The organism is Paenibacillus sp. JL3B1040 (genome assembly GCF_057063165.1).
Window position 1 is genome coordinate 982,672 of sequence record NZ_CM169317.1, and the last position, 230,686, is coordinate 1,213,357.

Annotated in this window: 198 protein-coding genes, 2 pseudogenes and 2 CRISPR repeat arrays (1 of these 202 cut by a window edge); of the genes and pseudogenes, 148 read left to right on the plus strand and 52 right to left on the minus strand. The window is 52.6% G+C overall.

Annotated features, from left to right (window positions below; all coding sequences use genetic code 11):
• The 19 genes from purK to ACZF99_RS04370 form a co-directional block, all read left to right on the plus strand.
• On the plus strand, positions 1-910 hold the 3' portion of the coding sequence (purK, locus tag ACZF99_RS04280; protein WP_483609392.1) for a 5-(carboxyamino)imidazole ribonucleotide synthase. The gene continues 305 nt to the left of window position 1, outside the view; only the last 910 of its 1,215 coding nucleotides appear in the window; the start codon falls outside the window, past its left edge; the stop codon is at positions 908-910.
• The gene (gene purB / locus ACZF99_RS04285; protein ID WP_483609394.1) at positions 907-2,205 is read left to right on the plus strand and encodes an adenylosuccinate lyase; all 1,299 of its coding nucleotides are present in this window, start codon (positions 907-909) and stop codon (positions 2,203-2,205) included. Before purK ends, purB begins: the two co-directional genes overlap by 4 nt.
• Before the next feature lie 27 nt (positions 2,206-2,232).
• Entirely contained in the window at positions 2,233-3,132 is a 900-nt protein-coding gene (locus tag ACZF99_RS04290; RefSeq protein ID WP_483609396.1) for a phosphoribosylaminoimidazolesuccinocarboxamide synthase, read from the plus strand.
• Between the two features lie 777 nt (positions 3,133-3,909).
• Positions 3,910-4,155 (plus strand): phosphoribosylformylglycinamidine synthase subunit PurS, encoded by a 246-nt coding sequence (gene purS / locus ACZF99_RS04295; RefSeq protein ID WP_009224523.1) that lies wholly within the window; start codon positions 3,910-3,912, stop codon positions 4,153-4,155.
• A gap of 3 nt (positions 4,156-4,158) precedes the next feature.
• On the plus strand, positions 4,159-4,848 hold the full coding sequence (gene purQ / locus ACZF99_RS04300; protein ID WP_483609399.1) for a phosphoribosylformylglycinamidine synthase subunit PurQ: 690 nt from the start codon (positions 4,159-4,161) through the stop codon (positions 4,846-4,848).
• Positions 4,826-7,069: a phosphoribosylformylglycinamidine synthase subunit PurL gene (purL, locus tag ACZF99_RS04305; RefSeq protein ID WP_240271141.1), complete on the plus strand. Its 2,244-nt coding sequence runs from the start codon at positions 4,826-4,828 to the stop codon at positions 7,067-7,069. The genes purQ and purL overlap by 23 nt, the downstream gene beginning before the upstream one ends.
• A complete protein-coding gene (gene purF / locus ACZF99_RS04310) occupies positions 7,054-8,535 on the plus strand; it encodes an amidophosphoribosyltransferase (protein WP_240271142.1) in 1,482 nt (493 codons plus the stop codon). Before purL ends, purF begins: the two co-directional genes overlap by 16 nt.
• A gap of 109 nt (positions 8,536-8,644) precedes the next feature.
• Entirely contained in the window at positions 8,645-9,688 is a 1,044-nt protein-coding gene (purM, locus tag ACZF99_RS04315) for a phosphoribosylformylglycinamidine cyclo-ligase (RefSeq protein WP_240271143.1), read from the plus strand.
• Positions 9,688-10,305 carry a phosphoribosylglycinamide formyltransferase gene (gene purN / locus ACZF99_RS04320; protein ID WP_240271144.1) on the plus strand — a complete coding sequence of 206 codons (618 nt, stop codon included), beginning with the start codon at positions 9,688-9,690 and terminating at the stop codon, positions 10,303-10,305. The genes purM and purN overlap by 1 nt, the downstream gene beginning before the upstream one ends.
• A 131-nt stretch (positions 10,306-10,436) precedes the next feature.
• The gene (gene purH, locus ACZF99_RS04325) at positions 10,437-11,984 is read left to right on the plus strand and encodes a bifunctional phosphoribosylaminoimidazolecarboxamide formyltransferase/IMP cyclohydrolase (RefSeq protein ID WP_240271145.1); all 1,548 of its coding nucleotides are present in this window, start codon (positions 10,437-10,439) and stop codon (positions 11,982-11,984) included.
• Between the two features lie 315 nt (positions 11,985-12,299).
• A complete protein-coding gene (gene purD, locus ACZF99_RS04330; RefSeq protein WP_240271146.1) occupies positions 12,300-13,571 on the plus strand; it encodes a phosphoribosylamine--glycine ligase in 1,272 nt (423 codons plus the stop codon).
• A 138-nt stretch (positions 13,572-13,709) separates the two neighbouring features.
• On the plus strand, positions 13,710-13,931 hold the full coding sequence (locus ACZF99_RS04335) for a hypothetical protein (protein WP_240271147.1): 222 nt from the start codon (positions 13,710-13,712) through the stop codon (positions 13,929-13,931).
• A gap of 151 nt (positions 13,932-14,082) precedes the next feature.
• A complete protein-coding gene (ilvA, locus tag ACZF99_RS04340) occupies positions 14,083-15,345 on the plus strand; it encodes a threonine ammonia-lyase IlvA (protein ID WP_240271148.1) in 1,263 nt (420 codons plus the stop codon).
• A gap of 285 nt (positions 15,346-15,630) precedes the next feature.
• Positions 15,631-16,641, plus strand: a complete 1,011-nt coding sequence (locus ACZF99_RS04345; protein ID WP_240271149.1) for an ABC transporter ATP-binding protein — start codon at positions 15,631-15,633, stop codon at positions 16,639-16,641.
• Positions 16,634-17,392, plus strand: a complete 759-nt coding sequence (locus ACZF99_RS04350; RefSeq protein ID WP_240271150.1) for an ABC transporter permease — start codon at positions 16,634-16,636, stop codon at positions 17,390-17,392. The genes ACZF99_RS04345 and ACZF99_RS04350 overlap by 8 nt, the downstream gene beginning before the upstream one ends.
• A 48-nt stretch (positions 17,393-17,440) precedes the next feature.
• Complete coding sequence (locus ACZF99_RS04355) at positions 17,441-17,815, plus strand: GntR family transcriptional regulator (RefSeq protein ID WP_240271151.1); 375 nt, start codon at positions 17,441-17,443, stop codon at positions 17,813-17,815.
• Between the two features lie 47 nt (positions 17,816-17,862).
• Positions 17,863-18,558 carry an ABC transporter ATP-binding protein gene (locus tag ACZF99_RS04360; RefSeq protein WP_240271162.1) on the plus strand — a complete coding sequence of 232 codons (696 nt, stop codon included), beginning with the start codon at positions 17,863-17,865 and terminating at the stop codon, positions 18,556-18,558.
• On the plus strand, positions 18,559-19,341 hold the full coding sequence (locus ACZF99_RS04365; RefSeq protein ID WP_240271152.1) for a hypothetical protein: 783 nt from the start codon (positions 18,559-18,561) through the stop codon (positions 19,339-19,341).
• A 23-nt stretch (positions 19,342-19,364) separates the two neighbouring features.
• The gene (locus ACZF99_RS04370; RefSeq protein WP_379265885.1) at positions 19,365-20,759 is read left to right on the plus strand and encodes an erythromycin esterase family protein; all 1,395 of its coding nucleotides are present in this window, start codon (positions 19,365-19,367) and stop codon (positions 20,757-20,759) included.
• Positions 20,760-20,772: 13 nt separating this feature from the next.
• Here the strand turns inward: ACZF99_RS04370 and ACZF99_RS04375 are convergent, their stop codons facing one another.
• Complete coding sequence (locus tag ACZF99_RS04375) at positions 20,773-21,501, minus strand: DUF1129 family protein (RefSeq protein WP_240271154.1); 729 nt, start codon at positions 21,499-21,501, stop codon at positions 20,773-20,775.
• Between the two features lie 314 nt (positions 21,502-21,815).
• Between ACZF99_RS04375 and ACZF99_RS04380 the strand changes: the two genes are divergently transcribed.
• The 3 genes from ACZF99_RS04380 (at position 21,816) to ACZF99_RS04390 (ending at position 23,899) form a co-directional block, all read left to right on the plus strand.
• Positions 21,816-22,037, plus strand: a complete 222-nt coding sequence (locus tag ACZF99_RS04380; RefSeq protein WP_240271155.1) for a hypothetical protein — start codon at positions 21,816-21,818, stop codon at positions 22,035-22,037.
• A 134-nt stretch (positions 22,038-22,171) separates the two neighbouring features.
• On the plus strand, positions 22,172-22,996 hold the full coding sequence (locus ACZF99_RS04385) for an alpha/beta hydrolase family protein (RefSeq protein WP_240271156.1): 825 nt from the start codon (positions 22,172-22,174) through the stop codon (positions 22,994-22,996).
• Between the two features lie 114 nt (positions 22,997-23,110).
• Positions 23,111-23,899 carry a dioxygenase family protein gene (locus ACZF99_RS04390; RefSeq protein ID WP_240271157.1) on the plus strand — a complete coding sequence of 263 codons (789 nt, stop codon included), beginning with the start codon at positions 23,111-23,113 and terminating at the stop codon, positions 23,897-23,899.
• A gap of 103 nt (positions 23,900-24,002) precedes the next feature.
• On the opposite strand, the gene ACZF99_RS04395 is transcribed toward ACZF99_RS04390, so the two are convergent.
• Entirely contained in the window at positions 24,003-24,485 is a 483-nt protein-coding gene (locus tag ACZF99_RS04395; RefSeq protein WP_240271158.1) for a DoxX family protein, read from the minus strand.
• Between the two features lie 214 nt (positions 24,486-24,699).
• On the opposite strand from ACZF99_RS04395, the gene ACZF99_RS04400 reads away from it, so the two are divergent.
• The 4 genes from ACZF99_RS04400 to corA all read left to right on the plus strand — a co-directional run bounded on the left by ACZF99_RS04400 (position 24,700) and on the right by corA (position 29,132).
• Positions 24,700-25,770 carry a DUF3048 domain-containing protein gene (locus ACZF99_RS04400; protein WP_240271159.1) on the plus strand — a complete coding sequence of 357 codons (1,071 nt, stop codon included), beginning with the start codon at positions 24,700-24,702 and terminating at the stop codon, positions 25,768-25,770.
• Positions 25,771-25,961: 191 nt separating this feature from the next.
• Positions 25,962-26,576 carry a DUF47 domain-containing protein gene (locus ACZF99_RS04405; protein WP_240271160.1) on the plus strand — a complete coding sequence of 205 codons (615 nt, stop codon included), beginning with the start codon at positions 25,962-25,964 and terminating at the stop codon, positions 26,574-26,576.
• A gap of 82 nt (positions 26,577-26,658) precedes the next feature.
• Positions 26,659-27,648 (plus strand): inorganic phosphate transporter, encoded by a 990-nt coding sequence (locus ACZF99_RS04410; RefSeq protein WP_240271161.1) that lies wholly within the window; start codon positions 26,659-26,661, stop codon positions 27,646-27,648.
• A 524-nt stretch (positions 27,649-28,172) separates the two neighbouring features.
• The gene (corA, locus tag ACZF99_RS04415) at positions 28,173-29,132 is read left to right on the plus strand and encodes a magnesium/cobalt transporter CorA (protein ID WP_240268591.1); all 960 of its coding nucleotides are present in this window, start codon (positions 28,173-28,175) and stop codon (positions 29,130-29,132) included.
• A gap of 42 nt (positions 29,133-29,174) precedes the next feature.
• On the opposite strand, the gene ACZF99_RS04420 is transcribed toward corA, so the two are convergent.
• Positions 29,175-29,690 (minus strand): hypothetical protein, encoded by a 516-nt coding sequence (locus tag ACZF99_RS04420; RefSeq protein ID WP_240268590.1) that lies wholly within the window; start codon positions 29,688-29,690, stop codon positions 29,175-29,177.
• A 341-nt stretch (positions 29,691-30,031) separates the two neighbouring features.
• Between ACZF99_RS04420 and ACZF99_RS04425 the strand changes: the two genes are divergently transcribed.
• The 18 genes from ACZF99_RS04425 (at position 30,032) to ACZF99_RS04510 (ending at position 50,728) form a co-directional block, all read left to right on the plus strand.
• Positions 30,032-30,322, plus strand: a complete 291-nt coding sequence (locus ACZF99_RS04425) for a YerC/YecD family TrpR-related protein (RefSeq protein ID WP_240268589.1) — start codon at positions 30,032-30,034, stop codon at positions 30,320-30,322.
• A 34-nt stretch (positions 30,323-30,356) separates the two neighbouring features.
• Positions 30,357-31,181: a sirohydrochlorin chelatase gene (locus ACZF99_RS04430; RefSeq protein WP_240268593.1), complete on the plus strand. Its 825-nt coding sequence runs from the start codon at positions 30,357-30,359 to the stop codon at positions 31,179-31,181.
• A 29-nt stretch (positions 31,182-31,210) separates the two neighbouring features.
• Positions 31,211-32,092 carry a diacylglycerol kinase gene (locus tag ACZF99_RS04435; RefSeq protein WP_240268588.1) on the plus strand — a complete coding sequence of 294 codons (882 nt, stop codon included), beginning with the start codon at positions 31,211-31,213 and terminating at the stop codon, positions 32,090-32,092.
• Between the two features lie 776 nt (positions 32,093-32,868).
• Complete coding sequence (gene rlmD / locus ACZF99_RS04440) at positions 32,869-34,545, plus strand: 23S rRNA (uracil(1939)-C(5))-methyltransferase RlmD (protein WP_483609408.1); 1,677 nt, start codon at positions 32,869-32,871, stop codon at positions 34,543-34,545.
• A gap of 222 nt (positions 34,546-34,767) precedes the next feature.
• Entirely contained in the window at positions 34,768-36,459 is a 1,692-nt protein-coding gene (locus ACZF99_RS04445; protein WP_240268586.1) for a DUF262 domain-containing protein, read from the plus strand.
• 903 nt (positions 36,460-37,362) lie between these two features.
• Positions 37,363-38,058, plus strand: coding sequence for a VanR-ABDEGLN family response regulator transcription factor (gene vanR, locus ACZF99_RS04450; RefSeq protein WP_483609410.1), 696 nt, complete (start codon positions 37,363-37,365; stop codon positions 38,056-38,058).
• A gap of 52 nt (positions 38,059-38,110) precedes the next feature.
• Positions 38,111-39,190, plus strand: a complete 1,080-nt coding sequence (locus ACZF99_RS04455) for a sensor histidine kinase (RefSeq protein WP_483612532.1) — start codon at positions 38,111-38,113, stop codon at positions 39,188-39,190.
• A 134-nt stretch (positions 39,191-39,324) separates the two neighbouring features.
• Complete coding sequence (locus ACZF99_RS04460; RefSeq protein WP_483609412.1) at positions 39,325-40,212, plus strand: ABC transporter ATP-binding protein; 888 nt, start codon at positions 39,325-39,327, stop codon at positions 40,210-40,212.
• 3 nt (positions 40,213-40,215) lie between these two features.
• Positions 40,216-41,460: an ABC transporter permease gene (locus tag ACZF99_RS04465; RefSeq protein ID WP_483609414.1), complete on the plus strand. Its 1,245-nt coding sequence runs from the start codon at positions 40,216-40,218 to the stop codon at positions 41,458-41,460.
• 244 nt (positions 41,461-41,704) lie between these two features.
• Positions 41,705-42,400 (plus strand): uracil-DNA glycosylase, encoded by a 696-nt coding sequence (locus tag ACZF99_RS04470; RefSeq protein WP_483609416.1) that lies wholly within the window; start codon positions 41,705-41,707, stop codon positions 42,398-42,400.
• Between the two features lie 12 nt (positions 42,401-42,412).
• Entirely contained in the window at positions 42,413-42,709 is a 297-nt protein-coding gene (locus ACZF99_RS04475; protein ID WP_240268580.1) for a hypothetical protein, read from the plus strand.
• A gap of 3 nt (positions 42,710-42,712) precedes the next feature.
• Positions 42,713-43,003, plus strand: coding sequence for a DUF1905 domain-containing protein (locus ACZF99_RS04480; RefSeq protein WP_240268579.1), 291 nt, complete (start codon positions 42,713-42,715; stop codon positions 43,001-43,003).
• Positions 43,004-43,170: 167 nt separating this feature from the next.
• Complete coding sequence (locus ACZF99_RS04485; RefSeq protein ID WP_483609419.1) at positions 43,171-45,423, plus strand: ATP-binding cassette domain-containing protein; 2,253 nt, start codon at positions 43,171-43,173, stop codon at positions 45,421-45,423.
• Positions 45,424-45,426: 3 nt separating this feature from the next.
• On the plus strand, positions 45,427-46,359 hold the full coding sequence (locus ACZF99_RS04490; protein WP_483609421.1) for a helix-turn-helix transcriptional regulator: 933 nt from the start codon (positions 45,427-45,429) through the stop codon (positions 46,357-46,359).
• Between the two features lie 130 nt (positions 46,360-46,489).
• A complete protein-coding gene (locus tag ACZF99_RS04495) occupies positions 46,490-47,479 on the plus strand; it encodes a tRNA dihydrouridine synthase (RefSeq protein WP_483609423.1) in 990 nt (329 codons plus the stop codon).
• A gap of 272 nt (positions 47,480-47,751) precedes the next feature.
• Positions 47,752-48,759 carry a carbohydrate-binding protein gene (locus ACZF99_RS04500; RefSeq protein ID WP_483609425.1) on the plus strand — a complete coding sequence of 336 codons (1,008 nt, stop codon included), beginning with the start codon at positions 47,752-47,754 and terminating at the stop codon, positions 48,757-48,759.
• 222 nt (positions 48,760-48,981) lie between these two features.
• Positions 48,982-49,986 carry a macro domain-containing protein gene (locus ACZF99_RS04505; protein WP_483609427.1) on the plus strand — a complete coding sequence of 335 codons (1,005 nt, stop codon included), beginning with the start codon at positions 48,982-48,984 and terminating at the stop codon, positions 49,984-49,986.
• 91 nt (positions 49,987-50,077) lie between these two features.
• Complete coding sequence (locus ACZF99_RS04510) at positions 50,078-50,728, plus strand: vWA domain-containing protein (RefSeq protein WP_240268573.1); 651 nt, start codon at positions 50,078-50,080, stop codon at positions 50,726-50,728.
• A gap of 79 nt (positions 50,729-50,807) precedes the next feature.
• Here ACZF99_RS04510 and ACZF99_RS04515 read toward each other — a convergent pair whose 3' ends face one another.
• Entirely contained in the window at positions 50,808-51,080 is a 273-nt protein-coding gene (locus ACZF99_RS04515; RefSeq protein ID WP_240268572.1) for a helix-turn-helix domain-containing protein, read from the minus strand.
• A 148-nt stretch (positions 51,081-51,228) separates the two neighbouring features.
• Between ACZF99_RS04515 and ACZF99_RS04520 the strand changes: the two genes are divergently transcribed.
• From ACZF99_RS04520 to ACZF99_RS04610, 19 genes are all read left to right on the plus strand, one after another.
• The gene (locus ACZF99_RS04520) at positions 51,229-51,513 is read left to right on the plus strand and encodes a hypothetical protein (protein ID WP_240268571.1); all 285 of its coding nucleotides are present in this window, start codon (positions 51,229-51,231) and stop codon (positions 51,511-51,513) included.
• A 248-nt stretch (positions 51,514-51,761) separates the two neighbouring features.
• Positions 51,762-53,111: a sodium-dependent transporter gene (locus ACZF99_RS04525; RefSeq protein WP_483609431.1), complete on the plus strand. Its 1,350-nt coding sequence runs from the start codon at positions 51,762-51,764 to the stop codon at positions 53,109-53,111.
• Positions 53,112-53,466: 355 nt separating this feature from the next.
• Positions 53,467-53,631 carry a GNAT family N-acetyltransferase gene (locus ACZF99_RS04530; protein ID WP_240268569.1) on the plus strand — a complete coding sequence of 55 codons (165 nt, stop codon included), beginning with the start codon at positions 53,467-53,469 and terminating at the stop codon, positions 53,629-53,631.
• 58 nt (positions 53,632-53,689) lie between these two features.
• Entirely contained in the window at positions 53,690-54,901 is a 1,212-nt protein-coding gene (locus ACZF99_RS04535; RefSeq protein WP_240268568.1) for a winged helix-turn-helix domain-containing protein, read from the plus strand.
• Between the two features lie 102 nt (positions 54,902-55,003).
• On the plus strand, positions 55,004-55,570 hold the full coding sequence (locus ACZF99_RS04540; protein ID WP_240268567.1) for a TetR/AcrR family transcriptional regulator: 567 nt from the start codon (positions 55,004-55,006) through the stop codon (positions 55,568-55,570).
• A 13-nt stretch (positions 55,571-55,583) separates the two neighbouring features.
• Positions 55,584-56,549, plus strand: coding sequence for a ketopantoate reductase family protein (locus ACZF99_RS04545; protein ID WP_483609434.1), 966 nt, complete (start codon positions 55,584-55,586; stop codon positions 56,547-56,549).
• Between the two features lie 581 nt (positions 56,550-57,130).
• Positions 57,131-59,257 (plus strand): peptide ABC transporter substrate-binding protein, encoded by a 2,127-nt coding sequence (locus ACZF99_RS04550; RefSeq protein WP_483609436.1) that lies wholly within the window; start codon positions 57,131-57,133, stop codon positions 59,255-59,257.
• A 63-nt stretch (positions 59,258-59,320) separates the two neighbouring features.
• Complete coding sequence (locus tag ACZF99_RS04555; RefSeq protein WP_240268564.1) at positions 59,321-60,283, plus strand: ABC transporter permease; 963 nt, start codon at positions 59,321-59,323, stop codon at positions 60,281-60,283.
• 37 nt (positions 60,284-60,320) lie between these two features.
• Positions 60,321-61,226, plus strand: a complete 906-nt coding sequence (locus ACZF99_RS04560; RefSeq protein ID WP_240268563.1) for an ABC transporter permease — start codon at positions 60,321-60,323, stop codon at positions 61,224-61,226.
• 2 nt (positions 61,227-61,228) lie between these two features.
• Positions 61,229-62,212 (plus strand): ABC transporter ATP-binding protein, encoded by a 984-nt coding sequence (locus ACZF99_RS04565; RefSeq protein WP_240268562.1) that lies wholly within the window; start codon positions 61,229-61,231, stop codon positions 62,210-62,212.
• Complete coding sequence (locus tag ACZF99_RS04570) at positions 62,205-63,161, plus strand: ABC transporter ATP-binding protein (RefSeq protein WP_483609439.1); 957 nt, start codon at positions 62,205-62,207, stop codon at positions 63,159-63,161. The genes ACZF99_RS04565 and ACZF99_RS04570 overlap by 8 nt, the downstream gene beginning before the upstream one ends.
• Before the next feature lie 30 nt (positions 63,162-63,191).
• Entirely contained in the window at positions 63,192-64,154 is a 963-nt protein-coding gene (locus ACZF99_RS04575) for a glycoside hydrolase family 113 (RefSeq protein ID WP_275693724.1), read from the plus strand.
• Positions 64,155-64,241: 87 nt separating this feature from the next.
• On the plus strand, positions 64,242-65,285 hold the full coding sequence (locus ACZF99_RS04580) for a LacI family DNA-binding transcriptional regulator (RefSeq protein WP_240268592.1): 1,044 nt from the start codon (positions 64,242-64,244) through the stop codon (positions 65,283-65,285).
• A gap of 244 nt (positions 65,286-65,529) precedes the next feature.
• Entirely contained in the window at positions 65,530-65,862 is a 333-nt protein-coding gene (locus ACZF99_RS04585) for a DUF485 domain-containing protein (protein ID WP_483609441.1), read from the plus strand.
• Positions 65,863-65,867: 5 nt separating this feature from the next.
• A complete protein-coding gene (locus ACZF99_RS04590) occupies positions 65,868-67,382 on the plus strand; it encodes a solute symporter family protein (RefSeq protein WP_483609443.1) in 1,515 nt (504 codons plus the stop codon).
• Between the two features lie 155 nt (positions 67,383-67,537).
• Positions 67,538-69,025 carry an IS1182 family transposase gene (locus tag ACZF99_RS04595; RefSeq protein ID WP_483606049.1) on the plus strand — a complete coding sequence of 496 codons (1,488 nt, stop codon included), beginning with the start codon at positions 67,538-67,540 and terminating at the stop codon, positions 69,023-69,025.
• Between the two features lie 355 nt (positions 69,026-69,380).
• Complete coding sequence (locus ACZF99_RS04600) at positions 69,381-70,013, plus strand: glycoside hydrolase family 11 protein (protein WP_240268556.1); 633 nt, start codon at positions 69,381-69,383, stop codon at positions 70,011-70,013.
• 90 nt (positions 70,014-70,103) lie between these two features.
• A complete protein-coding gene (locus ACZF99_RS04605) occupies positions 70,104-70,970 on the plus strand; it encodes a formylglycine-generating enzyme family protein (RefSeq protein ID WP_240268555.1) in 867 nt (288 codons plus the stop codon).
• 99 nt (positions 70,971-71,069) lie between these two features.
• Positions 71,070-71,777 carry a DNA alkylation repair protein gene (locus tag ACZF99_RS04610; protein WP_483609446.1) on the plus strand — a complete coding sequence of 236 codons (708 nt, stop codon included), beginning with the start codon at positions 71,070-71,072 and terminating at the stop codon, positions 71,775-71,777.
• A gap of 43 nt (positions 71,778-71,820) precedes the next feature.
• On the opposite strand, the gene ACZF99_RS04615 is transcribed toward ACZF99_RS04610, so the two are convergent.
• Positions 71,821-72,756 carry a DMT family transporter gene (locus tag ACZF99_RS04615; protein ID WP_483609448.1) on the minus strand — a complete coding sequence of 312 codons (936 nt, stop codon included), beginning with the start codon at positions 72,754-72,756 and terminating at the stop codon, positions 71,821-71,823.
• Between the two features lie 205 nt (positions 72,757-72,961).
• Between ACZF99_RS04615 and ACZF99_RS04620 the strand changes: the two are divergent.
• From ACZF99_RS04620 to ACZF99_RS04650, 7 genes and pseudogenes are all read left to right on the plus strand, one after another.
• A pseudogene (locus ACZF99_RS04620) lies at positions 72,962-73,156 on the plus strand (GntR family transcriptional regulator); the annotation flags it as partial.
• A 270-nt stretch (positions 73,157-73,426) separates the two neighbouring features.
• Complete coding sequence (locus ACZF99_RS04625) at positions 73,427-75,790, plus strand: GH39 family glycosyl hydrolase (RefSeq protein ID WP_483609450.1); 2,364 nt, start codon at positions 73,427-73,429, stop codon at positions 75,788-75,790.
• Positions 75,791-75,984: 194 nt separating this feature from the next.
• A complete protein-coding gene (locus ACZF99_RS04630; protein WP_483609452.1) occupies positions 75,985-78,030 on the plus strand; it encodes a beta-glucosidase in 2,046 nt (681 codons plus the stop codon).
• A 41-nt stretch (positions 78,031-78,071) separates the two neighbouring features.
• Entirely contained in the window at positions 78,072-79,427 is a 1,356-nt protein-coding gene (locus ACZF99_RS04635; protein ID WP_483609453.1) for a glycoside-pentoside-hexuronide (GPH):cation symporter, read from the plus strand.
• Positions 79,428-79,813: 386 nt separating this feature from the next.
• Positions 79,814-80,683: a sce7726 family protein gene (locus tag ACZF99_RS04640; RefSeq protein ID WP_483609455.1), complete on the plus strand. Its 870-nt coding sequence runs from the start codon at positions 79,814-79,816 to the stop codon at positions 80,681-80,683.
• Positions 80,665-81,600, plus strand: coding sequence for a sce7725 family protein (locus ACZF99_RS04645; protein ID WP_483609457.1), 936 nt, complete (start codon positions 80,665-80,667; stop codon positions 81,598-81,600). The genes ACZF99_RS04640 and ACZF99_RS04645 overlap by 19 nt, the downstream gene beginning before the upstream one ends.
• Before the next feature lies 1 nt (position 81,601).
• Positions 81,602-82,696, plus strand: coding sequence for an RES family NAD+ phosphorylase (locus ACZF99_RS04650; RefSeq protein ID WP_483609459.1), 1,095 nt, complete (start codon positions 81,602-81,604; stop codon positions 82,694-82,696).
• 70 nt (positions 82,697-82,766) lie between these two features.
• Here the strand turns inward: ACZF99_RS04650 and ACZF99_RS04655 are convergent, their stop codons facing one another.
• Positions 82,767-83,021, minus strand: coding sequence for a helix-turn-helix domain-containing protein (locus ACZF99_RS04655; RefSeq protein WP_483609461.1), 255 nt, complete (start codon positions 83,019-83,021; stop codon positions 82,767-82,769).
• Between the two features lie 383 nt (positions 83,022-83,404).
• Here ACZF99_RS04655 and ACZF99_RS04660 point away from each other — a divergent pair, with 383 nt between their 5' ends.
• The 3 genes from ACZF99_RS04660 to ACZF99_RS04670 all read left to right on the plus strand — a co-directional run bounded on the left by ACZF99_RS04660 (position 83,405) and on the right by ACZF99_RS04670 (position 84,387).
• Entirely contained in the window at positions 83,405-83,692 is a 288-nt protein-coding gene (locus ACZF99_RS04660) for a hypothetical protein (protein ID WP_483609463.1), read from the plus strand.
• 121 nt (positions 83,693-83,813) lie between these two features.
• Positions 83,814-84,077 carry a type II toxin-antitoxin system Phd/YefM family antitoxin gene (locus tag ACZF99_RS04665; RefSeq protein ID WP_483609465.1) on the plus strand — a complete coding sequence of 88 codons (264 nt, stop codon included), beginning with the start codon at positions 83,814-83,816 and terminating at the stop codon, positions 84,075-84,077.
• Positions 84,078-84,087: 10 nt separating this feature from the next.
• Positions 84,088-84,387 carry a type II toxin-antitoxin system RelE/ParE family toxin gene (locus tag ACZF99_RS04670; protein WP_483609467.1) on the plus strand — a complete coding sequence of 100 codons (300 nt, stop codon included), beginning with the start codon at positions 84,088-84,090 and terminating at the stop codon, positions 84,385-84,387.
• On the opposite strand, the gene ACZF99_RS04675 is transcribed toward ACZF99_RS04670, so the two are convergent.
• Positions 84,338-84,688, minus strand: a complete 351-nt coding sequence (locus ACZF99_RS04675) for a hypothetical protein (protein WP_483609469.1) — start codon at positions 84,686-84,688, stop codon at positions 84,338-84,340. The genes ACZF99_RS04670 and ACZF99_RS04675 overlap by 50 nt on opposite strands.
• Before the next feature lie 160 nt (positions 84,689-84,848).
• On the opposite strand from ACZF99_RS04675, the gene ACZF99_RS04680 reads away from it, so the two are divergent.
• Positions 84,849-85,118: a DUF6429 family protein gene (locus ACZF99_RS04680; protein WP_483609471.1), complete on the plus strand. Its 270-nt coding sequence runs from the start codon at positions 84,849-84,851 to the stop codon at positions 85,116-85,118.
• Between the two features lie 274 nt (positions 85,119-85,392).
• Positions 85,393-85,545, plus strand: coding sequence for a hypothetical protein (locus ACZF99_RS04685; protein ID WP_483609473.1), 153 nt, complete (start codon positions 85,393-85,395; stop codon positions 85,543-85,545).
• Positions 85,546-85,656: 111 nt separating this feature from the next.
• On the opposite strand, the gene ACZF99_RS04690 is transcribed toward ACZF99_RS04685, so the two are convergent.
• The 5 genes from ACZF99_RS04690 to ACZF99_RS04710 form a co-directional block, all read right to left on the minus strand.
• Positions 85,657-87,249: a helix-turn-helix domain-containing protein gene (locus tag ACZF99_RS04690; RefSeq protein ID WP_483609475.1), complete on the minus strand. Its 1,593-nt coding sequence runs from the start codon at positions 87,247-87,249 to the stop codon at positions 85,657-85,659.
• A 173-nt stretch (positions 87,250-87,422) separates the two neighbouring features.
• Positions 87,423-89,150 (minus strand): recombinase family protein, encoded by a 1,728-nt coding sequence (locus tag ACZF99_RS04695; RefSeq protein ID WP_081759593.1) that lies wholly within the window; start codon positions 89,148-89,150, stop codon positions 87,423-87,425.
• A gap of 84 nt (positions 89,151-89,234) precedes the next feature.
• Positions 89,235-89,525: a hypothetical protein gene (locus ACZF99_RS04700; protein WP_042431379.1), complete on the minus strand. Its 291-nt coding sequence runs from the start codon at positions 89,523-89,525 to the stop codon at positions 89,235-89,237.
• A gap of 26 nt (positions 89,526-89,551) precedes the next feature.
• Positions 89,552-90,568 (minus strand): relaxase/mobilization nuclease domain-containing protein, encoded by a 1,017-nt coding sequence (locus ACZF99_RS04705; protein WP_052335550.1) that lies wholly within the window; start codon positions 90,566-90,568, stop codon positions 89,552-89,554.
• Positions 90,568-90,879 (minus strand): plasmid mobilization protein, encoded by a 312-nt coding sequence (locus ACZF99_RS04710; RefSeq protein ID WP_042431378.1) that lies wholly within the window; start codon positions 90,877-90,879, stop codon positions 90,568-90,570. Before ACZF99_RS04710 ends, ACZF99_RS04705 begins: the two co-directional genes overlap by 1 nt.
• Positions 90,880-91,144: 265 nt before the next feature.
• Here ACZF99_RS04710 and ACZF99_RS04715 point away from each other — a divergent pair, with 265 nt between their 5' ends.
• From ACZF99_RS04715 to ACZF99_RS04740, 6 genes are all read left to right on the plus strand, one after another.
• The gene (locus ACZF99_RS04715; protein WP_042431377.1) at positions 91,145-92,233 is read left to right on the plus strand and encodes a DUF6076 domain-containing protein; all 1,089 of its coding nucleotides are present in this window, start codon (positions 91,145-91,147) and stop codon (positions 92,231-92,233) included.
• A gap of 89 nt (positions 92,234-92,322) precedes the next feature.
• Positions 92,323-92,535 (plus strand): helix-turn-helix domain-containing protein, encoded by a 213-nt coding sequence (locus tag ACZF99_RS04720; RefSeq protein ID WP_042431375.1) that lies wholly within the window; start codon positions 92,323-92,325, stop codon positions 92,533-92,535.
• Positions 92,536-92,555: 20 nt separating this feature from the next.
• Complete coding sequence (locus ACZF99_RS04725; RefSeq protein ID WP_042431373.1) at positions 92,556-94,124, plus strand: type I restriction-modification system subunit M; 1,569 nt, start codon at positions 92,556-92,558, stop codon at positions 94,122-94,124.
• Between the two features lie 5 nt (positions 94,125-94,129).
• Positions 94,130-94,909, plus strand: a complete 780-nt coding sequence (locus tag ACZF99_RS04730) for a hypothetical protein (protein ID WP_483609479.1) — start codon at positions 94,130-94,132, stop codon at positions 94,907-94,909.
• Positions 94,909-96,027: a restriction endonuclease subunit S gene (locus ACZF99_RS04735; RefSeq protein WP_042431369.1), complete on the plus strand. Its 1,119-nt coding sequence runs from the start codon at positions 94,909-94,911 to the stop codon at positions 96,025-96,027. The genes ACZF99_RS04730 and ACZF99_RS04735 overlap by 1 nt, the downstream gene beginning before the upstream one ends.
• Positions 96,024-99,104 carry a type I restriction endonuclease subunit R gene (locus tag ACZF99_RS04740; RefSeq protein ID WP_042431367.1) on the plus strand — a complete coding sequence of 1,027 codons (3,081 nt, stop codon included), beginning with the start codon at positions 96,024-96,026 and terminating at the stop codon, positions 99,102-99,104. The genes ACZF99_RS04735 and ACZF99_RS04740 overlap by 4 nt, the downstream gene beginning before the upstream one ends.
• 163 nt (positions 99,105-99,267) lie before the next feature.
• Here ACZF99_RS04740 and ACZF99_RS04745 read toward each other — a convergent pair whose 3' ends face one another.
• Positions 99,268-100,299, minus strand: a complete 1,032-nt coding sequence (locus ACZF99_RS04745) for an ABC transporter substrate-binding protein (protein WP_483609481.1) — start codon at positions 100,297-100,299, stop codon at positions 99,268-99,270.
• A gap of 34 nt (positions 100,300-100,333) precedes the next feature.
• On the opposite strand from ACZF99_RS04745, the gene ACZF99_RS04750 reads away from it, so the two are divergent.
• A complete protein-coding gene (locus ACZF99_RS04750; protein ID WP_483609483.1) occupies positions 100,334-100,621 on the plus strand; it encodes a hypothetical protein in 288 nt (95 codons plus the stop codon).
• Positions 100,622-100,929: 308 nt separating this feature from the next.
• Here the strand turns inward: ACZF99_RS04750 and ACZF99_RS04755 are convergent, their stop codons facing one another.
• Together ACZF99_RS04755 and ACZF99_RS04760 are read right to left on the minus strand one after the other, a co-directional pair.
• On the minus strand, positions 100,930-101,859 hold the full coding sequence (locus ACZF99_RS04755) for an SDR family oxidoreductase (protein ID WP_483609485.1): 930 nt from the start codon (positions 101,857-101,859) through the stop codon (positions 100,930-100,932).
• 153 nt (positions 101,860-102,012) lie between these two features.
• Positions 102,013-102,942, minus strand: coding sequence for a LysR family transcriptional regulator (locus ACZF99_RS04760; protein WP_483609487.1), 930 nt, complete (start codon positions 102,940-102,942; stop codon positions 102,013-102,015).
• Positions 102,943-103,167: 225 nt separating this feature from the next.
• On the opposite strand from ACZF99_RS04760, the gene ACZF99_RS04765 reads away from it, so the two are divergent.
• Entirely contained in the window at positions 103,168-104,172 is a 1,005-nt protein-coding gene (locus tag ACZF99_RS04765; RefSeq protein WP_483609489.1) for an NAD-dependent epimerase/dehydratase family protein, read from the plus strand.
• A gap of 39 nt (positions 104,173-104,211) precedes the next feature.
• Positions 104,212-105,033: an SDR family NAD(P)-dependent oxidoreductase gene (locus ACZF99_RS04770; protein WP_483609491.1), complete on the plus strand. Its 822-nt coding sequence runs from the start codon at positions 104,212-104,214 to the stop codon at positions 105,031-105,033.
• Positions 105,034-105,255: 222 nt separating this feature from the next.
• On the opposite strand, the pseudogene ACZF99_RS04775 reads toward ACZF99_RS04770, so the two are convergent.
• Positions 105,256-105,352, minus strand: a pseudogene (locus tag ACZF99_RS04775) (hypothetical protein); the annotation flags it as partial.
• Between the two features lie 149 nt (positions 105,353-105,501).
• The gene (locus ACZF99_RS04780) at positions 105,502-105,681 is read right to left on the minus strand and encodes a hypothetical protein (protein ID WP_483609493.1); all 180 of its coding nucleotides are present in this window, start codon (positions 105,679-105,681) and stop codon (positions 105,502-105,504) included.
• Positions 105,682-106,032: 351 nt separating this feature from the next.
• Here ACZF99_RS04780 and ACZF99_RS04785 point away from each other — a divergent pair, with 351 nt between their 5' ends.
• Complete coding sequence (locus ACZF99_RS04785) at positions 106,033-106,572, plus strand: CarD family transcriptional regulator (RefSeq protein ID WP_483609495.1); 540 nt, start codon at positions 106,033-106,035, stop codon at positions 106,570-106,572.
• Between the two features lie 124 nt (positions 106,573-106,696).
• Here ACZF99_RS04785 and ACZF99_RS04790 read toward each other — a convergent pair whose 3' ends face one another.
• Both ACZF99_RS04790 and ACZF99_RS04795 read right to left on the minus strand, forming a co-directional pair.
• On the minus strand, positions 106,697-108,475 hold the full coding sequence (locus ACZF99_RS04790) for an ABC transporter ATP-binding protein (RefSeq protein ID WP_483609497.1): 1,779 nt from the start codon (positions 108,473-108,475) through the stop codon (positions 106,697-106,699).
• Positions 108,462-110,237 carry an ABC transporter ATP-binding protein gene (locus ACZF99_RS04795; protein WP_483609499.1) on the minus strand — a complete coding sequence of 592 codons (1,776 nt, stop codon included), beginning with the start codon at positions 110,235-110,237 and terminating at the stop codon, positions 108,462-108,464. Before ACZF99_RS04795 ends, ACZF99_RS04790 begins: the two co-directional genes overlap by 14 nt.
• A 310-nt stretch (positions 110,238-110,547) precedes the next feature.
• Between ACZF99_RS04795 and ACZF99_RS04800 the strand changes: the two genes are divergently transcribed.
• The 3 genes from ACZF99_RS04800 (at position 110,548) to ACZF99_RS04810 (ending at position 115,914) form a co-directional block, all read left to right on the plus strand.
• Positions 110,548-110,670: a hypothetical protein gene (locus ACZF99_RS04800; protein WP_483609501.1), complete on the plus strand. Its 123-nt coding sequence runs from the start codon at positions 110,548-110,550 to the stop codon at positions 110,668-110,670.
• A gap of 54 nt (positions 110,671-110,724) precedes the next feature.
• Positions 110,725-111,936 (plus strand): DEAD/DEAH box helicase, encoded by a 1,212-nt coding sequence (locus tag ACZF99_RS04805; RefSeq protein WP_483609503.1) that lies wholly within the window; start codon positions 110,725-110,727, stop codon positions 111,934-111,936.
• A 357-nt stretch (positions 111,937-112,293) separates the two neighbouring features.
• Positions 112,294-115,914 (plus strand): glycoside hydrolase domain-containing protein, encoded by a 3,621-nt coding sequence (locus ACZF99_RS04810; protein ID WP_483612535.1) that lies wholly within the window; start codon positions 112,294-112,296, stop codon positions 115,912-115,914.
• A 94-nt stretch (positions 115,915-116,008) separates the two neighbouring features.
• Here the strand turns inward: ACZF99_RS04810 and ACZF99_RS04815 are convergent, their stop codons facing one another.
• A complete protein-coding gene (locus ACZF99_RS04815; RefSeq protein WP_483609505.1) occupies positions 116,009-116,722 on the minus strand; it encodes a GTP pyrophosphokinase in 714 nt (237 codons plus the stop codon).
• A gap of 254 nt (positions 116,723-116,976) precedes the next feature.
• On the opposite strand from ACZF99_RS04815, the gene ACZF99_RS04820 reads away from it, so the two are divergent.
• A complete protein-coding gene (locus tag ACZF99_RS04820) occupies positions 116,977-118,074 on the plus strand; it encodes a glycerol dehydrogenase (protein ID WP_483609507.1) in 1,098 nt (365 codons plus the stop codon).
• Positions 118,075-118,228: 154 nt separating this feature from the next.
• Here ACZF99_RS04820 and ACZF99_RS04825 read toward each other — a convergent pair whose 3' ends face one another.
• Complete coding sequence (locus ACZF99_RS04825; RefSeq protein WP_483609509.1) at positions 118,229-118,477, minus strand: spore coat protein; 249 nt, start codon at positions 118,475-118,477, stop codon at positions 118,229-118,231.
• A gap of 16 nt (positions 118,478-118,493) precedes the next feature.
• Complete coding sequence (locus tag ACZF99_RS04830) at positions 118,494-118,679, minus strand: hypothetical protein (RefSeq protein ID WP_240268535.1); 186 nt, start codon at positions 118,677-118,679, stop codon at positions 118,494-118,496.
• Positions 118,680-119,056: 377 nt separating this feature from the next.
• Between ACZF99_RS04830 and ACZF99_RS04835 the strand changes: the two genes are divergently transcribed.
• Positions 119,057-120,709 (plus strand): methyl-accepting chemotaxis protein, encoded by a 1,653-nt coding sequence (locus tag ACZF99_RS04835; protein ID WP_483612537.1) that lies wholly within the window; start codon positions 119,057-119,059, stop codon positions 120,707-120,709.
• A gap of 93 nt (positions 120,710-120,802) precedes the next feature.
• Positions 120,803-121,387 carry a TetR/AcrR family transcriptional regulator gene (locus ACZF99_RS04840; RefSeq protein ID WP_483609512.1) on the plus strand — a complete coding sequence of 195 codons (585 nt, stop codon included), beginning with the start codon at positions 120,803-120,805 and terminating at the stop codon, positions 121,385-121,387.
• A 62-nt stretch (positions 121,388-121,449) separates the two neighbouring features.
• Here ACZF99_RS04840 and ACZF99_RS04845 read toward each other — a convergent pair whose 3' ends face one another.
• Positions 121,450-123,357, minus strand: coding sequence for an FAD-dependent oxidoreductase (locus ACZF99_RS04845; protein WP_483609514.1), 1,908 nt, complete (start codon positions 123,355-123,357; stop codon positions 121,450-121,452).
• A gap of 205 nt (positions 123,358-123,562) precedes the next feature.
• Entirely contained in the window at positions 123,563-124,456 is an 894-nt protein-coding gene (locus ACZF99_RS04850) for an AraC family transcriptional regulator (RefSeq protein WP_483609516.1), read from the minus strand.
• A 220-nt stretch (positions 124,457-124,676) separates the two neighbouring features.
• Here ACZF99_RS04850 and ACZF99_RS04855 point away from each other — a divergent pair, with 220 nt between their 5' ends.
• Positions 124,677-125,732, plus strand: a complete 1,056-nt coding sequence (locus ACZF99_RS04855; RefSeq protein ID WP_483609518.1) for a phosphotransferase enzyme family protein — start codon at positions 124,677-124,679, stop codon at positions 125,730-125,732.
• Positions 125,733-125,815: 83 nt separating this feature from the next.
• Here ACZF99_RS04855 and ACZF99_RS04860 read toward each other — a convergent pair whose 3' ends face one another.
• Both ACZF99_RS04860 and ACZF99_RS04865 read right to left on the minus strand, forming a co-directional pair.
• Positions 125,816-128,047 carry a CAP and S-layer homology domain-containing protein gene (locus tag ACZF99_RS04860; protein WP_483609520.1) on the minus strand — a complete coding sequence of 744 codons (2,232 nt, stop codon included), beginning with the start codon at positions 128,045-128,047 and terminating at the stop codon, positions 125,816-125,818.
• 209 nt (positions 128,048-128,256) lie between these two features.
• A complete protein-coding gene (locus tag ACZF99_RS04865; RefSeq protein ID WP_483609522.1) occupies positions 128,257-129,174 on the minus strand; it encodes an aldo/keto reductase in 918 nt (305 codons plus the stop codon).
• Positions 129,175-129,460: 286 nt separating this feature from the next.
• Between ACZF99_RS04865 and ACZF99_RS04870 the strand changes: the two genes are divergently transcribed.
• The 9 genes from ACZF99_RS04870 (at position 129,461) to ACZF99_RS04910 (ending at position 139,873) form a co-directional block, all read left to right on the plus strand.
• A complete protein-coding gene (locus ACZF99_RS04870) occupies positions 129,461-129,763 on the plus strand; it encodes a DUF1806 family protein (protein ID WP_483609524.1) in 303 nt (100 codons plus the stop codon).
• A complete protein-coding gene (locus ACZF99_RS04875) occupies positions 129,760-130,476 on the plus strand; it encodes a PIG-L family deacetylase (protein WP_483609526.1) in 717 nt (238 codons plus the stop codon). Before ACZF99_RS04870 ends, ACZF99_RS04875 begins: the two co-directional genes overlap by 4 nt.
• A gap of 129 nt (positions 130,477-130,605) precedes the next feature.
• Positions 130,606-131,664 carry an NAD(P)/FAD-dependent oxidoreductase gene (locus tag ACZF99_RS04880; protein ID WP_483609528.1) on the plus strand — a complete coding sequence of 353 codons (1,059 nt, stop codon included), beginning with the start codon at positions 130,606-130,608 and terminating at the stop codon, positions 131,662-131,664.
• Between the two features lie 174 nt (positions 131,665-131,838).
• The gene (locus ACZF99_RS04885; RefSeq protein ID WP_483609530.1) at positions 131,839-136,716 is read left to right on the plus strand and encodes a S8 family serine peptidase; all 4,878 of its coding nucleotides are present in this window, start codon (positions 131,839-131,841) and stop codon (positions 136,714-136,716) included.
• Between the two features lie 118 nt (positions 136,717-136,834).
• Entirely contained in the window at positions 136,835-137,203 is a 369-nt protein-coding gene (locus ACZF99_RS04890; protein WP_483609532.1) for a hypothetical protein, read from the plus strand.
• A 343-nt stretch (positions 137,204-137,546) separates the two neighbouring features.
• Positions 137,547-138,212 (plus strand): TetR/AcrR family transcriptional regulator, encoded by a 666-nt coding sequence (locus ACZF99_RS04895; protein ID WP_483609534.1) that lies wholly within the window; start codon positions 137,547-137,549, stop codon positions 138,210-138,212.
• Between the two features lie 29 nt (positions 138,213-138,241).
• Entirely contained in the window at positions 138,242-138,493 is a 252-nt protein-coding gene (locus ACZF99_RS04900) for a zinc ribbon domain-containing protein (protein ID WP_483609536.1), read from the plus strand.
• A 9-nt stretch (positions 138,494-138,502) separates the two neighbouring features.
• Entirely contained in the window at positions 138,503-138,757 is a 255-nt protein-coding gene (locus ACZF99_RS04905) for a TfoX/Sxy family protein (protein WP_483609537.1), read from the plus strand.
• A gap of 183 nt (positions 138,758-138,940) precedes the next feature.
• Positions 138,941-139,873: a bifunctional helix-turn-helix transcriptional regulator/GNAT family N-acetyltransferase gene (locus tag ACZF99_RS04910; RefSeq protein ID WP_483609539.1), complete on the plus strand. Its 933-nt coding sequence runs from the start codon at positions 138,941-138,943 to the stop codon at positions 139,871-139,873.
• Between the two features lie 205 nt (positions 139,874-140,078).
• Here the strand turns inward: ACZF99_RS04910 and ACZF99_RS04915 are convergent, their stop codons facing one another.
• Together ACZF99_RS04915 and ACZF99_RS04920 are read right to left on the minus strand one after the other, a co-directional pair.
• Positions 140,079-140,981, minus strand: coding sequence for a transposase (locus ACZF99_RS04915; RefSeq protein WP_483609541.1), 903 nt, complete (start codon positions 140,979-140,981; stop codon positions 140,079-140,081).
• A gap of 264 nt (positions 140,982-141,245) precedes the next feature.
• Positions 141,246-141,896 (minus strand): YitT family protein, encoded by a 651-nt coding sequence (locus tag ACZF99_RS04920; protein WP_483612539.1) that lies wholly within the window; start codon positions 141,894-141,896, stop codon positions 141,246-141,248.
• A 208-nt stretch (positions 141,897-142,104) separates the two neighbouring features.
• Here ACZF99_RS04920 and ACZF99_RS04925 point away from each other — a divergent pair, with 208 nt between their 5' ends.
• The 5 genes from ACZF99_RS04925 to ACZF99_RS04945 all read left to right on the plus strand — a co-directional run bounded on the left by ACZF99_RS04925 (position 142,105) and on the right by ACZF99_RS04945 (position 149,169).
• Entirely contained in the window at positions 142,105-143,394 is a 1,290-nt protein-coding gene (locus ACZF99_RS04925; RefSeq protein ID WP_483609543.1) for an ATP-binding protein, read from the plus strand.
• Positions 143,391-144,569, plus strand: a complete 1,179-nt coding sequence (locus ACZF99_RS04930; protein ID WP_483609545.1) for a PstS family phosphate ABC transporter substrate-binding protein — start codon at positions 143,391-143,393, stop codon at positions 144,567-144,569. The genes ACZF99_RS04925 and ACZF99_RS04930 overlap by 4 nt, the downstream gene beginning before the upstream one ends.
• A gap of 122 nt (positions 144,570-144,691) precedes the next feature.
• Positions 144,692-146,572 (plus strand): molecular chaperone HtpG, encoded by a 1,881-nt coding sequence (gene htpG / locus ACZF99_RS04935; RefSeq protein WP_483609547.1) that lies wholly within the window; start codon positions 144,692-144,694, stop codon positions 146,570-146,572.
• Positions 146,573-146,683: 111 nt separating this feature from the next.
• A complete protein-coding gene (locus ACZF99_RS04940) occupies positions 146,684-148,165 on the plus strand; it encodes an aminotransferase-like domain-containing protein (protein WP_483612541.1) in 1,482 nt (493 codons plus the stop codon).
• A 59-nt stretch (positions 148,166-148,224) separates the two neighbouring features.
• Positions 148,225-149,169, plus strand: coding sequence for a D-alanine--D-alanine ligase (locus ACZF99_RS04945; protein WP_483609549.1), 945 nt, complete (start codon positions 148,225-148,227; stop codon positions 149,167-149,169).
• Positions 149,170-149,473: 304 nt separating this feature from the next.
• Here the strand turns inward: ACZF99_RS04945 and ald are convergent, their stop codons facing one another.
• Together ald and ACZF99_RS04955 are read right to left on the minus strand one after the other, a co-directional pair.
• Complete coding sequence (gene ald / locus ACZF99_RS04950) at positions 149,474-150,607, minus strand: alanine dehydrogenase (protein ID WP_483609550.1); 1,134 nt, start codon at positions 150,605-150,607, stop codon at positions 149,474-149,476.
• A 165-nt stretch (positions 150,608-150,772) separates the two neighbouring features.
• A complete protein-coding gene (locus ACZF99_RS04955; protein WP_483609552.1) occupies positions 150,773-152,059 on the minus strand; it encodes a PucR family transcriptional regulator in 1,287 nt (428 codons plus the stop codon).
• 80 nt (positions 152,060-152,139) lie between these two features.
• On the opposite strand from ACZF99_RS04955, the gene alr reads away from it, so the two are divergent.
• Entirely contained in the window at positions 152,140-153,318 is a 1,179-nt protein-coding gene (gene alr / locus ACZF99_RS04960) for an alanine racemase (RefSeq protein WP_483609554.1), read from the plus strand.
• Between the two features lie 155 nt (positions 153,319-153,473).
• Here the strand turns inward: alr and ACZF99_RS04965 are convergent, their stop codons facing one another.
• Entirely contained in the window at positions 153,474-154,403 is a 930-nt protein-coding gene (locus tag ACZF99_RS04965) for an ArsR/SmtB family transcription factor (protein WP_483609556.1), read from the minus strand.
• A gap of 201 nt (positions 154,404-154,604) precedes the next feature.
• Between ACZF99_RS04965 and ACZF99_RS04970 the strand changes: the two genes are divergently transcribed.
• Positions 154,605-157,361, plus strand: coding sequence for a glycoside hydrolase family 2 protein (locus ACZF99_RS04970; RefSeq protein ID WP_483609558.1), 2,757 nt, complete (start codon positions 154,605-154,607; stop codon positions 157,359-157,361).
• Positions 157,318-157,749, plus strand: coding sequence for an IclR family transcriptional regulator domain-containing protein (locus ACZF99_RS04975; RefSeq protein ID WP_483612543.1), 432 nt, complete (start codon positions 157,318-157,320; stop codon positions 157,747-157,749). The genes ACZF99_RS04970 and ACZF99_RS04975 overlap by 44 nt, the downstream gene beginning before the upstream one ends.
• Before the next feature lie 374 nt (positions 157,750-158,123).
• Here the strand turns inward: ACZF99_RS04975 and ACZF99_RS04980 are convergent, their stop codons facing one another.
• Both ACZF99_RS04980 and ACZF99_RS04985 read right to left on the minus strand, forming a co-directional pair.
• Positions 158,124-159,824, minus strand: coding sequence for an oleate hydratase (locus ACZF99_RS04980; protein ID WP_483609560.1), 1,701 nt, complete (start codon positions 159,822-159,824; stop codon positions 158,124-158,126).
• Positions 159,825-160,004: 180 nt separating this feature from the next.
• A complete protein-coding gene (locus tag ACZF99_RS04985; RefSeq protein ID WP_483609562.1) occupies positions 160,005-160,568 on the minus strand; it encodes a TetR/AcrR family transcriptional regulator C-terminal domain-containing protein in 564 nt (187 codons plus the stop codon).
• Positions 160,569-160,824: 256 nt separating this feature from the next.
• Between ACZF99_RS04985 and ACZF99_RS04990 the strand changes: the two genes are divergently transcribed.
• Together ACZF99_RS04990 and ACZF99_RS04995 are read left to right on the plus strand one after the other, a co-directional pair.
• Positions 160,825-161,202 carry a hypothetical protein gene (locus tag ACZF99_RS04990; protein ID WP_483609564.1) on the plus strand — a complete coding sequence of 126 codons (378 nt, stop codon included), beginning with the start codon at positions 160,825-160,827 and terminating at the stop codon, positions 161,200-161,202.
• Positions 161,203-161,311: 109 nt separating this feature from the next.
• Positions 161,312-162,145, plus strand: a complete 834-nt coding sequence (locus ACZF99_RS04995) for a hypothetical protein (protein WP_483609566.1) — start codon at positions 161,312-161,314, stop codon at positions 162,143-162,145.
• 85 nt (positions 162,146-162,230) lie between these two features.
• On the opposite strand, the gene ACZF99_RS05000 is transcribed toward ACZF99_RS04995, so the two are convergent.
• A complete protein-coding gene (locus tag ACZF99_RS05000; RefSeq protein WP_483609568.1) occupies positions 162,231-162,362 on the minus strand; it encodes a hypothetical protein in 132 nt (43 codons plus the stop codon).
• 46 nt (positions 162,363-162,408) lie between these two features.
• Here ACZF99_RS05000 and ACZF99_RS05005 point away from each other — a divergent pair, with 46 nt between their 5' ends.
• A complete protein-coding gene (locus tag ACZF99_RS05005; protein ID WP_483609570.1) occupies positions 162,409-162,594 on the plus strand; it encodes a hypothetical protein in 186 nt (61 codons plus the stop codon).
• A 455-nt stretch (positions 162,595-163,049) separates the two neighbouring features.
• Here the strand turns inward: ACZF99_RS05005 and ACZF99_RS05010 are convergent, their stop codons facing one another.
• Both ACZF99_RS05010 and ACZF99_RS05015 read right to left on the minus strand, forming a co-directional pair.
• Positions 163,050-163,940, minus strand: coding sequence for a transposase (locus tag ACZF99_RS05010; RefSeq protein ID WP_483609571.1), 891 nt, complete (start codon positions 163,938-163,940; stop codon positions 163,050-163,052).
• Complete coding sequence (locus ACZF99_RS05015) at positions 163,898-164,281, minus strand: transposase (protein WP_483609573.1); 384 nt, start codon at positions 164,279-164,281, stop codon at positions 163,898-163,900. Before ACZF99_RS05015 ends, ACZF99_RS05010 begins: the two co-directional genes overlap by 43 nt.
• 322 nt (positions 164,282-164,603) lie before the next feature.
• Between ACZF99_RS05015 and ACZF99_RS05020 the strand changes: the two genes are divergently transcribed.
• The 4 genes from ACZF99_RS05020 (at position 164,604) to ACZF99_RS05035 (ending at position 170,958) form a co-directional block, all read left to right on the plus strand.
• Positions 164,604-165,434, plus strand: a complete 831-nt coding sequence (locus ACZF99_RS05020; protein WP_483609575.1) for a hypothetical protein — start codon at positions 164,604-164,606, stop codon at positions 165,432-165,434.
• A gap of 556 nt (positions 165,435-165,990) precedes the next feature.
• The gene (locus ACZF99_RS05025; RefSeq protein ID WP_483609577.1) at positions 165,991-166,923 is read left to right on the plus strand and encodes an aldo/keto reductase; all 933 of its coding nucleotides are present in this window, start codon (positions 165,991-165,993) and stop codon (positions 166,921-166,923) included.
• 63 nt (positions 166,924-166,986) lie between these two features.
• Positions 166,987-168,336, plus strand: a complete 1,350-nt coding sequence (locus ACZF99_RS05030) for an MATE family efflux transporter (protein WP_483609579.1) — start codon at positions 166,987-166,989, stop codon at positions 168,334-168,336.
• Positions 168,337-168,804: 468 nt separating this feature from the next.
• Positions 168,805-170,958: a glycoside hydrolase family 6 protein gene (locus tag ACZF99_RS05035; RefSeq protein ID WP_483609581.1), complete on the plus strand. Its 2,154-nt coding sequence runs from the start codon at positions 168,805-168,807 to the stop codon at positions 170,956-170,958.
• A 108-nt stretch (positions 170,959-171,066) separates the two neighbouring features.
• On the opposite strand, the gene ACZF99_RS05040 is transcribed toward ACZF99_RS05035, so the two are convergent.
• The 3 genes from ACZF99_RS05040 to ACZF99_RS05050 all read right to left on the minus strand — a co-directional run bounded on the left by ACZF99_RS05040 (position 171,067) and on the right by ACZF99_RS05050 (position 174,739).
• Positions 171,067-171,999, minus strand: a complete 933-nt coding sequence (locus ACZF99_RS05040) for an S-layer homology domain-containing protein (RefSeq protein WP_483609582.1) — start codon at positions 171,997-171,999, stop codon at positions 171,067-171,069.
• Between the two features lie 134 nt (positions 172,000-172,133).
• Positions 172,134-172,913: a Cof-type HAD-IIB family hydrolase gene (locus tag ACZF99_RS05045; protein ID WP_483609583.1), complete on the minus strand. Its 780-nt coding sequence runs from the start codon at positions 172,911-172,913 to the stop codon at positions 172,134-172,136.
• 74 nt (positions 172,914-172,987) lie between these two features.
• Positions 172,988-174,739 (minus strand): ABC transporter substrate-binding protein, encoded by a 1,752-nt coding sequence (locus tag ACZF99_RS05050; protein WP_483609585.1) that lies wholly within the window; start codon positions 174,737-174,739, stop codon positions 172,988-172,990.
• A 133-nt stretch (positions 174,740-174,872) separates the two neighbouring features.
• On the opposite strand from ACZF99_RS05050, the gene ACZF99_RS05055 reads away from it, so the two are divergent.
• The 3 genes from ACZF99_RS05055 to ACZF99_RS05065 all read left to right on the plus strand — a co-directional run bounded on the left by ACZF99_RS05055 (position 174,873) and on the right by ACZF99_RS05065 (position 178,469).
• The gene (locus tag ACZF99_RS05055; protein ID WP_483609587.1) at positions 174,873-176,552 is read left to right on the plus strand and encodes a DUF4153 domain-containing protein; all 1,680 of its coding nucleotides are present in this window, start codon (positions 174,873-174,875) and stop codon (positions 176,550-176,552) included.
• A gap of 373 nt (positions 176,553-176,925) precedes the next feature.
• Entirely contained in the window at positions 176,926-177,885 is a 960-nt protein-coding gene (locus ACZF99_RS05060) for an alpha/beta fold hydrolase (protein ID WP_483609589.1), read from the plus strand.
• Positions 177,886-177,962: 77 nt separating this feature from the next.
• On the plus strand, positions 177,963-178,469 hold the full coding sequence (locus ACZF99_RS05065) for a CYTH domain-containing protein (RefSeq protein WP_483609591.1): 507 nt from the start codon (positions 177,963-177,965) through the stop codon (positions 178,467-178,469).
• A 34-nt stretch (positions 178,470-178,503) separates the two neighbouring features.
• Here the strand turns inward: ACZF99_RS05065 and ACZF99_RS05070 are convergent, their stop codons facing one another.
• A complete protein-coding gene (locus ACZF99_RS05070) occupies positions 178,504-179,301 on the minus strand; it encodes an SGNH/GDSL hydrolase family protein (RefSeq protein ID WP_483609593.1) in 798 nt (265 codons plus the stop codon).
• Between the two features lie 164 nt (positions 179,302-179,465).
• Here ACZF99_RS05070 and ACZF99_RS05075 point away from each other — a divergent pair, with 164 nt between their 5' ends.
• The 7 genes from ACZF99_RS05075 to ACZF99_RS05105 all read left to right on the plus strand — a co-directional run bounded on the left by ACZF99_RS05075 (position 179,466) and on the right by ACZF99_RS05105 (position 189,053).
• Positions 179,466-180,449, plus strand: coding sequence for a Gfo/Idh/MocA family protein (locus ACZF99_RS05075; RefSeq protein ID WP_483612545.1), 984 nt, complete (start codon positions 179,466-179,468; stop codon positions 180,447-180,449).
• A gap of 455 nt (positions 180,450-180,904) precedes the next feature.
• Positions 180,905-181,888, plus strand: coding sequence for a sugar-binding protein (locus ACZF99_RS05080; protein WP_483609595.1), 984 nt, complete (start codon positions 180,905-180,907; stop codon positions 181,886-181,888).
• On the plus strand, positions 181,885-183,324 hold the full coding sequence (locus ACZF99_RS05085) for a sensor histidine kinase (RefSeq protein WP_483609597.1): 1,440 nt from the start codon (positions 181,885-181,887) through the stop codon (positions 183,322-183,324). The genes ACZF99_RS05080 and ACZF99_RS05085 overlap by 4 nt, the downstream gene beginning before the upstream one ends.
• Before the next feature lie 23 nt (positions 183,325-183,347).
• Positions 183,348-184,913 (plus strand): helix-turn-helix domain-containing protein, encoded by a 1,566-nt coding sequence (locus tag ACZF99_RS05090; protein ID WP_483609598.1) that lies wholly within the window; start codon positions 183,348-183,350, stop codon positions 184,911-184,913.
• Between the two features lie 229 nt (positions 184,914-185,142).
• The gene (gene xylF, locus ACZF99_RS05095) at positions 185,143-186,249 is read left to right on the plus strand and encodes a D-xylose ABC transporter substrate-binding protein (protein ID WP_483609600.1); all 1,107 of its coding nucleotides are present in this window, start codon (positions 185,143-185,145) and stop codon (positions 186,247-186,249) included.
• A gap of 96 nt (positions 186,250-186,345) precedes the next feature.
• Positions 186,346-187,857 carry a xylose ABC transporter ATP-binding protein gene (locus ACZF99_RS05100; RefSeq protein WP_483609602.1) on the plus strand — a complete coding sequence of 504 codons (1,512 nt, stop codon included), beginning with the start codon at positions 186,346-186,348 and terminating at the stop codon, positions 187,855-187,857.
• 2 nt (positions 187,858-187,859) lie between these two features.
• Complete coding sequence (locus ACZF99_RS05105; protein ID WP_483609604.1) at positions 187,860-189,053, plus strand: sugar ABC transporter permease; 1,194 nt, start codon at positions 187,860-187,862, stop codon at positions 189,051-189,053.
• Positions 189,054-189,137: 84 nt separating this feature from the next.
• On the opposite strand, the gene ACZF99_RS05110 is transcribed toward ACZF99_RS05105, so the two are convergent.
• The 3 genes from ACZF99_RS05110 to ACZF99_RS05120 all read right to left on the minus strand — a co-directional run bounded on the left by ACZF99_RS05110 (position 189,138) and on the right by ACZF99_RS05120 (position 192,913).
• Entirely contained in the window at positions 189,138-190,370 is a 1,233-nt protein-coding gene (locus ACZF99_RS05110; protein ID WP_483609606.1) for a phosphodiester glycosidase family protein, read from the minus strand.
• A 177-nt stretch (positions 190,371-190,547) separates the two neighbouring features.
• Complete coding sequence (gene glgP / locus ACZF99_RS05115; protein ID WP_483609608.1) at positions 190,548-192,170, minus strand: alpha-glucan family phosphorylase; 1,623 nt, start codon at positions 192,168-192,170, stop codon at positions 190,548-190,550.
• Between the two features lie 149 nt (positions 192,171-192,319).
• Complete coding sequence (locus tag ACZF99_RS05120) at positions 192,320-192,913, minus strand: SLOG family protein (RefSeq protein WP_483609609.1); 594 nt, start codon at positions 192,911-192,913, stop codon at positions 192,320-192,322.
• Positions 192,914-193,195: 282 nt separating this feature from the next.
• On the opposite strand from ACZF99_RS05120, the gene ACZF99_RS05125 reads away from it, so the two are divergent.
• Positions 193,196-194,059 carry a DUF6612 family protein gene (locus ACZF99_RS05125; RefSeq protein ID WP_483609611.1) on the plus strand — a complete coding sequence of 288 codons (864 nt, stop codon included), beginning with the start codon at positions 193,196-193,198 and terminating at the stop codon, positions 194,057-194,059.
• 476 nt (positions 194,060-194,535) lie between these two features.
• Here ACZF99_RS05125 and ACZF99_RS05130 read toward each other — a convergent pair whose 3' ends face one another.
• A complete protein-coding gene (locus ACZF99_RS05130) occupies positions 194,536-195,039 on the minus strand; it encodes a hypothetical protein (protein WP_483609613.1) in 504 nt (167 codons plus the stop codon).
• A gap of 147 nt (positions 195,040-195,186) precedes the next feature.
• Here ACZF99_RS05130 and ACZF99_RS05135 point away from each other — a divergent pair, with 147 nt between their 5' ends.
• Together ACZF99_RS05135 and ACZF99_RS05140 are read left to right on the plus strand one after the other, a co-directional pair.
• On the plus strand, positions 195,187-196,173 hold the full coding sequence (locus tag ACZF99_RS05135) for a Gfo/Idh/MocA family protein (protein ID WP_483609615.1): 987 nt from the start codon (positions 195,187-195,189) through the stop codon (positions 196,171-196,173).
• Between the two features lie 22 nt (positions 196,174-196,195).
• Positions 196,196-197,365: a YecA family protein gene (locus ACZF99_RS05140; protein ID WP_483609617.1), complete on the plus strand. Its 1,170-nt coding sequence runs from the start codon at positions 196,196-196,198 to the stop codon at positions 197,363-197,365.
• A 73-nt stretch (positions 197,366-197,438) separates the two neighbouring features.
• Here ACZF99_RS05140 and ACZF99_RS05145 read toward each other — a convergent pair whose 3' ends face one another.
• The gene (locus ACZF99_RS05145) at positions 197,439-199,745 is read right to left on the minus strand and encodes a helix-turn-helix domain-containing protein (RefSeq protein WP_483609619.1); all 2,307 of its coding nucleotides are present in this window, start codon (positions 199,743-199,745) and stop codon (positions 197,439-197,441) included.
• Between the two features lie 341 nt (positions 199,746-200,086).
• Here ACZF99_RS05145 and ACZF99_RS05150 point away from each other — a divergent pair, with 341 nt between their 5' ends.
• From ACZF99_RS05150 to ACZF99_RS05180, 7 genes are all read left to right on the plus strand, one after another.
• The gene (locus ACZF99_RS05150; protein ID WP_483609621.1) at positions 200,087-201,049 is read left to right on the plus strand and encodes an ABC transporter permease; all 963 of its coding nucleotides are present in this window, start codon (positions 200,087-200,089) and stop codon (positions 201,047-201,049) included.
• Between the two features lie 18 nt (positions 201,050-201,067).
• Positions 201,068-201,973, plus strand: a complete 906-nt coding sequence (locus ACZF99_RS05155) for a carbohydrate ABC transporter permease (RefSeq protein ID WP_483609623.1) — start codon at positions 201,068-201,070, stop codon at positions 201,971-201,973.
• Positions 201,974-202,015: 42 nt separating this feature from the next.
• Positions 202,016-203,662, plus strand: a complete 1,647-nt coding sequence (locus tag ACZF99_RS05160; protein ID WP_483609624.1) for an extracellular solute-binding protein — start codon at positions 202,016-202,018, stop codon at positions 203,660-203,662.
• Positions 203,663-203,716: 54 nt separating this feature from the next.
• Complete coding sequence (locus ACZF99_RS05165) at positions 203,717-205,162, plus strand: alpha-L-fucosidase (protein ID WP_483609626.1); 1,446 nt, start codon at positions 203,717-203,719, stop codon at positions 205,160-205,162.
• A gap of 673 nt (positions 205,163-205,835) precedes the next feature.
• Positions 205,836-206,891: a carbohydrate-binding family 9-like protein gene (locus tag ACZF99_RS05170; RefSeq protein WP_483609628.1), complete on the plus strand. Its 1,056-nt coding sequence runs from the start codon at positions 205,836-205,838 to the stop codon at positions 206,889-206,891.
• Positions 206,892-209,525, plus strand: a complete 2,634-nt coding sequence (locus tag ACZF99_RS05175) for a transglutaminase-like domain-containing protein (protein ID WP_483609630.1) — start codon at positions 206,892-206,894, stop codon at positions 209,523-209,525. It begins immediately after the preceding gene.
• Positions 209,526-209,583: 58 nt separating this feature from the next.
• Positions 209,584-210,621, plus strand: a complete 1,038-nt coding sequence (locus ACZF99_RS05180) for a glycoside hydrolase family 18 protein (protein WP_483609632.1) — start codon at positions 209,584-209,586, stop codon at positions 210,619-210,621.
• Positions 210,622-210,807: 186 nt separating this feature from the next.
• On the opposite strand, the gene ACZF99_RS05185 is transcribed toward ACZF99_RS05180, so the two are convergent.
• Positions 210,808-211,032: a hypothetical protein gene (locus tag ACZF99_RS05185; protein ID WP_483609634.1), complete on the minus strand. Its 225-nt coding sequence runs from the start codon at positions 211,030-211,032 to the stop codon at positions 210,808-210,810.
• A 181-nt stretch (positions 211,033-211,213) separates the two neighbouring features.
• Between ACZF99_RS05185 and ACZF99_RS05190 the strand changes: the two genes are divergently transcribed.
• Complete coding sequence (locus ACZF99_RS05190) at positions 211,214-211,558, plus strand: DUF1492 domain-containing protein (protein ID WP_068787158.1); 345 nt, start codon at positions 211,214-211,216, stop codon at positions 211,556-211,558.
• Between the two features lie 2 nt (positions 211,559-211,560).
• Complete coding sequence (locus tag ACZF99_RS05195) at positions 211,561-211,731, plus strand: hypothetical protein (RefSeq protein WP_483609637.1); 171 nt, start codon at positions 211,561-211,563, stop codon at positions 211,729-211,731.
• Positions 211,732-211,863: 132 nt separating this feature from the next.
• On the opposite strand, the gene ACZF99_RS05200 is transcribed toward ACZF99_RS05195, so the two are convergent.
• The 4 genes from ACZF99_RS05200 to ACZF99_RS05215 all read right to left on the minus strand — a co-directional run bounded on the left by ACZF99_RS05200 (position 211,864) and on the right by ACZF99_RS05215 (position 214,279).
• The gene (locus ACZF99_RS05200; protein WP_483609639.1) at positions 211,864-212,454 is read right to left on the minus strand and encodes a DUF4825 domain-containing protein; all 591 of its coding nucleotides are present in this window, start codon (positions 212,452-212,454) and stop codon (positions 211,864-211,866) included.
• Positions 212,451-213,125, minus strand: coding sequence for a permease prefix domain 1-containing protein (locus ACZF99_RS05205; protein WP_483609641.1), 675 nt, complete (start codon positions 213,123-213,125; stop codon positions 212,451-212,453). The genes ACZF99_RS05200 and ACZF99_RS05205 overlap by 4 nt, the downstream gene beginning before the upstream one ends.
• Positions 213,122-213,478 carry a PadR family transcriptional regulator gene (locus ACZF99_RS05210; RefSeq protein WP_483609643.1) on the minus strand — a complete coding sequence of 119 codons (357 nt, stop codon included), beginning with the start codon at positions 213,476-213,478 and terminating at the stop codon, positions 213,122-213,124. Before ACZF99_RS05210 ends, ACZF99_RS05205 begins: the two co-directional genes overlap by 4 nt.
• Before the next feature lie 129 nt (positions 213,479-213,607).
• Positions 213,608-214,279 carry a pectate lyase gene (locus tag ACZF99_RS05215; protein ID WP_483609645.1) on the minus strand — a complete coding sequence of 224 codons (672 nt, stop codon included), beginning with the start codon at positions 214,277-214,279 and terminating at the stop codon, positions 213,608-213,610.
• Between the two features lie 120 nt (positions 214,280-214,399).
• Between ACZF99_RS05215 and ACZF99_RS05220 the strand changes: the two genes are divergently transcribed.
• Complete coding sequence (locus ACZF99_RS05220; RefSeq protein WP_483609647.1) at positions 214,400-215,089, plus strand: DUF6273 domain-containing protein; 690 nt, start codon at positions 214,400-214,402, stop codon at positions 215,087-215,089.
• A 117-nt stretch (positions 215,090-215,206) separates the two neighbouring features.
• Here ACZF99_RS05220 and ACZF99_RS05225 read toward each other — a convergent pair whose 3' ends face one another.
• Positions 215,207-215,452, minus strand: coding sequence for a helix-turn-helix domain-containing protein (locus tag ACZF99_RS05225; RefSeq protein ID WP_483609648.1), 246 nt, complete (start codon positions 215,450-215,452; stop codon positions 215,207-215,209).
• Between the two features lie 351 nt (positions 215,453-215,803).
• Between ACZF99_RS05225 and ACZF99_RS05230 the strand changes: the two genes are divergently transcribed.
• On the plus strand, positions 215,804-216,019 hold the full coding sequence (locus tag ACZF99_RS05230) for a hypothetical protein (RefSeq protein WP_483609650.1): 216 nt from the start codon (positions 215,804-215,806) through the stop codon (positions 216,017-216,019).
• 474 nt (positions 216,020-216,493) lie between these two features.
• Positions 216,494-218,050: direct repeats of the CRISPR family, unit length 29 nt; unit sequence GTTTTATCTGAACGTAGTGGGATATAAAG.
• A gap of 225 nt (positions 218,051-218,275) precedes the next feature.
• Here the strand turns inward: ACZF99_RS05230 and ACZF99_RS05235 are convergent.
• The gene (locus ACZF99_RS05235) at positions 218,276-218,476 is read right to left on the minus strand and encodes a hypothetical protein (protein ID WP_483609652.1); all 201 of its coding nucleotides are present in this window, start codon (positions 218,474-218,476) and stop codon (positions 218,276-218,278) included.
• 618 nt (positions 218,477-219,094) lie between these two features.
• Here ACZF99_RS05235 and cas6 point away from each other — a divergent pair.
• Genes cas6 through cas2 form a run of 8 tightly spaced genes read left to right on the plus strand, consistent with a single transcriptional unit; the run spans position 219,095 to position 227,441 of the window.
• A complete protein-coding gene (gene cas6 / locus ACZF99_RS05240) occupies positions 219,095-219,814 on the plus strand; it encodes a CRISPR-associated endoribonuclease Cas6 (protein WP_483609654.1) in 720 nt (239 codons plus the stop codon).
• A gap of 6 nt (positions 219,815-219,820) precedes the next feature.
• Positions 219,821-221,746 (plus strand): type I-B CRISPR-associated protein Cas8b1/Cst1, encoded by a 1,926-nt coding sequence (gene cas8a1, locus ACZF99_RS05245; protein WP_483609656.1) that lies wholly within the window; start codon positions 219,821-219,823, stop codon positions 221,744-221,746.
• Complete coding sequence (cas7i, locus tag ACZF99_RS05250; protein WP_483609658.1) at positions 221,739-222,650, plus strand: type I-B CRISPR-associated protein Cas7/Cst2/DevR; 912 nt, start codon at positions 221,739-221,741, stop codon at positions 222,648-222,650. Before cas8a1 ends, cas7i begins: the two co-directional genes overlap by 8 nt.
• Positions 222,647-223,351 (plus strand): type I-B CRISPR-associated protein Cas5b, encoded by a 705-nt coding sequence (gene cas5b / locus ACZF99_RS05255; protein ID WP_483609660.1) that lies wholly within the window; start codon positions 222,647-222,649, stop codon positions 223,349-223,351. The genes cas7i and cas5b overlap by 4 nt, the downstream gene beginning before the upstream one ends.
• A gap of 33 nt (positions 223,352-223,384) precedes the next feature.
• The gene (gene cas3 / locus ACZF99_RS05260) at positions 223,385-225,682 is read left to right on the plus strand and encodes a CRISPR-associated helicase Cas3' (protein ID WP_483609662.1); all 2,298 of its coding nucleotides are present in this window, start codon (positions 223,385-223,387) and stop codon (positions 225,680-225,682) included.
• 15 nt (positions 225,683-225,697) lie between these two features.
• Positions 225,698-226,195, plus strand: coding sequence for a CRISPR-associated protein Cas4 (gene cas4 / locus ACZF99_RS05265; RefSeq protein WP_483609664.1), 498 nt, complete (start codon positions 225,698-225,700; stop codon positions 226,193-226,195).
• Complete coding sequence (gene cas1b / locus ACZF99_RS05270) at positions 226,192-227,178, plus strand: type I-B CRISPR-associated endonuclease Cas1b (RefSeq protein WP_483609666.1); 987 nt, start codon at positions 226,192-226,194, stop codon at positions 227,176-227,178. The genes cas4 and cas1b overlap by 4 nt, the downstream gene beginning before the upstream one ends.
• 2 nt (positions 227,179-227,180) lie before the next feature.
• Positions 227,181-227,441 (plus strand): CRISPR-associated endonuclease Cas2, encoded by a 261-nt coding sequence (cas2, locus tag ACZF99_RS05275; protein ID WP_483609668.1) that lies wholly within the window; start codon positions 227,181-227,183, stop codon positions 227,439-227,441.
• Between the two features lie 206 nt (positions 227,442-227,647).
• Positions 227,648-230,478: direct repeats of the CRISPR family, unit length 29 nt; unit sequence GTTTTATCTGAACGTAGTGGGATATAAAG.
• The last annotated feature ends 208 nt before the right edge of the window (positions 230,479-230,686 follow it).

Consider the following 230,686-nt stretch of genomic DNA (forward strand, 5'->3'; position numbering starts at 1 on the left):
ATCGTCGTACGTGCCCCAAGGCAGCCGGCTGCTGTATACGACCCAGCACCGGCTGCGCGAGAAGCGGGCCATCGAAGCGGCGGGCGTCAAGGTGGCGCCGTACGCGGAGATCGCCAGCGAGGCGGACCTGCGTGCGGCCGTGGGCCGGCTCGGCCTGCCGGCCGTGCTGAAGACGGCCACCGGCGGCTATGACGGCAAAGGCCAATGGGTGATTCGCAGCGAAGAAGAAATCACGCCGGCGTATGCCGAGCTGAGCCGAGCCGGGACGGAGCTCGTGTTGGAGCAATTCGTCCCGTTCGTCAAGGAGCTGTCGGTGATCGCGGCGCGCAGCCCGCGTGGAGAGATTAAAACGTTCCCGGTGGCGGAAAATATCCATGTCGACAATATTTTGCATGTGTCGATCGTTCCGGCCCGCGTGGCGGAGCGGGTGCAGCGGGAGGCCGAAAGGCTGGCGGCCCGAATCGCCGAGGGCTTGGAAGCGGTTGGCCTGCTGGCGGTGGAGATGTTCCTGACCGAAGGCGGCGAGCTCTTCGTTAATGAACTGGCGCCAAGGCCGCACAATTCCGGTCACTACACGATGGAGGCCTGCACGACCTCGCAATTCGAGCAGCATGTGCGGGCGATTTGCAATCTGCCGCTCGGCCCGGTGGAGCTGTTGACGCCGGTCGTGATGGTGAACGTGCTGGGCGAGCATCTGGAGGACGTCCGCAAAGCGGTGGCTACGGGCCGCTGGTTTGACGGGGACGAGGAGGCAACTGGATTCGCGGCGATTCCCAAAGTACACTTATATGGAAAACACGGAGCCGCTCCGAAGCGGAAAATGGGGCACATCAACCTGATCTGCCGCAACGTGGAGGACGGGCTTCGCTGGATAGAGCAAACCAACATTTGGAGGAATGAGCGCAAATGATCGAACGCTACAGCAGACCGGAAATGAGAGCGATCTGGACGGAGGAGAACAAATTCAAGGCCTGGCTGGAAGTGGAGCTGTGCGCCTGCGAAGCTTGGGCCGAGCTCGGCGTGATCCCGAAGGAAGACGCGGCGCTGCTGCGCGAGAAAGCTTCGTTTGATATCGACCGAATCTATGAAATCGAGCAGGAGACGCGCCATGACGTGATCGCGTTTACCCGCGCCGTCTCGGAAAGCCTGGGGCCGGAGCGCAAATGGGTACACTACGGGCTGACTTCGACGGATGTGGTCGACACGGCGCTGGGGTATTTGCTGAAGCAGGCGAACGCGATTTTGGAACGGGATATTGTGAATTTCATCGAGATTTTAAAGGACAAGGCTCTGGCTTACAAAGATACGCCGATGATGGGCCGCACGCACGGTGTGCATGCCGAACCGACCACTTTCGGTCTCAAGATGGCACTTTGGCATGAGGAAATGAAGCGGAACCTGGAGCGCTTCCGCCGTGCGGCGGATAATGTTCAGTTCGGCAAAATCTCCGGCGCGGTGGGCACTTACGCGAACATCGATCCGTTTGTGGAAGAATTCGTTTGCCGCAAGCTGGGCACGAGCCCTGCGCCGATTTCGACGCAGACGCTGCAACGCGATCGTCACGCGGAATATATGGCGACGCTGGCTTTGATCGCGACGTCGCTCGACAAGTTCGCCACGGAAGTCCGCGCTTTGCAGAAGAGTGAGTTCCGCGAGGTGGAAGAGGCTTTCGCCAAGGGGCAAAAGGGTTCGTCGGCGATGCCGCACAAACGGAATCCGATCGGCTGCGAGAACATCTCCGGCCTGTCTCGCGTGATCCGCGGCCATATGATCTCGGCTTACGAAAACGTAACGTTGTGGCATGAACGCGACATTTCCCACTCCTCGGTGGAGAGGGTCATTTTGCCGGACGCCACGATGTTGTTGAATTACATGCTGAACCGTTTTGGCAATATCGTGAAGAATCTGACGGTATTCCCGGAAAACATGAAGCGCAACATGGCTCGCACGTACGGCGTACCGTTCTCCGGACGCGTGTTGACGAAGCTGATCGACAAAGGCTTTAGCCGCGAGCAAGCCTACGATACGGTGCAGCCGCGGGCGATGCAGGCGTGGGAGACGCAGCGACAGTTCCGCGACATCATCGAGGAGACGCCGGAAATTACCGCCGTTCTGAGCAAAGAAGAAATCGACGACGCTTTTGATCCGTCCTGGCATCTGAAGCATGTGGACACGATTTTCCGAAAGCTTGGGTTGATCGAGTAGAGTTTGTATTGGGGGAGGAGAGCTTATATGGCGGTACCGGCAATTTCCACGGCGGCGGAACTGGTGAGCGCCCCGCTGTTGTATAAAGGCAAGGTCCGGGAGTTGTACGATCTTGGCGAGTTTTTCTTGATCGTGGTCACCGATCGCATCTCCGCGTTTGACTACGTGCTGGAGCCGGCGGTGCCGGACAAGGGCAACGTGCTGAACCGGCTGAGCGCGTTTTGGTTCGACAAGACGCGGCATCTGCTGGAAAACCACGTGATCCACACGGACGTAGACCGGCTCGGGGACGTGGTTCCGGAGGAGCATCGGGAGGCGTTGCGGAACCGGATCATGGTCACCCGCAAAGCGGAGCGCATCGATATCGAATGCGTGGTGCGCGGCTACGTCACCGGCGGCGGCTGGAGGCAGTATGAGCAGACCGGCGCGATCAACGGCATTCGGCTGCCGGAAGGGCTGCGCAAGAACGCGAAGCTGGCGGAGCCGATTTTTACCCCGGCGGCGAAAAACGACGTCGGCCACGACGAGGACATCTCGTTCGCGAAGCTGGCGGACCAAGTCGGCCGCGAGTTGGCCGAGCAACTGCGGGACCGCAGCCTGGAGATGTACGCCTTCGCTCGCGACTACTGCGAGGAACGGGGCATTCTCCTCGCCGACTGCAAGCTGGAATTCGGGCTCGTGGACGGCAAGCTGATTTTGATCGATGAGATGTTTACGCCGGACGCTTCGCGGTTTTGGGCGAAGGAGAACTACGCGCTGGACATCGAGATCGACAGCATGGATAAAGAGCCGGTGCGCACGTATTTGGCCGGTTCCGACTGGGACAAAAACAGCCGGCCCGATCCGCTTCCGGCGCAGGTGGTCGATGAGACGACGCGGCGCTACCGCGATATCTACCGACGGTTGACCGGAGCGGAGCTGGCGTAGGTTGTTGCTCGCTTCGCTCTAACGGACTCCACGGCCCTTATCGGACCGGATTTTCGGGTATGGCTGGTGTAACGGACCGAGGAGACCTTATTTTGCCGGTACGGCTCCGTTAGTTGCCACACGAGGCTAAATAACGTCCGTGAGGTCCGTTAGCCGGGGAAATACTCGGGAAATGGGCGGATAACGTCGTTACGGTCCGTTAGGAGTTGGCGGGTTGGCGAATGAGGCGTGGTGTCCGGGTTGCCGGTTCCCCGTTTCGCGCTTCTCCCCGGGCCAGTGCATGTTTTGGGAGTACTTTTAAGGATTATCCCTTTTGGTCAGAATGGCAGAAGCAGAACGATATGCAATTATCGGATCCAAGGTATCAATTCAAGCAGAATCAAGTCCAAGCAGAATCAAGTCCAAGCAGAATCAGGTCCAAGTAGATGGACTCAAGTAGACGGACTCAAGTAGATGGATTCAAGCAGACGGACTCAAGCAGACGGACTCAAGTAGATGGACTCAAGTAGATGGACTCAAGTAGACGGACTCAAGTAGACGGACTCAAGTAGATGGATTCAAGCAGACGGATTCAAGTAGACAGACTCAAGTAGACAGACTCAAGTAGATGGACTCAAGTAGATACATTCAAGTAGATGGATTCAAGCAGACAGGTGCCAAATTAGACAGGTCCGATCCGAATCAGAACCAAACGGTTTCAGACGTTGCATCATCAGAGACACCCAGAACCAAGCGGCCGCGCCGCACAAGTCCAAACTTAGGAGGAACACGAGGAACATGATTAAAGCGAGCGTTTATGTCACGATCAAGCAAAGCGTACTTGACCCGCAGGGGGTTGCCGTCCAAGGGGCGCTTCATTCCATGGGGTTCAGAGAGGTGGACAGTGTCCGCATCGGCAAATATATGGAGCTGACGCTCGACACGAACGACCGCTTCGAGGCGGAAGCCCGAGTCAAGGCGATGTGCGAGAAGCTGTTGGCCAATACGGTGGTAGAAGACTACCGCTTCGAATTGGAGGCCTAAACCATGAAATTCGCAGTACTCGTATTCCCCGGTTCCAACTGTGATATCGACTGTTATAAAGCGGTGGAAGAGACGCTGGGCGAACCGGTCGACTATGTGTGGCACACGGCGACCGATCTGTCCGCTTACGACTGCATCCTGGTTCCCGGCGGGTTTTCCTACGGCGATTACCTGCGATGCGGGGCGATTTCCCGCTTTGCGCCGGTCATGGCGGAAGTGGCCAAGGCTGCGGAGCAAGGCAAATACGTGCTGGGTATCTGCAACGGATTCCAGATCTTGACGGAAGCCGGACTGCTGCCGGGTACGCTACGCCGCAACGAGTCGTTGAAATTCCGTTGCCATGACACGGAGCTGCGGGTAGAGAACAACGACAATCCGTTTACTTCGCTGTATGCGCCAGGTGAAGTCATCACGATTCCGATCGCGCACGGCGAAGGCAATTATTATTGCGACGAAGCTACACTGGAGCAGCTTAAGAAGAACAACCAGATTATTTTCCGGTACGTTCAAAATCCGAACGGCTCGGTGGACGATATCGCCGGCATCTCCAACGAACGCGGGAACGTCGTCGGCATGATGCCGCACCCGGAGCGGGCGGTAAGCTCCTTGCTTGGTTCGGAGGACGGCAAGAGAATGTTTACATCCATTTTGAAAGCTTGGAGGGATCGGCATGAGTCAGCAAGTGTCCGCTAAGGAACCGAATGCAGAACAAATTGCGGAGCAGAAAATTTACAAACAGATGGGCGTTTCCGACAGCGAATACGAACTGATTTGCGGATTCCTCGGGCGCAAGCCGAATTATACGGAAATCGGCGTGTTTAGCGTCATGTGGTCCGAGCATTGCGCCTACAAAAACTCGAAGCCGCTGTTGCGTCGTTTTCCGACCAGCGGCCCGCGCGTGCTGATGGGGCCGGGCGAAGGCGCCGGGATCGTCGATATCGGCGACAACCAAGCGGTTGTTTTTAAAATCGAAAGCCATAATCACCCCTCGGCGGTCGAGCCGTACCAAGGCGCGGCGACGGGCGTGGGCGGGATTATTCGCGATATTTTCTCCATGGGATCCAGACCGATTGCGCTGCTGAACTCCCTTCGTTTCGGCAAGCTGGAAAGCGACCGGGTGAAGTATTTGTTCGAGCACGTCGTGTCCGGAATCGCGGGATACGGCAACTGCATCGGCATTCCGACGGTCGGCGGGGAAGTCGTGTTCGACGAGAGCTACGAAGGCAATCCGCTGGTGAATGCGATGTGCGTGGGGCTGATCGACCATGATAAAATCCAGCGCGGCGTTGCCAAGGGCGTCGGCAATCCGGTGTTTTACGTCGGTCCGCCAACGGGCCGGGACGGCATTCATGGCGCTACGTTCGCCTCGGAAGAACTGACGGAGGAATCCGAAGCGAAGCGGACGGCGGTGCAGGTCGGCGACCCGTTCATGGAGAAGCTCGTAATGGAAGCTTGCCTCGAATTAATCGACACCGGCATCGTGCTGGGCATCCAGGACATGGGCGCGGCCGGCTTGACCTGCTCCAGCGCGGAAATGGCCAGCAAGGCCGGCAACGGTCTCGAGCTGTATCTCGACCAGGTACCGCAGCGCGAAGAAGGCATGACCGCCTACGAAATGATGCTGTCGGAGTCGCAGGAACGGATGCTGTTCGTCGTTGAGCCGAAGGATGAGGCGCAGGCGCGGGAAATTTTTGAGCGTTGGGGCGTGATCTGCGCGAAGGTCGGCAAAGTGACGGACGATGGCCGCCTGAAGCTGTTCCATCACGGGGAATTGGTCGGCGATATGCCGGTCAAGGCGCTGGTGGACGAATGCCCGATTTACGACAAGCCGTCGGAAGTGCCGGCTTATTATGAGCAGAACGCATCGGTGGATACAACCCGTTACGAAGAGGTGCGCGATTTGGGCGCGGCGCTGGAGCAAGTGCTGGCCTCGCCTTCCGTCGCGAGCAAAGCGTGGGTATATAACCAATACGATTACATGGTCCGCACGAGCACGGCGGTTCGTCCGGGTTCGGACGCCGCGGTGGTGACGGTTCACGGCACGCGCAAGGCGCTGGCGATGACGACCGACTGCAACGGGCGGTTCGTGTACCTGGACCCGGAAGTCGGCGGACGGATCGCGGTCAGCGAAGCGGCGCGTAACATCGTCTGCTCCGGTGCGGAGCCGCTGGCCATCACCGACAACCTGAATTTCGGCAGCCCGGAGAAGCCGGATATTTTCTGGCAGATGGAACGGGCGGTCGACGGGATGGCGGAAGCGTGCCGTGTGCTGAACACGCCGGTCATTGGCGGGAACGTCAGCTTGTACAACGAGAACGCGAAAGGCGCGATTTATCCGACGCCGGTCGTGGGCATGGTTGGCTTGGTGCACGATACGGATCATATTACGACGCAGGGCTTCAAAGCGGCAGGGGACGTCCTCTTCCTGCTGGGTGAAACGAAAGCGGAGCTGGGCGGCAGCGAGCTGCAGGCGATCGTGCACGGCGTCGTGGAAGGACGTCCGCCACAACTGGATTTGGACGCGGAGAAAAAACTGCTCGGCGCCGTGCTGGAAGCGATCCAAAGCGGGCTGGTGCGTTCGGCGCATGACTTGTCCGAAGGCGGCCTGGCCGTCGCCTTGGCCGAATCGTGCATCAGCGGCGGAATTGGCGCCAAGGTAGATGTCGCGAGCGGGCTGCGGCCCGACTTTGCGTTGTTCAGCGAATCGCAGTCCCGGATTCTGCTGTCGGCTTCGCCGGAGAAGGCGGAGGCGCTGGAGAAACGGCTTGCGGAACGCGGCGTGCCTTGCGCGCGGATCGGGGTCGTGGAAGGTTCCGAACTGAACGTTGCCGTGAACGGAACGGAGGTTCTGAGCAAGCCGGTGGAGCAGTTGACACGCGCCTGGGAGGATGTCATTCCATGTCTGATGCAATAAAACCAGCGCAGAGACTTTGGACCGGAGATTACTACAACGAAGGGGCAGGACATGCCGATCCGTTCGACACGTTACGCGAGGAATGCGGCGTGTTTGGCGTATTCGGCCATGCCGAAGCGGCTTCCCTGTCCTACTACGGACTGCACGCCCTGCAGCACCGGGGAGAGGAAAGCGCGGGAATCTGCACGACCGACGGAGTGGACTTCCATTACCACCGCGGCATGGGACTCGTCAAGGAAGTGTTCGACCGCGACAAGCTGTCCTCGCTGAACGGCGACCGTTCGATCGGACACGTCCGCTATTCGACGAGCGGGGACAGCAAGTTGACGAACGCGCAACCGCTGATTTTTAAATACCGCGACGGCGATTTGGCGGTGGCGACCAACGGCAATATCGTGAACGCCCCGAAAATCCGCCGTCAATTGGAGCAAAGCGGCTCGATCTTCCAGACGACGAGCGATACGGAAGTCATCGCGCATCTGATCGCCCGCTCGCCGAAGGATTTCGTCGAGGCGGCAAGGGACGCGCTCCGTCAACTGGTGGGGGGCTTCGCCTTTCTGCTGCTGACGAACGACAAGCTGATCGCGGCCAGCGATCCGAACGGCTTGCGGCCGCTCGTCATGGGGCGGCGCGGTGACGCGTACCTGTTCTCGTCCGAGACGTGCGCGTTCGAGGTCGTCGGCGCGGAGACGCTCCGCGAAATCCAGCCCGGCGAAATGCTGGTGCTGGACCGGGACGGCCTCCGCGAGGAACGTTACGCCGAGCCGGAACGCAAAGCGTTGTGCGCGATGGAGTATATTTACTTTGCGCGTCCCGACAGCGACATGAACGGCTCAAACCTGCATGCCAGCCGCAAGCGGATGGGGCAGATGATGGCGCAGGAGTCGTTCGTCGACGCGGACGTGGTCACCGGCGTGCCCGATTCCAGCATCTCTGCGGCTATCGGTTATGCGGAGCAGACCGGTATCCCTTACGAGCTGGGCCTGATCAAAAATAAATACACCGGCCGCACGTTCATTCAGCCGAGCCAGGAGCTGCGCGAGCAGGGCGTGAAGATGAAGCTGAGCGCCGTGCGCCGCGTCGTGGAAGGCAAACGCGTGGTGATGATCGATGACTCGATCGTGCGCGGCACGACCTCGCGGCGGATCGTCAATCTGCTGCGCGAGGCCGGCGCGACGGAGGTGCATGTCCGCATTACCTCGCCGCCGTTCAAGAACCCTTGCTTCTACGGCATAGATACGCCGGATCGCGGCGAGCTGATCGCCTCGTACAAATCGGTGGAAGAGATCTGCCGGGAGATTAACGCGGATTCGTTGGAGTTTCTGAGCCCGCGGGGGTTGATCCAGGCTGTGGGCGGGGAGAACGCCAAGGACTACAAAGGCGGCCTCTGCATGGCCTGCTTTGATAACGATTATCCGACCCGGACGGATTTTGACGGAGAAGCGAAGTTTGGCTGTACTTGCTGACGGTTGCCGGCGATCCTGCGCGATACATTTCATAGCATGAAATGTTGGGGATTGCGATCGATAGATGTTTTTTTGAATTACCTCTAATCCAAAGGAGTGGGTCCCTCTCGTGTCTGAAGCATATAAGAAAGCCGGCGTCGATATCGCGGCCGGGAATGAAGCGGTTGAGCGCATGAAAAAACACGTCAAACGGACGTTCCGTCCGGAAGTGATGACCGATTTGGGCGGCTTTGGCGCTTTGTTCGGTTTGAACAAGGACAAATACGCGGAGCCCGTGCTCGTGTCGGGAACGGACGGCGTGGGCACGAAGCTGAAAATCGCCTTTGCCATGGATAAGCACGATACGATCGGGATCGACGCGGTGGCGATGTGCGTGAATGATATCGTTGTTCAAGGGGCGGAGCCGCTCTTTTTCCTCGATTACCTGGCGTGCGACAAGGTCGTGCCGGAGAAAATCGAGGCGATCGTCGCCGGTATCGCCGAGGGCTGCAGCCAATCGGGCTGCGCGCTGATCGGCGGCGAGACCGCGGAGATGCCGGGCATGTACGGCGAAGGCGAATACGACATCGCCGGCTTTACGGTCGGTGTCGTCGACAAAAGCAAAATCGTGAACGGCAGTCGCATCGCTCCCGGTGACATGGTGATCGGACTTGCGTCCAGCGGCGTGCACAGCAACGGGTTTTCGCTCGTTCGCAAGCTGCTGCTGGATGATGCGGGTTACGCCTTGACCGACAAGCTTCCCGAGCTGAACGGGGAGGCCCTGGGCGACGTCCTGCTCACGCCAACCAAGCTGTACGTCAAGCCGGTGTTATCCCTGCTGGAGCAGGTGGACGTGAAGGGGATGGCGCATATTACGGGCGGAGGTTTCATCGAAAACATCCCGCGCGTGCTGCCGGAAGGGGTGAACGTCGAAATCGCGTATGGTTCTTGGCCGGTTTTGCCGATCTTCGACTTGCTGCAGAAACGGGGGAACGTCAGCCCTCGGGATATGTTCACGACGTTTAACATGGGGATCGGCCTCGTGGTTATCGTGGCCGAGGACCAGGCGGAGCAAGCGGTCGCCGTATTGGAACAGGCAGGCGAAACGCCTTACGTCATCGGCAGAGTGAACGAAGGACAACGGGTAGTGACCTTTGCGGGGGCGGACGTCTAATGGGCGCAAAGTATCGGATCGCCGTATTCGCTTCGGGGCAGGGCAGCAATTTTCAAAATTTGCTGGACGCTTCGCGGGCGGGCGAGCTGGATGCCGAGATCGTGCTGCTCGTTTGCGACAAACCGCAAGCCTTCGTCGTCGAACGGGCCCGTCGGGCCGGCGTCGAATGTTATCTATTTGACCCGAAGGCCTACGCGCGCCGGGAGGACTACGAAGCAGAAATCGCTGCCGAGCTGGAGAAGCGCAGTGTCGATTTGGTGGTGCTGGCCGGTTACATGCGCCTGCTCACCGCGGAGCTGGTGGAACCTTACGCCGGACGAATGATTAATATTCATCCGTCTTTGCTGCCGGCTTTTCCGGGTAAAAACGCGATCGGCCAGGCCTGGGACTACGGCGTAAAAATGACGGGGGTTACGGTGCATTTGGTTGACGGCGGGATGGATACCGGGGCGGTCGTTGCGCAAGCGGCGGTTGAGATCGCGCCGAACGATACGCTGGAATTGCTCGAAGCCAAGATCCATGCGGCGGAACAGCGTTTATATCCGCAGGTCGTGTCGTGGTTCGCTAAAAACCGGGTGCGCGTCGAAGGCAGAAAGGTTACCGTTCTGTCTGAATAGGTAGCGCTGGAATGCGCTTGATTGCGGGATTTTCGCAGGGAATGGGTCGCGTGAGGAAGACGTGCAGGGGTTTCGATATTTCCCGAGAAATATCGGGGGCATGATTCGCCAAAATAAAGGAGGAGCCGATTGTGAGTATAAAAAGAGCGCTCGTAAGCGTGTCGGATAAAACGGGCATCGTGGATTTTTGCCGCGAGCTGTCGCAGTTGGGTGTGGAGATCATATCGACAGGGGGCACGAAAAACCTGCTGGCGAAGGAGGGCGTTCCGGTCATCGGAATTTCCGATGTTACCGGGTTCCCGGAAATCCTCGACGGACGCGTTAAAACGCTGCATCCTGCGGTGCATAGCGGGCTGCTGGCGGTACGCGACAGCGAGGAACACCAAGCACAGATGAAGGAGCTGGGACTGGATTATATCGACCTGGTGGTCGTCAATCTGTATCCGTTCCAGGAAACCATCGCCAAGCCGGACGTCACCTATGAGGACGCCATCGAAAATATCGACATCGGCGGACCCACGATGCTTCGCTCGGCCGCAAAAAACCATGCGTACGTCAGCGTCGTTGTCGACGCCGCCGACTATGGGACGGTGTTGGACGAGGTGCGCGCGAGCGGCGATACGACGCTTGAGACGCGCAAACGGCTTGCGGCCAAAGTTTTCCGCCATACGGCGGCTTATGATGCCCTGATTTCCGACTATTTGTCGAAGGTGACCGGCGATCCGCTGCCGGAGCGTTATACGGTAACCTACGAGAAAATCCAAGATTTGCGTTACGGCGAAAACCCGCATCAAAAAGCGGCATTTTACCGCAAACCGCTGGCGGCGGCCGACACGCTCACCGGCGCGGAGCAGTTGCACGGGAAAGAGCTCTCCTACAATAATATCAACGATGCCAACGCGGCGCTGCAAATCGTCAAGGAATTCGACGAGCCGGCGGTGGTGGCGGTCAAACATATGAACCCTTGCGGCGTCGGAGTTGGCGCGAGCGTGCTGGAAGCCTACCAGAAAGCGTACGAAGCCGATCCGGTGTCGATCTTCGGCGGGATCGTGGCGGCCAACCGCATCATTGACGCCGATACGGCGATGCTGCTGAAAGAGATTTTCCTGGAGATTATTTTGGCGCCGGGCTTTACGGATGAGGCGCTGGAGATCCTCACGAAGAAGAAAAATATCCGCCTGTTGAAGCTTGGCGGTCTGGAGCTGGGCGCAAGCCGGAGCAGCCAGTTCGTCGTCACCTCGATCGACGGCGGTATGGTGGTGCAGGAGAGCGACGTGCATTCGCTGAAGGAATCCGACTTGACGGTCGTTACCGATCGCAAGCCAACCGAAGCGGAGTTGAAACAGCTGTTGTTCGGCTGGAAAGTCGTTAAGCATGTGAAGTCTAACGCGATCGTGCTGGCGAAGGACGACATGACCATCGGCGTTGGCGCGGGGCAGATGAACCGCGTCGGTGCGGCCAAGATCGCCATCGAGCAGGCGGGGGATAAAGTGAAAGGCAGCATCCTGGCGTCGGACGCGTTTTTCCCGATGGGCGATACGGTCGAAGCGGCGGCCAAGGCCGGCGTCACCGCGATCATCCAACCGGGCGGCTCCGTGAAGGACGAGGAATCGATCAAGGTTGCGAACGAGTACGGCATCGCCATGGTATTCACCGGCGTGCGCCATTTCAAGCACTAAGCCGGAGCGCTACGGCAGACCGCTTACGGCGGCCTGCCGTTTGTTTTACGTAGCAGCATGTCGTTCGTTTGACCGATCGGCTTTAACTAAATGGAAAACCTCCAACTATTTTGCCGGTCATAAGCCGTTTTTGCTCATTTTGCTGGAAATCCTCCATTTATTTTTGGCGGAAACGGCCCGATTTGCCATTTTGGCTGAATTTAGATGTAGGATTTCCACTTCATGGTGCGGGTACGTTAGTTCAGGGTCAAATCAGTGGAGAAAATCCACTTCGTGATCAAGTTGCTCTACCAAGTTCAATTTAGGGGGAGACGTATGGATATTTTGGTGATTGGCGGAGGCGGTCGCGAGCACGCGATTTGCTGGAGCTTGGCGAAAAGTCCAAAGGCCGGGACGATTTATTGCGCTCCGGGGAATGCGGGGATCGGGGAAGTCGCCGAGCTGGTCCCGATTCCGGTGAACGATTTCGACAAACTGGCGGCGTTTGCCGAAGAGAAGCGCGTCGGCCTGGTTGTCGTCGGCCCGGACGATCCGCTTGCGGACGGCATTGTGGACGTATTCGAGGCGAAGAACATCCCCGTATTCGGTCCGCGCAAGAATGCCGCGCATATCGAAGGCAGCAAGACATTCATGAAGGACCTGCTCAAGAAATACAACATCCCGACCGCTGCGTACGAGAAGTTCAACGACTACGAGCAGGCGCTGGCCTATCTGCACAGCCGTCCGGTGCCGATCGTCATCAAGGCGGACGGTCTTGCGGCAGGCAAAGGCGTAACGGTCGCTTTTACCCGTGAAGAAGCGGAAGCGGCGCTGAAGAGCATCATGGTCGACAAAGTGTTCGGCGAATCCGGCAGCCAGGTCGTGATCGAGGAATTCCTCGAAGGGCAGGAAATGTCGATCCTGTCGTTCGTTGACGGGGAAACCGTGCGCCCGATGGCCGCGGCGCAAGACCACAAGCAGGTGTATGACGGCGACAAAGGACCCAATACCGGCGGGATGGGCACCTACTCCCCCTTGCCGCATATCGCGGATTCGATCATTGACGAAGCGATCGAGACGATCATCAAGCCGACCGCCCGAGCGATGGTTGCCGAAGGCCGGCCGTTCCGCGGCGTGCTGTTCGCCGGGTTGATGATCACGCCGGATGGCAAGCCGAAGACAATCGAATTTAACGCCCGGTTCGGCGACCCGGAGACCCAGGTCGTGCTGCCGCGGCTGAACAGCGATCTGCTCGAAATTTTCCTGGCGGCGGTAAACGGCACGCTGGACCAGGCGGAGATCGAGTGGAGCGAGCAAGCGGCGGTTTGCGTTGTGCTGGCGTCCGGCGGTTATCCGGCGTCCTATCCGAAGGGCTTGCCGATCCGCGGTTTGGACGAGGCGCAAGCGGCGGGGGCGCTGGTGTTCCATGCCGGGACGGCCAAGAACGACGCGGACGAGTGGGTCACGAACGGCGGGCGCGTGCTTGGCGTCGTCGGTCTCGGCAAGACGATCGCCGAAGCCCGCGACCAGGCGTACAAGGCGGCAGAACACATCACGTTCGAGGGCAAGCATCAACGTACGGATATCGCCGCGAAGGCACTTGTATAGGGATGGGGACGCCGACAACCTGCGCTCCGCGTAGCCGCATTCAAGGATAATCCGTTTCCGATTCGCGCATGTTAAGGGATATTGGGGAGATATCATTTTGGATTCCCCCGCAATTCTCTATCGGGAGGCGGCATTAATATGAGCGACAAGATGAAGGAAATGCTACCGGTCTCGCGCGAAGAAGTGGAAGTTGACGGCGTGTACCGGGACGAGCTGGGACGTGAAGAGTATTTGCAAAAAGGCGAGGAGTTCCCTTCCGACCCGGTTTACGGCACGATGGAGTGGGAACTGAGCGAGCTATCCCAGGAGAAAAACTCCAAAGGCCATACCGACGACCGATTAATCCCGAAGAAAAAATAACCCTTCGTGACCGTAACGCCCTTCCGACCCGGGAGTATTGCCCGCACGGAGGGGCGTTTGCCTGCCGCCGCGCAAAATAACTTGAACCGGAGGCGGTTTCGGGTGTAACTTTATTAGAATGAGAGATTTGAGCAGAAGCGAGGAGAACTAGATGAATCAGGCGGAACGACAAACCGTAGGCATGGAAGACATCGTCAAGGCGCATCATGTATTGAAGGAAGTGGTCACCCGAACCCCTTTGCAGCTCGATGCGACGTTATCGTCCAAATACGAATGCAGCGTTTATTTAAAAAGGGAAGATTTGCAGGTCGTGCGCTCGTTCAAGATCCGCGGGGCGTATAATATGATCCGCAGCCTGCAACCCGAGGATCTGGAGAGAGGCATCGTGTGCGCTAGCGCCGGCAACCATGCGCAAGGCGTAGCGTTCTCCTGCAACGCTCTTGGCATTCAAGGGAAAATTTATATGCCCAGCACGACGCCAAACCAGAAAATCAAGCAGGTGAAAAGATTTGGCGGCGAACACGTGGAGGTCGTCCTAATCGGGGACACCTATGACGATGCGTACGCGGAGGCGATGAAAGCCTGCCGGGAAGGCGGCATGACCTTCATTCATCCGTTCGACGATCCGAAGATTGTTGCCGGAAACGGGACGATCGGCATGGAGATTATGGAAAGCTTGACAACGCCGGCCGATTACCTTTTCGTGACGATTGGCGGCGGCGGGCTGGTGTCGGGCGTCGGGACTTATTTCAAGACGGTCAGTCCGGAAACGAAGCTGATCGGCGTGGAGCCGTCCGGCGCGGCGTCCATGACGGAGGCTTTGAAGCGGAAGCAAGTAGTGACGTTGGAATCGATCGACAAATTCGTCGACGGGGCTGCGGTCAAGCGGGTCGGCGATCTGAATTATGAGATATGCGCCAACCTTCTGGACGATATCGTCCAGGTTCCGGAAGGCAAAGTGTGCACGACCATTCTTGAGTTGTATAACGACAGCGCCATCGTGGTGGAGCCGGCAGGGGCGTTGCCCGTATCCGCGCTGGATATGTACCGCGACCAGATTCGCGGGAAGACGGTGGTGTGCGTGATCAGCGGCGGGAACAACGATATCGACCGGATGCAGGAAATGAAGGAGCGGTCGCTGATCTACGAGGGGCTGAAGCACTACTTCCTGATCAATTTCCCGCAGCGTGCCGGAGCGCTCCGCGAGTTCCTCGAAGAGGTGCTGGGGCCGAGCGACGATATTGCGCGGTTTGAGTACACGAAGAAGCACAATAAGGAGAACGGCCCGGCCCTGGTCGGCATTGAACTGAGCGACAAAGCCGATTATGAGCCGTTGATCGGTCGTATGGCCGCTAAAGGGATCGTATATACCGAGCTTAATCGGGATTTGAATTTGTTTAACTTGCTGATCTAGGGATACCGGGGAATTCAGCGATTCGTGAAGCTGGCAGCCCTCTTCGATTTCGGTCGAAGAGGGCTTTTTTGCGTTGTGTGCGTTTGAGTTGGGGGATCGGGGAGAGCCGGCGGTTTACGGCCAAAAAGGTCAGTTGGCGACCGGGATGAGCACACCAGGGGCAGCGGCGCACGGGGAGGCAAGCTAGTACTCGCCCGGAACAAATGTTGAAAATGGGCTTTACAATACCAATGCATTAGTGTACTATTTAACTATGACACTGATACATTGGAGGAGTGGATCGAAGTGAACGTGCAACTTGAGCATACGGAAAACGGGGCGGCCGGCGCGGAGGCGGCCGCGGCCCCGGCTAACGCGGCAGGGCGGGAACCGGTCGTATTGTCGGTTAAACAGGTGACGAAGCGCATCGGCAGCAAGCGGATCGTCGATAAGCTGTCTTTTGATATTCGACGCGGGGAAATCGTTGGTCTGCTGGGGCCGAACGGTGCAGGGAAAACGACAACGATCCGGATGATCGTCGGCTTGATCGGGATGACGGAGGGCGACGTGCAGATAAAGGGCGTCAGCGTTCGGGAGCATTTCGCAAGAGCGATTGCCCATGTCGGCGCGATTATTGAGAATCCGGAGTTTTATCCGTATATGACCGGGTATGACAATTTGAAGCAATATCAGCGGATGAGCGAGGGGATCACGGAAGAGCGGATTCGGGAAGTTACCCGGCTGGTCGGTTTGGAGAAGGCGATGAATAAACGCGTGAAAGCCTACTCGCTGGGGATGCGCCAACGCCTCGGGATTGCGCAAGCTTTATTGCATCGTCCGTCGATCCTGATTCTCGATGAGCCGACGAACGGGCTCGATCCTGCGGGGATCCGGGAAATGCGCGACTACCTCAAGCGCATCGCTTCCGAAGAAGGCATCGCCGTGCTCGTATCCAGCCACCTGTTGGCCGAGATGGAGCTGATGTGCAGCCGCGTGGTCGTCATCCAGGAAGGGAAGCTCGTGACGGAACGCGTCCTGGGGGGAGCTGCCGAGAAGGCCGAGGAGCGGGTGAATGTGATGTTTCGGGTAGGCGACGCCGAAGCGGCGAAAGCCCGGCTGATTCGGATGGAAGAAATCCGCATGCTGGGGATGTCTCCGGAGCGGGGAGAAGTGACGGTTTCCGTGCGCGACAGCTATATTCCGCGCGTCGTTGGCGCGCTGGGCGGCGAAGGCATCGCCATATATCGGATTGAAGAGGTTAAAGCCTCGTTGGAAGACGAGTTTTTGAAATGGACGGGAGGGAACCAAATTGCTTAGTTTTACCCGGCTTGTCGTAAATGAATGGCTGAAGATGTCCAAGAAACGCAGCTTTTTCATCCCTTATGCGCTGATCGCCGTGTTTATCGCCGGGATGCTTTACATGATGTATGCTTTTTCGGAGCAACCGCCAGCGTTTCTTGAGTTTGCCGCGATGGCGGTGTCGAGATACGGCTTAGGGCAAATGCTCACGTTACTGGTCATCATCTGTACGGCCGGCATTGTAGCGAAGGAGCACAGTCTGGGAACGATCAAACTGCTGCTGATTCGTTCGCAAAGCCGCATCCGCATCCTAGCTTCCAAATATGTAGCCGTGCTGCTGTTCACGCTGTCGCTCTTCGTCTTTACGCTTGCGGTTGCACTGCTCGGCGGAGGGCTGATCTTCGGATTCGGCGGCGTGCAGGGAACGGGTTGGGACGATGTTCTGTATGGCGCCTGGTATCAACTTGTTTATACCGTCGTTTACGTTACGATTACTTTCCTTGCCAGCATTCTGACGCGTTCAACGGGGGCGACGATCGGCATCGGCATGTTTCTCGTCTTGCTGGAAGAGCTGGCGGTGGTTCTGCTTTCGAGATATGCCTTCGCCAAATATATTATTTTCGCCAATGCCGACTTATCGGTCTATATGAACGGGAATCCGCCGTTGCCGGGCATGACGTTAACCTTCTCCGCCGTGGTGATCGCCGCCTATTTGGCCTTGTTTCTCGCAATCAGCTTTGTTACGTTTAAAAAACGGGATGTCGCTTGACCGGTAAAATCTATACCCGCGACATACGGCGGAAAGGAGCCATGAAATGTGACCATCGAATTCGACAATAATCTGCCGATCTATTTGCAAATCATGAATTATTTAAAACGGGAAATCGTGACCGGCAGACTCAAGGCTGGCGATAAAATCCCGTCGGTGCGCGAGCTCGCGGCCGAGCTGCAAATCAACCCGAACACCGTGCAGCGGACTTTTCAGGAATTGGAGCGTGAAGCCGTCGTGGAAACGAAACGCGGACTCGGAAGATACGTGACAAGCGAGGAATCGAAAATTATGACCATTAAAAAAGAGATGGCCGGCGAACTGCTCGACCGCTTCATCGGCGGGATGCAGGAGCTGGGTTTCAGCAGTCAGGATATCGCGGCGATTGTCGCGGAAGCCGTGCAAAGCGAAGAACGGCGATAGGAGGGAGGAAGATGGAGCGGATGGATCAGAAGGATCGGACAGATCAAATGGATCAACTATTGAAGCTGAAGGGCGTATCCAAGTCTTACGGTGGCAAAAAAGCGCTGCGCGGCGTATCCTTGAGCGTCGGCAAAGGAAAAATCGTTGGCCTGCTCGGCACCAACGGCAGCGGAAAAAGCACGCTGATGAAGATTGTCGCCGGTTTGATTCCGGCTTCTAGCGGACAAGTAACGGTAGACGGGACGCCGGTGGGATTGGCGACCAAGTCGCTCGTCTCATTTATGCCGGACCGCCCGCTGACCGAGCCGTGGATGAAGGTGCGCGACGCGATAGGGCTATACCGGGATTTTTACGCCGATTTTGACGAGGAGAAAGCCCAGACAATGCTGAAATTTATGCAACTGAATGAAGGGGATAAAATCAGTTCGCTGTCCAAAGGGATGAATGAGCGGTTGCAGCTTACACTAACGCTGTCGCGGAACGCCAAGCTGTATTTGCTGGATGAACCGATCGGAGGCGTAGACCCGGTAGCGCGGGATAAAATTTTGGATGCGATTGTGGAGTTCTACAGCGAGGACAGCAGTTTGATCGTTTCGACGCATTTGGTGCGGGATATCGAGCGGATCTTCGATGAGGTGATCTTTATCCGCGACGGGGAAATCGTCATACAGGAAGAAGTGGAGGATTTGCGGGTCAAATACGGCAAAAGCGTCGACGATATGTTTAAGGAGGTGTTTGCGTAAATGCTGAGATTGCTGAAGTACGATTTGAAAAGAAATGGCAATACCTTTCTCATTGTAGGTGCCATATTGGTGATTACTGAAGCTTTTTTCTCAATTTACGGCAACTCCAGAGGGTGGGTTCAGGCCTCGATTATTGCTTTGTGTGTGATGTTATATCTATTTGTCGCTATGCTGCTCGTTATTTTTTCGCTGAGAACATTCCAGAACAACCTAAGAGCTTACAGCCGGAGACTGTTGCCCGTTCGTACGATATGGAGCGTTCTGTCTCCCTGGATGCTCGGGCTAATCGGCATCCTCCTTCTGGGCATCGTCGCTATCATTCACGGATTCATCTATAACGCTTTTGTCGGATTTGGGCTGTATGATCATCTGCTCTTTTACGGTAATGGCATTCAGAGCTTCGAGCAACTCGTATTGTCTTTCCCCGACTTGGCGTCAATCGCAATGCAATTGTTGTTGATATATACGTTTTTGTATGCGCTGGTGGCGTTGTCGATTACTATCGGGGCAATGATACGCGGCAAGCTCGGAACCTGGGTCGGCCTATTGAGTTTTCTGGTCATTCAGTACGGATCCGGCTGGCTTGCCAGCAAATTGTTTGGAGTGGGTGCCGGACAAGGGGTGCCCTTCGTTGTTATCGAATCGAGTTCAAAGAGAGCGATAGAGGCCTCGGTCTCTTCGGGAGTTTCTATTGCCTGGGGGCCTGCCTTATTTGAAATAGCTTTTGTGGGGCTGATGTTATTCGCAATCGTATATTTGATGAACCGGAAAGTGGAAATCTAGAGAACTTAGGGGACATGGTAAATATGAAGATGCGATTCAAAAAATGGACCGGAGTCATGTTATCGTTGATGTTAGTCTGTTCCATGGTATTGGCACCTGCCGATGCTCTGGCCGCGATTGACCAGAGCCAGAAGGAGTGGCTGCGGCAAAACGCCCATCCGTTGACGTCGCTGGAGTCCGTGGATTATAGCGACCTCGCCTTTTTAAAGCCGCTGTTAAAGGATAAAACCGTTGTCAGTCTCGGGGAAAATTTCCACCGCGTAGCCGAATACAGCAGTATAAAAACCAGACTGATTAAATTTTTGCACGAAGAGATGGACTTTGACGTGATCGCTTTTGAATCGGGGATGGGGGATGCGGCGGCCGTATTCGAGACCCGGGATTCCCTTACCCCGGAGGAGATGATGGGCGCTTCGATCTTTCCGATCTGGCACTCCAAGGAAACCTTGGAGCTGTTCGATTATATCAAAGAGCAGGGAAAGGGCGACAAACCGCTGTACTTGGCGGGATATGACAATCAGTTTACGAGCTCTTATTTGACCCAATTTATTGGCGAGGGGATCGCAAGGCTGGACTTAAACAAGGGAAAAGCTTTTTTTCGGATGGAATTACAGGCGGTCACGGACTGGTACGACGTTATAAATAAATACGGACTTTCTACCAAGGATCCGGCTTACAAAAAGGAAATGCGGGCTGTGATCGACAAATATGTGCCTCAATATCATGAAGTCATCAAGTATGTGGAGGAGCACCGTAATGAACTGACGGCTTTTTATCCCAACCAGCCTCATATCGCCGATATTTTTCTGAGAAGCTTAAGCGACCATATCGCTTTTCTGGAGAGCGGGCTGGAGGATGTCAAGGATGCTTATTCCTCTCGGGACGTATTGATGGCGGAAAATCTCGAATGGGTGATGAGGACGCTGTATCCGGGGAAAAAAGTGATTTTGTGGGCCCACAATGATCATTTGGCCAAAAACACTTCGAAAATGCGGGTGAAGGAAGACGGCAAGTGGATCCACAGCTTTACGAGCATGGGCGAACTGCTGCAGCGGAAGCTGAAGGATAACATGTATGTGATCGGACTTTACATGAATCGCGGTTCATCCGTGACGATCACTTCACAAAAACCGTTTACGATTCAGCCTGCCACGGAAGGAAGTCTCGAGCACCTGATCATGCAAAGCGGATATGCGAATTCCTTTATTGATTTGAGCAAGCATAAAGTAAAGGATGCGCGAAATGCCTGGATGTTCCGGCCGATCTACGCTTCCGAGGATGGGATGACCTCAGAACAGATTCTGCCGAATGTGATGCAGTTCATCCCGAAGGAGCAGTATGACGGAATTATCGTCATTGACAAGGTGAAGGCTCCCACACCCTTGAACTCCTCCGAGAATACGAAGACCAACGAGTAAATCGAAAGCGTGGCTATTGCCGTCCTTTAGACCGTCGGCCAAATATGAAAATCTGCCCGGCCAGGCCGATGAGAAAGATGATCAGACTGTCCCACGGTGATACGGTAAATGCCGGCATGATGCGGTTCAGCAACGAGCCGACGAAGATGACCCCGACTGCGATCGCCACATAGAGGCCGAACGCGCGGAGATTGAATCTGCGGAACGCGGGCTGCGGCTGCTCGTTCAAGTCGGAGGATTCCGCCTTCGCTTGAGCCGGCTTGCCGCCGTGGCCGAGAAACCGGATGACCAGCTCGATCAGGACGATCGACAGCACGGCGATGATCAGGAGGGAAGAACTGCTGATTTGCGTGTACTCCAGCTCGCCGCCGAACCATTTGCTGAAAAAGCCGGTGATCATATAAATAAAGAAGACCCAGGTCAAAGCAACCCAGGGAATCATGGCGTAATATTTGATTTTGTCCTTCAGCGTCCGCGGCTTCCGCGTCAGCACGTCATCCGCCAGCTGTTCGCAGTACGCCACCGGGTCGCTACCGAACAGTTCCGCCGCCGAAACCCCTTTTTCCTGATTTTTGACGATTTGCCGAGCCAGGCCAAGCAGGATTTCCTCGCCCTTGGCTTCGGTCAGCGAGCTTGCGCCGGAGCGGAAGTGCATGACCATTTCCCCGAAATACGCTTCGTTCTCCGGCGTCATCCGCTGTCGCAATCGTTTGGTTTCGCCGATCATTTCATGGATATACATGAAAGTATCTCTCCTCCCAGGTTGTACACGTCTTGATGTTCCCGAAAAGCGTTTTGCATTACCGTTTTTCTCCAGTAGTATACTGCATCCCTTGTCCGATTCGCAAGGGACCATGGCAGGGCTGAGTCGGTAGCCCGAACGGAACCGATGGATTATGAACATTCCTTGAACTAGGAATAAAAAGCGTCCCCCCCTCCCAAAACTATAAGTGCGAGTTCAAAAAATCAGGTTTTCAGGACCGAGCAGGCGCCGGCGAAAAGGCATGCTTTGCCGGTTAGTGACCTGTACACTAATCGTTGCGGGAGGCAGAGCCAGTGGGAAAATATGAATCGGAGCTGACCCGGAGGTATTTGCTGAACAGCAACTCCCGGGGCAGCCTGGAAGAAATCGTAACGAACGATACCGCCGAGGAGGGCGGCATGTTGTGCGGAGATGACGAAAATTGCGACGAAGGTCATATGGGCAATCACCAGTTCATGAAAGAGTGGGAAGGCCGGGTTACGACCCATGCTTATTTCCGGCAATCTTACGAATAAGCCCGCAGGCTTCCCGTGGCGTACCGATTGACACCCCGTTTCCGGAAATGATAAGATGAGTTTAAATCACATTAAACTTATCGGATTTAGTAGTTATAAAAATCATTGCCGGAGTACGGGGAGGAGACGGGGATATGGAAAGACAAATCGTCATCAATCATGGAGAAGAACAGCTTGCGGCCAGCATACATTACCCGGCCGAGAATAAAACAGGGGGGCGCTGCAACCGCGCTCCCCTGGTCGTCATTTGCCACGGCTTCGTCGGCAGCCGGATCGGCGTCGACCGTCTGTTTGTGAAGACGGCGCGGGAACTCGCGGCGGACGGTTTCCTCGTGCTCCGGTTCGATTACCTCGGCTGCGGCGAGAGCAGCGGCAATTACGGCGAGCATGGAGTGGAGTCTATGGTCGCCCAGACCCGAACGGTGTTGGACTATGGTCTTGGAGCGTTCGACATCGACCCGACGCGGGTGTCGCTGATCGGGCACAGCCTTGGCGGTTTGATGGCCCTCTTGACCGCGAATCGAGACCGGCGCGTGAAAAACCTTGTCTTATGGTCGGCCGTAGGATATCCGTTCAGCGATATCGTCAAAATTACCGGGCGCGAGTTATACGACCGGGCGGTGAAGCAAGGTGCCGCAGACTATATGGGATATGGGCTGACGCCGAAGTTCTTCGATTCGCTTGGCGAATTTCAGCCGTTCCAGGAAGCCGTTAAATTTACCGGCGACGTGTTTGTGGTGCATGGAACTTCCGACGATACGATTCCGGCGGATTACGCTTTCTTGTTTCAGAAGGTGTTCTGGATGCGGCCGGAGGGGCGCTGCGATAAAGAAATTATTTTCCAAGGCAATCATACGTTTTCGTCCGGCGAACACCAGCACCAGGTCATCCGGAAGACGAAGGAATGGCTCGGAGGACTGGAGGCCAAGCAAACCGAATGGCAGCATTGGATGATCTGAAGGCGGGGAGGGAAGGTTCACGGCGGACCGGGTACACAAAAACTGGTAAAACTCTTCTTGGATGGATACAATGAAGATGTAACCATTTTTTGGCGTAGGGAGGTTTGGGAGCTCATGTCTCAGCCTGCATTGTTTATTGCACACGGATCGCCTACTTTGGCCATCGAGCAAAACGCATATACGGAATTTCTTCGTCAACTGGGCCAGACAACGCTGGAACCGCCCAAAGCCGTCGTGATTTTCTCAGCCCATTGGGAAGCTCCGGTACAATGGGTCACGACCGATACAGCCCATTCAACGATGCATGATTTCTACGGTTTTCCGGAAGACATGTATGCGATTGAATACCCGGCTCCGGGCAGTCCCGAGCTCAGCGGAGAAATTGAGGAGATCTTCCGTTCGCACAATTTGCCGTATAAGCCATCAGCGGGCAGAGGGCTCGATCACGGGGCTTGGGTCGTCCTGCGGCTGTTGTTTCCGTCCGCCGATATCCCGGTGGTGGCTTTATCCGTGGACGCCAAACGCGAACCCGAGGAGCAGTATGCCATCGGCAAGATGCTTGCCGAATTGCGGCATCGGAACATTCTTGTGATTGGCAGCGGGGGACTCGTTCATAATCTTCGCCTGCTGGATGGGGAAGCGCGGGAACCGGCCAAATGGGCCGTCGAATTCGACGATTGGGTAGGACGGCAACTGCAGAGCTGGGACTTGCGGCAGCTGTTTGATTATGATCGCAAAGCTCCGCATGTGCGCATGGCGATCCCTTCCTACGGACGGGAGCATTTTGCGCCGCTGCTGTACGCCATGGGGGCGGCTGATGACGAGCGGCAGGCCGTGAAGCTGTTTCAGGATTATCAGTATGGGAGCCTTAGCTTGAACTGCTGGAAGTTCGGCGGCCGTTGACGGGAGGAGGTTCCTTGTCCGGTTAAACGAAAGGCCGGTCGAAATAAATGAAGCGCAGTACCCAAGGTTTGGGGTCTGCGCTTTTTTTCGATGGAAGCGAACTTTAGCGCCGCCGCCCGAAGGTTTTGCGGAAATAAGGCTGGATGAAGGCATCCAAACCGATCCGTCCGGCGTTAGAGCCGGCCACCACGATAAAGATTTCCAGCAGGAGCAGCTGCGGGTTCGTACTTACCGTGCCCGAGAATAAAAAGGCGAAATTCATGACCATGCCAAAGAAGGCAGCCAGCCAGGTGAAGCCACCCAGGATAAGGCCGAGCCCAACGAGCACCTCGCCATAAGGAACCAGGATATTAAACAGGCCTACGTTCGGTAAGGCAAAAAGCTCAAGGAACGAAGCCCACCAGCTCTGCACGGCGGGGTGTTCGCCGCCGCTTTTCGCCAAGGCTCCGCTCAAATATCCGGCGGCGTCGAAACCGCCCGTCACTTTCCCCCAACCGGAGGTCAGCCACTCATATCCCACGTAGAGTCTTATCAGCAAAAGCAGCCAGGAAGCAACCGTACTTTCCCGTAACCATTTTACGATCATTTCTCAATCTCCTTTCCGCTCATGCGGCGACAATGTTCTTTCTTTTTCGTGGAAATCTTCCCCTATCTTAGTATTCATATTAGGGACAAAATTTAAAACAATCAATTATTATTTTAAATTTTAACAATTAATTTACCTGCGTGATGTTTCGGCTTTCCCCGAATCGGCGATTCAACGTATAATGTAGAAAACTCAGGAATTATGACGGAGGAACATGCCTTTGAAATCATTAAAGTTAAATTGGCTGCTCGTATCGCTGCTCATCGTCCTACTGTCCGCTTGCGGCAAGAACGGGGAAGCCGTTCCGCCCGCGGACGGCATTGCTCCGCCGCAAACGGCGGTCCCGGAGGAGAACGTTCCGCCCGAACCGGCGCCCCCGGCCTATACGGCCCCGCTGACGGGATTGCCGCTGGAGGAGCCGCTTACCCGCAGACCGGTCGCCATCATGATCAATAATGCGCCGGCGGCCCGCCCGCAATCGGGATTGATTGACGCGGATGTCGTTTACGAGGTGCTGGCCGAAGGCGGGGTCACGCGGCTGGTCTCGATCTTTCACAGTCAGGCGGACAACGCCAAGATCGGTCCGATCCGCAGCATCCGCCCGTACATGATCGATTTGGGCGAAAGTTATCACGGCGTGCTGGTACATGCCGGTGCGAGCAACGATGCCTATGCGATCTTGCAAAGGCAGCATAAGGAGGATCTGGACGAGATCACGAATGCCGGTTCCTTCTTCTGGCGGGACAAGTCCCGGAAGGCGCCGCACAATTTGTATTCCAACGTGGAGAAGCTGCTGGAAGGCGCCGCCAAGCGCGGATACGCAACGGAGGATGGAGCGGTGCCCGCGTACGCTTTTTATAAGGATAACGAACAACCCCATTCGTTTGAGACCGCGAATAACGTGGAGATTACCTTCCAACTGGACAATTACCGGGTCGGATACGAATACGATGCCGCGACCGGGCTTTACCAGCGGTCCATCAATGGCGCGCCGCACGCCGATCTGGAGAGCGGCGATCGGTTGACCGCCGCGAACGTTGTCGTGATGGGAGCCGACCACCGGGTGCTGGACGACGTTGGCCGGCTGGAGGTAGGGTTATCGCTCGGCGGCGAAGCGGTTTTGTTCCAGAAAGGCAAAGTGATTCGGGGCGAATGGGTCCGCAAGGAAGGCGACATCATCCGGTTCATTAAAGATAATGTGGAGCTGCCGATGGTGCCGGGCCAGACGTTTATCCATGTCGTGCCGAACACTCCGGATTTCGCCAGCCATGTTAAGGCGGAGTAAAATCGAGTCAGGCAGATTTTGTATTTTCAGGGCGATCGAAGGATATCTTTGGGAGATTTAGGGGAAATCTAAGCGTGATCGTGAAATGTTTGCGACATTATTTCCTATCTGTTAAATAGTTGTGATAAGATATTCAAGGTTGTGTAAAATCGACCGCAAGAATTACCTTATGGAGAGAAAAGGGGATACTGATGCGAGTGAAGAAGAAAGATATCTTTTTCCAGACGTTAGAGGACATGGCGGATACGATCGTGCATTCGGCGGATTATTTCGCCCAGCAGGTGGCGGAGTTCAAAGATGTTGAAGCGTTCGCCAAAAAGATGAAGGAATTCGAATCCATATGCGACGAATACACCCACAAAATCATCGTGGAATTGAACAAAACGTTCATTACCCCGATCGAACGGGACGACATCATGCACCTGATCACGGCGCTGGACGACGTCATCGACGGTTTGGAAGCCTCGACTTCTCGATTCTTCATGTACCATTTGACCGAACCTGACGAATATATCGCCCGTTTTGCGGAAATCCTGCGCAATTCGGCATACGAAATCCAAAAGGCGATCCATCTGCTGTCTCAGAAAAAATTGCTGGCGATCCGCGAGTATACGATCCGGCTGAACGACCTGGAGAACCAGGGCGACGAATTGCTGCGGATTTGCATCAAAGAGTTGTTCATGAAAGTGACCGATCCGATTGAGCTGATCAAGAAAAAAGAGATTTACGAACGGCTGGAAACAACGACCGACGCTTGCGAAAAAGTGGCCAATATGCTGGAATCCATCATTATGCGTAATTCTTAAGAACTTCACTTTATATTCGACATTCGGGAGGTTGGAATTGCGCGGATTTACATAGAGAGACAGCCATCTGTGCAAAAAAGCTATGGATACGAGTTTATTGATTATTCTTATCGTTATCATACTGGCGCTGGCGTTTGACTTCATCAATGGGTTTCATGATACGGCTAATGCGATCGCAACTTCGGTCTCGACGCGCGCGCTGAAGCCGCGGACGGCGATTATGATGGCAGCCGTCATGAACTTTCTGGGCGCGATTATGTTCACAGGGGTCGCCAAAACGATCGGCGGCAGCGTGGCCGATCCGGCAAAGCTGGATAACGGTCTGGAAGTGCTGATCGCTACGCTGCTGGCCGCGATCATTTGGAACCTCATTACGTGGTGGTTCGGAATTCCTTCGTCTTCCTCCCATGCGCTGATCGGCGCTTTGGCGGGGGCCGTGTATGTCGGCGCAGGACCGGACAAGCTGAACTGGAGCGGGTTTACGACGATCGTCGAAGGGTTGCTCTTCTCCCCGGTGATCGCTTTCGTGATCGGCTTTATTGTCATGATGATTTTAAAATGGATCTTCGCCAGACGCAGTCCGCATACCGTAAATAAGGGCTTCCGTTCGATGCAAATCGTAACCGCCGCGCTGCAAAGCTTCACGCACGGCACGAATGATGCGCAGAAAGCCATGGGGATTATCACGTTCGCCCTGGTGACGGCCGACTTCCAGGATCATATGGAAGTGCCGCTCTGGGTTAAGCTCGCCGCGGCAACGGCGATGGCCTTGGGGACGTCGATCGGCGGCTGGAAGATCATCAAAACGATGGGGACGAAAATCTTCAAAATCGAGCCGATCAACGGCTTCGCAGCGGATATCTCCGCCGCTTCGGTTATTTTCGGGGCGACGTTGATCCACCTGCCGGTCAGCACGACGCATGCCATCACCTCGTCCATCCTGGGCGTAGGTTCGGCCAAGCGGTTCTCCGCCGTCCGCTGGTCGGTGGCCGGACGCATCGTCGTTGCCTGGGTGATTACGATTCCGATCGTGTTTGTCATGGCCGGAGCTATCTACAAGCTCCTCTTTTAAGAGGAAGTTCAAAAAGTCGTCTTTTGATCACGAAGTAAAAGCAAGAAGCGGATTCGGCATCGAATCTTGAATTCAGCCGGGCCTTCCGTTGCTCACGTAGATCTGTCTACGCTCCGCTACTCAGTCCCTAGCTTCATTCAACCTTCTCGGTGCTGAAAAGCCGACTTTTTGAACCTTTATTTTAAGGAAGTTCAAAAAGTCGTCTTTTGATCACGAGGCGGGGCAAGAAGCGGATTCGGCATCGAATCTTGAATTCAGCCGGGCCTTCCGTTGCTCACGTAGATCTGTCTACGCTCCGCTACTCAGTCCCTAGCTTCATTCAACCTTCTCGGTGCTGAAAAGCCGACTTTTTGAACCTTTATTTTAAGGAAGTTCAAAAAGTCGTCTTTTGATCACGAGGCGGGGCAAGAAGCGGAATCGACGTCGAATCTTGAATTCAGCCGGGCCTTATAATGATACCTATTTCGGATTAACGACGAAAGCCAATCTGCCGAGGATTGGCTTTTTTGAGGAGGCGGCGCATGATGATCAGGACCATGGGGATGACGCGGGACCATCAGGTTGTGACGGATCTTCCGCTGGAGCGGATCAAAGACGGGCATTTCGTGTGGACCTGGGTCGATTTGGACGCCCCTACGCCTGAGGAAACCGAGGTGCTGTCGAGCTTTTTTCATTTTCACCCGCTAGCGATCGAGGATTGCTTGCATGTGCTGCAGCGGCCGAAAATGGACTATTATGAAGATTTTCAGTTCCTGGTGTTGCACGCGATAGACGAAAAAACGCTGGATACCGTGGAAGTGGATCTGTTTATCGGGGACGCATGCCTGGTGTCGTTTCACCAGCGGCGGTTGGACGAATTGGATGAAGCGTGGAGCAGTATGCTGAATCGGGCCCATGACTATAAGGTCTGGGTGCACGGGCCCTATTCGGCTGCTTATAGGGTGATTGACAGCCTGGTGGACCATTATTTTCCTTGCGTGTACGAGATTGAAGACGAGCTTGACGAGTTGGAGAGTAAAGGCAGCAGCGAGTCGGTCGAGCAGCTGATGAACCAGGTGTTCGACCTGCGCAGTCGGCTGCTCAAGCTGCGGCGGACGATCGTCCCGATGCGCGACCTCATGTACCGCATCCTGAATTCGCAGCATGTCCAAGGCGATAAGGAGCCACGCGCTTATTACGCGGACATTTACGACCATCTGCTCAAGCTGTCGGAGATGATCGAGGCCGACCGGGAAATGACCGCGGATTTGCGCGACTCCTATATTTCGCTGAATTCCAACCGGATGAACGGGATCATGAAGACGCTGACGGTCATCACGACCATTTTTATGCCGCTGACGCTGATCGCCGGAATCTACGGGATGAATTTCGTTAACATGCCGGAGTTGCACTGGAAATACGGATATTTCGCGATTATCGGGCTGATGGCCGCACTCGGCGGCTGGATGATTCTCTGGTTTGGTAGACGGGGCTGGTTCAAGTAGGGTCGGCCCGTACGTGCCGTCAAAAGCAAAGCCGCCGCCGGGTTAGCGGCGGCGATTTCCCGATTTTCCGGATTTTCCTGATTTGCCGGTTGAGGAGCGCTTTCCGCTGCGGCCGGAGCCGGTACGGCTGCCGCTTTTCTTGCGGGTCGATTTGCGGCGGCGAGGCCGGTATTCGTCCATCCGGCCGGTGCGGCCGCCGGCGGACTTGCCTTTGCCTCCGGGCAAAAACGCGGTGAACAGCTTTGCCATCGGGGCGAATTGCTGCACGGTTTGCATCACCTTCTGCACCTGGCCCATCGTGGACAAGATGCCGTCGATTCCGCCCATGCGGTCGACGATGCCTTTCAGGTCGCCCAAGCTGGGCAGCGATAATCCGCCGCCGGACTTCGGCGTGGTCGAGGCGGCCGGCGCCTGGGTTGGAGCCGGAGACGGCGGGGAATAGGGGACAAGCGAGGAAGCCTCCGCTTTGATTCCGTACGGATTCACCCCCGGGTAGTAATGGGGGTACGGGTAGAACGGGGGCACCGGTCCTTGGCGTGAATCATGGTTCTGGGGCATGGTATCACTTTCCTTTTCAGATATTTTGTCGGGCGTGCGGATCGAAGGCCGATTCCTTCTTGTCCGCCCTTCCGAGACAAGACCTAGGTTTGGATCGGAGTACGCCGCAGGGGGATCCACTCGATGGAGACGGCATTATTTTCCCTGGCTAGGCGTTTGTATTACTATACTGTATGTGCCCGCCCTGCTTTGCGTATGGACGAATGTCCCGGTTCCGGTGGGCGTTTGCGGAATTTGGGCGTTCTTTCTGTGATGCGTGAAACCGTTAATGCTTGAAAAGGAGTACACCACTCGGGTACAATGGGGTTGTGGTTACAGTAACGGTAGGGGATGATAATTCAGTGCAACTGAAGAAATTAAACGACAAAACGATCGATCAATTATTCGAAGCCATTTTAACGTTAAAAGACATCGAGGAATGTTACATTTTTTTTGACGATCTGTGCACCGTAAACGAAATTCAGTCTTTGTCGCAACGGCTGGAAGTTGCCCGAATGTTGGGCAAAGGCAACACATACAACCAGATTGAAGCGGAAACCGGGGCCAGCACGGCGACGATATCGCGGGTGAAACGCTGCTTGAATTACGGCAACGATGGCTACAAGATGGCGTTGGATCGTTTAGGGCGTTAAGCCTATGGCAGAAGAAATACGAGCGCAGTCGATGATGCCGGCGAAGGTGAGGAAGGCATCCCACGAGGGAGAGGTTGTACGCAAACCGGGTGTTCTGGTCATTAGCCACGGTTCCCCTGACGAGCATTGGGTGGCCCTCGTGGAGGCGGCGGTGGCGGAAGCGGCGGTTGATTTGCCTGCCGGCCTTCCGCTGGCCTGCGCTTTTCTCGAAACCGTGGAAGGCCGTCTGATGATCCAGGACGGCATCGATCGGCTGGAATCCCAGGGAGTGACGGACATGATCGTCATTCCCTTGTTCGTGTCCTCGGGGAGTACACATATCGATGAGATCGCTTATGCGTTGGGCGTGAAGGATACACCGGAGAAGGAAACCGACCTGGAGCGTTTTCGGGTTTCCGCTCGGGTGTTTTTTGGCGATCCGATCGATGACGGGCCGCTGGTGGCGGCGATGGTCTGGGATAAGGTGAAAAGGCTGTCGGTGCGGCCGGAGCAGGAGGTGCTGCTGCTTGTGGGGCACGGCAGCGTGCATCCGGGCTTTTTGCAGCGCTGGGAGCGTGGAATGGCTTCGTTGGCGGCGCAGGCCGGAGAACTCGCCGGACTTGCGGGCGGGGCCGATTACGCGCTGCTGAATCCGGACAGCGTGCGTTCGAAGATGCGGTATTGGTCGGAGCAGCGAGGCATGGACGTTATCGTGGCGCCGCTCTTTTTGAGCGCGGGGTATTTTACCAAGGTCACGATCCCGAAGCGGTTGGAGGGACTGGCTCACCGGTATTCGGGAGAGGCGTTACTGCCCCATCCTTTGGCGGCTCGCTGGATGTCGCAGCAAATATTGAATATAATGGGATCATTGACATGTTGACATTCTGATAATCGGGTGGCGTTTGTAGGATGAAGAGAGCTAGATTGATTTATAATCCGACCTCGGGAAGAGAAGAGATGCGGCGCTTGCTGCCGGATGTGCTGGAACGCCTGGATCAGGGCGGCATCGAAACGTCGTGCCATGCCACGACCGGGGAAGGCGATGCGATGCGCGAGGCCGCTCTGGCGGTGGAGCGCGGCTACGACATCATTATTGCGGCCGGCGGCGACGGTACGCTGAATGAGGTCGTTAACGGCATGGCCGGGAAGAGCAATTTGCCGCCGCTGGGGGTGTTCCCGCTCGGAACCACCAACGATTTTGCCCGCGCCATGGGGATATCCAGGCGTTGGGAGGATTATTGCGACCTGGTCATTGAGAATCAAACGAGGCCGATCGACATCGGCAAGGTAAACGGTCGGCATTTCATCAACATCGCCGGCGGCGGCACCTTGACCGAGCTAACGTACGAAGTGCCCAGCCGGCTTAAGACGCTGATCGGTCAACTGGCCTATTATATGAAGGGGATCGAGAAGATGGCCAGCTTGTCGCCGACGAAGCTGATCATCGACGCCGAAGGCTGCGACGTGATCGAAGGCGAATTCATGCTGTTCCTGATCGCCAACAGCAACTCGGTCGGCGGCTTCGAGAAGCTGGCGCCGGACGCGCGCATCGACGACGGGCTGCTCGATGTGATCGCTGTCAAGAAGTGCAACCTGGCGGAGTTCATCCGTCTGGTGACGATGGCGCTGCGCGGCGATCATTTGGGCGACTCGCATGTCGTTTACTTCAGGACGCGGCGCATGGAGGTGACCTCGCCCGGCCATGTCATGCTCAATCTCGACGGCGAACTGGGCGGCGAGCTGCCGGGCGTGTTCGAGATATTGCCGCAGCATTTGCAGATTTTTGCTTAGGTGAGTAGGGGAAGAGATCAAGGTAAAAGATTTAGGTAAATGATCTAGGTAAATGATCTAGATAAAAGATTTAGGTAATTGATCAAAGATGCTGTTTTGGGACGATCCCCCGCCGGGTTGGCGGGGGATTTGGCTTGGGGTGGGGCGGTATGCGGTATGCGGTGGAGGGTGAGCGGCGAGCCGGGTAAGCGGGGCATGTTAGAGGGGCGAGAGCAGTAGCGGGAGGCCCCAGCAGGGCCTGTAAAGGCTTGCCGAATGAAATGATGCGGTATCTGCGGGTAACTGTTGCAACAAGGTTGGGTAAACTTTTGGAGCCGTGCAAGGAATGATTAAGGGGAACTCTAAACTAAATCGTATATTGAACTGGGTACGGCGATCGGTAGGATCGGGATTGGAATGAGGTAAGGGGCTTTGTTAGGGTGTTCGAAACCAACTAAGTGGAAATTCTACAGTTCTTTTCTTGAGTAATCGAGGCGCGGGGAGAATTAGTTGGAAAAAGTACAGTTGTTTTCGCGAGAAAAGGTGAAAATAAGTGAAATTGGCCGAAATAGGTGTAGGTTTTCCAATTAGTTTTGCGAAATCGGGCCAAACGGGGTAAATTAGATGGGTGATTTCCAGCTAGTTCGTTTATGGACGAGCTAGTTCACCTATAGGGACGATGGACGAATGTCTTTTCTCGATAATGAAAGGTTGCAGGGAAAGAGGTAGAACAGACTTGCGTTGGATTTGAAGAATACTGGTGTAACCGGTTCAGTTGAACATAGAAGGAGAACGTCATGACGAAACAACGGAGTAACAGGGGCCGTCCCGGCGGCAATCGGATGAGCGGAGCTCGGGGACAAGCACAAAAGAGAACTAGCGCTGCGAAAAATGGCCGTGGCGGGCGAGAGGCAGGAGCCGAAACCAACGGTAGTCTTAAATCGCGGGGGCGTGCGGCTGCGGCCGAAGCCTTGATTGCCGGCCTTCCCGTGGCGAAGAACGATGAGGTTGTACTCGACATCATCGGGATGAACCACGACGGGGAAGGCGTCGGCCGGGCCGAAGGCTACACGCTGTTTGTGGCAGGCGCCTTGCCGGGCGAGAAGGCCCGGGTCAAGGTGCTCAAGACGAAGAAGCAGTATGGCTACGCCAAACTGCTGGATGTGGTTGAGGCGAGCCCGGACAGGGTGGCCCCGCCCTGTCCGATCTACGACAAGTGCGGAGGCTGCCAGCTGCAGCACTTGGGCTACGACGCGCAGCTCGCGTGGAAGCGGCAGCACGTCGTCGACGCGCTGGAGCGGATCGGCAAGCTGCGCGTGGCGGGGGGCGCGCCGGGAACAGGCGCGCTTGCGGGCGGCAGCGGCGAAGCGGGCGCTGCCGCTGGGGATTGGGCGGCCGCGGGTGCGGCGGCCACCGATGCCGCCAGCGCCGCCGAGGGCGGCGACAATGCCGTCGTCGTGCGGCCGACGCTGGGCATGGCCGCGCCTTGGCGCTATCGCAACAAGGCGCAGGTGCCCGTCGGCGTCACCGACGGCGCCCTGGTTGGCGGTTTCTACGCTCGCGGCAGCCATCGCATCGTCGACATGGAGACATGCCTCATCCAGCACGAGAGCAACGATGATGTCGTCAGCCGCGTCAAGACGATCGGGCGCCGCCTCGGCATCACCGCCTACGACGAGGAGACGGGACAAGGCTTGCTTCGTCATGTCGTAGTGAAGGTCGGCTTCCGGACCGGCGAAATGATGCTGGTGCTGGTTACGAACGGCGACCGGATCCCCCATGAGGGCGAGTGGATCGCCGCGATCCGCGAAGAGATGCCGCCCGTCGTCAGCATCTGCCAGAACGTTAATACGCGGCAGACGAACGTCATCTTCGGCGATGTGACTCGCGTTCTGTGGGGGCGCGAAGTGATTTTTGATTATATCGGGGACGTGAAGTTTGCGATCTCGGCGCGTTCTTTTTACCAAGTAAACCCGCTCCAGATGGAAGTATTGTACGGTAAAACAGTGGAGTACGCCGGTCTGACCGGGCAAGAGACGGTCATCGACGCTTACTGCGGCATCGGCACCATTTCCCTGTTCCTGGCGCAGCATGCCAAGCGGGTGTACGGCGTGGAGATTGTCAAAGAGGCGATCGAAGACGCCCGCGTCAACGCCGAGTTGAACGGGATGAACCACGTCACTTTCGAGGTCGGCGCCTCCGAAGACGTCATCCCGGCCTGGAAAGAGCAGGGCATCGAAGCCGACCTCATCGTCGTCGACCCGCCCCGCAAAGGCTGCGACCCGCGCCTGCTGGACACCATCCTCGAAATGAAGCCTGAGCGCGTAGTGTACGTGAGCTGCAACCCCGCGACTCTGGCCCGCGACCTGCGCATCCTTGAGGACGGCGGGTACCGGACGGTCGAGGTCACACCGGTCGATATGTTCCCGCATACGGTGCATGTGGAGTGCTGTGTGTCACTTGTCAGGAAGTAATATATCAGAAGTGCATTTACCTTCTACATTTGAGCCTAAGCGGTGTTAGCGCTTGGGCTTTTCTTATGCGGAGGCCCTGTAGAGCCAATGTGAAAGATATTCAGAAAATGGAAGGGGATTGAAAAAATATGTCGAACTTGAACTATATGAGGGTAATGATTATACGGTAACAATCCGGCACAAGGCTGGAAGTACACTCATGAAGGATGGAGAGGTTTGAGTATGAGTAGATTAATTGATAGCAGTATAACAATATACGAGGCTTTACAAAACATCAAAGACGGAAAGTATGTAATGCCTGCTTTTCAAAGACAATTTGTCTGGGGTATGGAGCAAATTGAAAAACTATGGGATTCCATCTTGCTGGATTATCCTATTGCTACATTTCTATTCTGGCACGTTGATGACTCCAATGTGACATGGGATACTTATTTTTGTGGCTTTCTTTCGGAGGTTACATTTGATAGCAGAAAACAGGCAGACAGTGTTAATTATGAGTTGATAAGTATAAACGTTAAGAATACCAATACGGCAGTATTGGATGGACAGCAAAGGCTAACATCACTGTTTCTATCATTGTTCGGAGGAGCATACATACGTCCGAATTATGCGAGAAAGAAGACCGGGGACAAGATAGTATCTAAACTTTTGATAGAACTGAACAAGAATAAGATATCTGTCGATGAGGAAGAGTATAATACCAAGAAATTCGATATTAAGTTTAGTGAGAAGATTGGAAGATTGAGCCCGACCCAATTTGAGATAAAGCATATCCTTGATGAGAAGTTCCAAGATGAAACTACGAGAGAGAAAGCAATTGAAGAAACTATTGCTAATGTTCCGGCAGACAGCAAGGATTACGCACGAGATATACTGCAAAAGTTATATAACAAGGTTTATGTCGAAAAACTGATCAGATATACGGAAATTATGGACATGAAACAAGACGATGCTCTTGAAATGTTTGTAAGGTTTAATAGCGGCGGTAAAGCATTACGTAAATCTGAAATAACAATGTCAATTCTAGAGGCATACTGGCCAAGTGCGAAAACGGAGTTTGGAAAAATTCTCGTTGATTCATATGCAGGCTTTGGTACGGACTTTATTATCCGTTCAGCTTTGATGCTGTATGGTGATGTTGTTAAATCCAACATTAACAAAAAGATTGCAGAGGACTTAAAAAATGATTGGAGTGGTTTCAAAAAAGCTCTCACTAACTTGGAAAACCTTTTGAAAGAAATGAAAATTGATGTGAGCCGGTTTTCAAGTAGTTGGAACGTTCTGTTGCCGATTATCTATTATATTTACTACACTCCTGATTACGATAAAAACATCAAAGGTGTTCGTGCTTACTTACTTAGGGCGATATTCTTTACTTATTTCCAATCAGGTACTACAACTAAGCTGCAACAGATGAAGAGTAGTATCAACAGCTTTGATTACGAAATTACAATTGAAATGCTCGATCAGATGAATGACTTGAGAGTTACAGATGGTAAAATTGAAGATGTACTCAACTCCGAAAAAGGTAGCAGAGTTGCTGGTGAGGTTTTGTACTACTTGAATCTTGATTGGACTAATAAGAGCTTTAAGTATGAACAAGACCATCTTCACCCTGATAGCAGGTTTAGCGAAAGTAAGCCAGTATCTGTTTCTGTAGAGGATTGGAAAAGGTGGCGTGGAATGCGCAATCGATTACCTAATTTACATCTACTTGAGGGCAGAAGCAATGGTAGCAAAAATGATATGCGCCTCGTTGATTATTATAATGATATGAACGATATGCAAAAGGCGGAATTTTGTAATCAGGCAATGATTCCTCAGAGTGTTTCACTTGAGATAGAAGACTTTGAAATATTTTATGAGGCTAGAAAAGCAGTGCTTACAGAAAAGATACGTGAGTTGTTAGAGTGATACTTCTGATTCATACTAAAGCCACTTCTTCTGTTTAATAAACTGGCAAAGCTCAAGCTCATGTGAAGCTTGAGCTGTTTCTTGTTATGTTACTTTGGTCCATACATGATACTTGATTATATGGTGTCGATGAATTTGTTCCGGGAGCAAGAAACCTAAAGAAATAATTCTTGTGGGTCAACTCGCTCCCGATACGGTTATAAGCATGACAACTTGGTTTAGGTATCCCGCTATTTTGAAATAATATGTGTTGACTCTGCTTACTCCACACATGTGGAGTGTGTTGCGAAACTGGTACGTCAGTGATACAGGTTTTAGATTCCTTGATGTATAAGGAGTTCTACCGTGTTACAGGCCTTGATTATTGAATGGAACATATTCGAAAATGCATCGTTGATGTGAAACTGATGTGAAACTTCTTGTGATTCTACAATAAATGGTGATAATTCGACATAAATAGACGCTCCGGATACGTTCATCCAAGCGTCTTTTTGTCCTGTTTGTCTTTACGTGGAGCAAATAAGCTTTTCTGGAGAATGAGGTGGATGTGGCGCCGCACCCAGATGCTCCTTTCTTGAGCCGTCTTTCAGTAAGGCTAGGGCCGTAGATGTGGATGGTTTTTCCTTGTTTTTAGAACGTTATACGGAAGGTCTGTCCATTGAGCAGGCAGCAGTAGAGCATTTGGTGGAAAACTGAGGGAAATGAAAAGGGTATAAAATCTCCTGATTTCCTTTCAGAATAAGGGGAGACTGTAAAAATGGTACTCCCTTTCTCTTATTTAGACGAAATGATTCTATATTAGGAAATTCTTAATAATTTCTCATGCTAAAAATGATAAATAGGAAAGACTACTTTGATACAATAATAGGATACCTTGGGTCTGTTTGAAAGGAGGAACCTATGATGAGTGATCACATTCTTGTTGTAGATGATGAACACGATATAGCGGATTTGATAGAAGTCTATTTGCAAAATGAAAATTACACAGTATTTAAGTTTTATTCTGCAAGTGAAGCCCTTGCTTGCCTAGAAAACACAGAGCTTGACCTTGCGATTCTGGATATTATGATGCCCGAAATAAATGGATTTGCCCTTTGTCGTAAAATTAGGGAGAAGTATACATTTCCCGTAATTATGCTGACTGCCAAAGATGAAGAAACAGATAAAATCACGGGATTAACTTTAGGGGCTGACGATTATGTGACAAAGCCATTTCGACCACTTGAATTAATTGCCAGAGTAAAAGCACAGTTACGTCGGTATCAGAAATACAATACTTCTAAGCAGGAAACAGAAACAAGAACAGTTTTGTCTTACAGGGGGTTAGAAGTAAACACGGAAACATATGAATGTCTATTAAATGAAAAGCCGATCTCATTAACACCCACGGAATTTGCTATACTTCGTATTCTGTTGGAGAACAAAGGAATTGTTGTAAGCTCCGAGAAGTTGTTTCATGAAATATGGCAGGACGAATATTACAATAAAAGTAACAACACGATTACTGTACATATCCGGCATTTGCGTGAAAAAATAGGCGATACCGCAGATGAAGCCAAATATATAAAAACAATATGGGGCGTGGGATATAAAATTTAGTTTAGGCGGTAACAAATTGACGGCTGTGTGGCTGTTATTCAATTAAAATCCTATAAGGATAGAGATGAAAACTTTGAAGAAAAACGATATAGAAAAGAAATTGAGAATGAAACTTTACATCATCTTAATTCTTTATACCTTGATTGGTTATATCTTGGCAATTATATTCGACTATGGATTTAGTCAATTTTCAAATACATTTTTTCCGTGGCTTCATCTTAGAATTGAGGTTATCTATTTTTTGTATTTGGTCGTTGGCCTTTGCTGTATCTTTCATCATTACTGGAAAAAACCTTGGGGATATTTGCAGGAGGTCATCAATGCTACTAAAACCATATATCAGCCAAACGACAGCACCATTGAATTGTCGGAACCGCTCAAAGATATGGAAAAACAGATGAACCAAATTAAAATGGCTGTCCTGCTTAGCCAGCAAGCCGTAAATGAAGCAGAAAACAAAAAGAACGAATGGGTCATGTATCTTGCACACGATATTCGTACGCCGCTTACCTCCGTAATCGGCTATTTGAGCTTACTTGATGAAGCGCCGGATATGCCCGTAGAACAGAAAGAAAAATATATCGGAATCGCTTTGAAAAAATCTATGCGGCTGGAGAAGCTGATTAACGAATTTTTTGAAATCACAAGATACAATACGCAGCAAATTAAACTGACAAAATCAAAGGTTGACTTGTATTATATGCTTGTGCAGCTCATTGATGAATTTTATCCTGCCTTATCCGCTAAGGGGAATTCCGCTATCCTTAACGCAGATGAAAACCTGACAGTCTACGCCGATTCTGAAAAGCTGGCAAGAGTGTTTAATAACATTCTCAAAAATGCGGTTGCATATAGCTACCCCAATACCGAAATTATGATTTCTGCAAAAGCGGACAAAGATACAACTACGGTTACATTTGAAAATCACGGTCCAACGATCCCGTCTGTTCAACTATCCTCTATTTTTGATAAATTTAACCGTTTGGACGATGCACGTAAATCAGACACCGGCGGAGCAGGACTTGGGTTGTCTATCGCAGATGAAATCATCCGTCTACACGGTGGCGAAATTTCCGCCCAAAGTGAAAATGATACCATTACATTTACTGTAGCATTGCCGGCATTATCATAGGAAAACCTCAATCCGATCTTAGGATTTTCTTAGGAAATTATCCTGTTCCTATTAAAGTTTGAAACGTCCTTGTTCAGTACACTAAAACTGAACAAGGACGTTTGTCGTTGTAGTTTAGAAAAAGGAGAAGTGACATGGAACTGACCATTACAAACCTTAAGAAAAAGTTTAAGGATAAAACCGCAGTCGATGATGTTTCCTTCAGCCTTACACCGGGCGTATGGGGATTGCTTGGAGCAAACGGAGCGGGTAAGACAACACTCATGCGTATGATTGCGGATATTCTAAATCCAACCAGCGGAACCATTTCTTATGATGGTAAGGACATTCATATGATGGGGGAAGCCTATAGAACTCGATTTGGATTTTTACCGCAGGACTTTGGCTTCTTTCAAGACTTTACGGTAAAAGATTACTTGGAATATGTTGCTGCACTGAAAGATGTTCCGGCAAGGGAAACCAGAAAAAAGATAGATGGCTTGCTGGATACCCTCACCCTTTCCAATGTGAAGAGTAAAAAAATAGTTAAGCTGTCGGGTGGAATGAAACGGAGGGTAGGAATTGCACAAGCAATGCTGAATGATCCTGAAATTCTGATGATGGACGAACCGACGGCGGGTCTTGACCCCGGGGAACGGGTGCGCTTTCGCAACTTTATTTCCGAATTTTCACAGGGGAGGATTGTACTCATTTCAACACATATCGTGTCAGACATTGAGTATATCTCTACCCAAAATGCCATTATGAAAGCAGGAAAGATTCTTGATGTAGGCACCACCGATGAATTGGTAAAACAAGTTGTGGGAAAAGTTTGGACTTGCGTGGTTCCTGCCGAGAAAATGCCCATGTATGAAATGCAACTGCGGATTATCAATCAACGCAGCGAGGGGGATCATCAGGTATCTATCCGCTATCTGGCAGAGGAAGCGAAAACAAGTGATTCTGTAATGGCTCCTCCCCGTTTGGAGGATTTATATTTATGGTTGTTCCCGCAAGAGGAAACCCTTGAGGAGGGAAAATAATCCATGCGTATTTATTTACTTGAAGTAAAGCGCGTGCTTAAATCACGTCATTCCATCATTTTATTGCTTATCGCTCTGGTAATGTCTGCGGTCATGGCATGGCTGCCCGTTATGTACGAGGACATCAATCAATATGACCCCAATGGCAACAAAGTCGCCGAATTAAATGGTTTGGATGCGATCGCTTATAAAAAGTCGCTACGCTCTGCGAATAACGGAGTGGTTACCCCGGATAAGCTCAAAGAAGCTTTAACCCTCTATCAAAGTGCTGTTCAGCCATATGGAGAAGACAGTATTTACAGCGGAGAATTTCCGATAAAGATTTACATGGAAAAAGTATTTCCGGTAGAAGCGCTTTTAGGCAGACTGCCCGAAACATTTTCTGACCCCAAAACGGGTCAGGGAACGAGTTTAATGGAGATTTCTCCCGATAAATTAGACGGATTTTATGAACAAACCGTACAGCACTTGAAAGACATTATGCAGATGGAGCAAAAAGGACACCCAGCTGCACAAGAAGAATCCTTGCAAAAATATACGGAGATAAAAACGCCCTTTCAGTTTTATCCCGGGTATTCAAGGGACGCCTTTGACTATATTGTTCTTTTTATTTTTATCCTTGTTGTTCTATGTACCGCTGCCGCTACCCCGACGTTTTCCAATGAATATCAAACGGGTTCGGATAGTATCTTGCGCTGCACCAAGTATGGGCGTTCCCGATTGGCAACTGTAAAAATAATGGCTGCGCTGACCATTTTCACCGCAACGTTTATCATTTGTATTTCGCTGCATTTGCTCATTTCAAATCTTGCATTTGGAACAGAATGCATGAAAACATCAATGCAGATGTTGTTTTCCGTTATCAGCCTGCCTGCATTTAATTTAGGACAACTTCAGATTGCCTTGGCAATCGGAGGACTTATTTCATTGCTGGCAACCCTTAGTTTTACACTATTTCTATCAGCCAAATTCAAGGATTCCCTTTCTGTTATCCTGATCGCTATTGTAGTGTGCCTGCTCCCTATATTTACCTATTCAGCCGGAGCTAATTGGCTAACCTTTCTCTTACCCTCAGGGGGAATCGGTATGCAGAACAGTTTACTTTATCAACTGACAGGTTTTACTTACCTGCATCTGGGTCAGGCAAGTATATGGTCACCTTATGTGACATTAGCAGCAGCAATAATTGAAATTCCTGTCTTTCTGTTTCTTGCTGTACGTACTTACTGCAAGCATCAAGTTGCCTAATATTGACTGTCACTTCATAAAACTGCCCAGCGGTTAGCATAAAAAAGGCGTTCGGCAATATGAGAGAAGAAGACTGAAAAAAAAGAGGACTAAAAAATGAAATAAAATAGTGCGAAAAGCGAAGTTCTCCCTATAACCGTCCTAGCATATACGTAGAAGCGTTATAGTGATTATCATCAGGAATCGGGTTTGCAAAACAATCTATTGATGATTCAAAATGGAAATCAATAGGGGGGATCTTGAGATGAAGGAACAAAGTGAAAAGCGGAGGAACGTAAGAGGGGAAGGATACTCCAAATACGGAGATGCTTGGCTTCATCCCGAGGCGGACGAAGAAGGGGAGTTCGAAAGCAAGATCCGAGATTTGGTGAATTGGTTAGCCAGACAGGACCTACCTGAAGTCGGGAACTTTTACGCCGATTCGGATATGAGGAGACTGAATTTAATTAAATACTTTAGTGCGTTATACTGGATTAAGCCCGATTGGATGTTTATCGGTGAGGCGCCAGGGGTTCATGGTTGCGTAAAGACGGGGATTCCCTTTACTTCGGAGCGATTGATTCAAGAAAGACGCTTGGAGCGTCATTTTCCTGGTACCCGATTTGTGGTGGAGGGCAATAAATCCGAAGCTTCGGCAACTGTTGTTTGGGGGGCGGTGGATCGGTTGTCGAAGCCACCGGTGATGTGGAACGCGTTTCCGCTACACCCTAGGAACAAGGACGGGGGAAATAGGACTCCAACTTCTGCTGAACTGAGAATGGGGGCATATGCACTTTCGACGGTTATGGATTTGTTTCCGGGAGTTAAGGTCATTTCCGTAGGAGAAAAAGCAAAAAAGGTTTGTAAGAAAATTGGAGTGCAAACAGCAGGACACTTAATACACCCTTCTTTTCATGCCAAGGAATTCCGCGAACAGTTTGAGACGTATTTCTTCAACTAGCAATAGGAACGAGTGGAACGGATCAATGGTAACCAGCCGGATGCAGAATATGGTACAACGATTAGAATATATAACTCCAAGAGTCAGGCATGGGATATTTTTTATGGATGTGAAGGCGAGGTGACTCGTCTTGAAGCAAGGAAAGACGGAGAAAAAGTGGTTTTAACCGAAATATCGTCAGAAAAAATGAAATGGGTATTTTCAGAGACCACCAGGTTTAAGCGGCATTTTTATTATCCCCTCAACGCATGTGGAATCGGTGGCGTTGTTGGTGAAGAACCAATAAACGTTATACTCATCAGGAGGTAACAGATGAACCCCAAAACCTACAAATTTGAAGCGGTGATTCACAAGGTCCCTGACGTGGACGGGGCGTATGTTGAATTTCCTTATGATCTCAAGGAGGAGTTCGGTAAGGGCAGAGTTAAGGTTCACGCGACGTTCGATGGTGAGCCATACGGTGGAAGCATCGTGAATATGGGGGTCAAGAACGCCGATGGGTCAGTATGCTACATCCTGGGCTTGCGTAAGGAGATCCGTGCGAAGATTGGCAAGCAGCCAGGCGACAGGGTCAAAGTCACCATCAAAGCACGGGAGAGTTGATCTTGAAGAGGTCGGAGAGGGGGGACGAGCTCCTCTCTTTTGCACAACTTGAAGGTGTCCCCTGATCCCATTGCTTCATATTTATCAACCCTGACATAATGTTGTCAGGGTACTTCTGTATAATGAGCTTTAAATAAATGTCAGACTATACAGGAGTGGTAAATCTGATGGAACCGAATCAATATATCAAACTTGTAGGCTTAAAGGAAAATAACTTAAAAAATATAACACTCTCTATTCCCAAAAAGAAAATCACTGTGTTTACGGGCGTTTCCGGTTCCGGAAAGTCATCCATCGTGTTCGACACGATCAGCAAGGAAGCCCAGCGTCAATTAAATCAAACCTTTACGGCGTATATTCAAAATCGATTGCCCACCTACAGTCAACCGGACGCATTGTCCATCGAGAATCTTTCCCCCGCCGTGGTGATCGATCAAAAGCGATTAGGCGGAAATGTACGTTCAACGCTGGGTACGGTCACGGACACTTACTCCTTGCTGCGATTATTATTTTCTCGGATCGGGCAACCCTTTATTGGCGAATCGGATGTGTTTTCCTTCAACAATCCGAAGGGAATGTGTCCGAGGTGTCAGGGAATGGGGCGAAGGGTGGAGCCCGATATAGAGAAGCTGTTTGATAAAACTAAATCACTGAATGAAGGCGCGGTTTTGTTCTCCACCTTCACCGTGGGGACCTGGTATTGGCAGAAACATCTCATCTCGGGCCTATTTGATCCGGATAAAAAGCTAATGGATTACACGGAGACCGAGTGGCAAATGTTGCTTTACGGCAAAGACAAGAAAATCGCATTACCCTTAAAAAACGAACCCGTCAAGTATTTCGAAGGGGTTATTGACCGATTTAGACGCATGTTTTTGGAAAAAGAAATCCATCAATTATCAAACAATGTCAAGAAGTTTATTACCATAACCCATTGCACGGCATGTAATGGAACCCGGTTAAGCCACGAGGTATTAAATTGCAAAATAAATGGTTATAACATCGCCCAGTTCGCCGCTATGGAAATAGGCGAGTTGTTAAAGGTCATCGAAGCCATAAATGATCCCATAGCCAAACCGATCATTTCCAATCTGTCCATTCGGCTGCATCATCTTGTAGACATGGGGCTCTACTATCTTTCGCTCAACCGGGAGACATCAACCTTGTCCGGCGGCGAATCGCAGCGCGTAAAAATGATACGGCATCTGAACAGCAGTCTTACGGATATGATGTATATTTTTGATGAACCCAGTACCGGATTGCATCCCCGCGATGTACACCGCCTCAATCGGATGCTCGAGCGACTTCGGGACAAAGGAAACACCGTGATCGTGGTCGAGCATGACAAGGATGTGATTCAGATTGCCGATCATGTGGTCGATATTGGACCGGGCGCGGGTGAAAGTGGCGGCGAAATTGTCTATGAAGGGGATTTCCCGGGGTTATGCGTTGCCGATACACTAACCGGAAAGTATATGAGGGATACCCTATCCTTTAAAAAGGAAACTCGTAAACCCACCGGATATCTTTCCGTTGTTGGAGCCTCAAAACACAATCTGAAGAATGTCACTGCTCATATCCCTCGTGGTGTGCTCACTGTCATTACGGGAGTGGCCGGTTCGGGAAAAAGCACATTAATTTTTGATGTTTTTCCGGAGCAGCATCCGGATAGTATTGTGATCGACCCAAAGTCAGTGAGTACCTCGACCCGGTCAACCCCGGCGACTTATACGGGCATGATGGAGGCGATTCGGGATGCCTTTGCCTCAGCGAACAAGGTAAGCAAGTCGCTTTTTAGCTTTAATTCGGAAGGGGCGTGCCCGGACTGCCATGGCAACGGGTTTATTACTACGGACCTGGCATTTCTTGAAAGTATTCGAACGACTTGCGAGACCTGTCATGGGAAACGGTTCAAAGAAGAAGTTCTTCAGTATAAGTTAAATGGAAAATCCATATCGGATGTACTGGACATGACCGTATTAGAGGCCCTATCCTTTTTCCGGGAGAAAGAAGTGGTCTCTACTTTACAAGCATTATCGGAAGTAGGATTAGACTATATGACGTTGGGGCAACCGTTGAATACGTTATCGGGCGGAGAATGCCAAAGAATTAAATTAGCGGGCGAGCTTCAGCGATCCGGGAACATCTATGTGTTGGACGAGCCGACAACGGGACTTCACATGTCCGATGTGAGACATTTATTATCCATTCTCAATCGCTTGGTTGATAACGGCAGCACCGTCATTGTGATCGAACACCATCTGGATGTGATGAAACAAGCGGATTGGATTATTGATCTTGGACCCGATGGCGGAAAACAGGGAGGAGAGATCATGTTCGCAGGCACGCCGCAAGATTTGGTAAGCAGATGCGATTCGCTAACTGCACAATATTTAAGAAATGAGATTCCGGGGGACTGAACCTTGAAAATCGAACGGTTATTAGGCATCATTGTGCTGCTGATTCACAGGAAAAGAATGAAGGCGGAGGACCTGTCGAGGTATTTTGAAGTATCCGAGAGAACGATATACCGGGATATCGATTCTCTTCATCGAGCGGGGATTCCCATCGTATCGCTTTCCGGACAAGACGGCGGTTATGAATTAATGGAGGGGTTCAAATGGGATAAAACGTATCTGACTTTAGATGAATTGCTCTCGATCCAATGGGCGTTAAGAAGCGTTGAAAAGGCTACGGGGTTCGAGGATATCCACGAATTGATTTCAAAAATCAATCTATTAATCGACACAGTCCCTGCGCAAGACCCAAGCATCCAATTGCAAATTTCGCATTCGAATAACAGTTCGCAACATATTCAATCCCTATACAAATCCATTCAGAATTGTACTGTAATCAGGATTCGATATGTGGATTATAAAGGAAGTGAAACTGTACGGGATATGGAACCGATGGGAATCTTTTTAAAAGATTATCACTGGTATACTTGGGGATATTGTTTACTGCGAAAGGAACTCAGGGTCTTTAAATTAACCCGGATCATTGAAACGTATAATACAAATCGCTATTTTACCAGGCGTGCCTATACGATTGAAGATCTCTATGGCAAGGAAGACGGGAAAGCGGATAGCGGCATAATCACGGTTTGCCTCCAATTTAGCCCAGAGATGAGGGCGCAAGTATTAGATCATTTTCAGAAAGATGAAATCATGAATCATCCGGACGGGACAATCCTCGTAAAGAAAAATTATTACACGGTTGATAAAGCTATCGCTCAAATTATTGGTTTTGGAAATAAAGTCCGCATTATTTATCCTGAAGAGCTCATTCAAACATTTATAGCCTGTTTAGATGACATCAAAAAATTGTACACCGACCAAGATCGTGGAGAAGTTTAAGGTGGATCACGAAAAGCTCCAAGCTGCCGGCCGTGCTGCCGCGTTCGGATTGGAGGAAACTGGGGATGCTTAAGCAAGGGGGAGCCTTTATAATGGAATATTAGGTACAACGAGAGGATTGGAGTTTGAAATGACAAACACAAATCATTTTTGGCGGGATTTACCGCGGCCCTTTTTTATCCTTGCTCCGATGGAAGATGTGACGCATGTCGTGTTTCGTCATGTGGTGAGTAAAGCCGGAAGACCGGATGTCTTCTTTACGGAGTTTGCCAATACGGAGAGCTATTGTCACCCGGAGGGAAATCTTAGTGTGCGGGGACGTTTGCTCTTTACCGAGGACGAACAACCCATCGTGGCCCACATATGGGGCGATAAGCCGGAGTATTTTGCAAAGATGAGTATCGAGATGGCAAAGTTAGGATTTCAAGGAATCGACATCAATATGGGCTGTCCGGTCCCTAATGTGGCCTCCAATGGGAAGGGGAGCGGCTTAATTCTCCGCCCGGAGGTGGCCGCCGAAATCATCCAAGCCGCAAAGGCGGGGGGATTACCCGTAAGTGTCAAGACGAGACTGGGTTTCAATCAAGTTGACGAGTGGCAGGACTGGTTGACCCATATTTTGAAGCAAGATATTGTGAATCTGTCGATCCATCTGCGTACGCGAGAGGAAATGAGCCAGGTTCATGCGCATTGGGAATTGATTCCCGATATTAAAGCGCTTCGTGATCGCGTGGCACCGCAGACCCTGCTTACGATTAACGGCGATATCCCGGACCGGCAAACGGGCCTGAAGCTGGCCGAACAGTATGGGGTGGATGGGATCATGATCGGACGAGGGGTTTTTAAGAATCCGTTTGCCTTTGAAAAAGAGCCGAGAGAACATAGCAGCACGGAATATCTTGATCTGTTAAGATTACAGTTGGAGCTTCATGATCAGTATTCCGAGCAATTGGAGACGCGTCCGTTTAAAGCGCTGCATCGTTTTTTTAAGATCTATGTCAAAGGGTTTAGAGGGGCAAGCGAATTAAGGAATCGGTTGATGAGCACAACGTCTACCGATGAAGTTCGTGCGCTTCTGGATGAATTTGCCCAACAGATGGACGAGGCATCGGACAGTTAAATGAAGCCGCTAGTTCGAGATCTGCGTGAAACGAGTTTCGGTATTGTACCGGGCTCGTTTTTTTGATTCTTACTCTATCAAAAAATTCAAAAAAACTTCAAGAAAAGCAGGACTTAGGCACTATTGGAATTATTTTCATGCTTCTGTATCATTGTGATTGTAATAATTTGTTTTTATTTATCAAGATATGAAAGTTTGGAATATAATGCGGTTACAACCTGTGGCTTGTCTTATCGGTGAGCCATAGATAATAAATCCAAGGAGGCATGAAAATGACGAATGGAAAGGTCTCTTTTAAAGCCACATCCTTGATCGTAGTTTTAGCCGTATTTCTGTCTACATTTTGCGCCGTCTTACCGGTGAGCGCAGCCGCAAGAGGAGCATGGGCTCCCAATACCGCCTATGCCGTAAATGACACGGTAACCTATAGTGGAAGCACGTATACCTGTCTTCAGGCACACACTTCCCTCGTAGGTTGGGAACCGTCCAATGTTCCGGCTTTATGGCAGAAAGGCGGCGGCGGAACAACACCCCCCACCACACCGCCGGCAACAAACGGAGTAACCTTTTATGCTGATATCAACTATGGCGGAAAAGCAGTCACCCTTGGAGTTGGAAATTATACATTGTCTCAGTTGAATGCAAACGGAATTCCGAATGACTGGATGTCGTCACTTACGGTTCCCAGCGGCTGGACGGTTGAAGTTTATGAGAATGATAACTTCGGAGGCACCCGATGGACTTTTACTTCAAGTTCTTCCTGGGTTGGCAATGCCGTCAATGACAAAATGTCATCGGTCAAGATTTACACGGGGTCACCTTCTACAGTAACGAAACCTGGCGAGGTTCCCAGTCACATCTGGAACTATGTGATGAATGTGGACAATAAATTTGGCAAAGGCGGAGATTTTGCTTTATTGCTGAGTGCCGTGATCAAAAAGGAAAGCAGCTTTGGAGCAGGCTTGCCAGGCAGTCCATCAGCCGGCGACGGTTTGATGCAGGTAGAACCCAACACACGTAATGCTTATTTATCCCAATTCAGCTCAACCTTTGGCCGCGCTTATAATCACAGCAGCGAACAAGACCAGGTATGCATGGGCGCCATGATTTTGCAGGAGAAGATTAATAGATTCGGCGGCATATATAACGGATTACTGCGCTATAACGGCGGAGACAACTGGTATCCGGGAGCTACGGATTCTTATGGCCGTCCTATTCTGGCCGATCAATATGCAAATCAAGTCTACGCTACCTATAAGGGCTATGGCGGCAGGAACTAGAAATTCCTCCAATTGAATAAGAACATGAATCGAGACAAGTCCATCATTAGTGATGGATTTGTCTTTTTTACCATTTGATATAGAATGGCATAGATGAGAGTTTGAGAGGTTATTTTAAGCAAATTTAACCTTGCGATCTTCTCTATGTTGAAAAGGGAATCTTTCCCCTCGCGGTAAATGCCACGTCGGTTGTATGTAAAGTGGAAGTAGGGAGGTGAGATCATGCCTTTGACTCTAGTCCGGCAGGATATTACGAAGATGAAGGTTGACGTTATCGTTAACGCTGCGAATCCCGCGCTGCAGATGGGAGGCGGCGTTTGCGGGGCTATCTTTAAAGCGGCGGGAGTGCGGGAACTGCAAGCGGCTTGCGATCCGCTCGCTCCGATTCAGGTTGGCGAAGCCGTGCTGACTTTGGGTTACCGTCTGCCTGCCAAGCACATCATTCATACGGCGGGGCCTGTCTATCGAGATGGGAAACATCAAGAGGAGCGGCAGCTTCGCGCTTGTTACCGGAATAGCTTAACGCTCGCTGCCGACCATAAATGCGAGAGTATCGCGTTCCCGCTGATCTCCAGCGGGATCTTTGGCTACCCCAAGAAGCAAGCGCTGCAGGTTGCTGTTTCTGTCATTCGCGATTTTGTTGAGGACCATGAACTGGATGTCTATCTTGTGGTGTTTGACAAAGAAACGTTCACGGTCAGCGAAAATATCTTAGGCGGAGTAGCAAGTTATATTGACGAGCATTATGTCGATATCCATACGGCCCGTCGGCGCAACCGGCAGTTGCTTGACGTTGAAATCGAGGCCTTGCAGGCCTCCGACGTACCGAAAAATTTTGCGCCGGCATCCGATTTGTTCGAAGCGCTGGACGATTGGGTTGGACATCTGGACGAGCCTTTTTCCCACACCCTTCTACGCTTGATCGACGCAAAAGGGAAAACGGATGTCGAGGTCTATAAGCGGGCCAATCTTGACCGTAAATTGTTCTCGAAGATTCGAACCGGGAAGGGGTATATGCCTAGCAAACGAACGGTGATTGCCCTGGCCGTGGCGCTGGAGTTGACGCTTGACGAAACGGAGGATCTGCTTCGCAGAGCGGGGTTTGCGTTGTCCCGCAGCCAGAAGTTTGATGTGATTGTGGAGTATTTCATTATCAACGGCCATTATGATATTTATGAGATCAACGAGGTGCTGTTCAAGTACGATCAACCGTTGCTGGGAGGTTAAAGCGGGGGAAGAATGTCGCTTCTTAAGCGACCTAGTTTCTGCGGTGAAGGGTTACCCTTAAATCACGATAACACTTGGGGAGGACGCTTCAATGAAACAAGGATTAACCGAGTTGGCATTTATTCTGGATAAGAGTGGTTCGATGGCTGGATTGGAAGCCGATACGATCGGCGGCTATAACTCGATGCTGAAGAAGCAAAAGGCGATCGAGGGCGAGTGCCGCATCACCACGGTTCTTTTTGCTAACAACGATGAGCTTCTTCACGATCGAATCGACATCCGGGCCGTTAGTCCGATGACGGAGAAGGAATATCAGGTGGGAGGGACGACCGCGCTCTTGGATGCCATCGGCAGGACGATCCACAAAATCGGAAACGCCCAAAAGCATACGGCCGATGAGTATCGCGCCGAGAAGGTGATGGTCGTGATCATCACGGATGGCGAGGAGAACGCCAGCAGAGAATATACGGCGAAACGGGTCAAGAAGATGATTGAACACCAGAAAACGCGTCAGGGTTGGGAATTTATCTTTCTTGGCGCGAACATTGACGCAGTTGAAACCGCCCGGCATTTTGGTATCTCTCCGGATCGCGCCCAGAACTTTCACGCCGACCGGGAGGGAGTCGAGCTCAATTTTCGCGTCATGAGTGAAGCGGTCGCTTCCTTCCGCCAAACGGCATCCATGCCGGAGGATTGGAACGAGGAAATTCGGGAGAATTATCAGCGGCGGGAGGGGCGTTAATTGAAGATAACAGAAGAACCTTTTCGATAGGCTGATACAACAGATAGCGGGATACAAGCTGAGAAGGCTTGGTATCCCGTTATTTGTTGTATTCCTCGCCAATTTCACTTATCCTTGTGTAATCATTCTCTAATAGCTTGAAAAAATCAGACGGCCTGATTTTTAAGCCTTTACAAAGTTCAAATATTTTCGTGACAGAAGGTTCGTTCCTTCCGACTTCAATCATGGAAATATAGGATCGATCTACACCACATTCATGCGCCAAATCCTCTTGGCTTAAACCTTGCTTGATTCGTAAAGCTTTGATGGTTTTGCCGATAATTTGTTTGATCTCTTTGGATGTATCCTTCAAGAAAATTACCCCTTTCAAGCTCATTATCAGTCTGATATACTGTTCCCAACAGATAAAGTATTCAACAAATTGTAAATATATTACATTTATTTTTACATATGTAATTCATTCTTGTGTTTTGATAATGGTCGAAAAGGAGGAGAGATCAATGACAATCCCGCCTTGGTTTCAAAGTGCGATTCAGCAAAGATTGGACCAAGTGATGATTCAAATTGAACGCCAACCCCGGTTTCGAAAGCTGCGTACGGATGAGCTTACGGCTATGGCTGCCATGTTTTCCGGCGTGGATCATAGAGATTGGCCGGGGTTTATGGAGTGGGAGGAAAAGCATCTCCACAGGCGAGCTGCAGAGCAGGAGCAGTTATATCTTCAAGGCGTGAAGGATGGAGTACAGTTGGTTGTGGCGCTGCTGGATACTTCCTCATCCAATTAGTTGGACCTTAGCGTTCAGAAGTCCGATAGAAACGTCAGAAGACACCCGGAACTCCGCCGGGTGTCTTCTCTAAATTGGGATTTCCATTTTCATGCGTAAGCCGTAATTTACGGAACGGTATTGCTGATCTCCGTTAGGAAACCGTTCTTTGGTTGAAAAAAAGTGTTGCCAAATGGAAAAATTTCATAGCGCTATATCCCAGCATTTTATTTATAATAAAAAGATGTTTAAAAAACTGGGGGATCAACATGAAAACAATGCAAAATAATCTAGGCCAAGGACGAAATGAACGGTTCTCTTCTGCCGGCTTTATCTTGGCCGCCATCGGCAGCTCCGTGGGGCTGGGGAATATGTGGAAATTTCCGTATATTACGGGAGAACACGGAGGGGCTGCCTTCTTCCTGCTGTTCATCATCTGTTTAATCCTGATCGGCTTGCCTCTACTATTGGCCGAGCTGGCCATCGGGCGGTCGGGCCGAGGCAGCGCGTCCACGTCCTACGTCAAAGCCGGCGGTCCCAAAGTATTTGGCCGCCTCGGTTTGCTGCAAGTCATCGCACCTTTTCTCATCTTGAGTTTTTATGTCATCGTCGCCGGCTGGACGCTTCATTATGCCGTACAGTCCTTCGGCGGAAATCTGTACACCAATTCCGACTACAGTGGGCAATTCAGCACGTTCACCCAAAGTTACATGCCACTCGTTTGGCAGGCGGCGGCCGTGCTGGTTACCGGAATCGTGGTGGGGAGAGGGATCTCCGGCGGCATCGAGAAGTTCAACAAGGTGCTGATTCCGGGCTTGATCGTTCTTTTGGTTATTTTGATGATTCGGGCTTTGACCTTGCCCGGAGCTGAAGCGGGCGTGTCCTTCTTCCTTCGGCCCGACTTCTCGAAATTGAATCCGGAAGCGGCTTTGGTTGCGCTGGGCCATGCCTTTTTCTCGTTGTCGCTAGGGATGGGGATTTTGCTTACTTATGGAGCTTATGTGGACAAGCGCCAATCTCTCGGCACGGCAACCCTGGCGATTGGGACAGGGGACTTGATCTATGCGTTTGTTGCGGGTTTGATTATTTTCCCGACGACCGCCTCTTTTGGGTTGGAGCCTGATGCGGGGCCGTCTCTGGTCTTCATCGCGCTGCCTGCCGCATTTTCGGCGATGCCGCTGGGAGCCTTCTTCGGCGGGTTGTTCTTCATCCTGCTGGCGATTGCGGCATTAACTTCCTCGGTTTCGCTGCTGGAAGTCCCGGTCTCTTATGTCATGGACCGTTGGGGCTGGGGACGCGGAAGATCCGTGACGATCGTCAGCGTGCTGATTCTGTTGGTAGGGCTTCCTTCTGCCTTATCCTTTGGGGTCGTCCCGGCATTCACGGAAATGGGCGGAAAGAACTTCTTTGACTGGCTCGATTTCATCACCTCGAATATTTTGTTGCCGCTCGGCGGCCTGATCACCACAATCTTTGCGGGGTACTTCTGGAAAAATGCAGCGGAAGCCGCGGGGCTCAAAGCAGGATGGTTCCGGGTATGGCTGTTTATGGTTCGGTATATCGCTCCGGTGCTCGTATTCCTGGTCCTGCTGCATACCACCGGAATTCTCAAATTTTAGGATCCGCGGAGTGGCATCAGCTCGGGCTGCTCCATGACCTTCCGGCACCCGTCTATGTCGCCAGCTTCACCGAAGCGGATCCGGAGCGGGCACCGGTCAATTGGCGAAGATCCGCGAGATCAAAGATCTACCTCAGATTGACCAACTGATCAAGCATGTGGACACGCAAGAACCCGGAACCCGATAATTCGGGTGTCCGGGTTTTCTGCTTCTTCACCTGATTGTGTCAAGTTTTCTTTGCACTTATAGGTCATTCTCATTTTTGTGAAAGCTGCTACAATCAAGTTGAAAGATCTTCCAATGGGGGGGCAAGCAGCATGAGAACATTGGAAACGGATCGCTTAATCCTACGGGAATGGCGGGAAAGCGATGCCATTATCCGGACAACCCCAAATCCAAACGGGTGATTGAAAAATGCAGCTTTACGTATGAAGGAACCCTGCGTAAATACAGCCGGAATTTGAAGGACAGCGTACGGTACTCCATGACGAGGGAGGAGTGGGAAAGTCGGCATAAGTAGATGATTATAATGAAGATAACATATCTGTGAAAGCAAATTGATGACGGGACGGTGTCCAATGATCAAATTAACAATCCGCCAAGCACGACAATTTATGTTGTTGAAGCACGGTTTACTGGGTAAACATCGATTTGCGGGGAAACAGGGCGTGTTGGATTTTGTTCGGCAGGCCGGCTGTATTCAATATGATCCGATCGATGTTTGCGGAAAAAATTCCGAACTGGTGCTGCAGTCGCGAATCAAGGGGTTTTCCAAGGCAATGCTCGACGAGCTGTTGTATAAGGATCGACGTTTAGTCGATTATCCCGATAAAAACCTCGCCATCCTCCCTGTCGAGGACTGGCCGTATTTTGAGAGGTACAGGCGAGCCGCCCGGCAACATGCCGGAAACTATCCCGAGATGCAAGCTCTGACAGAGCAAGTGCGTGCTCATATTCAAAAGTATGGTGCGCTCAGTTCGGATGATATCCAATTGGACGGTGATTTCGCCTGGCAATCGGCTATCCACTGGAGCGGCGGAAACAGGGCCTCCCGTTCGGTACTGGAGCAGATGTATTCGACCGGTGAGTTGATCATTCACCACAAAAAAGGGACGCGAAAATACTACGACATCGCCGAAAAATACATACAGGCCCATTTGCTGAATGCCCCGGAGCCGCTGCCCGACGAGCTTGAACATCAAAAATGGCGGGTATTGCGCCGGATCGGTGCTGTTGGTCTTATATGGAATCGCGCATCCGATGCATGGCTGAACATTTGGGGACTGAAATCGGATGAACGTAACGAGGTGTTCCGCCGGTTGTTGAACGAAGCTCGAATTTTGGCGGTTACCGTTGAACAAATCAAAGATACGCTCTATTGCCGCGCGGAAGACTTGCCGCTGATTGAAACTGTCTTGAACAATCCGGAGCCGGCCCCCCGCTGCGAGCTGATTGCTCCGCTGGATAATTTGATATGGGACAGGAAGCTTATCCACGAATTATTTGGCTTTGATTACACCTGGGAGATTTACACGCCTTTAATCAAGCGGAGATTCGGATATTATGTATTGCCTCTATTATACGGAGAGAACTTCATCGGTCGGGTCGAGGCCATCGTGGAGCGACAAACGAGGAGCCTTGTCGTTAAAAACATCTGGTATGAGAACGGGGTGAAACAAACCAAGAAATTGCGAACCGCTTTGGACGCTTGTTTCAAAAGATTTGCGATATTCAATGGGTGTGAGACCATTTTGAAACCCGATGATCTATTGACAAGGGAGAAATTGTAGACAATAATTAGACCATTGGTCTAATTATATGTTGGAGGTGAATGCATTACGGCACGGACCAAGAAAGAATTTAATAATAAACGCCACGATCTGACAGATCGAATGTGGAATATTTTTGTGCGCAACGGGTACGAGAACACTACGCTGGCTTTGATCTTAAAAGAGTTGTCGATACCTAAAGGGGTTTTTTATCACTACTTTGCTTCAAAAGAAGAATGTGCGGACCTCTGTATCGAAATGAGGGTGAATCTGTGCATCGGCAAGATGCTGGATAACGACTCGCTTGAGTTATCGGCCGATCAAAGGCTTATCCGCATGATGTTGTTCTGCGTTCGCTTTTTTCACGATGATGAACAAGAGGATGCCCGGATGAACGCCCCGGATAATGCGGTTTTTCATCAAAAGTTGATGATCGCTTTGACGAGGCAATTGGCTCCGGTGTATTCAAAGATGATTGCAAAGGGCGTTGAGGAGCAAGTGTTCGGCACGGAGTTCCCACTGGAAGCCGCAGAAATGATCATTTCCCTTGCCAATTTTTATTTGGACGCCGACTTGTTTCGGTGGGAGCAAGAAATGATGGACAAGAAAATACTTGCCTTCTCTGACGCAATGGAAAAAATTTTAGGGGCCCGGAAAGGGACGTTTCATTTTATAGGGTCCATGCGCTAAAGAGGAGAACTATATGAAGATCATGATTTTGGGGCTTGGCGTCATTGGGACGACCTATGCTTATGTTTTTCAGAAATCCGGATTTGAAACCGCGCATTTGATCAGGGAACATAACAGAAAGAAATGTCCGGATAAAATTTCGGTTAAGCTCTTGGACGGTAGAAAAAGCAAACAAGGCGAGGACATTGAGGATACTTACACGGTCGCCATGGCACGGCAAGATGAAAGCTACGACCTGATCGTTGTCAGTGTCTCCGGCGGTCGTCTCAAGGAAGCCGTCGATACTTTGAATCAGAACCGTATCGGCGGAACCATTTTTGTGCTTAATGGCGTTAGAGAAGAAAGAAATGATTTGGACGAAATCATGAACGGCAGAAAGTATATTTTGGGCTACCCTGTAGCCGGCGGCCAAATCGATATGGAAAAGGCTCGGTTGGACAGCGTTCTGTTCGGTCATATGATGATAGAGCGTAAAGACAAAGCGGGCATTGATCGGTATGATGATATTATTTCTTTATTGAACCAATCCGGAATAAAGGCTGAATGCCCGCACGATATGCTTGAATGGATATGGCTGCACATGGCGATCAATGCAGGCGTTATCACAACCGCAGCAAGCCTCGGGGACATTAAGGACAGTGTCGCCGCAGCGAGAAGGTTGATGAGCCGGGCACCTGCGCTAAGGGAAGCCATCCTGACCATTCGCGAATGTGTGAAAGTAGTGGAAGCAAGAAACGTCGATCTTAAAAACTACAGAAATGAGCTGATTCCCTATAAAATCCCGTCCTTGCTGGCCGGCCTCATCATGAAACGGATGTTCCGCACCAACCGGCTAACGCGACAAATTATGGAGCTTCATGCGAATAAAGATGATTTGCTTTATGTTTGCGGAAGCGTGTACGAAATAGGGAAGAAGATGAATATTTCAACCCCGTGTTTTGACATCAACTATAAAGCGCTGTTGAATGCATTGGAATAACGGCTCGATGAAAGAGCGGCTTCGGGTTTGATCAAATACGTACCGAAGCCGCCTTACGAAACGGGACGTGCTTGAATTTCTTTGCTGCGCGCTAGGATATCCCCTCCCCTCCCCTCCCCAAAAAACCATTTTAATAGTATGCCCCGTTTAATTCTTCATTCTTCTGGCGAGTGCCATTTATTCCTTGCTCTCTAAAGGGCGACGGATTTTGATAGATTTTGTTATCCTAACTATATAAACGAAAAAGTGCAAAATAGCAAAAAAATTTACCGTTTAAACTAACTAGATTGTTAATATTGAATAACAAATGTTGGACCAAATCGCGATTTGTAAAAAAAAATAAAAATTCCCGCGAATAGATTTAGCTATTGACACAAAAATGGCGAAATCATAAAATGAAAGCGATAACATAATTGAGATTTGCGGCATATTTGTTAGCCTAACATCGAGGTTTTTATTATGCTAACTGTTAGGGGATGAGCAAGGGGAATGTTGGTTTTGGCGTCACGATTTCTTTGAGAATCTTTAAAAAATGAGGATGACTTAAGGAGGTTGGCTTAAAGGTGAAAAAGGGGAGCAGGATGATCGCTTTGGTTCTGTCGTTGGTATTGATATTCGCGGCGGCTTGTTCGGGCGGCAATTCCGGCAGCAGCGCCAATAACAACGGCACTGCGGACAACGGGGGGAACTCGGCCAAGACGGATCGCGGGAAGGAACGGAAGTCCCTTAAAAATGTAAGCGCTTCAGACCCTGATGTGAAAGCCGGAAGCAAAGTAACCGTCTTCAACCCGAAAATGCCTACCTTGGACCCGACGCAATGGCAAGGGCAGATTCTGGTAGGACAGGGAACCCTGCTGGAAGGGCTTTACGGTTATAACCAAGACCATGAAATCGTTCCGAAAATCGCAACGGGTTATACGGTTTCCGAAGATAAGAAAACCTGGACGTTTACGCTTCGGAAAGATGCCAAATGGTCCAACGGCGATCCGGTCACGGCGCATGATTTCTATTATTCCTACATGTACCAGCTGGATCCGGCCAATACGACCGCACAGCTTTGGCTTAGCGTACTGAATTACGTGAAGAACAGCTATGCTTACCATGCCGGCTCCGTCGGCAAAGAAGAAGTCGGTCTGAAGGTCATCGACGACTATACCCTGGAAATCACGACGACGCTGCCTCACGCCTTGTTGGGCAGCCTGGTTCTCGCCGGGTCGATGCCGATGAATCAGAAGAATGTCCAAGCGCATCCGGGCAAATGGTTCGAGCCGGAGAATTTCGTCGGCAACGGTCCTTTCATGGTGAAATCGTTCGTTCCTAACGGCGAGCTTGTGTTGGTGAGAAACCCGAATTATGTCGGCGCAGAAGGGCAGCTCAATCACGGCAACGTCGAGACGATCCATGTGCTTCCGGCCACGACGGTTCCGGTCGAAGATTACATGTCCGGCCATGCGGATGTCGTTCTCGTCCAAACCCCTTCGGATTTGCAATACGTAAAGACGACCGAATTAAAATCCCAGCTTTACTCGGCGCCGAACTATTCGATCCGCTATATGGCATGGAGCAATCCGGCGACCGAATCCCCTTACGATAAAAAAGAAGTGCGCCAGGCCATCGCCAAGGCGATACAGCGCGCGCCGATCGTTGATTCGGTTCTCAACGGTATGGGAGGGGCCACGAATATCTTTGCCTCGCCGGGTTGGCCGACCGAAAAGCTCGAAAAGGGCATCGACGAGGATCTCGAAGGCGCCAAGCAACTGTTGAAAGAAGCCGGGTATGAAGGCGGCAAAGGCCTGCCGACGCTAACGCTTTACATCGGTGTCAAGCAAGTGGATGCGCAAGGCGAACAAATCGCTTTGGCGTTGGGCCAAATCCTGCAGCAAAACTTGGGAATCAAGACGGAAATCGTGCAGTTGAACGAAGCGCAATTCAATGCCTACCAGTACAACGGGCCGCAAGCCAATGCAAAGCCGGGGTTTGTCTTGTCCTCCGGGGCCACGAACTGGAGCGAGCCGGGAACGCTGGATATGGGCGCAACCCAACAGCTGTATTCAATCGGAACGTTGGATGCTCCGTTGGAAGCAACGAAGAACTTTGTTGACTGGAGCAAAGAGGTCTATTATAAGCCGGCCATCGAAAAATACGGCAATCCGGAGGATCCCAAGGCGGGCGTAGAGTGGAGCGATTGGGCGGCTTTGGAACGGGCGGCCCAAGAAGATATCGCCTTTCTGGAAAAATGGATTTCCGAACAGCCTGCCGAGTGGCAGCCCTATCTGAAACAAGAGGGAGTTCCGACGCTGGCTGAGCAGTGGCAGCAAATCGTCGATGTTTGGAAAAACGCCAAGACCAACGACGAGAAACATGCGGCTTTTGTGACGGCATGGACGTTCGTGGCGCCGAATGCTCCGGGAGGCAAGCTGAACCAGAACGCACTGGATGTACAGGTTTACTATAACCGGACCACCTCGGAATCGGAGAAATTACGGGATCAGCGAATGTGGCAGGCCCAATTCGTAAATAGCCTGACCGTCGATGAGGCCGCGCCGATTGCAGCCAAGCTGGTAAATTCGCTAATGGAAGACGCTTATGCCATTCCGTTGTTCTACCAAATGCAGTACTTCTTGGTTAAACCGGGGATCACCGGGGTGCAATCGAACCCTTGGGCATGGGGCAATTTCTACAACCTGCACTTTCTGAATGTGGATTAAATACACGGCACCTGTCGCGGGCACCCGTTCCGGTGTCCGCGAATCGGTCAAGGAGGCTCAATCATGGCCGTATTCAGATTCATCGCAAAGCGCATTGTCGAAATCATTATCACCTTAATCCTGGTCATTACGGTTAGCTATATCATGATGTACTTTTCGCCGGGCGGGTTCATGAATACGAGTACGATGGCTACGGCCCTGGCGCCGCTGCAAGGACAGAATCCCGTGCTATATCAGGAAGTCATGGAGCAATTTCAAAGCCGGTATGGCCTGAATTTGCCGCTTTGGCAACAGATTCTGAAATATGTTTGGCATGAATTGACGTTTGATTTCGGCAATTCCATGCAAAATCCGTCGCTTAGCATCGCCTCGCAGCTGCAGCGCACCTTGCCGGTCAGCGTTATTTTGGCCTTCGGGTCCGTCATGCTGTCGGTTCTGGTCGGGGTGCCGCTTGGTATCATAGCCGCGCTGAAACGGAATACCTGGATCGATTACCTCGTGAGTACCGTTTCCCTGGCAGGGCAAGCGATTCCGGCGTTTGTTCTTGCGGTGATTTTGGTTTTGCTGTTTGGGGTCGTTTTCCAGGGGATATTGCCGGTAACCGGCTGGGGCCGTTGGGAGCAGGCGATTTTGCCGATCATTTGTTTGTCCGCGGCGAATGTCGGCGTCGTAGCCAGATATATGCGCGGAAGCTTAATCGAAACGCTGAGGTCCGATTATATCCGGACCGCCAAAGCCAAGGGCGTCAAATACTGGCCGATGATCATGAAACATGGCGTCAAAAACTCGCTCACCGCGATGATTACCGTCATCGGACCGCAATTTGCGTTTACGGTGATGGGAACTATTTGGGTGGAACAAATCTTCGCGATTCCGGGGTTGGGCCAGGTGATGCAGACGGCGTTCACCAGCTTCGATTTTCCGCTGGCGATTACGTCCGTATTTTTGCTGGGTTCCATGATCATGATCATGAACTTGCTGGTTGACATTATCTATGCCTTGATTGATCCCCGGGTCAAATTGTAAGAGGGCAGAACAGTAAGCGATCAAGGAGGGGGCGCCATTGGCCAGAACCGTTACAGGGACGCATTCGGACGTTGTCCTTAAGAAAGAGAAGAGTAATCTCCGCCGATCGGAGTTTTACCAGGGTTGGAAACGTTTTAAGAAACATCGCCTCGCTGTCATCGGCCTCGTATGGGTGATTATCTTCTGTCTTGCCGGAATCATCGGGCCTTGGGTGGCTCCGTATGATTATCGAACGGGCGATTTTTTGGCGATTAACCAAGGGCCGTCCTGGCAGCATATTTTCGGCACGGATAACGTCGGACACGACATGTTTAGCCAGATTTTATACAGTATCCGCAGCGCGCTGATTATCGCCGTGGGAGCGACTTTGGTCAGTTTTCTGATCGGCGTGGTCCTGGGGCTCTGGGCCGGCTTGCGCGGCGGGATTGTGGACATGATCGTAATGCGCGCCGTCGACTTCATGATGACGCTGCCGGGATTTCTGTTTGCCTTGATCTTGGTCATATTGTTGGGCCGCGGGTACTGGTCGTTGATCTTAGCGATCGGTATTCCCGGATGGGCCGGCTATGCAAGACTGATCCGCAGCTTGGTCCTCGGCATGCGAAACAGCGAGATGGTGGAAGCGGCAACCGCTTTGGGCGCGTCCCAAGCGCATATCGCAAGACGATACATGTTCCCTAACGTCATCGGCAGCATGGGGGTTTCGCTTGCCTTCGGCATCCCCGGCGATCTGACTCAAATCGCGGGACTGAGTATTTTCGGTATGGGGCTTCAACCTCCGATTCCGTCTTTCGGCAACATGATTGCCCAAGCCAGCGAGAACATTCTCGGATTTCCGTGGCTGTTGTATTTTCCGGCGGGCATCTTCGCGATCACGTTATTATCCTTCCTCTTTGTAGCCGACGGTCTGCAGGAAGCATTCAGTCCAAAGGGGGGGCAATGAACATGAGCGAACCGCTGCTTCACATCGATAACCTTCACGTCAAGTTCGCCAGAAGCGAAGATGAAGTATATGCCGTCAACGGCGTCAGCTTTTCGATTCACGAGAACGAAACCTTGGGCATCGTCGGCGAGAGCGGCTCCGGCAAGTCCGTCACGCTCATGTCCTCGCTGGGCCTGATTCGCGAGAACGGAAAAATTACGTCAGGAACGGCGAAATTCCAGGGGAGAGACTTGCTGAAGCTGCGTCCCAAGCAATTGGAAGATATTCGCGGCCGTGACATCGGCGTGATTTTCCAGGATCCGATGACCAGCTTGAATCCGGTCATGCGGATCGGAGATCAGATCATGGAAGCGATGCTCACGCACCAATACGCCGGCCGCAAGGAAGCGTATGAACGTACCCTCCAGCTTCTGAACGAGATGGGCATTCCCGATCCGAAATCAAGGTTTAACAATTATCCTCATGAGTTCTCCGGCGGGATGCGCCAGCGCATCATGATCTCTATAGCACTGGCCTGCGAACCGCAGCTTTTGATTGCCGATGAGCCGACGACGGCGCTGGACGTGACCGTCCAAATGCAAATCCTGGCGCTGATGCAGGAATTGCGCCGCAAACGGGGCATGAGTGTAGTGATGGTGACGCACGACTTTGGGGTGGCCACGAATTTCTGCGACAAAATCATCGTCATGTACGGGGGCCAAATCATGGAGGTGGCCAAGACCGATCATTTCATTCGCCGGACGGCCCACCCTTACTCAATCGGTTTGAAACGGTCGATTATTGAGGTCGGCCACAAGGGTCAAGAGATTCTGCCCATCCCGGGGGCGGCCAAAGCGTTGACTGAGCCGCCAAGCGGCTGCCCGTTTGCCGAGCGCTGCTCTTTTGCGACAGACCGCTGTCTCCATGAAGTGCCCAAGCTTCGCGATTTCGGCGAAGACCATCAAATCGCCTGCCACCATGCCGAGGAGGTTGTTTCCCTTGCCTAATCAAGCGTTGCTGCAAATCGAGAACGTCACGAAAACCTTTCGTCAGCAGGGTAAAGCGCTGCGTGCCGTCGAGAATGTATCTTTTGCCCTGGAATCCGGGAAAACCTTGGGGCTTGTCGGCGAAAGCGGATCGGGTAAATCCACCCTGGGGCGTCTGGTGTTGCGTCTTTTGGATCCCGACAGGGGCAAAGTCATCTTTAACGGAACGGACATCACCCGATATAAGAAAAAAGACCTGCGCCCTTTACGGAAGGATATGCAGATTATCTTTCAGGACCCGAACGCGAGCTTGAACCCGAGAATGACGGTGAGCGATGCCATTGAAGACGCGATGGCCATCCATCAGATCGGAACGAAAACGAGCCGGCGCGAACGCGTGCTTGAGCTGTTGGAGCGGGTCGGCTTGCCCGATGAAGTCCGGTATGCCTATCCCCATGAATTGTCGGGGGGGCAGCTTCAGCGCGTGGGAATCGCCCGGGCGTTGTCGCTGAATCCGAAGCTGATGATTTGCGATGAACCGGTGTCCGCGCTTGACGTGTCCATCCAGGTTCAGGTCATTCAATTGCTTAGGGATTTGCAGAAGGAATTTAATCTTGCGTACATTTTTATCTCGCATAATCTAGCGGTCGTCGAATATTTGAGCGATGAGATCGCCGTTCTTTATTTGGGGGAAGTGGTCGAGCAGGCGCCGGCGGACGAATTGTTCAGAAAACCGACGCATCCGTACACCCAGGTATTGCTGAATTCGATCTTAAAGATTCCGGATCGTCCGGAGGATAAGCAAAAGATGATATCCATTCAAGGCGAAATCCCGTCTCCGCTTCACCCGCCGAGCGGGTGCGCCTTCCATCCGCGCTGCCCTCTTGCGTCGGAAGCCTGCAGGAACGCCAAGCCGGAACGGAAGAAAGTTTCCGAAGGGCATTATGCGACTTGCCATCTTGTGGATTAAGACAGTTGCAAGCATGAGGGAGTGACAGAAATGTTTATTAAAGGAATGACTTACGGTTGGAACAGTACGCGCGGCTCCTACCGCCAGCCTTATGCGCTGGATTCGCTTCGCCGGCTGAAGGAGACCGGCAGCGAATGGATTGCCTTGGCCTTTTATACGCTTCAGCCAAGCATTTACTCCACCGAGATCCCGTTCGATTACGGCGCCACGATGACCGATCGGGATATCGAATTTATCGTTAAGCAAGCCCACGCGTTGGGGCTGAAGGTATGCCTGAAGCCGGTCGTCAATTCGGCGGACGGCATCTGGCGCGCCCATATCGGGTTTCCGGAAGAAGAGGGGGCGCAGCCGTATTGGGCTGCGTGGTTCCGCTCGTACACCAACTTTTTGTGCCACTATGCCGAGTTGGCGGAGGAACTGGGCTGCGAGATGTTCTGCATCGGCTGCGAGATGGTGGCCACGGAGAAGAAGACGGATCATTGGACCGCCGTCATCGAACGAGTGCGCCAGTTCTACAGCGGCCCGATTACCTATAACGCCAATCACGGCAAGGAGGAGGGGGTCGCTTGGTTCGATCGGGTGGACGTCATCGGCACGAGTGCTTATTATCCTGTTGCCGGCCGTCCCGGGGACAGCGAGGAGGCGATGGCGGAGAACTGGCTGCCGGTCAGAGATAAGCTGGCGCGGCTGCATGCCAAATTCGGCAAGCCGATCGCCTTCTTGGAGATCGGTTGCCGCAGCGCGTTGGGGTGTGCGATGATGCCTTGGGATTTCTCGCATCGGGAGCTGCCGGCGAGCGAGGAGGAGCAGGCGAATTTCTACGGCTCCGTGATCAAAACGTTTTGGGAGGAGCCTTGGTTCGCCGGCTTTTTCTGGTGGGATTGGAGTGTAAAGCTTTATCCGCTGGAGGCGGCGGCGGCGAACACCGGCTTTGACATCTACGGCAAGAAGGCCGAGCAAGTGGTGAAGGAGTGGTACGCCAAGAGACGGTGAGGTGGCTTTCGCGTTGACTTCTCAAACGGGATAGTTCTGCTACAATAAGAGAAGTTGATTTAACGGAGGGAACCTCGATTGAAGAAAGTGACCATGCAGCAGATTGCCGAAAAAGTGGGCGTGTCCAAATTTGCCGTGTCCCAGGCGCTGTCCGGCAAACCCGGAGTCTCCGAGGAAACCAGGATGAGAATCGTGCAGGCCGCGAATGAACTGGGCTATTCCTGGAGAACCCAGTCTCCCCTGAAGGATAACGCCGGAAGACCGGACTTGAGGGACGAAACTTCGCTTTCCAAGGGCACGGTGATCATCCTGATGCCAAATGTGCGGTTCCAAAGCCGGGAATCGCTGTTCTGGGGCCGAATCATCGACGGCGTCACCGCCGCTTTAGCGGAACGCGAGCTTGGTGTCATGATGGTGACCGAAGGGTATTCGGATCGCTCGCTCAAGAGCATAAACCCGAAGGGCGTACTGGGTTTGATCGGGATCGGGTATATTGCGACTCCGTTGCTTCTCGAGATCCGGAATTTGCGCATTCCGTTCGTGCTTGTCGATCATGAGGACACGCTCATTCCTTCCGACTCGGTGTTCATGAATAATTACGACAGTATGAGGCAGATGACTTCGCTCGTCCTTCAATCGGGCCGCCGTGACCTTCGCTTTGCCGGAAGCCCGGGATATTCCCGCAGCTTCCACGACCGTTGGCTCGGCTATCGCATTGCGATGGAGGAGGCGGGGGTGCCGGTTCCGGCGCAGGAAGAAGATCCGTTTCTCCAATTGGAGGAGGACGCTTACCTTATCGTCGATCGGGAAATTCCCCAACTCGCCGCGAATCGGAAGCTCCCTTCGGCTTTTGTTTGCGGGAACGACTTTTTTGCTTACCTTATTCTAAAATCATTGATCGTCAACGGCGTTAAAGTGCCGGAGGAAGTGGCGGTGACAGGCTTCGACCACACGGACGAAGAACGGGACCCGGCCCTTCCGTCCTTGAGCACGATTCATGTTCCGAACGAGACGTTGGGAAGGCGGGCGGTCGAGATCTTGTTCCAACGGCTGGCGGACCCGGATCGCCCCTTCGAGAAAACGATGATACACGGCGCTTTATTGCTCCGGGAATCTTTCAAAATCAATTGAACGTGATCGGGCCCAAGGGGGGGATTCCAGCGGTTTCCTTCGGTATGTTTACATATCTGAAGGAGTACCCCAAAGTGGGAAGGGCTGTGAAAGATACGAAACGTCTGAGCCGCTCTACGCTCAATCTATGAAACTGCCGAAAGGTTAAAATTTGAACATTCGCAAGCCATCCCCTGCATAAAATGAATTCGAAACGCTTACATATATTGGGTGATCTTCAAAGTTCATGATTGGAGGGGAACGTATGGGTGCGAAAGGTGCGAAAGCTACAAAAGCCGGAAAAGGGAAAAGCTACACCGAGGTGTTGCATTCCGCGAAGTTCAAGACGCTGATCTCCCGCAAGAAAAGATTCATTATCCCGCTAACCGTGTTTTTTCTGCTGTTTTACTTTGCGCTTCCGGTCATGACTTCGTATTCGGAGGTGCTGAATCGACCGGCGATCGGCCCGATTTCCTGGGCCTGGATGTTCGCGTTCGCCCAGTTTGTCATGGCGTGGGTGCTGTGTATCCTTTACTCCCGCGTTTCGCGGCGCTTTGACCGGTTAGTGGACGAAATTCGGCGGGAAATGGGGGCGTAACGATCATGGCGTTCACCTTATTTTGCGCGATTGTGGTGCTGACGTTGGTCATTACTTATTTTGCCGCCAAAAAAACGAACAACACCAGCGAATTCTACACGGCCGGCGGCGGGCTGAAGGGCTGGCAGAACGGGACCGCCATCGCCGGCGACTATATGTCGGCCGCGTCGTTTCTCGGCATCGCCGGGTCGATTGCCTTGGTTGGCTTCGACGGCTTCTTCTACAGCATCGGGTTTCTGGTTGCCTACCTCGTCGTGCTGTACCTCGTTGCCGAGCCGCTCCGTAATTTGGGCAAATATACGGTAGCCGACATGATTGCCGCCCGCTTTGCCAACAAAGAGGTTCGCGGGTTCGCGGCGCTGAATACGATTGCGATCTCGATCTTCTACATGATTGCGCAGCTCGTTGGAGCGGGGGCGCTGATCAAGCTCCTGCTTGGACTCGATTACGTTACGTCGGTGCTGATCGTCGGGGTGCTTATGACCGTATACGTCGTGTTCGGCGGGATGCACGCCACGAGCTGGGTGCAGATCACCAAAGCGATTTTGCTGATGGGCGGTACCTTCGTCATCTCGCTGATGGTCTTTGCAAAGTTCGATTTCAGCTTGACGGGTATGTTCGAGCAAATGAAAACGGCGACGCCATTGATGGAGAACTACCTGAATCCGGGCAACAAGTACAAGGTCCCCTTGGAGACGTTATCGCTCAACCTGGCGCTGGTGCTGGGGACCGCCGGGCTGCCGCATATTTTGACCCGTTTCTTTACGGTCAAGGATGCTCGTACCGCCCGCAGCTCCGTCGTCTACGCGACTTGGATCATCGGCATCTTCTATGTCATGACCATCTTCCTCGGCTTCGGAGCCGCCGCGTTCGTTGGAACCGAAGAGATCACGGCTGTCGACAAGGCCGGCAATATGGCCGCTCCGCTGCTGGCCAAGGCGCTTGGCGGCGACTTCCTGTTCGCCTTCATCTCGGCGGTGGCGTTCGCGACGATCCTGGCCGTCGTTACCGGCCTCGTTCTGTCCGCCGCGTCGGCCTTCGCGCACGACTTCTATGGCCAGATCGTCCGCCGAGGCAACGCGACCGAACGAGAGCAGCTGCGCATGGCTCGCTGGGCTTCGATCGGTGTATCGATCATATCGATCCTGCTCGCCTTGTTCGCCCAGAAGATGAATGTGGCTTTCCTCGTCTCGCTAGCTTTTGCAGTCGCGGCGAGCGCCAACCTGCCGATCATCCTGTTCACCGTGTTCTGGCGAAGATTTAACCGCACGGGGGCGATTTCCGGCATGTTGGTCGGCTTGTTCAGCACGGTTATTCTCGTAGCCTTAAGTCCGAACGTATGGGACCCGGAACCGGGCAAGGCGATCTTGACCGGAACGGCGATTTTCCCGATGACGAATCCAGGGATCATTTCGATTCCGCTGGGCTTTCTTGCCGCATTTGTCGGGACCCTCCTTTCCCGCAGCAAGGACGAGGCGAAATATGCCGAGGTTCTCGTCAAGGCGAATATCGGGGTTTAATGTGCGGTAACCCTCATAAGAATGCTAACCAATCAGACGGCCCCAATGGGAGAGCCCTGCAAAACGAATACAGTTTCTGTAAAAAGCAACCCAGTACCCCTTCGGTGCTGGGTTTGCTGTATACTGGAAGAAAAAGAGAAGCGAGTTGAGCCGTTTTGCTGCAGCCAGCCAGACAACTAACCGCATCATTCCATGCGGAGCTATATCAGCTTGTGCCGGAAGACCATCTGCTTCGCAAGATCGATGCTGCGGTGGATTTCGGATTTGTATACGAACTAGTGGAGGATTCCTACTGCAAGTATTACGGCAGACCGGCAAACGAGCCGGAACTGTTGTTTCGCCTGCTGTTCTTACAGATCCTGTACAACCTCTCGGATGAGCGAATGATTCAGGAAGCTGAGGTGAATCTGGCTTACAAGTGGTTTCTCGGGATCAATCCGGAGGATCCGCTGCCAGACGCCTCCCAGCTGTCGCGGTTTCGTAATCACCGGCTAGGAGCAAGTCAGGTCGAAGACGTACTGAAGCATGTAGTCAGTCAATGCATTGAGCAAGGCTTAGTCAAAAGCAAAACCATTATCCTGGATGCCACGCATACACGGGCCGGCAGCCCAAAACAAAAGCCGTTCGACGTGCTGCGTGACGCGGCCAAGCGTCTGTTTCGCGTCGTAGTCAAACGCCACCCCAAGTTGGAGAAGAAACTACCTAAGCTGCCCTCCGTTAAAAGCGAAGATACGGAAGCGGAGAAAACCATGCTGACCTACTTGGCGCAACTGGGAGAGACCGTGGAGGAACTGCTTCCGGACCATGAAGGAGCGGTGAGTGAGAAACTGGGCATCGCCAAACAAATCATCGAGGATGAGCGACTCCTCTCACAAAAGGGGATTCTCTCCGCCATCGACCCGGATGCACGTTTCGGCTGGAAGAGTAGTAGCAAATCGTTCTTTGGCTACAAAGAACATATCGCCATGACGGAGGAAGAGATCATTACCGCGCTGGAGGTAACACCGGGAAGCACTGACGACGGCAAGCAATTACCGGCATTGCTCGAACAAACCACAGCAAACGGTGTAACCGTAAACGAAATCATTGCGGATACCGCCTATTCGGGCAAGGATAATCTGGCGAGAATGAAAAAGGAAACCATATCGCCTGTCGTGCCCTTAAACCCAATTGTCCACGAAGGGGGCGAGCGTCAAGAAGGATTCGAGTATAACAAGGATGCCGATTTCGTCGTTTGTCCGGCCGGTGAGCGAAACAAACGGAAGGCGATTCAAGGCAGCAAGACCAGCGGAGAGAGCCGATCACTCGTCTTTTACTTTGACGTCGAGAAATGCAAAACCTGTCCGCTGCGCGAAGGATGCTACAAGCCGGGCGCCAAGAGTAAGACTTACTCGATTCGGATCATCGCCGAACATTATAAGGAACAGATCGAGTTCGAGTTCAGTGATACGTTCAAGGAACGAATCAAGCGCAGACCGATCATTGAACACAAGAACGCGGAAATGAAGAGATTCCACGGTATGGATACAGCCAGGTACCGGGGTCTCTTCCGCATGCGAATACAAGCCTACCTCACCGCGTTTGTTGTAAACGTAAAACGGATGGTGAAGTTAAAAGAGCAAAAGCAGCCCATCCTCGGGTGAGGATGAAGCTGCTTTTTCCGTTTTATCGAATTTATTTTCCAGTTCCGAGCCCCCAATAACCTAGAAACGAGGCTTTTGCAGGGCTCTCCAATGGGGTCGTTTTTTTATTTTCCATCCCTCACGATTCTATCATTCTATGTAAAAAACAAGGTAAAACCTTTAATTTGCGAAGTGAAATGTATGCGCTTACCTTCTATAATTTTCTAACAAAGGGGGTGATAGTTAAATGTTTCTAGATTATGACACAGGGTAGGTGATGCCCCACAAGAGCAAAGTCGCATCTCGGTATGAAGCAGAAGCAGGGAGCGGGAACGAATGACTTTTCTAAAAAAAGAGTTCTGAGGAGGAATTGATCATGAAGTTGAAAAAGAAAGTGTTTACATTACTCCTGGCGGCTTCGATGAGTTTCGGTTTGTTTGGGGCGACCTCAAATGCAGCAACGGATTATTGGCAAAATTGGACGGATGGCGGCGGGACGGTGAATGCGGTAAACGGGGCCGGAGGCAATTACAGCGTCAATTGGTACAATACCGGCAATTTCGTGGTCGGCAAAGGCTGGAGCGTCGGTTCACCCAATCGGACGATCAATTACAATGCCGGCGTATGGGCTCCTTCGGGAAATGGCTATTTAACGCTTTACGGATGGACAAGAAACTCGCTGATCGAATATTACGTCGTCGACAGTTGGGGCACGTACCGGCCGACCGGCACCCATAAAGGCACGGTGACCAGCGACGGGGGCACCTACGACATCTATACGACGATGCGCTACAATGCGCCTTCGATCGACGGCACACAAACGTTCCAACAGTTCTGGAGCGTCCGGCAATCCAAAAGACCAACCGGCAACAACGTCGCGATCACTTTCAGCAATCACGTGAACGCTTGGAAGAGCAAAGGCATGAACTTGGGGAGCAGTTGGGCTTATCAGGTCCTGGCGACGGAAGGCTATCAGAGCAGCGGAAGCTCTAACGTAACGGTGTGGTAATCGGTTAGTTCATCGCTGAACTTCGTCTCAAGGCCGTTCGGTTTACCGCCGGCGGCCTTTCTCGATCTTTCAATCAAAGGGGAGCTACCCATGAGGAAGCGGTTCAGATTCATGTTTCAGTTCATCACCATGATGTTGCTGGTCTCGGCCTGCTCGCTGGTTGCTACGGGAAAGCCGGAGCGGCTGAACGATCAATTCGTGCTGGTTCAAGGCGGGAGTGTGATGAACACCCTGTCCAATTACTACGGCTCGAATATCACGCTGGCTGATTTTTATATCGGAAAATATGAAGTCACCCAGAAGGAATGGGTGGAAGTGATGGGCAGCAATCCGTCCCAGTTCCAAGGCAGCGATTTGCCGGTGGAAAGGGTAAGCTGGTACGACGTCATTGAGTATTGCAATCAGCGGAGCATAAAAGAGGGCTTGAAGCCCTTTTACCATATAGATAAGAGTAAAATCGACCCGAATAATCAAAGCGAACACGATCACATGAAATGGCTCGTATCGATCAATGCGGAGGCGAACGGGTACCGGCTGCCGACGGAGGCGGAGTGGGAGTATGCCGCCGGCGGCGGCCAACGGAGCAGGAGTAACAAATACAGCGGAAGCTCCCGTGCGGATGACGTGGCTTGGTATTGGCGGAATGTCGGGGATAAATACTTGACCGGAGACTGGAACTGGCCGATCATCGAAAACAACCACAGCACCACCCAACCTGTCGGCGGCAAGAAGCCAAACGAGTTGGGGCTGTACGATATGTCCGGCAATGTCAGGGAATGGTGCTGGGATTGGTATGGAGACGATGTGAACAAGAGCGTGGACCGCGGCGCTTTCCGGGTGGTGAAAGGCGGCGGCTGGATCGGCGATATCGGCAGCAGCGAAGTTTCGTTTCGCGGCAAGTTTGAACCAAACGGCTTGGGTCCGGATCAAGGATTTCGATTGGCTCGCAGCAAGTAAACGCGATGGAACGCCCGCCGGTTTAGGATTTGAATCCAGCCCTCCCGACGTAGTATGCTAGACGAAAGCATCCATGCGGAATGAAGGGAGTCGGCCATAATGAATCTGGAAACCGTGATGCAGGAGCTTGAGGCGCTCGGCAAGGAACGCCTGAAGAAAATGTATCTGTCCAACGGCGCGAGGGAACCGCTGTTTGGCGTAGCGACAGGAGAGATGAAGCCGCTGTTCCGGCAAATCAAAATCAATCAGCCTTTGGCCGAGCAGCTATACGCAACGGGAAATTACGATGCCATGTATTTTGCCGGGATCATTGCCGATCCCAAAGCGATGACGCACGCGGATTTTGAGCGCTGGATCGAGGGGGCTTATTTCTATATGCTGTCGGATTATGTCGTGGCCGTTACCTTGGCGGAGGCGGATATCGCCCAGGAGGTTGCCGACAAGTGGATCGCCAGCGGGGAAGAGCTAAGGATGTCGGCGGGCTGGAGCTGTTATTGCTGGCTATTGGGGAGCCGTCCGGACAGCGAATTTTCCGAAAGCAAACTCGCCGGCATGCTGGAAACGGTGAAGAACACGATCCATGAAGCGCCCGAACGAACCAAATCCGCGATGAACAACTTTGTCTACACCGTCGCCGTATCTTATAAGCCGCTCCACGACCAAGCGGTGGAGGCCGCCAAGGCGATCGGTCCGGTCGAGATGAAACGGGACAACAAGAAGAGCACGTTCCTGAACGCCTCGGAAAATATACAAAAAGCCCTGGATCGCGGCCAGCTTGGATTTAAGCGAAAGTATGTGCGGTGTTAGACCGGCATTTGAACTCAAAGATTACGGCAGTTTCAATTGACCGTCAGGAGAATGTTCCTGACGGTTTTTTAAGCTGCTTCACATTCGTTCCAATTACTCCTGCAACAATGAACGCGGAACCGATGAGATGGTAGACGGTCACTGCCTCTCCGAGAATGAAGGCTCCGGCTGCGATGGAGATGACGGTGGACAGATTGGAAAATACGCTGATCTTGGAAGCTTCAAGCTGGGTCAGCGCGTAGCTGGACGCGAAAGCTGTTACCAGCGATGCCGGTATGCCGAGATAAAGAATGGACCAGACAAATTCCGAATTCGCCAGCGGCGCGTAGATTTGGCTCAAGGTCCCGTCAGCCGCATGACCTGCGAGCGAAGCGGACCAGAAGACTACGCACCCGATCGCCATCATGGAGATGGTGACCTCGGTCGGCGTGAACGTGCGCAGCAGATAGCGCGAAAGTACGACATAGCCCGCGGATGCGAGACATGAAAGGAATAACAGCGATATGCCCGCCACATTTGTAAGATCAAGGCCCGTGTTTTGCATGACAAAGATCAATACCACGCCGAATACGGACAGCAGGATCGAGAGCTTCTGCCGCAGTGTCGTGGATTCCTTCAGAAAAACCCCTGCCAGCAAGGCGGTTAGGATCGGTGTTGTCGCAAAGATCATGCCGCCTTCCGCGGATGAAGCGTGCTTCAATCCAAAGGTCTGCAAGGTAAAGAAGCCAAGCGGATACATCAGGGCTAAGAGGAGCAATCTTGGCCACGGCTTGTCCTTGAGCGAAAGGCGAAATACGCCGGCGGCGGCCAGTATAACAATTGCCGCGAACGACAAAGTAAAGCGAAAAGCAAGGGTGTCGATCGGGTTGGCGTACGCAAGGGCGACCTTCGTAAACAAAAATGATAATCCGATGATGGCCGCATAGACGAGAACGGCGATGTAAGCATAAACGCGACCGTGTTGTGCCTTGGATTGCATGGTTGAATTCTCCTTTTAGCGAATGAGAGGTTAGTACCTGTTATTGGAATCGTAAGGCATTCCGTTTCAGGGGACAATTCGAAAAAATCGAAACTGTATCGATACAGTTAGGGTCGGCAGTTATAGCGCGGAGGCGCTTTTTTCGCTATAGTGAGGTCTAAGAAGAACTTCGGACAGATCTTGAAGCATGGGGAGCGAGCAGGTCATGAGAAAGTATGCGGAGATCCTGGCGGATATTGAACAAAAGCGGGCTATAGGCGTGCTTCGCCCAGGACAGAAGCTGCCGTCGGTTCGCCAGGCCGCGGATATGTACGGCTGCAGCATCAGCACAGTGACGCGGGCTTACGCGGAGCTTGAGAAACGCCATGCGATCTATTCGATTCCGCAGAGTGGTTACTTTAGTGGAAAGCAGTTCTACCTCTCGGACTATCTGCAGCGGGAGAAGTTTTTGCGAATCGGCATTTCCCGCGCCCGACCGGAGCAGATTGATGAAGGGGTCAAAGCCGTTATTGAAGAAATAAAGCGGGGGATGACCACTTTGTGAAATTCATGGAGAAAGCAGGGAGCTTATTTGAAGTATTCCGTTATTCCGATTGCGTATCTGCCGGGATGTCCCATACATTTCATGATGAATGATTCCAATTCCGAGGCGTTTCATCAACACTCAGGGTTGGAGATCATTTGGCTTTTGGCCGGAAAACTGAAAGTAACGATCGGCCCCAATGATTATCAGCTGCATGAAAACGATCTTCTTTTGATCAACCATTTCGAATCCCATCGTGTCGTTCCGCAAGCCGAAACTACTCGTTTTATTCAACTGCATATCGATAGTCTTTTTATATATAAACATAATCACGATTTTTATCATTTGTTCTATGATCTGAAATCCTTCAAAAATAGTGCAGACAACCAAAATCCGTATGATGTTATCCGGATATTAATCAGTCGATTAGTTACCTATAGAAGCGAAGGGAATCCGGAAATAAATAAAGATGTCCTTCAATTGTTAGGTTACTTAACGTCTCGTTTCAGTAAAAAGATCCCTGTGCCGGATCTGGAAAGCCGTGCTTCCAACAAAGATGTTAACATCGTCCAGCAAATATTGAACCGAGTCGAACTGGATTTCAAAGAGAAAGTGACGTTAAATCAAATCGCACGGGAACAGCATTATAATTCATCTTATCTATCTGATATCTTCCGAAAAAGTGTCGGGCTTACCTTTAAAGCCTATTTGGAAGAAATTCGGATCAGGTATTCCTTGTTCTTGCTGCACAACCGGGAAAGCTCCATTATGAACGTAGCCTTGTCTTCAGGCTTCGGCGATGAAAAAAGTTATTATAAAGCCATCAAAAGCAAATTTTCGTTAACCCCGCTACAGTTGCGCAAAAAATATTTAGAGGGGAATCATAATGACCCGGCTGTGATCGACTTTTCCAAAGAGCCCTTGATTCATCATTACATCTCGCTTCCGATCGAAGCCATAACGTTAGAGGAAAATACGGTCCAAACCACGATTGTTAGGGACATTCGAGCGGATGGATATGAATTGAAGCAGATATGGAGTAAAATGATGAACATTGGATCCGCCAATACGCTGTTAAATCAAAATATTCGCGATCAAATCAAAGAGATGCGGGAAGATATCCCGATCGAATATATCCGATTTGAAGGCGTCTTCAACCAGGAAATGGACGTGATCCAGAAAGATCGGGACGGTTTAAAATTCAATTGGAAGTTTATGAACAATATTCTGGATTATTTACGGGAGATCGAACTCAAACCATTTATTTGCTTGAGTTATATGCCGCTTTTATTTGCCAGCAAAAGCACCAGCTTCTTTAATTATCAGGGAAATACTTCTCCTCCGAAAGAAATGAGTCAATGGCTATCCCTGGTTCAATCTTTTATGATGAATTGCATCAATCGTTATGGCCTTGATCCCGTGTCAGAATGGTATTTCCAAGTATGGACTGAGTTTCCTGTGCATGATATTCATTGGAGTGGCACATTTGAACAGTATTTCGAATTATATAAGCAAACGGCGTTGCTCATCAAGGGCATATCTCCATCGCTGAAAGTGGGCCCTGCAGCAGAAAATTTCCATACGGACGATCAACTTTCCGAGAAGCTGCTTGAATTCTGTCAAGAAAATGCGGTTCCCCTTGATTTTTACAGCTGCAACATCTACCATAATCGCGTCAAATTTAAAGATTGGCTGGAACGATCCCTAACTAGTCCTGTGGATATCAAATTAATTCCATTTCAATATGAGGCCAAAAATCATACCAAGCATTTGCTGGAAAAGATGCATCGAACGCTAAAAGCTCACTATACGAAGGATATTGAGTTCATCGTAACACGTTGGAACTTTAGCTGGGATGTGACGAACTTTCTTCACGATACCGCCTTTATGGCCCCCTTTATTATCGATAATATGCTTGATCCAGCGGCGGCACATCCCAAGGCCATCGGTTTTTTGTCGGCTTCCGATATTCTCTTTGAATGGGATATCAAAAGCACTCCCTTTTTCGGGGGGACCGGGTTGGTGAATACGGAAGGCATCAAGAAATCCGCGTATTATGCCTTCGTGTTTTTATCAAAGTTAGGCGGCACCGTTTTTGCCAAGGGCAAAAATTATATCATGACCAAACAAGGCGAGAGTATCCAAATTTTGGCTTATAATCCCGCCTACCCTGACCAACTGTTTATGAGGGGAGAACAAACGGAGCAAAATGCTTATGATGTTTTCGAAGAAACGAATGATTTATTATTAAATATTCACCTTCAAAATATATACGGAACGTATAAATACAAACAATACAGCCTTAACCGAAAACATGGCTCCGCCTATGACGAATGGATTCGGATGGGCGAATACGCCGATCTGAACCATGAAGAAACGGATTACTTGAAAAATATATCCAGACCTTCTCTGCAATTAAAACAGCTCACCTTAACAGGCGATTTTCATCTTACTTTGCATGTTCCGGTTCACGGGATCGAATGCATCATCTTAAATAAGTTCTATAAGTAAACCAAGGAACTCCCGCTTCATTTGGGGGGGATTCTTTGGTTTTTTATTTTTTTCTTGCGGATATCCGATACATTGGCCCTCTTCTCCCTATCACTTCCCTAAGAAATAGGAAGGAAACGCGAACTTGTCTGCTTTACAATTTCTATTGAAAGCGGTTTTATTGAGATTTAAAAACAGATCGGAGGAGATATGGGATGAAGGCCAATAAACAGGTTCGCTTGTCTTATACCGCGAAGGCGAAGGAAATCGTCAGCCGAATGAGTTTGGAAGAAAAAGTGCATCTCATGAGCGGAAAAGTTTCCATGGAAGAGATGCTGGAAGATTTTAAGGTGAGACACTACAACTGGAGACCTTATCCCGCCGGCGGCAATGACCGCTTGGGGGTGCCGGAAATGAAATTTGTCGACGGCCCGCGCGGAGTCGTATCCGGCAACAGCACCTGTTTTCCGGTTTCTATGGCAAGAGGCGCTTCTTTTGACCCTGAACTTGAGGAGCGCATTGGGCGTGCCATAGGCAAAGAGGTTCGTGCGCAAGGCGGTAACTTTTTCGGCGGCGTGTGCATTAATCTCCCGTATAACCCGGGCTGGGGCAGAAGCCAGGAGGTCTACGGAGAGGAATCGTTCCACTTGGGTGTCATGGGTTCCGCCTTGGTAAAGGGTGTTCAGGAGGAAAATGTAATCGCTTGCGTGAAGCATTTTGCTTTCAATAGCATGGAGTTGGCCCGGTTTAAGGTCAGCGTCATCGCCGATAAACGAACGGAACGTGAGGTTTTTTTGCCGCACTTTAAAGATTGTGTAGATGCGGGAGCCGGCAGTGTGATGAGCGCTTATAATTTATATCATGGAATTCATTGCGGGCATCACGATTATTTGTTGAATCGGGTTTTGAAGGATGAATGGGGGTTTGACGGATTCGTCGTTAGTGATTTTGCCTGGGGTATCAAAGATACGGTCGAAGCGGCAAATGGCGGCATGGATATTGAAATGTGCCACACGAAGTTTTTTGGCAGCAAGCTGGTTGAAGCCGTAAGAAACGGTCAAGTCAGTGAAGATAAAATCGACGAGTCGGCAGTAAGAATTGTCCGTACGTTACTGGCATTTACAGAGGCGGACAAGGATACGTACGGCAAGGACCTGATCGCAAGTAAAGAGCATATCGCCTTGGCGCTGGAAGCGGCCGAGAAGTCCATGACCTTGATAAAAAATGAGCATCGCGTTCTGCCGTTCTCCAAAACAAAAACAAAACGTATTGCGGTCATCGGCGAACTCGGCAACAAAGGAAATATCGGCGATCACGGCTCGAGCCGGGTGTTTCCGCCGTACGTTGTGACACCGCTGGAAGGGATCGAACGTTTACTTCCCAATGCCGAGGTGATCTTCGATAACGGAGAAGACCCGGAGCAAGCGAAGCAATTGGCGAAATCCGTTGATGCCGTTGTCTTTGTCGTAGGATATGACCACGATGATGAAGGGGAATCCGTCACGAACGAGGATGCCGATTTGAAGGCGGGCGGGGACCGTAAAAACAGTCTTGGTTTGCATACGAAGGATATGGAACTGATTAACACGGTTGGCCCCGCTAACCCAAACTCCGTTGCGGTCCTGATCGGCGGCAATATGATCATGATTGAAGAGTGGAAGCTGTCGGTTTCCTCTATTCTGATGGCCTATTATCCGGGAATGGAAGGCGGCACCGCCATAGCCAAAACGTTGTTCGGCGACGTCAACCCGGGCGGCAAACTGCCTTTTGTGGTACCGACGAGCGAAAGCCATTTGCCTCAAGTGGATTGGGATGCAACCGAGATCAAATATGACTATTATCACGGGTATGCCAAATTGGAGAAAGAAGGGATCGAGCCTTCCTTGCCCTACGGATTTGGTTTATCCTACACCAGCTTTGCGATTTCCAACGCTTCCTTCAAAGCAATCGATGACCGAATCATCGCGGCTTGCGAGGTTGAAAATACGGGGGACGTCACGGGCGACGAAGTCGTGCAACTGTATGTCGGTTTCGCTAACTCCAAGATAGATCGGCCAATTAAAGTTTTGCGCGGGTTTAAGCGGATTACATTAAAGCCAGGTCAAAAAACGAAGGTTGAAATCACCTGTCCGATTGAAAAAATCAAGTGGTTTAATCCTGCCGCAAACCGGTGGGAGCTTGAAGAGATGGCCTATGAAGTGTACATCGGAACCAGCAGCGCGGAAAAGGATTTAATCAAGGGAAGTATCAGCTTACACTAGGTTTCTCCTTACTGAGAACGTTCCCGTCTGGAGGGTGCACAATGGCGATAAGAGAAGAGTCGAATCAAAAGTTATCCTTATTGGAAAAAGTAAGCTACGGTTTGGGAGATACGGCTTCAAACTTGATTTATGCGGTGGTTACCACTTATTTGACGTTCTATTTTACGGATGTCTATGGGATTGGCGCTGCCGCCGTCGGTACGCTATTGTTGGTTGCTAGGCTTGTGGATATGGTGGACAGCCCCATTTTCGGTATCTTTATTGACAAAACGCATACAAGATGGGGGAAATCAAGACCGTGGATTTTATGGTCCTGTTTTCCGTTCACCATTGTCACGATCCTGTTGTTCATGGGCCCCGAGTTAAGCGCTTCCGGGAAGCTGGTGTATGCCTACATTTTCTATATTGCTTCCAACATCCTGTATACAGCCGTTAACAATCCGTTAACGACCCTGCTTCCGAGCTTGTCCAGCGATATTCAGGAAAGAACGGTGGCTAACTCCTTTCGGATGTTTGGCGGGCAATTTGGCGGCTTGCTGGTCAACCTGACGTTATTGCCGCTTGTTGCATTATTCGGGAATGGGGATCAGCAAAAAGGCTTTTTTCACACGATGATCCTTTTTGGCGCCGTGGGTCTTGTGATGTTTTTGATCACCTTTTTCAATACGAGAGAGCGGGTTCAAGACCGATCCGGAGGCAAATCATTGCCCGTAAGAGAAAGCGTCAAGGCGATAAAAGGCAATATGCCTTGGCTAGCCGGGGTTTTAGTGGGCGTCGTATTTTTTATCCTGTACGTAGTGAAATTGTCGTCGGGCATTTATTACATTACCTACAATCTGAATCAGCCCAACCTTGTCACCACGGCCAATACGCTCGGCTCGTTAACACTGGTGGGAATTATCTTTGTGCCGTTCTTATCCAAGAAGTATAGCAAGAAGACGTTGATGATTACCGGGATGCTCATTAGTATTGTTGGCCAACTCATAATCTATCTTGGCGGACACAGTACGGCCATGGTGCTTACGGGTACAGTCATTGGTGCTGTTGGTCTGGGATTGCCGGTCGGGTTATTGTTTGCGCTCATTGCCGATACGGTTGACTATGGCGAATGGAAATCGGGCGTCCGTGCGCAAGGGTTGCTTGCTTCCACCGCTTCCGGGATTGCGATTAAATTAGGCTCGGGTCTTGGCGGAGCGATTCCGGCTTGGTTGCTTGCGGCCGGGGGGTATGTTGCGAATCAAACTCAGACGCCATCCGCGCTTCGCATGATAGAAATCAGCTTTATTTGGCTGCCGATCCTGTTATGTATCTTGTCGATTCTCATCTTGGTTTTTCTCTACCGATGGGAGAAACCGCATCATGAGATTGTTGCGGAATTGGCAGCGAGAAGAGGGTAATGGAAATCGGGCTACTCGATTAGGCATAGCCGTCCTTGAATGGGGCGGCTTTTTGCATTATGGAGTCGCTAAAAAAAAGAGCGGGATAGGCTAGCGTTTAGCCTTTCTCCTGCTCTTATTTGTTTATCTCGTAAAATCAACGATTTTCATACTTCCACCAATCTTACTTGTGATGCAAATAACTCTTCTTAATTTGGAGGGGAGTAAACCGAAGCAAAACAGGAACTTTCTGATATACTTAAGGCAGAATGCTCAGAGGTTTATTACCTTAAACTTAGTTCATGCAGGAAATACGATTGCTACAATCGAACTATAAATTAGCAAAGCAAAGGGCAAGTTAATTTTGTTCATAAAATAATGAGATTTATATAGGAAGGTGTAAACTCATGAGTGCGGACAACTCCATTCTATTAAATCGTGTGTTTACACGAAATACATTACGTGAAATTGTGGAAAGTAATTATAGCGATGCTTATACGACTGCAGTTCGAAGATATGTCGCCGACTCTTCTGGCAAGAACAACAAACAACTTATCAGTGAAATATACACTGTTCTAAAAAGAGAATACCGCAACGAGTATTTTTATAAAAATACAATTTTAAATAAATTGCTTCTTGGTGTTCATAAGCCAACAACAACTACAGCTTTGACAGAAGTTTCCATTGGGAAATCAAAAGCCGATTTTGTGCTGATTAATGGACGTGCAATTGTTTATGAAATCAAGACGGAATTGGATAATCTTGATCGCCTTGAATCCCAGATTGCCAATTATTTTAGAGCATTCACGCGTGTGTCCATTCTCACTTGCGAAGCCCATAGCGATACATTATGGAAGCGGTTGGCGGACTCACCCGTGGGTATTTGTATTTTAACGAAGAAGGGCACGGTCAAGGAAGCAAAAACACCGCAAGAGTATGTCGATAAACTAAATAAAGATACGATGTTCAGAATACTTCGCAAACAGGAGTATGAAGGAATTATCAAAAAACATGTTGGCGATCTTCCCGATGTGTCCCAATTTGAATACTACAAGGCTTGTAAACATCTGTTCTGCCAAATGGATACCCACGTAGCCTATGCGGCATTTATAACGACCCTCAAAAAACGCGGACAGATTGACATAGAGCTATATCATCAGATCCCTTATGAATTAAAGTTTCTTGTTTACTTTTCTGGCTTCAAACCAGATGAGTATAGAAGACTTCATTCATTTTTGCAACAAAAGGAGGTTAGTCCATGTACTTCCCTTATTTAAGAGGTCGTCAATTTGAGCTTATTGCGATCAGAGAACTCATTGAGAAGTCACTAATGAGCAAAAATGTGATGCCGGTTGTTGAACCGGTGAAATTGTCCTCGGCTTTGATTAAAACCTTGGCATCGTTTAAGGAAAAGGACCGGGCTTTGGGGCTGATTCGAAATCCTCAAGTAGGAAGCATGCGTAAAGACTTAACCGATGAAAAAAATGAAAAGGATAAGGGACGATTTTATGAATTGCTTAAGACATCTGACATCTTAACCTTTCTTTTTGCGGACGCTAACTTGCCGGCTCATCTCTCCACTATGGAGAGTCAAGGAATTAGCAAACGCGATATCGCTACCATATGTATTCATCCAGACTCAATTCCCCATTTTGAATCCGCTTATGCTTCGGATTATCCTCGTTATAATTTTATACCTGATGAAAGTGTTTTTCGCAGACGGATGCCAGGACAGAGAGTAATCCTTGAAGATCGTTTTCCTAAAAAAAGCCGGAACGTCGATTATTTAGCCCCAGAAGATGAACCGTTTTCCTCGGACCATCTTTACTATGGGCTAGATGGATACTTAGGCTTTTCCGACTATTCGGTGGTTGGTGACGAATATACAGAGACGGGATTTGCACCCTATGCGGTTGCAATTCATATCGTATATTTTGCAGATGACAGGACTTTGCGGGTCCGGCATTTCGTATCCGATACGAATGACGACATAACTGACCCCGCCGGTAAATTTGCCGAGGCGTTGGAGAAATTGGTGGTGTGGAACCAAACCCAGCAACTCGATACATATGGAATTCTTAGTTTTGAAAATATGTATAAAGACCGTTCGTATCCCGGATTAGGAACAGTGAAGAAACTTTCCATTATGCATCATCTAGAGTTGATGAGTCGTTATTTAGACGGGGTAGAGTGAAATGAAGTTCTGCAGCCACTGTATTGTTGATGGAGAGTTGCGGCCTATTATTGAAGGGTTGGGAATAATAGAAGACTTTTGCCCTGTTTGTGATAAAAGGAAAGCGTTTATTTACGATACCGAAGTACATTCAAGACTTACAGATAATTTTGAGCGTTTATTAGAAATCTATACACCTGAGTCCATGCTCCCTCCTAATTTTCCCGATGAAGAAAAAAAGTTGTTAGTTACTGAATTAACGGATCGTTGGCATATCTTCAATGATAAACTGTCCCAGACAGATGTGTACCGTATTATCCGTGCAGTATGTGCTGAGAAATATACAAGTATGCCTAACCTATTCGATGCTCCAATTGGTATAGCCGAACTCAACGATAAAGAATTCCTTAGAACTCACTCCTTGCTTCGTTCAAATTCATGGGATAGTTTCGTCAAATCTTTAAAAGAACAAAATAGGTTTCATTCTAATCATATAGAAGTAAAGATTCTTGAGCCGTACTGTTCCTATATTCGAAAAGTATACAAAAAAGGAACAGTATTTTTCAGAGGACGCATATCTTCGGAGGATGGTTTCTCGGCCAAGGATATGGGGGCACCTCCTTCAGATAAAGCAACGGCAGGACGCGCAAATTCAGCGGGCATTCGTTGCTTATATTTGGCAAGTGATCTTGATACAACTATTCATGAAATTCGGGCTGGTGTCTTTGACTACGTTTCGGTTGGACGCTTTGAATTAACAGAAGATATTGTCGTTGTTGATTTGAAGGCTATTGATCACATTAGTCCGTTTATCGAGCAATTAGACCCACTGGAACATGCAATCAACAAAGAGTATCTGAAGCGAATAAACAAGGAGATTGGTCGTGCTTTGAGAAGAAGCGACAGCGTATTGGATTACATACCCACACAATACATTGCCGATTTCATTAAAAGTATATTACATGAAGGGAAACCGGAGTACGCAGGCATTGAATATAATAGTACAATCAATCAGCGCGGCCAGAACCTAGCCATTTTCTACCCAGAGCTCTTTGATTGTACGGATGTTAAAGTATATCACATTACAGGGTTAGACTATAAATATAGTATGATTTGAAATAACCATCTTTATGGAAACCAAGATCAGCACATGGCTGGTCTTTTTTCTTTCCTAGCAAATCCTTGAATCAATTATCCGATTTCTCCCCCAATAACTCGCCAACAGGAATTCCCAGCGCTTTGGCAATGGCAACGACTTCGTAATCTTGAACAAGTCGATACTGCCCTTCTAAACGCGAAAGACTGGTCGGACTGATGTCGAGACCAACGGTCTGCAACTTTGCTAAAAAATCCTTTTGTTTGATTTTCTTCTCCTTGCGAATAGCAACAACCCTGGTGCCAATTATATTTTTATCACCTGGTGGTTCCTTTCGATGCTTCATTACATACACCTCACAATTTAACAAAATTGTATGTGACATTGTTATTGTTTTAGTGCGAATATCGCATTAAAATAGAAAAATAAAGCGATTTTCGCAATAAAAATTGTGAAGCAAGCTTTTCTCTCGAAAGAAATGAAGAGACCGCTCGATAAGGATGGGAGGAATATACGCTGATCGACTTACATAACAAGTTTGAGAAGGAAAGAAGAAAATTAAACGAGCTTGGCAGTAAATCCCTTGAGCAGGGGATCCCATTATTCAAGAATAAGGAGGTTCAGGCTCAAAGCCGAAAAGTGGACAAGCTGATTATTTTGCTGTACCAAAAGGTGGGGGAACACAAACAACAGTGTCACTAGAACATCTTGCAGAGGAGGAAAAAGGCAATGAAATTACCTGCATGGTTTCAAAATGCGATCCAGGAGAGGGTGGACGGCGTTATGGTTCAAATCGAACGTCAGCCCGAGCTGCGGAAGCTCCGCGCCGAGGAGCGGGAGGCTTTTGATACGTTGGTTCCCGGAGTAGACAAAACGAGCTTGCCGGGATTTATGGAATGGGAAGATAAACACCTATTCAGGCGGGCGGCTGAAAATGAACGCTTGTATTTACAAGGCGTGAAAGATGGAGCACAACTTGTCATTGCGCTGTTGGAGGATTCCGTTCCCGGCAAATAGCGAAAACCTGCACGCTATGCACGGCAGCCAGGATTTGACGTTCTACGATCGACATCTGATTGCTTGGATTTGTGGCACAATTATGCTATAATTGCGTTACAATTTACGAGGGGTGAGAGCCATGCCGGAGATCAGACCAATTGCGGAACTGCGGAATACCAGTAAAATCTCGGAGCTTTGCCACAGCCAGTCCGAGCCTGTTTTTATAACGAAGAATGGATATGGCGACTTGGTCATTATGAGTATGGAAACTTACGAAAAACAAATGTTTTTGGGCGATGTTTACCGTAAATTAGCTGAAGCCGAAAAGCAGGTGACGGACGGTCTTCCGCTGGTGGATGGAGAGCGGGTATTTCAACGCTTGAGAGAGAAGTATGGAAAGTAACCGGTATCTTGTGAAATTTACGCAAGCTGCTCAAGATGACATGGAGCAGATTTTTGAATATATCTCGAGGGAATTGTTAGCACCTCAGGCGGCACAAAATTTGATGAGTGATTTGGAACAGGGAATTATGGGCTTGGCGGATTTCCCATATGGAGGAAGCCCGGTACTGGATGATCTGCTTAAAAGCAAAGGCTACCGGAAACTAATCATTCATCGCTACTTGGTCTTTTATCTGATTAATGAAAATGAAAAACATGTAGTCATAATGCGAGTCCTATATGGACCAAGAAAATACGAGAATTTTTTATAGCAAGTTGGAAAATATAGGCCGGTTGCTCTTCTGAGCGACGGCTTTTTATGTGGGGAAAGCACTGGTCATGGCCATAATGCAGCAGTCCCCGGCCAAACCGCTTCAGCCCCATACGGGTATGGTTCTCCAGCGTCAGGCAAATAACCCTGCGATGCTCGTCGTCGTAGATGCCATGCTCGAGCAGTGGTTCCCCCGCCCGTGGCTTGATGTCCTGAAGGGTCGCAAGGAAGCTGCCCGGCGTTTCGTCGCTCGCCAGCGGCGCATCTGTTGGTCGTCGTTTTAGCTGTTGAAGCTCTCCCATTAGGCTGAGGTGATTCTGTCTTCCAAATTCAGCTTGCTGAGAAGATCGGCTCCGCGGCTTACGGGTCATGGTTCGCTGCATGTTGCACTGCCCTTACCGACCATCTGGAAAGTTGTGTATAATAGTAAAATGAAAAAGGTGGATAGAGGGAGCGGAGGGTATGACGAACAAAACTACTGCAGAGCAGGCATTAAATGAACTGACCTTATTGTTAATGTATTTGACGAGATTTAACGAAAAACACGACTTCCCTGAGGGCGATAATATCGCCTGGAAAGGTTACGATTTCGGAGTGCTGGACGAATTGGACAAACAGCAATTGATCCATCAAAGAAGCCATCGTGCGAAATCTGTACTTATCAGCGACGAGGGGATCGCCTTTTCCAAGCAGTTATTGCAAAAATATAACATTGCGGATTGGGAAGAGTAATTTTCCACGTTTGTTTACTCTAACGCTTGCCAGGATGCTTATTTGGACGAAAAAGGGAGAGTTTCATTTCTAACGCTGATCAGCGAGCTTATTGAGGCGAAACCGTCCCTTTTCTGAAGAGAAACCGGGAAATAAGCTTTCTCGTAAGCGTTACAGTTTGCACGTCCCCTTTTGAGCGCAAATAGCGTGGCTGACAAGCGTTAGATAATGCGCCCAAGTCTTTATGGGCGGAGCAGTGGTCACACGTATGGTTGGATGCGGCGAATAATAAATCGTGCCTGGATTAACCACGGATAATCACGAACGCAACCGACTCGTGTCCACCCGAATGATTTGCGCGCTGCCGGGGACCGTCTTGGTCATGTCCATTACGACATCAAGCTTCGTTGATCGGCTGCAGTATTCACCCACGCTTACCGCTAAATAAATACAGCGGGGTTCGTTGCGGGGACTTTGGCCCCCAATTCTGAGAAAAGGGACCTCATCCCTTTTTATATTCCGTGACCCCCAATTGGCCAAGGTGGAACCTCTTTGACAGCTAACATTGTAGCAGCCGCCGCACCGTATCTTCCAAGTGGTTGTCCAAGGTGATCGGATTGTAATTGGCCCATCGGTCTTTGACGACGTAGCTCTTGCCCTCGCGGACGGCGGGAAGGCTTCGCCAGATCGGATGGCGCAGGACTTCACGGGCTGTCCCGCCGCTTTTCGCCTGCTCGGGCAGGGCTAGGAAGACGCGGTCTCCGGCATATTTGGGGATGTCCTCGATACCAATTCGCTGCCATTTGGCGTTGGGGTTCCGATCCATGAGCGTGCGGATTCCGGGGGAGGGCTCGAAACCGATCCCTTGGTACAGCGTATGGCCAAAATGATGACCCGCGTACACAAACAATCCATCCATATGGACGATGAACGCGGCGGCGGTTTCGCCCTCGTGAACGGCGTTCTTTAAACGCCGCTTCGCTCGGTTCGCATTTTCTTTATAGCGATCGATCCAAGCGGCCGCTTCCCGAACCCTGCCCAGCAAACGTCCGATCTCCCGAAGCCGGGTATAGACATCGGCTTCCCAGTCGATCTCGACGGCCGTGGCCACACGGGACAATTGCCCGGCAAGCTCGGCAGACACATAGCTGGGATAGAGGATCAGATCCGGCTCCAGCTTCAAGAGCTGTTCGATGTCGAGCGGCTCGTCGACGGGGCTAACGTCCTGGCATGCCTCGGGGAGCGCGTGCAGCATGGAGCGATTCGTCCCGATCGGGCGAATGCCGAGGGCCAGCAGCTCACCCAAGTATTGGATCGAGAAAATTCGCGGCGATCGTCCGTAGCTTTGCGCGAACTGGGTCGGGGTCATTCCGGTCGTCTGCTTGAAGCGGCGGCTGAAATAGTATTCGTCGCGAAAGCCGACTCTGGCGGCGATATCGTTCACGCGGGCGGACGAAGTTGCCAGCAGCTTCTTGGCCTGCTCGATTCGCAGGGCGTTCAAATAACGCGCCGGGGTTTGTCCGGTCAGAGACTTGAAGACGCTCCCGTACTGCCATCGGCTCAAATGGACCTCCCGGGCAAGCTGTCCGATCTCGATCTCTTCCCGGTAGGCGCGGTGAAGGTAATCGATCGTCCGTTCAACCGCTTGCCGGGCGTTCTCTTTTCCTTGACACTCGGCCTGCAGCCGGCAGAGCACTTCGTAGAGCATCGTCTGAAACCGGATATGGCGGTGAAAAGCCTCCAATTCCTGGGCCCCGTCATCTTGCCGGATTCCCGGGGCGCGGGAGGCGGTTAGGAGCTCTTGCAACTGGTCCTCCAAGCGGGAGAAGGGCTCGTAGATAAGCGTACGGTTGCCGGCGAACAGTTCGCCTTCGTCTTGCCTTACGGAGAAAGAAACCAGGAAATGAGCAAGGGGCCGGGAAGCTTCGACTCGCAAGTGCAAGGCCTGCTCTCCATGGAGCAGGAAGCATTTGCCGCGTACGGCATGGTGGCGGGAGCCGTCGAACGACACTTCGCCGCTTCCGGCGGTAATGACGACCAGCGTATGCAACCCGAGCCAGCGGGAGGTTTCGCGATGATTCAAGGTGCAATGCTCGATCCCGTCCAAGAGGACGAGCGGGGGAGTGTGCGGCGAAAGTTCGAACTGAGACACAGGGGTCAGCCTCCATTGAGAATCATTATCATCTACTACCCATTATAGGAGATCCGGGAAAGAAAAAGAAGCCCCCATCGGAGTTAGGCGGGGTATCATAGGGACAAAAAGTGAATCGGGTATAAATCCCTGTGATGGGGCGGACAGTTTCGGCTGTCCGCCCTGCTTTTTTCTCACGCGGCGGGGCCGGTACTGGCCGATGGAGCGGCACTGGCGGCGGCAGGGGCCTCGTCCGTTAAGTATGCCTCCCCATCGCCCGACCCGGCCTCCCGCACTGTTTCTGGCTCCACAGGCGTGTCCATCAGGCCGATGTCCCGGTAGTAAATCCAGATGTCCTGCTCGGCGGTGCGGGAATATTTCTGAGACTTTTCTCCCACCACGATCTTCTCAATGAACAGCCGCAGAATTTCCGGCGTGAGCTCCGTAATATCGCTGTACCGCTTGGCCTTGTCAATAAACTGCGCCACGTTGGTCAGCGAGTTCCGAAGCTGTTCCAGCCGTTCCTCCAGCTTTGGGAGTTTTCCCCGTAGCTCCGCCTGTTCCGTGGTATACTCGGAGGAGAGCAGCCGGAAGTGTTCGTTGGGAATGCGTCCCAGTACATTGTCCTCATAGAGCCGCTTGAACAGGGCCGTGAGCTCGCCATCCCGCCGTTTGGCGGCGTCGATTTCCCGCTGGATGCGGGTAATTTCCTGCCGGGTTTCGGCGGTGTTCTTGCGGGTGATATGCTCGACAAACAGCATTTCCTTCTGCCGGGCATAATGGGTCACCCGTTTCAGATCATCCAGCACAATGGTTTTGAGCTGCGTTTCCCGGATGTAGTGGGCGCTGCATTCCTCTTTGCCGCGTTTCTTGTAAGTGGAGCACATAAAGTTGTTCTGTGTTTCCTTCATGGTATGCGCCCGATGGAGCACCAGCGTGCCGCCGCAGTCGGCGCAGAACACCAGACCGGAAAACAGGTTGGGGGTATCCATCTTTTTGGGCGGGCGCTTTTTGTGTTTGCGGATGTCCTGCACAATGTCCCATAATTCCTGCGATATGAGCGGTTCATGGGTGTTCTCAAACTTCAGCCATTCGGATTCGGGACGCTCAATTTGCTTTTTGTTTTTGTAGGATACGGTGGTATAGCGCATGCTGATGGTGTGTCCAAGGTAGGAAACATCGCTGAGAATATTGGCTATGGTTGTGTCTTTCCATGCGTAGGGTCTCGTGGTGTCAAGATTCACCAGAGCCACACCAGTCTGCTGGTAGTAGTAATTGGTGGGGGTCAAAATCTGCTCCGCTTTCAACTGCTTGGCAATCTGACTGGGGCCCCTACCCTCGGCACAAAGCCGGAAAATATGACGCACAACGTCCGCTGTTTGCTCATCGGGGACAATCTGCTTGGGGTTGTCCTCGCTTTTCCTGTAGCCATAGGGCGGCCTTGTGCCGAGCCTTTCCCCGCGCTCCGCCTGTGCCTTTTTCACCGCTCGGATTTTCCGGCTGGTGTCCTTGGCGTAGAAATCATTGAACAAATTTTTGAACGGAGCAAAATCGTTGTCGCCGTAGAGACTGTCCACACCGTCGTTGACCGCAATGAAGCGGATGCCCATGCTGGGAAAAATCAGCTCGGTATATTGCCCCACCTGCAGATAATCTCGTCCCAACCGGGACATATCCTTAACAATGATGGTCGCAACCTCGCCGTTTTCCGCCAGCCGCATGACCTCGTTCCACGCCGGACGGTTGAAATTGGTACCCGAATAGCCGTCATCGTACAGGAATTTGGTGTTGGGAAAGCCGTTGTCCTCCGCGTATTTTTCCAGCATCAGCCGCTGGTTCTGGATGCTGTTGGACTCGCCCTCGCGCTCGTCCTCCTGGCTGAGCCTGCCGTATAAAATCGTATATTGTTCCTGGTTTGCCATTTTTAAAAAATCCTCCTTTTCCTGCGGCAAACCGAATACGGTACCACATATCATACCGTACCGGCTGCCGCAAGTCTACTGATTTCAGGCGGAATGTGTGCTTTTTTCAAGCTCCGCGTCAATCAGGGCGAGGAGCTTGTCCGTGGGGGTATGCCCTGCTGCGGGAAACACCGAACGGATGCGGAAGCTTCTGCCGCCGATATCCATCCTGCGGTCGATATGGGTTTGCTCTGTGCCAAAGACAACCATCGCATCTTCAAAACAGGGGGCACATTTCCCGTTCACAACTTCGTCCCATGCCACCTCGGCGGTTTCATAAGCGCCGAGAACACCGGTTTCCAAATAGTGCCTTGCAAAGCTTTCTTTTCTGTCCATACAAATTCCTTTCTCCCCGTGGGGGGCTACATGGTAAAATTGATTTCCTGCTCCTGCTCGCTTTGGAGCTTGTGCCCCTGGGCTAGCTTTTTCAGTGCTTCTCGCTGGCGCTGCTTGCTGTCTGTCCAAGTTTGTAGCGGAATAGGCGGCGGAACATTCGCCGTGCTCTCCAAGTTTTTGCCGAGAAAAATCAAATTCTCAGAGAGGTGTCCGGCCTGCTCCAACTGCCCCAGCCAACCCTCTGGCGGCTCCGGAGTTAACGGGGTAAATCCATTCTGGGCACGGTAAACGAACAGTCTTTCAAGGTTCTCCTTGAGATAGGTTTCATCATGCAGGCTGCGGTCACGGCAGCTTTTGCCCTCTGGGGTGGTAAACAGGATGTATTTGTGGTGATCCCAGCGAACGGTATACCCTTCATATTCCATGTTCTGAATGAAGCTCTCCTTATCCGGTGAGTAGAGCAAGGCTTCTTCTATGGCTTTGATAAGTTGAAATTTCCAGCTCTCGCCTCGCTCGGCAGCGCGGTATTCGCCGGGGGTAAGCCTGTGCTTTTTCTTTCTGCCATCATAAGGTTCCAGCACGGAAAATCCGTGTGCCATACAAATCTGGTCGTTGACCTGCCGCATCTCCTGAATGGATGTGGGCGATAGATGCAGTTTCTTACCATCCCTGAAGTTGACGGAATTGACGATAATGTGGGAATGCAGATTGTCGGTATCGCAGTGAGTCGCTACCACACATTCGTAATCGGGGAACAGCCTTTCGGCCAGTTCCCGTGCTGCTTCATTGGCCTGCCAAGGAGTGATTTCTTCTTTGTCGGAAAAGGACTGGACGAAATGATAAAAGCAAACATCGCCGGTTTTCTTGAATTTCTCCTTGGTTGCCATCATTTCCAGATAGCTGGTGTAGGGAAGACAGTTGACGCCGCTTTCCACTCTGCCGCCCTCAAAGCCAACCTTATGCCCCTGCAGCACATACGCAAGAGCGCCCAGCATACGTCCGCAGGACTGCTTCTTGACTTTGATCCTTGTAAAGGTTGCCATTACACCGCCTCCAAAATCTTTTTCAATAAGGCACAGATATCCCCGTAGGCATCGGTAAGCTTTTCAATCTGGCTGGGATAGCTCCTGCCTTGATGGGAGAGAATGGTGAGTTGATTGAGATTTCTGCCTTGTGCCTTTAATTCAGATAGCACACCATCCAGACCGTCAATAACGGTGATTTCCTTATTTAAGGCACACGCAGTGAGATAATCAGTAACGGTCAAATTCGCTCGTTTCGCCTTGGTCTTTATCTTTTTCAGGTCAGCCGAACGAACCCTAAATGCATAGGTTTTATCCTTTTGTTTTTTCATGCAATGCTCCTTTCCATGACTCGGGGTGTGGGGCAATGCCCCGCCGAACAGCGGCCGGCGTATAGCCGTACGCTTTGCTTGCCCCTCCCAACGGGAGGGCTTCCGTATTGTGCATAATACGCACCTCCTATTCACTAAAGAATCTAAAGTGGATTAATTCAATTCTTTGTGATATTATTATCGTATAGACTAACTCTGAAGTACACAGGGAAGCGCAGATGATATGTTTTACGAGTAATCGATTCTTTGCGAAAGGAAGGCAAATATGGCGCAGTATCCACATATCCGGGTCTTTTACGGCAGCGACGGACTGGTCCATTTCATGACGTTTACCAACGCGGAGCATAACGGACAGTACGCGGAGAAACACATCGGGCAGGGACTCATTGATTTTGTCGAGCTGGATTTGAGCAAGTACCGGCTGTGGCTGGCGGCGGCAAAAAACATCCCGCTTACGATGGAGCACTATCAGGAAGTCCGGGACGCTGTTTTCGATGTCGCGGAAACGCTCAAGCATAAACACAGCTATGCGTTTTTCTTTCTTGTGGGGCTGCTCAACAACATTCTGAATACGCCCATCTATTACAAAGACGACATTGAAGCCGAGCAGCTCAAGCAGCTTGCCGTTTGTTTAGATGAGTTGGGGCGCGTCATCGAACTGCAGGAGATTTTCCGTGAAGCGGTCGATATGTGCCTGGACAAAGAAAACCGCCCGGACAAAATCATGTCTGAGCGGTTATGTGAGTTTATGACTGGGCATCCCGAGTTCGGGAGTGCCGCGGTGAAGATGCAGTATGCACTGCTGCCAAAAAAGAAAGGCAAGGTAGATATCGATACCTTGCGGGATATCCACGACTGGAAGCTGACTGAGCTGGACGACCTGCTGGAGATTATGCATCAGGATGTTAAAGGCGTGAGCTTGATGCCCTATTACCTGATTGAGTATCTGGACGAGATGCTGTTCTTTGAGTTTACCGAGATGCTGAAAAACGGTCAGTATGTGAAGCGGTGCAAGCTTTGCGGGCGGTATTTCGTGCTGACGGATAAGCGCAAGAGGGATTTCTGCGACCGGACCTACAAGGGCAAGCGAACCTGCAAACAGGTTGGAGCCAAGCTGTTTTTTGAAAAAGGGATTGAAGCCGATGCGTTTTTACAGCAATACCTCACCGAGTACAACAAGGTCTATTCCCGCTGGTACCGGGCGGCGGAAAAATATGCTGGAGAACACAGCGGTAGGGATTTGTCGGAAGAACAGTTTAAGGCTTGGTCTTCTGCCGCCAGCCAGGCCCGGCGGGAGTATGTGGAGGGCAAAATCTCCGGCGAGGAAATGCTGGCGAGGATCCGGTTGGATTAAAGTCAGAGAAAAACGGAAGTAAAATTTACCACAACCGTTGTCATCCGCTATAGCATACGCTATAATATAGGAAGTGGAGGTGGAATTCAATGACCATCGATGTAATCCTGAAATCCATACGAAAAGAACTGAATATATCCCAGGAACAGCTGGCTCGTGATTTGAACGTAAGTTATACAACGCTGAACCGCTGGGAGAATAACCGCTCCAAACCGAGCCGGTTGGCATATATGCGGGTTAAAGATTATTGCATCCAAAAAGATTTGTCAAAAGACATGATTGCAGAGCTGGATCGCTTGTAAAAATGGGAGGAATAAAAACAATGACTGACAATAGGAAAGAACAAGAGAGAGCAGAACTGCATCGTACCATATGGAATATTGCCAATGACCTGCGCGGAAGCGTAGATGGCTGGGACTTTAAGCAGTATGTCTTAGGGATGCTGTTCTATCGTTACATTTCAGAAAATTTGGCACATTACATCAATAAAGATGAAATTGAAGCAGGGAATGCTGATTTTGAATACGCAAAAATTTCTGACGAAGAGGCCGAGCAAGCTCGTGAGGATATGGTAAAAACCAAAGGCTTTTTTATCTTGCCAAGTGAGCTTTTTGAAAATGTGCGAAAAAAGGCCAATAAGGATGAAAACCTTAATGAAACGCTCGAAAAAGTATTCAAAAATATAGAAGCCTCTGCGCAGGGCACACCCAGCGAAAAGAACTTCAAAGGGCTTTTTGATGACATTGACGTAAACAGCAATAAGCTTGGGGGGACGGTTGCACAACGCAACGCAAGGCTTGTGAAGCTTATGAACGGCATTGCCGATATGAAACTTGGCAGTTATAAGGACAATACCATTGATGCATTCGGCGAGGCATATGAATATTTGATGGGAATGTATGCCTCTAATGCCGGAAAAAGCGGCGGCGAATATTTTACGCCTCAAGAAGTTTCGGAACTTCTGACTCGTCTGGCGTTGGGAGATAGAAAACAAGTAAACAAGGTCTACGACCCAGCTTGCGGTTCAGGATCGTTACTTTTAAAATCCACGCAGATTATTGGTAAAGATAATGTGCGTCTTGGATTTTTTGGTCAGGAAATTAATATTACTACATACAACCTATGCCGAATCAATATGTTTTTGCATGATATTGATTATGATAAATTTAGTATTGGTCATGGCGATACATTAGCAGATCCGCTTCATTGGGATGACGAACCGTTTGAGGTAATTGTTTCAAATCCACCCTATTCAATCAAATGGGCTGGCGACGAAAATCCTCTACTTATCAATGATCCTCGTTTTGCTCCTGCGGGAGTGCTGGCCCCAAAATCAAAAGCAGACCTTGCGTTTATCATGCATAGTCTTTCGTGGCTTGCCACTGATGGCACTGCGGCAATTGTTTGCTTTCCGGGCGTTCTGTACCGCGGCGGAGCAGAAAAAAAGATTCGTCAGTATTTGATTGATAACAACTTTATAGATTGCATTATTCAGTTACCAAGTAATCTGTTTTTCGGAACCAGCATAGCTACTTGCGTCATGGTATTAAAAAAGTCCAAAGCCGAAAACTCGACGCTCTTTATAGATGCTTCGGAGGAATACGTAAAGATTACAAACAATAACAAGCTTACACAGGAAAACATTGATAACATAGTTGAAGTTTTTAAAGCCCGCCAAGAGAAAGACCACTTTAGCTGCTTGGTACCGAATAGCCAAATTGCTGAGCAGGACTATAACCTTTCGGTTTCTACCTACGTTCAGAAGGAGGAGAAGCGGGAGGTTATCGATATAGCCACTCTGAATGCTGAAATCGAGCACATCGTAGCTCGTGAAAATGTGCTTCGACGTGAAATTGATGCCATTATCGCAGAGATTGAGGGTGCCCGGTAATGCGATTGTCTGAAGTGTTGTCCAAACCTCCGACACTTGAGTTCAAGCAGGTGGAAGGATTTCTTAAAGAAAAAAAGCTTGCAGCGGGCAAGCAGCAAAAAATACAAGTGGGCAGAATTGCATTAAATTACTTTTGTAAGAATTGTGCTGACGTTCGTACTTTTTGCTCAGCAGAAGAAATTTATTGCATTGGGGTAAATGAGCATCTTGTAAGCATTGATTGCGTTCTCACTTGTCATTGCGGTGCTTCCGTGCAAATTTGGTTTTTGGTGGACTGCGAAGGAGAGATAAGCGGACGCGCACCTGAAGTTCGTATATTAAAGCGTGCGGAAAAATTGTCGCCTGATGCTTTATTAAATACAGAACAGTACGGTGAGTTTTCAGAGCTTTTGGAAAAGGCGCAGCGAGCTCATCGTGAACGACTTGGCGCCGGTGCTGTAGTGTATCTGCGTAAAATTTTTGAAAAAATTACTCAGCAAACTGCAACAGCCGCAAGAATATCTTGTTCTTATGATAATGGTAAACGAAAACCATTTAGAAACCTGCTTGAAGAAGTAGATAGGCAATGCTCAATTATCCCACGTGAGTTTTCTGCGAATGGCTATAGGTTGTTTGGTGAGCTAAGTGAAATAATACATGGTGAATATAACGAGGAATTAGCATTGCAAAAGTATGATTCCTTATATAGGCTTATTGTCGGAATTCTTGATAATGTAAAGATTAACAAAGAACTGATGACGGCGATTGGTTCTTTAGGTTGGGATAATGATGGAGGTGAGCAGTGATGACGAAGCTCGAACAGCTCATAAAAGAGCTTTGCCCAGATGGGGTGAAATATAAGGCTCTTGGTGATGTTGTTGAAATTCTTGATAGCCAAAGAAAACCTGTAACAAAAAAAGATCGCCAATCAGGGATTTACCCATACTATGGGGCAAATGGTATACAGGATTACGTTAATGACTATATTTTTGATGGAACATTCTTACTAATGGGAGAAGACGGTAGCGTTATTAATAAGGACAATACTCCAGTTTTAACGTGGGCTACAGGTAAAATATGGGTAAACAATCATGCACATATAATGAGTGAAAAAAACGATATTGCTCTTCTGCGATATATTTATTTTTATTTGTCTACTTTGGATGTGAGCCAATACGTTAGAGGAACTCCACCAAAAATTAATCAACAGCAATTACGTTCCATTAGAGTCCCCCTCCCCCCCTTACCTGTACAGCGTGAAATAGTCCGCATTTTGGACAATTTCACAGAGCTTACAGCAGAGCTTAAAGCAGAGCTTAAAGCAGAGCTTAAAGCAAGAAAAAAGCAGTATGAATATTACCGGGATCGTATGTTGACTTTCGAGGATGATGTGTCGAGGGTGACGTTGGGGGAGGTGGCACGGATGTTACGAGGCGATTACGTAACAAAGAAACAAACGAACCCTGGTAATATTCCGGTTATCCTTGGTGGGCAGGAACCTGCATACTACTGCGATAAGAGCAACCATACAGGTGAGGCTATTGTTATATCGCGTAGCGGCGCATACGCAGGATTTGTGTCCTACTGGAATCAACCCATTTTTGTAACGGACGGATTTATCCTTGAGCCAACGGACAACATAACAATTAGATACCTTTTCCATTGGTTAAAAAACAAACAGAACGATTTATATAATCAGAAACGCGGTGGAGGTGTTCCACACGTCCGTGGCACTGAAATAATGGAAATGGTTATACCAGTCCCCTCCCTTGAAGAACAAGCTCGCATAGGCACCATCCTCGACAAGTTTGACGCGCTGACTACCGACATCACTATCGGCTTGCCCGCCGAAATTGAGGCAAGACGCAAGCAATATGAATATTACCGGGACAAGTTGCTCACGTTTAAGGAGGCAGGGGCATGAACCAATATAATATAGTTGCGGCGGACAACGAATCAACCGTTGTCGCGGAATATACCCCGATATCCCATCGTGAGGATTCTTATCAATCGGAGGCTCAGCTGGAGCGGGATTTTATCAAACAGCTTCAGGAACAGCAGTATGAGTATATCCAGATTGCCAGTGAGGACGAACTGATGGCAAACCTTCGCCGTCAGCTGGAAAAGCTGAACGATTATGCCTTCACCGATACAGAATGGGACTGGTTTTTCAAAAAATGCATTGCCGGTGCCAATGACGGCATTGTTGAGAAAACCCGCCGCATTCAGACCGACCATGTCCAAATTTTGAAGCGGGACGATGGAACCACCAAGAACATCTATCTGATTGATAAAAAGTGTATCCACAACAACCGTTTGCAGGTACTTAACCAGTACGAGGAGCCAAACGGAACGTATTCTGCACGTTATGACGTAACCATTCTTGTAAACGGACTGCCGTTGGTACACGTCGAGCTGAAAAGGCGCGGCGTAGCCATCCGGGAAGCTTTTAATCAAATCAAACGCTATCAGCGGGACAGCTTTTGGGCATCTTCCGGGTTGTTTGAATATGTGCAGATTTTTGTGATCAGCAATGGCACCCACACCAAATATTACAGCAACACCACTCGTAGCCAGCATATCAAGGAAGCGGATGAAAACGATCGGCAAAACCGAAAAAAGACAAGCAACAGTTTTGAGTTTACAAGCTTTTGGGCGGATGCAACCAATAAGATTATTGCTGACTTGAAGGACTTTACCAAAACCTTTTTTGCGAAGCATACAATCCTCAATATCCTTACCCGCTATTGCGTCTTTACGTCAGAAGATTTGCTGCTTGTCATGCGGCCTTATCAAATTGCCGCAACCGAAAGGATTTTAAATCGCATTGCGATTGCAACGAACTACAAAAAATACGGCACAATCGAAGGCGGCGGATATATTTGGCACACCACAGGCAGTGGCAAAACCTTGACAAGCTTTAAAACGGCGCAGCTTGCCAGCAGCTTATCCTATATTGATAAGGTGCTGTTCGTGGTTGACCGCAAGGATTTGGACTACCAGACCATGAAGGAATACGACCGCTTTGAAAAGGGGGCCGCAAACAGCAATACTTCCACCAGAATCCTCCAAAAGCAGTTGGAAAGCAGCGACGCCCGCATTATTATTACAACGATACAAAAGCTGGATAAGTTTATTACAAACAACAAAACCCACGATGCTTACAAAAAGCATATTGTGATTATTTTTGACGAATGCCATCGTTCGCAGTTCGGCGATATGCATCGCCGTATTACGAAGGCGTTCCAAAAATATCATTTGTTTGGATTTACCGGAACCCCCATTTTTGCAGTAAATGCAGGCTCCGGCGGTGATCCTACGCTCAAAACAACTCCGCAGACCTTTGGAGATAAGCTCCATACCTATACCATTGTGGATGCTATCAACGATGGAAATGTCTTGCCTTTCCGCATTGACTACATCAACACGATCAAAATGGCGTCAGATATCAAGGATGAGCAGGTTCGTGCGATTGATGTGGAAAAAGCTTTAGCTGCGCCCGAACGTGTAAGAGAGATTGTCAAATATATTCTTGAACATTTTGATCAGAAAACAAAACGCAACGAAAACCGCTCATATTATGAGTATAGGGTGATTCAAAATGTCAAGGAAATGGCAAAGTCCAAAAACAACACTGTAAGCGAAGAAAAGATCACAAAGCAAGTCAATGGATTTAACTCGATTTTCGCTGTTGCTTCAATTCCGATGGCGATGAAGTACTACAATGAGTTTAAAAAGCAAATGGAGGAAACAGGGAAACACCTGACTATTGCCACTATTTTTAGCTATACGCCAAATGAAGAAGATCCCGACGAGGATTTTGACAATGACAAGCTTGATAAAACCAGCCGGGATTTTCTCGAATCGGCAATTGCTGATTATAATGAGGCCTTCAACGTCAATTATGATACCTCTGCCGACAAGTTTCAAAACTACTATAAAGACGTATCCCTGCGGATGAAAAATCGTGAAATTGATTTACTTATCGTTGTCAATATGTTCCTTACAGGTTTTGACGCAACGACGCTGAACACTCTATGGGTGGATAAAAATTTGCGCCAGCACGGGTTGATTCAGGCGTTCAGCCGTACAAATCGTATACTCAACAGCGTTAAAACCTTTGGGAATATTGTCTGTTTTCGTGATTTGAAACAAGCCACCGATGATGCTATTGCTCTTTTTGGAGACAAAGAAGCCGGCGGTGTTGTCTTATTGAAAACCTATGCGGACTATTACAACGGATACGAGGAAAACGGCAAACATAAACCGGGATATGTGGAACTTATACAAACGCTATTGTCCGCTTATCCCTTAGGTACTGCCATTCTCGGAGAGGACGAACAGAAGGATTTCATTCATCTTTTCGGAGCCATTCTGCGGATTAAAAACCTACTGACTTCCTTTGACGATTTTGCCGGAAATGAAATTTTATCCATCCGGGATTTCCAAGATTACCAAAGCGTTTATTTAGACTTGTATCAGAGCCTTGGCAAGCGAACAGATTCAGAAAAAGAAAATATCAATGACGATATTGTCTTTGAAATTGAACTGGTAAAACAGATTGAGGTCAATATCGATTACATTCTCATGCTGGTTGCAAAATATCATGAATCCAATTGCACTGACAAAAGTTTACTTATTGACATACGGAAGGCGGTTGATTCCAGCATTGAGCTTCGGAGCAAGAAGGAACTTATCGAAGAATTTATTTCTCGAATTAACATTCAAAGCAATGTAGATCAAGATTGGGTGTCTTTTGTTCTTGCGCAAAAGGAAGCAGACTTGACGGCACTTATTGAAGAGGAAAAACTAAAACCTGAAGAAACGTACCAGTTTATCGAGAACGCATTCCATGATGGCATGCTTAAAACTACAGGCACGGATATAGATAAAATTTTGCCTCCTGTTTCCCGGTTTGCCAGAAAAAACAACCGTACAGAAAAAAAGCAAAGTATTATTGAAAAATTATTAGCATTCTTTGAAAAATATCGTGGATTGTAATTGGTTTGCACATTTCAAAAGCGCCCTATTTCTTTTATTGTATAGAAATAGGGCGCTTTTTCCGTATTCAGTTTGCCTTATGGGGTGGGGTCACAATTTATCCTTATGACTTCCCGCCATTAATCCGCAGGGACTTCGGCTTGCGAGATGCTGAATTGCAATTTTAAGGAGCGAGCAGCGCAACCATCTCGTCGAGTAACCAATCGAGCGTCAGAGGATCGTTCATCGCCCAGCGGCTTTCGACGACGTAGGCTTTGCCGTTCTTGACGGCGGGAAGGTTCTTCCAGACCGGGCCTTGAATGAGCTCCTCAGTCGCCTTCTTGGCTTCTTCGGTATTGCTCTGGATGACCAGAACAACGCGGTCGCCGGCGTAATCCGGCAACGTCTCCAGAGAGATGGACGCCCAGAGCTCGTTCGGCTTGTCCTTGAACAGTTCGGCTACCTTCGGCGGAACTGCAAAGCCAAACGCGTCGTACAGCGTTGGTCCAAGCCGCTGTTTGTTGTACACGTAGAACTTTTTGTCGGAGTGAAGAATGAAGGCTGCGGCCGTTTCTCCTTCTCGAATAGAAGGCTGTACGAGTCGGCGCTTCTCCTCGGCTTTCGCCTCATAGCCGGCAATCCAATTCTCCGCTTTCTCGGGCTGCCCGATCAAATCGGCAAGTACGCCCAAGCGGGTGAAGACATCGTCGCCGTAAGCGACCGCGACGGTTGGAGCGATCTTGGATAGCGCCTCGATATCCGTGGACTGCAGGAAATCCGGAACAATAATCAAGTCGGGATTGAGGCTGAGCGTTTTTTCCAAATTAGGCCCAAGCCCGTCGCCTCCGATGTCTTCCACGCCCTGTAGCTGTTCATCCGTTAACGTCAGCTTTGCGTTGATGAAATTCGTCCCGACGACCGTGGTGTCCAGCGCCTTCATTTCGGCCGCATAATAATGAGCGATGATTCGCTTCGGAGCGCTCGGGATTTCGACGGACCTGCCGAGCGTGTCTTGGTAGGTGCGAACCGTCGGCGCGCCAGCCGCCGGAGATGCCGACTCCGTCTCGGTTGACGACGAAGTCTCGGATGCAGCCTGGGAGGCGGATGACGGCTGGGATGTGCCGCTGTTGCCAGCACCACAGGCGGACAGCAGAGCTGCCGACAATAGTATGATCAGGGAAAGGATGATCGGCCTTTTCAAAAACATAGCAGGCATGAGGAATCTCTCCTTACGATGATAATCATTCTCAATGAAGGTCAGCTATTATCTTAACCTCATCGTTGGCGGGGAGCAATGGACTTTTTCTAAATTTGAAATGGACGGATTTTGCATGAGGATGAAAATATCGCCTGGAAAGGCTGCGTTTCGGAGTGCTGGACGAATTGGACAAACAGCAATTGATCCACCAAAGAAGCCATCGTGCGAAATCTGTACTTATCAGCGACGAGGGATTGGGAAGAGTGATTTTCCGCGTTTGTTTACTCTAACGCTTGCCAGGATGCTTATTTGGACGAAAAAGGGAGAGTTTCATTTCTAACGCTGATCAGCGAGCTTATTGAGGCGAAACCGTCCCTTTTCTGAAGAGAAATCGGGAAATAAGCTTTCTCGTAAGCGTTACCGTTTGCACGTCCCCTTTTCGGCGCAAATAGCGTGGCTGACAAGCGTTAGATTTTCGCATAGTACCAGCTATTGCCTCTGTCACACGCCGATTTCGAGCATGGGCCCTTTTATGGACGGAAAAATGATTAGGATAACATCGTCGAAGCGGTTTGATCGTTCGCAACCCAAAATAGACTGCTCCCCCGGCAAAGGGAAGCGGTCTATTTGGATAAGGATAGCCTTGTTTTAAATATCGCCTCTGTCGTGTGCAGCTTGTATCATTTCCCGGACCGATATCGCTTTTTTGCCGGTCAACAGTTCCACATCATCGGTTTGTACGGCCATATATCCTTCACGCAAAGCTTTTCCTCCAGTAACCATATCATCGCTGCACCAGGGCATGGGGGAATGCTTCATTCCTAAATCGGTGTTGCGCGGCACGCCAAGCTCGTCCCATAGGGTATACATTTCCTCGTCCGTTTTGTCGGTGTATACCAAAGGCCGTCCCGTAATTTCAACGGTCATCCTTACGATATCCTCCGCGGAAAGCAGTTCCGGACCGGTAATGTTATAAGCCGCATTGTCCTTTCCCTTGCCCATCAGCAAGGCGACAGCGGCATGGGCGCAGTCGTCTTTCGCGACAAAAGCGCATTTTCCCTTTCCGTAGTTAAAAATCCATTGTCCTTGCTTCAACGATTCGGGCAAGCCGTAGATGAGCAGTGAATCAAAGTACTGGCTGTCCCGCATAAAATTGTAGGTCAGACCGGATTGCCGGATATATTTCTCAGTTATGCGATGATCGACTACCACCAGTGCCGGATTGTCATCCTCACCCGCACCCAGGAATGAAGTATAGACGACTTTCTCAACCCCTGCCGCTACAGCCGCGTCGATGGCATTCTTGTGCATTTGCACCCGTTGTTCGCCAATGATCGGCATGGAGACCAGGAACAACTGGCGGCCGCCCTTGAAGGCGTCCTTTAAGGAGTCTACCCGGGTAAAATCCGCTTTTCTTACCTCTATACCGAGCGCTTGGTAATCCTTAAGCCGTTCCGGGAAGGGACTGGTCAATATCAATTGGTCGGGCGGGAGCAATTTGGCGATTTCTTTTGCCACCCTGCTGCCAAATTCGCCGTCCGCACCGGAAATGATCGTTTTTCCTGCATTCACTGTCATTTACAACGCTCCTTTGAACATAATCATCCACTGAAAAAAAGTAATTTTTTTCACAATCAAAGTAGGTGGACGTTTAAGTTCATTATAGAACGCTATAAAAGAAGCGGGCCAACATCGATTTTCAATGGCCCATAAGTTAAGCTTAATATCCCGTTAGATTGAGGATTGGGAGACAGGCCCGGCTTCAGCCGCGATTAACAGAAACTCATGGGCCAGCGGATTAGTGACTTGCTCCAGACATCCGGCAACTATCAGAAACTGATGAGGGGAATTGGCGATCGTCAAATATTCGATCCGGCTATCCTCGGCAAACCGGCCGACGTTGGGAAAAAAGGCAACCCCTCGATTCAGCTCGACCATTAGAATTAAGGTCTCCAGGCTGGAAATCCGCTCCAGAACTTCCGGCTCAAATCCGTCCTTGCGGCAATTTTCAATCATCCCATGTAAAGCGACAGAAGCGGAGTCCTCACATAAAAACAGGAACTTCTCCTCCCTGAGCTCCTTGGCTTCAATGGTGCCCCGGCCGGCTTTGGGGTGGTCTTTGCTGACGCCAAGCAGCATGCTGCCTGCAAAAACCGGGTACTGTCTAATCCTGGACTTCTGCCTGTCAAACGCGCAATTCATGCTGAAGGCAATGTCGCAGACCCCGCTTATCAAAGCATCGGCCAGTTCTTCAAGCGTCTTCTTGATAAACACGACCTGCACATCCGGGTGGGATGTCTGAAATCGCAAAGTAATTTCCGAAATCAGTTGAATTTCAAATAAGCTGGAGTATCCAATCGTAATTACTGGCTTCTCCTGATCCTTCCAGCGAGCTTTGGACACCGCCCGGGAATAGTGTTCCAGCAAGATTTTCACTTCCCGATAAAAAACCGCTCCTGCAGGAGTCAGGGTAATCGGCGTGGGGGTGCGGTCAAACAACCGGACGCCCAACTCCCGCTCCAAGGAAGCAATTTGCTGGCTGATCGCGGTTTGGGATATATGAAGTTTTTGGGCTGCTTTCGTAAAACTGGACAACTCCGAAACGGTTGCAAAATACTCCAACTTGGAAATGTTCATGCGTACCTCGACTTTCTTGTGCATGATAGATTCTCCATCTCTCGTTTCCTTTTATTAAGGATAACATAGGAGCTAGTCGAATAAAGTGAATCGATTCACAATTCCGGGCTGTCATTATTCCCCAAACCGTTTCTTTGCCTGCTTTGCTCTTTAGCATTTCTTAAACATTTTAAAAGCATTTCATAAACAAGCTCAAGTTAAGGTAGAGGCATGCCATTTAATTAGAGATAGGAGAGGAGATTTACATTGATGAAAGAGACGATTTATTTGCTGACGGGTGCCGCCGGATTTCTGGGCAACAACATTTCCCACAAGCTGGTTTCCGAAGGAAAAAAAGTGCGTGCGCTGGTATTGAACGGCGATCCTGCGGTAAAATACGTGCCGAGTGAGGCGGAAGTTGTGTTTGGCGATCTGACGGATAGGAGTTCGCTGGAAGCTTTCTTCGATGTGCCCCGGGACCACGAAGTCATCGTGATTCACTGTGCCAGTCTCGTGACGACGTCTCCCGAGCCCAACCCTAAAGTGTACGACGTTAATGTAACGGGGACCCAAAATATCGTAGATTTGTGCGTGGCCAAGCAGGTGAAAAAGTTGGTGCATGTCAGTTCCACCGGGGCCATTCTGGAAGAACCGCATGGACAAGTGATCCGGGAGCCGGAACAATTTTACCCGGATCGGGTAGTCGGCTATTATGCAAAAACCAAAGCGATCGCCACGCAATATGTTCTTGAGGCGGTGCGGAACAAAGGCCTGGATGCTTCGATTGTTTATCCTTCGGGGATAGCCGGACCGAATGACAGTGCCTTTGGTCCATTGGCGAGTTTTGTGATTCGCTATTGCCGGGGAGAAATTCGTGTGGGGGTTGAAGGCTCCTTCAATGCGGTGGATGTTCGGGATCTCGCGGACGGCATTATGGCTTGCACGGAGCAAGGACGGAAGGGAGAAGGGTACATTTTAAGCAATGAGATGGTGCCGATGCGGAAGATGTTTGATCTGATCAGCGAAGCCAGCGGCGCCAAACGGGTCGAAGCTATTCTGACGCCGGAGCAGATGCAGGCCATGTCGCAGGGAAGTATGATCGAATCCGAAGGCGGGTCCAATTTGGAGGCCTTGAAATTTGAAATTTATAACTTAACCCGGAACAACCAGTTCTCATCCGAGAAAGCGGAGAACGAGCTCGGCTTCCGCACGCGACCGTTCGAAGACACGATTGCGGACACGGTAGCCTGGCTCCGCAGCGAGGGGGTCCTTTAGCCTTTACTCCAATCCATCCCTTTATAAGGAGCAGAGAGTATGCGAAAGGTTTGTGTCATTACCGGCGGCGGTAGTGGAATAGGGCTTTCAACAGCTAAAGTCATAGGCAAAGAACATGATGTCATCATCGTTGGCAGAACTGCGAAGAAACTCGAAAACGCCTTGAATGAGTTAAGAACCGCCGGGGTAACAGCGGAAGCTTTGGCGTGTGATATTTCCGATCGTTCTTCGGTTGAACGCATGGCGGTTCTTGCCAAGTCACGGGGGAGCATTGCCGCCGTGATCCATGCCGCCGGGATGTCCCCTCACATGGGTGACGGTAAAACCATCATGGAAGTGAATGCTTTAGGCACTATCAATGTGAATGAATCCTTTTATGATGTCATGGAAGAGGGCTCCTGCATTGTCGACGTTTCATCGATGTCCGCTTACCTCACCCCCGGCTTTATCTTGCCAAAGAGCAAATATAAATACAGTCGTACCAATAAAGCGCTTTTTATGAAAAAAATGATGGCGAGGGTGCATCTTTTTCCCAAGCGTCTTAGATCAAGCGTTGCCTACGGTATTTCCAAGCACTTTGTTATCTGGTACGCCAAAACGGATGCAGCGAAATTCGGTCGAAAAGGGATTCGGGTTATTTCCATATCGCCGGGTTCATTCGAGACCCCGATGGGGGAATTGGAAAAGGACGAAGCCCACGAATGTTTGAAGCATTCCGCAATCCCAAGGTTTGGCCGGGTAGAAGAGATCGCCGAACTCATTGCGTTCTGCGCAAGCGATAAAGCGAGCTATTTGACCGGGACCGACATCCTTTGCGATGGCGGATGTGTGGCATCCGGGTATAACCCTCTCAAGAGATAAATATTATTTGCCATAATCCCTCAATCCTTGCACTGTGGAGGTACATATGAAATTCAACTTGATCAAATGGAAGCTGGTATTGGCCGTGATCCCCCATCAAGGATTTAGCCGGTTCAGCTTTGCGTAATACCTCCAAAGGGTGTGAGCGGTGCAGAAATCAAAAACGCCTGGAATATGAAAGATCATTCCAGGCGTTTTTTGCAGCCTCTTATTGCGCTTTAACGAATTCCGCCGTTTTTTTGACGCCGCCATGGTGTAGTGGATACCGGGGGGCGATTTTGATGGCGTAATACGGCGCGCCGGACAGGTCGTTATCCATCCTCTTAAATTCATCTCATTTAAAATACCTTGGATAACGCCAATTTATGTGATTAATTTCACAATATATTCATAGTAGTGTAAGCGAACGGGGGCAACTGCCTCCGGAATGGGGTCCAAGGGCAGTTGTCGCGGCAGCCGGGCTTCATGTTATCCTTTTTCGATCAGCTCCAGCTTTTCAAGTATTCTGATGGTCGTCATCGCCGATAACCGGACAGCCAGCTCTACGTTGGGTTTGGAAATGCCTTCGCTTTCCAAAGCTTCGCTGCTGGTCGAGTATAGTTCGTCTATTACTTCGTCTACCAGCTTATGTACGATCGCTTTATCCATCAATTTCACCCCCTTTCATCGAATGATATCTGAGCAATTCCCTAATAAATTCGACAAGAAGAGCTTTTTTTCCTTTTGATTCCGCAAAAAAACGCGATAAGTTCTCCAGGAACCGAATAATGATAGATCGCCTGGAATCAAGCGGCGCGTCTGGCCCTTTGCAGCTTTTTCAAAATAAATGACATGAACCCCGTTTTTTAGTCTATAATTGAAATATAGGTACATCCTTAGGGTGATAAATAACAAAACGGCGGATTTCAACAAACACCGTTTCACTCAGCTAGAGTGGGCGGTGTTTTATTTTTAGGTTAAGTTGGAGGTTTCCCAAAAAAGCTTAAAGGAGGATGTCTCATGTTTGCGGTTAATGAATACGTCATCTATGGAAGCAACGGGGTATGCCAAGTTAAAGACATTTGCACGCCGCCAGGGGTAGAGGGGAATCGAAAGTATTATTTACTTAATCCCGTCTATCTAAAAGGCACTACGATTTATACGCCGGTCGACAATATTAAAGTGATTATGCGCAGCATCATCTCCAGGGAAGAATCGGAGCGCCTGATCCTCCGGATTCCTAGCATTGGCACGACCTGGATCAGCAACGATAAGGCACGAGAAGCTAGCTGCAAGCAAGCGATCGGCACCTGCGATTACGTGGAGTGGGTCAAGGTCATAAAGACGATGCTGCACAAAAAAAGAGAGCAGCTTAGTTTAGGTAAAAAACTGCGGCAGGTGGATGAACGCCTTTTGAGCTCGGCCGCCGAGAACCTGCACGGCGAATTGGCCATCGCTTTAGACATTCCCAAAGAAGAAGTCGAAGACTATATTGCGAGCCGGATCGGGCAAATGGAGAACGCGAATGAGTCAGCGGACAGTCAAACGCAAGGTTTTTAAAAGCCAGTAACAGTATCCATAATAAGGATGCATAGATATTGAGCAAAATTTACCAGGGGGGATTTGCCGCATGAACCTATAAAAAGCCCCGAATCCTTTAGGATCCGGGGTTCTTCGGTTCTGCTTAAACGGCTTCCATCTTTTGTGCCGTGTACAGCCGGTAGTACAGGCCGCGTTTGGCCATCAACTCGTCATGCGAGCCGGACTCCGCGATCCCCTTGTCAGAGACATACATGATGCGGTCGCAGTTCTTCACCGTCGACAGCCGGTGCGCGATGATGAAGGAGGTACGGCCCTTCAGCAGCTCGTTTAAGCCTTGTTGGAGCAGGCGCTCCGTCTTGGCGTCGATCGAGGAGGTCGCTTCGTCCAGGATCAGAATTCGCGGATCGGCAAGCAGGGTCCGGGCGAACGAGATGAGCTGCCGCTGGCCTTGGGACAGCTTCGAACCGCGTTCGTTAACCTCGGTTTGGTAGCCTTGCTCGAACTCGCGAATGAATTCGTCGGCGCAGACCGTTTTGGCCGCGGCGATGATTTCCTCTTCCGTGGCGTCCAGCTTGCCGTAGCGGATATTATCCATAATTGTACCGGAGAAAATAAAGCTGTCTTGCAGCATAATTCCCATCTGGCTGCGCAGCGACTTCAGCGTCACCTGCGAGATGTCGTGACCATCGATCAGAATCTCGCCGTCGGTCAAGTTGTAGAAGCGCGAGATCAGGTTGACGACCGTGGTTTTGCCCGCGCCCGTCGGCCCGACGAGGGCGATGCTTTCCCCGGCTTTTACCTCGAAGTTCAGATGTTCCAGAATGTTGAGGCCCGGATCGTAGGCAAACGTCACGTCATCGAACTTGACGTTGCCTTTCACCGGCGGCAGCTCCTTCGCATCCGGCACGTCGCTGACCGTCACCGGTTCATCCAGCGTCTCGAAAATCCGCTCAAGATAAGCGACGGCATTAATGAAGTTATTGTACAATTGCGACAAGTTCAGGATCGGCTGCCAGAACCGGGCCGCGTAGCTGCTCATCGCGAGGATGACCCCGAAGGTCACGCCTTCCGGTCCCATCGCAAGCAAGCCGACCAGATAAATCAACGTCGTTACGATCGTCGCCAGGTTGTCGACGGTGAACGGGATGAGGGCGTTGTAGCGCAGCGCCCGCATCCACTCCTTGCGATAGTTGCCGGCCAGACGGGTAAAGATGCCTTCATTATGTTTCTCGCGGGAGAAAATCTGCGTCACGCCGATCCCGCTGATGCTTTCCTGCAAATAAGCGTTCATGTTGGAGCTTTTGTTCGAAACGGCCTGCCATGCCCGGCGCTGCCGGGTCTTGATCAGCAGCATGACGCCGAGGAACACCGGTAACCCGGCCAGCGTGACCAGCGACAACCGGACATCCACCGCGAACATAAACGCGGCGATGAAGATCAGGTTGACGATCTCGAGAATGAAGTTGATGATCCCGTTGGATAAGACATCCGATACGGCGTTGACGTAGTTGACGACGCGGATCAGGATTTTCCCTTGCGGGCGGTCGTCGTAATATTTAAACGGCAGCTCCTGCAAATGCTTGAACAGATCCGTGCGGATATCGAAAATGATATCCTGCCCGACCCGGGTCATGATTCGGGAGCGGATGGTCGCCAGCACGACGCTGGCCACGATCGTGAGCAGCATGAGCGCGGACCACCCGATCAACGCCCCGAAAGCCTTCTCCGGAATCGTCACGTCGACGACGTGTTGAATAATGAGCGGCGCCGACAGCGCGATCGCAGCCGACAAGGCGCTCAGCGCGAACGCGATAAGCATCGGCTTCCGCTGTTTCTTGATGTACACCATGGCGCGTCTGAAATGCTTGATGTCAAAAGGAGACTCCAGGTTCTCGTCGACGTCGAATTTATTCCTGGCCATGAGCGCTCACCATCCTTCCGATCCCTTCGTTCTGAAGCATAAATACCTCGTAATAATAGCCGCGTTTGGCCAGCAATTCGGCATGGGTGCCTTCCTCGATCAAACGGCCGCCATCCAGAATCAGAATGCGGTCGGCTTCGGCCGTCGTGGACACGCGCTGGGCAATGATCAGCTTCGTGCACGGGAAGTCCAGTTCGCGCAAGCTCTTCTGGATATGCTCCTCGGTTTCGAGGTCGACCGCGGACGTGGTGTCGTCGAGAATCAGAATCGGCCGGCGCACCGCCAGAGCCCGGGCCAGCGCAATCCGCTGCTTCTGACCGCCGGACAAGCCGACGCCGCGCTCCCCGACGATGGTGTCATACCCTTCGGGCATTTTCGTAATAAAATCATGCGCCGCGGCCAACTGGGCATATTCGACCGTTTGTTCTTCCGGCAAATCGGGATCGCCGTAAGCGATATTTCCGTCGATCGTGTCGGAGAACAGCAGCACGTCCTGGGTCGCAATGCCGATGTTGCCGCGGAGCTCGTCGAGCTCCAGCTTGCGGACGTCGACGCCGTCAACCAACACTTGCCCGCCGGATACGTCGTAAAAGCGCGGGATCAGGTTCACGAGCGACGTTTTGCCCGAACCCGTCGAGCCCATGATGGCGACGGTTTCCCCGGGGTTAACCGAGAAGCTGATATCATGAAGCACTTCGCTGCCGTCGTATTTGAAGCTGACGTGGTCGAATTCGATCCGTCCTTCGTAACGACGTTTTTCGATTGCCTTGTGCTCATTCACGATGTTGGGCTTAGCGTAATAAATTTCTACGATTTTGCTTAAGCTGGCGAAGAACCGCTGAATATCGTTAATGATAATGCCGATATTGCGCATCGGGTTGGACACCGCCCAGATCAGCGCGGAGAAAGCGGAGAATTCCCCGAAGGTGATCCGATCCTGCATGACGAAATAACCGCCGGCCAGCATCAGGATCACGTTAAACGCCTGGGCGAACGACTCCAGATACGGGAAGTAGTCCAGCCACACGAGCGCGGCTTTTTTGTTGGCTTGGGAGAAGTGGATGTTCTTGTCCGTGAACTTCTCGATCTCGAACTCTTCGCGGGCAAAGGCTTTGACGACGCGGTTCCCCGAGATATTTTCCTGGGTAGTGGTATTCAGTTGAGACAAGCGCTCGCGCAGGTCGATGTACATCGGACGGACCTTTTTCGCGAAAATATACGCCACGACGAAGATCGGCGGCGCCAGAACAAGCAGCCACAACGTCAACACGGCATCAATCGTGAAAAAGTAAGCGACGGCCGCGACGAAGATCGTCACCGATTCGATGATCGTCTTGATGATCCACGCCATCGAGTGGCGCACCATGTCCAAGTCGCCGGTCATCTTGGTCATCAGGTCCCCGGTCCGGTTATGGTCGTAATATTCCATATCCTGGCCCTGGATTTTGTTGTACAGATAGATGCGGACTTTGTACAACGTATTTTGCGAAGCCTGCTCGTATTGCATCGTCGTCAGGTAAGCAAGCCCCGTGCGCAGCAGGGAAAACCCGATCATGCCCAGACAGAGCATGATGAGCAACCCCCGTTCCTGCGTTAAGTTCTGTACCGCATTCTCGCCCGTGATAAACGTGTCGACAATGCGTTGGCCTATGTACGGATTGATAATCATGAGCGAAGAGCCCACGACGGAAAGAACCAACGCCGTAATGTACCTGGCCCGGTTCCCCTCCAAATTCTGCCATAGCCATTTGAGTTCGAACATCTGATCACCTGTTTCTGTTTGTTCTTGCAGTGTAAGCTGCCGGATGGCACTTCCGTTTTCGCAAATCATCGTGATTATACCACAACCACCCAAAGGTAAAACCCGCGTATTCCAGCTTGTTGCCACGTATGTTTGCGTTTTCCGAATGGGATCGCCCCTTTGCTTTTATTTCGGTAAATTATTTAGAATATGAAGTGGATATCTCGGGTTTTGATCGGCGGAAATGAAAAAAAGTGAAAAGAGGGAAAAAGATGGTCGATGGCCTCGTTATTGTTCCGTTCCCCCCGCAGATCGGGAGGAGGCTTGCCGGGTGTTCGAACGAACGATCCCGGAGGCGTTCGCCGGGGAAGAGCTTGGGCATTTAATGGAAGAAAGCCGCGAAGAAATCGATCTCCATTTGCCGGGACATCGGTGCCGTGTTATATTGATATGATCGGTGACCTTACATGTCGGCCGCCGAAATTAGCGATTCCGGCAAGGAGTTATTATGCAATTTAAAGAACTGAACCTGATCCCTTCGATATTAAAAGCTTTGGAACAAGAGAACTATACGGCGCCTACGCCGATTCAACAACAAGCGATTCCGCCCATTCTGAGCGGCAGCGATTTGCTGGGCTGCGCGCAGACCGGCACGGGGAAGACCGCCGCGTTTGCCATACCTACGCTGCAGTTGCTAAGCAAGGCCCCTGCGTCCCGGGCGGGCCGGCGGACGATCCGCGCGCTGGTGATCACGCCAACCCGGGAGCTGGCGCTGCAGATCCACGAGAGCTTTGGCGCCTACGGCAAATATTTGCCGCTGAGAAGCGCCGTCATTTTCGGAGGCGTGTCCCAGAAGCCGCAGGAGGACGCGCTGCAAAAAGGCGTGGACATTCTGGTGGCCACCCCCGGCCGGCTGAATGATCTAATCCAGCAGAAGCTGGTGGATCTGAAGACCGTGGAGCTCCTGATTTTGGACGAGGCCGACCGCATGTTGGATATGGGCTTTATCCATGACGTCAAGAAAATCATCGCCAAGACCCCGTCCCAGCGGCAAACCCTGCTGTTCTCCGCAACCATGCCCGATGCGATCGCGCGGATGGCCGATTCCATCTTGAAAAATCCCGTAAAGGTGGCGATTACGCCGGTATCCTCGACGGTGGATGCCATCGGGCAATACCTGTATTACGTGGACAAGGGCAACAAAAAAGACCTGCTGCTGCACCTCTTGAAGGACGAGTCCATCGATTCCGCCATCGTTTTCACGCGGACCAAGCATGGGGCGGATCGGCTGGTGCGCCATTTGACGAAAGCGCAAATCAGCGCGAAAGCCATTCATGGCGATAAATCGCAAGGCGCCCGGCAAACGGCCCTGCAAAGTTTCAAAAACCGCACCTTGCGCGTATTGGTGGCCACCGATATTGCGGCACGGGGCATCGACATTGACGAGTTGTCGCATGTCATCAATTACGAGCTGCCGAACGTTCCCGAGACGTACGTTCATCGGATCGGACGGACAGGCCGTGCGGGACAAAGCGGCATCGCCATTTCGTTATGCGATTTCGACGAGAAGGAATACGCCGCTGCGATCGAGAAGCTGACCGGCAAGCGGATGAAGGTCGTCCGGGAGCATCCTTATCCGATGCAGCAAACGGCTCCGGCTCCGAAATCGGCTCCGCCGGTGAGGGAATCGCGAAATCGGCCGAAGGCAAAGAAAATATAATTCCTACCGTAGGGTAACGTGAAATTCGACCGGAAGCTGTCATAGGCTTCCGGATTTTTTGCATTTCATAAAAAACGACTCCCATAATTTAGGGAATTACGAGCTTGAGTTTACATAGAGTTAACCGAGGGGGAGGAGGTGACACAAGACTCACACCAGCCGTTAGGGTGCAAGATTGCGAAAACGCTTAACCGCAATGGGATTACGAAAGAGAAGCTCCGGCATTCCCAATTTCCGCTTCACTTGATCCATCCATATATGCCCATCTAATGTCAAATAAAAGGAGAGCCGGAATTATTAAGCTTTTCCCATCTGCGATTCAGCGGCGTCGGCTGCAACGGGGCGGGCGGCAACATCCTGATGATGCCGGAAACCCGCACCTTTACGAACAACAGCAACGAATACAAGCAGCCCTACGACAAAAGCAGCGAGCAGGCGTCCGCAGGCTATTACGCGGTAACGCTGAACTCCGGCGTCGGGGTTGAGCTGACCGCGTCGGATAACGTGGGCTTTCACCGGTATACTTTTCCGGAAAATGCCTCAACTACATCGGTATTGGTCGATTTAAGCAATAATTACAGCAGAGACGGTATGCTGGATGCCAGCCTGCAAGTGGAGAACAACAATACGATTTCCGGCATGATCAAGGCCAAAAATGTTTGCGAACGCGGATACTACGTCATGTATTACTCCATTCAATTCGATCGTGATTTCGCTTCCTACACGTCCTGGCAAGGCGACGCGACGGGAACGGAAGCAACACGCACCGGGCCGAAAACCGGCGTATGGGTCAACTTCGATAACGCCGCGGGCCAAGTCGTACAAGCGAAGGTCGGCCTGTCCCCGATCAGCGTCGAGCAGGCGAAATACGAACGCGATCACGATATCGCCGGATGGGATTTCGACGTCCAGCATGCGAAAATTCGCGGCGCCTGGAGCGATTTGCTCGGCAAAGTGGAAGTGACGGATGCGGACGAAGAGAACAAGAAGATCTTTTACACCCAGTTGTACCATTCGTTCCTTCATCCGAAAAACGTGACCAGCTCCGTTGGCACCTTTAAGGCGGGACGCGACGAGAACACGATTCGCCAGGCCTCGGAGCTCGGCGACGACTTTGAGTATTACAACGGCTGGGCGACGTGGGACGACTTCCGTAAATACGCGCTGTTCTCCGTGCTAACGCCGAAGGAATACAACAACATGGTCAAATCGCTGGCCGATTTGTACAAAACGCGCGGAACTTACACGCAATGGGGCGAAGGCTATTGGCCAAGCCCAACGGTGCGGAACGAATTTAACGGGGCGGTTGTGCTGGACGCCTACGCGAAGGGATTCCGGGATTTCGACGTGGACACAGCGCTGCAAGGCATGGGCGTCGACGCGGACAATTTCGGGGATCAGGACAAAGTATCCGGCCAACTGGAAAAAGCGCGAAGCGGCTATTTCCCGATGAAATTGGCCGAGCTGGTCGGCGATAAAGCGACGTACGAGAAATACAAGCAGGTGGCGTTGTCCTACCGAAAATTGTGGAATCCGAAACAGGCCGACGAGCAGGGCCGGAGGATCGGTTTCTTTACGCCGAACGGGATGGACGTGAACGGAGCGGACGTGACGGCGGTGGGCAAGCACGCCTACCAGGGCAACCTGTGGCAATATCGCTGGTCCGCGATGCAGGACATGGAAGGACTGGCCGAGCTGATGGGCGGCAAAACGGAAATGGCCAAGCAATTGCTGGACTTTTTCGAGCGGGACGAATATATGGCCATCAACGAAACGGACCTGGATGCCCCGTATCTGTTCAATTACCTGGGGTATCCTTATCTGACTCAATATTACGCCCGTGAATTTACGACGGAAGTGGTTACGCAAAAATATCACAACCACGGGGCATACGCGCACCCGTTGAAATCGCGCGTATACCGGGCGGACCCGGAAGGATATCTGCAGTCGATGGACGACGACGCGGGCGCGATGGCTTCCTGGTTCGTGTATAGCGCACTGGGCCTGTTCCCGGCCAACCCGGGCGATGCCGCTTTCCTGATCGGATCGCCGATCTTCACGGAAGTGAAGCTGCATCTGGACGGCGGGAAGACGTTGACGATCAAAGCGAACAACGTCTCCAGCAAAAACCGCTTTATCCAATCGGCGCAGTTGAACGGCAAGAACTTTGACCAAGCCTGGATCAGCTACGAGGATATCATGGCCGGCGGCACGTTGGAGTTCGACATGGGTTCCGAGGCGAATATGGCTTGGGGCGCCAAGGCCGAAGCGGCTCCCCCGATGACCGACTTCGGCGGCGGCGGCGATGAAGCGCTGAGCCGCCGGGAGGTGATCGCCCTCGGCTCGGAGTGGAAGTATTACGACAAAGGGCAAGCTCCGAGCAGCGGTTGGCAGGGCGCCGGATTCGACGACAGCGCCTGGAATGCGGGAGCGGCTCCGCTTGGCTACGACAATAAGGGTTACGCCAAAACGGTCGTCAGCTATGGACCGGACGGCAACAACAAGTATCCGACGACCTATTTCCGCAAAACGTTCGAGGTTTCGAACAAACAGGATATGCTGGAGCTGGACGCCAAGCTGGTCCGAGACGACGGGGCCATCGTGTATCTGAACGGGCAAGAGATCTACCGCACCAATATGCCGGCCGACCCGGTGAACTATAACACGTACGCCAACGCTACCGTCGGCGATGAGCGGGACCGGGTCTCGTTCCGGATTGATCCGTCGCTGCTGGTCGAGGGAAGCAACGTGCTGGCGGCGGAGGTTCACCAGGTAAACGCCACCAGTTCGGACATTGCTTTCGATTTCGGCCTGGAGGCCGTGCAACTGCTGATGGCCCCCCCTGCACCAACCGCACCGGTCATCGATGATAAGGCCAACACCTTCGGCTGGACCGTCGTGCCGGGCTACGAAAACCCGACGGACTATGAGTTCACGACCGACGGCGGGAAAAACTGGACTCCAGCCAGTACCAACCCGCAAATCGTCGGACCGGGGGCCTACGGGGCCGGTCAGGTCCAGGTACGCGTCAAGGGCGACGCAAGCGCGGGAAGAGCTCCCGGCGAACGGCTGGTTTCTGACAAGGAGTATACCTCCGATATCGTGTGGGACGTGTTCGACCTGAAGGCGAATGTGAACCGAAAAGGCAATATGGTGGTAAGCATCGACGGCAAGCTGAAGGGAGCCTACGTCGATGAGGCGGTCGCCGTCATTCAACTGATGAACGGCAGCGGCCAGGCGATGTTGTCCAGCTCCGTGCCCGTGGAGACGGGAGCGTTCGATTTGTCGCAGACGTTTAACGTCAATTCGAGCCGATATCAGGTGAATATCTACCTGGTGGATGAATATAACGGCAATATTTACGAATCGGTGTGGCTGGCCGAACCGATCGTCTCGCAGGCCGAGCCGGTTCCGGAAACTCCGGAGCAACCGGGCGAGGGAGGATTGCCCGAACCGATTCCGGTTCCGGCCAAAACGCCTGAAGAGCCGGAGCCCTGGGAAGAGCCGCCGGCCGGACCGAATTTCTTCCAAACGAACGGCAAATTAGCGATCGAATTTGAGGACGCTACCGAGATGACCGACGCGAAGCATGCCAACGGCAGCGGGTTGGGCACGGAACCGAAGAACGGAGGGACTGTCGTAAAAAACACCTTCGACGGCGCATGGCTCGCTTATCAACGCGCAGATTTCGGAACCGCGGGCATGAACCGTGTAGAATTGGTTTACGACGCCCCTTCGGGGAGAGCACCGGAAGACGCGAGAGCGGAAATTCGCCTCGGCTCGGTCGACGGTACGCTGATCGCCACCGTTGCATTGCCCCAGACCGGGACCAGTTGGGACACGTACCGGACCGCTACGGCTGATTTGAACACTATAGTCACCGGTCTGCAGGATGTGTATATCGTATTGAGAGGCACGACAAACGGTTCGCAGCCTTATATCGGCAATTTCGACCGATTCACGTTCGACAAAATCTGAACTGAAGTCAGATATAACCATGAACCGAAATATTAGAATAAAAACTGCCCCAACGTGACGAAGGGGCAGTTTTTGTGCGACCGGCAGGCAGGGATCATTCCCCGCCCGATAGCAACCGCAGCAGGTTCTGCGGGATGTTGAACTTCTGGTTGTCGATGAGCAGTTGGAATTCTCCGGAAGCTTCGGCTTGGTGCGCGTGCTTGATTTCCTCCATTTCCTGCTGGAGCTGCTCCATTTTCATATCGAGCTCGTAGGCGGTATCGGCGGCATTCTTCAGATCCTGGAGCAGCCGATCCGGAACGGATTCATTGTATTTGTAAAATATCTTATGCTCCAGGCTGGCCCAGAAATCCATGGCGATCGTCCGGATCTGGATTTCGACGCAGACCATCTCCTCGCCGTCCGACATGAACACGGGCACCTCGACCAGCATATGCAAGCTTTTGTAGCCGTTGGGCTTGGGATGTTTGATATAATCCTTCACCGAGAGGATGTTCAGGTCCTTCTGCGCCTTCAGCATTTCGCTGATCCGGTAAATGTCCGAGATGAACGAGCAGGTGATGCGAAGGCCGGCGATGTCGCGGACGTTGCGTTTGATCTCTTCGAGGGATCCCGCGCCTCCTTTGCGGTACAGCTTCTTCATGATGCTCTCCGGCGATTTGATCCGCGATTTCGTATGTTCGATCGGATTATACTCATGCAGCAGTTGGAATTCCTCCTGCAAGATTTCAATTTTGGTCTCCACTTCGTGAAGCGCGAATTTGTACATCATGATGAACCGCGTCAGCGTCTTCTGTAAAGCCTTCATTTGTTCCAAGGGGTTAGCATTGGGCTTGTCGATCATGGTTTGGTTTTCCGTCCTTTAACATGAGTTATCAAAATAATTGCCTACTGCCATTATAACTTATGAGGAAGCCGGGAGCCAGAAAGGGGGGGAGCGAGATCGGATTTCATTCGCTGGCAGAGTTATCGGCGACGCTGTAAAATAACGGCATAAAACTGTGCGATTGGCACATGTTAAAACCCGTGTGGTCCAAAACTTTTCAAGAAGGGGAGATCTTTATGGCAAACATCGTTTTTATTTCGCCGGGCAAATATATTCAAGGTCAAGGCGCTTTGCGGGAACTGGGCAAGCACATTACAGATCTGGGGCGGAAACCGTTGATCCTAGCCGACGAGGTAGTTTGGAACTTGACGCAAGATGCGGTCACGCAAAGTTTGTCCTCGGTACAAATGGAGTTTCATTTCGTCCAGTTTGGCGGCGAAGCTTCTTCCAATGAGGTGAGTCGAATTGTCACGGAGGGACGAGCGCAATCTGCCGATTTCGTTATCGGGGTTGGCGGCGGCAAAACGCTGGATACGGCCAAAGCCGTTGCGGACGAGCTCAAGTCCAAAGTGGCGATCGTGCCGACCACGGCGTCGACCGATGCTCCCACAAGCGCTTTATCCGTGATTTACAGCGATGAAGGGGTGTTTGAGTCCTACCGTTTTTACCATAAAAATCCTGATCTAGTGCTGGTGGATACCGCCGTTGTCGCCAAAGCGCCCGCCCGTTTGTTCGCTTCCGGCATCGCCGACGCCATGGCGACCTGGATCGAAGTGCGTGCCACGGTGAAAAGCAACGGCAATGCGATGTCCGGCGGAAAACCGAGTATCGCCGCCCAGGCGATCGCCCAAGCCTGCGAAGAGACGTTGTTCAAGTACGGCGTTCCCGCGTATCAGGCCGTACAAAAAGGGCTGGTTACCCGGCATGTGGAGGCGGTGGTCGAAGCGAACACCCTGCTTTCCGGCCTCGGTTTTGAAAGCGGCGGATTGGCGGCGGCTCATGCCATTCACAATGGCTTTACGGTATTGTCGGGCGATATCCATCACTTGACTCACGGGGAAAAAGTAGCTTACGGTACGTTGGTGCAACTGATGTTGGAGCTCCATCCCGAAGCGGAGATCGTTAAGTACATTGACTTTTACCGGGAACTGGGACTTCCGACAACCTTGAAAGAAATGCATCTGGAGGATGTGACTTTTGAGGATTTGCTGAAAGTGGGCAAAGCAGCCACACAATCGAATGAAACGATGGTGAATCTGTCCGGCGAAATCACCGCCGAGGAGGTGGCCAACGCCATTTTGGCGGTTGATGTGTTAAGCCGACAATTGGCATAGTGGATAGTGGTTCCGTCGGCCGTGGCCAATCGGCACCGCCCAAAAAACGAGAGCATAGGGGAGGACCGGCGCATTTGCAGGGGGAAGATGAGAAAAAAGACGAGCTCGCAAAAGCAAGCGAGCTCGTCTTTTTCTGCACAAATTAACCTTTGGCTCAGTTGCCGAGCTGCGACTTCACCTGCTGCACTTCTTGGCTGTCCGCCATCATCGCCGGCTGGTAGAAGCCTTTGGACTCGGCCAGTTGGAACAGCTCGTATTGGGATTTCTCGCAATTGTCCCGGATTTGTTGAATGGTTGATCTCAATTGGAGATTGGCGCATTCCGAAATGACGCTGCTGTAAGTGGTCAGGCTGCTTTTGACCATGGACAACGCGTCGTTAACCATTTCTTTATCCTGCATCATGGTGTAGAGCTCCTTCCTAATTCAAAAATGACATCAGCTGTTGCTTGGTGTTCAGCGCGTCCTGGGCCGATTTCTGGAAGTAGGCTTTGACCTGCGGGTCGACGGACTGCTGCGCGTAGGTGAGCATTTTTTGATGTGCCGTTTCGTGGGCGCCGATCAGGTGCCGCAAGCTTTGCAGCTCTTGCTGGTTGATTTGGGCCATGCCATCTGCTCCTTTCATTTGGTATTCGTTGGTTATTGTTTGCGAAACCGGGACAAATATGCGGTTCGCTTATGTTCCCTGGGGAAAAGAGGCGGATTGGTGAATAGATTGTGACGGAAGACGGGACTTTGCCAACTCGGGCCCCTCCTTCCATGTCATGGGAACTATTAAAATAGTCACTGTGATCTTCGCGAATTCAGTTAAAATTAGGAAAGCGGCTTCATTTGTATTAATTGACAAAAATGCAAGCGATACGGTGGTGCTTTGACCCTGTGAGAATAAAACCAAAAGGTGGAATCATCATGCATAGGCTAGGAAAGCCATTCCGATTGTTCAGGCTGTTCAGGTTTCGTTCGCTTACCGGTAAATTGGTGGGAATGATTGTGCTGTTAATAACGGTATGCGCCGTTTCGTTTACGCTGGTGTCCTATTACGAAGTGCAGAGATCGATGACCCGCCAGATGAAAAGCGACGGGACAACCCTGGTGACGAATATCAAACGGGAGATCGTCAGCAACGAGCTGTTGGATATGGGCCAGTTGCAGAAGGTGTTTCACACGATTAAAGAGGAAGGGAACGGCAACATTGTTTATATTTCCCTTTCCGATGCGAAAGGAAATTTGATCGTCTCCGACAATAGCGGGATTCGGGAGGGGGGCGAAGCGGCGGCCGACGCAACCGCTTCCGCTTCGGCGACGGCGACCAACACGGATTTGACTGCCGTTGTTGCCAATCAGGAAACCAAGGGCAGCATACTGAAAACCGGCGGCGGGGAGAAGGTTTATAACATCTCCACGGATTTTGCTTATAGCGAGGAGCTCTCCGGCGCGTTGAATGTCGGGATTTCGCTGAAGAGCATGTATGATCAGATCCGAGAAGCGATGCTGGAGACGATTGTCCTATCGCTCGTGATCCTGCTGTTCGCGGTTGCCCTGGGCTTGCTCATGGGACGCCGGATGATTCGCCCGATCGCAATGATGTCCAAACGTATTAAGCGTTATGCCGCCGGGGACTTTTCGGAAGAATTCATCCATCGCAGTCCGGATGAAATCGGCAAAATGGCAGAGGATTTGGCCCATATGCGCAGTAAGCTGGGCGGGATGATGGAGAACATCCAACTTCGTGCCGGCCGGGTTACGACCGGTTCGCAGCAGCTTTCGGTCATGATCGGGGAGAGCTCGCAGGCGGCAAAGGAGATTTCGACGGCGACGGACGCGCTGGCGGAGGGGTCGGGAGACCTTGCCGCGAATGCGCAGGAAGGGCTGGAGCGGCTCCAACGCTTGGCGGAGGAGATTCTTTCGCTCGCCGAACGGGCAGACCGGATGAAGTCCGGCATTGAAGATACGCAGCAAGCGAACCAAACGACCATGAACAGCATGAAGCAGTTGCAGCGGGCGATCCGCGATAACGCGGAAGTGACGATTCACATCGAAGAGCAGGTGAATGATCTCAGCGACAAGTCGGAATCAATCACCCAGGTCGCGACGGTTATCAAGGCCGTAGCCGAACAAACGAATCTATTGGCGCTAAACGCCATGATCGAAAGCGCCAGAGCCGGCGAACAAGGCCGGGGATTCGCCGTTGTGGCGGAGCAGATCCGCAAGCTGGCCGAGCAAACGACGGGTTCGGTACAGGGGATTGAGGCGATGGCGGGGGAAGTGGCGGCCGCGGTAGCGAAAACCCGAGAGTATATGCAGCAGGGAGCCGAGGTTATTACCCGAACGAGCGAGGTGTCGCGGGAAACCGGCCAAGCGTTCCGGCAAATCGACCGGACGATTAGCCATATGATCGCCGGGATGCAGGAGCTGATCGACGGAATCACCCAAGTCAACCAAGACAAAAACGAGGTGATCGGCACCATCGAACGCATCGCCTCGATCGCGCAGGAATCCACCGCTTCCACTGAGGAAATCTCCGCTTCTACCGAGCAGCAGTTGGCAAGCATGGAGCAGGTGTCCGCTTCGGCTGGCGAAATGAAGAGCATCGCCGACGAGTTGAATCGTCTGGTGGGACAATTCAAATTTTACTGAACTTGCCTCTCAAACCCAACATCCGTTACACTGATACAAGAATAGAACGAGGAACTGCGGTTAGTGATCCTAACCGGGTAATGAGGACAAGCCATGGCATTGAAAAAAAGGGAGCAACAATCGCTTCGAACCAAGCAAAAAATATTACGCAATTCGATCGAGTTGATTACGGCCTATGGATACGACGAGGTCACGATCTCGCAGATTTGCCAGAAAAGCGAAGTGGCCAAGGGCTCATTCTATACCCATTTCAGCTCCAAAAGCGAGATCGCGATCGAAATCCTAAAGGACATTAACGTTCGATTATTCCATGGCCTGGAGATCGATGCAATGGAGCCGGCGGAGTTGCAGCTTCGGGAGTATACCCGGTTATATTTTCGCACGGTGATGGAATGCGGGCCGGCGATGTCGCGGGAGATTTTCAAAATCATCCATACGGTCCAATTCTCCAGCGGGGACGTGTCCGACTTGCACAACAGCTTTATCGAGCGTTATATTCGCCTGGGACAGGAGCAGAGCGTGTTCCGCAAGGAACTTAATCCGGAGAAAATCGGCCATTATTGGTCGGACGGCAACCTGGGGTTGGTCCGCTATTGGATCGCCGACAGCGAACGCTATGACTTGATGCAGGAAGGCTTGGATTATTTCGATTTTATGATGAGCGCGATCCGTTCGTGAAAAGAAGACAACCCGTTTCTCCGCAGCATTTCGCGGTGAAACGGGTTGTCGCCGTTTTCTGGTTATTTATGGGCGGCGGCATGCTCCCCGGCAATTCGGCCGGAGTTGACGGCAAACGCCATCGTCAAGCCTTCCACGTCCGGATAGCTGTTGTCATACAAGCCTCCGGCATCGTTGCCGACGGCATACAGGCCAGGAATGACTTTGCCTTCGGCGGTTACGGCCTGCAGATCCTCGTTGACGCGCACGCCGCCGATCGACCCGTAAGTCGAACCGCTGACGCGGATGGCGTAGAACGGACCTTTTTCGATCTTGTACTGCAGGTAAGCCGGGTCTTTGTAATAAAGCGTATCTTTTTTGGCCGCTACCGCTTGGTTATAGGTTTGCGCCGAAGCTTTCAATTTTGCGGCGTTCATGCCGGTTTTGTTGGCCAAATCGTCAAGCGTATTGCCGATGGCGACAATGCCGTCTTTGGCGAACGTCTCCAGATCAGCTTGCAAGTCTTTAATCGGCGCGGTCTTCAGCTTGGTGACGTCATTGCGTCCTTGGGCAAACAAGCCGTCCCCGTTCACTTGGTACGCGCCGCACAAATCGCTGCCCTCTTGGGTCAGCTTGTCCACCGTCGCTTGGTCGATGACGGCAAAATATTCGCCGCCCACGGAATAAGCGGCATTGCCCCACAGAACGTTATCGTACACTACGCCTTCGTCCACGAACCGCGTGCCTTCTTTATTCACCCAGAACAGCGGAAGATCCTTGACCGTAAAGGTCGGACGGCCGTTGTAGTTTTCGAAGATCCCTTTGGTCTCCGACAGGTCGCCCAAGTGGATTTGGATCACGCCGCTGCCGATTTCATCGGCTCCGACAGCCCAGGCCATCTTCACGCCTTCGCCTTTGTTGCCCCATCCGTAATAGTTGTAGTAGTTTACTTTTGTTTTCTCTTTGAACATCTCTTCGTTGGCGCCGAAACCGCCGCTCGCGAGGATGACGCTCTTCGCCGACACCTTCAGGGTGCTGCCGTCCTCCATCGTGGCGGTAACGCCGGTTACGCGGCCATTGGCGTCGGTGATCAGCGATTGGCCGGTGGTGTTGAAGCGGACGTCAACCCCGAGTTCTTTTTGCATCCGTTCATGCAGTTTGGCAAAATCGGATTTCGCGTTCGTCCATAAGTGATAAGTCTTCGGCGAATCGACGTGCAGCTTCTGGTTAACCCCAAGACTCAGCCGCAATCCGATGCCGTTGGCCTGCAGCCAATCGATCGTGCTGCCCGATTTGTCGAGAATCGCTTTGAGCAGCGGGGCGTTACTGCGGTAGTGGTTGTATTTCTCCAGGTAGTTAAACAGGTATTCGGTCGTTACGGTTTCGCCCGCCGCTTTTTGCAGCGAGGTTTCCGTTCCGGCGATGCCCATCGCGTAGTTTAAGAGACCGCCCATGGCGGAGGTTTTCTCCAGCACGATGACCTTCGCGCCGTTTTGGACCGCAGCGAGCGCAGCGGCCGTTCCCGAAGTGCCGCCGCCAACGATGACGACGTCCGCCTCAGCCGTTTGCACCTTGCCGCCGGTTGCAACCGTTTGCAAATCGGAGGGCTTCAGGCCGGTTTGCGCCAGCGCCGCTTTAGCGGCTGCCAATACGGCGGCCGAGGTGTGGGATGCGCCGGCGATGCCATCCAGCTCCACGTTCTGCTTGGCTAACATTTGCTCCTGCAGCTTCTTCGCGGCGGCACCCCCGACTTCCGGCGTTTCCTTATCCGCTTGAATCGTGACTTCGGTGATTTTCTTGCCTTCGACGGTCAGCGTAACCTTGACATCGCCTCCGAACCCTTTTTCCGTTGCCGTGCCCGTCTTGTTGCCGGCTTCTTGCGCCGCAGCGGCACCGGCATCGCGGACGGCCTTGCTGCCGATTTGCGCGCCGCCGAACACGAGCGCCAAACCCAGTAAGCCCGCCGTTACCGGCTTAATCCAAGATTTCATAGCTAAAACTCCCCTTCAACCATTGATTTGGCCGCGTTCGATGACTGAAGTCAGTGACCGTGGTCATTATTAGCTTAACTCGGTCTGTCAATTGATAAAGTGAAATAATTCACAATAGAGTGAAAATGCCGGTATTGCCGCACCGCCATCGAAGCGGAGAAGGGCAGGCTTAGGGAATTCGGCGGTGAAGGCTTTAAAAAACGCCTTACAGCCGCTGCAAAGGATAATATAGCTCTACTTCGCAATAATGCGCGTCGGCCACGGCCGTATCGATCCGCTCGAAGCTCATTCGGTCGGGGTTTTGCTTCTCGATCCGCGGCATCCAAACCCGAAAAATATAACTCCACAAACTGCATAAAGTGGCGCTGGAAACCAACTCGGGTCCATGCAGTCCGATATATTTGAACACCGCGTACTTATGTGCCGGTACCCTATCCGCTACCATACCTTCCGGAAGGACCTCCAGCCGCGACACCTCGAGGGAGGGCATATAATAGCTTCCTCCCTTCTCTTCGTCGGGCAGCCGCGTCAAGCCGAAATAAACGCCGGGGTTCACGGCGTGGGGAATTCGGTGCCGCTCCCGGAAGAAGAACTCCGTTCCCTCCCGGTTGGCCGTCTGGTTTCGGGCGTTCTCCTCCTCCACGATCCAGGTTCGGACGCCAACCAGCCGGAAGGCGGGCTTCACCACGATTTCCGGCTTAATGAGCAGCCCCTGTCCGACCTCCCCCCATTCCGCCGGATCGAGTTTATCCACGATCACGGCCGGCCGCCGTCCTTCGCGAAAAACCGCCGGCGTCATGCCGAATTCCTTTTTGAAAGCGCGAATATAGGATTGATGGTGATCGAAGCCGAACTCCTGGGCAATATCCGTTACGCGCAAGCCGGAACAGAGCAGGTCCTGAAGGCTGACCGCCAACTTTCTGGAACGGACATAGTTCATAAGGGAGTAACCGGTGATGCGCCGGAATACCCGGTGCAGGTGAAATTTCGATACATAGGAAGACGCTGTCAGTTCTTCCAGCGTGGTCTTGGAACGCAGCGATCCCTCGATGTCTTCCACCAGCTGTTGCATGATATGGAATAACGGTTTTAATTCCATGATATTTCTCCTTAGGGGCAAGGATAGCAAGATCGGTTCCTTCATCCGGCCCCGCGATGGTCATAATGGAGTAAACGCCTTGGCGCATTCTCCGTTTCTTCCCATTATACCAAACGTTTGTTCTTGTTTGAAGCGGGAGTAGGGGGGACGCCATATTTTGAAGGGAGGAAGTAAAGGAATTCAACTTGCCGATGCGGCGGAAATTGCGAAATTTCCGCTCATGACTAAAGTCTCGGGTTCCTTTTCGTTGTTCATGAAAAAAATTCAGAAAGTCCTTTTGCAACGGCTGGCCAGCGCTTACGGTACGGATGCGGCGGCCATGAGGTACTTCCGGGGCGGACACGACTGGTCGGACGGAGTATTGTACGAGTACGGGCATGGCGATGAAACCCGCATCCTAAAGGTAATGGAGTTTCCCGCCACGGAGGCCGGCGACAAATTGCCGGCGCTGGAGGCCCGTTTGAAATTCGTCCGGTATCTCGGGGAATCGGGCATCCCGATGATCTTCCCCGAACCGTCCGCGGACGGGGGCCTGCATGTTCGCGAGCCGGACGGGGAGCGGATCTACGTCGCCTATTCCTATGCCAAGCGGGAGGGAACTCACATCTTCCAAGCGCCGCAGGATGAACGTGAGATGTTCTTTGTTCGGTGGGGGGAGGTCATGGGCCGGATGCACGTCGCAGCCCGGGAGTACCCGGAGTGGCGGCGGTTGCCCGAGGACCCGGAAGGAACGAGGCTCGGGTGGGAAGCAGAATGGAAGTTTTTCCACGATTGGTGCAAGGACGAAGCGGTGAAAGAAAGCTGGCGCCAATTGAAGACCGAGCTGGACGCCTTGCCTATCGAACGGAGTGGGTACGGGTTTACCCATAACGATTTGCATTTCGAAAATCTGCTCATCGGCAAGGACGGGCTGACGGTTCTCGATTTCGACGTGGCCAGTCCCCATTGGTTCGCCTGCGATTTGGCGATCGCTTTGTACAGCATCTTTACCTATGCGGCGGGCGGCCGGCTGGAGCATCCCCCAGCCGATGAAAAGGAACCGAAGCGGCTGTTCCAATCCTTCCTGCGGGGCTATGAAACCGCGAATAAACTGGATGCCTTCTGGTTCGAACGGATTCGCTTGTTCCTGCATTACCGCCGGATCTTGTTGTTCATTGTCTTTTCCGATGAGCTGGAACGAAGCCATCCCGAGCACCGGCGGGTGTGGAGGGAACGTATCTTGAAGAACGCCCCGTTCCCCGACTACGGGAAAGAATCTTCGCCTCTTCGGAGTTGATCCGCGCACCCCCGAAACGGCAAAAACCTCCTGCACATGGCCTATGCAGGGGGTTTTTGCCATCGTTTTTATCTCCATTCTCCTTAGTTGTCGTAGGCATTGACTGTCGCACCGCCGGCGTCCACCGCCAGCCAATATTCGAAATTTTCGCGCGTTTCCAAATAAATATTCAAGGACGGTTCCTTGATTTCGTTTAGCGTCAGCGTAAAATTGCCGTAGGCGTCGGCTGTCGCCGAGTAGGTTTGAAGCCGTTTGGCTAGCGGCGAAGGGCCGTGGATATGGATCGAAAACGTCTTTCCCGCGACTTCCGGGAACGTGCCTTTAAGGGTCAGCCTGTGATTCTCCGTATAGACGGCTCTGACGGTATTATCGGGAAATCCGCCGTTTTTCTCATTTTCCGTGGACGGGGTAGGTGTCAGGGGTTTGCACCAGACCTCAAATCCCAGCTCTTTTAAATTTTTCAAAAATACAATGGCATCCGCCCGCGTCAATGTTTCGTTCCGGGCATAACTTTCCGCCTTTTCCGCGGAATATCCCATATTGATCATATAGCGGATCGCCTCATCGTCCGAGTAACTTCGGCCTCCGAGGCCGGAAACGAACCGGGCCGCCTGCAGCCAAGTCATCGGTTGGTCGCGCAGCTTAATGTTTTTAATGCTGGCATCTACGTCAAGGTTCAGCGTGCCGGCGAACCGGTAATATTTATCGCTCCAAGCGCCGCGATCGTAATAAGGGGTTCCTCCTTCGCTATCCAGGCGCTTCACCATGTCGGAATCGGCGTACAGCTTGAACAACATCGCGAAGAACTCGGCTTCCGAAACGGGATTGTCCGGTTTGAACGTGCCGTCTTTATACCCGGAGGCAATCTGCCGATCAAGCGCCCAGACGATGGCATCGCTGGCCCAGTGGTTGGCGACGTCGCTGTATTGCGCCACCTCCACGACCTCGACCGGCAGTTTCAACTGCTTACCCTCGTAGCGAATTACGATGTCCGTATGCCCCGGCTTTAGCCCTTTAATGAAGCCATCGGTGATTTGAATCCGATCGGAGCTCGCCGTGGCCGTGAAATTGGACTCCACGACAAAACGCAATCCGTTTTCGTAGGAAGCGATGATTGTCGGCAGTTCAATTTGTCCGTTCAGCTTGACGGAGAGTTCCTTCGGTTCGGCGGATAAGCCTAGCAGCCGATCTGTTCGGCTTGGATCGATTTTAAAGAATTCGGTCTGATAGGAGATTTCGGCCGGGGTGCCATCTGGCTTCCGCAGTCCCGTGATATGTACCGAAAAACGTTCTCCGTCCCGAATCAACTGCGCGTCGTTCGGGCGGAAAATAATGGCGTAAGTCTTGCCGTAGCTAGTAGTATCGTTGACATTGAAATAAGCCTGTTGATGCCATTTCAGATCGCTGTCTTCGACGTTCAGGTATCCGGCCGGAAAGGCTTCATCCACCATATCTTCGCTAAAGGTCCACGTTCGTTGATCCGACATCCGGGTCAATTCCACGCGCACCTCGGATAAGGAAGGAGCCGCGAATCGTTTGGCGTTCAGTTGCACCGACCAGGCTTGTTGGCCGCTAAATACCTCCAGCGGAAAGGCGCCTTTGTTCGGATACAGGCTGTAGTTGAAGTCCAAACCGTCGCCCCGTCCGGCATCCAGTACCTGCATCGCGCTGTAGTAGGTTTCGACTTGCGCCCCTTCTTTCGCTTTGGAGGCCAGGCCAAAGCCGATATTCTGAAGCTGCGGGCTCAATATCCAGCGGCGGTGCCCCAGCCTGTCGATATTGGACGCGTCCGAATCGTCCATATAAGATCTCACGCTGCTCGCCAACATATTGCCGGAGCCGCCAGGGGTCAGAAATAGGTTCGAGGTGCTGGTCGAAGCATACCCGGTATCGAAAAACGCTTTGGGCATATCGGCCGGCTGCTTCGGATAGTGCGTCAAATGTCCGGCCGTGGAGACGAGCACGGCACCGTGTTGGGCCTGACGGTTCAACGCCGGATCCAGCCTTAGGTCGCTGGGCAGTCCCGCGAGATATCGGTAAAAGTTGGCCGCGTCCAAACCTTTTTGCAAATAGTCTTCCTGCAGCGAGCCCGGCGAATAGGGAGCCGTTGTTGAGGGCTTCTCCGCAAAAATTGAAGCGTTTATCCCGCTTTCCTCCATCCATAATTTCCAGTGTTCGACAATTTCCGATTTGCTGCGCTCGGGCAGTTGGCTGTCGACCTGCTCGGCGAACGCGGTCTGCGGAAGCCACAGCAAACCGAGCATCAAGCCGAAAGCCGCGCAGAACCGGGCCAGCTCCATGGTCCATTTTTGCATTTTTTTAAGCTACACTCCTTTTGTCGGGTTCCCCGGGATAGATCCGGAAAAATTCGATATTTCCTTCTCTATTTCGACATTTTCCTGATATCCCCTTTTTAGGGAGGAGTGCATATGTGTGCATTTGCGGAATTTTGGCTACAAAAAAAGCAACCTAAACCCGGAAACCAAAGGGGTTAGGTTGCTCTGCTATAAATTGGCCAATCGATTTACGGCAAAATGTTCCCCGCGGCGCGGTAAATTTCGTACCACTCCTCGCGAGTCAAGCGGATTTCACCGGCCCCAATGCAGTCCTTCAAGCGTTCGATGTTCATCGTGCCGATCACCGGCTGCATCCGGGCCGGATGGCGCAGCAGCCACGCAATGGCGATGGTTGTGTTGGTAACGCCGTATTTCGCGGCAATTTCGTCGATTTTCCGGTTCAGCTCGGGGAACTTCTCGTTGCCGAGGAAGACGCCTTCGAAGAATCCGTATTGGAACGGCGACCACGGCTGGATCGTAATGTCGTTCAAACGGCAAAAGTCCAGCACGCTGCCGTCGCGGTTGACGGCGGCTTCATTCTCCATATTCACGTTAATGCCGGCCGAGATCATCGTGGCGTTCGTGATGCTCAGCTGCAGCTGATTGGCGACGATCGGCTGTTTGACGTATTTTTGCAGCAGTTGGATCTGCATCGGGTTCTGGTTGGAGACGCCGAAATGACGCACTTTGCCTGCGGCATGTAATTGATCGAACGCCTCGGCAACCTCTTCGGGTTCCACCAGGGCATCCGGACGGTGCAGCAGCAGCACGTCGAGATATTCGGTTTTCAGGCGTTTCAGAATACCGTCTACCGAGTTCAGAATATGTTCCTTCGAGAAGTCGAAGGAGCCTTGGCGGATGCCGCATTTCGATTGCAGGATAATGTTCTCCCGAACTACCGGGTTCATGTGGATCGCATCGGCGAAAATCTCCTCGCAGGAGCCGCCTCCGTATATATCCGCGTGGTCGAAGAAGTTGGCGCCTTCCTCCAGCGCGGTTTGCACGAAACGTTCCGCTTCGGCTTTGTCCAGCGAATTGATTCGCATGCAGCCGACGGCGATGACGGGGACTTCCAGCGTGCTCGTTCCAAGCTTGATCGTCTTCATGAGTCGGATCCTCCTCCATTGAATAGGAATAGATGAACGGTTCACCCGGGCGGCTATGTAGATGGATAGTCGCAGCTTGGCTAGGCTTGCTTGGCGCCTGGATGCCCCCATCATTGTGACATAGAAAGACGATGGTTTCAAGAGCAATGAAGAGCGCCGTAACAATTGAAAGGGATAGGTAGAGCGGGAAAAGTCACTTGTGCAGCCGAACCCTGAGCGTATAATAGTTACTGTGATTTCTATAGCCTATATTTCAACGAAAAGGACTGCAAGCCACATGAATCTCATGGAGAAAAAACGCGCGGAAGATTTGCTGAACGCTTTTGTCGGATCGGACGTGTATCTGCATAGCGAAGCGACTTCGTTTTTGTTTGTCCGCAATTTCAAGGTGAGACTGACGGATGCTTTTATTGCCGGGGAGGGACCCTACCGCGCGGCGCTGCGGTTTGACGGCCGCGGCTGGCTGCGCATCGAAGGATTAACGCATATGGAGCTTGACGAACAAGGTCGTCTTCTGCTGGAGGGCTTTGACGACCGGGGACGCATGGACGTCGCACTGCATTTGGGAAGGGAGCCTTTTCCGGAATGAATATGGATCATATGAATTCGCAAAACATCATGGGGCGCAAGCTGCTGGCGGTATTTGCCCACCCTGACGACGAATCGTTTATCTGCGGGGGAACGCTGGCCAAATATGCGGCCGAAGGCGTGGAGGTTACGCTGGTGAGCGCAACCCGCGGCGAAATGGGGCGGCGGATGGGCAATCCGCCGTATTTGAACCGAGAGACGATGGGGGCGGCCCGGGAAAACGAGCTGCGCCAGGCGTGCGGCCATTTGGGCGTACACGAATTGAAGTTTCTCGATATCCGCGACAAAACGGTCGAATTCATCGACGAGGAGTTGCTCATCGGACGGATAGAGGAATTGATGCGGGACCTTCAGCCCGATGTGGTGCTCACGTTCCATGAGACGTTGGGCGGTCATCCGGACCACTGCGCGATCGGCAAAGCGACGACGGCCGCGTTTCGCCGGTACGGGCAAGGTTCGTTATATTTCGTCTCCTTTGGCGATAGGATGCAACAGCCGGAGAAGTACGGTTATACCTCGGGCGATATCGTACGCGTGGAGGTGCAGGATCACTTGAAGGCCAAGCTGGCCGCTTTCCGCGCCCATCGCTGCCAATCGGAGCTCATGGAATGGGTGTGGCAACGGGACGACGAGGCGCTGCGTAGCCTCGGCCGCTACGAATATTTCATCCGCGGGAGCCGGGCGAAGCCGGGGGCGGATTCGTTGTTTGGTTAAGATCAACTTATCGCAATCCGGTTGCATTTTTTCGATAATAATGATTTTCATTCTCAATTAGATATGGTACGATGATTCCATCCTAGTGAAAAATTACTTCTTTACCGATAAAAAGGAGAGGTTGCGACGATGGAACAAACCGTATATGATGTCACGATTATCGGAGGAGGACCGGCCGGGTTGTATTCCGCCTTCTACAGCGGTCTGCGCGAGATGAAGACGAAGCTGATCGAATATCAGCCCTTTCTCGGCGGCAAAGTCAATGTCTATCCGGAAAAAATGATCTGGGACATCGGCGGCCTGACGCCGGTCACCGGGGAGCAGCTGATTCGGCAACTGATCGAGCAGGGACTGACGTTCCAGCCCGAAGTCGTCCTGGGCGAAAAGGTGACTTCGATTTCTCGGGGCGAGGATCGCCTGTTTAAGCTGCATACCGCTTCGGGAGCCAAGCACTATTCCAGAACGATCATCCTTGCCATCGGGGGCGGGATTCTCAAGCCAACGAAGCTGGATATCGAAGGAGCGGAACGGTTCGAAGTGACGCACCTCCATTATACGGTGAAATCGCTCGGCCGGTTCAAAGGGAAAACCGTGCTGATTTCCGGCGGAGGGAACACGGCGATCGATTGGGCCAACGAATTGGCTCCGATTGCGAAGAAGGTATATTTAACCTATCGCAAAGAAACCTTGAAAGGCCACGAAGCGGAAGTATCGAAGCTGATGAAGAGCCATGTCGATTGCCTGCTGAATACGTCGATTGTAAAATTAACCGGGGCTCAAGGCGGAGATGCGATCCGGAGCGTGTGGATACAAAATCTGGAGGACGGCTCCATCGTTGAGCTGGAGGTCGATGAGGTCGTCGTCAGCCATGGGTATGAGCGGGATAAAGCCCTGCTGGAAAACAGCGAAGTGCCCATCGCCATGGCGAACGAATACGGCATTGCCGGCACGGCCATGAGCGAAACCTCGGTGGAGGGAATCTTCGCGGCGGGGGATATTTTGGCGTATGAAGGCAAGCTCCACCTGATTGCCGGGGCTTTCCAGGACGCGGCGAATGCGGTTAACCGGGCCAAGCAATACATCACCCCGGAGGCGGAGGCCTACGGAATGGTTTCTTCGCATAATGATCTTTTCATGGAGAGAAATCGGGAACTGAAGAAACAGCTGTTCGCGTCAATGGCGGATTAACCGAACGCTTCGAATGGATGCGTTTACCTTTTATGGGTAGGCGTATTTTTTTATCCTTATATATGTTTCTTCGCCATGAAAATGGGAATATATCGAAAGCTCACCAATAGATATAAAGGTATCAGCTTGTATAGGCTCCTTTGAAAACGACGAATTGGTGAGGGAGATGAGAGTTTGAGCAAGAGAGTCGTCGCAGGATTTATAAGCTTCATCCTGGCGTTTACGCTGCTGCTGCCGATGGCGGGAGCGGAAGGCGGCGGTTTGACGGGAGCCGATGGAAGGAGGGAAGGCGTTCCCCGGCTGAATCCGGATGTCGTCACACAGGAAGCGCTGCGTGACGAGATATCGGAGGTTCAGCTCAATGGTAGAGAGAAACGCGAGATTTTCGGGCAAGCGTCGCCCGCGGCCAACGATGTAAAGCTGGAGCGCCGGGACGCCGAAGCGGAATCGGCCCAGCCTCAGAACTTCGTTCCGATTGCGGACGGCAGCGAACCGACAACCGTGATCGTTGAGCTGAAGGAAGCGCCTTTGAAGGTGTTTGAAGTCTCGCAAAGTCAAATGCGTGCAAACGCATCGCTAAGTTCTCACAGAAAAGCGGTCGATCTGCAGCAGCAAACGTTCAAGACGCAAGCGGTCGGCAAGCTGAAGGCGAGGATTAACCGCGAGTACGAAAGTATTTTCAATGGATACTCACTGACGATTCCGGCTAACGAGGTGGAAAACCTGCTGAAGCTTCCGGGCGTCAAGGCGGTGTATCCCAATGAGACGGTGTATGCGACGGAGGAGGAAGAGGTACCGATCGCACCGCTGGACAGCGTGTCGTTTATCGGCAGCGGAGCGTTCTGGGAGGAAGGGACCACAGGCCAAGGCATTAAGGTTGGCGTGATCGACACCGGTGCGGACAGGAACCACCCCGATTTGGCGGGAGCGATTCCCGGCGGATATTGGGGATATGATTTCGTGAACGAGGATAACGATCCTAGTGAAACGACGTACGATGATTTCCTGAATTCGGGACAACCCGAATTCAACGAAGACGGCCGACCTTACTACACCTCTCACGGCAGCCATGTGTCGGGCATCGTAGCCGGCCGCGCCGCCGGCAAGGACGAATGGGCGGGGGTAAAAGGGGTCGCGCCCGAGGCGGAAATTTACGCTTACAAAGTATTGGGTCCATACGGCAGCGGCTCGACGGAGGACGTGATCGCCGGCATCGAGCGGGCCGTAGTGGACGGCATGGACGTCATCAATCTATCGCTGGGCTCGGAGACGAACAACCAGCGCTCCGCCGACTCGGTCGCGGTAAACAATGCGATGAAAGCCGGCGTCGTAGCCGTCGTATCCAGCGGGAACTCCGGCCCGGGGGCGGCAACCGTCACCGATCCGGGCAGCTCGGAGCTGGCGATTACCGTGGGCGCGTCCAAACCGCCGCTCGTCACGCCGATCCTGCGGATTCCGGCAATGGGCGATGAAGAGTTCTATATGGATACGTTCGACAAGTCGGCCGGGATCGAGGGTTTGACCGAGTCCTACCCGCTCATCGATGTCGGGTTAGGGAAGCCGGAGGACTATGCAGGGAAGGATTTGGCCGGCAAAATCGCCTTCATCAAGCGCGGCGAAATTTCCTTTGCGGATAAGGCTTTGAACGCCCAAGCTTCGGGTGCGGCAGCCGCCATCGTGTTCAACAATGCGCCGGAAGCGTTGGAGAGCGGCACGTTGGGGGACGCGGAGATCAACATTCCGGTTTACGGGCTTTCCGGGACCTACGGGGAACGAATTCGGGCCGCTTTGCGGAGTCAGGAGTTAACCGCCGAATTCAGTTCGACGCTTGAAGAAGACATTATGGCAGGCTTTAGCTCGCGAGGACCGGCCAAACCGGGGTATGACATCAAACCGGACATTTCCGCGCCGGGGATAAGCATCCGCTCCAGCGTGCCGGAGTACGAGGGCTGGTATGAAGCCCAAAACGGCACCAGCATGGCCGCGCCGCATGTTGCGGGCGCCGCGGCGCTGGTGGCGCAGAAATATCCGAACCTGACGCCTTATGAAATCAAGTCTTTATTGATGAATAACACGGTGAAGCTGAGCGATCGAAACGCCGACCGCTATTCGCATATGGACCAAGGGGCCGGACGCCTCGCGCTGGATCGGGTCCTGGAGGCCAAAGCGGTAGCGATGGCGGAGGACTCGACGCCTTATGTTGATGGAGAGGTCCCGGAAACTTATTATTCGGGCAGCCTGTCGTTCGGGTTTGTCGGAAACGGTTTTTCCGCCGAACAACAGGTTATCGTTAAGGACATCGCAGGAGCGTCCTCGAACTACGAGATAAGCTCACACTGGTACGGAAACGCGCCGATAAAGCTGATATTGTCTGCGACTGAGGTTGCGGTAGGCGCCGGCGGAGAGACCGGCTTCGACGTCAAAGTCGCGGTGCCGGATGAAGCGGCGAACCAACGGTACGAAGGCGAAGTGATTCTGACCGACAAGATCACCGGGCATGTGATCAACCTGCCGTTATCGGTCTATGTCGGCGATGCGCCGCAGTTGGATGTGGTGACCGGCGTGAAGTTGTCGAGCAATCCGATTTCGCCGAATGGCGACGATTTTTTCGATACCGCGGATATCGCGTTTACGGTCAACGAATATGCGGAATATATCTCGCTGGAAGTGCACGATATCAACGGGAATTGGTTGGGCGTGGTCTTTGAAACGGATGAGGGATTGAGTCCGGGCAGTTATGCTTTGCGCGGCTGGGATGGGAGTATCCTTGATGAATCGGGCGAGGTTGCGGCTCTTCCCGATGGCGGATACCTGCTGATCCCATATACCGGGCCGTCCATGATCGAATCGGTTCCTTCGGAAGACTCGGCCTACATCTTCTTCGTCGACACTTTGGCGCCGGTCTCCAAACTCGCCGAACCGGCACTTAAAGTGAAGAGCTCCGGTCAGACGGGGGTGATCTCCGGCGAGGTTACGGAGGATCTGTTGATTAATTATCTGGTGACCTTCGGCGGACTGGAGATGAGCGAGGTGATCGGCGTCGAGGCGTTGTTTGAGAACGCGGCCGGCGAAGTCGAATTAAGTCAGGGGACCCTCGATAACGAGGGGAACTTCAAAATTGACGTTCCTGTCGAACCTGGAGACAACTATTATGAAGTTTACGTTTACGATTTGGCCGGGAACGGATATATGGAACCGGCTCATATCGTGGAGTACCGGCATGAACAGGATTACGTATTCCCGGTTATTGAGCCCGAGCAAGTCCGACCCAATGAACCTTTCGATCTTCAGGTGCAATTTTCGGCAACGACCGCCGTTTATGAAGCCGAATTTAATTTGGTGTACAGCAATCAACTAAAGGCAAGCAATGTATTACCAAGCCCTGAATTAAGCGATTATCAGGAAACAAAGGCTCCAGGGGTTCCTTTGACGGTATCAGAAGCGGTATATGAACAATCGCCGCAACTGACACGTCATGAGTTCTTGGAGAGCTTAAGCGCAGGGGATGGCTATACCGGTACGGGATCTTTGGCGATATTTCATTTTGATGGGGCCCCTGCAGGGGATTACACGTTTACCTTAAATGATTTGAAATTATTCGATAAAGACGGCAATGAACTACAGTTTAAACCTACTCTTAGCACGACGCTGACGGTGCAAGAACCTACGGAGCAGCCTGATGGTGTTCTAAAGGTCACCCCAGCTTCCCTTCCACTGAAAATCGGAGGCACTGCCCAACTGGGCGTTGCGTATACGGATAAGGAAGGTAACGAAATCACCGTGATGGATGCGGGATTCCAATCGAAGAATCCGCAGATTGCTACCGTATCAAGTACAGGTCTAGTTACGGCCTTGAAAGCCGGATCGACCACCATCGACGTTACCTACCAAGGCTTGACGGGGCACGCGGAAGTCACGGTGACCTCGGCAGATCCGCCTAGCAACGGAGGCGGGGGAGGCAATGGGGGCGGCAACGGAGGGGGCGGATCGGGGAGTGGCGGTTCCACACCACCAGCTCCGACACCACCTGCCCCACCGGCAGCACCCAAGAATGCCGTAGCCATCAAGTCGGGCGAACCGACGGTGGTGAAGCTGCCGAACGGGTTCACGCTGACGATTCCCGCAGGCGCGATCACTTCGCCGGAGGCCGCTTACGCCCAAGTTACTCCGGCGACCGACGAAGAAACGAAAAAGCTGCTGGAAGGCTTGAAGTTGCCGGCGGGGATGCAACCGTTCGGGATCTATTATGATATCAACATTTTGACGAAGGACGGGAAACCGCTGGAACATCTCACGCTCAGCAAGCCGGCTGAAGCGGCGATCCCGCTTGCGGCACTGAACCCCGGGGCGATCAACGGAGATAAGATCAGCTTGTTCAAGCTGGGGGACAAAGGAGAGTTGACTCCATTTTTTGGTCGATTGAAAGACGGTAAGGTGGTCGCCAGCCTGTACGGCTTTAGCCGGTATATCTACTTGGCCAAAAACGTCACTTTCACCGATGTGACCCCTGTGAAGTACGCGTGGGCGGTGGATGCTATCGAAATCCTGGCGTCCAAGGACATTCTCGCAGGCTCGATCGACGGCAGCTTCCATCCCGAAGCGCAGGTGACCCGCGCCGAGTTCGTATCCATGCTGGTACGGGCGTTGGAGCTGAAGGCCGATCCAAACGCGGCTAGCGCAGTTTCTTTCAGTGACATTCCTGCGGGAAGCTGGTACGAGGCGGCCGTGAAGATTGCCACTTCCCGAGGTCTGATCAGCGGCTACTCCGACGGTATCTTTGCGCCGGACCGACCGATGACTCGCGGCGAAATGGCGGTTGTTCTGGCCAAGGCGCTGGAGGTATTAGGCCACTCTGCGGGGACAGCCGGGGAGCTTGCCGGCTTTGCCGACCAAGCCCGCATTCCGGCCTGGGCCTCCGGGGCGGTAGCCAAAGTCACAGACCTTGGCATCATGAAAGGCAAAGCGCGTAACCGCTTCGAAGCCGAACTGCCGACGACCCGCGCCGAAGCGGCCGTCGTCGTCTACCGGATCTTCAAAGACTTCACGAAATAAGCTCGCGCCCAACAGCCGCCGGTTCGCGTCATGCCGGCGGCTGTTTTTTTGCGGAGGGATATCCCTGCCGGTTGTCTTAAAGCGGCTGCCGGTTCATATACATTGGGTAAGAATTGATATGGCCAAAGGAAGTGAACGGATGGAGCAAAAAGTGCAGCGGTATTACGAGCTGAAGCAGCGGCAAAAGGAAACGGAGCAGGAGCTCGCCGCCTTGCGCGGGGACTTGTTGGAACATTGCCGGAAGCTGGGGGCGTCCGAGCTCGACGTGGGCGGTTACCGGATCAAAACGATCCGCCAGGAGCGCAAGGAGTACGATGACCACAAGCTGTACGAAGCGCTCCCCGATCCCGGCGTGTGGCGGCTGATTTCCAAGGCCGACGCGCAGAAGGTGGCAGCTTTGGTGAAGCTAAACGTCATCTCCGAGGATAAGCTGAGGGATACATTCACGGTCAAGAGCATTACGCTTCTGCAGGTGGATAGGAAGTAGGGGCAAACGCTAAGCCGCCCAGCAACGTGCGGATGTGAAATCTCCACTTGCGATGTTCGGGATTTCCCCCTACAATGGCTGGTAAAAAAATCGGCTCAGGTCATCTTATTACCGGCTGCTTTTCTGGCGTGGGCCATAGGCGGAAATGATTAGATTGGAAATTAAGAGGGTGTCCCAAATGTCATCCAGGATGACTGAGGGACGACCCTCTTTTCATTTCGTCAAACAAAAAGAAACACCGGATGTTGACAATCTGCAGCTTTGGAACTATATTGAGTATATAGTCACTGAGTTTTGACTCAATGAAAATAGTATGCGAGATGAAGAAAGGAGAAGGAGGCGAATGAACAAACGAACCGATCCAAAGAAAATGGCCGAACCCGGCGAAGGCGCCGCCTTGATACGCGAGGACAACGGGCAGCCGGCCAAGACGCAACGGCAGCAGCAAAAAGAGCGAACGCGGTTGCGGCTGATCGAAACGGCGCTGTCGCTGTATGCCCAAAACGGGCTGCTGGCCACCCGGACCGCAGATGTTGCCCGGGAGGCGGGCGTATCGCACGGGACCGTGTTTGCCCACTTTGCCACACAGGAGGCGCTGTTGGACGCGGTCATCGGGGAGTTTGGCGCGCGGGTGGCCGCCAGGCTGCATGAGCTGGCTTACCGGGGGGGCAGTTTGCGCGAAGTGCTGCAAGCCCATTTGGCCGGGCTTCGAGAAGCGGAGCCCTTTTACGCCCGGCTGGTCAAGGAAAGCCGGCTGCTGCCGGACGGTGCGCGGCATGTCTTGACCGCGATCCAATCGGTCGTCTCCCATCATCTTTGCGAGGCCGCCGCACGGGAGATGGAGGCCGGCTCGATCCGGCCGCTGCCGTTGCATTTGCTGTTCAACACCTGGATCGGATTGCTTCATTACTACCTGGCCAACGATGATCTTTTTGCCCCGGAGGGCTCCGTACTGAAGCGTTACGGGGAGGAACTGCTGGAGCATTACTTAAGTTTGCTCGCAAAGTAAAAATCCATGATGACGAAGGAGCGTTGAATATGAAAACTTGCATTGCCTGCGGCATGCCGATGCAGGAGCCGGGCGAATACGCCATGGGCGACACGAGCAAAGATTATTGCGTGCATTGCTCTCGGCCGGACGGCTCGATGCAGTCGCTTGAGGAGAAGCTGGACTCCATGACCGCTTTTATTGTCCGCACTCAAGGTCTTGACGGGAGCGCGGCCAAGTCCGCCGCCCGCAGCATGATGTCGCGGCTTCCGGCCTGGCGGGACCAACTGCGGGAAGGATAGGGGAGCGCGATGGACGAACTGCATGAGCTCCCCAACATCGGTACGGTCGCCGAGCGCAAGCTGAGGCAAGCCGGCGTGAAAACGCCGGAGCAATTGGCGGAAATGGGCAGCCGCGAAGCTTTTATGAGATTGAAGCTGCTGGATTCCGGAGCCTGCTTGCATATGCTCTATGCCTTGGAGGGGGCCGTTCGCGGCATCCGCAAAAATCAATTATCCGATGAGACCAAGCGGGAGCTTAAAGACTTTTTTCAATCGTTAAAATAGGAGGAATATGCTTTGCAGGTAAGTAATTGCTTCATGCGAAGCAATTCGGCAGACCATCCTTGGGGTGGTCTTTTCGTATTAACTTCGATATAAACTTGACCAGGTCAAATAATTAATTGACTTAGTCAATTAATTTGATTATGATAAGGTACAAAACAAATCGTTCATTCGGGGGAGGAAACCATGAACTCCGTCTACAAACCATTAATCCAAGTCGTTCGCCGTTTCAACCGATTTTATACGAATATTCTCGGTTTATTGGATCAGCACATGCTGAACAGCGAGTTTTCGTTATCGGAAGCCCGGGTATTGTATGAGATCGGACATATGGAGTCGTGCACGGCTAAGCGGCTGATCGAAGAGTTGAGTCTGGATCCGGGGTATTTGAGCCGGATGCTTAAACGGTTTGAGACTTTGGGCTTGACCCGAAGGGAACAATCGAAGAAGGACGGGCGCCTGTTTTATCTATACCTGACCGATCAGGGAAAAGAGACGCTGGCCCACTTGGATTCGTTGTCCGACGGCCAGGTCTATCAGATGATCAGCGGCTTGCCGGCCGAACGGCAGCGGCGGCTTATCGACGGCATGAAATCGATCGAGGCGGCGTTATCCAACAAACCGGCGATCAGTGGCGAGCAGATTCGCATTCGCACCGAATTGCGGCCCGGGGACGCGGGCTATTTGATTCATCTGCATGGCTGGATGTATCAAGAGGTTGGCTACAATCACCGCTTTGAGGGATATGTATGCAGAACGTTTTACGATTTTTTCGAACATTATCTTCCGGAGAAGGGCCGTTTCTGGTTTGCGGAAGTGGGCGGCAACATGATCGGCGCGATCGCTATCGTGGAGCATTCGCCCCAAACGGCTCAACTGCGTTGGTTTCTCATTCACCCGCAATACCGGGGGATCGGTTTGGGAAGTCGGCTGTTGAACGAAGCGGTGGACTATTGTCGGCAGAAGGGATATCTGAAGGTGTTCCTGGAAACCACGGAAGATCAGCAGCAAGCTATCGGCATGTATACCAAGGCGGGATTCGTCAAAGTCGCGGAGCATCCGAACGACGCCTGGGGCAAACCTTTGCTGGAATTAACCTATGAGCTTGAGTTGGGGTGAAGCTCGTTTGCCGGATGCCGACCTGCATGTCAATACCGTGCCATCCGGCCGCTTTGCATGATTATCCCGATGGATCAGGTTAAGAACAAGAGTCAAACGCGTAGGAGCAACGAAGCAGTTGGATATAGAACCGGATTGTTAGATTGGAATATGGAGAAATTATGCTAGTCAGCAAGCTTCCCTCAGCAAACACGGCGCCTTATTTTCAGGCTGCAATCGAAAGGGAGTTATTCGGTTGGCATGCGACCAGTTGGCGGTAAGGGATCGCCGGAGTCGCCACACACATGTGCAGCAATTTCCGGCGCATCGTCTCTTGCGCTTCAGACAGGCGCAGACGCCGGCGCACGGTGTACTCGTTCAGGTACGCCTGAAGATACTTCTGTCCCAAGGCTACATAGGTACTCGTCAGTGATTTCCGTGCCTCTCTCACCACTTTCCGCAAAGGCACATACAGCCGATAGGCCAGAGGAAACAATTGCACTTCAGATGTGCACACCTCCACATGATTGGTGACGAACGCGGCAAGATCGCGGCGTCTCGCCCTTCTTCCGTCGCCGCGATCTTGCGGCACCAAACGAATTTTGACCTGTTCCGGCTCCCCCGTTTCCGTTACCGTGCATCCCGCTACAACGGCTAAGGCATGGGGATACGAAAAATACCCCCTGGACGGATCGAACCCATACTGATCGCTGTTCACCTTCACCTCTCCGCTTAACAGTTCCCGGTCATCCATCTCCCCAATGGCATGGCGAATTTTGTGCAGCACCAGCCATGCGGTCTTATACGTTACCCGGATTACCTGGCTCAGCCGCGTCGCTGAGATACCATCAGGGAGTAGGAACAACTCCAGCGCCTGGAACCACTTCAACAGAGGCAGATGCGTTCCTTCAAAAATCGTGCCGACCAAAGGTGATGTTTGATGTGCGCACCTTCCGCACTCGAACAAAGGGATTCGCCGGGAAGTCACGCGGCTGCAACGATTATAAGCGCAGCGCGGACAGACAAAGCCGTTCGGCCACTTCATCGCAATCAACGCCTCCATGCATTCCTCCTCGCTAGAATAACGTCCGCCGAATGGTTGAAGAATCGATTCCGCAGATACCTCCATAGTTCTTCCCTCCTCAAAAAAAGAATGCGTACACACGTTCCCTTTGTGTTAAATTATACCAAACAAGTGTTCTCATTTCAAGTCTATCATCTTGATTTTTTATCCCTTACCGAATCCCAGATTCCTGACCAATAGGGATAATCGTGTGAAGGGGGCCGTGGAGGAGGAGATGGCAGGGATTCAGCAAGGCGAGAAGCAGCAAGGTGCGGGAGGACGGAAAGGATGCATTTAAAGGAAAGACAGGAACAGGGTGCAGGAAGAACCTTATTTCTTTCGCCAGGCCAGCAAATACAACGGGCGTTTGCCGAGGACCGAAGGGGTGTGCAGCCATTTGACGATCCGAGTGGACAGCCATTGGCATAGCAGAGCCAAAATGATGATTTTCCAATCGATGACGAGCGCCGTAAGGAGAAATATTCCCCCATTCATCCAAAACAAAGCGGAGCCGGGGTTAAACCGTTTCCGCTTCGCAATGGCAAGCGCGACGAAGCCGATCCCGCCGTTCGTCACCCGTTCCCTGAACAGGACGGAGATGCCGATCCCGAGTAACAGGGAGCCCGCCAGCAGATTGATCCAAACATTGGCAAAGGGGGTATGAAAATACACTTCAAAATAGTTGACGGAAACTGAAGTCACGGTGATGACCATGATGGTACCGATCGCGCTGATCCGCCCTAAATAATGGACGGCGAACAGAAGGAAGGAGATGTTGGTCAACCATAAGCCGAGGCTCATCGGCAACCCGAACCAGTAGTTGAGCAGTACGGCGATCCCCGCGCCTCCACCGGAAGGGATCGAATGAGGGAACAGGAAAACGCCCATGGCGAAGCCCTGGATCAGAGAGCCGGCGAAGATATGGGAGCTTTTTTGCCACAAACGGCGCAGAAAATAAGCCCGGACCGGGGAGCGTTTCATCGACACGAAAATCATCCTTCAAGAAGATGGAATGGCAGGCTAGTCCTGCTACTACAGCCTATGCGCCCGAATGGGCGGACATGCCAAAGACGCATCCGCCTTCTATGTTTTGTTGCCGGAGAAAAAGGGTTTAGAGGGTGAAATATGGAATAAAAGGGTTATACATAACAGGGTGAAACCCATATCAGCCGATGAAGGGTGAGCGCGCATGACCATTCTTAAGGATGTTATTCTTCAGCTGTTTTTTGCCCATATGCCGTTCGTCATGTTCAGCGTGTACTATCGGGACCAGTCCCGGACCTATACACCGAAATTCATTGCGTTTTCCAGTATGATTTGCTTGTTCCTTTCGATGACTTTCGGAGCTAGCGTGGTTAACGGATATTTTTACGATATTAGGTATACGATCCTATTTTTCGGCATGATTTTTGGCGGGTTGAAAACGGGGTTTGCGCTTTTGGCGGAATTTGTCCTGTACCGTTTATACATCGGAGGCGACGGGACTTTCATTGCGATGATAATTACGCTGGTGACGTTTCCGGGCTCTTACCTGCTGTACCGCATGTACCGGAAGTCCGAACGGAAGTCGCTGGTTTTATTGCTGGCCGGGGTGTTCTTTTCCGTAACGCCGCTTCTATTCGTTTACCTGGAGCATCCGGAATCGGTGACTCAAAACTTGACTTTCCACTTATTGGTCATTCCGATGCAGAACCTGGTTGGATGCTGGATGCTGATCACTTTGTTCAGAAAAGCGGTCACCGATAAGGAATTATTCATCTCCTACGCGCAAAATGAGCGGGTTCGGGCCATCAGCCACGTGGCGGCTTCGTTGGTTCATGAAGTTCGGAATCCGCTGACCGCGGTGAAAGGGTTTCTCACGCTGATCCGCGATGGCGCGGCGGATCGGGGGCGGATCGAGCGCTATATTGAAATCTGCATGAGCGAAATCGCACGCACGGAATACATTCTGTCCGAGTATCTGTCCATATCCAAGCCGATCGGCGATAAGCAGGAGCCTACCGACCTGGAGGAACTGCTGCGGATCACGAAGGATGTCATGAGCCCGTATGCCAATATGCATAACGTGTTGCTCGAAATCGGCCATCCTTCGGAGCCGGTATGGATTCTGGCCAATCCCGATAAAATGAAGCAAGTGCTCGTGAATTTTATCAAAAACGCGGTAGAAGCGTGCGCCGAGGTGCCTCATGCCCAGGGGAAGGTCACCTTGCGGTTGCAAGTGGCGGCGCGCAAGGTTACGTTAACCATCCAGGATAACGGAATCGGTATGACCGAGGAGCAGGCCAAGCGGCTGGGGTCGATTTATTTCTCGACCAAGTCGTCAGGAACAGGGCTGGGCATGACGTTCTCCTACCAGGCGATCCTCTCGTTCGGCGGTACGGTGAACGTGCAGAGCGAACCTGGAGCGGGGACGAAGTTTACGATTACTTTGCCGATTTATACCCGAAATGAAGAAGCAAGGGAGGGAATTGAAGCATGAGCAGGCAAGGCGGAGAACTTGTGGCGAAAATTGTTTTGTGCGTGCTGTTGTCCGGCGTGATTTTGTTTCTTGGATTATTCGCCGGGTTGATCGTTTCTTTTTCGGGCGGAGCGATATTCTACGCCCCCTTGGTCCTGGTCGCGGCGGTCGTGCTGGTTGGTTTTCTGGCCTTTTTTATCTTCTTGCCGATACGGCACCGGCGCAAATTGTATGCGTCAATGCTTGCCATCCTTATCTTGGGTGGCTTGACGACGGCGGTGTACGAACTCCGCGAGGCTTACCATAACAGCATTCCGGTCGTTCGAGACCAGGAGGTAAACATGGAGCCGTACCGGCCTTTCGGGGACACGGGCAAGTTGGCGGTGCTGCGGGAACCGTCGAAGTTGACGATCGCGAAGGATCTCCCGCGGCTCGACGGGGCAACGGCGCTTTATCCGCTTTACGCCGCGTTTGCGCAAGCGGTATATCCGCGTCAGGAGTACGACCTTTACCAAAGCGAGGTCATGGTGAACACAACGCCCGAGGCTTATAAGAATCTGATTGAAGGTCGGGCGGATATCATCTTCGTCGCCGCGCCGTCGGAAGGGCAAAAGGCTGCCGCCCGCAAGCAAGGCAAGGAGCTGAAGTTCACCCCGATCGGGCGCGAGGCGTTCGTCTTTTTCGTCAATGCGTCGAATCCGGTCAGCGGGTTGACGACGGAGCAGATTCGCGGGATCTACTCCGGGGAAATCACCCGTTGGGGCGAAGTGGGCGGCGGCGACGGAAGCATCCGAGCGTTTCAACGGCCGGAGGACAGCGGCAGCCAAACGATGCTGGTTCGGGTGATGGACGGTCGGGAGCTGGCCAAACCGCCTGAGGAGAATGTTGCCTCCGGGATGGGCGGCATTATTTCACGGACCGCGGATTACCGCAACTATAAGAACGCGCTGGGTTATTCGTTCCTGTTCTATGCCACCGAGATGGTGAGGAACGGGAATATCCGCCTGCTGGACATTGACGGTGTGAAGCCGGAACGGACGACCATCGCCAGCGGCGAATACCCGTTCGCGGCAGAGTTCTACGCGGTTACGGCGGGCAGCGACAATCCGAACGTGGAGAAGCTGATCGAGTGGATCTTATCGCCGCAGGGGCAGTATTTAGTGGAGCAAACGGGTTATACGCCGGTCTCCCCCTAGAACGTATTGACACTCGAATTCACGATCGATAAACTAAGAAGTAGGAATTAGCACTCTGCCCTCCAGAGTGCTAATATATTGTTAACCAAGTTATCTCATACGGCGAAAGGAGATCTGTTTTCATGCCAAAAAAGCAGTTTAAAGCCGAATCGAAAAGATTGCTGGAGATGATGATCAACTCGATTTATACGCAGCGGGAGATTTTCCTGCGCGAGCTGATCTCGAACGCTAGCGATGCCATCGATAAAATTTATTACCGGGCGTTGACCGATGACCAGCTGGTATTCAACAAGGACGATTACTTCATTAAGATCAAGGCGGACAAAGAAGCCCGCACCTTGACGATATCCGATACCGGGATCGGGATGACGAAGGACGAGCTGGAGAACAACCTCGGCATCATTGCAAACAGCGGCTCTTTTGCGTTCAAGAACGAGAACGAGCTGAAGGACGGCCACAATATCATCGGGCAGTTCGGGGTTGGTTTCTACTCCGCGTTTATGGTAGCGGACGTGGTTACGGTAATCAGCCGGGCGCTGGGCTCGGACGAGGCGTGCAAGTGGGAGTCCAAGGGAACTGACGGGTATACGATCGAACCGTGCGAGAAAGCGGAGGTCGGTACGGACATTATTTTGCGAATCAAAGAGAACACCGAAGACGATCAATATGACGAATACCTTGAGGAGTATCGGCTGAAATCGATCATCAAGAAATATTCGGATTTCATCCGTTACCCGATCAAGATGGACGTCACAAGCAGCCGGCCGAAGGAAGGCAGCGAAGACGAATACGAGTCGTATACGGAAGAGCAGACCGTTAACAGCATGGTGCCGATCTGGCGCAAGAACAAATCCGAGTTGACGGACGAGGATTACGAAAACTTTTACATGGAAAAACGCTACGGGTTCGACAAACCGGTCTCGCATATTCATATTAAGGCGGACGGCGCTGTCGTGTACAACGCGATTCTGTACATCCCGGAGAAAACGCCGTTCGACTATTACACCAAGGAGTACGAAAAAGGGCTGGAGCTGTATTCGAACGGCGTGCTGATCATGAACAAATGCGCCGACCTGCTGCCGGACTATTTCAGCTTCGTCAAAGGGATGGTCGATTCCGAGGACCTGTCGCTCAACATTTCGCGCGAAATGCTGCAGCATGACCGGCAATTGAAGGCGATTGCGAAGAACATCCAAAGCAAGATCAAGAGCCAACTGCAAACGCTGCTCAAAGACGACCGCGAGAAATACGAGCAGTTCTACGCGTCGTTTGGCCGCCAACTGAAGTTTGGGGTGTATAACGACTACGGCATGAACAAGGACGTGCTGCAGGATCTGCTGCTGTTCACTTCGTCCAAGGAGAAAAAGCTCGTCACGCTGGACGAATACGTCTCCCGCATGCCGGAGGACCAGAAGTACATTTACTATGCCGCCGGCGAATCGGTGGAACGGCTGGAGAAGCTGCCGCAAACGGAGTTGGTGCTCGATAAAGGTTATGAGATCCTGTATTTTACCGACGATATCGACGAATTCGCGATTAAGATGATCATGAAATACAAGGAGAAGGAATTCAAGTCGGTGTCGAGCGGCGATTTGGGAATTGAAGCCGAAGCATCCGAAGAGAAGGCGGATACGGACGAGAACAAGGAATTGTTCGCGGCGATGAAAGACCTGCTGGCGGGCAAGGTGAAGGAAGTCAAAGCGTCCAAACGACTGAAATCCCATCCGGTTTGCCTGTCGACGGAAGGCGAGCTGACGATCGAGATGGAAAAAGTGCTTAACTCGATGCCGGGCGCGGACGGCCAGTCGGTCAAAGCGGACAAGGTGCTGGAGCTCAATGTGAACCATAACGTGTTCCAGTCGCTGAAGAAAGCTTACGACAGCGATAAAGAGAAGCTGGCTTTGTACACGAACCTGCTGTACAATCAAGCGCTGCTGATCGAAGGGCTGCCGGTGAGCGATCCGGTCGAATTTACGAACGACATTTGCAAAGTGATGGTGTAAGCGGGCTGGGAGCCCGAGAGAATGGGAACCACCTTCTTCCGAAAAACGCGGGAGGGTGGTTCTTTTATTTTTGGCCTGGAATATGCCATCATGAGGGTGGGGGCGATGCATGTGTTTAATGATTTCAAGCTGGTGGCCGAGACGCCGGTTTATGTGCAGGTGAGTAATTTTATCAAACGGCTGATGATGCAAGGTGCTTTGCAGGCAGGACAACGGCTTCCCTCGACGCGGGAGCTGTCGGAGCTGCTGGGCGTCAGCCGGGGCAGCATCATTGCCGCCTATGAGGCCCTCCATGATGAAGGACTCGTCTACGCCGTCGCGGGAAAAGGGAACTTCGTGGCCGAGGTGTCTGCACCGGGGAGGCATGCGGCCCCGACTTGGCGGATGGATTGGCGCGAGCGGATGAACCGGCAAGCCCGGCTGTCCGTGGAGCTCGACCATATGAAACGCGGCAGACCCGGGCTGCGGGCGGGTAAAGGCAAGATTTTGTTTACGAGCATCGCCCCTGACGAGCGGCTGTTCGATTTGGAGAACGTGAAACGCGCCTTTTTGGACCGGATGGCGGTCGAAGGCCAGGTCTTGCTGAATTACGGATACGCCAAAGGATATAAACCGCTGATCGAGCTTTTGCTTAACTACATGGAACGCAAAGGCGTGGATCTGACGGGCAAGGATATGCTGATCACCAGCGGGTTTACGGAAGGGCTGGACATCGTGCTGTCGGCGATCGGGCGGGACGGCGGCGCGGGCGGGCGTATGCTTTGCGAGAACCCCACGCACCAGACCGCGATCAAAAACCTGCGGCGGCACGGGTTCGAAATCACCGGCATTCCGATGGAGCCGGACGGCCTCGATTTGTCGGCGCTGGAGCGGGAGCTTCGGACGCAGCCGTTCGACGGCGCGTTCCTGGTGCCCTCCTATCACAATCCCACCGGGATCGTTACGTCCGCCGAGAAGCGGCTGGCCTTGCTGGAATTGCTCGGCCGCTACCGGGTGCCGGTCATCGAGGACGGCTTCAACGAGGAGCTGCGATACTCCGGTTCGCATGTTGCGCCGTTGATTGCCATGGCCGGGCAGGGGAATGGGGTGGTGTATCTGGGCAGTTTTTCGAAGGTGCTGTTCCCGGGAATTCGCGTCGGCTGGGTGCTGGCGGACCGGGAGCTGATCGAGGTGCTGGAGAGCGTCAAGCGGGCGCGCAGCATTCATACGTCGACGTTGGACCAATCGCTGCTGTATCAATATATGCTGAACGGCAACCTGGAAAAGTACTTGAAGCGGGCCCGTTCGGAGTACCGGCGCAAATACGAGTGGACGAAGGCATGCTGCGAGCGCTATGTGCCGTATGCCCGGCTGTCGGGCAGCGGCGGGCTGCATCTGTTTGTTGAATTTGCGGAGGGGTTCGATACGTGGAAGCTGTTGGAGCTTTGCGCGGACCAGGGCGTGTTGTTTACGCCGGGGGATATGTTTTTCGTCGACGGCGGCGGGCGGAACACGATGCGAATCGGATTCTCGCGCGTGCCCGAGGAGGAGATCGAGAAGGGGATTCGCTTGATCGGCGAAACGGCGGCGAAGCTGTTAGGGGATAAGAGTTAGCTGCGGATGTTTGGAGTGCGGCTTGGACTTAAACAACGGTTGAAGGAGAGGAAATTCGGATGAAAGTTGGCGTGATTATGGGCGGCGACTCCTCGGAGCGCGAGGTGTCGCTGATGACGGGCAAGGAAATCGTGGGCCGGCTGGACCGGAGCAAATATGAAGTGGTCCCGATTGACGTGATGAAGCGGGAGGAGTTGATCGACCAAGTGCGGGGCATCGATTTCGCTCTGCTCGCGCTGCACGGCGCGTTTGGCGAGGACGGTACGGTGCAAGGCGCACTGGAGACGCTGGGCATCCCGTATTCGGGCAGCGGCGTGTTGAGCAGCAGTTTGTGCATGGATAAGAACCTGACGAAGCGGCTGCTGCGGGCCGAAGGAATTGTTACGCCGGACGGGGCGTTCCTGGACCGTGCTTCGTTTGCAAGCGAGGCTTGGGAGGAGCAGTTGGCGGGGCTGGCGTATCCGCTGTTCGTCAAGCCGAATGCGGGAGGCTCCAGCATCGGCGTGCAGCACGTCGACCGGCCGGAATTGTTGCGCGGCGCGCTGGAGGAGGCGTTCCGCTGGGACGTGTCCGTGGTCGTCGAGTCGATGGTGTCCGGTCAAGAGATCACCTGCTCGATCCTTGGCGGGGAGCTGCTTCCGGTGCTGGGCATCCGGTCCAATGGGGCGGAGTGGTTCGACTACGAAGCCAAATACAGCGACGGCGGGGCGGAGGAGCGCCCGATCACGCTGCCGCCCGAAGCGGAGGCGCGGGTGCGGGAGGCGGCGCTGGCCTGTTACCGGCTGCTCCAATGCCGCGTCTACGCGCGGGTTGACATGATCCTGAAGGACGGAGTTCCTTACGTGCTTGAAGTCAACACGCTGCCGGGGATGACGGCGAACAGCCTGCTACCGCGCAGCGCGGCTGACGCCGGCATGAGTTACGGCGAACTGCTCGACCGGATCATCGAGCTGTCGCTGGCCGAGCGGGGTAAGGGCGTTACTGCCCGGGCGGCGCAACGGTAAAAATGTTGCATTTCGTACAACATTTCTGCCGGAGCTGTGGCCTTTGGCTGTGAAATGTTGTAAGAAGTACAACATTTTAGGGCTGTTGGGCTACAGCTAGGCGAAAATGTTGTATTCTGTACAACATTTTCGGTTGAGGTGGGCCTTTGGGGAGAGAATGTTGCATTTTATGCAACATTTCCCGCTTAGGGGTATTCTCAGCAGCGCAGCCAACTCCCAAATAAGACCCGCCGGTAGGCAACCGACAAAAAAGGACCCGCCCCGAGGGGATGGATCTCTTGGATCAAGCTGCTGCGCAAGCCGTCTAGTTGGCGGGGTTCCCGGCCAAATCCAGCGCTTGCTCAATCGGCACGTATTCGTAGCGCAGGTCGCGGGCGACGGAGGCGTACGTAATCGCACCGCCGGCAACGTTCACTCCTTTGCGCAGGGCGGCCCGTTCGCTAAGCGCCGAGTATAGACCCTTCGTGGCGATCTCCAGCGCGTAGGGCAGCGTGGCGTTGGCCAACGCCAGCGTCGAGGTGCGCGGCACCGCGCCCGGCATATTGGCGACGGCGTAATGGACGACGCCATGCTTCACATAAGTCGGATCGGAGTGAGTGGTGATCCGGTCCACCGTTTCGAAGATGCCGCCTTGGTCGATAGCCACGTCCACGACGACCGAGCCGGGGCGCATCGCCTTGACCATGCTTTCCGTGACCAGCTTCGGCGCTTTGGCGCCGGGGATCAACACCGCGCCGATCACCAGGTCGGATTCGCCGACCGCCTCGGCGATGTGCTGCGGATTCGACATCAGCGTCTGCACGCTTCCGCCGAAGATGTCCTCCAGTTGGCGCAAACGATCGGCGTTCAAATCGAGGATCGTTACGTCGGCGCCTAAACCGATCGCCACCCGCGCCGCGTTCGTACCGACCACGCCCCCGCCGATAATCGTCACCTTGCCGCGTCTCACGCCGGGCACGCCGCCGAGCAGGATGCCTTTGCCCCCGTGCGGCTTCTCCAGAAACTGCGCGCCGATCTGCACCGACATCCGCCCGGCGACTTCGCTCATCGGCGTCAACAGCGGCAGCGTTTTGTTGACTTCGACGGTTTCATAGGCGATCGCGGTCACGCCTTTGTCCTTCAACGCTTGGGTCAGCTCCGGCTCCGGCGCCAGATGAAGGTACGTAAACAGGACCAGGCCTTGGCGGAAAAATCCATACTCCGACGGCTGCGGTTCCTTGACCTTCATCACCAGGTCGGCGGACCAGGCCTCCGCCGCGTCCGTGACCACCTTGGCCCCGGCGGCCGCGTATTCCGTATCCTCAAAGCCGCTGCCGGACCCGGCGTTCGTCTCGATCAGCACCTGATGCCCCGCATGCACCAGCGAGAAAACACCCGAAGGGGTCAGGGCTACCCGGTTCTCATTGTTTTTGATTTCTTTCGGCACTCCAACGATCATGATGTATCCTCCTCCGTCAATTTTGCTGACGCCACTCCCGGCACAAAGCCTATTTTGTCCAGAAATCGGCTAAACCTGTCAATGGATTTGACATCAGTATAGGACAGGAACGGTAGATTTTGTTTGTGGAGATCGAAGAAAAAAAACGGCCGCGTTTGTGAAATTTCACAAATCGCGGCTGCCGCCGAAGCGCTCGGCCTTCAGATCCAGATATAACGTTACTTTTTGCTCCATGCGGGTCAGGTCGATCCGGCCGATTTCGGCGATTCGCTTCAGCCGGTAATTGAGGGTGTTCGCGTGAATGTGCAGCGCATCGGCGGCCGTCTTGGCATTGCTGTCATGCGCCAAAAAAACCTCCAACGTATGCAGCAGTTCGCTGTGGTGCTCCTGATCGTACGCCCGCAGCCTGACCAGTTGGGCGTTTACGCTGCCGTGCTTCCGCATCTCCTGCCAGATGAGCGGCAGATAGCGATAGTAGCCGAGATCGCCGTACATCGCCAGATTGCCCGTTTCCGCGGGAAAACGCTGCTTCACCTGCAGCAGGAGCAACGCTTCGCGATAGCTGTCCTCCACCCGCCCGTATTCGCTGTAAAGGCAGCCGCTGGCCAGCCCGTCATAATCCGCTTTGAAATAGGACCGCAGGTTCCGCTGAAGCAGCTCGAGGCGGCCGGCAACTCCGTCCATCGAATCCGGCACGACCGGGGCGCACAGCAGAATCAGTTGGTTCTTATCGACGGCGCGCAGCACGATCCGGCTGTGGCCGGAGACGGAGGCGAATTTCTCCAACGCCTGCCGCTGCCAGATTTCCTTCACCTCGGCGGCAAACTGCAGCACGACCACGTGAAAAAAAGCGGGGAGCGGCAGCCCGATGCGGTTCGCCTGTTCGCGGATCGAGGCTTCGCCATGAAGATGGCCCGTCAGCAGTTGCCAGAAGAGATCCCGATGCGCCTCGTCCTCTTTATGGCGCTGGAGCTGCCATTGTGCCATTTTGGTGCGGGCGGCTCGGGCGGCCTTCATTAATAAGGTCATTTCCCGTTCCGAAACAGGCTCTTCGGTTTCCAGCACCCAAATGAATCCGACAACCCGGGTACCCGAGCGGACGGCGATCGCGACCCGTTCGCTCAGCCCCACCTCGCGGATCGGGCCGATGCGGATCGGCGTTTCGCTGTCCAGCAGGCGGGGAAGGACGCCGTCCCGCCACAAGCAGCCGATCACCTGATCGGGCACGCGGCGGCCGACGATGGTGGCGAGCCGCGCTGCATCGGTTTCCGGCACATGCGAGCTGTAGGCGACCAAGCGGTGGTTCGCGTCTTCGATCGTGACCGGACGCCTCAGCGCGTCGCTGATTTTTTCCGCCAGCATTTCCAGGTTGTCGGAGTAAGGTTCGAATGAATCGTTCGGCTCTTCGCGCAAGGGCGTCACCTCCGTTTCAAGGATGTTGTGCGGTTGCATAAGAACGTTCCGCCTTTTTGGGGGAAGAAAGACAAAACCCGGCCGGTTCATAAATCGATAACGGAAAGAGGGAAAACACGATGACAACAACGCAAACGAAGGGAGCTTCATCCATCGGTTACCGCGAAACCTGGGCGGAAATATCGCTGGAGGCGATCGCCCATAATGCGGGCCTGTTCCGCAAGCAGGCGGCCGAGGGCTGCCGGGTGATGGCCGTGGTCAAAGCGAACGGGTATGGGCACGGTGCCGTACAGGCGGCGCAAGCGGCGATCCGCGCCGGCGCCGACTACCTGGGTGTTGCCCTCGTCGATGAGGCGCTGCAGCTTCGGGCCGCCGGTATATCACAGCCTATTCTCGTACTCGGCTACACGCCACCGCTTGGGGTCGAAATCGCCGTCCGGCACGGGGTCACCCTAACGGTCTATACCGAGGAGGTGCTGCGGGAGGCGATCGCTTGCGCGAAAAAGCAACGGCGCAAGGCCCGCATTCATTTGAAATACGATACCGGGATGAGCCGGATCGGCTTGCCCTCCGTCGAAGCGGTGATCGGGTTGGCCGAGCAAGCCGCGGCCGCTGCGCCTTTCGTCGTGCTGGAAGGCTTGTTTACGCATTTTGCCGATGCGGACGGTCCCGACCCGTCGTTCACCCGGGAGCAATTCGCCCGCTTCGGCGACTGCATTGACGCCCTGGAAGCCCGCGGCCTGCACATCCCGATCAAGCACTGCTGCAACAGCGCCGCGGCGATGCGTTTTCCGCAGATGCATCTCGACATGATCCGGGTCGGGATTGCGCTGTACGGGTTATTTCCTTCCGCGCGGCTGCGGCTGCCGGAATACCCGCTGCGGCAGGCGATGCAGTTGAAGACGAAAATCGCCTCGCTCCAGCGGATCGCACCGGACCGCACCGTCAGTTACGGCCGGACGTACCGCGCGGCATCGGAACGGATCATCGCCACCCTCCCGGTCGGTTATGCCGACGGCCTGTCGCGGGCGTTGTCCAATCGCGGCTGCGCGCTGGTGCGCCGGCAGCGGGTCCCGATCATCGGCCGGATCTGCATGGATCAGACGATGCTTGACGTGACGGGGGCGGAAGGCGTCCGCGCGGGCGACGAGGTCGTCCTCTTCGGCGGGGCCGCGGGGGAGGCCACGATATCGATCGACGAAGTGGCCGGCTGGATGGGGACGATCAATTATGAAGTCGTTTGTCTGATCGGTCCAAGAGTGCCGCGCGTTTATCCGGATGCTTCGGAACTCATGTAACAAAAGGTACCATACCTCTGGCATCATAATCCAAGTTTTGGGTTTCGTAAAGAGGAATTTCCGCGGTTTTTCGTGATATGTTTCTCTTGCGTTATATTATCTAACACAAACCCCTGTTCTGATGGTCAGAGCAGGGGGTTTGTATTGGAGAACAATCAAGAACGGCGGGTGAATGATAACACGATGTCCTGCGGATCATCGCCAAAGCCGCTGCCGAACAGGTTGAGCCCGCGCCGATTGGCGGCATCCTCACGGACTTCGAAGCGAACGCGGATCGGCTTGTTGAACGCCAGGCCCAGCCCGGCGATCGCGGTAGGCCCGGCGGCCACGCCATTGACAAAGCTGCCTTCCCGAGTCACGCGCCATTCGGTAAGCTGCCCGTATTGGGTGCCGCCTTTCCACTTGTCGGGCGTCAGCTTGCCTTGGCGCTCGCCGAAATCGCCGGGGCTGGTCCAGGTGCCGACCGGCAAGCCGTTCACGCTGACCGTAATGTCGGACGGCCAATCTTCCCGGAACCCCGGGGCCTCGGAACAAACCTCCGCCCGGATGCAGAGCTCCTCCAGTTCGACGCTCGGCGGCAGCGGATTGGCAAAGTAATATTCGACGTAGCCCGCTTCGGCGAACCATAGCAGCGCAGCTTCGGTTCGCTCCGGCATATAAAACGCCCGCGGATCGTCCGGGGACCCGATCGGGCCCGCGTCGCGCCCGACCATGCCGCAGGGCGGGCTTACGGAGCAGATGGAATACATGCCGATGGGCATGTGAATTTCCTCGACATGATGGAGCCCTTCTCCCGGATGGGTCGGGAGTTCCAGGAGAATGGAGCGGCAGGTAACCGAACAGATTTTTTCCCGGTTGGCTCCGGGGGCGGAGACGATCAGCTCGGCCTGCTCCAGAATCTGCACATTGATGGAAATGGTCGGTTGAGCGACGCCAAGCGCTTCGGCCAACTGGCTGATGCTCATCGGTTGCTTGCCCAACGCTTCGAGGATACGGACGCGGACGTCCCCGGACAGCGCTTTGGCCACGTCGAGAATCCGGGAGGCCGGATAGCGGAGGGGGTCCTGACGGTAAGGTTCACTCATCTAAATGTTCCTTTCTTCAGTTGGTAGCCTAAATTCAGTCCTAGCACGCAACGGGATCAAATCTGTAGCCAGTGTACCTCAAAAATAATGTATTGTAAATTTATAATATACATTGTGATTATATAATATATATGCTATCATGAGGGCGAAATCATCCTAATCATCATTGTTCCAGTTGAAAATGAAAGGTGTGCAAATTTGATGACAAAACCATCGTTAACGGCGGAAGCAGCCGCGATTCCGCGCCCGGAGCATCCCCGGCCGGATTGGCGGCGGACGGATTGGCTCAATCTGAACGGGACCTGGTCGTTCCGGCACGAACCGATCGGTGAAGGGGCCGGTACGTCCCGGGAGGATGGAGAAGCCAAAGATTTTCCGGAACGGATCGAGGTGCCGTTTTCCTGGTCCAGTCCGTTGTCCGGGATCGGCAAGAATGAAGCGGGGATCGGCTGGTATCGGCGGACCGTCGCCTGGCGGCCGGAAGCGGACGGGTCGCGGATTTTCCTCCATTTCGGCGCCGTCGATTATCGGTGCGATGTTTGGGTCAACGGCGTCCATGCCGGATCGCACCGGGGCGGATACGGCAACTTTGAGTTCGAGGTGACGGACTGTTGGAACACGGGCGGGGAAAATACGATCCTCGTTCGCGCGGAGGATGCGGACGGCGACGATCAGGCGCGCGGCAAACAGGGGTACGGTGAGATTCGCGGCATTTGGCAGCCGGTCTGGTTGGAAGCGCGGCCGATCGTCTATGTGCGGGATGCGAAGTTCCGCACGTCTCTCGACGGGCGGGTAGAAGTGACGGCCCGCATCGTTGCCAAGGAAACCTCGGCGGCCACGCTGGCCTTGCGGTTTCTGGACGGGGCCGTTGAGCACGCGGAAGAGCTGACGCTGGCCGCCGGCGAGAACACGGTCCGCACCTCGTTTCAGGTGGCGGAGCCCCGGTTGTGGAGCCCGGAAACGCCGCATCTGTACGAGGGGGAGCTGCGGTTGACGGCTGCCTCCGGGGAGGACGCGGTCGCCACGTATTTCGGCATTCGCGAAATCGGCACCGCCCGTTTCGGGCAGCGGGATTACCGCTGGATCACGTTGAACGGTAAGCCGATTTATCTGAATGGCGCGCTGGACCAATCTTTTCACCCGACCGGTTATTTTACCTATCCGACCGACGAGAAGATGCGGGACGAAATTTACTTGATGAAGCGCCTCGGGCTGAACTTCGCGCGGATCCACATCAAGCCGGAAGAACCGCGCAAGCTGTATTGGGCGGATAAGCTGGGGTTGCTGATTATGCAGGATATGCCCTGCTTCTGGGGCGCACCCGGCGAATCGGCACGGACGGCCTACGAAAGCGAAGCGCGCGAAGTGATTGAACGCGATTATAATCACCCGTCGATTTTTTCCTGGATCATGTTCAACGAGACGTGGGGCTTGAAATCGGGGAAAGCGGCCGGCAGCCTGACCGGGGATGAATCCGGCAACATGAATTATTTGCCCGAGACCCAGGAATGGGTGCAGGGGATTTACCGCTGGGCCAAAGAGATGGACCCGACGCGCCTTGTGGAGGACAATTCCGCCTGCAACTGGGACCATGTCGAAACGGACTTGAACACGTGGCATTTTTACGTGAACGGGTATGAAAAGGTGCGCGAGCATATCGGCAATGTGGTAGCCAACACGTATTCGGGGTCGACGTTCAACTATATCGGCGGGCGAACGCAAACGGACGCGCCGCTAATGAACAGCGAATGCGGCAACGTATGGGGCATCGAGCACAGCGCGGGGGACAGCGATCTGGCTTGGCATTACCGCTACATGCTGAACGAGTTCCGCCGCCATGACAAGATGTGCGGGTTCGTGTTCACGGAATTCCGGGACGTGACGAACGAATTCAACGGGTATTACCGGCTGGACGGGACGGAAAAAGACTTCGGCTACGGCGGCTTCGTGCCGGGCATGACGCTCGCCGACCTGCATGCGCCGGACATGATCGTCATCGACGCGCCTCCGTCGCAAACGGTCGCCGCCGGGGCGAAGGTGTCCGTGCCCCTGCTGCGCTCCAGCTATTCGGACCGCTACCACGGCCGCACGCTCCAACTCGTTTGGGAGCTGTGGCACGACGACCTTGGCGTTCGCGTTGTGGCGGACCGCGGCGAGCGCGCCGTCGCCTGGGAGGATTACGGCGTGGCGGAGCTGGCACCGCTCGAGGTCGCGATGCCTAAGCAGGACGCCGTTGCGGTGCTGGCCCTGCGGCTGGTCGCCGAGGGAGGCGAGACGGTGTCGCGCAACTTCGTCGCGTTCGACGTACGCGGCGACGGCACCGTTCCCGAGCCCGCCGGCGGCGGTATCCGTACGGTGAGCGTCCCGGTGGGCGGCTACGCGCAGCAGACGTTTGCGGTGCAATGGGAGGCGATCCAAGGAGCGAAGGTCAGCGGCGCGGGCGCAGGCGCTTTCGCGTATGAGGTACGGCTGCCGGAGCGGGAGGAGCTGGCGCTGATCGGCGACATCGAAATCGCCTTCGAAGCCGGCGCCAAAAGGGTGCTCGCCCGCAATTTCGAAGGCGCCAAAGTGCGCGATCACGGGATCGGCTACATGCACGGGGCTCCCGCCGACGTCGAATACAACCCGAACACTTATTACATGACGGATGAAGTACGCCATGAATCCGTGGTGACGGTTTGCATCGACGGCGAACCTGTCGGAAGCGCGCATCTCCCCGACGATCCGGCGGATGCCCGCGGCGTCTTGTCCTGGCATTACCAGCCGGTGGACAACCGCTTGGACGAGGCCGGCTCGTACGGGTACCTATGCCGCGTCAAGGTACCCGGGCGCATCGCCGCCCAATTGGACCGCAGCCGCCGCTTCCGGCTGGAGCTGCGCGCCGGGGAAGGCGGGCTGGCGCTGTATGGCCGCAATGCCGGGCGGTATCCGCTGGACATTCAGGTGCGCTGCCGTTAGCCGGTGCACTGTCCTAACCGGCGCGCTGCCGCTAACGGGTACGTCACCGCTAACATGGGACTCGCTGGAGAAGATCCGCGAGCACGGATACGCCCCCGGCTACAAGGAGCGGGAGCCGGGGGCGTCCGCCGTCTCCGCGCCGATCTTCGACCGGCGGGGAAGCTGGCCGCCGCCCTGTCCGTGTCAGGCCAGGATCAGGGCTGGGACTGGGGCGGTCAGTCGCTTGACGCTGCAGCGGCTCGTGGAGTACGGCCTGTCTTGGTGGATGCGACGAATAGCTGTTGACGGATGGGGAAATAAGGTGAGTAAATCACCTTATTTCGCTAGCGGAGGCTTAAATCGGACAAATAAGGTGATATTATCATCCTATTTGCCCGGAAAGCGGTGATTTCAGCCGTAGTCCCGGCGAATAAGATGATATTATAACGCTATTTCGGCTACGTCCGAGCGAATGGAGCCAATAAGGTGATTTCATCACCTTATTATCTGTGCCTCCAGCGCGTCGCGGCGGCCGGCGGCATGTTCAAGGGACTGAGAAGTGCCCTTGATAGAAAAAATAATCGGCCAGGGTGGGTTCAATCATACCTGGCCGATTTTTTTCTTTATTGACTTAGTTTTTGAGGGATGTCTTCCTCGTAAATCCATTGGCAGGCAAAGTTGATCCATGAGGGACGACCCCATCGGGGCGAACAAGGGAACAAACCAATCCCCTTATTCGTGCTCCTGGGCTCAGCCCGGCAATCGGCGCCCCTATCGGCGCCCCTACCCGTTCAGCAGCTTGGCGATTTCCGTACCGGACAGCAGCTCTCCCAGCGATCGGTTCAGCGGCAGCGGCTTGTTGCCGAGGCAGGTCCGCACCGCGGTCAACAGGACGCGCACGTCGTATCGGCTGGGGTGCACGGGAATCACTTCCTTTTCCAGCTTCAGCAGCCGGTATACCGCCGTCATCGCCGTGCGGACGGAATATTCCACCGTAAACACGCAGTCGTCCGGCACCTCGGCAAACTGTCCGAGGAAGGCGAGGTTGACGCTGCCCTGCGGCACGACCTGCGGGCGGTCGCCAGCCACGCGCGGCATGAACTGCGAAGTGATATACGGCATCATACAGGGAATGACGTTGGTCGTATGGGCCAAAATTTCCGGTATGCGGTCCTTCAACCCCATATGGTAGCAGAGCTCTTCCAGCAGCTCGCGTCCGGTGCAATCGGCCATCTTCTTGCCGACGTAGTTGCCGACCGCGTCGGGGAACAATCCATAGGCCCACAGGACTTTGACGTTGTCCGGCTGGTTGAGGAAATGCGGCTGCTTCGGCGCGGTCCACGACATCAGCCAGTTGGAGTCCTTGATCGTTACGACGCCGCCCATCCCCGGCAAATCGCCGGTCAGCTCCAGCAAATGCGGGAATACGATGTCGTCGTCGGTGAGAGTGACCGTAAAGGACAGCCATTTGGTCTTGTCGATATCCCCGCAAAATACCTCCGGCCGGCCGAAATCGGGAGATTTGGCGGCCAGCTTCTCCCACAAGCTCCAGCAGCCGCGTTCATCGACAGACCGATTTAATACGGCGGGCCGGTTCAAATCGCCTTTCGTGGAGTTTTCCGTCATCGAGCCGTTCGTGACCATGACCAAGTCGCCGCGGGAGACGGGGATTGTCTTGGCCGCCCCGTTTACCTTTAGATGGATGGCGGTTACGACCTTTTCGCCGCCTGTCGTATCGAGTTCCAGGTCGACGACCTGATGCCCTTTGTCGAAGCGGACGCCCTGCGCTTCCAACCATTTCACCAGCGGAAGGATCAGCGAATCGTATTGGTTGTATTCCGTGTGCAAAATGCCCTTCAATCGGTTCATGCCGGAAATCAGATGCATAAAACGCTCCATGTAACGCTTCACTTCCACGACGCTGTGCCAGTTCTCGAACGCGAACATGGAGCGCCAGAAATACCAGAAATTCGTCTCCAGGAAGCTTGCGTCGAAAAATTGCTCAATCGTCGTTCTCCCCAGCTTCTCCTCGGTCAGCATCGCCAGTTTGCCAAGCTGCAAAGCATGCGCGGTCGACAGTCCCAGCGTGGAAAAATCCGCTTTTTGTCCGGCGTTCTCCACCAGCCGGCAATGCGACTCGATCGGCTCCGCCAGGTTCAATTCGCGGAATTCGTCCAGCACGGTCCGATCGGGATTGGTCAACGACGGGATGAAGCCGAACAGCTCCATAAAACACTCGAAGTGCTCTTCAATTTCGCGTCCGCCGCGCGCGCTGTAGCCGTCCTTGGCGTTGCCCGCCCCGTCCATCGAACCGCCGTATACGTCGGACTCCTCCAGGATATGGATGTTTTTCCCCGGCATGTGTCCGTCGCGGATCAGGAAAGCCGCAGCCGATAAAGAGCCGATGCCTCCGCCGACCAAATACGCTTTTTTTGCCGCGATGCCTTCCGGAACCCGCGGATGAACTCTTTGATACGTTCCCATAAGTCGTCTTCCTTTCTCAATGGAATAGGTTTCCTGCTCATGAGCTGCTTCAAATATATCTCCCGAGAAAAAAGAAAACCATGGACATTTGAAGGTAAATGTCCATGGTTTGCACATGCGGGAAACATTGTGTCGTTTGTGAGCAACGTGTGAATTCAAGCAAGCGAGGGGAGGCGGCGGTCACCCGTGCCGGTAGTTTTCCAAACTGCGGGTCAGATTGCCGCCGAGGATTGTTCCGACCTTGTCGACGATTTCGACCGGATCGGTGTGAGCCCCCGCCTTCAACCATTCGATCACCTGCCCGCGGACGGCCAGCGCGTAAAAATCGGCAACCTCCTGTTCGGCGCGTTGGCTCACGTCCCGATCTTGCGCCAATTCCCGCACGACTTCGATCGCAACGCCGTAAATCACGTCGTACAGAAACTTTTCCAGATGCTCGCGCCCCAAGGAATGGAAGGTGTTCAGGCACATGGTCTTGTGTTTCTGCGTATAGCGCAGCACGCTCAAAAACCCTTGCTTCCAGCCGGTGTAATTGCGATACGGCTCAAGGCCTTCGATCACTTCCGTCCGGTATACCCAACCGAGCAATTCGTAAATGTCCTGAAAATGATTGTAAAAAGTATGCCGGGTGACACCGCAGTCCGCCGTAATCTGCCGGATCGTGATTTTGTTCAACGGAACGGTAAGCATCAGCTTTTTCAAAGAACGGGCCAGTGCATTTTTGGTAATTTGGGAGTATGACATTTCGCCCTCCTAGGATAGTAAATAGCCTCTCGGCATTCGCCGAGGCAGATGGGACAAGGATTTCCCTGCCTCACCTAAACTGCTCTCCTCCTACTTTTGTAGGGGGATTTTTTATTGCAGCCCCGTTTTGAATTGGAAAAAAATATTTTCAAATGCGGGCTGATTTTCTCAAAAAAACACTTGACATATCCCAAAATCCTCCAAAATCGCGTGAAAGGGGATGCCCCTTACTACTTGCGATTGGAGGGTGTTCCACTTGAAACCTGTATTCGTTCCGCATTCGGAATTCCAAGCTTTTGTTCTTCATCAGCTTCGCACCCATTACGGTCCCGGCGTCGTCCTCATCCACAAAGATTGGCCGTTCGTCGCCAAGCTCTGGATGACCGATCTTACCGCCATCACGACATTGCTCGAGGACGAATACGCGGATCAGGGGCCACAGCCCCGGGACCCGGCGTCCATGCTGCGTTCCTACCTGCTCCTGCTCATGACCAATTCCCAGATGGGACTCACCGAATGGATTAACGAGTTGAAGCGTACGCCGATCTACCCATGCTTAGCGGTTTTCCTTTCGATGATCTTCCCGGCGTCGGCACGTTCTACGATTTTTTCGACCTGCTTTGGCCTGCTGTAGACAAGCACCTCAACCCCCGGAAACAACGCAGACGCAAAGGGAAAACCAAGAAGGGCAAGAAGAAAGGCGAGAAAGCCCCACCCCCACACCCGGCCGAGTCGAGCGCCTGGTGAAATGGATGATGCGTCATGCCGATAAGAAAACGGGTTTGCCTGCCGACAAGCTCTTTGATTTCTTTCAATCTCAGATTGTTTCGGTATCGGCAAAGTTCGGTTTGCTCGGGAATCTTTCGGCGCTTGGCACCGCCGGCGATGGCACACCCGTCGTCACCAGCGCCTATCCCCGAAGCAAACCGACCTGTGATTGTCGTGCCCGCGGTATAGCTGAATGCAACCACCCTCGTCTTTACTCCCAACCCTACTGCAACTCGGGATGGGACAGCGCCCGTGAGAAATACTTCAACGGCTACCACCTGTACATGATCTCTGCGGCAGACAGCAAGTACGATTTGCCCTTGTACCCGAGACTTCAGCCTGCCTCACGGCTTGACGCGGTCAGTCTCGTCTTGAGCTCGGTCGAATTCAAGCAACGTTTCACCTTGGGCACGGTAGATAAAATGCTTCTGGATGCCGCTCACGATGCAGAGCCTATCTATCGTTCCAAAAAGAACACCGAGCGCCAAACGGCGAGCGACATTCACATTTCCCCCAAGGGCATTCCGATTTGCCCGAAGGGAAGGGAAATGAAGCCGAACGGCACAGACCGGAAGCTGCATCGTCGCAAGTGGAGATGTTCCCCCGTTTGTGGCTGTTCGACAGCCAAGTTTGGCCGTACCTTCTACACGAAAACGAGCGATGATCCACGGCTGTTTCCCAAAACACCTCGCGATTCGCAGAGGGGGAATCTGGTTTACAAGCGCCGGACGTCCGTTGAGCGTTCCGACAAGCGGGAGAAAGTCGATTACAAGCTGGAACTCGGTCGGCACCGCTCTACGATGATGTGATACATGCGCATCTAAGGCATTAGGATCTGCCAGCACATGGATGCCTGGTATGTCAGCCAGAAGGACGAATGGGACAAACTGAAATCTACGTTTTACCCGACAAACGCCTAAATTTTTCAAAAATACCGTTTGGCAAATGGGCGGAGTCTGTCCTTTTTTGAAACTGGTTTTCATCTCCCATAATTTCCAGCACCCATTTCCTTGTTTCCTCTGTCATTTCCCCTTCAACCCCAGTCTAATTCCGAGAGGCTATGTAATATAATTTGGGACTAGACTCCATCAACGAGGACAGCACCCGGTTAGGCCTGACTGGCGTTCTTGAGCTAGCGGGCGATTATCTCGGCATCCGGTGGTACATAGCGGGGCTAGGGATCGTGGGAGGCCCGGTTCACCCGACGGTCGTTGGCGCCGATGGTTCGGAGGTCGCCAATTTCCATGATTTGGGGTAATATTAAATAAATATATGTAAAGAGGTGATTAAAATTATTATTATATGGCAAAATATTGTGATTCAAGTTTTGGTGATAGTTGCTGTAATATGGTTAATCGTTCGGATACTGAAAAAAAGAAAAAAATAGAAACGATACGGTAATTAAATTTCCAAAAGTGCGGTTCTTTGAAAATATTAAAAGACCTGAATCTTTGGTAGATGCAGAAGTCGGGTTAAACGATTAGTTGATAGAATTAAAACAAAAATATTCTTAAAGGGCCTGTTCAAAAAGCAACGTTTCAGTTTAAAGTCAACAACATAGGAAGCCAACACAGACTCCAAAGTTGGGAATGAAAGGGATTGGGAGGCGCTGGCTAATCTTTCTCGGCACCGATTCAATTTCAGACCTTAAATTTGGACAGACGTATCCCTTGTGCCGTAATTCTCTTTCTTTCAGTTGCGTGCGGCGGGCATTTACGCTGCCAACTGTAGCGAGATTTGCTCTACTTGAATCTCTTTCCATTTTTTGAGGGTTGTCACATGATTCGGAGGCAGAACGGTTTCCCGTACATGCGCAATCATCCGCTCAATGAATCGAAACGCATCTCGCAGAATAAACCATTTCTCGACGCGTTTAGTTGTACGCACCGGCACCTTCTTATGCTTCATGAGAGAAGTCAGTTGATTCGACTCTTGCGCAAACGCTAGTTCCACCTGCTTGCGGAACATCAGCATGTGTTCTTGCAGCGGACAGGCGGCGCATTTCTCTTCATCCCCGCAAAACCAGGCCGTGTTTGTATCTTTATCGAACCCGTCGAATACGAGGGCATGCCCTTGCTCGCATTCCGGTTTCCCTTCGGGAGAGCAGTGTTCGGGAATGATTGTGTTTGTCTTGAACTCTGTTACGATGGCCACATTGTGCTTCAAGAGCGCTTCTTTCTGATCATCGGCATCGAAGTAACCCAGATCCGCCACCAGATAATCGACATTCAGCTCTTCGATCTTCTTCATTATTTCAATGAGCGGCAGCATCACTTTGACGTCCGCTGTATCATTGGGCAGAATGATCGAGAACAAGACAATCGGACCTTTCGGACTGGGGCAGACGATGGAGTGCTTACGGTAGCCGATGAAAAACTTGTTCTGGTTCGCCTTCGTTCGCTGCACACCGACTGTCGCGTCCGGATCGGAATATGTCTTCTCACATGCACACTTGCTCTGATCCGGGCAAGAACAACGTTTGTGCTTGTATCCGTTAACGTTCGCCCAAACGGGTCTGAAATCGATGCCCGTAAGCGTCGGCAGCAGAAAGTCTTTCAGCTTCAATGCCTCGGCAATGAGGTCAAAGAGAATGGAATAAAACAATTCGCGCTCACCTTGGATCGGAAATTGCTCAGGCAACTATGAACCGGCACCTTTTCGATATTGGGGACACCGATAAAGTTGCGCCATGCCTGGTTTTTTGGTTCTTTGAGTTGCCTCACCAGTTCCCGAAACGAGGAAATCTCTGGTCGTGTAAAGTACAGATAATGCATCCGAAAACAGACTCTTGGATCAATCGGAGGACGCCCGCCATCCTTGTAAAGCGGAGCGATCTTCTCAAGCACAATCGGGTCATCGACATGGTCGATGTAATCAATGAGTTCTGCATCAAAGCCGAGTGTGTTATAGTAGTGGTAGGGCAGCAGTTCAAGCTGCAAGTCCATGAAAATGCACCTCGCGAATGGTTAAATTGGTTGTAGGAGTACTTCCATTTTACCATTTTCCGCTGCGGTGCATTTTTGTTTTTCATACGATTTTATGAGCTTTTTGAACTGGCTCTTAAATCTATAATTCCTTGGGTAGGCAGCAAGTATACTATTGCTGTCTACTTTTGCGTCCTTCTATACTTATGGTCATATCGTAATTACTCGATACACATGAGTTTTCGGATTTCAGTGATAGCTTAGCTTATTTTGTGCTTGAAAAATGTATATATTTGGATTAAAATCCTATATGTAAGTAAATATTTCTAATGGAGGGATTTAAATGAATAAAATTCCAATTATTTTTGTTGTCATTCTGTCTTGGTCGTTAGTAGTCTCCTCTTCTATTTTTGCAAGCCCATCTCCTCAAAGCTATCTTAACGAAGATGAAATCAAAGTTTTACATGAACAGACTTATAGCCTGGTTGTTAATGGTAAAGAAGGATTGGTTGACTCACAACCTCTTGTAAAGAAATACAAAGATATCTTCGAACATAACCCCGAGCTCTATTTGGAATATCTCAGCAAGTTAGACGTAAACGATGCCAATAAGATTAGGGAAAAACTGGCTGATGAATCAAGTATTACTTTTACTTCTAAAGGTGATAGAGTAATTAAAATGGATGATGGGAGTTTCATTGTAGAGCACTCTTCTTTAAAAAATAGCAAAGGGATTGAAGTAAAATCAGAAGGAAATAGTGATTCATTTAAATTATTTGATGTACATCAAGACACAGGATGGCAATCATATACCGCTAACAGCAGTGGAGAAAGTTTCACAAACGATGCGAGACAAGATTATTGGGGACTTTGGAAAACTCAAGAACTTCATTTAGTTACGAAGTACAAGGTATACACCTCTACTATAGAAATTACCAGCACAAGTACTGCTGGCACAAGCGCATGGTTTCCAGGTAAGGTCGATGAGAAATCTTCAAAAATCAATAAAAACAATGCAAAAGAAGTTGAAAGTATGGGTGAATATACTATAGCAGGTGTGGTTAAAGAAATAACTTACAGCAAGGATATTACCATTACTACGAATATTAAAATAAATAATGCAAGTGGAGGAAAAATTAATTTTAGTGTTAGAAGTATTGTTGAGGGGCCGTAGCTTTTAATTACTTCAAACATGAAGCGAGACGGGAAGGGACGTTAAAAACTTATGATGGTGTGGCGCGGAGCTGACTTGGCGGAACAAGAGTTTGCCTTGCGCCCTCTTACCTTGTTAGATTGCATAGAAGAGAGCACTGCCAATGAATTGGCGGTGCTCTTTGTGCGCTTAACAGAAAGAAGCGCCCAACTATGGAGTATAGGTCTTCAGCACTCCGCGAGGTGCGGAAGTGCATAACTGACAGGTTGTGTGCAGTCCGTGAGGACAAGAATCTGGAAAAATCCAAAAAGATTTGATAGACGGCGATCCGATGGTCCAACTCTTCCCATGAAGCAAAACTGAACCGCATGTTCAGAAAACGGCGAATGTGAATAGAAAACCAGCATTCGATATGCTGGAATTAAAAGAGAAAATATGGTAATTCGATTTAGCCAAGTATACCATATTTGCCGAAGGTTACAGAAGGGAATTGCATTGCGGCTTATCGGAATTCGAGCTAGAATATGGGGCGAGAGTTACAGTTCCCCAAATCCAAACATCGCAGGAGCGTGAGAGGATGAAGTACAGAAGGTACGGAACGACCGGCAAACGGGTGTCGGAGATCGGTTTTGGCGCTTGGCAGCTCGGGAACAAGCAGGACTGGGCGGCGATGGAGGAGGATGAGGCCATTCGGCTGGTGCATGAAGCGCTGGACCTTGGAGTCAACTTTTTTGATACCGCTCCCAATTACGGTCTAGGTAAAAGCGAGGTCCTGCTCGGCAAAGCGCTGGAACGAAAACGCGACAAAGCGGTGATCAATACGAAATTCGGCCATTCCCCGGAAGGGACCGACTTTTCGGCCGCGCAAATCCGGAATTCGATCGAACGCAGCCTGATGCGGCTGCAGACCGATTATTTGGATTCCGTATTGATCCATAACCCGCCGTTTGATCACCTGGACGGCAAATACGGCCACTACCAGGTGCTGGAGGATCTCAAAGCGGAAGGAAAAATATTGGCCTACGGCGTGTCCGTCGATTCCAGCCGCGAGATGCTGGAGGCGTTGAAGCATGCCCGGCTTGACGTCATGGAAGTGATGTTCAACATCTTTTACCAGGAAACGGCGCAGGCGTTCCGGGCGGCCGCGGAGAAAGACGTCGCTTTGATCATCAAGGTGCCGCTCGATTCCGGCTGGCTTTCGGGCAAATACGACGGAACCAGCTCGTTCTCGGATGTCCGCAGCCGCTGGTCCCCGGAGGTCATTCAGGCCAGGGCGGAGCTGCTGGAGCAAATCCGTTTCCTTGAAAACGAGCAAACGACGATGACGATGGCGGCGCTGCGCTTTATTTTGGCGTACCCGGAGGTGACGACGGTCATCCCCGGCGTTCGGAACAGCGCTCAGCTTCGCGAGAATGTCGCGGCCGGCGCTGCGGCGCTGCCGGACGAATCGACGCGGAAATTGCAGGACTTATGGGAGCGGGAAATCCGCTTCAAAAATCTCGGCTGGTAAATCGCTCGAAGGCAAAACGAACACGGCGGATTACGGCAGCACGGAAAAGAAGGGTTGCCTGTCATGGGTTTATGGGTACGGGAAAAAGAGTTTTACCAAAGTTTTTTCAGACTGACCTGGATTATTGCACTGCAAAACGTCATTTCCTTCGGCGTCAATCTATCGGATAATATCATGCTGGGCGGCTACAGCGAATCGGCTTTGTCCGGGGTAGCCCTCGCCAATCAGCTCCAGTTCCTGCTGCAAATGCTCGTTATGGGCGTTGGCGAAGGCGTGGTGATTCTGTCTTCGCGCGCTTGGGGCGCACGGGACATTCGGACGATCAAGAAGGTTTCCAGCATCGGCATGCGCCTCGCGCTGGGGCTTGCTTTGCTGCTGTGGCTGGCGGTATTCTTGTTCCCGCACGGGTGTCTGTCCTTGTTCACCAATGAGGATCGCGTCATCGCGGAGGGGGCTAAGTATTTACAAATCATCGGCTTCTCTTATCTCTTCTTTGCGGCCACGAATCTGCTGCTGGCTTCCCTCCGCAGCGTGGAGACGGTCAGAGTGGGATTTATCCTTTCTTTATCAACGTTAATCATCAACGTCTGCCTGAACTATTTGCTGATCTACGGGCATTTCGGGTTCTCGGCCTGGGGGGTGCGCGGCTCGGCTGCGGCAACATTAACGGCCCGGATCATCGAACTTGCGATCGTGGTGGGATACCTGAAACGGGTCGATCGGAAAATAAAGTTTGCCCTGCGGGACTTCTTCCAATTTAATCGGGAGATCTTCAAGCAATACTTAAGCGTCGGCTCGCCGATCCTGGCCTCCAATGCTCTCTGGGGGCTGGCCATGGCGGTGCAATCCGGAATCCTGGGCCATATGGGGGAAGCGGCGATTGCTGCGAACAGCATCGCAACTACAATCTTCCAAATCGTGTCGGTCGTAACGTACGCTTCGGCGAGCGCAACGGCCGTGATCATCGGGAAGACGATCGGTGCCGGACATCCGGAGAAAATCAAACCTTACGCCCAAACGCTGCAGATGCTTTATTTGATCATCGGTTTGGGAACGGGGGCGGTGCTCTTTTTGATCAAGGACGTGGTGTTGGGCTTCTACGCGATATCCCCTGAATCCAAGGCGTTGGCCCTGCAGTTTATGACGGTGCTCTCGATTACGGCGGTAGGCACGGCTTACCAAATGCCGGCGCTGACGGGGATCGTCCGCAGCGGAGGGGATACGAAATTCGTGTTGTACAACGACTTTATTTTCATGTGGCTCATCGTACTGCCGTCGGCCTTCCTCTGCGCCGCCGTGTTCCACTTGTCGCCGCTGGTGACGTTCGTTTGCCTTAAATCCGATCAGATCCTCAAATGCTTCGTGGCCGTCGTGAAGGTCAACCGCTACCGCTGGATTCGGGAGTTCGGTTAGAAGCTTACGTTAACGCTGATCAGGGTGCTTATGAGGGAGTAAATAAGTTCTCACATCAGCGTTGCATTTTGCAGGACCCCGTTTCGGCGCCAATAGCGTCTCTCCCAAGCGTAAAATTTCGCATTTGTTCCTGTTGCCTCCGTCAAGCCTCAGTACCTCAATCATTACCGTCTTTACTTAAAATAAAGGACCTCGCCAGCGGCGAGGTTTTATGCTGTGCCGGGATGAATTCAAAAGAAATTCAACTCAATTACGGAAGAATTTAAACTATACAAAAGTTGGATCCGAAAAATAATATAAAGATGTAAGATTTTGGTTTTTTATTCCAAATTTATCTGTTTTTATGAAAGCGCATACTTGCGTTGAAAAAGGGAGGTGGGGATCGGCGGCATTTTGTGAGAAAAGGAGGAGTTAGTATATGCCCGTAAAGGGCCGAACCGTTAACCATCACTAATAAGGAGTGATCTCATGTTCTCGAAACTCTTTAAACGAGCGACGGCGATGATGGCAGTAACGGCCTTGGCGCTAACATTGCTGCAGCCTATCGGAGTACAAAAAAGTTATGCCGCCGAAGCTCATGTCGACAATCCTTTTTTGGGCGCGACCATGTATGTGAATCCGGACTATGCGGCGTTGATCGATACCTCCATCGCCAAGGTCAGCGATCCTACGCTGAAGGCCAAGATGGAGACCGTCAAGTCGTACCCGACGGCGGTTTGGCTGGACCGCATGGCGGCCATTGCCGGCGGCGAGGCTAACGGGGGGCGAAAAAGCCTGGTGGAAACGATGGACGAGGTGCTGGCCCAGAAGCAGGGAAATACGCCGATCGTGGCTACCTTCGTAATCTACAACCTGCCGGGCCGGGATTGCCACGCTTTGGCTTCCAACGGCGAATTGCCCTTGACGGCGGAAGGTTTGCAGACTTATAAAACAAGCTACATTGATCCGATCGTCGAAGTGTTTTCCAATCCGAAATACGCCGGAATCCGGATAGTCGCCATTATTGAGCCCGATTCGCTGCCGAATCTGGTCACGAACCTGAGCGATCCGAAATGCGCGCAGGCCAACTCGACCAACATTTACCGGGACGCAACGCGGTATGCCCTCGAAAAGCTGCACGCCATTCCTAACGTTTACAACTACATGGACATCGGGCACTCCGGTTGGCTAGGCTGGGACAGCAACCGGCAGCCGGCTATCGACCTCTTTACGTCGGTCGTCGCCGGGACGCCGGCCGGACTTGCCAGCGTGGACGGCTTTATCACCAATACGGCCAACACGACTCCGCTGGAGGAGCCGTATCTGCCCGACCCGAATTTGACGATCAACGGGATGCAGTTGAAATCCGCCAAATATTATGAATGGAACCCTTACTTTGACGAGGCGGACTTCACGGCGGCGCTGTATTCCGGGTTTGTGGCCAAGGGATGGCCTTCCAGCATCGGCTTCCTGATCGACACCTCCCGCAACGGGTGGGGCGGTCCGGACCGGCCGACCGGGGCCAGCGGCACAACGGTGGATGCGTATGCCGATTCCGGACGGATCGACAAGCGTCTCCATCGCGGGAACTGGTGCAATGCCAGCGGCGCAGGAATGGGCCAGCCTCCGCAGGCCGCGCCGGCGGGTTATCCGGGCTCTCATCTGGACGCTTTCGTATGGGTGAAGCCTCCGGGTGAATCGGACGGCTCCAGCACGGCCATTCCCAACGATGAAGGCAAAGGGTTCGACAGAATGTGCGATCCGACTTATGTCAGTGCCAACGGCACGTTGACCGGGGCGCTGCCGAATGCTCCGATCTCCGGACACTGGTTCCATGACCAATTCGTTCAACTGGTTCAAAATGCATATCCGGCCATTCCGACCGGCGGCGGCGAGACGCCTACCGTTCCGGCGGCGCCGGCCGGCCTGACCGCAACCGCAGGCAATGCGCAGGTTGCGCTTAGCTGGGCGGCGTCAAGCGGCGCTACGAGTTATAACGTGAAGCGCGCCACGACAAGCGGCGGACCGTACACGACCGTGGCGGCGGGGGTTGCCGCCGCAAGCTACACGGACACCGGCCTGACGAACGGTACGACGTATTATTACGTCGTCAGCGCGGCGAACGGCGCCGGAGAAAGCGCGAATTCGGCCCAGGTTGCCGCGACGCCAAGCGGCGGCGGAACCGGGACCGGGAATTTGGTGCTGCAATACCGTACCGGGGACACGAACGCTTCCGACAATCAAATCAAGCCGCAGTTCAATATCAAGAACAACGGGACGACTGCCGTTGATTTGAGTACATTGAAGATACGTTATTACTTTACGAGAGACGGCAGCCAAGACGTGAACGCTTGGATCGATTGGGCCCAGCTCGGCGCGGCCAACATTCAACAAACGTTTGGCGCCGTATCCGGGGCGAATGCGGACACCTATATTGAGCTGAGCTTTACCGCGGCGGCCGGACAAATCGCCGCAGGCGGGCAGTCCGGCGACATCCAGCTGCGGATGGCCAAGAGCGACTGGTCCAATTTCGACGAGAGCAATGATTATTCGTATGATGCCTCCAAAACGGCGTACGCGGATTGGGATCGTATCACTCTTTATCAAAACGGTACGCTGGTTTGGGGCGTAGAGCCGCAATAATAAAGGCATCGCCGGAGTTCCTTTGCTAAAGCATAAGCATGGCATGCCAAAAGACGATTTCATCCCGCTTGCCCAGCGGTGATGGAATCGTCTTTCGTCTGTGCGGATTTATTTCGATTGTGCGCCCAGCACCGGCTCGTAGCCGGCAGGGATGTAGGTGGCCGCTTTCACTTCGGAAATGACCTGCGGATAAAACTGCCCCGGCTCAGGGGGCAAAACGCGATAGTCGATGAGCGCCTTGCCGTCCTTGAACGAGATGTTCGAAACCTCCAGGCCGTAACCCGGGTGCGGCGCCATCGCCGTGATCGTCACTTTCGTCACGTCGTTCGAGATTTTGTCCGTGCTCAATCCGAAATCGTACAGGCTGCCGGGAACCGGGTTTACGACGGTCTGGTGGTCCTCAATGAATTGCAGCGTCCGGTCGAGCATGCCCGCGGCTTCGCTGCGGGAGACCGGTTGCTTCGGTCCGAAGTTCCCCTTCTTATCCAGGGCGACGATTTTGGCTTTGATAAGAGATTGAATGCTGCCCATGTAATCCTTGTTGATTTGTTTCTCGTCGTTGATGGACAAATATTGCATGGTCCACATGTAACTGCCCTTCGTGCTCAGCGCTTTGAACAGCCAGTGGCTGAACTGCTCCTTCGTCACTTTGGCGGCCGGATTGATATCCTTCGGAATGTCCAGCCCGTAATAGTTCGCGATGACGAAGGCTTGGGCATACCAGGCGTTATCGTTGACCTTGGTGTAATAATCGCTGGCTTTCGGCATTTTGACAAACCGGGTCGTATCGAAGTTCAGGTCCAGCGCCTTGACGATCAAGGAGACGGCGGAGGCGCCCGTCAGCTTCTGGGCCGGGTAGTAGCGCCCGTGAAAGTCGCCTTTGATGATCCCATGCTTCTCAAGCCGTTCGATCGCCTTCTGCTCTTTGTCGCCTTTAATGTCGCTAAAGGCCGAGGCGGTGCCGCCGAACATCAGGGTGAACACGATCACCATGAGTAGCGTCAGCTTCGGAAATTTGGATAAATGATGTTTCGTTTTCATTCGTGAGTCCCTCCTGGAACAAGAGTTAGCGAAAAGGTCTAAATTCCCCCCTCTCGGATACGGTGATTAAACTCTTAGACGCAGGAAGAGTTACGGATGTTTCACTTTTTATCCCATTTTTTTCGCCTGGTCGTTCAGGATATCAGCCCCGCGTAACGCAGGCCTTGGCGGATCCCGCCCTTGTCCGCGTCGGCGGTGACATAATCGGCGTATGGCAGCAAGTCCGGATGGGAATTGCCCATGGCGATGCCCAACCCCACTTCCTGCAGCATTTCCTTATCGTTCAAGCCGTCCCCGAAAGCTACGGCGTTGGAAAGGGGGATGCCGAGGCGTTCCAGCATGGCCGCGATGCCTACGGCTTTGGAGCCGCCGCGGATCGTCACGTCCATCGCCTTCGGGTGCCAGCGGATGAGGCGCAGATCGTCGAACTGCCCTGCGTACAGCGCCTCATCCTGCTCCTCACAGTGCAAGAAAGCCTGATACACCGGCGACTTGCTCCAGAATTCGGGATCGAATCCCGGATGCTCCACCTTCAGGGAAGCGATGGACTCTACGATAAACGGGTGGGCGTCGGTGTTGGCGTAATAACGTTCATGCCCCTGAAACACGAGCGGATGCCGGTGGCGTCCGGCCAGCTCGACCAGCTTCCGGAGGCTTTGCGGGGGCAGGGTCCGCTGGAGCAGCGGCTCGCCGCGGTATACGACGTAAGCGCCGTTCAGGCTGACGAAAGATTCGATGTGCAGCAGCTTCGCGATCGGTTCAAAAAAATACGGCGCCCGTCCGGTCGCGATGACCGGCTCGATTCCGTTCGCTTTCAATTCGGCGATGGCCCGGACCGTGTCCTGCGGAACCTGCTTGTCCTCGTTAACCAGCGTACCGTCGATATCGAAGAAGACGATTTGGTAGTTATTCATTTGGGATGGCTCCTATCCGTGTTCGTAATTTTTATTTATCTGCAAAAATAGTGTACCACGCGGTCGCAAACCGGTCACAGTTTGGGCGGAAACCAGAGGCTGCGCAGATCGACCCATCCCTGGCTGTTGAAGCTGACGCCACGAACGGAGGGGAGAAAGGCGGTTTGCAGCGGTTTTTCCGATAAAATGGCCAGCTCGTTCGCCGTAATCATTGCGGTTTCCACCCAATCAAGCAAGGTATCCCGCGTGCACGGGTACATCTCCCGGGCAACCGCGCGGAGCTGCTGCTGGATGTCGGTTTGCCGATGCGGCTCGACATGCTGCGCGATGGTCTGGTACAAGTCGTAACGGCGCAACGGCTCATCCTGGTCGCGCAGCAGCGAGAACACGATCAGGTCCGCCTGCAGACGAATATCGCCCTTGAATTCCTCCGCCGACGAGGATTGGACCCGGCAGGCGAAGCCGGCCGCTTCCAACTGCTGAGCGACCCGGTCGGCATCCGGCTTATAGGGGGTGATGGTCGCGATGCGCAGCGGGTCCGCCGCAGTGGAAGCCGGCAAGGCCAGTTCGGCCGGATCGGCCGGGCTCTTCTCGGAACGCATACCGCCTTCTGCCGATTCCATTGCGGCGCTGCGTCCGATGACCCCCATGATTTGGGCTCTGAGACGCGGATCGCGGAGCGCGCCGGGTTTGCGGGTATTGCAGGTGACGAACTTACGGACAGACACCTGCGAGTGCATTTCGGTCCAGCTCCCCTCCCGGGACGCGGGCTGGCCGGGGATGACGTGGAAAGGGGACAACCTTTCGCTCTCGATGGACCCCGGCTCCTTTCCGCTCAGCTCCCAAGGGACGTGAACGATTTCGATCCGGTCCAGATGGGCTTGGCCCCGGTGATAGTGGGGAAACGACTCCAGAACGCAGAGGCTGTCCTGGAACGCCGTCACCCTGAACGGTCCGGTTCCGACCGGCCGCCGCCCGAATTCGGCTTCGCCCCGTTGATCAAGGTAGCGGGGAACGATGGAGGCCCGGGTAGTACAGAGGCTGGGCAGGAACAACTCGCACGGCTCCTTCAGCGTCATGCGGACTGTATGGAGATTCAAGGCGGCTATGTCGCCGATCTGCCGGAAGATCGAGTTGTACAGCGAACGCCGCGAGCTGCCGGCCAGCCGTTCAAACGTGTAGGCTACGTCTGCGGCGGTCATTAGACTGCCGTTGTGAAATAACACTCCTTTGCGCAGAAAAAAGGTCCACACCGTCCGGCTCTCATCACATTCCCAAGCATGGGCCAGGCCGGGGACGACCGCTCCGGTATCTCCCGCCCGGCGGACGAGCCCGTCGAATACATGGCTGGCGATGAACGTCTCGGCCAGCAGATTCATATTGAGCGGGTCGATGGTTTGCAAGGGCTGCCGTATAGGCAAGCGCAAGGAGTCGATCTGCCGGTCGCGGCGCATTTCCGCATGATGTCCGAAATAGGACAGCAGCCAGCCTTGCAGCCGATCCTGCATCGCCGATGCTCCGGCATGCCTGCGAAGATCGTCGATGGCCATGCGCACATCCTTGCGCCGAATGGCCTGCGTCATCGACTGGGCGGCAATGTCCTCCGGCGGTACCATGAACCGCAAAACCGAACGCGCGCCGCGTCCCCGCTGAGACCTCCATTCGATCCATTCGAGCTGCTCCATGCGGCGAATCACGGTCAGGGCGTTCCGGTGCGTGCAGCCCAAAGCGGCCGCTAACTCATCCAAGGTGACGCCCGTCAGCTCGTCCATGTTCACCGTGCCGTACTTGGAATGCAGCAGCAGATACTGATGATGCAATTTCACCTGGCCGACCTCCCTAAAATACGAAGTTTTGCACCCGATTTCTTCTCTTTATCTTCTTATTTTATCATTTAAAATGGGCCATACGGAAACAATTGTCTCCCAACGATCCATGAAACGGAGGAATGGAAGAGCAATGGAATTGCCCAAGAACAAGAATGAAATATCGTCCCGCCGTACATTGACGGTGCTGGCGGCGGCTCTCGTGCTGGCCGCGATTCATCAGATGCTGTTTTACAAACATGGCTTCGGCATCTCCGTCCCGCTGTTTGTCGTCTTGTTTTATCTGTATGTCGGGCTTTGTGCTCCCGAGCGGGTACGCCGGCCGATTTCGGGATTTGGCTGGTTTTCGCTGGCGGCCGTTCTGCTGTTGTCGCTCACCTTCGCGGTGTACGCCAACCCCGTGTTTACCGCATTAAATGTGCTCGCCTTGACCGGCCTTGTCTTCGCGCATACAACTTACATATTGAACCCGAAGGGACGCGGATGGAGCGACCTGCGGTTGATCGGGGACACACTGGATCATCTGATTCCGCAAAACCTGCGGCACTTGGCGACGGTGTTTCATTTGGCCCGTTCCTTCACAAGTCGTAAAATCGCGGACCGGCGCAAGCAAGCGATCGGAAAGGTGCTGCTTGGCCTATTGATCGCTTTCCCGCTGCTGGTCATCGTCGTGGGGCTCTTGACCTCGGCGGACAGCAGCTTTGACCGCCTGCTGTCGCGGATTCCCGAATGGCTAAACAGCAGCTTCTCGTTTGGGGACGGCCTATTCCGCGCGATATATGTCTTGGTCCTTGGATTGCTCCTGTTCGGCTATTTGTGGGGATTTGTCAGTCCGCGTCCGGATCCGACGCCGTTAACGGCGAAGCCGCTCGCCCAACCAACTCGGCGAACCGATCCAACGCAGCCAACCCAGCCAACCGATCCAAGCGATCCAATCAATCCAATCAATCCGAACGACCCAGCCCAACCAGCTTCACCCATCGAACCGATCGGTCCAACTGCAAGCGGGGGCTATCCTATGGGGGTGCCGAAGATCGATCCGCTGGTGGCCGCCACCGTGTTGATTCTAATCAATATCGTTTACGTATTGTTTGCTTCGCTGCAGTTTTCCTATTTGTTTGGCGCTTGGCAGGGCCAATTACCGGCAGGACAGTCCTATGCGGAATATGCCCGCAGCGGCTTCTTCGAGCTGATCGCGGTGTCGGCGATCAATTTCGCGATTTTGGCCGGGACGCTAACGTTTGGAGGAGAAGCCGGGAAAGGGATGAGGCGGCTGAACGATACCTTGCTCTACATCCTGGTCGGCTGCTCGGCCATTATGCTGGTATCGGCGTTTACGCGATTGTTGCTTTACGAGGAAGCCTACGGCTACACGTACATTCGCTTTTTGTCGCATGCGTTTATGCTGTACTTGGCCGTGTTACTGGTCTGCGCCGGTTTACGCATTCGTTATGTAGCCTTGCCCCTGGCGAAGTGTTTTATCGTTATCAGCATCTCAGCTTACGTTACCGTTAATTACGCCAACATGGACCGCATCATCGCGGCCAAAAATATCGAGCGATACCGGGAAACGGGCCATATCGACGTGGACTACCTGGCGGGTCTGTCTCCCGATGCGGTGCCGGAGCTGCTGAAGTTCAGCCGCCAAGCGGGACCCGGCCTGGATCCCGAGCCGCGCACGCAACTGAACCGCCGCTTGCATGAGCGTTGGGACGGCTTGACGCAAGGGGAACACGGCTGGCAAAGTTCTAACTTGGCCGAATCGCGGGCGGCGCGGAAGCTGCGGGCAGATCGGATACATGCCACCGAGTAACACTGGCTAACGGACTGAAATGACCTTATTTGCTCATGACCAGATGATTTCCCGATGTAACGGACTCCAGCGGCGTTATGTCGGCCATTTTCTATATCCCCTAGGCTCTAGGGATGGAATAAGGTCCATACGGTCCGCTAGAACCGTTAAGAGAAGGAATGAGCAAGAATAAGGGCGCTGTGGTCCGTTAGCGTATAATCTAAGTCCGCCGCACATCCTTTTCCCCGGAAAAGAGGGTATGGGCATTAGCCGGTCCCTCTTGTACAGAAAGCGTTGTCAAGCTATACTGTGAGCGATGACCCTGCGGCGGCTGCTGCCGCAGCCGAGCCGGATCGGTGAAACCAGACCCTATTGTGGAGAGAGGAAGAGATCAATGCCGGTTATCGACATGCCCTTGGACGAATTGCGCAAGTACAAAGGAATCAACCCGAAGCTGCCGGATTTCAATGCTTACTGGGAGGTGGCGCTGCGCGAGATGCGCGCCGTCGATCCGCAGGTTCGGATCGAAAAAGCCGATTATCAGCTGCCGGGCGTGGAATGTTATCATCTTTATTTTACGGGAGTTAAGGGAGCGCGCATCCACGCCCAATACGTGCGCCCGGCGAAATCCGATGGCCCGGCGCCGGCGGTAGTCCTGTTTCACGGCTACTCGGCAAACGCCGGCGACTGGAGCGAGAAGCTGGGCTACGCGTCGCTGGGTTTCCACGTGTTTGCCATGGACTGCCGCGGACAAGGCGGCAAATCGGAAGATGTCGGCGGGACGATCGGAAATACGCTGCAAGGCCATATCATCCGCGGGGTAGACGGGGACCCGCATAATATGCTGTTCCGCCATATTTTCCTGGACGCCGTGCAGTTAACGGGAATCGCCATGGATCTGCCGGAGGTGGACGAGAATCGCGTTGGCGTAACCGGCTGGTCGCAAGGCGGCGGGATCACGCTGGCCTGCGCCGCGCTCGAGCCGCGCATCCGTCGGGCGGCCCCCGTCTATCCGTTCCTGTCCGATTACCGTCGGGTTTGGGAGATGGACTTGGCCCGTAATGCTTACGAGGAGCTGCGGCTCTATTTCCGCCGCTTCGATCCGCAGCATGAGCGGGAGGAAGAGCTGTTCGCCAAATTGGGGTACATCGACGTACACCATCTGGCGAGCCGTATTCAGGCCGAAGTGCTGATGGGGATTGGCCTGATGGATGAAATTTGTCCGCCTTCCACCCAATTTGCCGCTTACAACGCGATCTCTTCGCCGAAAAGGCTGGAGATTTTCCCGGACTTCGGCCATGAAGGGCTGCCGGGCATGCACGACAAGATCGTTCAGTTTATGCTCGGCTTGTAGGGACGTAAGGAAGCCCGAATAAAAAGCCGTCCAGGAGAGTGCGATTCCCTGAAGAAGAGAGAGAGGAGGTTGTTCCGTTGTCGCTGGAAATAGAGCGCAAGTTTCTGCTGCCGACCTATCCGGAGCATTTGATACGGGAGGGGGGACTCGTCGTTCGGTCGGAACATGCGATCGACCAGACGTATTTGGCCCTGCACGAGGACCAGGAGCTGCGGGTCCGCAGAATCGAGAACTTACGGACCGGAGAGGTTCAATATACCCATACGTTCAAACGAGGGTTCGGCTTGTCCCGCGAAGAAGTGGAGGTGTCCATTTCGGAGGGGCTGTATGCGCAAATTACCGGGATCCATCGGGCGGTCCCGCTGACGAAACGACGGGTGACCGCAGAGTGGGGCAAGCATACGGTGGAAATCGACGTCTATGACCAGATCGATTTTATCGTGTTGGAAGTCGAGTTCGATTCCGAGGAGGATGCGCGGGCTTTCGTGCCCCCGGCCTGGTTCGGTCCCGACATCAGCACCGATAAGCGGTACAGCAACAAGAAGGTATGGAGCGATTTGCAGCGCAGCAAAAAAGAGACCTGAGCGATCAGGTCTCTTCGTTATATCGGTGTGTTGCTTACTCCAGCGCCAATCCGCCGTTTCCGTCCCGCAGCAAAAAGCGGTAGTTGTTGCGAACGAACTCAAGAACCTTGTCGCAGATGATCCGGTGGCCGTCCTCGTTCGGATGAATGCCGTCCGAGCAAAGGAATTGCGTGTAATCGGGGTGCTCGAGAAACGCGCCGCGCACGTCGATGAATTTGGTTTTGGTCATCTCCGATACTTTGAGAATCGTCGAATTGTAGCGTTCCTGCCACCAATAAATCTTCGTGACGCTCCCGAGCCATTTCAGAATGTTCTGCTCCGCTTCCGGGTCGTTTCGGCTGACCCATTTGAAATACTTGTCGGCATTCAGCGGAGGCAAGCTCATCAGCACCGGGACGATTTGCTGGCTCTTGACGAATTGAATCGCTTCCGTCAGCATTTTTTCGAACAGGGTAAAGTCGGTTTTCGGGCTGTGTTCTCCGTCGGGACGTTCAGCAATCTCGTTCCAGTTGAAATCGCAGTCGTTGCCGCCGTATTCGATCAGCACGATATGGGGTTTGTCCTTCTCCACGTCCCTCTTGAGGTTCGTTAGCCCCTTCATCAAGGTATTGCCGAACCGGGCGGTGTTGTGAACCGCGCCCTTCAGCTTCTGCTGCAAGAGCGAAACGTAATTATTCTCCAAGACGACGTATTTATGGCGTTGTTCATCATAAATGACGCCTTTGGAAATAGAGTCTCCGCTGACCATGTACTTGATTTCATTTTTGGAGAAAAACTTGCCGTCGTTGACCACAGTCTCACCTCTCTCAAGCCCCGAAACTTTAAGTTTCATGACATTCATTTCGTTACATCTATTGTAGATGAGTTTTCACGCCTAAAGCAAGTAAGTTGTTCCTGCCGGACAAATTTGTTTTAGCGTTCGAAAGTGGACAAGGGTGACAGGGAATGAGAGAATACGGGTAAAGCGACCATGAACAAAGGGAGGAAATCACTTTGATACGTTTCGCCACGATTGGAACGAACTGGATCACGGAGCGTTTTATTCAGGCGGCTTTGGAAACGGAGCAATTTGCCTTGACGGCGGTGTACTCCCGGACCGAGGAGAAGGGCAGGGAGTTCGCCGCCAAGTTCGGCAATCCCCAGGTGTATGCCGACTTGAAGGCCATGGCCTCCAACTCCGACATCGATGCCGTTTACATTGCCAGCCCGAATTCACTTCACGCCGAGCAGGCGATCCTGCTGATGGATCACGGCAAACACGTACTGTGCGAGAAGCCGATGGCCTCCAACGCGGCCGAGGTTCGGCGGATGATCGAAGCGGCGCACCGCAACGACGTGCTGCTGATGGAGGCGCTCAAGTCGACGCTGATGCCGAATTTTCGGGCAGTCCACGACAACTTGTACAAAATCGGCCGGGTACGGCGCTATTTTTCGAGTTACTGCCAGTATTCTTCGCGCTTTGACGCGTTTAAACAGGGCAAGGTGCTGAACGCTTTTAACCCCGCGTTTTCCAACGGTGCCTTGATGGATCTAGGCATCTACTGCATCTACCCGATGGTGACGCTCTTCGGCAAGCCGGAAGCCGTGCAAGCCTCCGCCGTAATGCTGTCCTCGGGCGTGGATGGAGAGGGCAGCCTGATCGTGCGTTATCCGGATATGGACGGCGTCATCATGTATTCGAAAATCACGGATTCCTATCTGCCGACCGAAATCCAGGGGGAGAACGGGACGATCGTGATCGACCGGATCAACCAGCCTTATGAGGCCAAAATCCTTTACCGCGACGGTACGACCGAGGAACTGACGCGCTCCCAGCCGCAAGAGTCGATGTATTACGAGGCGTTGGAGTTCATCGAGCTGGTTCAGAGCGGACAGCGGGAGAGCCAGATCAATACGCATGCCCGTTCGTTAGCCGTCGCCGAGCTGATGGAGGAAGCCAGACGCCAGTTCGGACTGAGGTATCCGGCGGACGAGGTTTAAGCCGGTGCCGGTTGGACGACGTTAAGTGCAAGGACGCTAGTTTAAGCCCAAGCCGGCTGACCGGTTTGGGCTATTAAGCGTGCCGAGCAGACTCGCGCTTTCCGCGCGCTTTGCACGGTTATCCCATTCGGTCAGGCCATCCGGTGTCGTGCGCCCTTGCGTGTGGCTATGTTCGTATGCTTTGCACAATTATCCCGTTCGGTCAGGCCGCAGAGGTGCAGACAATGCAGACAATGCAGACAATCGGACGAGCGGATGAAGCGCGGGTGAGATATCGTGATTTCATTAGATGCCGGTTGCGAGCTTCCTTCCGGAATCTCCCCTGCTCCCGCCCCTATTCCCTGAGCGAGAGGGATAATTGTGCAAAGGAGCATGAAAGAGGGACGCGTCCCCCGGAAATTTTTTCGTTGCAACCGTTTACACCCTAAGATAGGATAATCGGGGAGGCGAACAAGATGATCAAGGACAAAAAATGGCTCATCGGCATGACCGTGTGCATCGTGGTTTTGGTCTATTTGTTTATCGGCTTTGCCCGCTATTCCGGGAAAATCGGCAGCATCGTCAAAGAGCTGCAAGGACAACCCGCAAGCGGGGAGCCGCGTTACCATATCGTCTTGATCGAGCAGGAACGTTACCACCCATATTGGGAGATGGTTGAGAAGGGCGCGGCCCAAGCGGCCGAAAAGTATGGCATCGGCATTGAGTTTACGGGTCCGGTGCGCAATAACATGGAAGAACAACTGAATCTGCTGGAAAAAGCGATCGCCGCCCGCGTCGACGCGATTATCGTGCAGGGGCTGAACGAGGAGCGGTTTACGCCGGTCATCGACAAGGCGGTAAGACGCGGGATTCCCGTCATCACGATCGACACCGACGCGCCGGACAGCAAGCGGATGGCTTACGTCGGCACCGACAACCTGGCCGCCGGCGAACGCCTGGGCCGCCTTGTCGTAGAGACGACCGGCGGCATCGGGAAGATCGGCGTGATCATCGGCAGCGATCAAGCCGCCAACCAGCTGCAGCGGCTGGACGGACTCAAAAGAATCGTTGCCGAGCATAAGGGGCTTGAGATCGTCGACGTCCGCAGTTCCAACATCTCCCACATGGAAGCGATCCAGCAGGCGGCCAACATGCTCAGGAATCACCCGGAGATCGACATCATGGTCGGCACGAGCGCGACCGATGCCCTCGGCGTGCTGCAGGCGGCCAAAAATCGCGACGACCTGACGATTATCGGCTTCGACAATCAGAAAGAAACGCTGGAGGCGATCCGCAAGGGCGAAATCGAGGCGACGGTCGCGCAGCAGCCTTTTTTGATGGGGGATATGGCCGTTCGGCTGCTTTATGAGCATTTCCAGGGGAAACCGCTGAAGAAGGAGTATTTCACCGAGGTGAAAGTGCTGGATGCGCGCAACGTGGAGGAGGGCGAGAGTTTATGAGCATCCGCCGCAAGCTGTTTCTGTTCATTCCGCTGCTGGTGTTGGTCATGAGTTCGGTGTCCTTTTTTCTGTTTCAAAGCGGGAAGAATGTGCAGGAAAGCTACCACCTGATGATGAAGCGCATTTTGCTGTATAAGGAAATCTCCTATGAGGTGGGGGAGAACATGCGGTCGATGAACCGCTTCATCATGCAGATGGACACCGAAAGCCTGCCCGAGGTCGTCAAACACTTGAATGCGGTCAAGACTTTGAGGTCCGATTTGGACGGGCTCCGGACGATCGGCGGGAGCGACCTCGCTCTCGCCAATTATCGCAACCTCATCGATACGTTCCTGGAGCAGGCCGAGGCGATGATCGAGCGGATCAGCTATGAGGATTCCGATACGATGGCCGGAGCTTATATCGAAGCGGAGCAGACCCAGCGCTTTATCCGCGAGGAAGCCCAGGAGCTGGTCGACTTGGAGCTGGAGCAGTACAAGCCGATCTACGAAGAGATGATGTATACGACCGGCAAGCTGAACAAGCTGGGCATCCTGCTGGTAGTGACTGCGGCGGCCTTCAGCATCCTGTTGGCCATCTGGCTGTCGCGCAGCGTCACCGGTCCGATCCGCCGGCTGGTCGCGACCGCCAAGCAGATTTCCAAAGGGCGGATGGACACGAAAGCCCCGGAAAGCGACAGCAACGACGAAATCAGCATATTGTGCCGGGCGTTCAACGGGATGATCGACAACATCCAGCAGCTGATGGCCGAGAACATCAACAACCTGGAGAAAGACCGGCTGGTTAAGGAGCTGGAGCTAAAGACGCTGCAAAGCCAAATCAACCCGCATTTTCTCTTCAACACGCTGAATTCCATTTCCAAGCTGGCTTATCTTGAAGGGGCTTCCAAAACGAGCGACCTGGCCGTCTCCGTGTCGCGGCTGCTGCGCTATAACCTGCAGAAGCTCGACCAGGCGGTGCCGCTGCGCGAGGAGGTGGCTCATGTCACTGAATACATGAATATCCAGAAGGCGCGATTCCGCGATCGGATCGCCTTCGTTATGGACATCGACGAGCGCGCGCTGGACGGGATGATCCCTTGCTTGACCCTGCAGCCGATTCTGGAGAACGCCTTCGTGCACGGGATCGAGCAGATGGAGGAAGGGGCTGTGCTGGAGTTGGCGATCCGCCGCAACGAAGAGGACCGGGTCGAGATTGAAATCCGCGACAACGGTGTCGGCATGAGCCGGGAGACGGTGAGCAAGCTGCTGCAGTCGGTTCGCGGAGAAGCGCCGCGGTTCGGCGGCAAAGGGCGATCGACGGGCCTTGGCACGCATAATGTGTTCAAGCGGCTGCATTTATTTTTCGACGGACAGGAACGCATCGCCATCGACAGCGAGGAGGGCGCCGGAACGGCCGTCAGGTTTACGCTGCCTCTTCGCGCGGGCATGGAATAGAACGGAGAATGGGGGAACCAAAGTTGTATACTTTGTTGATTGCGGACGACGAAGCTTTGGAGCGGGAAGGCCTGGAAATGATGATCGAGCACGCGATGCCGGATACGTTCCGCTTTCTCCATGCGGAGAACGGACGGCGGGCGATTCAGCTTGCGGAGGAGGGGCGGCCGGATTTTATTTTTATGGATATCAAAATGCCGGGGATTCAAGGCTTGGAAGCGGTGAGGGAAATCATGGCCCGGCAGCCGGGAGCCAAGGTCGTGATGATCACTGCCCACGATTATTTCGCCTATGCGAAGGAGGGGCTGGCGCTGGGCGTGCGGGATTATTTGCTGAAGCCGGCGCGGCGGGAAGAGGTGCTGGACCTGCTGATGAGTCTGATCGCCGAAACCGAAGAAGCCAAGCGGGCCCGCGACGAGCAGTTGGCCCTGCAGGAGAAGTTGTCCCAACTGCTGCCGCTGGCGGAGAACGAGCTGTCCCTGATGCTGATGCTGGAATACGCGCAGGAGGTCGAAGCCGACCAGTTGGCGGGGATGCTGAATCTCCAGTGGCGCAAGGGTTACGCGATGGTGCTGTCGTTCGCGAAGCACTCCCCGAAGGAATGGGCCAGCTTCCAGGCGGCGAAGAAAGAAATCTACGATGCCGTCAAGCAATGGGCAAAGCCGGGATTGTCCTGCATGGTGAGCCCGGTGGTCGGCCATCGGATGGCGTTGTTTGTCCCGTTTCCGCCGGGGCGGCCGGGCTATACGCAGCGGGTCATTGCGCTGGAATGGGGCGAGCGGCTGCGCAGCCAGGTGGAGGAGCGGTTCGGGCTGCCGCTGTCGGTCGGCATCGGTTCGATCCGCGAAGGCTGGGACGGGTTGAGCCGCTCCTACCGGGAAGCCGTGCGCGTCTGCGCGGACGAACAGGATATCGTCAGCGTCCGACATTATGACGATATCGCCGAAAGCTCCGGCCACCCGGCGATTCCGCTGGACGAGGAGAAGAAGCTGCTCGATGCGCTGCTGCGGCACGACAAGCCCGAAGCAACGGAACGATTCGGGCGGCTGTTTGAGCGCCTGGAGATTGCCGAGCAGCGGCACTACCCGCGCCTGCGCGGCGACGTCATCGGGCTGCTCCTGTATTTAAGCCGCGGCGTGGAAGCGGGGGACGGCCCCGAGTTGATCGAGGACTTGAGCGCCCGCGAGGATCCGGTGTCGCTGCGCGAGAGCGCTTTGCGCCGGCTGTGCGGCTGGATCGACGGACTGCGGGAGCGGAAGGAACGCAGCCGCTCGCATGTGCTGCAGCGGGCGCTTCTGTTCATCGGCCAGCGGTTTAAGGAAGAGATCTCGATGGAGCAGACCGCCGAATACGTGAATCTCAGTCCGTATTATTTCAGCAAATTGTTCAAGCTGCAGACGGGAGAAAATTTCAGCGATTATTTGACCCGCCTGCGGATCGAGGAGGCGAAGCGGCTGATTTCCGATCGGTCTTTAAGCTTAAAGGAGATTTGTTACGAGGTCGGCTACAAGGACCCGAATTATTTCAGCCGGGTATTCAAGAAGTCGGTCGGCATCACGCCCAGCGAGTATCGCCAGCAAAACGAATAGGCTTCGGTTCTACAGGTCCTTGTCCCAGACAAGGACTTTTTTGTCTTCTCCGCACAAAAATGTCCAGTGAAAACGGCTACCATGAAAACCTTTACATCCGGCAGCAAGGGAGTGCTGGCACAACGCAAACAAGTGCAGGTATTGACCGAGCCACGGCGGGTTAAGCGATGCTAAGATGTTTTCTGTAAGCGCAAACATTCATGATTCTTTAAAAAGGGGCGTAGGCGGAGTGAAAAAACACAGTCATTTTGTACGGTTAAGCTTGGCGGCCATTTTGTTGGCTTCCTCCCTGGCAGGCTGCGGGGTCGTTTCGGACGGCAGCGCAAGCGGCGGAAACGCGAAAAATAATGCGAGCAGCACAGCCGGAGGCAAGGACGACGGCAAAATCGTCATCGGGATGTCGATGGACACGCTAAAGGAAGAACGGTGGCAGAAGGACCGCGATCTATTCACCGCCAAAGTTGAAGAGCTCGGCGGTGAAGTGAAGGTGCTTGCGGCCAACGGGGATGACGCCACGCAGTTAAGCCAAGCGGAACAGCTGATTTCGCAAGGCGTCGACGTGCTGGTGGTCATCGCGCACAACGCGGAAGCGACCGCGCCGATCGTGGAAAAGGCTCATAAAGAAGGCATCAAGGTCATCGCATACGACCGGCTGATCAAAAACTCGGACGTCGACTACTACATTTCCTTCGACAACGTCCGGGTCGGCGAGTTCCAAGCCCGCGCCGTCATCGATGCGGCGCCGAAGGGCAATATCGTCTACATCGGTGGCGCGGATACCGACAACAACGCACACATGTTTAAAGAAGGCGCGATGAGCGTGCTGAAGCCGCTTGAGGAGAAGGGCGACATCAAGATCGTGTATGACCAGTTCTCCAAGGATTGGAAGCCGGAAGAGGCGCTGAAAAACATGGAAAACGCGTTGACCGCCAACAAAAATGACGTGCAAGGCGTCGTAGCCGCAAACGACGGCACCGCCGGCGGGGTCGTTCAGGCGTTGACCGCACAAGGCATGGCCGGCAAAATTCCGGTATCCGGGCAGGACGCCGACCTGGCCGCCGTACAGCGGATCGCCGAAGGCACCCAGTTGATGACCGTGTACAAACCGATTAAATCGATCGCCATCACCGCTGCGGAAATGGCCGTCTCGGCCGCCAAAGGCGAGGAAGTCAAAGCCGACAAAACCGTCAACAACGGCAAAATCGATGTGCCTTCGGTGCTGCTCGATCCGATTCCGGTCGACAAGGACAGCCTGAACGTGGTTATCGAAGACGGGTTCCACAAGCTGGAGGACGTGTACAAAAACGTACCGAAGGATCAATGGCCTAAGCAATAAAACGGGGCGGAAGCGGCGAAAACCAGGGAGCGTTCGGCGTCTCCTTGGTTTCGCGCTTTTGGCCGATCCTTAGGCTAAAGAAGGAGAGCTAAGCCTATGCATGTATTGGAAATGGTGAATATCAGCAAAGAGTTTCCGGGCGTGAAGGCCCTTGACCGCGTGAACTTCAAGGTGCGCAAAGGGGAAATCCACGCGCTCTGCGGCGAGAACGGGGCGGGCAAGTCGACGCTGATGAAGGTGCTGAGCGGATTATACCCGGCCGGCACCTATAGCGGAGACATCGTCATCGGCGGCGAGAAGAAGCAGTTCCATAACATTACCGATGCGGAAAAAGCCGGCATCGCCATCATCCATCAGGAGCTGGCGCTCGTGAAGGAGATGACGGTTGGCGAGAACATTTTCCTTGGGGCGGAACCGACCCGACGCGGCATGATCCAATGGGATGAACTGTATCACAATGCGGCCCAGTGGCTGAAGCGGGTCGGGCTCCATATTTCCCCCGAAACGAAAATCGGCAGTCTCGGCATCGGCCAGCAGCAGCTGGTGGAGATCGCCAAGGCATTGTCCAAGCATACGCAGATCCTGATTCTGGATGAGCCGACGGCCGCCTTGACGGAAAGCGAAGTGGCGATCCTCATGGGCATCCTGAACCAGTTGCGGAGCGAAGGCGTGTCTTGCGTTTATATCTCGCACAAAATGCCGGAGGTGTTTGCTCTGGCCGACTCGATTACGGTGCTTCGCGACGGGCATACGGTGGCGACGCTGGACCGCAAGGAAACGGATGACGACCAGGTCGTGTCGCTGATGGTCGGGCGGGAGCTGACCGAACGGTACCCGCGGGTGGAGCATCGCCCATCGGATACCGTGCTGGAGGTCAAGAACTATAACGTGTGGCACCCGGAGAAGCGGAACCAGAAGGTGATCAAGGACGTCAACTTCCGGGTGCGGAAAGGCGAAATTCTCGGCATCGCCGGGTTGATGGGCGCCGGCCGGACCGAGCTGGTCAGCAGCTTGTTCGGCGCTTACGGCGGACGGGCGACGGGGGAGGTTTTCGTTGACGGCAAACCGGTGCGCATCCGGTCGGTGGCGGACGCCATCCGCGCCGGGATCGCCCTCGTCAGCGAGGACCGCAAGCGCCAAGGGCTCGTCATGGGGATGGACGTCAAGACGAATACGACGATGGCCACGATGGCCAAAGTTTCGAAGCTTGGCGTGATCAACGACAACGAGGAAATCCGCTGGGGACTTAAATATGTGCATGATTTGAAGACCAAAACCGCGTCTCTGGAAACCCCTGTCGGCACGTTGTCCGGCGGGAACCAGCAGAAGGTCGTCATCGGCAAATGGCTGATGTCCGATCCGAAAATCCTCATCATGGACGAACCAACCCGCGGCATTGACGTCGGGGCGAAATACGAGATTTATCATCTGATGAATCAACTGGTCGACCAGGGCGTGGCCATCATCATGATTTCCTCGGAGCTCCCGGAGGTGCTCGGCATGAGCGACCGGATTCTGGTGATGAGCGAAGGCAAGTTCGTTCGGGAGTTCGACTGGCGCGAAGCGACCCAAGAAAATATCATGCAAGCCGCTACGGGAGGGAAATAAACATGGAGCTTCAAAAGGAAATCGGAAAACAAACGGACGGCTCGGCCGTAAAGCCGACGCTGTGGGGCAGCCTGTTCGGCAAAATGGACGTGCGGGCCTACACGATGGTGGGAGCGCTGGTGCTGATCTGGGTGCTGTTCGGCCTGCTCGACCCGACATTTTTGACGGCGCGGAACCTGTCCAACCTCTTTACGCAAATGTCCGTGACCTCGATTCTGGCGATCGGCATGGTGCTGGTCATCGTCGCGGGACATATCGACCTATCGGTCGGTTCGATCGTCGGTTTGACCGGCGGGATTGCCGCGATTTTCAGCAATTGGCTGGAGCTGCCGGCGATTGTCGTCATTATCGGTACGCTGGCGGCCGGCGCTGTACTCGGCTTGCTGCAAGGCTGGCTGGTCGCTTATAAAATGATCCCCGCCTTTATCGTGACGCTGGGGGGCATGCTGGTATTCCGCGGTACGCTCATGGGCGTAACCGAATCGATGACGATTCCGGTCTCCGACAAGGTGCTGGCGCTGCTGGGCAATGCGTATTTCGCCCAAGGGTTCGGCATCATCCTCGGCGTATTGGCCATCGGCCTCATCGTCTGGAGCACGCTGCGCAGACGTCGTTCCCGCCAGAAATACGGCTTCGAAGTGGCGCCGTTTGCCGTGGACGTGATCAAAATGGCCGCGCTTTCCCTGCTGGTCGTCGTCTTCGTCTTGGTCATGAACGCCTACAAGGGGATTCCGTTCCCGATTATTTTCGTCATCGCGCTGGCGGCAATTTTCTTCTTCCTGTCGACGAAAACGACCTTCGGCCGGCATATTTACGCGATCGGCGGCAACCTGGAAGCGGCCCGCCTGTCCGGCATCAACATCCGCCGCAAGACGATGATCGTCTTCCTGCTTAGCGGCCTGCTTGCCTCGATCGCTTCGATTGTGCTGACGTCGCGCCTTGCTTCGGCGACGATCACCGCCGGAAACATGGCGGAAATGGACGCCATCGCCGCTTGCGTCATCGGCGGAACGTCGCTGATGGGCGGCGCGGGTACGGTGCTGGGCGCCCTGATCGGCGCGCTTGTCATGACCTCGCTCGACAACGGGATGTCATTGATGGGTCTGGAGTCGTTCTGGCAGTACGTGGTGAAAGGCTCTATCCTCGTCTTCGCCGTTTGGCTGGATATTTCGAACCGGCGCAAAGGGTTGAGATAAGAAGAGTATCGAAAAAACAAACGGCACTTCTTTGGAGACCGTTCCCTGTCGGGAGGATCTCTTCGGAAGTGCCGTTTTGGTTCCTTATTGATAAGTAACTACCAAGGCGTTGCTGATTTTGCGGCCCGGCGGGGTCAAGTATTTGCCGTTGTAATAAAGGCCGCTGGAGGCGCCGCCGTCGAGGTTCATCGCCTGGTAAGCGCCGGCCTGCTTCATAATTTCCGCGAGCTGCGGGATCGTTGCGCCGCCGGAGGTCAGCAGGATCAGCTTATGGTCGCGCGTGAGGCCTAAGGCGCTGCGCGCGCCGCCCCCGGTAAGGATCTTCGGATCCTTGAAGCCCTCCGCCTTGACGTCGATCGCGACTTTTCCATTGACCACGAGGCGCGGCCCGGCTTGGAGCGCTCCCTCCATCGTGCCTGCGGCAAAGGCGTCGTTGAAGTCCGCGCCGGGAATCAACTGTGCGAGCAGGTTGGAGTCATAGGTGAACAGGGTGCGTTTGTCGCCGGAAGCCTTCAGCTTCAGTTCTCCGCCGCTGACGATGTAGCCGTAGGGGGCTTTATACGCATCGGCCGTATAAGCATTGAAGAATGTGCCGTTGACGGCGACAACGGCCTTATGGCGCTTGGCGAGGCTGCTCAGCTCCTCGACCTTGCCGACCGTGTCCCCGGCGAGCGCGACCTTCAGGCGAACCTTCGGGTCCATCAACGAGATGGTGACCATCTGCACGGCGAAGGAGCGGCCGCCGACCTTAAACGTCTTGCGCTGGCTGACGATCGCTTTCCCCGCACCGGCGCCGGTCGCCGCGCCGCGGTTCGCGTACGGCAGGGTCAAGCGGGCATCGCCTTGGCCGAGGTGGACTGCGCCGGCGGTTTTGTCCCACTCCGCCGGCACTTGAAACGTCGCGCTGACGAACTGCAGCGGGACGTAGGTTGCGCCGGCTTCGGTGAACGGCGCATCGGTTAAGGCGACCGGCTCGCCGTTGACCTCGGCTTTGGCGGAGCCGACCCGCAAGATCGCGGAGGTCGCTTCGCCCTGCGCGATCGTCAACTGCTGCCGGGGCGCATCCCACCGGACTTGGATGCCGTCCAGTCCGGTCAAAGCCCGGCTGGGCACGAAGGCATGTCCGCTGGCGGCATCCAGCAGGACGACGTTTTTGGCCGGCGCCGTGCCTAAGGCGGAGGTGGGGGCGGAGGCTAGGCTGCCGCCGGAGATCAAGCAGACTAGGGCGAGCCCTAAAGGAAGCAGGCGTTTCGCGAGGGTGCGAAGGGAAGCTCCAGTTCTAGCTTTAGTGGATCTAGTGGTTCCAGTTCGGTTCATCAAGATGGTTTCTCCTTTTATGTATGCAATGATGGTGGTTTCTTTATGTAATATCGGAACATTGTATTCGTTTTTTCGCATACATTTTTGTGCCGGGTGGGTGGAGCCGCATCCATTACCGAAAAAAGAACGGTGCAAGGGAGTCCCACGCACCGTATTTCCGCTTATTCCGCGCACTTACCGCATATACAGCTTCCGGTAATATTCCTCCAGCATCCGCCGGGTCGAGAATGCCTCGCGAGTCGTTTCGATGCTGCGCCGCATCATCCGCACCCAGCGGGGGCGATCCTCGTAGTAGGTCGGCACGACCCGCTGCAGCAGCGTGTCGTAGAGCGCTTCGCCATCATGCCGGTCCAGCTCGTCCGGGTCGGCCGACTCGAAGCCGCCGCCGATCTGCCAGCCGTTCTCGCCGTCCAGGCAGGCCTCCGGCCACCAGCCGTCGAGGATCGAGCAGTTCAGCACGCCGTTGACGGCGGCTTTCATCCCCGAGGTGCCGCTCGCTTCCAGCGGCCGGCGCGGGTTGTTCAGCCAGACGTCCGAGCCGCGGGTCAGCTTGGCGCCGATCGTCATGTCGTAGTTCTCCAGGAACACGACGCTGCCGGGGTACCGCTTCATCATCGCCACCAGGTTGCTGACGATCCGCTTGCCGGTTTCGTCGTTCGGATGGGCTTTGCCCGAGAACACGAGCTGGATCCGGCCGGATTCGAGGTAGGGGGCGATCAGGTCCGGCCGGGAAAAGATCAGGTCGCTGCGTTTGTACGGCGCGGCCCGGCGCGAGAACCCGATCAGCAGCCGTTCCGGGTCCAGCTCCGTTCCCGAGCGCTCGCGGATCAACTCGATCAACTCGCGCTTCAGTTCCATGTGCGCGGCCCATAAATCGCCGCCCTCCTCATAAGCGCGGAGCACCCGCGGATCGGCCCATGTCGGCAGGTGGATCGCGTTCGTGATCCCGATGATCTCCGCGCGCCCGGCCACATCCTTCCACATGCGGTTTGCGGTCTCCGCATGCAGCGCAGCCACGGCGTTGGCGCGGCGCGCAAGCCGCAGGCCGGCGACGGTCATGTTAAACGGGTTGCCGCCGATTCGCTCCATCTGGTCGCGGCTTAACCCGTTGAAGGCGGACATCGCCTCAAGCAGATCCAGCGCATGCGCTTCGTTGCCTTCCTTGACCGGCGTATGGGTCGTAAACACGACCGCTTCGCGGGTATCCCGCCAGGCCGATTCGAAGGTCAGCCCGGCCTGCATTTTCTCGCGGATCAGCTCCGTGGCGGCCAAGGCGGCGTGCCCCTCGTTGAAATGGTATACGTTCACCGGGATGCTAAGCGCGCGAAGCGCCTTGACTCCGCCGATGCCAAGCACGATTTCCTGGGCGATCCGCTCCTCGCCGAAGCCGCCGCCGTACAAGCGCGCGGTGATCCAGCCGTTGCCGCTCTCCGGAAGGTCGGTATCCAGCAGATAGAGCGGATTGTTGCCGAACTGTTCGGTTTTCCAAACTTTGCAGGGAACCTCGGCGTTTTGGATCGTCACGGTGACGGTCACGCCGGTATCCTCAAGAAAATCGTAATCGTGATCGGTAAACGTATCGTAAGGCCGTCCGTCCTCGCCGATCCGCTGGTCGGTATAACCTTGCTTCCACTTGATGCCGATGCCGACGAGCGGGGCGCCGATGTCTTTGGCCCCTTTGATGAAATCGCCGGCCAGAATGCCGAGGCCCCCGGCATACATTTTAAAATCGGAATGAAGACCGTACTCCATGCTGAAATAAGCAACGGTAGGGAGCTGCCTTTCGCTTACGCTCATGGGAATACCTCCTTTGCTGTGCATACGTCCTGCTGTAGGAAAGCGATTTTCTGCTAATAGTGTAGTCCGGGGGCAGGCGGAAGGTGACAAAGGGGCATTTTGGCGCGGAAGAAACGGGAGATGGGACGGGAAAAAGCATCGGGACAAGATCAGGCCGGATCCGTTTCCTCCGGGCGCAGGTCGCTATCAACGTAAGCCCGCTCCTGCTCTTCGCTCACGATCGCTTGAATTTCCTCGGATCCGATATTGATATAGACGTAGCCGTCCTGGGCTTGTTTCTTTAAGGCGCGTGCTTTGAAAAATTTCGGGCTGGCCTCCCCCGCATCCTCGTCATAGACGAGGAGAAGGCCATCGGTCTTGCGGAACAGCAGCTCATCCCGGGCGGTGAACTGCCAAGGGCCGAGGTAGGATTCCTTGCTGGCAGCCGCATAATGGTCGACCTGGCGGAGAATTTGCCTATAGTAGTCTTTTTTCTCGTCGCTCCATCTCTCCTCTTGATGGCTATAGGCGGTGATGATCGAGCATTTCAACTGCGGATACCGCTTCTTCAAGTCGAACACGGCTTCGCATGCCCACAGGTCAACGCCGTATTGACCGGGCGTAATGACCCACTCCAGCCCTTCCTCCAGCAAAGGAAGGAGGCGGCCTTCGATCGCCTGGCGGATGTAGGGAATGCCTTGGTGCTTATTGCTGTAGATGCCGAGTTCGTGTGCGCGGTATCCGGTAACGAGTATATTTTTCAAGGCGAGAACTCCTTATAGTTCTTGATGATTAAGGTGGCACAGTTCTCATTATAAACTCCCGTTGAAGTTTTCTGAAGGCACGGAAAGTACTATAGGGTTGGAATCCCAGGCAGGACAGGCTATGTGAACGTTTTCACTAAAAGGAAAATAGCACTAATCTAGGTCTAAACGACTAAATAAACAGGACCCTGATTCACATTGAAATCGGACTATTTGACCTGTTAACTGACCGAGGTCATTGATTAATATGATGAAGAATACATAATTTAGGAGGATAACTCAGTGAAAAGATGGACCGTAGTACTACTGACAGTGATTTTGGCATTCGGCATGACCGCATGCGGAGAAGAGAAGGGGGCAAACGGAGCAGGCGACGGGGGAGCGGCCCAGAACGGGACGAACAATGCGCAAGGTGCAGGAGAAAAGACCGCGCTAACCTTGGATGAGCTGATCCAAAAAACAGCGGAGGCCAGCGGCGGACTTAACAGCTTTTCGATGGAAGCGAGCGTGAACCAGAATATTTCCGTGACCCAGGGAGATCAGAAACAGGATCAGAACGTCGACATGACGATGAAGATCGATACGACGAAAGAACCGCTGGGGGTGTACCAGGAAATTCAAATGTCGGTACCGGGCAGCGGAAATCAGGAGATCAAGCAGTATATTACCGACGAAGGCGCCTATTCCGGTGTGAACGGAGCCTGGACGAAAGTTCAAGACGACATGAAAGATCAACTGATTGCCAGTCTGGATCAATCGATTAGCCCGGAGAAGCAGCTTGAGCAGTTTAAATCGATTGCCGGGGAGACGAAGGTGACGGAAGAAGGAGACGAATACGTCCTTACGGCCGAAGTGTCCGGCGATGGAGTAAAAGAACTCGCCAAAACGCTGATGAGCCAATCGGGGAGCGCCGACGAACAAACGGCAGCCATGATGGAACAAATGAACATCAAGGACATTAAGATCACCTATGCCGTTAACAAGGAAACCTTCTTTCCGACTAAGTCCAACATCGAAATGACCATGGACATGGAAGCGGAAGGCCAAAGCGTATCGCTTGAAATGAAAATGAACAGCACGATTTCCAAGCATAACGAATTCGACGAAATCAAAGTGCCGCAAGAGGTACTGGACAGCGCAGCTTAATCTTAATATATGAGATTGAAATCCGGTCTGGAAATCAAACCGCTGAACCCTGGTCTTTAGGACCGGCTCAGCGGTTTGTCTTTTGGCGAAAGTGTTGTGGCAAGTTTAGACCAAAGACGGCAGTATTGGCCTCTTTTATTGGGTGATAGCGGTTACAAGAAACGGGGACTACTGACCGTGAATCGAGAGAAGGGTAAATACCGTATAGAACACCGCATAAAACGTGCCCAGCCCGATAATCCACAGAAAAGCATTACCTTTCAATTTCTCCGGTTGCCACATGAGGATTCACTCCTTTACTTTTCACTGGCCAAACAAATTGTGAACAATTTGTGTCTAACTTAATTATTGAACATTTTGTGTCAAAAATCAAACAATTTATTGAACGAATTCAAACTTTTTTTGGCATAATAAACAACCATACCCGGTTAGGCATGGTTGTTTTGTTGTTTTGTTGTGGCCGGAGCGCTCCGGGGCTACCCTTTTGACGGGGAAAAACCTTCCTCCGCCAAATATTCGCCGGCTTCCTCGCGAGTTTCGAAGGCCATCTCCAGGCTCAGGCCGGAGTAGATATACCACAGGTCGTCTTCGTATTTGAGCGTCAGCTTCTCGCCTTTGGCATTGGTCCACACGCCTCCGGCCGACGTGCTCCGCGGGGGGGCTTCCGTTGTTGCAGGGCGTGACGCGCAGCTATCGTCCTCCCGGACGGACAAAGCGTCGATCGACTCCCTGACCAGTTGGCGCAGCTCCGGCTCCGCCATTTCCCGGATGTTGACCCACCCTTTGTCATCGGTCTTATAGCCGTCCAGCAGCCCGGCGTATACATAGCCGTTCCCGTTCGGATGCAGGTGGTAGACGACTGTTTTTTTATCATAGGCGCTGCCTTCATAGTGAAAATTGACCCGACCCAGCGACACGTTCCTTTGCTTGAGTTCGGGAAATGACTTCAAGATTTCCAGTTTCTGCTCAAACGCCAGCATGCTGCCCAACCTCTCAAATGGCGATTTTGCGGGTGTTGCCTTCGTCCCGCGCTTATCGATTATATCATACCCCGTTTCGTTTCCTCATCTCGTGCAAAAAGGTATAATGGAACCTAAGTTACAATCGCGTCGAAGGAGGAAGGATTTATGGGAGAGGCCACAATCAAGTGGGGGATAATGGCGGCCGGCGGCATTGCCGAGTCGTTTGCGGGGGATTTGGCTTACGCAAGCAACGGCGAGGCTTATGCCATCGGGTCGCGAAATCCGGAGAAGGCCAGGGCGTTTGCCGAAAAGTTCGGGATTCCCAAGGCGTATGGAAGCTACGACGAGTTGGTCGCCGACCCGGATGTGGACGCCGTTTATGTGGCTACGCCGCATCCCTACCACAAAGAAAATGTCCTGACCGCACTCCGGGCGGGGAAAGCGGTCCTGTGCGAGAAGCCGTTTACGGTCAATGGCGCCGAACTGGAGGAATTGGTCACCTACGCGCGCGAGCGCAAGCTGTTCCTGATGGAGGCGATGTGGACGCGGTTCCTGCCGGTGATTCGCCGCGTGCGGGAATGGCTGGCGGCCGGCCGGATCGGCGAAGTGCGGCTGGTGAAGGCCGACTTCGGCTTTCGCGTCGGCTGGGATCCGGCCGGCCGGCTGCTCAACCCGGAGCTTGGCGGCGGTGCGCTGCTGGATGCCGGGATCTACCCGGTTTCGTTCGCGTCGATGGTGCTCGGCGCCTATCCGCGGAGCGTGCAAAGCACGGCGCACCTTGGCGAGACCGGCGTCGACGAACATTTCTCCGTGCTGATGACTTACGAGCACGGCGCGATCGCTTCCCTGAACGGCGCCGTGCGGTTGGCGATCGGCAACGACGCTTATATTCATGGGACGAACGGCAAAATTTACGTTCCCGGATTCCTCAACGCGACCTCGGCCACGTTGTACGTCGATGGAGAGGAGCCCGAGACGGTCAGCGATGACCGCACTTTTAAGGGGTACGCCTATGAAGCGGAGGCAGTAGGCCGGGCGCTGCAAGCCGGGTTGACCGAAAGCAGCGAGATCCCGCTGGACGAATCGCTGGCCATCCTGCGCCTGATGGATCAAATCCGCGGGCAGTGGGGTCTGAAATATCCGTTCGAATGAAATTAAGAAGGAGTAGTTTCAAATGATCGATGATACCAAACAATTGCTGGAGGAGAACAACATCCAACACGCCATCATCGGCGAAACGATGCATCGGTTGACGGAGATTCTGCCAAGCCTGACCAAAGCAAGGCTTGGCGCAATCGCTTCCGTTTATAACATCACCGGCCGTTCCAAGATGAAGAAGGAGGAGCTGGTCGCCGCCGTGCAGACGGGCATCGAGGAGCCCGAGGAGCTTCGGGCGGCTTTGCTCAATACCCGGCCCAAGGAATGGGAGCTGTTCGCCTCGCTGCTGGACGGTTCCTATCAACCAAGCAATGCGACGCCCTTCGGTTACTACTATTACTTCCTGGACCGCGGCTTGCTGTTCACCTTTTTTGACGACAACCGCCTGCATTTGGTGATTCCGGAGGAAGTGCGCTCAGCCTTCCGGAAGCTGGATCAAACGGCGTTCCGGCAAGTGTTGCACCGAAGCCATCTGCTTTATAACTACCTGATGGCGGCGGTCAACCTGTACGGATTGGTCGCGCCGGCCAAGCTGGTAGAGATCTTTAACGCGCAGAACGGCGATGATCCCGTCACGGAAGCGGAACTGCTGCAGCATCTCGACAGCTTCCTCGTGCGGACGGATCAGTATTTCGACTTGCAGCGGGGAACTATCGTATCGTTGGACATGGAAGACCAAGAGTTTGACGACCTCATGAGCAAAGTGCAGGGGAAACCTTATTATGTGCCGGACAAGCAGGAGTTCCTCAAGTATGCGGACCCGGATTACTTCGAGATGACTCAGCAGCTCGCGTCGTTGAGGGATTTCGTGACGAAGGAGTTCCGCCTGGACCGGGAGATCGCCGAATATTTGGTCGACGACATTCAGCTCGGCTGCTCGATGGAAGCCTCCCTGGAGGATCTTCTCTACGAGTTCGAAAGGCGGAACCTGGATTTTAAGTCGCAGAAGCAGGCACAGCAAACCGTTGCCCTCATTGCCGACGTCTACGATCACACGCGCATGTGGTCCAATGCCGGACATACGCTGGACGAGCTGCGCCGGATGCAGGGGAGGTCCGGGAATTCATCGACGATTGCCTCCATTCAAGGGCATATCGTCAAGCAGGCCCGGTCGAGCAAAATCGGCCGCAACGAACCTTGCCCTTGCGGGAGCGGTTTGAAGTACAAGAAATGCTGCGGAAAGTAAACATAGAGATGAACGAAAGGCTGTCTAAGCGCCCCAGCGCTTAGACAGCCTTTTTGGCGATTGCCGGAACGCCTTACCCGACATCGGCCGAGTCCGACAGCGGCGGGTCGTGTGGCTCCGCCTGCGCATACAGCTTGCGGTACTGGCCCGGGGTCAGGCCGGTTTCCTTCTTGAATCTGCGAATGAAGTTCGGCGTATCGAGGTAGCCGACCCGCTGAATGATCTCTTTAAGCGGATCGTTGGTGGACGTCAGGTCGTTCATAACCGCCATCATTCTTTTTTGCCAGATGTACTGGACGAAGTTGATCCCCATCTGGTCTTTGAAGGAGCGGCTGAAATAGGAGACCGAAATCGAATATTTGCAGGAGATCATCTCCAGGCTTAAGGCGTGGTCCATGTAATTGCTGTCGATGTAGGCGATGATCCGGTCCATCAGAGAATGCTCTTCCTTGCGTTCGTTCTGCAGGGCCAGATCGCAAATGCGGGAAGCGAGGCCGAGGAAGTGGCGCTCCAGCTCCTGGAGAGAATTAAACGCATCGGACCCGGGAATATCGGGCGTCCAATCGCGGATGCCCATCTCCATGCCCGTGCGCAGAATCGCGTTCAGGATGTCGAAGCTAACGCAGCGCTTCAACTCGACGGTCAGATCCGGGCCCCGCAAGTAGTTCATCGCCTCGCCGATCGTTTGAGCCGCGACCTCGTAGCTGCCTTGCTTCAAGCTCTGGGACAGCTTGAGCAGCTCGTTTTTGGGTACCCAAGCCGTTTCTCCCGGCGCATGCGACAGCTTCTCGAAGAACGTGATGCTGCCGTTTCCGGCAAACATCCGAGATTCGAAGGCCGAGCAGGCCTCGATGAACGACTGGTTCAATTGGTCGGGATCGTTGTAATACATTCCTACGCCGATCACGGGATCGATGCGGAAGCGAGCCGACAGGTTGTCGCGGATGCGATACACGATCCGGCGGAACTGGTCGGGCCCGGACAAGGAGTCGACCTTGTCGAAGCCGACGATCAACGCGATCTGCCCCGGCTTGGGCAGCTCGACACTGTACAGGCAAGCGCCGTATTCGGGAATCTCCGCCGCCGCCAACTGCCCGATCATCGATTGCCAATCGTGGCTGACAAGCCGGCTCTTCAGGGCTTCGTCCCGGCCGATAACCATGGCGAAATAATGGGCTTTGGCGAGGTCGATAGCCAGCGAACTTAACAGCTGCGGCATCAGCCTGCGGGCGTTCCCGTATTTCAGCAGCATTAACAGGAAATGGTTGCGCGCATACGGCTCCTGCAAGTCGGCGCGCGAGCTGTATTCGTGCAGCGCCGTACGGATGCGGTCCAGCTCGTTGCCGGCCTTCCGCGGTTCGTCCCCCGCTCCGCCGGCCTTCGATTTGGAATCGGCGAACTCGACGAGATCGAGGATCGGGTGGAACTGCCGCCGTGCCAGGATCAACGCGGCTGCGGTGCCGACGACGACCAGCACGGTCAACAGCAGGATCATCAGGCTGCGCAGGTGCAGCACGCTGCCGAGAAATTGCGAGCTCGGCATCAAAGTGACGTATTCCCAGCCGTTCGTGTCCGACTTGACCGACACGACCGAATGCGCTACCCCACCTAAATCGATACTATGGATCCCTGTTGAAAGCGCAAACAATTTTTGCAGGTCCGATCCCTGAAGCGGCTGTATTTGATTGTTATTCGAGGCCATGATGTTGCCGTTATTGTCGAAAATATAGGAAGATCCTTCATAGTTGCCGAGAATCGTATCGATCAGTCCGGTCAATTCCGACTTTCGGATCAAATACATTAATGTGCCGTGCGGATTCGGATTGTTCGGCGTGATGGGCACGAGATAAGCCAAGACCGATTGCTGCATCGTTCCGTTTTGGTTCAACATTTCGGCGGGTTGGATGACGGGGAACCTGACGGAGTTCAGATCGTGAACCAGCTGCGGCCCTTCCCAGTCCAGGAAATGATAATGCTCGTGGAAGACGTCCAGACTCGTCATCCCTGCCGTGGAATAAATCCTCTCATCTCCATGGAAGTACAAGAACATTTCCCCGATGATCGGGCTGGTTGCCTTGTAATTTTGGAGTGCGTTGATCGCTTCCAGGCTGTAATACGGGTCGTGTACGCGGTAGCGGGCCAACTGAACATCGTAAGCGACCCGCGAGGCGATATCGCTCAATTGCTTGACATGGCTGTCGACGATCGTTTTGGCCTGGGACAACTGATTCAGATGGGATTGTTCGATTTCGGAGCGGAGATTGCGGACCGCGCTGTTATAAATGAAGACCGACAACAATGCAAGTGGAACCAGCAGCATGAACAAGTAAGACCAGGTGTATCTTTGAAACAGCTTTGACTTGAAATAATTCAGCTTCACGTTGCGTCTGCCCCCTGTCCGCTCTATTTTTTTATCTAAAATGTAAAGGAGATCGCCGGATAACGCAAGGGAAGAAAGTAGCGGGATTCCGGGAAAGAGCATGTCATTTTTGCTTCTCGGGACTTGTTTGCCGTCCGCTTTTGCCGTGGTTCGGGACATTGACGGTAAAAAAATACACATCGCCGTTTCTTGGTCGGGACAAGTTTATGTTAACTTTAGTAACATGAAAATCGAGCGGTTTGTTAAATTTGTCTTGCCGTTTTGTTAACGCAAAGCAAAACGACATATTTACGAGGACTCGGAGGCTCCGGTACACTTCAGAAAAAAAGGAGGAGTCGCCGATGCAGAAAAGCGCGCCAACCGTTCTTGATACCAGGTCCGTGCCCCCGTTCAACGCGAGAAGGAAACTCAGGAAAAAAATCCTCCGGAATTGGCAACTGTACGTTTTTATCGCGCCTGCTTTATTAAGCGTTCTGATCTTTAGCTACGTGCCGATGTACGGGATTCAGATCGCCTTCAAAAATTTCGTTCCGGTCAACGGAATTCTGGGCAGTCCGTGGGTGGGCTTCGACCATTTCGTCCGGTTCTTCAATTCCTATTACTTCTGGGATCTGCTGTGGAACACGCTCGGTATCAGCCTTTACGGACTGGTCGTAGGGTTCCCGCTCCCGATTATCCTGGCCTTGGCTTTTAACGAGGTGAAGAACGGCTTCTTTAAACGTACGGTACAGACCGTGACCTATGCGCCGCATTTCATTTCGATGGTCGTCATGGCCGGGATGATCATTACGTTCCTGACGCCTTCGACGGGGATGATCGTGAACATGATCGAAGCGCTCGGGTTTACGCCCCCCGACTTTCTGACCGATCCCCGCTGGTTTAAAACGGTGTACGTGTTGTCCGATGTTTGGCAGGGAACCGGTTGGGGAACGATCATCTATTTGGCCGCACTGACCGGGGTCGATCCGGGGCTGCACGAGGCGGCCATCCTCGATGGGGCTTCGCGCCTGCAGCGGATCCGGTATATCAATATTCCGGCGATTCTGCCGACGATCACGATCTTGATGATTCTGAACATGGGCAGCCTGCTCGGCGTCGGGTTTGAAAAAATCCTGCTGCTGCAAAATCCGCTGAACATGGAATCCTCCGACGTCATTTCAACGTTCGTTTACCGGTCGGGTTTGCTGGATGCGCAGTACAGCTTCTCCACGGCGGTCGGTTTGTTTAACTCCGTCGTGAACGCGATCTTGCTCGTCACCGTCAACCAGATCGTTAGGCGCACCAGCGAAAACAGCCTGTGGTAGAAGAAAGGAGTGGAGAACGTGGTATCGGCAATTAAGGAAACCCGGAAGGACCGCCTATTTCTCGCTTGCAACTATGTGTTTCTGTTTGTGGCCCTCGTTATCGTCGCTTATCCGATTCTGTATATCATCAGCGCTTCGGTCAGCACGCCGAAATACGTCGCTTCCGGGGAGATGTGGTTATGGCCGATGGGCCTCACGTTCGAAGGGTATGAGCGGGTGTTCCGCGATCCGCAAATCTGGACCGGCTACGCCAACACAATTCTCTACACCATCGTGGGTACGATGGTCAACCTGGCGGTGACGATCCCGGCCGCCTACGCGCTCAGCCGCAAAGACTTCGTTGGCCGCAACTTGTTCATGGGCATCTTCATGGTAACGATGTTCTTCAGCGGCGGGCTGGTGCCGACGTATTTGCTGATCAAGGACCTGGGCCTGGTGAACAGCATGTGGGCATTAATTTTGCCGGGAGCCACCTCCGTCTGGAATTTGATCGTTTGCCGGACGTATTTTCAATCGACGATCCCGAAGGAACTGCAGGAGGCGGCGGAAATGGATGGCTGCAGCAATTTTCGGTTGTTTTTCCGCATCATCTTGCCCCTGTCGACTTCCATTATCGCGGTGATGGCTTTGTTTTTTGGGGTGGGTCACTGGAACAGCTACTTCTCGGCGATGATTTACCTGAATGATGATGCGAAATATCCGCTGCAGCTCGTGCTCCGGCAAATTCTCGTTCTGCAGGAGATGTCGGCGCAGACGGGCTCGATCGATGCCGCGACGGCGACGGCGCTGAACAACCGGGCGGAAGTGGCCGCTTTGGTCAAATATGCGGTGATTATCGTGGCCACGCTGCCGGTGATTGTGGTGTATCCTTTCCTGCAACGTTATTTTGTGCAAGGTGTCATGATCGGTTCCGTCAAGGGATGATCTTGCCATACATCAAACCTAATTCAAAAGGAGGATTCATTCATGCAGAAGCTGAAAAGACGCGGGGCGTTCGCCTTGAGCTTGCTCCTGCTGGCCTCGTTGCTGGCAGCCTGCGGTTCGTCCGGCAATACGGCGGGCGGCAATACGGCAGGCAATGCGGGAGGCGGGGCGAATTCGGGCACGAACGCTGCCCATTCCGAGAATGCCGGCGGCGTAAAGAAAGACGGGTTTCCGATCGTCGATGAGCCGCTCACGCTGACGATGTTCGCTCCCGACGCCGGGATGGCGGATTGGAATACGATGCCCGTCGTTGAAGAGATGGAGAAGCTGTCGGGAATCAAGGTGGAGTTTCAAACCTCGCCGATCGATAGCTTCAGTACGAAGAAAAACCTGGTCTTCGCCAGCGGCGACCTGCCGGACATGCTGTATGCCGCGGACATTACCCCGGCGGAGCAAGTCACCTACGGCAGCCAAGGGATTCTGATTCCTCTGGAGGATCTGATCGACAACTATGCGCCCAACCTGAAGAAGATCCTGGACGAGAACCCGGACGTGCGCAAGAACATCACGACGACGGACGGACATATTTACGCCCTGCCGTTTATCGATACCGCGGCGGTCTGGTACCGCGGCCCGATGTGGTATAACGGCAAGTTCCTGAAGGCGCTGAACGCGGAAGAGCCGAAGACGACGGAAGAGCTGTACGCTTACCTGAAGCGGGTCAAAGAAGAAGACCCGAACGGCAACGGCAAAGCCGACGAAATCCCGCTTTCGTCCGTCAAGCTGGACGACCTGCGGATGTTCTTCCTCGGTTTCTGGGGGATGTATGACCCGGTCATTTACGCCGATAAGGACGACAAAGTGCATTATTCACCGCAAGAGGAAGGCTATAAAGGGTATTTGACCTTCATGAATCGCTTGTGGAAGGAGGAACTGCTGGACCACGAGACCTTCTCCCAAACCGACGATCAGAAGAAGGCAAAAGGCAAAAACAACCAGCTCGCCTTGTTCAGCGATTTCCACCCTTACTTCACGCTCGGCGGAGAACCAAGCGACGAGCACCCGCTGATGACGCCGGTCGCCAGCGAAATCGCCGGTACGCCGGTTTACGGCAAGCATCCGGGCATGTCGGCCAACGGAACCTTCGCGATTACGAAGAGCAACCCGAATCCGGAAGCGACGATGCGCTGGATCGATTACCAGTACGGTTACGAAGGCGCAACCTTGTGGACGCAAGGCCCGGAAGGACTGTTGTGGCAATACAAGGATAAAGAGAATAAGGTCAAGGAATGGCTGCCGGTGCCGGGCGGCAAGGACCGCGAGGAGTACCGCGGGACGATTACGCCGAACTACGGGATTTTGACGCCGGGCGTCAATCTGAAGGAAATGACGAACGGCCTGAAAACCGAGTTCGACGAATGGATCGACCAGCAAACGCAAACCAAACTGGCCCCGATCGGCAAGCCGCCGTTCCCGAACGCCTTCCTGACGAACGAGGAACAATCCGAGGTTTCCGCCTTGCTGTCCGACCTGAAAACGTATGTGACGCAGATGGAAGCGAAGTTCGTGACCGGCCAGGAGCCGCTCGACAACTGGGATAAATACGTCAGCCAGTTGAAGAAGATGGGCAGCGATCGCGTTGCCGAGGTGTATCAAGCGGCCTACGATCGTTGGAACCAAGGAAGTTAAATCGTGAACGGTTAACGATGACGATGATTTTCGGACCGAGACAAGGAGGCATCCATGAGCGAGGAGAAATCCACGACGAACCTGGAGCCATCGGCCGAGCCGCAGACCGAGGCGCCCTCCGGGGCGCCTCTTGCGGCTGAACCGGCGGTGGAGCAAGGCGTGCACAATTACAGCAGCGAGCGAAATTGGGTGAGGCCGGACGATTCCGTGATCCTGGAACGCCTGGAATGGTTCCGGGATCAGAAGCTGGGCCTGATGATGCACTGGGGGCCTTACTCCCAGCTTGGACTGGTGGAGTCCTGGGCGCTCAGCGACGAAGACGGGGACTGGTCCCGGAACGACATCGACTGGACGGAAGACATGGAACGGTTCAAACGGGAATATTTTGATTTGAACCGTACGTTTCACCCGATTCGATTTCAGCCCGAGTCCTGGGCGAAAGCCGCCGCCGAGGGCGGGTTCAAATATTTGACGTTTACGACGAAACACCACGACGGATTTTGCATGTGGGATACGCATACGACCGACTACCGGATCACCGGGCCGGATTGTCCGTTCCATACGCATCGTTATGCGGATATATGCCGGGAGCTGTTTGACGCGTTCCGCGCCGAAGGTTTGGCGATCTCCGCCTATTTCTCCAAGGCGGACTGGCACACGCCGTACTACTGGGCGCCGGACATGGAACGGGGCAGCCGCATGTGGCGCGGGCCTTCGTACGATCCGCAGCGATACCCTTGGCTGTGGGAGCGGTTCGTTCGGTTTACCCATGAGCAAATCATGGAGCTGATGACGCGGTACGGCCGCATCGATATGCTGTGGCTGGACGCCGGGTGGGTGAATGCCCGCCGCGGCCAGGACATCCGGCTGGGCGAGGTGGTGGAGAAGGCGCGGCAGATCCAGCCGTGGCTGTTGACGGCGGACCGCACGGTCGGCGGGCCGTACGAAAACCTGATCACGCCGGAGCAAACCGTGCCGGAGCGGCCGCTTACCGTCCCTTGGGAGAGCTGCATCACCATGGGACATTCGTTTTCGTTCAGCTACAGCGACAGCTATAAGTCGGTCCGCGAGCTGGTTCACCTGCTCGTCGAAATCGTCGCCAAAGGCGGCAATCTGGCGCTGAACGTCGGGCCGCAGCCGGACGGCCGGCTGCCGAAGCCGGCGCTTGGGCGGATGAAGGGACTGGGCGAGTGGCTGAAGGTTTACGGCGAAGCGATTTACGGAACGCGGATCTGCGAGCCGTACGCTGCCGGGAACGTGTATTTCACCCGGAAGGGAGAGACGAGGTACGCGCTGGTGTTGGTGCAAGAGGCCGCCGAGGCGACAGGGGAAGAACTGCTTCTGCCGCTTCCCGCCTCCGACATTGGCCGGATCGACCTTGTCGGCGGCGCCGACGGGCTGGATTTCCGCCCCGCTCCGGAGGGCGGAGCGGCGGTGCGCCTGCCGGACGCCGCGCGGCAGGGGGAGGCGCCGATCGCCTGGGTGCTGCGCATCCGGTGAGGGCGGGGGCGCCGCCCCGCGCGGGCGCCGGGCGCTCGCCTGGGTGCAGCGCATCCGGTGAAGGCGGGAGCGTCGTTCCGTGCGGGCGCCGGGCGGCAGAGACCGATCGGCGTGCGCGAGCGCTCGCCTGGGTGCAGCGCATCCGGTGAAGGCGGGAGCGTCGCCCCGCGCGGGCGCCGGGCGGCAGAGATCGACCGGCGTGCGCGAGCGATCGCCTGGGTGCAGCGCATCCGGTGAGTGGATATGGCGGCGTCCTTTTCACACTGGGTGCGGGAGGGCAATGTAGATTGCAGCCAAAGGAAATGTTGTTAAGGGGATGGGCGTAACGGACCCGAAAGACCCTATTTGCCGGAAAAGGCGTCAAATTTCCATTTAACGGACTGTAGAGACGTTATTGATTCGGAATGAGTCGGAACTATGCACGAAAACGCCAAATAAGGTCAACTGGGTCCGTTAAACTTTGAAAACAGAGCTTTTCGACGAAATAGCGGCGCTAGGGTCCGTTAGCGTTAGCGTGAGTATGAGCGTGAATATGAACGTTAGCGTAAGCATGAGCATGAGCATGAGCACGGGCATGAGCATGAGCACGAGCACGAGCACGAGCGCAAGCGTAAGCGTAAGGATAGGCTGGTGAACCTTACCTCACTCAACCTGGAAAGGAGGAAGAGCGACAGTGAATTTCAGCGAAGTGCCTGAACCGGCGATCGGGTTTGCACCGAAAACGTTTGTCTGCAAACGAGCTGCGGCCGGGCCGCTCGTGCTGGACGGGCGAATCGACAAGCCGTTCTGGGAAGCCGCCGCGTGGACCGATGACTTCGTCGATATCGAAGGCGATTTGCGGCCCAAGCCCGGCAAACGGACGCGGGCGAAGATGCTGTGGGATGACGAGTGTTTTTACGTGGCCGCCGAGATGGAGGAAGACGAAATTTGGGCGACGCTGACGGAACGGGACGCGGTGATTTTCCATGACAACGACTTTGAAATCTTCATCGATCCGGACGGCGACAGCCATCTGTACTACGAATTTGAAATCAACGCGCTGAACACGGTGTGGGATTTGCTGCTGGTTAAACCGTACCGGGACGGCGGGCCGCCGGTGAACGGCTGGGACATCCGCGGGCTGCGTACCGCGGTGCATATCGATGGCGAACTGAACAACCCGGCCGCGCAGAACCGCCTGTGGAGCGTCGAGGTTGCGCTGCCTTGGGCGGCGCTGCGCGAATGCGCGCCGGAGGGGCGTCCGCCGGCCGCCGGCGAGTTCTGGCGGGTGAACTTCTCCCGGGTGGAATGGCGGGTGGAAGTGCGGGATGGCCGGTACGTGAAGCAAATCGATCCCGCGACCGGGAAGCCTTATCCCGAGGACAACTGGGTTTGGTCCCCGCAGGGGATCGTGAACATGCATTACCCCGAGCTATGGGGTTACGTGGTTTTTGCGGACGAAGGCGCCGAAGAGGACGGCGGATCAACCGGGTTCCCGCTGCCGCAGGACGAATACGTCAAGTGGGACCTGCGCCGGCTGTATTATCGGCAGCGCAGCCATTACGCCCGCTTCGGCCGGTTTACCGCGGAGCTCGCCGAGCTCGTCGGCCCGGAAGAAGCGGGCACGTTCCGCATCCGGCCGAAGATCGAGGCGGCGGGCGGGAGATTTGAGATTTCCGCGGCCGCTTCGGACGGGAACGGGTATTTTTGGATTCGGGAAGACGGAAAGTTGGGGAAGGAGCGATCCTAGATGAGCGTGGAGACACCGGCGTTTTCGCTGAGCGAGCGGGACCAGGAACAGATTGAACGCAAATTTGCGGAGATTCGATTGCTGGGCCGGGGCCGGGAGAAGGAACTGTTTGGCGTTTTTGAGAGTCCGTTGACCGCCGAAGAATCGTGGGCCTTGAAATTCCTGTATGCGCATATGCCGCTGAGCGACCTGGCCGATTACGACGGTACGCTGTTTTTGGCCCATGTCCGCCAAGCGCTGGCAATCCGAAAGCGGGTGGCTTGGGGCGACCGGGTGCCGGATCATTTATTCCTGTATTTCGTGCTGCCGGCTCGGGTGAACACCGAGAATATCGAGGACTTTCGCGAGATCATCTTTGCGGAGCTGGGGCCGCGGGCGACGGGATGTTCGATGGCGGAGGCGATTCTCGAGGCGAATTACTGGTGCCATGAAAAAGCCACCTACATCGGCAGCGACTTGCGCACGCTGTCGCCGCTCGGGATGATCCGCAACGCGCGCGGCCGCTGCGGCGAGGAGTCGACGCTGGCGGTCGCGGCGCTGCGCAGCATCGGCATTCCGGCGCGGCAGTGCTACACGCCGCGTTGGGCGCATTGCGACGATAACCACGCCTGGGTCGAGGCTTGGGCCGACGGCAAATGGCATTACATCGGCGCCTGCGAGCCGGAAGCCCGCCTGGACCAGGGCTGGTTCAGCGGTCCGGCACGCCGGGCGATGCTGGTGCATACCCGCGTCCCGGCGACCTATCCCGGACCGGAGGAGATCACCGTGCAGGGCGATCCTTATGCGGAACTGAACCTGCTGGCGAATTATGCGCCGACCCGCACGATTGCCGTGGAAGTGCAGGAAACGGACGGCACGCCGGCGGCCGGAGCGAAGGTGCAGTTCCAGCTATACAACTACGCCGAGTTGTTCCCGCTGGTCGAGCTGGTGACGGATGAACGGGGCGAAGTCCGGTTCACGACCGGTTACGGCGATCTGATCGTCCGGGCCGTGCGGGATAGGGCCTGGGGCCAGCGAAAGATCCGGATTGCCGACGGCGACCGGTTCGAGGTCGTGTTGAGCGGAGCGTTGCCGGGTCAGCCCGGGCATGCCGAGGAGTTCGAGCTGGTGCCTCCGCCGGAGCTTGACGTTCCGGAAGCTGCACCGCTCTCCGCGGAGCAGTTGCGGCGACACGAGCAGCGGGTGGCCGAAGGGGCCGCCCTGCGCCGGGCTTATGAAGAGACGTTCCTGACGGAGGCCGAAGCGGAGCGGCTCGCCGCCCGGCTTGGGTTGCCGGCGGAGCGGGTGTGGAAATTGCTGGAGCCCGCTCGCGGCAACGGACGGGAGATCGCCGCTTTTCTGGAGGAAAGCGTCCCGGAACACGGCGAGTGGCCGCTGCTTCTGCTCGAAAGCCTGCGGGAGAAAGATTTGACCGACACGATGCGGGAGACGCTGGACGACCACTTGGCCGGATCGTTGCCTTGGAAGGATTCGTACGATCGGGAGCTGTTCGTATCGTACGTGATGTGCCCGCGCGTGTCGTTTGAGATGATCGGCCCATACCGGGAGGCGCTGCAGGCCCGCTTCACCGAAGCGGAGATCGCTTGTTATCAAGCGGATCCGTCCCGGATTGCCAGCCTGCTGAACGAAGGCTGGGAGCTGCGCGAGGGGCCGGGCAACCTGCGCGGGAAAGCAGGGCCGCTGGGTACGTTCCAACTGCGGGTTGCCGACAAAGGCTCGCTGGACATCTTGTTCGTCGCCTTATGCCGGAGCTTCGGCATTCCGGCAAGGCTGCATCCCAGTGAGCGGAAACCGCAGTATGCTGCGGGCGGAACGTGGGTGGACGCCGGAATCGGGCCGATGCGGGAAGAAGCAAGTGAGGGAGTCCGCCGCAACACCGGCCGGCTGCGGCTGCGCCGCGAAGCGGGAAACCGTAAGGATATGCCGGCCGCCTCGTACATGGAGAACTTCACCATCGCCCGGCTGGAAGGCGGGTTCTACAAAACGCTGCTGTATCCGCACGGCAAAACCGATGTGTACGATACGGCGTTTGAGGTGGAGCCGGGAGATTACCGGATCACTTCGGGGGTGCGCCTGAAAGACGGCACGGTGCTGGGCCGGCTGGCGTATTGCCGGGTCGACGGGCCAGCGGAAGCGGAAGTAACGCTCGCCTTTCCGGCCCCTTCGCGGCACCTCCCGGCGTACGGGATGCCCGATCCGCAAACCCCGCTGCGGCGAGCGGACGGGTCGCCGACGACGTTGGGCGCGCTTTGCCAAGTCGGCAGAGGCGCGATGATCGCCTGGCTGGATGCGGACCGGGAACCGTCGAAGCATTTGTTGCGCGAAACGGGCGAGCTCGCGGAAACGTTCGACGTCTTGGGCATCCCGGTCATCTTTGTCCTCGGCGGTGAGGAGGGTTCGCCGATTCCGGCTGTCCCGCACGCTGCCGCTGCCGGCTTGCCGGCGGGGACGGTGTTCGCGGGCGACCCCGGCCACTCGGCGCTCCGCCGGCTAACGGATGCCGGCATTCGGCTGGGAAGCGGGGGATTCCCGCATCTGTTCGCTCTGGACGGCGAGGGGATCATCCGTTATATGCAGTCCGGTTATAAACCGGGGAGCGGCAAGGAAGCGCTGCAAGTGCTAAGCGACCTATAAACGTCCAATCATCGACAAGCTTGCGCCGGAGGCCGCGCAGGCAAAGGGAGGAGCGCCAATGAGCCGGAAATACGTGGTGGCGGGATATATCAGCGACCGCCACCTCCCCGAACTGACGAGGGAGGATCTGCTGAAGCTGACCCATTTGAATATCGCTTTCGGTCATGTGAGAGATGACCGCATCGAAACGGGACATTTGCGTAATTTGGAGTTATTGCCCGGTTTGAAAAGAGATCATCCCGGTTTGACGGTCCTGTTGTCCGTCGGCGGCTGGAGCGCCGGCGGCTTCTCGGAAGCCGCTTCGACGGAGGCCGGCCGGCGGGCGATGGCCGAGTCGGCGGTCCGGGCGGTCGCGGAGCATGCTCTCGACGGGGTCGACCTGGATTGGGAATACCCCTGTTACGCCGAAGCGGGCATAGCGGCCAGTTCCGACGACAAAGCGAATTTTACGCTGCTGCTGCGCACGATGAGGGAGGCGCTGGACCGGCAAGGCGAACGGGACGGCCGCCGTTACGGGCTGACGATCGCCGCGGGTGCGGACCAATACTACATTGACGGTACGGAGATGGCCGAGGTCCAGCGTTACCTCGATTTCATTCAACTGATGACGTACGACATGCGCGGCGGCTTCCAGACGCTGACCGGCCACCACACCAATCTGTTCACGGGCACGGGCGACTTGTTTCGCATCAGCGTCGACGCTTCGGTTGGCCTGTTCGTCCGGGCCGGGGTGCCTAAGGAGAAAATTGTGATAGGCGCGGCGTTCTATTCGCGGATGTGGAAGGACGTGCCGAACATCAACCGCGGATTGTATCAAATGTCCCCCGGTCCGGGAGGGTACGGCCCGGACTTCACCGCACTGGCCGCCGAGTATATCGACCGCAACGGATTTGTCCGCTGCTGGGACGAGGAGGCGAAGGCGCCGTACCTGTTCGACGGCCAAACGTTTATCTCTTACGATGACGAGACGTCCATCAAGTGCAAATGCGAATACGTCAAGAAGCAAGAGCTGGCCGGGGTGATGTTCTGGGAATACGGCTGTGATCGGACGCATCGGCTCCTGGATGCGCTGCACCGGGGGTTAACCGAGCCGTAAGCGGAATTTGTAATCGTCCCGCGTAAAAAAGCCTCATGATTCGCCAAATCTCCTGAACCAAAGGGATAGCGACGCATGGGGCTTTTTTTCTGACAACAAATGTTCTAATTGTGCCGGGCCGGCCATAGATATAAATAGGGGCGTTTTTTGCCCGCTTCCACGGTACAACCTTCCGTATGCGAATTTTCACAGTTTCCTAGATTCTTTACCGCCGGAGGATCCGGAGGGGAGCCGGTCTTCGTCCAGCACGTCGTCCAACCGCTGCACCTCCTCGGAGAGGGCCTGCAGGGAAGCCTCGATTTTGCCCAGTTTATCACCGACGGTTTGCAGCACATATTTGATCAGAATGAAGCAAAGCGTGACCGGAAAACCAACATTGGCAACCAACGACACAATATCCGCAACCTGCATGATTGTTACCTCCTTGAACTTTTTTTGGGCCCTTCACCATATGGGGAAAAAAAGTTCGCCCAGGTACAACCAGAATATAGAAAAAATGTTATAATAATAATTACCTATATAATTATGGTTGTATAACCCCCCTAAAAATTTCCCTATACATAGAAGATGAAAATGAAAGGGGGAGGTAGTTTTGAAGGAACAACATACCGTGTACGAGCAATATCGGAAAGAAGTTTATCGAATCGCATGGAGGGTTCAATACAGAGCGAGAGTCGTAAGAAAACGGGAATGTTCATTCAATGGAGTCGAGCCGGCCGTAACCTGCTTCACCTCATCTTCTGATAACAAAATCGTTGTGAGACAGCTGATCAATGCGCTTCCTTCCACGACGGGCAAAACGATCATCTCCAAGATTTATCTGCAGGACAAAACCGAGAGGGAAGTCGCCCGCGAGTTGAATATGAGTCAGCAAGGGGTGAACAAATGGAAACGAAAGATGATCAAAGAATTGTCCCGGATGATGATGAGTTCCTGAATTTGCTGGAAAAAGCCAGGGAAAACGATCCCGAATCGACGTTAAAGCTCATCGAGCTGTTTAAAGGCGACATTGTGCATATAAGCAAGTTTATCCATATGTCCGAAGAGGACGCCGTTTCCGACATCATTCTCGAGTTTCTGGAGATGATCAAGAGGCGGGAAGAGGAATGAAAAAAAGTCGGTCAGGAATACCCTGATCGACTTTTTTTCATAAACCCGGTTGTAATCGGGCCGCCTGGATTTCCCTTATAGATGAATGCGGTAGAAGGCTTTACCGGATAAAAGCATTGAGCGAAGGAAGCGTTAAACGGATAGAGTTTCGCTTTCGCGAAAGAGCTCTCGAAACGCCCGCTGCGCGTATTCCGGATCCGCCAGTTTGTCTTGCACCGCAGTTTTCCAAGCGGCGCTACTTGCGGTAAAGGACGAGAACGTATCCGTGCGATACCAGGCCAGCAGGTCCTCGCGAGTCACGCGGTACGCCGCGGAACCCTCGTTGAAAATCACCGCCTCCAGGTTGTCGATATATGCGAATGCTGCCGTGGCGCTGTACAAATAAGCCCGGTCTCGGTCCGCTTCCGCCCTCGGCGCCGAAGAATCCAGATTAATCTGCACCGTGAACACGTCCGGATCGAGGGCAAAGGAGCGGATCGGTCCGATCGGCAGCGAGCCGAACAATCCGCCCACTTTGGACGCGTCGCCCATATACCGGGTTTGGAATTTCGCGGTGCGGGCGATGTCATGCGTCAACGGGTTTTGCTGCGCCTTCTCGTACCGCTCGATCCGCCGGTCCTGCCCGGGAAGTATAGCCCCCTCCACCAGAGCGAAAGCAAGCAGTCCGACCAGCAGCAAAACGGCAACGCCGATGTCAAGTTTCCACAGTCGCCGGCCCTTCATTCCCGTTCCTCCGCTTCATGCTTGGGAATCAGCCGCGTGGCCGCCTGAAACGCCAAAGGAATAAGGATGGTTACAAAAGGCTTCGCATAACTGAGGCCGACCATGGCAAATTGGTAGGGGCCGCCTATTTTGATCTGATATCCGAACCAGATGTTGCTCCCGAAATGCAGCGCCGTATTCGCCAGGATAGTGAGAAGAATGAACAACCCCCAAATCAGCCAGACGATTCGGCTGCGGCGCCGGGCATGGTTGAAATTCCGCGGAGCCGTTGCTGCGAGGCGGTCTTCCCGCCAGGCGGCTTTCAAGGCCAGATAAACAACGCCCAGCAGAAGCGCGAAGGCCAATAACGTAAAGCTAAGTAGCGAGCGTTCGAGGATACGCATAGGAATGGTGATTATCCACACGATCAACGCATAGAGCAGTACTTGCTGCAGCAGTTCCAGCCGATAGCGGTTGATGTAAATTTCCCGATGATCGTCGATCAGCCCGTCAATATGGGGCAAACTGGACACGGCGGCCTTGACCGCCTGTTCATAGTCCATTCCTCCCGCCATGAAGTCGGCGGCCTTAGCTTCCAGGTTGCCGGCAATCTCTTCCTTCAGCTCGCGGATGCGCGCTGTTGCCGGGTAGCCGGCGAATAAACGGTCCACGTGTTTTTGCAACGGATTCATGTTGTTGGTGATCCCTCCTGTTTTTCGATCAAAAGATCGATAAGCTCACGGGAAATTTTCCATGCCGATAGGTTGGTCCGGTAAACTTCGGTTCCCGCAGGGGTGATTTTGTAGTATTTGCGGCGTCCGCCTTGACTCTCTTCGCCCCAATACGACGCGATCAGCCGCTGAGCTTCCAGCCGCTTCAAGCTGGTGTACAGCGACGGCTCTTTCAACTCGTATCTTCCTTGGCTGATGACGGAAATGAATTTCATGATCTCATAGCCGTAATTATCTCCCTCCAACAGCACTCGAAGAATAATTGTATCGATGTGGCCGCGGATCAAATCCCGGCTGATGACGCTTTCGTTCATGGGTTCACCTCTTTGGATACAATGTAAGGCATATTACTATGTATGTCAAGGTAATCGTTTCGAAAAAAATAAATAGGCCCATGTTCCGCGGAAACACGGGCCTCGTTTCAATAGAGAAGCGCAGCTTTTCTAGTACTTCGTATTGCCGGACTCACTGGTGTTGCCGGAAGCAAAACCTTTGAACAAAGTAGGCACATTATGATATCGCGTATTTGTGATTTTGGCCGTACTTGACTTGCTGTCCGTTCTGAAAATCGAATCCTTCACATCGGAAATGTCCGATTGATCCAGCGTAAACACAACTTTATACGAAGTGCCGCCGTTTTGACGGGCTAATTTGCCGATATCGTTGGCCTTGAAATTTCGGATGTTGATCGTGCCTGCCGCATTGATTTGAAACACTTTGTCATAAGCTTTGTAGGCCCCGCCGCCGGTGATGTTGACCGTGCCGGAGGATTTAAGGGTCAGGGCGTCCTCGCCCACATCCAGCCAGGTGACGTTGCTGATGGTGCCGTTGCCGTGGACATGCACGCCATCGGCACCCGGGGCACCGATATAGACGTTTTTTAAGGTTGCGTTGTTTTCCAACTTGAATATGGGCTTTTGGTTTTCGGCCTGACTCCCGTCTCCCAGCGTATTCGGATTGGCAACATAAGTTTGGCCTTTCCCGTCAAACGTTTGTCCCGCTTTTACCAGAATCGTTTCGTTCACCACAATAGGAGACGCGGCTTCGGCCGGGGTGACTCCTGACAGCGCTACCAACATTACGCCGGACAAAATCAGTCCCAATACTTTCTTCAAATACGGATCTTCCCTTCATCCCAAATATTTTGGGTTCTATTTGTGGATAATTTGTGACATTGGGAAAAGGTGCGAGGGTTGTTGTAAGATAGATGAACCGGTAAAAGAGGAGGGAGTTACGTGAAAAGAAGCACCCCACCGTCATCTGAACCGAATCGGGCCATCCAACCCGGCGAACGGTTGACTTTCGGCTCGTATCCGCAGTCGGCTGACGGGAAAGAACGGCCCATCGAATGGCGGGTTCTCCAAAACACGGGCAGTGAGTTGTTCCTGTTGAGCGAAGCAATTTTGGAATGCAAGCGATATCACGGAAAGAGCGCGGATATTTCGTGGAGGGATGCGGTGGATACGACTTGGCGCGGCTGCGATTTGCGGCAGTGGTTGAACGAGGATTTTTACTCTACCGCTTTTTGCGCCGGAGACCGGGAGTTGATCAAGATCACGCATTGCGCGGATAATGGCGAGGGCAGCCCGGATACGGAGGATCACGTGTTTTTGCTTAGCGTGGCCGAGGTCAAGGCGTTTACGGCCGTCCTCGGCAAAACGTGGCTGCCCGCTGTCGGAACGGACTATGCCAAGTTGAAGAAACCTGACGGCTGCAGTCTCTATGTATACGACAAGAGTGAAAAGGAAAACTACGTCCTGCGTGACGGCAAGGAGGAGGGCTGCTCCTGGTGGTGGCTGCGTACACAGGGAAATAAGCCTTCAAGAGCCCATTTCATCGGCACGGGATGCAGCATCCGCAGCTATGCCAATGTCAGCCTGGCGCGTGACGGCGTGCGGCCGGCGATCAAGTTGATTTTGCGGTGAGGCAGCTTTGGGAATATTATGCCAATATCGAGCTTTTGCCGTATGGGCCCGGTGCCCCCGTACCCTTCCTAACGGAACGCAGTCAACTATAAAACGTACGTCGACCCCGCGATCGAACTACAACTTCATTTCTTCTTCAAATCTCTCGAAAAATGCCGATGGCTTTATGTGCATCGCCTTTAACAGTGACATGATCGTCAGTAAAGACGGGGCTTTCTCCCCGTTTTCTAACTCGCTTATATATGAACGATCGACACGGGAATACAAGCTTAATTCATCTTGTGTCATCTGATGTTCTTTTCGAAAATCCCGAAGAGCTCTTCCAAATGCGAGGAGTTCTTTGGGTTTTTTATGATTTTCCACAGTGAAAACCCCTTAGTTTGGTTGTCTATTAATTAGCTTATGATTTTCTTTAAGAGATTTTCCGTAGGCTATTGCCTACAAATACTAGAAAATGATAGAATACAAACACTGGAATATCCAAAAGACTCCGAATGGAGTGATTCCATTACTATGCCTCTTCATAATACCGTCTACTTAATAAAGCCCGGTTGTGAGTTATCCTGGAATTATATTAATCGAGCAGAAATGTTGTTTGAAAAAAGCCTGTACATTTCCGCAATACTACTTGGTGAGATGGCGATTACAGCTATGCTCCGGACAATTTGCTTAAGTCGGAAAGGAATTCTCGACCACGACTTAAATTGTTTTACCTTGGAGGACTTGATCAAGCTGATAGAGTGCGATACAGGGGTAGGACTCGATCAAGTCGTATTCATTCAATTGATTACTTACATTACCCGTGAAGAGAATATGTCATGTTTAAGCAAAATCAATCGAGAACAAGCAAATAAGATTCTTCTTAGAACTGAAGAAGTACTTTACGAATTGCAACTAATTGTTAATGTGCCTTTCGGGGACATAGATTGAGGAGAAGTGGGAAAGGATAAGCGGCCACTCCAGAGAGCATTCGTGATATTTTGAATTTAAATGAAGGGGAGCTCCAGGATGCATTCGCTTTTTGATTTGTTTCGAAGACTACGCTGACCAAGCACGTCATTGGTAATGAAACTAATAAGCCCTTCAAGGCCTAGTGGACATGTTTGTGATTATTACGTACGATATTGGAAAGAAGTGTGAAAGAAAGTTGTATGAAATTGCGTATGAATATCTGGATGGGGTGTTAGATTTGGTATTTGAATGCCACGATGTCTCGCCGAATTGTGGGGAATAATGCAGCGGACGAAAATTTTGTCGAATCACCCGAGAGCCTTGTGCCTCAAGGGCTGAAGGCCATTTTTGGAAGGAGTGTATTTTCCAAATTGGCGGTTCAATGCAAAATGTTCAATTCCCCTGACCCAGAAATGATGATATAGCAAGGCTTTTCGGCTGTAATAAATCGGGGTTTTATCTGAACGTAGTGGGATATAAAGTTGAATCGCGGAGTTGGTGGATAAATAGCGCAACAAAGTTTTATCTGAACGTAGTGGGATATAAAGAGAATCGTCCCGGCAGGAACAATCTTTTTGCCGTTGTTTTATCTGAACGTAGTGGGATATAAAGATCTTAAAAACCGTGACGAAGGTGACTTTTTTGACGGTTTTATCTGAACGTAGTGGGATATAAAGTAAAGAATCCGGAACAAAATACGTAATCGACGCGTTCGTTTTATCTGAACGTAGTGGGATATAAAGCAAATCGCACCGTCATTGTATCTCCCATATCGTCTTGTTTTATCTGAACGTAGTGGGATATAAAGATAGCCTCATACGCCCATGCCGGAGGTTCTTGATTGGTTTTATCTGAACGTAGTGGGATATAAAGCTGTACTGCCCGGGCCAGATTATCCGGCTGCTCCCGAGTTTTATCTGAACGTAGTGGGATATAAAGATTATCCTGGGAACAGTAGGAACCGCTGCATCGTTAGTTTTATCTGAACGTAGTGGGATATAAAGCTTCGAAGTAGCGGTCGAGTACGTCTTTCGATACCGCGTTTTATCTGAACGTAGTGGGATATAAAGTCAACTACATCGTACCGGCATCGGATATCTCGCTTATGTTTTATCTGAACGTAGTGGGATATAAAGTCGATTTGTCCTTAACGATTTGCTTCGTCCGGTCTTGGTTTTATCTGAACGTAGTGGGATATAAAGGGCTTTGCACCGAGCGAGTGGACGACGAAACGGATTCGTTTTATCTGAACGTAGTGGGATATAAAGCATCAAAGGCGCGAAGTAATCCGGAGGGAGGACGAGGTTTTATCTGAACGTAGTGGGATATAAAGCAATATACGATACCAGACGCGGCGGTATACGAATTTGGTTTTATCTGAACGTAGTGGGATATAAAGGACCGTACTCGATAACGGATGTATCGCGTAATGATTGTTTTATCTGAACGTAGTGGGATATAAAGTTATATATGCTGGCGGTCAGGTCGAGGTAACGGAGTAGTTTTATCTGAACGTAGTGGGATATAAAGGCCGCACGAGCGACATTTGCCGCGAGATGGACAACAGTTTTATCTGAACGTAGTGGGATATAAAGATATTTCTGTGCCAAGCGGCAAGCACACCGGCCGCAATGTTTTATCTGAACGTAGTGGGATATAAAGCCGTAAAGGTTGCCAGCGCCTCGTCGCCAGCGATGGCGTTTTATCTGAACGTAGTGGGATATAAAGTATAAGGACTCCTACGGGGTCCTTTTTCTATGCAAAGGTTTTATCTGAACGTAGTGGGATATAAAGCCAGGACAGTCATTACCGTATGCTTGTTCTTCGGTTAGTTTTATCTGAACGTAATGGGATATAAAGATAAGACGCAGAAGATTGTTTCAGTTTACGAAAACTTTTTATCTGAACGTAGTGGGATATAAAGAATCCAAGTGGGATATAAAGTTCCTTTGCGTGCATATGTGTCTCAAAGCGACCTGTAGTTTTATCTGAACGTAGTGGGAATAAAGCCTTGACGAATAAGTTCAATTACTACTCCGGCACCGGCCGTTTTTATTCAATATGAATACTATGGTATGTAAAGGGCTATGACACGCTCGCAATAGCGGGGAGATATTTTTTTGAACATGCTGGAATTTAAAGTATGTAAATGACCCGTTTTATCTTAATGCATGAAATGTAGTCTGCAGTATGTAATATCGCAATGCGCTATCGATCAATATACGTAAAAGTCCGCTATTCGCGGACTTCAAATTTGTATTGGTACATATCGCTTTCTAATCTAGTTGTTCTTGTTTCAATTTGATTGAATTGTTTTTCAATCTGATTAAATCGTTGATCGATTTGATCGAAGCCCTTTGATATTTGGGATTTGATTTCTTTTAAATCTTTGGCGATTTCTAACATCAATTCATTTAAAGCGTTTTTTTCAGGCATCTGACCACCTCCTATTTCGGATTTGGGATATTTTCGGAAAGTAATCATTTGAGCGATAAATCAAAATTTTATCATAATGAGTATCATAATTAATTTTATCAAATTAGCTTAGGGATGTTCAATTACACGTACGATATTTTTACGAACATGAACATATTGAACCACCTCAGCGCATTAACTAAAAATTCAGGTGCTGTTTTAATACTGATAGACCGACTGGGAGCATATAAATAAAACTAACCATCCATTATTAATAAATATTGCTGGATTCAAAAGCACGGGGCGTAAATGTAGTTGGAAGGAGGGTACCCGTGAAGGAAAAAAACATTGATATTATCATGGCGTTGATTATTTTTGCGATGTTTCTGTTGGGAATCAAGTTAATTCAGTAATAGACAGACTGCTTTTGTCTTTCTCAAAAGTAAAAGTTTTGAATCTGAACATTGGCGGGATATAAAATTATTCATTAATATTGACCAGATTATCTGAACCCTGCGGGAAAATCCAACATTTTTCCAAACTTGGTTGTCAAACAAAGTAGAACCATGTTAAGTTTAACCTGTAATCAGGGAAATTTATCCTATTTATTCGGGAGGGAGTGAGCCTTTGCGACTATCTGTGACTTACAGAGTAGGACGTATTCCGATCGATTATCGACTGGTCGTATTGTCATTATTGAAAGAAGCCCTACGTCTATCGGATGAGCAGTATTACAACAAGTTGTACGTGGACAATGCCGGTGGCATGAAGCCTTTTTCAACTGCGGTGTATCTGAAGGATTTTAGTTACTTGGAGCATGAGATCCGGCTTAGCAGCTTAACCATTACGATTTCCAGTTTTGATATGGAATTCATGCTGCACGTATTCAACGGTCTGCAGAGATTGAATGCCTATAAGACGGCTGGAGAAACATGGCGGCGGATAAGTGTGCAAATGCTTAGAGAAGCGCAGATTCAAGGACGCCAGGCTTATTTTTCTACCCTTTCACCGATTTTAATTGAAGACAAGCTGGGAAAGCCGGTTCATCCGGACGATCCGAGTTATGTCACAGAATTTGGCTATTATGCGGCTCTGCGGATTCAAGAATTATTCGGTCGAGAACCGCATGAGGCCATAAGGATCGAACCATTGTCCATGAAAAAGACGGTAATCCGGGAGAGCAACTCCGTTTTTCGCCGGCACTCCGACTCCGAAAATAACTATCTGTATTTCACGGCTTATCGAGGTCAATTGAAGCTGAGCGGCCATCCTGAGGATTTGCAGCTTCTATATCAGTCCGGCGTGGGGAAACGGGCTTCGCAATCGTTTGGATTGCTGGAGTACATTCGGGAGGAGTAATCGAGCATGACTATCTCAATAACGATCGAAGCCGAAGACTGGATGCTCTCCGCCGGTTTAATTGGGTTGACCCGATTGTTTGAAGAGGACCGGGACCGGATGTTAACCCACAGCGGTATTGTTTTGAGCGAAAAGCACGTTTTACAATTCCCGAAAAGGTACATTCATTGGATGATCCAAAATTTCAGCATCGTCCAACGCGACAGAAGACGGATGGAATGGTGGATTAATCAAGCGGACCGAGCGCAAGCAAGAACTCAAATCGAGCCTAATCAAGCGGCTGAAATGGATGCCAAAGTTAGGGAGGCCGCCAAAGAAATCCGCAAGCTCATGGCCGAACAGGCGAAAAAAGTAGAAAAGTACTTTAACAATTTGCCGGAATACAGCAAGCTGCTGGAAATTATAGAATCCTTAAGTGCCATAAATAAACATAACGAAGTGTTGAAAATCCATGAAAACGTGGATCTTTACGAAACGGTGATGTCCACTCCGGTCATTAACGAAAAATTGACATTAAATTACGTCAAGGCGTTAATTATGGGGCCTTTTTTCGGACAAACGTCCATCCTTCAGCCCACATTCAACGCCAAGTCTACTGAACAGCATATCGATCAACTGGATAAGGATTTTGCTGTTCCTGCGCTGCGAGAACTTCAACTATACGGGGAATTAAGCAAATCGCCCACCCAGTCCAACATTCTTGCATTACTGCAGGAGCATAGTGAAACTTATAAGCCCTTTAAAGACTGGCTAAGAACTGTCAAAAAAATAAAAAGCCCCGAAGAGATTCATCATTTCTTTAAGCAACAGCTACTTCCTTGTTCACTCATTGACGGCCTGCCTGCCACCCAATCTTTTGAAGAAATGACCTTTTCTCCTTTAGCTTTGTCCAAGAAAAATGCCGTGAACTTCAACTGGAACTTTAATAAAGGACTGCCGGTTCCCATCAGCGCGGTAGCACGCCTTATTCTGCTTGCTGTCCCTATCGGGCTCACGGTTTACAATCGCCGGTTGGGCACGGAACAATTCAACGAACATATACGTTTTTTTGGAATGGTGTTATCTCAGAAATCATTTATTGAAGTGGTCAAGGACAACGAACGCTATCGTACGTTGCGCAGCCAGGAAGGAAGCACCTTTGGAGAAGCAATCGTTGGCTTGTTGAACGAGTCCATAGATAAGGCAGCGAGAGTAAAAGAACCTGCTTATCTCTTCGTAGAACTGCATTCCGAGTATCAGGCCAAGAAAACGTTACTGGATTACTACCACATGCCGCCTTACCTTGCTGCGTTTCTGAGGAAATACGGTGAGACGCTTGAGTCCATTCATCATCACCATTTAAGGGAAGCTTTTTTACGCTCCGTTTTAAAAGGACTTGATCCTAAGGCATCTGTTTACGAATTGCTTAGAATATCAGTGGATCCCAAATTGAATATGAACGAGAAGGCTCGAATTGCTTCCAGCGCCTATCAAGCCGTCAGAGCGCGCAAACGTATCTTGCAGGCCAAGAAAGGAGAGAAGGAAATGACCAGCTATGATAAGAAAATCTATCATGTTTACAGCGAAGGGGTTAATCTTCGCAAGCGCTTGATCTCTACGCGTCCGACAGAGGAGGTGGAAGGCGAGGAATATCGAGCTACCGGTCGAAAAAAATTGGAGGGTTGGGCTTATCGGTTGCTGAATTCGGCCAAATCCAACAATAAAGCGGAGTTTATGGATACCGTCTTCCGCCTGTATTTAACTGCAAATACATCCGGCGCGCGCCAAAACGGTAGATATGGCAGCGTAGGCGTGTCCAGCATCTTTCTGGACGGTTTTAAACAAGAAGATGGTCTGGATTTTGATTCTATCGCCACTGCTTTTATCGCCGGATTGCTTGGTCAGGATTCTCCATCATCTCAATCTTCCGAGGAGGTAGCCATTAATGAGTAAAGCTCTGACTTTAACTGTTGTTTTTCGTGCAAACTCGCTGAACTATGGAGAAGGAATTGCGAATATTTCCGAGTTGAAAAAAATCCATCGCGGGAACGGAGACGTGCTGACCTTTGCTTCTCGGCAAAGCATTCGCTATGATATCGTTCGCCTCGGAAACGAGTGGTTTGACTGGAATTTACAAACCGTAGACAAAGCCAAAGGAACATTGCAATTCAGAGAAGATGTCAGTATTGCGGATTCGGTTGAAATGGATTTGTTCGGTTACCTCAAGACAGGGAAGAAATCGCAGAAGCGCCCTGCCGTCGCCCGCTTGTCTCATGCCGTATCTTTGGAGCCTTACCGTAGTGATATGGAGTTTTTAAATAACATGGGATTGGCCGAGCGGATTAATGAAACTCCCAATTTGGCGAATATTGAACAGCATGAAAGTTTCTATACCTATACAGTGACGGTTGATTTAGACCGAGTAGGCGTGGATCCAGCCGATAAGGACAATCCTGTGGAACTGGCGGCAGCGGAAAAAGCGGTGCGCTTGCATCAATTGCTGGATATCCTTAAACTGCTCAATCGTAATATTCGCGGCCGGCAGGAATCGCTTGCTCCTTTGTTTGTAATCGGCGGGGTATATCCTGTGGCAAATCCATTTTTCCTTGGCCGCATTATGCTCGAACCGCAAACCAAGGCTTGGAATCTTAATGTATCCGCCCTGGAAGATGTGGGCAAGACGACATTTGGCGGACAAGCGATGCAGACATTCACACGTATTGGCTTTGTATCCGGCGTTTTCCGCAATGATTCGCAATTTGAACAAGCGGCACCGGGTAGAACGGGGAGTGTTGAGGAGTTTTTTGCCGCGTTAAAAGATGAGATCGATGCTTACTATGGAGCAGCAGTGAAATGAATGCACTACGGCTTAAGTTGTATCAGCAAACGGCTTGTTACAAAAAGCCCTATGCCTTTAAAGTAGCGGAAACATACCCACTCCCTCCTCATTCGACCGTGAAGGGGATGGCGCATGCGATTCTGGAAGCGGGCGAACTGATTCCGATGCAGATTAGCATTCAGGGAAGTTACGATACGCTGGTTACGGATTACCAAACGCACTATTTTTTTAAGACGGAGAAAACGGATGAATTTGCATTAACTATGGATGGTTTGGGAATTGACAGGGAGTTTCAGGATATCACCACAATGCCGATCTACAGCCATATGCTTTATGACGTCAATTTGCTGATTCATATCCATGCCAAGGATGATGTGCTGGAACGACTGGAGCAACGCATTCATGAGGGGAATGTCCATTTGAGCCTCGGCCGGTGGGAGGATTTGGTGCGAGTTGATGCATGTGAACGGGTCGAGTTAGTTAACACAGAGGATGAACTCATTCTTCAACAGAATGCGTTTGTGCCGATTGGATTGTTGGGCCCTACCGAGCACTTTCCCTATCGCTTGAACTGGACTTATCGCATTGTGGATGGGGTTCGTGTATGGGATAAACTGCATGTTGGTTACGTACAAGCAGGCTCGTCCATTTATAACGAAGATGACGGTTTGCTGATTGACCAAGATGGATATGGCGTGTTTTTTGCGCAACCAAGTTAAAACATCAAGCAGCCGGAAGGAGGGGGCCGATCTATGACGGGTTCCCTCTTTTTGCTTCGAAAGGAGTCATGGATAAAGATGATATTTTATGCTAAATCAACACCGCCTTTGCCGGAAACAGAGACAATACAGCAGCATACTAATGCGTTGATTGCATGCTATCATCAGCTTAAAAATGGGTACGGGAATGTTTTGCGGATGAGCGACCGGGATTGGCAATTGCTTTATTGGGCTGTTTTGTATCATGATGTCGGCAAATATGATGCGGTGTTCCAAAATAAAATTAGGCGTGCTTTGAAGCAACAGCCTGTGGAGACGCAATGCGACGTTGACGTGAGGCATAATTATGTTTCCGTTATGGCACTTCCTTTCAAAAAACTTGGGCTAAGCGATGACGAAAAGTATATCCTTGCCCAAGCGGTAGGATATCACCACGAAAGAAACGATAACATTGTAAATCAAGAAGTTGCCGCTATCTATAAGCAGCATATCCTGCCCCATCGTAATCAAATCGAACAAGAATTGGGCATTGAACTGGATGACAAATGTATTAGTCAAAAGCTGCATTACCTCTCTCATACAAAACGGATCCGGGAAGATGGAGGGGATGTATTTCTTCGCTATGTATTAATCAAAGGATTGCTTCATCGCCTCGATCACGCCGCATCGGCCCATGTCCCTGTTGAATTGGCTGTAGATATACATGTGGGAGAATATGTGGACAGGTTTATTCGGACAAATTTTGGAGGCAAAAAGAATGAACTGCAGCAATTTACGGAGCGGCACCGGGATCAGCATGTCGTTGTCGTGGCCCAGACGGGAATGGGCAAAACGGAAGCCGGATTATTGTGGCTTGGCTCTTCCAAAGGATTCTTCACCTTGCCGCTAAGAGTAAGTATTAATGCAATGTACAAGCGTATCACGGATAAGGAAAAGATCGGATTTTCACGTTCATCCAGTTCCGAAGGAGGCGAGGAGGCAGTGGGCTTGCTCCACTCGACCAGCCTAGATTATTTATATGAGAAGTCGGAAACGAATGACGATGACATCCTTGAGAAAATCCATTCCCAATCCAGAGAATATGCCAATAAGTTGGTCATTTCTACGATCGATCAAATTTTGAAGTTTCCCTTCTTTTATTTGGGGTTTGAAAAGGAATATGCGACAGTCGCTTCGGCGAAAGTCATTATCGATGAGCTTCAAGCTTATAATCCGCGCATTGCGGCGTTGATCGTAAGGGCACTAGTTCAGATTAACCGAATCGGCGGATCTTTTATGATCATGACGGCTACCCTGCCGGATTTCTATTATAAAGCTTTGATCAAAAAATTGGGGAAGCCCAGGTTGCCTGTAGCATGCGGAGAATTTATCGACGATAATGTTGTTCGCCATCATGTCCGGCTGAGTCCGAAGTCTATTTTAGATGAGAGTGTATTAGAACAAATTACCGATGAGGGGAAGTACTCAAAAGTTCTGGTTATCTGCAATACGGTTAGGCGGGCAAGGGAAGTGTATAAATCGCTGAAATCGCTGACAGAACAAGTTCAATTGCTACATTCCAAGTTTATAAAAAAAGACAGGGATCTAAAGGAAGCTGCAATACTGGATTTTGCCGAAGGGACCGAGAATGGAATTTGGGTGACGACGCAATTGGTTGAAGCTAGTCTGGACATTGACTTTGATCGTTTGCATACGGAGATGTCGACGTTGGACAGCCAGTTTCAGCGTTATGGGCGTTGCAACCGTAAGGGCATAAAGCCTGTAGATGAAGTGAACATACATGTGTATACCGGGGATGTATCCGGAGTAAGACTCGGCAAAAGGTCAGTGTATCACGATGATATTTATAACCGGAGTCTGGAATTGTTCGCTCAGCATGAATCCGGAATTTTGCTGGAGTCGGACAAACAAAAGATGATTCGCGCTCTTTATGATGAAGAGGCCTTGAAAGATTCCAGTTTCAAGGATGAATTCGATAAAACTATGACAGAATTGGAGAATCGTCCGATGTATGAAGATTTTAGCAAGTCGGATGCCCAACAGCTTCTGCGGGATATTCGGGAGGTACAAGCGATTCCGGATGGCTATCGTGGAACTAAGGAAATCGAGGAAGCTTTGGAAGTTTGGAAGAAGGCTAAAGATAAACGAACGAAGCGTAAAGCACGGAGAACGATTGAGAAATATACCGTTGGAGTGAATTATTATATGGCGGAACATAAAAAACTGCTTGCCCCCTTCCCGCTGATTAAAGGCCTGTATTACGTGAACGCCGAGTATAGTGAGGAAATCGGACTAGATATGCAAGCCGTTACATCTCCGTTGTTTATGTAAGAAGGGGGTTCGCCAATGTCTATTCGTGGGATAGAAATGCACTATTATGCCGTTTGCAAGCGTAAATTGTGGTTATTTCATCGAGGAATCGGTTTTGAACAGCAGCACGACCGGGTAGAGGAAGGAAAAATTCTTCACGAACATGCTTATGCCAAATTGGATAAGGAGATCAATATCGATGATTTGGCAGTGATGGACGCCGTAGATGGAGAATACGTCAGAGAAGTCAAAATAAGCAGCCGCATGGAAAAGGCGGATCGTTTGCAGATGCTCTATTATCTTTTTTTGCTAAGAGAACGCGGGATAGAGAAGAAGGGATTGTTGAGTTACCCCAAAGAAAAGAAAACGACCGAAGTTGTATTAGGGCTTGATGAAACACTGGAGGTTCGTTCTGCCATGGAGGGCGTGAATGAGGTGCTGCAAGGCGAACTTCCGCATTACCAAAAATTGAAATACTGTTCCAAGTGCGCCTACCAAGATTTTTGTGAAGCGGGAGAGGGGGAAGAGGAATGAGCAGGGATGTGTTTATCTTCTCGACAGGTAAGCTGCATCGCAAGCATAATACGTTGTATTTTACGGATGAGGAAGGAAAGTCTAGTCCACTGCCCGTTGAACAGACAGAGAATTTGCATCTATTCGGAAATGTAGATTTCAATACCTCCCTTCTGCATATTTTAACCCAGCATGATGTACGTTTACATGTTTATAACCATTATGGATATTACGATGGCACCTATTATCCGCGGAATTCCCGGGTGTCCGGCTATACGGTGATCCGCCAAAGCGAGCATTATTTGGATATGAATAAAAGGCTGGTACTGGCCAAGTCTTTTATACAGGGCGGAGTTCATCATATGGTCAGAAATTTGCGGAAAGCAGGTGATGAAGCCAAGCCATACATGGATACTATTCAATCCAAAGTGGCTCTACTTGAAAACGCCTCTAATATTCCGTCCGTGATGGGGGTTGAAGGACAGTGTCGTCAAGTATACTATCAGGCGTTTCCTTTGTTAGCCAAAAATAGTAGTTTTACTTGGGAGAGCCGCAGCAAACGCCCGCCTCGCGATCCGCTGAATGCATTGATTTCTTTTGGGAATGGACTAATGTACACTTCGGTCGTGTCGGAGCTGTATAAAACGATGTTGGACCCGGCGATCAGTTACTTGCATGAGCCTTCAAGCAAGCGTTTTTCGCTTAGCTTGGATATTGCGGAAATTTTCAAGCCTTTTTTGATTGATCCGCTTATTTTTAGTTTGGTAAATAATCGACGGATTCAAGCCAAGCATTTTGACGATCGAGATGGGATCGTATACTTAACTGAAGAAGGACGAAAAACATTTCTGGCTGCTTATGATGAAAAAATGAAGACCACGTTTAAACACCGGAAATTGAAGCGCAATGTGACTTATCGCTATTTGATTCGCCTGGAAGCCTATAAGCTAATCAAGCACGTTATTGGTGATGAAACCTACAAACCTTTTAAGGCTTGGTGGTAGACATGTTTGTCATTATTACGTACGATATTGGAGAGAAACGCGTAGGCAAAGTTTGCAAAAAATTGCGAGAATACCTGGATTGGACACAAAATTCGGTGTTTGAAGGCGAGATCACTAAAGGAAAATTAACGCGTTGTCTAGCCGAACTGCGGGCAATGATGGAGGATGAAGATTCGATTTATCTGTACAAAGTCGAGAATCCCAAGGCTATCGTGAAAGAGGTTATCGGAGAAGATCGATCTTTCGATAAGCTATTCCTTTGAAGTGTACAGTTGAGAAGATGGCACTACTGATAAAAATGCAGCGAACGAAAATTTTGTCGAATCACCCGAGGGCCTTGTGCCTCAAGGGCTGAAGGCCATTTTTGGAAGGAATGTATTTTCCAAATTGGCGGTTCAATGCAAAATGTTCAATTCCCCTAACCCAGAAATGCTGATATAGCAAAGCTTTTCGGCTACAAAAAATCGGGGTTTTATCTGAACGTAGTGGGATATAAAGACCATAAAGCCGGGAGATAAGGAAGAAAAGTTCTTCGTTTTATCTGAACGTAGTGGGATATAAAGTTAGCAGGAACGGAGTATCAGATATATGAGTAAGGTGTTTTATCTGAACGTAGTGGGATATAAAGACGAAAGATTTAAAGAGCTGGTTTTCGAGCGCTCCGTTTTATCTGAACGTAGTGGGATATAAAGGCCATTACACTATAGCGATATTTTTCAGTAGTCTCGTTTTATCTGAACGTAGTGGGATATAAAGTGGAATGGCATCGTCAAATACCAAACGGTCAACCTTGTTTTATCTGAACGTAGTGGGATATAAAGCTGGTCTGTACCTGTTAGGGTCTCGGTGTGTTCAGAGTTTTATCTGAACGTAGTGGGATATAAAGTTGATTCCAGTCTTTCTTTTATATAGGCCTGGATGTGTTTTATCTGAACGTAGTGGGATATAAAGGTGTGTTATGCGGGGGCAAATATAGTGCCGGCATAGTTTTATCTGAACGTAGTGGGATATAAAGCTTAGAGAGTATTCTTGCAGAATTACGCGCCCCTTCGTTTTATCTGAACGTAGTGGGATATAAAGCCTTATTGTTACCTCTTGGACCACCCGGGCCACCCTTGTTTTATCTGAACGTAGTGGGATATAAAGCACTTTAAGGACATGACATGGTTTACGCCCGAAAGCGGTTTTATCTGAACGTAGTGGGATATAAAGTTCTTCACCCTTGACGATGAAGGAAACACGGGGATGTTTTATCTGAACGTAGTGGGATATAAAGATGTTTCTATAAGAACTACATTTTCGCCGAATTTGGTTTTATCTGAACGTAGTGGGATATAAAGTGAATAAATATCAATTGTATTCACTTGTATCACCTCGTTTTATCTGAACGTAGTGGGATATAAAGTTCTTTACAAAACCGGTAGACCTCATTAGTAAAGTGGCGTTTTATCTGAACGTAGTGGGATATAAAGTTATATAGTAGAAAAGCGTCGTCGAACGCGGATAGCCGTTTTATCTGAACGTAGTGGGATATAAAGTGATTCGTCGTCCCCGCCGTTTATGTAGGTCTCCCCGTTTTATCTGAACGTAGTGGGATATAAAGTTTGCTCAGGCGTTCCCGCGTACACTACCTCAATTGTTTTATCTGAACGTAGTGGGATATAAAGGTTTGATTCAAGCAGGCCGTACTTCTTGGCCAACCAGTTTTATCTGAACGTAGTGGGATATAAAGATTCTTAAATCGATGTATGTGCCGATTCCTAATCTTGTTTTATCTGAACGTAGTGGGATATAAAGTCGTTTCGACCGAATATGCTTAACGAAGTGGTGGCCGGTTTTATCTGAACGTAGTGGGATATAAAGCACATCGGGCATTCGTGTTCAATGCTCATGCTCTTTCAGTTTTATCTGAACGTAGTGGGATATAAAGTAGCTTTGACGGCGAACGTTACCCCGACGGTAAATTGTTTTATCTGAACGTAGTGGGATATAAAGCGGTCAACTAACGTTTCGATGATTTTGACTTTTGTGTGTTTTATCTGAACGTAGTGGGATATAAAGTTGGAATCCCTCTCCCTCGCCGGGTGGCAGGTCCGGCGTTTTATCTGAACGTAGTGGGATATAAAGTGGAATACTATGACGCGGTGGTAATTAAGATCGGGGTTTTATCTGAACGTAGTGGGATATAAAGGAGTCAGCGTGATCGGCTTAATATCCTTGATTGCCTGGTTTTATCTGAACGTAGTGGGATATAAAGTACTTCTCAATTTCTTTTTTAAGCCACTTGGAATATTGTTTTATCTGAACGTAGTGGGATATAAAGTTATTTTTACAAGAGTGTAATATTAATGGGAACGGAGTTTTATCTGAACGTAGTGGGATATAAAGTGCTCTGCACACCGCTGGACATAAAACTTAAACCCTGTTTTATCTGAACGTAGTGGGATATAAAGTAGTATATCGGAAGCAACGAAGTCTAAACCTGGAGTTCGTTTTATCTGAACGTAGTGGGATATAAAGTTAAGCGCAGACGCTGCGATATCCGCCGTCATCGCAAGTTTTATCTGAACGTAGTGGGATATAAAGCTTCTAAATCAATTTCATACTGTCGATAAATTTCTACGTTTTATCTGAACGTAGTGGGATATAAAAAAAGATCCAAATCTGCCGCCAGCTTGTAAAATGCCTTGTTTTATCTGAACGTAGTGGGATATAAAGTACTGAAGAACTTTTAGAGCACTTAAAGCAAAGAGGTTTTATCTGAACGTAGTGGGATATAAAGTTGTCCTCTTTCCAGGCCGGAGCCTCCGTATACTGCGTTTTATCTGAACGTAGTGGGATATAAAGGTCCATAAGCCTGTCCAATTTCTCAACAGCAGAACGTGTTTTATCTGAACGTAGTGGGATATAAAGATGTACATCTGTGCCAGGTTACCGAGGTTTGCAAAGTTTTATCTGAACGTAGTGGGATATAAAGGACGAATTTAATTCATAATACGTTTTACCACACACCGTTTTATCTGAACGTAGTGGGATATAAAGGGCTTTATGGTTGGTAAGGGGATGGGATCGGGGGCGTTTTATCTGAACGTAGTGGGATATAAAGCTTGGAGGTTCTGCTGCGCTTGAGCGAGTTCTTCGGGTTTTATCTGAACGTAGTGGGATATAAAGCCGGACGGGAAAAAGTATGTTTCCAATTTTTTTTTGTTTTATCTGAACGTAGTGGGATATAAAGCCATATGCGGGTAGGAAGCTTTTGAACTGGCTGACAGTTTTATCTGAACGTAGTGGGATATAAAGGCCATTCGTCCAGTTTCCGTGTCAAGCGGTGAATCTCGTTTTATCCGAACGTAGTAGAATATATGACTTCCAATTCTTTTATTTTATCCCGAAAACGTGGCTTTATTTGAATGTAACAGGATGTGGAGAAAAGTTTGTACCGGGTTATGCGGTCTTGCTCGAGCAGTATTCCCGTCTCCCGGACCTCTTGCTTTACCTGAACCTTGGC

Excerpts from the sequence above, each read along its gene's own strand:
- ACZF99_RS05100 (WP_483609602.1), top strand. The coding sequence starts at position 186,346 with ATGCATGTATTGGAAATGGTGAATATCAGCAAAGAGTTTCCGGGCGTG.
- ACZF99_RS04845 (WP_483609514.1), bottom strand. The coding sequence starts at position 123,357 with ATGAAATCTTGGATTAAGCCGGTAACGGCGGGCTTACTGGGTTTGGCG.
- ACZF99_RS04855 (WP_483609518.1), top strand. The coding sequence starts at position 124,677 with ATGACTAAAGTCTCGGGTTCCTTTTCGTTGTTCATGAAAAAAATTCAG.
- ACZF99_RS04590 (WP_483609443.1), top strand. The coding sequence starts at position 65,868 with ATGGCGTTCACCTTATTTTGCGCGATTGTGGTGCTGACGTTGGTCATT.
- ACZF99_RS04675 (WP_483609469.1), bottom strand. The coding sequence starts at position 84,688 with ATGGGAGAGCTTCAACAGCTAAAACGACGACCAACAGATGCGCCGCTG.
- ACZF99_RS04955 (WP_483609552.1), bottom strand. The coding sequence starts at position 152,059 with ATGCAACCGCACAACATCCTTGAAACGGAGGTGACGCCCTTGCGCGAA.
- ACZF99_RS04695 (WP_081759593.1), bottom strand. The coding sequence starts at position 89,150 with ATGGCAAACCAGGAACAATATACGATTTTATACGGCAGGCTCAGCCAG.
- purF (WP_240271142.1), top strand. The coding sequence starts at position 7,054 with ATGTCTGATGCAATAAAACCAGCGCAGAGACTTTGGACCGGAGATTAC.
- ACZF99_RS05020 (WP_483609575.1), top strand. The coding sequence starts at position 164,604 with ATGAATAAAATTCCAATTATTTTTGTTGTCATTCTGTCTTGGTCGTTA.
- purB (WP_483609394.1), top strand. The coding sequence starts at position 907 with ATGATCGAACGCTACAGCAGACCGGAAATGAGAGCGATCTGGACGGAG.
- ACZF99_RS04970 (WP_483609558.1), top strand. The coding sequence starts at position 154,605 with ATGACAAAACCATCGTTAACGGCGGAAGCAGCCGCGATTCCGCGCCCG.
- htpG (WP_483609547.1), top strand. The coding sequence starts at position 144,692 with ATGCCAAAAAAGCAGTTTAAAGCCGAATCGAAAAGATTGCTGGAGATG.
- ACZF99_RS04860 (WP_483609520.1), bottom strand. The coding sequence starts at position 128,047 with ATGCAAAAATGGACCATGGAGCTGGCCCGGTTCTGCGCGGCTTTCGGC.
- cas2 (WP_483609668.1), top strand. The coding sequence starts at position 227,181 with ATGTTTGTCATTATTACGTACGATATTGGAGAGAAACGCGTAGGCAAA.
- ACZF99_RS04680 (WP_483609471.1), top strand. The coding sequence starts at position 84,849 with ATGACGAACAAAACTACTGCAGAGCAGGCATTAAATGAACTGACCTTA.
- ACZF99_RS04565 (WP_240268562.1), top strand. The coding sequence starts at position 61,229 with ATGAGCGAACCGCTGCTTCACATCGATAACCTTCACGTCAAGTTCGCC.
- ACZF99_RS04880 (WP_483609528.1), top strand. The coding sequence starts at position 130,606 with ATGGAACAAACCGTATATGATGTCACGATTATCGGAGGAGGACCGGCC.
- ACZF99_RS05175 (WP_483609630.1), top strand. The coding sequence starts at position 206,892 with ATGAGCGTGGAGACACCGGCGTTTTCGCTGAGCGAGCGGGACCAGGAA.
- ACZF99_RS04385 (WP_240271156.1), top strand. The coding sequence starts at position 22,172 with ATGGAAAGACAAATCGTCATCAATCATGGAGAAGAACAGCTTGCGGCC.
- ACZF99_RS04375 (WP_240271154.1), bottom strand. The coding sequence starts at position 21,501 with ATGTATATCCATGAAATGATCGGCGAAACCAAACGATTGCGACAGCGG.
- ACZF99_RS04505 (WP_483609427.1), top strand. The coding sequence starts at position 48,982 with ATGCCTTTGACTCTAGTCCGGCAGGATATTACGAAGATGAAGGTTGAC.
- ACZF99_RS04530 (WP_240268569.1), top strand. The coding sequence starts at position 53,467 with ATGGCGGGAAAGCGATGCCATTATCCGGACAACCCCAAATCCAAACGG.
- ACZF99_RS04850 (WP_483609516.1), bottom strand. The coding sequence starts at position 124,456 with ATGGAATTAAAACCGTTATTCCATATCATGCAACAGCTGGTGGAAGAC.
- ACZF99_RS04975 (WP_483612543.1), top strand. The coding sequence starts at position 157,318 with ATGCCGGGCGGTATCCGCTGGACATTCAGGTGCGCTGCCGTTAGCCGG.
- ACZF99_RS05130 (WP_483609613.1), bottom strand. The coding sequence starts at position 195,039 with ATGCTGGCGTTTGAGCAGAAACTGGAAATCTTGAAGTCATTTCCCGAA.
- purN (WP_240271144.1), top strand. The coding sequence starts at position 9,688 with ATGGGCGCAAAGTATCGGATCGCCGTATTCGCTTCGGGGCAGGGCAGC.
- cas1b (WP_483609666.1), top strand. The coding sequence starts at position 226,192 with ATGAGCAGGGATGTGTTTATCTTCTCGACAGGTAAGCTGCATCGCAAG.
- purD (WP_240271146.1), top strand. The coding sequence starts at position 12,300 with ATGGATATTTTGGTGATTGGCGGAGGCGGTCGCGAGCACGCGATTTGC.
- ACZF99_RS04540 (WP_240268567.1), top strand. The coding sequence starts at position 55,004 with ATGTGGAATATTTTTGTGCGCAACGGGTACGAGAACACTACGCTGGCT.
- ACZF99_RS04720 (WP_042431375.1), top strand. The coding sequence starts at position 92,323 with ATGACCATCGATGTAATCCTGAAATCCATACGAAAAGAACTGAATATA.
- ACZF99_RS05110 (WP_483609606.1), bottom strand. The coding sequence starts at position 190,370 with ATGAACCGAACTGGAACCACTAGATCCACTAAAGCTAGAACTGGAGCT.
- ACZF99_RS04520 (WP_240268571.1), top strand. The coding sequence starts at position 51,229 with ATGACAATCCCGCCTTGGTTTCAAAGTGCGATTCAGCAAAGATTGGAC.
- ACZF99_RS04365 (WP_240271152.1), top strand. The coding sequence starts at position 18,559 with ATGCTGAGATTGCTGAAGTACGATTTGAAAAGAAATGGCAATACCTTT.
- ACZF99_RS04715 (WP_042431377.1), top strand. The coding sequence starts at position 91,145 with ATGGCGCAGTATCCACATATCCGGGTCTTTTACGGCAGCGACGGACTG.
- ACZF99_RS05200 (WP_483609639.1), bottom strand. The coding sequence starts at position 212,454 with ATGAAGGGCCGGCGACTGTGGAAACTTGACATCGGCGTTGCCGTTTTG.
- ACZF99_RS05140 (WP_483609617.1), top strand. The coding sequence starts at position 196,196 with ATGATCGATGATACCAAACAATTGCTGGAGGAGAACAACATCCAACAC.
- ACZF99_RS04510 (WP_240268573.1), top strand. The coding sequence starts at position 50,078 with ATGAAACAAGGATTAACCGAGTTGGCATTTATTCTGGATAAGAGTGGT.
- ACZF99_RS04390 (WP_240271157.1), top strand. The coding sequence starts at position 23,111 with ATGTCTCAGCCTGCATTGTTTATTGCACACGGATCGCCTACTTTGGCC.
- ACZF99_RS04700 (WP_042431379.1), bottom strand. The coding sequence starts at position 89,525 with ATGGACAGAAAAGAAAGCTTTGCAAGGCACTATTTGGAAACCGGTGTT.
- ACZF99_RS05080 (WP_483609595.1), top strand. The coding sequence starts at position 180,905 with ATGATCAAGGACAAAAAATGGCTCATCGGCATGACCGTGTGCATCGTG.
- ACZF99_RS04370 (WP_379265885.1), top strand. The coding sequence starts at position 19,365 with ATGAAGATGCGATTCAAAAAATGGACCGGAGTCATGTTATCGTTGATG.
- cas3 (WP_483609662.1), top strand. The coding sequence starts at position 223,385 with ATGACGGGTTCCCTCTTTTTGCTTCGAAAGGAGTCATGGATAAAGATG.
- cas8a1 (WP_483609656.1), top strand. The coding sequence starts at position 219,821 with ATGACTATCTCAATAACGATCGAAGCCGAAGACTGGATGCTCTCCGCC.
- ACZF99_RS04335 (WP_240271147.1), top strand. The coding sequence starts at position 13,710 with ATGAGCGACAAGATGAAGGAAATGCTACCGGTCTCGCGCGAAGAAGTG.
- ACZF99_RS04900 (WP_483609536.1), top strand. The coding sequence starts at position 138,242 with ATGAAAACTTGCATTGCCTGCGGCATGCCGATGCAGGAGCCGGGCGAA.
- ACZF99_RS05085 (WP_483609597.1), top strand. The coding sequence starts at position 181,885 with ATGAGCATCCGCCGCAAGCTGTTTCTGTTCATTCCGCTGCTGGTGTTG.
- ACZF99_RS04600 (WP_240268556.1), top strand. The coding sequence starts at position 69,381 with ATGAAGTTGAAAAAGAAAGTGTTTACATTACTCCTGGCGGCTTCGATG.
- alr (WP_483609554.1), top strand. The coding sequence starts at position 152,140 with ATGACAACAACGCAAACGAAGGGAGCTTCATCCATCGGTTACCGCGAA.
- cas7i (WP_483609658.1), top strand. The coding sequence starts at position 221,739 with ATGAGTAAAGCTCTGACTTTAACTGTTGTTTTTCGTGCAAACTCGCTG.
- ACZF99_RS05060 (WP_483609589.1), top strand. The coding sequence starts at position 176,926 with ATGCCGGTTATCGACATGCCCTTGGACGAATTGCGCAAGTACAAAGGA.
- cas4 (WP_483609664.1), top strand. The coding sequence starts at position 225,698 with ATGTCTATTCGTGGGATAGAAATGCACTATTATGCCGTTTGCAAGCGT.
- vanR (WP_483609410.1), top strand. The coding sequence starts at position 37,363 with ATGAGTGATCACATTCTTGTTGTAGATGATGAACACGATATAGCGGAT.
- ACZF99_RS04420 (WP_240268590.1), bottom strand. The coding sequence starts at position 29,690 with ATGCCCCAGAACCATGATTCACGCCAAGGACCGGTGCCCCCGTTCTAC.
- ACZF99_RS04650 (WP_483609459.1), top strand. The coding sequence starts at position 81,602 with ATGAAGTTCTGCAGCCACTGTATTGTTGATGGAGAGTTGCGGCCTATT.
- ACZF99_RS05105 (WP_483609604.1), top strand. The coding sequence starts at position 187,860 with ATGGAGCTTCAAAAGGAAATCGGAAAACAAACGGACGGCTCGGCCGTA.
- ACZF99_RS04710 (WP_042431378.1), bottom strand. The coding sequence starts at position 90,879 with ATGAAAAAACAAAAGGATAAAACCTATGCATTTAGGGTTCGTTCGGCT.
- rlmD (WP_483609408.1), top strand. The coding sequence starts at position 32,869 with ATGACGAAACAACGGAGTAACAGGGGCCGTCCCGGCGGCAATCGGATG.
- ilvA (WP_240271148.1), top strand. The coding sequence starts at position 14,083 with ATGAATCAGGCGGAACGACAAACCGTAGGCATGGAAGACATCGTCAAG.
- cas5b (WP_483609660.1), top strand. The coding sequence starts at position 222,647 with ATGAATGCACTACGGCTTAAGTTGTATCAGCAAACGGCTTGTTACAAA.
- ACZF99_RS04410 (WP_240271161.1), top strand. The coding sequence starts at position 26,659 with ATGGATACGAGTTTATTGATTATTCTTATCGTTATCATACTGGCGCTG.
- ACZF99_RS04945 (WP_483609549.1), top strand. The coding sequence starts at position 148,225 with ATGAAAGTTGGCGTGATTATGGGCGGCGACTCCTCGGAGCGCGAGGTG.
- ACZF99_RS05040 (WP_483609582.1), bottom strand. The coding sequence starts at position 171,999 with ATGAAAACGAAACATCATTTATCCAAATTTCCGAAGCTGACGCTACTC.
- ACZF99_RS04545 (WP_483609434.1), top strand. The coding sequence starts at position 55,584 with ATGAAGATCATGATTTTGGGGCTTGGCGTCATTGGGACGACCTATGCT.
- ACZF99_RS04985 (WP_483609562.1), bottom strand. The coding sequence starts at position 160,568 with ATGTCATACTCCCAAATTACCAAAAATGCACTGGCCCGTTCTTTGAAA.
- ACZF99_RS05180 (WP_483609632.1), top strand. The coding sequence starts at position 209,584 with ATGAGCCGGAAATACGTGGTGGCGGGATATATCAGCGACCGCCACCTC.
- ACZF99_RS04465 (WP_483609414.1), top strand. The coding sequence starts at position 40,216 with ATGCGTATTTATTTACTTGAAGTAAAGCGCGTGCTTAAATCACGTCAT.
- ACZF99_RS04910 (WP_483609539.1), top strand. The coding sequence starts at position 138,941 with ATGAACTCCGTCTACAAACCATTAATCCAAGTCGTTCGCCGTTTCAAC.
- ACZF99_RS04395 (WP_240271158.1), bottom strand. The coding sequence starts at position 24,485 with ATGATCGTAAAATGGTTACGGGAAAGTACGGTTGCTTCCTGGCTGCTT.
- ACZF99_RS04360 (WP_240271162.1), top strand. The coding sequence starts at position 17,863 with ATGGATCAACTATTGAAGCTGAAGGGCGTATCCAAGTCTTACGGTGGC.
- ACZF99_RS04550 (WP_483609436.1), top strand. The coding sequence starts at position 57,131 with ATGATCGCTTTGGTTCTGTCGTTGGTATTGATATTCGCGGCGGCTTGT.
- ACZF99_RS04930 (WP_483609545.1), top strand. The coding sequence starts at position 143,391 with ATGAGCAGGCAAGGCGGAGAACTTGTGGCGAAAATTGTTTTGTGCGTG.
- ACZF99_RS04920 (WP_483612539.1), bottom strand. The coding sequence starts at position 141,896 with ATGAAACGCTCCCCGGTCCGGGCTTATTTTCTGCGCCGTTTGTGGCAA.
- ACZF99_RS04405 (WP_240271160.1), top strand. The coding sequence starts at position 25,962 with ATGCGAGTGAAGAAGAAAGATATCTTTTTCCAGACGTTAGAGGACATG.
- ACZF99_RS04615 (WP_483609448.1), bottom strand. The coding sequence starts at position 72,756 with ATGCAATCCAAGGCACAACACGGTCGCGTTTATGCTTACATCGCCGTT.
- ACZF99_RS04980 (WP_483609560.1), bottom strand. The coding sequence starts at position 159,824 with ATGGGAACGTATCAAAGAGTTCATCCGCGGGTTCCGGAAGGCATCGCG.
- ACZF99_RS04500 (WP_483609425.1), top strand. The coding sequence starts at position 47,752 with ATGACGAATGGAAAGGTCTCTTTTAAAGCCACATCCTTGATCGTAGTT.
- ACZF99_RS04470 (WP_483609416.1), top strand. The coding sequence starts at position 41,705 with ATGAAGGAACAAAGTGAAAAGCGGAGGAACGTAAGAGGGGAAGGATAC.
- ACZF99_RS04840 (WP_483609512.1), top strand. The coding sequence starts at position 120,803 with ATGGCATTGAAAAAAAGGGAGCAACAATCGCTTCGAACCAAGCAAAAA.
- ACZF99_RS04445 (WP_240268586.1), top strand. The coding sequence starts at position 34,768 with ATGAGTAGATTAATTGATAGCAGTATAACAATATACGAGGCTTTACAA.
- ACZF99_RS04660 (WP_483609463.1), top strand. The coding sequence starts at position 83,405 with ATGAAATTACCTGCATGGTTTCAAAATGCGATCCAGGAGAGGGTGGAC.
- ACZF99_RS05150 (WP_483609621.1), top strand. The coding sequence starts at position 200,087 with ATGCAGAAAAGCGCGCCAACCGTTCTTGATACCAGGTCCGTGCCCCCG.
- ACZF99_RS04640 (WP_483609455.1), top strand. The coding sequence starts at position 79,814 with ATGAGTGCGGACAACTCCATTCTATTAAATCGTGTGTTTACACGAAAT.
- ACZF99_RS04770 (WP_483609491.1), top strand. The coding sequence starts at position 104,212 with ATGCGAAAGGTTTGTGTCATTACCGGCGGCGGTAGTGGAATAGGGCTT.
- ACZF99_RS04605 (WP_240268555.1), top strand. The coding sequence starts at position 70,104 with ATGAGGAAGCGGTTCAGATTCATGTTTCAGTTCATCACCATGATGTTG.
- ACZF99_RS04805 (WP_483609503.1), top strand. The coding sequence starts at position 110,725 with ATGCAATTTAAAGAACTGAACCTGATCCCTTCGATATTAAAAGCTTTG.
- ACZF99_RS05210 (WP_483609643.1), bottom strand. The coding sequence starts at position 213,478 with ATGAACGAAAGCGTCATCAGCCGGGATTTGATCCGCGGCCACATCGAT.
- ACZF99_RS04750 (WP_483609483.1), top strand. The coding sequence starts at position 100,334 with ATGAAGGTCAGCTATTATCTTAACCTCATCGTTGGCGGGGAGCAATGG.
- corA (WP_240268591.1), top strand. The coding sequence starts at position 28,173 with ATGATCAGGACCATGGGGATGACGCGGGACCATCAGGTTGTGACGGAT.
- ACZF99_RS04655 (WP_483609461.1), bottom strand. The coding sequence starts at position 83,021 with ATGAAGCATCGAAAGGAACCACCAGGTGATAAAAATATAATTGGCACC.
- ACZF99_RS04765 (WP_483609489.1), top strand. The coding sequence starts at position 103,168 with ATGAAAGAGACGATTTATTTGCTGACGGGTGCCGCCGGATTTCTGGGC.
- ACZF99_RS04925 (WP_483609543.1), top strand. The coding sequence starts at position 142,105 with ATGACCATTCTTAAGGATGTTATTCTTCAGCTGTTTTTTGCCCATATG.
- ACZF99_RS04575 (WP_275693724.1), top strand. The coding sequence starts at position 63,192 with ATGTTTATTAAAGGAATGACTTACGGTTGGAACAGTACGCGCGGCTCC.
- ACZF99_RS04790 (WP_483609497.1), bottom strand. The coding sequence starts at position 108,475 with ATGGCCAGGAATAAATTCGACGTCGACGAGAACCTGGAGTCTCCTTTT.
- ACZF99_RS04725 (WP_042431373.1), top strand. The coding sequence starts at position 92,556 with ATGACTGACAATAGGAAAGAACAAGAGAGAGCAGAACTGCATCGTACC.
- ACZF99_RS04495 (WP_483609423.1), top strand. The coding sequence starts at position 46,490 with ATGACAAACACAAATCATTTTTGGCGGGATTTACCGCGGCCCTTTTTT.
- ACZF99_RS04740 (WP_042431367.1), top strand. The coding sequence starts at position 96,024 with ATGAACCAATATAATATAGTTGCGGCGGACAACGAATCAACCGTTGTC.
- ACZF99_RS04630 (WP_483609452.1), top strand. The coding sequence starts at position 75,985 with ATGAAGGCCAATAAACAGGTTCGCTTGTCTTATACCGCGAAGGCGAAG.
- ACZF99_RS04485 (WP_483609419.1), top strand. The coding sequence starts at position 43,171 with ATGGAACCGAATCAATATATCAAACTTGTAGGCTTAAAGGAAAATAAC.
- ACZF99_RS05165 (WP_483609626.1), top strand. The coding sequence starts at position 203,717 with ATGAGCGAGGAGAAATCCACGACGAACCTGGAGCCATCGGCCGAGCCG.
- ACZF99_RS04610 (WP_483609446.1), top strand. The coding sequence starts at position 71,070 with ATGAATCTGGAAACCGTGATGCAGGAGCTTGAGGCGCTCGGCAAGGAA.
- ACZF99_RS04965 (WP_483609556.1), bottom strand. The coding sequence starts at position 154,403 with ATGAGTGAACCTTACCGTCAGGACCCCCTCCGCTATCCGGCCTCCCGG.
- ACZF99_RS04830 (WP_240268535.1), bottom strand. The coding sequence starts at position 118,679 with ATGGCCCAAATCAACCAGCAAGAGCTGCAAAGCTTGCGGCACCTGATC.
- ACZF99_RS04795 (WP_483609499.1), bottom strand. The coding sequence starts at position 110,237 with ATGTTCGAACTCAAATGGCTATGGCAGAATTTGGAGGGGAACCGGGCC.
- ACZF99_RS04820 (WP_483609507.1), top strand. The coding sequence starts at position 116,977 with ATGGCAAACATCGTTTTTATTTCGCCGGGCAAATATATTCAAGGTCAA.
- ACZF99_RS04905 (WP_483609537.1), top strand. The coding sequence starts at position 138,503 with ATGGACGAACTGCATGAGCTCCCCAACATCGGTACGGTCGCCGAGCGC.
- ACZF99_RS04430 (WP_240268593.1), top strand. The coding sequence starts at position 30,357 with ATGCCGGCGAAGGTGAGGAAGGCATCCCACGAGGGAGAGGTTGTACGC.
- ACZF99_RS05045 (WP_483609583.1), bottom strand. The coding sequence starts at position 172,913 with ATGAATAACTACCAAATCGTCTTCTTCGATATCGACGGTACGCTGGTT.
- ACZF99_RS04785 (WP_483609495.1), top strand. The coding sequence starts at position 106,033 with ATGTTTGCGGTTAATGAATACGTCATCTATGGAAGCAACGGGGTATGC.
- glgP (WP_483609608.1), bottom strand. The coding sequence starts at position 192,170 with ATGAGCGTAAGCGAAAGGCAGCTCCCTACCGTTGCTTATTTCAGCATG.
- ACZF99_RS05035 (WP_483609581.1), top strand. The coding sequence starts at position 168,805 with ATGTTCTCGAAACTCTTTAAACGAGCGACGGCGATGATGGCAGTAACG.
- ACZF99_RS04825 (WP_483609509.1), bottom strand. The coding sequence starts at position 118,477 with ATGATGCAGGATAAAGAAATGGTTAACGACGCGTTGTCCATGGTCAAA.
- ACZF99_RS05135 (WP_483609615.1), top strand. The coding sequence starts at position 195,187 with ATGGGAGAGGCCACAATCAAGTGGGGGATAATGGCGGCCGGCGGCATT.
- ACZF99_RS04890 (WP_483609532.1), top strand. The coding sequence starts at position 136,835 with ATGGCCAAAGGAAGTGAACGGATGGAGCAAAAAGTGCAGCGGTATTAC.
- ACZF99_RS04755 (WP_483609485.1), bottom strand. The coding sequence starts at position 101,859 with ATGACAGTGAATGCAGGAAAAACGATCATTTCCGGTGCGGACGGCGAA.
- ACZF99_RS04865 (WP_483609522.1), bottom strand. The coding sequence starts at position 129,174 with ATGAAGACGATCAAGCTTGGAACGAGCACGCTGGAAGTCCCCGTCATC.
- ACZF99_RS04895 (WP_483609534.1), top strand. The coding sequence starts at position 137,547 with ATGAACAAACGAACCGATCCAAAGAAAATGGCCGAACCCGGCGAAGGC.
- ACZF99_RS04525 (WP_483609431.1), top strand. The coding sequence starts at position 51,762 with ATGAAAACAATGCAAAATAATCTAGGCCAAGGACGAAATGAACGGTTC.
- ACZF99_RS05015 (WP_483609573.1), bottom strand. The coding sequence starts at position 164,281 with ATGGACTTGCAGCTTGAACTGCTGCCCTACCACTACTATAACACACTC.
- ACZF99_RS04585 (WP_483609441.1), top strand. The coding sequence starts at position 65,530 with ATGGGTGCGAAAGGTGCGAAAGCTACAAAAGCCGGAAAAGGGAAAAGC.
- ACZF99_RS05185 (WP_483609634.1), bottom strand. The coding sequence starts at position 211,032 with ATGCAGGTTGCGGATATTGTGTCGTTGGTTGCCAATGTTGGTTTTCCG.
- ACZF99_RS04875 (WP_483609526.1), top strand. The coding sequence starts at position 129,760 with ATGAATATGGATCATATGAATTCGCAAAACATCATGGGGCGCAAGCTG.
- ACZF99_RS04665 (WP_483609465.1), top strand. The coding sequence starts at position 83,814 with ATGCCGGAGATCAGACCAATTGCGGAACTGCGGAATACCAGTAAAATC.
- ACZF99_RS04535 (WP_240268568.1), top strand. The coding sequence starts at position 53,690 with ATGATCAAATTAACAATCCGCCAAGCACGACAATTTATGTTGTTGAAG.
- ald (WP_483609550.1), bottom strand. The coding sequence starts at position 150,607 with ATGATCGTTGGAGTGCCGAAAGAAATCAAAAACAATGAGAACCGGGTA.
- ACZF99_RS04635 (WP_483609453.1), top strand. The coding sequence starts at position 78,072 with ATGGCGATAAGAGAAGAGTCGAATCAAAAGTTATCCTTATTGGAAAAA.
- ACZF99_RS04870 (WP_483609524.1), top strand. The coding sequence starts at position 129,461 with ATGGAGAAAAAACGCGCGGAAGATTTGCTGAACGCTTTTGTCGGATCG.
- ACZF99_RS05235 (WP_483609652.1), bottom strand. The coding sequence starts at position 218,476 with ATGCCTGAAAAAAACGCTTTAAATGAATTGATGTTAGAAATCGCCAAA.
- ACZF99_RS05055 (WP_483609587.1), top strand. The coding sequence starts at position 174,873 with ATGGAATTGCCCAAGAACAAGAATGAAATATCGTCCCGCCGTACATTG.
- ACZF99_RS04835 (WP_483612537.1), top strand. The coding sequence starts at position 119,057 with ATGATTGTGCTGTTAATAACGGTATGCGCCGTTTCGTTTACGCTGGTG.
- ACZF99_RS05000 (WP_483609568.1), bottom strand. The coding sequence starts at position 162,362 with ATGACAGAGGAAACAAGGAAATGGGTGCTGGAAATTATGGGAGATGAA.
- ACZF99_RS04915 (WP_483609541.1), bottom strand. The coding sequence starts at position 140,981 with ATGGAGGTATCTGCGGAATCGATTCTTCAACCATTCGGCGGACGTTAT.
- ACZF99_RS04555 (WP_240268564.1), top strand. The coding sequence starts at position 59,321 with ATGGCCGTATTCAGATTCATCGCAAAGCGCATTGTCGAAATCATTATC.
- ACZF99_RS05025 (WP_483609577.1), top strand. The coding sequence starts at position 165,991 with ATGAAGTACAGAAGGTACGGAACGACCGGCAAACGGGTGTCGGAGATC.
- ACZF99_RS04480 (WP_240268579.1), top strand. The coding sequence starts at position 42,713 with ATGAACCCCAAAACCTACAAATTTGAAGCGGTGATTCACAAGGTCCCT.
- ACZF99_RS05205 (WP_483609641.1), bottom strand. The coding sequence starts at position 213,125 with ATGAATCCGTTGCAAAAACACGTGGACCGTTTATTCGCCGGCTACCCG.
- ACZF99_RS04815 (WP_483609505.1), bottom strand. The coding sequence starts at position 116,722 with ATGAAGGCTTTACAGAAGACGCTGACGCGGTTCATCATGATGTACAAA.
- ACZF99_RS04780 (WP_483609493.1), bottom strand. The coding sequence starts at position 105,681 with ATGGATAAAGCGATCGTACATAAGCTGGTAGACGAAGTAATAGACGAA.
- ACZF99_RS04705 (WP_052335550.1), bottom strand. The coding sequence starts at position 90,568 with ATGGCAACCTTTACAAGGATCAAAGTCAAGAAGCAGTCCTGCGGACGT.
- ACZF99_RS04435 (WP_240268588.1), top strand. The coding sequence starts at position 31,211 with ATGAAGAGAGCTAGATTGATTTATAATCCGACCTCGGGAAGAGAAGAG.
- ACZF99_RS04460 (WP_483609412.1), top strand. The coding sequence starts at position 39,325 with ATGGAACTGACCATTACAAACCTTAAGAAAAAGTTTAAGGATAAAACC.
- ACZF99_RS04645 (WP_483609457.1), top strand. The coding sequence starts at position 80,665 with ATGTACTTCCCTTATTTAAGAGGTCGTCAATTTGAGCTTATTGCGATC.
- ACZF99_RS04400 (WP_240271159.1), top strand. The coding sequence starts at position 24,700 with ATGCCTTTGAAATCATTAAAGTTAAATTGGCTGCTCGTATCGCTGCTC.
- ACZF99_RS04735 (WP_042431369.1), top strand. The coding sequence starts at position 94,909 with ATGACGAAGCTCGAACAGCTCATAAAAGAGCTTTGCCCAGATGGGGTG.
- purS (WP_009224523.1), top strand. The coding sequence starts at position 3,910 with ATGATTAAAGCGAGCGTTTATGTCACGATCAAGCAAAGCGTACTTGAC.
- ACZF99_RS05030 (WP_483609579.1), top strand. The coding sequence starts at position 166,987 with ATGGGTTTATGGGTACGGGAAAAAGAGTTTTACCAAAGTTTTTTCAGA.
- purL (WP_240271141.1), top strand. The coding sequence starts at position 4,826 with ATGAGTCAGCAAGTGTCCGCTAAGGAACCGAATGCAGAACAAATTGCG.
- ACZF99_RS05160 (WP_483609624.1), top strand. The coding sequence starts at position 202,016 with ATGCAGAAGCTGAAAAGACGCGGGGCGTTCGCCTTGAGCTTGCTCCTG.
- ACZF99_RS05070 (WP_483609593.1), bottom strand. The coding sequence starts at position 179,301 with ATGAAACTTAAAGTTTCGGGGCTTGAGAGAGGTGAGACTGTGGTCAAC.
- ACZF99_RS04290 (WP_483609396.1), top strand. The coding sequence starts at position 2,233 with ATGGCGGTACCGGCAATTTCCACGGCGGCGGAACTGGTGAGCGCCCCG.
- purQ (WP_483609399.1), top strand. The coding sequence starts at position 4,159 with ATGAAATTCGCAGTACTCGTATTCCCCGGTTCCAACTGTGATATCGAC.
- ACZF99_RS04745 (WP_483609481.1), bottom strand. The coding sequence starts at position 100,299 with ATGCCTGCTATGTTTTTGAAAAGGCCGATCATCCTTTCCCTGATCATA.
- ACZF99_RS04760 (WP_483609487.1), bottom strand. The coding sequence starts at position 102,942 with ATGCACAAGAAAGTCGAGGTACGCATGAACATTTCCAAGTTGGAGTAT.